Origin of the sequence: Winogradskyella psychrotolerans, assembly GCF_018860545.1 — a bacterium.
GTDB classification, from domain to species: domain Bacteria; phylum Bacteroidota; class Bacteroidia; order Flavobacteriales; family Flavobacteriaceae; genus Winogradskyella; species Winogradskyella psychrotolerans_A.
In genome coordinates, this window is the sequence record NZ_JAHKPN010000011.1 from 57,672 (window position 1) to 288,357 (window position 230,686).

Sequence of the window (230,686 nt, forward strand, 5' to 3'; positions counted from 1 at the left end):
TATAGAACAGCTAAAATCACTTGCTGTAAACCCTGAAGATTATTGGCAAGAACGCAGTCATCTTAGTTGGAATTAACCTCTTATTTTAATTTCTTCTTCAGCATACACAATACACCAATTTCCTCTCTTGAAAGGTTTTCATTCACTTTTAATAGTCGTGCTATTTCCTTTTGAAAATAGTTGATGGTTTTGCCATCAATATATTCATCAATAACACGCGGATCAATATAAGAACTGCGTGCAACCGATGGCGTGTTTCCCAAACGCTCACTTACTTTAATGACCGCTTCACGGATATTTTTATCTAATTCTTTTTGATCTTGTTTTTTAGAGTACCCTATTTCATCTAATGCCATGGCGGCAATTACTGTTCCTGCCCATGTTCTAAAGTCTTTGGCAGAAAATTCTTCACCCATCACCTCCTTAATATAATCATTGAGGTGTTCACTTTTAACATCCTGTTTTTCTCCGGCTTCATCAATAAACTTAAATATTTCATAACCTGGCAAATCGTCTATCTCTTGCACGATTTTCGCTAACTTTCTATCAACAATATGGCGTTCTTGTTCTTTACCTGATTTCCCGATATAATTAAAGATGAGTTCATCATGTTCAATTTGCAAATGCTTACTCCGCATGGTCGTTAAACCATAACTCTCGTTTTCTTTGGCATAATAATCACTTCCTGGTCTAAAATACGCGGCTTCCAGAAGTCTCACCATACATGCCAGCACTTTTTCTTTTACGAGTTTACGTTTACGAAGGTGTTGTCCGGTAACACGACGCATACGTTCTAATTGACCTGCAAACTTAACAATGCGATCGAATTTTTGCTGTTCTTGCTTTTCTCTATATTTTGGATTGTAGATATACTGCTTTCTATTTTTATCGTCTCTACCTGTGGCTAAAATTTTAGCTGATTTGTTGGTAGTAATTTCAACATCGGTCCAAGCTGGTGGAATAACCAAGGCTTTAAACCTATCTTTTAAATCGTTATCCTTTATCGTTTTATCAGCACTATCGACATATCGAAAGCCTCTGCCATGTTTTTTTCTGTAGTACATGATGTTCGTGTGGTTATATAATCTATAAAGTAAATTCTTTAACCCAACATCAATTAACTCAAAAGCCACTAAAAGTATCTCATTACTTTCGTGATTAAAAATCGTAATATCTTCTTTACCCCTTAATACCTCTATAATAATCCAATACTTTTACACGCAGTAAGTAATCGTATTTGGCATTGGCGAGATTGACTTTAGCGCTATCTAAATTATTTTTACTAGTGATATAATTTAAGAAATTAGAGACACCGTTTTTAAATCGGATGTCATTAATACGATACGACTCTTCATAAGCTTCCACTTGTTTTTCTAAACTTTGATGACGTTTATAAGCGGCTTCCATATCAAAATATACCTGAGCAATCGCATTCTTAATGTCAACATGTGTGCGTTCTAACTCAATGATGGATTCTTCAACCTTAATTTTCTCTAAAGCCACATTATTTTTGGCTCTAAACCCATTGAATAATGGCACATTAACCTGAACACCAACAACCGTATTGAGATTATTATCTAATTGGTCGGTATAATCAATACCTTCTGAAGTATAATTGGTCTGTTCTGTAATAATTGGCAAATCTTCAGCATCAACCGTTACAAAATCTCCTGTTTCAACAAAACTTGACCCTGTGGCGGTAAATAATTCCGCTGCACTAGAATAGTTTGTATTTAAACCTCCGAAAAGTGAAATTTCGGGTGTAAACTGAGACTTGGCGACACGCACCCCTTTTTTGGCTGCTTCTATACGTAATTCCTTAGCTTTAAATGTGGCTAGGTTCTGAATAGCGTCTTCAAAAACAGTATTGGCAGAAACTTCATAGTTATTAAAATCTAGAAGTAAGCCATCGGTCGCTAAGTGAATATTTTCTTCTAAATTCATTAATTGTTGTAAACTTAATTTGGCATTATTTAAGCTACTTTCAGCCACTAAGACACTGGTTTCATCGCTTGCCAACTGCCCTAAAATATCAGCGTAATCTGCAGGATTTCCTGTTTCGTCATCGTAAAAATCTTGTTGAATTTTAAGCTGTTGTGTCGTTGTTTCTAATCGGGATTTAGCCAACTCTAAAACATCTTTTGCATTTAAAACTTGAAGATAGGCCAAGGTGACATTCAATATTAAATCTTGTTGCGCTGCTTCAATTTCTAAGTCGGAAGCTTTTTGATTCAATCGGTTTTGTTTGGCCGCATTTAATAATCGAAAACCATTAAAAATGGTCATATCTAAACTCAATCCTAAGTTAGAAAAGGTTAATTCTTGATTGATATAAGCGTTGGTAAATGGGTCGATACTTCTGCCATCATTAACCCCTAAATTAAAACTACCATTAAGACTTGGCAATACATCGGCTTTAGATTGTTGGTAATTTACTTTTGCTGAGTTCGCTAATAAATTGGTCGATTTTAAATCGAGATTATGGTCTATAGCGATAGCAATACAATCGTCTAAAGTATAACTTTTGTTCGTTTTATTTTGAGCAAAACCAGCCCAACTCATCATTACAATGATGATTAATAGTATGAGTTTATGTATCATGATTTGTTACTTTTAATTATTTAGGTATCGAATGATCAATCTTACAGCATCGTCAATTCGAGTGTTTCGAGGGATCGAGAAATGTATCGAGAATCTTATATCTATTTATGACTTCTCGATACAAAATTTTCTGAAAAGCGAAAATTCCACTCGAAGTGACGCAATGTTATTGACATGCTACTTTTATTAATGGTGATTAAACTATTTTTCCATCAAGCAGATTAATAATTCTTGAACCATAAGCAGCATTACTTTCAGAATGTGTGGCTTGTATTATGGTGACGCCTTCTTTATTTAACTGTGCAAAAAGCTCCATGATTTCTCCGCTTTGTTTCGAGTTGAGATTACCAGTTGGTTCGTCTGCTAAAATGAGCTTTGGTTGTCCTATTAAGGCTCTGGCAATCCCAACGAGTTGTTGTTGCCCTCCACTTAATTGTATTGGGAATAAATCTTTCTTTCCTACGATATTAAATCGGTCTAGCATATCAGCAACCATCGCTTTACGTTCTGATGATTTTATGTTTTTATAAAGTAATGGTGTTTCAATATTTTCGTAAACCGTGAGTTCGTCAATCAAATGATACGCCTGAAACACAAAACCGATATATTCTTTGTAGAGTTTAGCACGGTTTTTTTCTTTCATGCTATGCACAGGTTCTCCTAAAAAGGTATAACCTCCATCTGTAAAATGATCTAACATGCCAATACAATTCAACAAGGTAGATTTCCCAGAACCAGAAGGTCCCATAAGTGAGATAAATTCTCCCGCTTCAACATTTAAATTAATAGTATCCAGTAAGGTTACTTTATTGCTTCCTGAATTGACTGTTCTTGTGGCTTCGTTTAAGCTTACTAATATATTTTGCATTTTGATTGATGTGTTTACTTTGGTTTCTTATAAATAGCGTTTTATCTACCCCCCTAATGTCCCCTCAAGGGGACAATCTAACTAAGACTAATTTTAGGAAAATATGATATTGTTTACACTATTTATAACTTAATCTATTCGTCTAATTTCTGAATCTCCAAAACTCAGTCCTTTGTTAACTTCTGCTTCTCCTTTATGGCGTAATGTGGCTTCACCATAAGCTGTAAATTTGATACTTTTTGAAGCTTGAATTTTAAACACCGCTTCTCCATAGGCTTTAAGTTTCGACGATTTATTATCAACGTCTACAAGATTGATAATTCCTGATCCATACGCTGTAATATTCTGCTTAACTGTAGTTCCTTTTTTAATTATCAATTCACTTTCTCCATAAATATCGACATTGAATGTATCAATATTAACATCGTTAAATGTAACTTGAGATTCCCCATAAATGTAAAGTTTGAACTTTTCCGCTTCAATTAAACTCTGACAAAAAGTACGTTGCTCACCTCGTAAAGATAAAGTTTCAATGCTTTTATAGGTTATAAGAATAGTTAACACTTTTCCTTTATATATCGGCATTTTTCGCTCAATGCCATCGATAATAACTTTTTCATGCTTGGTGGTTTCTTTAGCATCATCTAAATACACACGAAGTGTGTTTTTATTCACTTCAATATTTATTTTGTCTTCTGGTTCTGTATTGTCTAATATCGTTACAGATTCTTCGTCTCCTTGAACTAATGTGGTTTCGATATGTGGACTTATGATAACCTTATCAAAAGATTCAACCATTTGTTTTGTTTGTGCTAGCACCATTTGACTTATTAAAATCAAAATTAGTAGTGCTATGTATTTTATAGTTTTCATATTATGCTTTTTTTAATTTTTATTCGGTTTTTAAACTATCCACAGGATTTGCAATTGCCGCTTTAATCGCCTGAAAACTTACCGTCACCATTGCAATTACAATAGCAACTATTCCAGCTATAACAAAAATCCATCCATTGATTTCTATGCGGTAGGCATAATTCCCTATCCAATTATCCATAACATACCAAGCCACAGGAATAGCAATTACAATGGCAAGACCAACGAGTTTTAAAAAGTCTTTAGATAATAATTTGACAATACCAGAAACACTTGCGCCTAAAACTTTACGAACTCCAATTTCTTTGCTGCGCTGTTCTGCAGTGTATGCTGCCAATCCAAAAAGTCCCAAACATGAAATAAGAATGGCCAATAAGGCAAAAAGCTGAGATAGCTTCCCAACGAGTTGTTCACTTTTAAATTTAGCGTTAAACGCATCATCTACAAAACTGTACTCAAAAGGAAATGCTGGATTGTGTTTTTTCATTACTGCTTCAATTTTAGACAACACATCGCTAGTTCCTATTTTAGGATTTGTTTTTAAATACATATAACTCGCTTCACCATGATAGTTAAAAAATAGCACAGGATCACTTTGTCCATACATGTCATCAAAAAGGTAATCTTTTACAACACCAACAACCGTATACACATCTCCTCGATCTATCTTTTTACCAATAGCACTGCCTTCTCCCATTAGTTTTGCAAAGGATTCTGTAATTAAAACACTCGTACTGTCTTTTGCCATGTTTTCATAAAACCCACGACCTTCAACGAGTTCCATTCCTGCAGTTTCCAAGAAATCGGAACTAATATATCTAAAGAAAATTAAGACGTCTTCTGTGTTTGTTCCACCTGTCCACGTTAAGTTAGAACCATTATTACCTCCATTTAAAATCCCTGAATTGTTTAAGCCTACACTTGAAACCGCTCCTGTTTGAATTAAATCTTGTTTAATGACATCAAATTTTTCGATCATGGTTCCATTGACATTCAACGAAATCAATTGGTCTTTATCAAAACCTAAGTCTCTATTTTTTATATGCTGAAGTTGTTGATAGACTAGAATCGTACAAATGATAAAAACGATTGAAATTGTAAACTGGCCAACAACGAGTCCTTTCCGGATATAATTGGCAGAACCTTGAGTAACTTTTAGTCCTTTTAAAACCTCAACAGGCTTAAATGAGGATAGATAAAAAGCCGGATACAGTCCTGCGAAGATGCCGCACACTAGCGTAATGCCTAATAAAAATACAATGTGAAATGGTTGCGACAATCCTAAGACTAAATCTTTCTCTATCAACAAATTGAATTGTGGCAATAAGACAAATAGCAACAAGACACTTACTAAAGTTGCCATAAAAGCAAGAATCAAAGCTTCTGAAATAAATTGAAAAATTAATCGTGTGCGACCAGAACCCATCGCTTTTCTAACACCAACTTCGTTTGCTCGTTTTTCGCTTCGTGCTGTGGATAAATTCATAAAATTAATACACGCAATGAGTAAGATAATTAAAGCAATGATAGTAAATAGTCTCACCGAATCTATGCGTCCACCAACTTGCTTTCCATTTTCAAAATGATCTCTTAAATGCCAATCTTTTATAGAATGTAAAAATGCTTTTGAGTCACTATCTCCTGTTTTCTTCTCTAATAAACTTCTTACTTGAGCATCAACATTATTAAAATCAGCTTCTGGTGATAATTCTACAAAGGTATCGGCGAAAAAACTACCATAACCATTGGTCCACTCTTTGTCTCCACTCCAACGCTCAAATGGCGCAATCCAATTAATAGGAAATGTGACGTTTTTTGGAAGATTTTCAATCACTCCAGAAATTAAATAGTTCTCAGTATTATCTACTTTGAGTACTTTACCAATAGCCTTTGCATTTTTGCCATAAAGCTGTTCTGCCGTTTCTTGCGTAATAACAATGGCTTCAGGATTATTGAAAGCCTCTTTAGCATTACCTTCAACAAATTTTAAGCTAAATATTGTTATAAAATCTTCATCTACAAAACGTCCACCACTATTAATGGCATTATCATTTACAGAAAATAATAAATCTCTATGTTTTGTGCGTGATGCTTTAACAATTCCAGGAATTTCCGTTTTCATAGCTTCCGCAAATGGTCCTGGTGTAGAATTGAACGTTCTCCATTCTCCATCATATTCTTGATGCGTTGGCACATAATACACTTGATCTTGCTTTTCAAATTCTGAATCGAAACTCAACTCATCTTCAACCCATAGAAAGATTAAACTGGCACAGGTAATTCCGATGGCTAATCCGAAAATATTCAGAAAGCTATACCCTTTATTTTTACGTAACGTCCGGAATGCTATTTTTATATAATTTAAAATCATATTCTTTTTTTGACTGAATTAATTATTACTACTTATTATGTAGTGAAGATGATGCCAAAACCACAGAACACTAAAAATCAATTAATTAATTTTTATTTTAAAATCTATAGTGTTCGTTTTTGATACACATCTTGTTCGTAAATGAACAATTTATTCTGAGCGTAAAGAATCCACAGGATTAGCATTTGCCGCCTGAAGCGTTTTCACACTGATAACTAATAAAGCAAAGAAAATCATAGCCAAACCACTCACTAAAAACACCCAAAAACTGATACGCGTTTTGTATGCAAAATCTTGTAACCAATTATTAATGCCGTAATACGCAATTGGTGCCGCAATGATAAAAGCAATCGCTACCAAGGTTAAAAACTCCTTACATAAGAGTGTATTAATCTGTAACAATGACGCTCCCAAAACTTTACGCACTCCTATTTCTTTTACACGACGGTTAGTGGTATAAATCACAAGTCCGAGCAATCCTAAACAGCTAATGAGAATTGATAAGCCTGTTGCCCAATTTAAAAGTTTGGACATCTTTTGCTCCCGATTATAAAACCTCTGGATGGTTTCATCTAAAAACTCTACGCGATAATCGTCTGTTTCTGAATAAACCGATTTATAAGCATTTTCAATTTTTGAAAGTGTTCCTTTAAAATCTGCTGATGATTCATTTTGAAATGCGATATGAACGGCTTGAAACTGACTCCAATCTGGTTGATACCAATCTCCTCTATATGCCATCGGTTTAATATCACTTCGCAAAGAACGTTGGAAAAAATCTGTCATAACTCCGACTATAGGCACACTTTGATCACCTAATAAAACTGTTTTACCAATTGCTTCATCGGGACTTTTGAAACCAAGTCTTTTTCTACACGTCTCATTAATCACCAACTCTTTAACGGTATCATTTCGGATGGTTCGTCCTGCTATAAGATTTAACTCAAATACCTCAACGTAATTGACGTCACCAAAAATAAATTGTAAGTCTAAATTAACCTCATTGTCACCATTATTATAAGTGACTGAAGAACTATTAGTAGAAATAGATGCAGGTGCATTGCCTCCAATACTAATCGATTTAATTTCCGGAATAGCTCTTAATTTTAGGGCATAAAGCTCTTTTTTAGAGATTTCGCGTTCCGCTCTAGGGCTATAAACAGACACAATAGCATCCGTTTTAAAACCCATATCTGTTTCTAAAAGAAAATTAATTTGTTGACCAACCAACAACGTAGCAATTACAAATACTTGAGCAATGGAAAACTGAAAAACCGTTAAGAATTTTCTGAGCTTCACTTTTTTATTTCCGACAGCTAAATGATTTTTTAAAACTGAAACGGTATTGAACTTTGAAAGTACTAATGCTGGATAAAAACCAGATAAAAATGTTACTAATAGTAATAGAATAGCAATACCAAGAATAATTAAAGGTGATTTCATCAGTTCATAACTTAAACCTTCTGGCACAAAATCGGAAAATACATTAATCAACCATCTAGAAAGCAATAGCGATAATACCGCAGACACCAAAACCAATAAAAATGTTTCACCCATAAATTGACCTATGAGTTGTTTTCTAGAGCTTCCTAATGTTTTACGGATTCCTATTTCTTTAGCACGCTGAGAAGCTTGCGCTGTATTTAGATTGATAAAATTAATACAACCTAAAAGCAATAGAAATATCGCCACTAAAGCAAGATTTATAAGTAGCGATTTACTGGCCTGACCTTTAGACCAATCGTAAATACCATACTTTTCGTTGAAGTGAATATCTCCTAATGGTTGTAGTGTAAACTTTTGTTCATCACCATATTTTTTAGATTCCTCATCTTGGTGCTCCTTTGCTAAATCATCCAAACGATTTTGTATGGCTGATAAGTCGGCATTTGAAGTCACCTTTACAAATAGCTGAGACGCATCGTTGGTGTTATTCCAATTTTTATTGAGGAAATCGTCTCGCAATCGAGTTTGTAAAATTGTTGAATGCGAGATAAATTCTTCAAACACAAAATCTGTTCGTTCTTTAAAATTCTCAACAATTCCTGTAACTGTTATATGAAGTGAATCATTGTAAACTAAGGTTTTTCCAATAATATCTGAAGGTTTTGTATTTGGAAAATAATCAGCTGCTCGATTTTCGGTAAGAATAACATTATTTGGACTTGCTAAAATTTCAGATGTATTACCAGCTAAAAATTTATAATCGAAAATCTTAAAATAATTAGCATCTGCAAAAACGACGAAGTTGGGCCATTTAAATTCGGAATTTAATACTCTATTTTCAACTTTTGAAGGCCGTTCAATATAAAACCCACTAACGGTTTCAAAATTTGAATTCTCGGAAATAGCATCCTCCAAAGCTAAAGTGACTCCTGGAATTGAAAAATTAGCTTCAGGACTCGTTAAATCGGTAACTACTCTATAAATACGATCCTTATCTTTATGAAATGTATCAAAGGTAGCATCGTAATAAATCATTAAACCAATCACAAAAGAAGCACTTAAACCAATGGTTAATCCAATAATATTTATTAGAGAAAACACCTTATGCTTCATGAGGTTCCTCCATGCTATTTTGAAATAATTTTTAATCATGATGTGTTGTTTTATAGCAAAATCCACAAGGTTTTAAACACCTTGCAGGTTGATGATGATTATTCCGTTCTTAAAGATTCTACAGGATTAGAGGTTGCCGCTTTTATTGTTTTTACAGCTATGGTTAACATGGCAATCACTACTGCTATGCTACCCGCACCTAAAAACATCCAAATATTAAGTTCTATACGATACGCGTAATTCTGCAGCCATTTACTCATGGCCCACCATGCTATTGGCGACGCGATTAAAAAAGCGATAACGACTAATTTTAAAAAGTCTTTAGTCAGTAATATTGTAATAGCCGAGACACTCGCACCGACTATTTTACGAACTCCAATTTCCTTTTTACGTTGTGCTACAATGAGTAATGACATGGCAAACAAACCGATACAACTTAAGATTATGGCAAGTATTGAACCACTACCAATCATGGTAATCATAGTGCGCTCATGACGTAGGGTTCTATCAATATTTTCATTTAAAAAAGACCCTTGAAATTCGGCATTAGGTTCAATAGCATTCCAAGCTGCTTTTACATCGGTGTAGGCTTGCTCTAAATTTTGTGATGACACCTTAACGTATACGTTGCGTAAATTCCAGTTAGGAAGCGCAAATAAAGTCATTGGTGCAATCGTCTGGTCGAGTTCTTGAAAATTGAAATCTTTAATAACACCTACTACAGAATATACAGCATCATCTAAATCCATCTGTGAGGCTAAAATATCATCTTCATTAAGTTGCTTCGCCATGGCTTCATTGATAATAACCGAAAGACTATCACTCGCTAAGTTTTTTCGAAAAGAACGACCTTCAATAATATTCAAGTCTAAGGTTTCAATATAGTCTGCATCAACCACCACCATGTGTGTTTCTACACCGCGACCATGATGTTCAAAACCCAAGACACTTGTAGAACGCGAGCCATCTTTTCCTAAACCTAAAATGTTATTGGATGCTGTAACACTTACAATATTAGGTTTATCTTGAAGCGTATTTCGAAGTAATTCTATTGCTTGTTGATCATTCAGTTGGCCATTCAGTGGAAAAGCAATCACCTGATCTTTATTGAAACCTAAATCTTTAGTCCTCATAAATTCCACCTGATCCCAAAGTACAAGCGTACCACTAATCAGTAAAATAGCAATACCGAATTGTAAGACCATTAAACTATTTCGTAAATGGTTTTTACCATTGACGTCGAGCTTCCCTTTTAAGCTTTGTAAGGTTCCTAGGCGACTCATTAATAATGCAGGATAACCTCCAGCAATTAATGTAATCAGCAAAACACTTAAAATAAGCACCAACAACAAAGATGGGTTTAGTAAGGTTGCCAATGACGCTTGGGTTTTAAATAAGGTTTGAAAATGAGGTAGTAGAAACACAGCTAATAAAATTCCTAGTCCGATGGAAATTAAAAACACTAAAATGCTTTCACCCCAAAACTGAAAGAATAGCTGTTTTTTGTTTGCTCCAAGCGTTTTTCGCATGCCAATCTCACGCAATCGTTGCGCACTTTTTGCAATACTCATATTGATAAAATTCACACAAGCGATAAACAGAATTAAAATTGAAATCCCCAAAACCAAATAAGGCATAGTACGACTTACAGTTACCTGACCTTGATTAAAATTAGCAAAACGAACATCTGCCAAAGGCAATAGTTTTAGTTGTCTATAAAGTCCTTCAGCATTTGGTTGAAACCCATCACGCTTAGCATTATCAATCTCGTTTTTGTAATGTAATTGCGTAAAATCTGTGGTACTTTTTTCAAATTGCTCAGGTTGTACACTTTCTGCAAGTTGCATATATACTTCATGGTTCTCCATGTCCCAACGACCGATAGTTCTAGCATAGGCATGTTCATTCTGACTTTTAAAATTCAGAACGATATCAAATCCCATAGAACTGGTATTCGGAAAATCTTTTACGATTGCAGTAACCGTAAACGGTACTTGTTGCTCATCCCTTAGAATGCTAACCGTTTGTCCGATGGGCTCTTCATCACCAAATATACGTTTCGCAGCTAGCTCAGTCATTACCACAGAAGACTCTGACGTTATTGGATTTGTCTTATCACCTTTTATAATTGGAAAGCTAAACATGTTAAAAAAATCGGGATCCACATAAGCCGTACTCATACCGAATTGCTTGTCTTCTTGACTTAATAAGACACTAGTACTAACATAGCGCGTAATTTTTTCAACTCCCGCAACCTCTTCTTTTAAAGCGGCAGCAAAAGGTTCGGATTTTGAGGTATTAGCCTCAATACCATTTAACCCACTATCTTCTGTATACACTTGATAGATTTCATCTCCATGCTCATGAAAACGATCAAAAGACAATTGAAAAACGGCATACATCGCCAACAATATGGCCACACCAAATGCTGCCGTAAGTCCAACAACATTAAGCGCTGTAAAAGTTCTATTCTTCCAAAGGTTTCTGAATGCTATTTTTATATAATTTTTAAACATGATTGTTCGTTTTATGATTGATGATTATTCGGTACGCAATGACTTTACCGGATTAGAGGTTGCCGCTTTAATCGCTTGGAAACTTACAGTGATTAGTGTAATGATTAACGCTCCAAAACAAGCAATAGCGAAGACATCCCAACTGACTGTGGTACGATAGCTAAATTTTTGTAACCATTGTCCCATAATATAATAGGCTAACGGAGATGCAATTAATAATGCGATGAATACCAGCGTGATGAAATCTTTTGAAAGCAATAACCATAACTGACTGATGGATGCTCCTAAGACTTTACGAACACCAATTTCTTTTGTACGTTGTTCAGCCACAAAAGATGCTAAACCAAATAAACCTAAACAACTAATAAAAATCGCTAACACTGTAAATACTCTGGCTAAACTGGCAACGCGTTCTTCTGATTCAAACTTTGCACCATATTCTTCATCTACAAACTGATAGTCGAAAGGAGTGTTAGGGAAGTTCTTTTTAAAGACACCTTCAATAAGCGATAAATTTTCACTGGTGCTTTTTTCAGGATTAAGTCTTACATTATAAAACGCCGTATTATCTTCGCTATCAAAAACATACATCGCTTGTTTCACAGGACTGTAAGGCGACTGAATAATCATATCTTCAACAACTCCTACAATTTTTAAAGGAGGACTTGGATCTTCAGTATCAGAATCTCTAATAAATTTACCTATTGGGTCTATAAGTCCCATGTATTTCACAGCTGTTTCATTAAGTAATACAGCATTTGAATCTGAAGCAAATTCCCGAGAAAACCCTCGACCAGCAGTAACTTTTAAGCCTAAAGTTTCCACAAATTCATATGAGACTGATGTATATGCTAAATCTTCCTGGAAATCAGCTGGCTTACCATCCCAAGTATAACCAGATCGGTTAGACCATACATTAGTCATTGGCCCACTTGTACCCGTCATTTCTAAAGCACCCCCAGAGGCTATAAACTGATTCCTCATGATATCTTTTTTCCCGATAAACTCGTTACTCATAACTGGAATTTGAATGAGTCCTTCTTTATCATATCCAACAGGTCGATCTTTAGAAAACTGTATTTGATTCATCACCACCAATGTTCCTATAATTAAGGCTACCGAAACGGTAAACTGTGCGACTACTAAAATTTTTCGAGGTAAGGATGAATAACGACCAGATTTGAAGGTGCCTTTTAATACCGCAACAGGATTAAAAGATGATAAATAAATGGCTGGATAACTGCCAGCTAAAAATGCCGTAATAATTACAAAAGCCAATGAAATTAACCAAAACTGAAGATTTTCCCAAGGAAAAACGATGGCTTTACTAGCCAAATTATTAAATCCGTTTAAGAATAACAACACTAATCCAAGTGCTACAATAAATGAGAGAAAAACTATTAAAAACGATTCACTTAAAAATTGAAAAATAAGCTGACTACGTTGTGAGCCAATCGATTTTCTAATGCCAACTTCTGTCGCTCGTTTTTCGGAACGTGCTGTACTTAAATTCACAAAATTAATACAAGCTAATAACAGAATAAACAAACCAATAACACCAAACAACCAAACGTTTTCGATGCGTCCACCGGATTGGACTCCATTTTCAAAATCACTACGCAAATACCAGTCTTTCATAGGTAATAAAAATAATTGCGGATTGTATTCAGCAGTTTCAGAAGAGCTATTCTTTTTAATATCTATAATTTTAGAGGTCACAACCTCCATAGTCGTACCCTCGTTAATTTGAACAAATAACTGAAATGAATTATTTCCCCAAGCATCTTTAGACAATTCTAACCAAGGTTGCGTTGTTACATAATGTTTCCACGGAATGATGTATTCCATCTCGCTAAACGAGTTATTTGTTGGAATATCCCTATAAACCGAGGTAACAATTAAATCATCTTCATTATTTACTTTTACTATTTTCCCTAAAGCGGTTTCACTTCCAAATAAAGACTTTGCAACAGATTCAGAAAGCATTATCGAATTTTTGTCTTTAAGACCATTCTTTATACCAGAAATAATATCTAAATCTAACATGTCTGGTGCATCTTCTTGCATGGCATTACCAGTTCTGTAAATATTAGTTTCACCAAATTTTAGATATCGTGGTTGCTCCCATGACGCCATAATAATATGTTTAAAATTATCTGCATAATCTTGACGTAACGCAAACTCCAAAGGTCTAGGGATAGCATTCATTGTGCGGATATCTCCATTGTTAGTTTGGTGCTGAAAAACTTGGGCAATAGTTGACTTATTTTTAAAGTGATTATTAAAATTTAATTCATCAGTGACCCATAAACCAATCATAATCGTCGCTGCCATGCCAACAGCTAAACCTGAAATATTGATAAATGAATACACCTTATTTTTAATAAGATTCCGAAACGCTATTTTAAAATAATTTTTGAGCATGGCTTCTATGAATTACTGTTCGTTTTTTAATTGATTTGGCTTCGACACTTCAGTACAGATACTGAACTAAATTCAGCACTCGTTGGTTGTTTTATGATTTACTGAAGTGTTTTCGGCCTGATTGATTGATTGATTGATTGATTGATTGATCATTATATACCTACAAGGGTTTAAAAACCTTGCAGGATAGACTACGCTAATATATTCTCAGTTACTTTTTGTCCGTCTAACATTCTTATAATTCTGTGACTGTATTTTGCATCGTGCTCACTATGTGTTACCATGATGATGGTTGTGCCTGCTTCATTGAGATCTATTAATAAATCCATAACCTCATTACCATTGGTACTATCTAAATTTCCTGTGGGCTCATCGGCAAGAATTAATTTGGGTTTGTTTACAACCGCTCTTGCCACAGCTACACGTTGTTGCTGACCACCAGAAAGTTGTTGAGGAAAGTGATTTCTTCGGTGCATAATTTGCATTTTCTCTAAAACCGCTTCGACTTGCAGTTTACGTTCTGCCGGTTTAACACCTGTGTAGATTAAGGGTAATTCTACGTTTTCAAACACCGTTAGTTCATCAATGAGATTAAAGCTTTGAAAAACAAAACCAATATTGTGTTTGCGTAATTCTGAACGCTTGCGCTCATTATAACCAGCGACTTCCGTGCCGTTAAACATAAAACTACCACCATCAGGATCGTCTAGTAATCCCAAAATATTTAATAGGGTCGATTTCCCACATCCCGAAGGTCCCATGATCGCCACAAACTCACCTTCTTTCACATCAAATGATAATTTGTTTAAGGCTATGGTTTGTACTTCTTCGGTTTTATAGAATTTTTCTAAATCTTTTATTTGTATCATCGTATAAGTTTTTATCTTGTAGCTTTGGCTATTAGCCCTTAGTTATTGGTTGTTAATTTTAGTGTTTTTTCTATTCTCTATTATCTTGAATCTTGGTTCATGTCTCTTGTTTCTATTTCAAAATCAACTCTTCCGTATCTCCAAAAGCATCATAACTCGAGGTGACTACTTTATCTCCAGGATTTAAACCATCAAGCACCTCATAATATTCTGTATTCTGGCTTCCTAATCTTATGTTGACTTTGTACGCTGTGTTTCCATCTTCGCTGACTTTAAACATCCAGTTCCCTCCTGTTTTTTGAAAGAAGCCACCTTTCGCTACTAACAACGCTTCTTTTTCTGCACTTAAGGCCACACGAATTTGCAAATTCTGACCTCTACGAATGCCTTCAGGCACTTCACCTACAAATTTCATATCCACTTGAAAACGACCATTGGTAACTTGTGTAAATACCTTTTTAATTTCTAAAGTGTAGGTTTTATTATTCAACACAAAGGTTCCGGTTTGACCATTATAAATTCTAGAAATATAATGTTCATCAATATCTACTCTTACTTTATAACCAGTGATCACATCGACTTGACCTAACCGTGTGCCTTTATTAATAGACTGCCCGATTTCAGCATCTAGCGACGTTAACTGACCGTCAATTGGTGCTCTCACCACTAAATCGCCTACTTTTTTTCGCATAAGCTCTAATGCACTTTGCGTTCTGGCATATGAGTTTTTCGCTTGACTCACTTCTAATTTAGACGAAATAGTATCTTCAGATAAAACTTGTTTAGCCAGCTTCATCCGTTCTTTTTGGTATTCGTAATTATTCTGAGACGACTCATAATCCATTCTTCCTATCGCACCTTTTTCGTATAACCGTTTGTTTAAATTATAAACACGTTCGGCTTCAATCAGATTATTTTCAACATCTGTAAATTGATTTTGTCTGTTAATAGTATTTTGGCGCGCTGCATTTTGAGAAATCTGCATTTGGGTTAATAAATTATACACCGACGTTTCTTGGTTAATGAGACTCAATTCCAAATCGGTATTTGATAACCTTAGAATTGGCTCTCCTTTTTTCAACATAGCACCATCTTCAACAAACTTCTCTTCTACTCGCCCACCTTCCAAAGCATCTAAATAAATTGTAGTGATTGGAAGCACAATGCCGTTAACCGGAATGTTTTCTTGAAATACATTTTCACTTACTGTACTAATTGAAATACGCTCTTTATCCACATTCAATTTAGAACCACCTGAGGTTTGAAAAATAACATATATGATTAAAGCTATTATTGCAATAATCCCTATAGCTAATCCTATTTTTTGAGTTGAAAATTTCTTCTTTTGAATTGGAACGTCCATTATATATCTATTATTTATACTTTTTATATAGTGAAGATGATGCCAAAAACACAAAATATTGATTTTCAACATATTATTGTTTTTATCAAAACTAAAAGTGTCCGATTTTGATACACTTTATGTTCGAAAATGCACACTTTTAAACACTACTAAAATTTTATTTTTTGAATTTTTATAAGCTGAATTTAATATCGTAATATTGTATGGATGGTATTAAAAAACGCTACAATATTAGTTATAGACGATGATGTTGATGTATTAACAGCATTACGCTTGCTTTTAAAACCACTGGTTAGAGAGGTGGTTACCGAAAAGAATCCGAGTAATATTCTATCTCAAATTGAGAAGACTGCTTACGACATTATTGTTCTAGACATGAATTTTAATGGTTTAGTCAATACAGGTAATGAAGGTATTTTTTGGCTAAATAAAATTCGACAACAAAAACCTGAAACCTCTGTTATTTTGATGACCGCTTATGCCGATATTGATTTAGCCATACGCGGATTAAAAGAAGGAGCTTCTGACTTTTTAATGAAACCTTGGAAAAATGAAAAAATCGTAGAAACCATGACTACGATTCTTGGTCAGAAGACATCTCAAAACAGTACAAAGAACCAACTTCAAAATAATTCTGTTGACATTATTGGTGATAGCGATGTGATGACTGATGTATTTATGAAACTTAAAAAAGTGGCTCCAACAGATGCTAATGTTTTAATCCTTGGTGAAAATGGTACTGGTAAAGATTTAATTGCTCGTGCGCTTCATGATAACTCTAATAGAAGACATCAACCTTTTGTAAAAGTCGATGTTGGTGCCTTAACCGAATCCTTATTTGAAAGTGAATTATTTGGGTATAAAAAAGGAGCTTTCACAGATGCTAGAGAAGATAGAAAAGGTCGATTTGAAGCCGCCCATGGTGGCACACTATTTTTAGATGAAATAGGAAATATTAGTTTGAGTCAGCAAGCCCGATTACTCACCGTCCTACAAAACAGACAAGTGACTCCTTTGGGCTCAAATGAATCTATTTCTATAGATATTCGGTTGATTTGCGCTACTAATATCAATCCTCAAATTTTAGCAGACGAAAAGAAATTTAGAAAAGATTTAATTTACAGAATAAATACCGTTGATATTATTGCTCCACCACTTAGAGATCGTGGTACGGATATTACAGCATTAGCACATCATTTTATAGCTTTATATGCTGAAAAATATAATAAAAGTCCGTTTTCTTTTGATTCCGGATTCATTTCAAAATTAAAAAAGCACGACTTCCCTGGTAATGTAAGAGAACTTCAATATGTTTTAGAACGTGCAATTATTATGACTGACGGCTCGGTTTTAAAACCAGAAGATTTAGTATTTTCATCTATAGAGCGTTCATCGACCTCTACAAATATGAAAACTCAAAGTTTAAACTTAGACGATTTAGAAAAGAACGCCATTTTAAATGTCCTTGAAAAAAATAAAGGTAATGTTTCAAAATCAGCTAAAGAATTAGGTATTACCAGAGCAGCTTTATACAGAAGACTAGAAAAGTATGAACTATAGAAGTTATATTCTTTGGCTCTTTTTTAGAGTGCTTCTTTTAGTAGGTGCCATACTCGCGTTAGTGTATTCTATTTACAAAGATCAATCCGCTTATATTGTTATTATTAGCATCATGCTACTCTATTTATTTATAAACACCTATACCTTTGTAAAACGTCGTTTTGAAGCTATAGATGATTTTTTTGAAGCTGTAAAATATCGTGATTTCTCACGTTGGTTTCCAGAAGACAGAGGTCCTAAAGATATTCGGTTTTTGTACACAGGTTTTAATGAGATTAACAGAACCATTAAAGACATCAATTCACAAAACGAAGCACAATATGTGTATTTACAGAAGATTTTAGAAATGGTAGACATCGGAATTATTGCTTATAATCTCGAAACTGGAGATGTCTTATGGAGTAACGAGCCATTTGGAGACATTTTAGATGTCCCATCTTTTAAAAATATCCGCTTTGTTGAAAACAGAAAACCAGAATTGTATAATACCGTTTTTGAAACGTATCATCGCGAACCGGATTCGATTTCCATTGCACTTCAAAATGAAACTATAAAAATTTTAATTTCCGATACGGTATTTCAAGTAAAAGATGATGCATTTAAATTGATTGTCATTCAAGATATTGATAATACGCTGAATAAAAATGAATCGGAATCTTGGAAGAAGTTATTAAGTGTGATGACCCATGAAATTATGAATTCCATTGCGCCTATTTCATCTTTAGCCGATACGCTTCAACAAAACTTACAACTCGCTATTGAGCATCCGGAAGAAACACGTTTAGAATTAGAAGACTTAAATGCTGGAGTCAAAACCATTAAAAACCGCAGTGAAGGCCTTTTAAAATTTGCGAAAACCTATAGAAGTTTGAGTAAAGTGACACACCTCAACTTACAACGTGTTAAAATTGAAGACTTATTTAGTAATATCCAGCTTTTAATGGAACCATCCATAAAAGCCAAAGCTATTGCCATTACATTCGAGGTTACCTCACCCAAATTAGAATTAGATATTGATGCACATCTTATAGAACAAGTACTTATCAATCTTATTTTAAATGCTGTTGACGCCTGTAAGAGTAAAGACCATTCAGAAATTAAAGTATTAGCATCTCAAAACCCAAATAGAGATATTGTAATTAAAGTTTTAGACAATGGCTCTGGTATCCCAAAAGATATTCTAGAGAACATATTTGTGCCTTTCTTTACTAGTAAAACTACGGGAAGTGGCATAGGATTAAGCCTTTGTAAGCAAATTATGTTGCTTCATAAAGGCAGAATCATTGTTAAAAGTGTAGAGGGAGAAGGTTCTGCATTTAGTTTGATTTTTTAATCTTTAAAATTCCCTATACCTTCTTTTAACCATGCCTCATATTCTTCAATATTTGGAGTGTAAGCAACAGGCTCAATTAGATTTTCTTCATTATGATCCATCAATACATAATATGGCTGTGTATTCGTTTTGTATTTAATGGTTTGCATTTCGCTCCACTTTTGTCCCTTGTTTTTCAATTTTTTACCCGGTCGTAATTTTGAATCTGGCGCTTCACCCTCAGGAAAATCAATTTGTTCATCTACGTACAATGAAATTAAAACAATATCATTTTTAAGTTTTGACAATACTTTTGGATCTACCCAAACATTTTGTTCCATTTTACGGCAATTGACACAAGACCAACCTGTAAAATCTAGCATCACAGGTTTTCCTACTTTTTTGGCATAAGCCAAACCTGTTTCGTAATCGTTGAATGCGATGATATCGTGTGGCGCTAATAAATGTGCGCCTTCGGGAACTTCAACCGTACCACTACCACCTTTAGAATTACCAACACCATATGGAGATTCAGAATAATCCAACGGAGGCGGAAACGCACTTATAATTTTTAAAGGTGCTCCCCAAAGTCCAGGAATCATGTAAATCGTAAACGTCAGCGTTAGTAAGCCAAATAATAATCGTCCTACTGAAATATGCTTTAGTGGAGAATCATGTGGTAATTGTATTTTACCAAAAAGATATAAAGACAATGTCCCGAAAATGGCAATCCATATCGCGATAAATACTTCACGTTCTAAGAAGTGTAATTGTAATACTAAATCGGCTTGTGATAAGAATTTAAACGCTAATGCTAATTCTAAAAATCCTAAAACGACTTTTACTGTATTTAGCCATCCACCAGATTTTGGTAATGAATTTAACCAACCCGGAAATGCTGCAAATAAAGCGAATGGCAAGGCGATTGCAGATGAAAATCCTAACATTCCTATAACTGGAGCGATGCCTCCTTTAGAAGCCGCTTCTACTAAAATTGTTCCCACAATTGGCCCTGTACAAGAAAACGATACAATAGCTAAGGCTAAAGCCATAAAGAAAATACCAACAAGACCACCTCTATCGGCTTGTTTATCTGCTTTGTTTGCCCAAGAATTTGGAAGTACAATTTCAAAAGCTCCCAAGAACGAAATGGCAAAAACCACTAATAATATAAAGAAGATGAGATTAAACCAAACGTTTGTCGCTAAGGCATTCAACGCATCAGCACCGAAAATAGCCGTTATTATGGTTCCTAATAACACATAAATAACGATAATTGATAATCCATAAATGATAGCATTACGGATGCCTTTGGCTTTAGATTGACTTTGTTTGATAAAGAAACTTACCGTCATTGGTATCATTGGAAATACACAAGGAGTTAATAAGGCGACAAATCCTGAAAAGAACGCGATAATAAATATAGACCATAAGCCTTTGCTCGACTCGTCGTCAGTTGACTCAGAATTCTCAGTAACATCGGAAGAAGCCACAATAGTCTTAGTTAAATCATATTCTAAATCGACATAGGTTGGTGCTGTGCATTGTGTATCATCACAAGACATGAAACCAACTTCTGATTCTATTGTAGTAATAGTAGAATCTGTGAGTTTAATTTTTTGTCTAAACTCTGTTTTATTTTTAAAGTATTTAATCTTCATCTCGAAGACCTTATCCATACTTTCTTCTCCGTTTTCTTCATGAGTAGTACCGAGTCGTTCTACACCGTCTTTCAGAGTATAATCGAAACTTGTTGGTATTGGTCCACCGTCTTCAATATGTTGAGCATATAACTTCCAACCCTTATCTATTGTTGCTATTGATACCAGTATGAATTCAGTGTCATTAAGTTTTTCTACAGCAGTACTCCATTTAACAGGTTCGAGGATTTTAGTTGTGGCCCCCATTAAATCTAAAGATGGCAATCCGGCTGAATCTTCTTCAACCGTTTCAGCATCCTTCAAATTAAACTTGAGATCAATATAATTTGGAGGTAGGCATTTTTCGTCATCACAAACCATAAATTCTACTTCTCCTTCTACTAATGACAATTCCTCATTCAGCACTTTAATACGTTGTGTAAACTCGGCTTTGTTTTCAAAAAAGGTAATACGCATTTGAAAAACAGGATCGTCAACCGTATGACCTTCGTCTTCTGAGGTTTCGCCAACTAACTCAAAATTCTCATTTTCTGTAAATGAAAAACCAGTCGGAATGGGTCCATTATCTGGAACATTTTGAGAATATAAATGCCATCCAGAATCAATAGTGGCTATGGAAACAAGGTCGTATTCAGTGTCCGACACTTTTTCAACTTTAGTTTCCCATTTTACGGGGTCAAAAACTTGCGAAAATAAATTGAATGAAAATGAAAAAGCGAAAAGGCTTAGTAGAAGTACTTTTTTAAAATTCATGAACGACATGTTATGTTAATTTGCAAATGTAACAGATGCATTTCTGTTTTACAGTTACAGTCGTCTAATTTATAAAAATCTTAAGAATATTAGATAAGAAATAGCAGTATAAAAAAACCGAACACTAGGTTCGGTTTATTAAGATTATGATTTCACCTTAATGTTAAGTTTATCTGAGTGTTTCCATTTAGAAAGGCCACCCTCCAAATCGTATATCTTTTCAAAGCCGGCTGCTTCAAGTTTCCTAGCACATTTAGCACTACTTCTTCCAGAATTACAATACAGAATAACAGGCTTAGCTTTATCGAGTTTTGAAATATCCTCATCAAAAGTTGGGGATTTAAAGTCAATATTTTGGGAGTTGACAATATGCATATCTTCATGTTCTTCCGGAGTACGGATATCAATTAATTGCACATCTTCTAACTTTAAAATAGACTGCATTTCTGCTGCCGTTACGAGCTGAACTTCAGAATTATTTAGTGTACTATTTAAACAGCTAGTACTTAAACTTGCTATGAACAGCAAACAACATATTGCACCTATTTTTTTCATAATATTTAGTATTGAATTATTCAATATGAGTAACTTCACCTTCCCATTCATTGAATCCACCTACAAGATTGTAAGCATTTTCAATTTCTAATTGATTCATAATAGCACATGCTTGTCCGCTTCTGTTTCCAGACCTACAATACACATAAAAGTTTTTTGATTTATCTAATTCTTCAACCTCATTAATAAACCCTTGACCTTTAAATATGTCTATATGAATTGCATTAGGAATTATTCCTTCATTAACTTCATCTTGTGTTCTAACGTCTAAAACAATAGCATTGGTATCTGCTTCTAATTGTTTTGTCCATTCTTCTTGTGATAAATCAGCCATTTTTCTTGTTCTTTATTTTTAGCAAAATTAACATTTCATTATGATATAGACGTAAAAAAACGGAAAGTGTTACATTTCGAGATCATTTTTTTTAAATACTTCGCTATGCGATTCCATGTATGTATTTAAAAATGCGCTTTAAAAGATCGTATCAACCTAAGTCCACCATATTATAACTTTAACATAATATTAAGGTGATACCTCAATAAAACAAATACATTTGTCTATACAATTGTTGTATATGAAAGAATTGAACGATATCTTAAAAAATAAAGCAGATATGCCCTTATCACGTGCAACGGCTGTAAATATTTATTACACCGCGTCATGGATGAAGGAGGACTTCTTACTTGCATTAAAACCATACGATTTATCTGTAGAACAATTTAATGTTCTTAGAATTCTTAGAGGTCAGCATGGAAACCCAATCAATTTGCAAGACATACAAGAACGTATGATTAGTAAAATGAGCAATACAACACGATTAGTAGATAAATTGATTAAAAAAAACTTTGTACAACGTACGATTTGTAAAAGCAATAGACGAAAAGTTGAAATTTTAATTACGGATCTGGGTTTACAAACATTAGAAACAATGGATCCTATTATTGATGCTACTGAAGAAAATATGACCAAAAATTTAACTCAAGAAGAGTTGATACAATTAAACACCCTTTTAATTAAACTTAAAAACAAATCATTATGAAAAACAAAAATTCGAAAATTGCCATGCTATTAATTTTAGCCTTATCATTTATGTCTTACACGACATTAAAAGATAAAACTGTGAAAGTTGAAGACAGTTCAATAATTTGGAAAGGTTATAAAGTTGGTGGTGAACACACGGGAACTATTAACCTAAAGAGCGGGATGCTATCTTTTGATGGTGCAACCTTAACCGGTGGAACTTTTACTATTGACATGACCTCTATTAACACTACCGATTTACAAGGCGAATACAAAGGGAAATTAGATGGCCATTTAAAATCCGATGATTTCTTTGGAGTAGAAGAATTCCCAACAGCGACCTTAAAAATTACATCAGTTACTGGTAATGATGGAAACTATAATGTCAAAGCTGATATAACAATTAAAGGTAAAACAGAAGCGATTTCTTTTCCTATGATCGTAAAAGGAAATTCAGCAACGGCAAACCTAAAAATTGATAGAACAAAACATAACATCACATATAAGTCGCCGTCATTATTAGAAACTATAAAGGATAAGGCCATTTATGATGACTTTGATTTAAATGTAACGCTTAAGTTTTAGTCCCTAGGTAATACATATAGCATTTAAATTTTGATTCTTGTTTTTATAAAAATTTTTAAAAACAGGAATCTTTTTTATTAAAGTGTTTGAAATCCGAAATTTGATTTCTATCTTTGATGTTCAGATGAAAATAAATACAAATCATACTTGGTGGTGGAATTTCTCAAACTTACGTTCGTGAACTAACCCTTGGTATGTAATACTTATATAAAAAAAGGCTTGTCATTCACGACAAGCCTTTTTTAATTTAACAAAATACTGAAATAAATTCAGCACAAATGAAAACATTTAGTTTAAACACACATTATAAAAAAATACTTGCAGATACTATTACTCCAGTTAGTATATATCTAAAAATAAGAGATAAATTTCCTAACAGTATTCTCCTAGAAAGTAGTGACTACCATGCCAACGACAACAATTTTTCATATATCTGCTGTAATCCAATCGCTTCTATAAAAGTTGAAGGAGATATGATTCATCAAACCTATCCGGATGGAAGTTCTAAAAGTAATTTTATAGAAACCGTTGGTGTAGTTGAAGAAATCCACAAATTCACACAACGTTTTAAAGTAGATTCTAATGACGAATTCAAATTTATAAATAATGGTATTTTTGGATATACCGCTTACGATGCCGTTAAATATTTTGAAGATGTAGAGATTTCAAAAAAAGATAATTCAGTTAATATTCCTGAAATTTACTATGCCGTCTACCAAAATATAATTGCCATCAATCATCAAAAAAGTGAAGCTTATATTTTTGCACATTGTTTCCATAGCGAAAATAACATCGACGACATTCTTCAACTCATTCAAACAAGACAATATGCATCTTACGATTTTAAACCCGAAGGAAATATTGAATCCAATTTAACAGATGATGAATACAAACAACATGTAGAATTGGCTAAACAACATTGTGGCAGAGGTGATGTTTTTCAGTTGGTATTGTCTAAACAATTTTCGCAGCAATTTAGTGGAGATGAATTTAATGTTTACAGAGCCTTAAGAAGTATCAACCCCTCTCCTTACCTCTTCTACTTTGATTATGGGAATTTTAAAATCTTTGGGAGCTCACCAGAAGCGCAATTAGTAGTGAGCGAAGGAAAAGCCGAAATTCACCCAATTGCAGGTACTTTTAAACGAAGCGGTAATGATTTAAAAGACGCGCAACTTGCCGAAGAATTAACAAAAGACGATAAAGAAAATAGCGAGCATGTGATGTTAGTTGACTTAGCACGAAACGACCTCAGTAGAAACGGAAGTAACGTGACTGTTGAAAATTATAGAGAAGTTCAATTCTTTTCGCACGTTATACATTTAGTGAGTAAAGTTACAGGAACAATTCATAAAAACACGGACACCATGCAAGTGGTTGCAGATACATTTCCGGCAGGAACTTTAAGCGGAGCACCAAAACATAAAGCCATGCAATTGATAGAAAAGTATGAAAAAACCAGTAGAGGATATTATGGTGGAGCGATTGGCTTCATGGATTTTAATGGTAATTTTAACCATGCGATTATGATTCGTACGTTTTTAAGTCAGAATCATAAATTATTTTGGCAAGCAGGAGCTGGATTAGTGGCAAAGTCAAATCCAGAAAGTGAGTTACAAGAAGTTTACAATAAATTAGGTGCTTTAACCAAAGCGATAGAACAGGCTGAAAGTATTTAATTAATTTATCATTCCTGCGTAGGCAGGAATCTATTTTAAAGATTGAAGTATAATTAAAAAGATTCCCATTTGCATGGGAACATTAAGATGAAAAAAATATTAGTCATAGATAACTACGATAGTTTCACATACAATCTGGTCCATTATTTAGAAGACTTAGACTGTGAAGTTACCGTAAAACGAAACGATAAATTGACACTAGATGAAGTTGATGCTTTTGACAAGATCGTATTATCGCCTGGTCCTGGAATTCCTGATGAAGCAGGTTTACTAAAAGAAATCATAGCAACCTACGCTCCAACAAAAAGTATTTTGGGTGTATGTCTAGGGCAACAAGCGATTGGTGAGGTCTTTGGAGGTACATTAGAAAACTTAGATAATGTGTATCACGGTGTAGCAACACATGTCACAGTTTCGGTTGATGATGAATCCCTATTTAAAGGTTTAAATAAAACATTTGAAGTGGGTAGATATCACTCTTGGGTTGTCAACGCCAATTTACCAGATAGTTTAGAAGCTACCTCATTTGATGAAAACGGACAAATTATGTCACTAAGACATAAGCTTTATGATGTTAAAGGTGTGCAATACCATCCGGAATCTGTTTTAACTCCTGATGGGAAAAAGATTTTAAAGAATTGGGTGAACAGTAAGAAGTGAGAAAAAATTAAAATATAATTTGGGAAGAAACAAAAATCAGTAAAAATTAATGTCCCAAATTCCGACATCGTCGGAAACATCAAAATTAAGAAATAATGAGCGAAAGAACGAAGATGCGAGGCACAGCCTCAAGCACGAAGTTCTGAAAGTGAATGATACTTTAGCAAATGCATTGCATTCACGAATTCCTTATTAAAAAAATACGAATCAATGAGTAATTGCTTATTTTGATTGTGATTTTTGGTTCGTTTATTCGATGATGTTATTTTATGGAGCTCATGATGTGCTTCGGAATTGCATCAAGGCAAATGAACAAAGAAAAAATATAATTTAGAAGAAAGTAATTAAAACCAGATTCCCACTGTAGTGGCAAGTAAACATGAAACAACTACTAAACAGACTCATTAACCAAGAAAGCATCTCAAGTGAAGAAGCAAAAAACGTCTTGGTTAATATATCCGAAGGACAATACAACCAAAGTCAAATCGCTTCTTTTTTAACGGTTTATATGATGCGCAGTATCACTACTGAGGAACTTAGAGGATTTAGAGATGCCCTTTTAGAATTATGTATTCCAGTAAATTTAGAAGGATACAATACCATCGATTTATGTGGAACCGGAGGTGATGGCAAAGACACTTTTAATATTTCAACATTGTCATCATTTGTTACGGCAGGTGCCGGAGTTCAAGTTACAAAGCACGGGAATTACGGTGTGTCATCGGCTTGTGGTTCGTCTAACGTTATGGAAAGCTTAGGTATAAAGTTTACTAATGACATTGACTTTTTAAAACGAAGTATAGATGAAGCCGGCATTTGCGTTTTACACGCTCCACTATTTCATCCTGCCATGAAAAATGTGGCTCCAATCCGAAAAGCATTGGGGGTAAAAACCTTTTTCAATATGTTAGGGCCTATGGTTAATCCTGCATTTCCTAAAAACCAAATGGTTGGTGTTTTCAATCTTGAATTACTACGTCTCTACAGTTATTTGTATCAAGGCTCTGATAAAAATTATGCCATTGTTCATGCTTTAGATGGCTATGATGAAATTTCATTAACAGGGAAAACTAAGGTGATTTCTAATGCTTCAGAAACCTTATTTGAACCAAACGAATTAGGCGTCAACCAAATTGAACAATCAGAGATTTTTGGTGGAAACACCGTAAAGGAGGCAGCAAAATTATTCATTAAAATTATTGAAGGCAATGGTACTGAAGCTCAGAACAATGTTGTATTTGCAAATGCAGGGTTGGCCATTGCCACAGCACAGCAAATTTCCCACAAAGAAGGATTTGAACTAGCGAAAGAATCCCTTATGAGTGGAAAAGCAAAGCTAACTTTAGATAAGTTGATAGCGTTAAGCAATACATAAATTGGCCGTGTTAAGTATACAGGCTAATTACTGTGAACTAAACACTAAATACCGAACATTGAATACGAAATTATGAACATTTTAGACAAAATAGTAATAGATAAACGCAAGGAAGTTAATCTAAAAAAAGAATTAATTCCAATTCAAGCGTATGAGCAACTGCCTTATTTCGGAAGGAAAACAAACTCATTATCAAAAAAATTAAGAGCAAGTCAGACTGGTATAATTGCAGAATTCAAACGCAAATCTCCATCTAAATCTATTATTAATGATACAGCTTTAGTTGATGATGTCGCTATGGGTTATGAAAGTGCCGGTGTATGTGGCATGTCGATTTTAACTGATGAAATTTATTTTGGCGGTTCTATGGACGATTTAATGACTGCTAGAGAACACTGCGAATTGCCATTACTTAGAAAAGAATTTATTATTGACGAGTATCAAATTATAGAAGCCAAAGCTATTGGAGCAGATGCTATTTTACTCATTGCAGCCATTTTAACAAAAGCCGAAATTAAGCAGTTTTCAGAAGTGGCCAAAAGCCTAAATTTAGATGTATTATTAGAAGTTCATAATGAAGAAGAATTACACAAATCCATCATGCCTTCTTTAGATATGCTAGGTGTAAATAATAGAAATTTGAAAACTTTTGAAGTCAGTTTAGAAATTTCAAAACAACTAAGTGCATTAATTCCTGATGACTTCGTAAAAGTATCGGAAAGCGGTATCAGTTCCGTTGAAGCCATAAAAGAATTACAACCTTATGGATTTAAAGGATTCTTAATTGGAGAGAACTTTATGAAAACGGATCATCCTGGAGCAAGTGCAACTCAATTTATAAAGGACCTAGCAGGTTTATAAAACCTAGCAGGTCTAAAATTAAAAAAAGGAACGAATTAAATTTAACATTACGTCAAGTGATTTTTGACGCATGAAAAAAATTGTATCGAGAAGAAATGAATAGATTCCTGCCTTCGCAGGAATGACAAAAATTAAAAAGCGTGATGAGATTCCCGCTTTCACTGAAATATATGAAACTAAAAATCTGCGGAATGAAATTTAAAGACAATATAGAAGCTGTTGCAAGCCTGCAACCCGACTTTTTAGGCTTTATATTTTACGATAAATCTGCTCGAAATTTTGATTCAATAATTCCAGATATTCCAACATCGATTAAAAAAGTTGGTGTCTTTGTAGATGAAACACTAGAAACTGTAAAAGAGAAAATAGAAAAATATAATTTACAAGCCGTTCAACTTCATGGACAAGAATCTCCTGAGTTTTGTGCAGCTATAGACCATGTTGAAGTCATCAAAGTATTTAGTATTAAAGATGAATTTAATTTTGAGGTGCTTCAACCTTATGAAGCCGTTTGTGACTACTTTTTGTTTGATACTAAAGGAAAACTACCAGGAGGCAATGGTTTCACCTTCAATTGGAATGTTTTAAAAAACTATCCATCAACCAAACCTTATTTTTTAAGTGGAGGCATCGGGTTGTATGAAATTGAAAAAATTAAAGAATTTAAAGAAAGTCCAGCCTCAAACTATTGTTACGCCATTGATGTGAATAGTAAATTTGAAATTGAACCTGGATTGAAGAATATTGAAAAGTTAAAAAAGTTTATAACGCAGCTGTCATTCCGCACGTGATGCGGAATCCACAATAAAAATCAAAAAATAATAGATTCCTACCTTCGCAGGAATGACAAAGGATTATGAAAAACACATACAACATCAACAACAAAGGCTATTACGGAGAATTCGGTGGAGCATATATCCCCGAAATGCTCTATCCAAACGTAGAAGAATTACGCCAAAACTATCTGAAGGTAATGGCAGAACCTTCATTTCAAGACGAGTTCAATCAACTTTTAAAAGATTATGTTGGTCGTCCTTCGCCACTCTATTTTGCCAAACGTCTTTCGGAAAAATATAATACCAAAGTGTATTTAAAACGAGAAGACCTCAACCATACAGGGGCTCACAAAATCAATAATACCATTGGTCAAATTTTAATGGCACAACGTTTGGGTAAAAAACGGATTATTGCGGAAACAGGAGCTGGTCAACATGGTGTCGCAACCGCAACCGTTTGTGCTTTAACAGGTATTGAATGTGTGGTTTACATGGGCGAAATTGATATTGCACGTCAAGCTCCAAATGTCGCCCGAATGAAAATGTTAGGAGCTAAAGTGGTTCCTGCATTATCTGGAAGTCGTACGCTAAAAGACGCCACTAATGAAGCCATTCGCGATTGGATTAATAATCCTGTGGATACGCACTATATTATTGGTTCTGCTATTGGACCACATCCTTATCCGGACATGGTGACCCAATTTCAATCTGTTATTTCCGAAGAAATAAAATGGCAATTACATGAAAAGGAAGGTAGAGAAAACCCAGATTATGTCGTGGCTTGTATTGGTGGCGGTAGTAATGCTGCAGGAACGTATCATCACTTTCTAGATAATGAAGAGGTTGGTATTATCGCTGTAGAAGCAGCTGGAAAAGGCATTCATTCTGGGGAAAGTGCTGCGACCTCTGTATTAGGAAAGGAAGGGATTATTCATGGGTGTAAAACCTTATTGATGCAAACTAATGATGGACAAATCACAGAACCTTATTCTATTTCAGCAGGATTAGATTATCCTGGTGTTGGTCCTCTACATTCACATTTATATAAAACTGGTCGTGGTGAATTTTATTCAGCTACAGACGACGAAGCCATGACTTCTGGTTTGGAATTAACGAAGCTTGAAGGAATTATTCCGGCTATTGAAAGTTCTCATGCTTTGGCCATTTTTAAACATAAAACCTTTAAACCTGAAGATGTGGTAGTGATTAGTTTATCTGGTCGTGGAGACAAGGATTTACAGAATTATATTGATTATTTTAAGTTGTAACTGACTAAAACTTGAAATCGAATTTGAAGCTTCAAAATGAAATATTAACAATCGGAATTTAGGATTTAGTTTTTGGAATTTGGTTTATTAGCAATACATTTACAATTACCAAATTATTTATAACAATAATATGTCTGAAACGGTTTTAGAACTTAGAGATGCTACGATTTACCAAGGTGATAGTATGGTGCTGTCTAAGGTGAATTTTGAAATGAAAAAAGGAGATTTTGTCTATCTTATTGGCAAAACAGGAAGTGGGAAAAGTAGTTTCATGAAAACGCTTTATGGTGATTTACAATTAACCGAAGGCGAAGGTTCTGTTGTTGATTTCAATTTAAAAACCATGAAAGAGAAAGACATTCCATTTTTAAGACGAAAATTGGGTATTGTTTTTCAAGATTTTAAATTATTACCAGACCGTACGATTATCGGAAATTTAGAATTTGTATTAAAAGCGACTGGTTGGAAAGAAAAAGACCGCATTAAAGATCGCATTGATGTTGTTTTAGACAAAGTAGCCATGAAAACCAAAGGCTTTAAATATCCACACGAGTTATCTGGTGGAGAACAACAGCGTATTGCTATAGCACGTGCTTTATTAAATGATCCTGAATTGATTTTAGCAGATGAACCTACCGGAAATTTAGATCCTCAAACCAGTATTGAAGTTATGGAAGTGCTTCAAGACATCAATAAAAACGGAAATACCATTTTAATGGCCACTCATGATTATGCTTTGCTTTTAAAATACCCAAGTAAAACACTGAAGTGCGACGAAAATAAAGTCTTCGAAGTGGTACAGCGTAAGAGCTAAAGCACTCGAATGTAAAGCACCAAATTACATTTAGTAACCCTTGTCAAATCTATGATTTCTGTTTTAATTCCTGTTTATAATTATAATATTTCAGACTTAGTTTCCGAATTACATAAGCAGTTAATAGCATCGGACATTTCATTTGAAATATTGTGTTACGATGACTGCTCTAATAATGTAAAACTGCAGGATGGTAATACAAATATAAATTCACTCTCGCATAGTAAATATGCTATAATGCCAAAGAATGTTGGTCGTAGTTCTATTAGAAATAAGTTGGCCAAAAATGCAAAATACGACTGGTGTTTATTTCTAGATGCAGACGTTATTCCTAAAAATAGCAACTTTATTAGTACGTATATTGATGCCATTACAGAAAAATCTCAGATTATTTATGGTGGCATTTTATACCAAGAAAAACGCGTGGATGATTCGCGAATACTACGATGGATCTATGGCAATAAAAGAGAGGCTTTATCGGCTGAAGAACGAAACAAAAACACGTATTTAAGTTTTTTAACTCTTAATTTCTTAATACATAAAACTATTTTTGACACCGTCCGATTTAATGAAGCCATTCCTAACTTGCGGCATGAAGACACTTTGTTTTCATATGATTTAAAACAAGAGAACATCACAATAGAACATATAGAAAACCCCGTATACCATCTTGGTTTAGATGACAGCGAAACCTTTTTAAAAAAATCTTTAGACTCGGTTGGGGCCATCGACTTATTTATTAAGCAAGATTTATTACCGGCTAATTACACCCGAATCACTAAGTTGTACTCTAAAATTAAAAATAAAAGAATTTCAAAGTTACTCGCTTTTCTGTATCGTAAATTTGAAAATGTTTTTAGGAAGAATTTATTAGGTAAAGCCCCTTCACTTTTTATTTTTGACCTATACAGATTAAGTTATTATTGCGCTTTAAATTCAAAAAAGTAAATGACATTTTTCTCTGTAATCATATCCGTTTATAACAAGGAAAAACATATTCAATCTACAATTGAAAGTGTACTACACCAAACATTCAAAGATTTTGAAATTATAGTGATCAACGATGGTTCTACTGATAATAGCGAAAAAATTATTAACGCTTTCAACGACGAACGCATTACGCTTATCACGACCCCTAATCAAGGAGCTTCGAATGCCCGGAACAGCGGTATAAAAGCAGCAAAATCAGATTATATTGCGCTCTTAGATGGTGATGATACTTGGGATTCATCTTATCTACAGCATATGTATGATGCGATTCAAAAATTTCCAAATTCAAAACTCTTCTCTACTGGGCTTGCTCAAAAATATAAAGACAAGATTACTCCGGTTAATTATAGTTTTATTCAAACTGAAACCCATGGATTACATAATTATTTTGAAGCCAGTAAAAAGTATACCTTAATTACAAGTTCTAGTGTCGTTTTTAACACATCTATCCTAGAAAAAACAGGTGTATTTGACACAGAAATTGCCACAGGAGAAGATACTGATTTGTGGATTAGATTTGGACTTCATTTTAGTGTACTATTTATAAATAAACCTTTGGCTTGTTATAATTATGATGATTATAGCTTATCTAATACAAATTTTGATATGGATAAAAAACCAAAGTTTAACCAGTATATTGAGCAAGAAAAAGACAATTCTGATTTAAAAATATTTTTAGATAGAAATAGGTATTCAATGGCAATACTTAGTATTTTAAAAAATGATAAAAAGCACTACAAATTTTATGTTTCCAATTTAGATGCTACTAACTTAAGTCTAAGACAACGTTTTCTTCTAAAATCACCGAAATGGTTACTTTTATTATTACTTCAATTACAGTCCTTAAGAGGAGAATGGTTAATTTACCCTAAAAGCTGATTACAAAATTTACTATACTCGCGTATATATTCATTTTCATCATAATTTGTAGATGCTAATACCAAGCACACAGCGCCTGAAGAAAAATTTTCAATTTCTCTCCAAATTTGTATAGGTATATACAAGCCTTGATTGGGCTTATTAAGCATTATTCTTTGTTTTCTTTTACCGTCATCAACAATCACCTCAAAACTCCCACTTAAAGCAATAATAATGGATTCCTGATTTTTATGGGCATGTCCGCCTCTAAAACTATCATTTGGCACATCGTATAAATAATATACTCGTTTAATAGGAAATGGAATAGTGTCTTTTTCTATTACCGCTAAATAACCACGCTCATCATGAACTTTAGGGATGTTAATTATTTTTACGCTTTGTATAGTATTCATGTCATTATTTTAATTCAATAATTTTTGCCATTGTTTTACAATATAAGCTTCAGAGAAATGTGCAACGCTTGGTTTTGCACGCTCTTTAATATGTAAATATAAATCTTTATCCTCATACAAAAGGTTCATCGCACTTGCTAAAGCAACAGGTTTATAATTTTCAATTAAAAGACCATTTTGGCGGTGCTGAATAATTTCGTTGGGTCCAGACTTACAATCCACAGAAATCACAGGAGTACCTAACGATAGTGATTCTAAAATAGACCTCGGAAAACCTTCATATCGACTTGTTAACAAAGTAAATAAAGCATGTTTTACTAGTTCTGAAGGGTTAATAATATAAGGTAAGAACTCTACCGTTGAAGATAAGTTTAAATCTTTAGATTTCAGTTTTAATTTTTCCAAATCTTTACCCTCACCTAAGATTTTAAGTTTCACATTATAAGCTGGTAATTTAGATTTAGCATAAGCGTCCAATAACAAGGAAATATTTTTTACGTCATCATCTAAACGACCAAAAAATAGAATATAGTTTTCTTTTTTTTCTGTCATTACCGTGGTATTGTCAACGGATACAGCGTTATAAATTGAGGTTACATTATCAAAATTATAACGTTCAGCTACGCTATTAGCAATGGCCTTAGAAACACCCACTATTTTAAACGCATTACCATAGGTTAATCTGGCCAAAACACGATTAGGATTTATGTACAAATCAATATTATAACTACGAATACAGTAAATTGTATTCTTAGGATTATAAATAAATTGAGATATAATATATTCTTTTATACTACCAATTCTGGTTCGGTTATCTATGATAAAATCAAAATCGTTGACTTTCAAATAAGCTTTTAAAACCTTTAAACGCTGAAGCCTGCCTAGCCTGGTATCATTGTTCTCTTTTAATTCACCAAGATTAAGTAATTTACCTTTATATGGAAACTCTATATCATTGAGCACACTAACGATATGTACGTCATAACCAACGTCAAAAAGCATTTGAGATAATAAGCCAGAAGAGCGTTCGGCGCCACCTTTTCCCAAAGAGGATACAACAATACAGATCTTTTTATTATTAGCTTTTAACATTAACTAGTATCTTTGATACAAATGTAACATCTATATTTCAATGATATTCTCTATTTAGATTATTCTTGAAAATGTTGGATAACTTAGCTCAAAATAATTAGAATTTACGCATGAAAATTTTACTGGTTGGCGAATACAACAGGTCCCATAAGTATTTAAAAGAAGGGTTACAAAACTTAGGACATGAAGCAATGGTTGTTGGTTTGTGCGATGGCTTCAAAAAAGTAAATGTTGATATAGAAATAAATCAAAAATTTAGAATAGGTCCACTTAAAAAGTTGAGATCTTTAATTATGCGTTTTTTCTCAATTGATTTATATTTTATTCACTTAAGAAAACAATTATTAAAGCAAAAATCCGAACTTGAAAACTACGATATTGTTCAATTTATAAACGAGTCAGCGTTTCTCTGCTCAGCTAAAGATGAACAAATTTTATTTGATCTCTTAACTAGCTGGAATAAGAAAGCATACTTATTATCTTGTGGCACAGACTACTCTAGTGTAAAATTCTCACTTGATAAAAAATTTAGATACTCTATACATACTCCATATTTTGAAGGCCGTATAAAGCCAACAGATTTCTCGTTAGGTCTAAAATATGTAACGCCTGAATTTGTAAAATTACACCATCATATTTATAATACAATTGAAGGCGTAATTAGTTCTGACCTCGATTATTACATTCCTTTAGAAAACCATAAAAAACATTTAGGAATGATTCCCCATGTGATAAATGTTGATAGCATCCCTTATCAAGAACCTAATTTAGAGGGAAAACTAACAATTTTTCATGGTATAAATAGAGCTAGCTACTATAAAAAAGGGCATGACATTTTTAATGCCGCATTAGATATAATTGATACAAAATACAAAACAAAAGTCAATATAATTAAAGTTGAAAATTTACCCTACAAAGAATACATCACAGCTTTTGATACTGCTCATATCCTATTGGATCAAATCTACGCCTACGATCAAGGGTACAATGCCTTAGAAGCTATGGCAAAAGGAAAAGTAGTGTTTACAGGTGCTGAAAAGGAATGGGAAGACTATTATAATGTAACACCAAATACAATTGTCATAAATGCGTTACCAGACGCCCAAGCAATTGCCTCAAAACTAGAATGGCTCATTGAAAACCCTGAGAAAATAATTGACATTTCTAAGAATGCACGTCAGTTTGTAAAAAAGTATCATGACCATACCGAAAATGCGAAGTTATTTCTAGAAAAATGGGCTTAATTTTTTTTCGGAAATCGAAGCTCTAAAGACACTCGTGTTATATCTTCATTTTCGTTGACTGCCGCACCATGGATTAAAAATGGAGAAAATAATAACGCCTCACCTTCCTTGGGGTTGGGTCTCGTCATCTTAATCTCACCAGATTTTGTCTCTAAAATACAAGGCACATTATAAATATTACCATTAATTTTTGCACCTCTACTTTCGGTTCTTAAAACCTCATTTTCAGGTATGAGATGACTTTTTGCAACTACTGGCAAAGATGATTTCTTATTACAGCCTGCAATGGGCAACCATACATTAACAATATCCTCCCAATAGCTTAAATATCCGTCTCTGTGTGGTGGATTTATATCCAAAGAGTTTGGCCTGCTTATTCTAATTTGAATATGGGATTTTTTAAGCTCTTCTACATAAGATGTCAGTCCATATCCTAAAATATCTCCAAACCGTTTTGCTAGTGCGTCTATATCGAAATCAAAATCTGAAGTTTCAAGATTACGTGTTATAGCGATCACCTGATTATGAAGTGCGTCAGTAGTTACATAGTTGTGATAATCCTTTATGTCAAACAAGTCATGCTCTACAGCTACATTATGAGTCTTTAAAGCTTCAATTAAAATAGCCTTTACAGATTCTTGAAGCTTTAAAAAATCATGAACTTCAAATGCTTTAACACAACTAAAACCCTCATTTTCCCAAGACATTTTAGACAAAACATTATCGTGTTGCTGATACAGTAATTTAGGTTCTCCCCAAAAGAAATCCCCCTCTACTTTAAATTCAAAAGGTTTATTATCAATAAACAACTTACATGTTTTTTCCATCTGTAGACTTATTTTTTTTGATTACTGAAGTATATTTTTATGACAAAAAAGACCATTATAAAGTAAATAATATATCGCACAAAATGAGCAATTACAATTCCTTCCGTTCCATAATATTGAATAAACACCTTAGACAGTACAAAAAACAATGCTAAGGACGCAATCTCAGTAATCACAAAACTTTTTACCAATCGTTTCGCTAAAAACTGATGTGATAAGACCAAGGCTCCTAATCTCACAAAATCACCTAATAATTGCCATTTAAATAGCGGTTTCATTCCTAAGAAATCTGGATAAATAAGTAGAATAATATAATCTTTAAGAAGATAAACCAAAAGCATACCTAAACCAAAAATAGGCAGAATCGTTTTATAGATATTAAAAACTTCAACCTTAAACTCATTCTTATTATGAATACTCGCAAATTTTGGAAGCACGTATAGTGTAAACAATCCAGTAGCAAATACCATATAATTTTTAGAAATAAATGTTATGGCTGTCCAATACCCAGCTTCGTTAATACTGATTTCATCTGCAACCAAAGTTCTAATATTCAACTCTATATAATTCAATAAAAATGTGGAAATAAATGACATCAATGTAAATGCCAATAATTTGTTTTTATAAATAAGATTAAGACTTAAGGACTTAAATTTTACATAGTTTTTTAAAGTTTTGCCAAACACAAGAGCTAAAACTATCAATTGAAAAACAGGTGCCAATGCGATTGCTATAATTATACCTTTTAATTCGGAAGTATACAATCCTATTACAACTGCTCCTGTTGCTAAAAGGTAGCTAATTAATTCAATTTTAGCGTAGCGTTTATAATCTGACAGCCCGCTAACCACGGCATTCACAACGCGCCCCACAGCAATAAAAGGTACGATAACAGCTAATAGTTGAAAAATATAAATATAATCTTGGGACTGAAAAAGATAATCCGACAGATACGATGATCCAAAGAATAAAACAGCAGCAGAAACAAAAGAACCTATTATAGCGAAAACGGTAACTGTAGAAAATACTTTAGAAAGTTCGGGCTGATTATTTCTAAATTCAGCGACATATTTAACTATTCCATTAAATGTACCTAAGGTCGATGTACTAGTTAGCATGGCTAAAACGTTCCTCACTTGACCTATACTTGCATAGCCAGCTTCACCAACAGTAACAGAAAGTAAGCGTTGAATAAATGCAGAAACAATTAACCGAATCGTAATCACAACAGCATTTAGCGACGTAATCTTAAGCACTGTATTACTACTAATAAATTTTGGAAGCTTCACCTGTTTGTTTTTATTAATCGTCTGTTTTTTCTTGATCTAAAACACCAAACAAAGAACTACTAAAAAGTAATATTATTATACCGAAGTACATAACATAACTTAAACAATACCCCATAACAGCACCCTCTACTCCAAATTCATCGATAAGATAAATACTAGAAATATACATCATCGTAAATAAGAATATTTCTAAAATTAAGAAATGAGCAAACATTTTTTTTGCTAAAAATTGATACACAATTACCATAGAAAGCACACGTGCAATATCTCCTAAAATTTGAAATCCGAATAAATCCTCAACAGGTCTAAAATCTTCTGTAAATAATACATTTATAAGTAATGATCTGCTTAAATAAATAAGAAGAAGTATAATTAAAAAAGGGGGCATAATGGTTTTATAAAAGCCAAATACTTCCTTTCTAAACGCTTTTTTTGAATTTATTTCAGAAAATCGTGGTAAAATATAAAGCGCCATTAACGAATTAAAAAACATTAAATAATAATCTGAGACGCGAGTCATAGCTGTCCAATAACCTGCAGAATTTATTCCTATTTCATCTATAAGGTAATTTCTAATAATAATCATTACCAGAGGCAGTGCAATAGCACTAACCAAAGCCATTACCATGTACGGACTCAATTTCGTTATAATAGAAAAACTAACTTGCGTGATCTTTATAGAGGACATCAAACTGCGTCTAAATGCTATACCAACGATTGTAATTAACAAATTAAGTGCAGGTGTAATCACTATAGCAAGTAATGCTCCGTCTATATTATCTTGATATATTAATAGTAAGGTGACCAATAGCCCTAAAATCTGCCCAAGAATATTAATAATGAGTAAATACTTATGCTTAGAGAACCCATTCATAATGGCAAAAGCAAACATATTTAAGGCATAAAACGGTAAAACAATAGCTAGCGTTTTTATAATATATGTATATCTATAACTTGAAGAAAAAATTAAACTATTTATAAACTCAGCATTATAATAACACAAAAAAGACAAGAGTACTGACGAGAAAAACCCGAAATAAAATACGGTAGATAAGGTCTTAGTAAGCTGAACAATATCCTCTTTAAACTGACTTATCAATCTAACAACACCTTTGTACAGTCCTGAAATAGACAAGGACTGAAGCGCACTCATAAAGTTCCTTAAATTCCCAATAAGCGCCATACCTTGTGGACCAATATAAATGGCAATAAATTTAGAAACCAAAATACCTGCGACAATTCTAAGGCTAAGATTAGCCAAATTTAAATTCACAGCCTTTACCAGCACTTCATTGTTAATATATTGGAAAAATTTCTTCAATTAATAGGTATTTAAAACATCTATAACCGTTTGAATATCTTGTTCTGTCATCACAGGACTCATAGGCAAACTTATAATTCTTTTATGGATCTTTTCTGTTAGCGGCAACTTAATATGAGAAAAATCTTTCAATGCCTCTTGTTGATGCGGAGGAATTGGATAATGGATTAACCATTGGATTTGATGCTTATTTAGGAATTCAATGAAATTTGACCTATCATCAACCTCAATAACAAAAGCATAAAATACATGATTTTTAGTACCATCATAGAATGGCAACTTTAATTTTGAATTTTTTATACCGGTCAAATATGCTTTAGCTATTTTGCGTCGTTGATCATTATCACTATCCAAAGTTTTCAATTTTAAACTTAAAAATGCCGCTTGTAGATCATCTAAACGACTATTAAAACCAATCATTTTATTAGTATACTTTTCTTTGCTGCCATAATTACGTAATAATTTTATGACATCCACTAATTCTGAATCGTTCGTGGTAACTCCTCCTCCATCTCCAAGTGCTCCTAAATTCTTAGTTGGATAAAAACTGAATGCGGCTGCATCAGATAAGTTTCCAGCCTTTCTGTTATTTAAATTTGAAGTTGCGCCATGAGCCTGAGCCGCATCTTCAATTAAAAGCAAATTAAAATCTTGAGCGATTTTATGAAAAACTTCTACATCTGCAAGTTGCCCATATAGATGCACCATAATTATAGCTTTAGCTTCCCGAAATAGTTCTTTATCTGTATCGACAGCAATGTTATAAGTATCTGGATTGGGCTCAACTAAAACAGGAACTAATTCCGCATGTAAAACAGATAAAATCGTAGCGATAAACGTATTTGCAGGAACAATAACCTTATCCCCTTTTTTTAATTTACCGAGTTGTATGTATCCTTTTAAAATTAACATCAACGCATCTAAACCGTTGGCAGTACCAACACAGTATGTCGTGCCGCAATAGTCTGCAAATTCATTTTCGAAAGTGGTAACGTTAGTGCCAAGGATAAAATGAGCATCATCTAAAGATTTACTAAACGCGGCTTGAAAAGCATCGCGAAAACGGTCATTAATTTTATATAAATCTAAAAACTTAATCATCAATTTAAAATTAGAAAACAACTATCTGACTTCACTAATTGCATACTCATCAGATAAACCTGTGAAATATAAAACAACAATTGGTTAAATTAAAACTTTAAGATATTTGATTTCATCACATTTTTAAAAACATTCCTATATTATGTTTCAATTCAATTTTAATAATGTAAACGCTAAGAATTGCATTTTATGTTTTAGAAATTTTCAATCCCTTATGATTGGCAGTATTTACATGATAGGTATTTGCTGTATGACTTCTTGCACCACAGCTTTCCTTCCAAAATATCAACCCTTCATTTATTTTATTTCCGTTGTCTTCACTAGAGATATTGAAATCGAACCACCGTTTATCATCACACATTTTGTTAATGATAAAATCATAAGCGAGATCTAAGCTGCCAAACGTATTTTTATCTGTATTACCCGACACATATTGCGGATGCACCGTAGTTTCCGTCAAAAACACAGTTGTTCCTGCGACAACCTTTCCATCTTTATAAATATTAACTTGTTTAATGTTAGTAGGAAAACGAGCTGCTAATAGTTCTATCTCCTCTAAAGAATGTACGGGTTTAATACCGTGTTTTTTCTTTAGATTAGGAATTAACACCTCTGTCCAAAATCCTTTAAAGTTAGTATCTACTTTTAATTCTAAACCAGAACGTAACGCTTTATTAATCCCTTCTCTTCTATTTTTCTGAAAGCGTAATTTATGTGCATAATCAATAACCATCAACACGTCCTTTTTTACTATCTGCGCATTGGCTTTATACAGAAAATAATCTAATTCGTCTGAAGGCATTTTATTATAAAACGTTGGAATCACCTTTATTTCTAAAGTTTTCAAGCCTTCATTTTCATAATATGATAGCATAGCTTTAAAAGCCTCAAAAGCATAGAAAAACTTGGATTTATCTTGAAGCACAAAACTACCATAAGTCAACCCTTGATGAGATATCACTTGATCACCTACTCGATTTGCAGGAAGCACTGCATACAGCTGATCGTCTTTATATATCATCACTGAAAAGTCTTCAAAACGATCGCTATGGTAGTCCATAAAACCACGTTGAAATAAAAACGTTGCATTTTTTGCAGTTTTCACAAATGCATCCCATTCGGATTGTAAAGCTGGTTGATATTTTTTTACTGAGAAAATAATAGTTACGTATTAGTTCGTGACTAAAGTAAATAAAAAACTATTAGTTCGGTTTATTTGTAAAGGCTTATTACTTAAAATTAAAACAAAAAAAAGAGAAACACTTTTCAGTATTTCTCTTTTCTCAATTTTATAATTAATCTAATAGATTAAAGTTTATTACGTTTACGGTCCACCTCTTTTAAATAGATTTTACGCAATCTTAAAGAATTTGGTGTTACTTCAACATACTCATCTTTCTGAATATATTCTAAAGCTTCTTCTAAAGAAAACTTAATTGCTGGTACAATCTTAGCTTTATCATCTGCTCCAGAACTACGAACGTTACTTTGCTTCTTAGCTTTAGTAATGTTCACAGACATATCATCTTGACGAGAGTTCTCACCAATAACTTGTCCTTCATAAATATTTTCACCAGGCTCAACGAAGAATTTACCTCTATCCTGCAATTTATCAATTGAGTAAGGAATCGCTGTTCCGTTTTCCATAGAAATTAAAGATCCAGAAATACGTCCAGGAATTTCACCTTTAAGAGGTTGGTATTCTTTAAAACGGTGTGCCATAATGGCCTCACCAGCAGTCGCTGTTAGTAATTGATTACGTAAACCAATGATACCACGAGAAGGAATCATAAATTCACATACCATACGCTCACCCTTAGTTACCATACTTAATAACTCTCCTTTACGCTTAGTTACAAACTCTACAGCTCTACCAGAAACAGTTTCTGGAAGGTCAATAGTTAACTCTTCAATTGGCTCACATTTTACACCATCAATTTCTTTGATGATAACTTGTGGTTGTCCAATTTGTAATTCATAACCTTCACGACGCATGGTTTCGATTAATACCGATAAGTGTAAAACTCCACGTCCAAAAACCATAAATTTATCTGCAGTAGCCGTTTCACCTAAACGAAGTGCTAAGTTTTTCTCTAATTCTTTTTCTAAACGATCTTTAATATGACGAGACGTTACAAACTTTCCGTCTTTTCCGAAGAAAGGAGAATCGTTAATGGTAAATAACATACTCATTGTTGGCTCATCGATAGCAATCGATTTTAAACCTTCAGGATTTTCAAAATCAGCAATAGTATCACCAATCTCAAAACCTTCAACACCAACAACTGCACAGATATCACCAGTTTGTACGCTTTCTACCTTTTTACGCCCTAAACCTTCAAAAATAAATACTTCTTTAATTCTGCTCTTTGTAACAGAACCATCTCTTTTTACTAATGAAATTTGCTGACCTTCTGAAATAATTCCTCTTTGCACTCTACCAATCGCAATACGACCAGTAAAATTAGAGAAATCTAAAGAGGTAATTAACATTTGAGTAGATCCTTCTGGAAAAACAGGTTCTGGTACATGCTCGATAACCATATCTAATAATGGCTCAATATTGGTCGTTTCATTTTTCCAATCGTCACTCATCCAGTTGTTTTTCGCTGAACCGTAAACTGTTGGAAAATCTAACTGCCACTCTTCAGCACCAAGTTCAAACATTAAGTCAAAAACCTTTTCATGTACCTCATCAGGAGTACAGTTTTCTTTATCAACTTTATTTACAACAACACAAGGCTTTAAACCTAAGTCAATCGCCTTTTGTAATACAAAACGTGTTTGTGGCATAGGACCTTCAAAGGCATCTACCAATAATACAACACCATCAGCCATATTTAACACACGCTCTACTTCACCTCCGAAATCCGCGTGACCTGGTGTATCAATAATGTTAATCTTAGTATCCTTGTAAATAACAGAAACGTTTTTAGAAGTAATTGTAATACCTCTTTCACGTTCTAGATCATTATTATCTAAAATAAGATCTCCTGTGTTTTCGTTTTCACGAAACAATTGACAGTGATACATAATCTTATCTACCAATGTTGTTTTACCGTGATCGACGTGTGCAATAATTGCAATATTTTTAATCTTAGCCATAACTGATGCTGATTTTTAAGCGTGCAAATGTACGGTTAATTCTTGTTTTTCCGTTAATTATATGTTATAATTTCATAATCAAATAATTTGAAGTCGTATCTTTCGTTATACAATTGATTAACAGCGTAAGATCTATCCTACTAAACCAATCCCTAATTAGGTCATTACCACTGCATTTCGCAGGTAAATCATAACTCTAAAAATAAAACAAATGCACACCCTAAGCAAATACACCAAATTTATACCGTACCTCTATTTTTTATCGGTAATAACGTATTGGTTTACAACTATTAATCAAACCGAAGGCATTTCTGCTTATCCGATATTATTGTTTGGTATCCCATTTTTATGGCAACTCATTAAACCTAATCGAAATTTAAATTTTTCTTTAGGAACTATATTTGTCTGTTTATCGTCATACTTAATTTTAGCCTACGTATTTGATTGGCTAAATATTATTCACTGGACAGAAACATCGAAAAGACTATTATTTTACGGAGGAATTTTAGTTGTTGGTAATTTTATAATGTCGCTTTGGATTGTACGAAATAGTATTAAAAAGGAGTTCTAATTAAAAGCTAAAGACGGTATCGATTTTTTTCTTTAGGAATAATTATCGTGCACATGTCGCAGCTTATTTACATTTAAAATAATTATATTTAGAGCTTAATGTTTTAAACCTGAAGCTTTGGATACTAGTTTTATTCATAATTATAGACAACTGCAAGTAGTTGTGTGTATACTATTACTACCAACATTATTTGCATGCCCTTCAGATAATGATTGCACAAAAACAATCACTATTCCACAAGTTTATTTTGTAGGAAACCAAAGCTACACGCAAGACATCACACAAGAGGTTCCTTGTGATTACCCTGAACCTACAGAACCCGAAATTATTGAAGCGCCTGTTTTAGAAAATTTCACATACGAAATACTGAGTTTTAATTACGAACCATACACCGATACTAACACAACACGTGTTCAATATGAAATTCAGCTGAATAATCATAATAATTACGATGTCATTGGGATACCTATTTTGACTGCCTATGATGGTCATATAGAATTTTCAGGAAACCTTTCCGCAGAAGCAGATGAACCTTGTAATGAAATTTCAGCAAATTCTAGTTGCATTTTATCTTTTAATAAAGAATATCCAGTAGACCCAGCAATTCCTCCATCATCTACTTATCAAATTGTTAATGTTGAATATGTTGTAATCAATTAACATTTTAGTATTTAAAGGTTGTCTCTCTTTGACCTCCTAAAGTTATCGTTATATAGTATATTTGCACACTAAACATACTCATAGATACCGTTATGGATTTGACATATATACCTAAAATAAAACACACTGATTCTAACAACTTCTTTCTCCTTTGTGGTCCTTGCGCTATTGAAGGTGAAGATATGGCATTGCGTATTGCTGAAAACGTTGTAAAAATCACGGATAAACTTGAAATTCCTTACGTCTTTAAAGGTAGTTTTAAAAAAGCCAATCGAAGTAGAATTGACAGTTTTACAGGTATTGGAAATGAAAAGGCCTTAAAAATTCTGAGAAAAGTTTCTGAAACTTTTGATGTGCCTACAGTAACTGATATACATGAAGTATCTGATGCTGCCATGGCTGCAGAATATGTGGATGTTTTACAAATTCCTGCGTTTTTAGTACGACAAACCGATTTGGTAGTTGCTGCTGCCGAAACTGGAAAGGTTGTTAATCTAAAGAAAGGACAATTTATGAGTCCTGAAGCGATGAAACATGCGGTTCAAAAAGTAAAAGATGCTGGTAACGAAAACGCTTGGATTACGGATAGAGGAACTATGTTTGGATACCAAGATATGATTGTCGATTTTAGAGGTATTCCAACCATGCGTCAATATGCACCAACAGTATTAGATGTTACACATTCACTGCAACAACCCAATCAAAGTATTGGTGTTACAGGTGGGCGACCAGATATGATTGAAACTATAGCTAGAGCTGGAGTTGTAAATAACGTCGATGGTTTATTTATAGAAACCCATTTTGATCCTGCTAATGCAAAAAGTGACGGAGCCAATATGTTGCACTTAGATAATCTAGAAAGCTTATTATCTAATTTAGTTGCTATTAGAAAAACCACACATAGTTTATAACATAAGTTTGAACAAATCTATAGAAATACGACAAGCTACTTTAGAAGATATTCCTGAAATCACTTCACTTTTCAGAAATACAATTACGCATATTAATAAGAAGCATTATTCCGAAAATCAGATTATTGCTTGGGCTTCTGGTGCTAATGATACAGAAGAATGGGAAAAGCGCATCATGAAACTTTATTTCATTGTTGCGGAAATCAAAACTAATGTGGTTGGTTTTGCCTACCTAAAAAATGGCAATTATTTAGATGGCCTTTTTGTACATAAAGACTATCAACGTCAAGGTATAGGATCAAAATTATTACGAATTATAGAATCTCAAGTGATGATGAATGATTTTGAGGTCTTAAAATCAGATGTCAGCAAAACAGCTTTACCATTTTTCGATAATAAATATTTTGAAGTATTAAAAAAACAAAAGAAGATTGTAAAAGGTGTTGGCTTCGAAAATTACCTGGTAGAAAAGCAATTCTAATCAAACAAATTCAAAGCTAAAACAGGCTGTAGCTCTAGTGATATTTAAAAGCCTTTACTCCTGCTTCAATTTCTAAATCAAGATAGTTCACGCTTGGCACAATTGGGCATGAATACTTCTCATTATATGCACACATTGGATTGTATGCTGAATTGAAATCTATCTCAATTGTATTACCTTTTGGTATCTGTAAATCAATATAACGCCCTCCTCCATACGTTGACGTGCCATTGGTATGATCTAAAAAAGGTAGAAATAAATAATCTTTATAACCTTCAGTTTCCATTAATTCTTCACCTTGATAAGCATTTAGTTGATACGATTTTCCTTTTAGTTCAAAAGTTAAAACTCCTAAAACCCGCTCTTTTGACAAACGTTCTGTATTGGTTTTCATATGAAACCATTCGCTATTTGGCGTCCGCTTTAAAGTTGCTGTAACAACAAATGTAGAATCATAAGGAAAGAATTCTAAACCTTCAAAGTTTTTTAAATCCTTTGCTTTTAAAGGCGATCTTGAGGCATCCTTAAATTCATCATTCATCTTTCTTTGAAACGGAGTTTCATCACCTATCATCTTTTTTCTTTCGGTACAACCAAAGGAAACTATTACTAATAAAAACAATACCAAATTCTTCATTTCTAATCAATTTAGAATTCAAAAATACAATATCTAGAATTTCATAATAACTAATAAAAGATATTTTATAGCTTACATTTTATAATTATCTGTATTAATTGTAATTTTATATACCTATGAAAGATTTAGATGTATTAATTATCGGAGCAGGCCCAATAGGAATTGCTTGCGCTTTAGAATGTAAAAAACGAGGATGGGAGTATACTATTATTGAAAAAGGAGCTTTGACCAATTCCTTATTCAATTACCCACTAAATATGACTTTTTTTTCAACTTCAGAAAAATTAGAAATTGATGACATTCCTTTCATCAGTAACAACCCTAAACCCACTAGAAATGAAGCTTTAGAATATTACAGACGCGTTTCAACCTCAAATAATCTGAATATTAAGCTTTATGAAAAAGTGATAGACATCAGTAAAACAAAAGCCGGTTTTATAATTGAATCAGATAAAGCCCACTATCAAAGTAAGAAAGTAATTATCGCAACAGGCTTTTATGACATTCCGAATTTACTCAATGTACCTGGTGAGGATTTACCAAAAGTGTTCCATTATTATAAGGAAGCACATCCATTTACGCTTCAGAATATTGCCGTTGTAGGCGCAAGTAATTCGTCAGTGGATGCAGCATTAGAAATTTACAGAAAAGGCGGCAACGTGACCATGATTGTGCGAGGTGATGCTATTGGAGACCGAGTTAAATATTGGGTAAAACCAGATATTTTGAATCGAATTGAAGAAGGAAGCATTAAGGTCTATTTTAATTCAGAAATTAAAAAAATTACACCTTCCGAAGTTATTTTAACCACTCCAAATGGTGAAAAAGCAATCGATAACGATTATGTGATTGCATTGACTGGCTATAAACCAAATTTTAAGTTTTTGGAAAAAGCAGGAATTGAATTCTCAGAGGATGGTAAATCCATTCCTAATTACAATTCAAAAACTATGGAATCTAATATTGAAGGTCTTTATTTAGCAGGAGTCATTTGTGGTGGTAAGGAAACTCATAAATGGTTTATTGAAAACTCTAGAATCCATGCAAAAATGATTGCTGAACATTTAGAACAAAACATGTCAGACGTATAAAAGGTATATCTCAATAAATTGAAACTGGTTCAGCTACAATTATGTTAACGGCTTAACCTCACTATATTTAATAACATGAGACAACACAATCTGTGTTTTGGTTTCACCATAACTAATCAATTGGTCTATGAAAACCTCCAAATGTTTTTGATTTTTCAGCACCACTTCCATGACTATATTTTCGTTGCCTGTAATACGATAACAGTTAACTACCTCATCGTAAGTCTTTACCTTTTCTAAAAACGGTTTGAGCATCCCCATGAATGCCCGAAGCGTAATTAAAGCTTTAAGTTGATAACCAGCTTCAAAGGGTGAAACGAATGTCGTATAACCTTGTATAATTTCGGCATCCTCCATCTTTTTAATACGCTCAGAAACAGCAGGAGACGTGATTCCAACACGTCTACCTATTTCCGCATTTGACATGCGCGCATTCTGCTGTAAGCATTTTAAAATCTTCCAATTTAAATTATCAATACTCATTTAAAGAAATTTAACTAAATAAACACATATTCTAAAGTAAATATACATAATTACTTTAATTATTAAAGTGAACTTTAAATTTTAGTGCTTAATTTCGTATCAATTGCTATTGAAATTATGAGTTACCACCTACCATCTCATTTATCTGATTTGCCTATTTATAAAAAGGCCATGGATATTATTGTGCTTTCCAGAAGTATATCGACTTATCTTAACCAAGATTTGGCGTATCTAAACGCGGATGGCTCTGAGGATCATCATATTTATTTCTCAGGTGATATTGTTCAACAATCTTCAAATCTAGCACCACAAATTATTAACGTAGAACAAGAAAGTTGTTCGGATAAAAAAAGTAAGCACCTAGAAAGTTTAGATTACTTAACCACCCGTTTATACAGCAATTGTAAACGATTAGAAAAATCGAATAGCAATGGTAGAGATTATTTGCCTATTCTACGTGGTGAATTAAAAAAATTCAGAAAATTGCAACGGACTTGGATGTTGACACTTTAAGCTATTATTTCTGCGTAATAACCTGTGCATTACTCATAAAATTATTCTGATAGTTCTTAATTTTAGAATACATCTCATCTGCAATAATTACAAATTGACACTTACTCACACTCTCAGATAATCTTAAAATGAGATTATACGCATTATTTCGACCTAAATAATCAGCATCTTCAATAGCAAATAACTGAACCTCCCCTAAATGAATGCCATTTAAAAAATATAACTTACTTAATCGCGCAGGAGTTGCAATTACGATATCTTGACCGTAATAAACTTCTGTTTTTTGTTTTTCAATATCATATTCATCATAAAGGGCATATACTCTTAAGTCCGTATTTTTAGTAAATCTTTCAAACTCATCTTTTAAAGCTAAGACTTCCGCTTTATCTTTTGCAACGATAATAGCACGCGGAGAATCCTCAAACGCTGCGGCTTTTAATTTGTGAATCGTTGCAATAATGAGTGCCGTGGTTTTTCCCTTTCCTTTTGGGGCTATGACATACGCATCTGAACCACCTTTAATAATAGGTAGTACTTTTTTCTGAAAAGGATTTGAAGTTTCAAAACCTGCGTTTTCTAAAGATGCTTTTAATAAAGGGTGTAGTTTTTTGAAAGACATTGTCGTTATTATAAAAATAAGGCGATTAGTAATTTAACCTTGAAGCCTCAAAGATACTATTAATGACAAACTTTACAGTCTGCTTTGTCTTGTATTTCTCCAACCAAATGACCTTCATCATTCATAACAAAACCACAACAATCCATAAAGCCTTGAGCTATTTGCTGTCTGGCACGTTGAATTTGAGATTTTACGGTTGGCAAGGATAAGTGTAATTGATTAGCCACCTCTTGTTGTTTCAGTCCTTTTATGTCTGACAAAAACAAAGGGTCTCTATATTTTTTAGGTAAGCTTTTTATAATGCCTCTCAAACAATCTTGCTCAGAATGTTCCATTGGTTCTGAATCCGCTTCTAATTCCAATTCCTCAACCGGCAATTCTTTTTTATTTTTTCTGAAATGATCTAAAATCGTATAACGTGCTATAGAGAATAACCACGATTTTAGCTTATGTTCATCTTTTAAAGTATGTAGTTTGGTATGTACCTTAATGAAGGTTTCTTGAAGCAGATCTTCTGTTATCGATGTGTTTTTCACCTTACTTAAAATAAAGTGTTTCACATCGTCCGCATAAATTCCCCAAACTTCTTTTGTAGTCATAATCTAAAGTAATTAAAATTAGTTCGGACACAAAATGTCGTATCCGAACTAACACTAATTTAACAGTTGCAATTGTTGCACGTACAGTTTTCGCAGGTACAGTTGTTACAATTTCCTTTTGAGCAACCATCACAGTTGCAGTTACATTCTATATTTTTCATAATTTCTAATTTTTATGTTCATATAATAGACGAGAAAGGTTGAAAAAAGATGCAAAAAAATGTAACTATTTTTTAAAAATGGAATTATGCCACCACAATAGTGGGTTTATGAGAAATCAGAAAATTGCAAGAGTTCGCTATAAAACAGAGTTCATTCGCTTTCGTGTGAAGACGTAAGGCTAAATCCTTTTGGCTCTCATCTTTTATGGTAACCCTAGGTTGTAATCTTACTGTTGTAAAACTTCCGCTTCCATTTGCTTTGACTTCTAAATCTCCTTCCGATGCATCTGTATAACTCAAAACTTCAATGTGATGCTGCGCACAAACATATAAATAAGACATCATATGACACGAGGTTAAAGCTGACAACAATAGATCTTCAGGATTAAATAATGAATCATCACCTCTAAACGGTTTTGCTGCAGAAACTTGTAAATCGGCAACCTTATTTGCTATTGTTACATTATGATTTCTGCTGAACGTTCTCGGATTAGTAGTGCTTCCTCCTTCGTTAATTGTCCAATTGACTTGGGATTTGAACGTGTGTTTTATAGACATGACTTTTTTTTTGAAAGTAAAAAAAGCGTTTCTAAAAATGAAACGCTTTTTGTTATAATTAATTAAAGATCTTTGACTTGAATCTTTGAGATCCCAAAACAAATTTGGGATAAGCGATTCACGCACATTTAGTGAAAAACAAAATGTGGTTCTCTGCTTACATATTTCGGCGATACTGACCGCCAACCTCAAACAACGCTGAAGTGATTTCACCCAAACTACAGACCTTACAAACCTCCATTAAGGCTTCAAAAATATTCTCATTATTAATGGCTTTATCTTGTAAATCTTTTAGCAATGCTTTAGTGTCATTAGCTTCATGCAGATTTTCCAAAGTTTTAATTTGAAACTGCTTTTCTTCCTCAGTTGCTCTAATCACCTCCGCTGGTTGAACCGTTGGTGAGCCTTTAGAACTTAGGAACGTATTCACACCAATAATAGGAAACTTCCCATTGTGCTTCAACGTTTCATAATATAAACTCTCTTCTTGTATTTTAGAACGTTGATACATCGTTTCCATAGCTCCTAAAACACCACCACGTTCTGTAATGCGATCAAACTCTAACAACACCGCTTCTTCAACCAAATCTGTTAATTCTTCGATAATAAACGCTCCTTGAATTGGATTTTCATTTTTAGCTAATCCTAATTCTTTATTGATAATTAATTGAATCGCCATGGCTCTGCGAACTGACTCTTCCGTTGGTGTCGTTATCGCTTCATCATAAGCATTGGTATGTAATGAATTACAATTATCATAGATAGCATACAGGGCTTGAAGCGACGTACGTATATCATTAAAATCGATTTCCTGAGCATGTAAACTACGTCCAGACGTTTGAATATGATATTTCAACATCTGCGCTCTAGGGTTGGCTCCGTATTTATGCTTCATGGCCTTTGCCCAAATCTTACGAGCCACACGACCAATAACTGCATATTCTGGATCTATACCATTTGAAAAGAAGAAGGATAAGTTGGGCCCGAATTTATTTATATCCATACCACGACTTAAATAATATTCTACATACGTGAAACCATTAGATAAGGTTAGGGCTAATTGCGTAATTGGATTGGCTCCGGCTTCTGCAATATGATATCCAGAAATAGAAACCGAATAGAAATTACGCACATTATTTTCAATAAAATACTCTTGTACATCTCCCATTAAACGCAAAGCAAACTCCGTAGAGAAAATACAAGTATTTTGTGCCTGATCTTCTTTTAAAATATCAGCTTGAACCGTTCCTCTAACTTGCGCAATGGTATTCTTTTTTAGTTCTGCGTAAACATCTGCAGGCAACACTTGATCACCTGTCACACCTAAAAGCATTAAGCCTAAACCGTTATTTCCTTCTGGTAATTCTCCATGATAAGAAGGACGTGTTTTCCCTTTATAAATGTTCGCTATTTTAGCTTCAACCTCCTTTTCAAGTTCATTTTCTTTAATGTACAATTCACATTGTTGGTCTATGGCGGCATTCATAAAAAAGCCTAGTAACATTGGTGCAGGACCATTAATCGTCATACTTACCGAAGTCATAACGTTTGCTAAATCAAAACCAGAATATAATTTCTTAGCATCATCTAAGCAGCAAATAGACACGCCCGCATTTCCGATTTTCCCGTAGATATCTGGACGTAAATCCGGATCATTTCCGTACAAGGTTACACTATCAAAAGCTGTAGATAATCGTTTTGCTGGTAAACCCATACTTACGTAATGAAAACGTTTGTTGGTACGTTCTGGTCCGCCTTCTCCTGCAAACATACGCGCTGGATCTTCACCTGTTCTTTTAAATGGATACAAACCTGCTGTATACGGAAATTCTCCTGGTACATTTTCTTGTAAACACCATCTTAAAACATCGCCCCACGCTTGGTACTTTGGCAACGCTACTTTTGGTATTTGCGTATGCGACAGAGATTCGGTATGTGTTTCTATTTTAATTTCTTTGTCTCTAACTTTAAAAGTATAAATAGGGTCTTTATATGTATTTACTTTTTGATCCCAAGCTGTAATGACTTCCCAATTATAAGGATCTAGGTTTAATTTTACGCGGTCGAATTCAGCAATAAGTAATTTAACTAAATCTGTTTTATCATCCGCAACTTCTTTTAAAATCTCATCTTGATCAAGTCCTTGCTTGCTAATAAAAGACCTTTCGACTGCGCTCGATGTGACATCCATTACCGAACAAATCGTTTTATAAATCCCATAAAGTTTCTGAGCCACTTCAACTTGTTCTTTAGCCGTTTTATCATAAGCTCTATTGCTTTCTGCAATTTCAGATAGATAACGTGTTCTTGAAGGAGGAATAACAAAAATCTTCTCACTCATTTCTTTAGAGATTTCGAAAGTAGATTTTAAATCTGAATCTGCCTTTTCAACCAATTTATCCATAATCGCTTTATAGAGCGTATTCATTCCTGGATCATTGAATTGAGAGGCTATTGTTCCATAAACCGGCAAATCATCTTGATGCACATCCCAAAGATTATTGTTACGCATGTATTGCTTTTTCACATCGCGTAAGGCATCCAATGAACCACGTTTATCAAATTTATTAATGGCTACTAAATCGGCAAAATCGAGCATATCAATTTTTTCTAATTGTGTCGCTGCCCCAAACTCAGGTGTCATTACGTATAAAGACACATCAGAATGTTCAATAATTTCGGTATCGGATTGCCCGATTCCTGAGGTCTCCAAAATAATTAAGTCGTATTCAGCAGCTTTTAAAACCTCAACAGCTTCATTAACATATTTAGATAAGGCTAAGTTAGATTGACGTGTGGCCAAACTTCGCATATAAACTCTTGGCGAGTTAATAGCATTCATACGGATACGATCTCCTAAAAGTGCTCCACCTGTTTTTCGTTTTGATGGATCTACAGACACTAGTCCAACCGTTTTTTCTGGAAAATCGATTAAGAATCGACGTACTAATTCATCGACTAAAGAAGACTTTCCTGCACCACCTGTTCCGGTGATACCGAGTACTGGTGTTTTTGAAGTTGCATTTTTAGCATGAATAGCATCTAAAGTGTCTTTTGCTACTTCTGGAAAGTTTTCCGCAGAAGAAATCACTCGTGCAATAGCTTTTGGATTTTTTTTATGAAGTGTTTTTCCTTCATCACCAAGAACATCTCCAATGGCAAAATCTGATTGCTGTACCAAATCATTAATCATACCTTGCAACCCAAGAGCTCTTCCGTCATCTGGAGAATAGATTCTAGTAATTCCATAATCCATTAATTCTTTGATTTCTTCAGGAAGAATAACTCCACCTCCACCTCCGAAGATTTTAATATGACCTGCTCCTTTTTCGTTGAGCAAATCGTACATATATTTAAAATATTCGTTGTGTCCACCTTGGTAAGACGTTAAGGCTATAGCATTGGCATCTTCCTGAATCGCAGTATTAACGACTTCCTCTACACTTCTATCATGACCTAAATGGATCACTTCCACTCCTGTAGATTGAATGATACGACGCATAATATTGATAGCAGCATCGTGTCCATCAAAGAGTGATGCGGCTGTAACTATACGTACTTTATATGTTGGTTTATAAGGTGTAGCTTGTTCCATTCTTAAAAATCTTACTTATTTAAGCAGCAAATTTAAGGAATATTCAAAAATCTAAAGCAATAATCGATAAATATCTAAAACTTAACGAAAATGATAATAGGTCACAATTTTAATTACTTTTATCTATTCATCTAAGATTAATTTTATGCATAAAATCACCTTACTTATTAATTGCGCAGACCAACCAAATATTATCGCATCAGTGACCAATTTTATGGCTGCAAATGATGGGAATATTGTGTATATCGATCAGCATGTTGACAGAGAACAGAATATCTTTTTTATGCGTTTAGAATGTGAATTTTCTTCGAGTTCATTTTCACTTGGAACATTTAAACAAGTCTTCAATTCTGATTTAGCTGAAAAATTTCAATTAAAATGGAAAATCCATTCCGCAGAGAGAAAACCAAAAATGGCGTTGTTCGTTTCTAAATACGATCATTGTTTATATGATATATTAGGGCGTTATAATTCGGGTGAGTTATTTTTAGAAATCCCATTTATATTAAGCAATCATCTCGATTTAAAACCGATTGCAGACAGTTTCAACATTCCCTTTTATCATGTACCTGTAACCAAAGCAACGAAGCATGATGCGGAACAAGAACAATTAAAATTATTAGAAGAACATAGCATCGATTTTATTGTATTGGCGCGCTATATGCAAATTGTTTCAGAAACATTAATTGATAAATTCCCTAACCGAATCATAAATATTCACCATTCCTTTTTACCAGCGTTTGTTGGGGCAAAGCCTTATCATTCAGCATATAAACGTGGTGTGAAAATCATTGGAGCGACGAGTCATTATATTACTGAAGAATTGGATGCAGGACCAATTATTGAGCAAGATGTGGCTCATGTAACGCATACGTTTTCAATTAAAGACTTAATTGCAAAAGGTCGGGATTTAGAAAAAATTGTATTATCTAATGCTATAAAACTTCATGCGAACAGAAAGGTTATGGTCTATAATAATAAGACTATCATATTCTCTTAATGAAATTGGAATACATCAAAAAATCCGAGTACAAATTGCCATAAATAAAAAGAATAATTAATTTTATTAGTCTTTTTATACTTATCTGACTCTCCTGAATTTAGTAGTTTCACAACATAAATTACAATACTGCCTTGCACTAAAAAACATAAGAACTACAAGTTAATTGTGACTATTAATAAATAATCGCGTCTCATTATATGTAAGAGGTTCATATCCTTTACTATATATACAAAATTATTTTATTAACTATTAACTTATTTTATGAAACTAAAACTATTATTATTCGTAGGCTTTATTGCAGGCATTGGATTTTCTCAGGCGCAAGGCCTTCCAACAAACCCAGAACCTGGAAAATGCTACGTAAAATGTATTACAAAAGATACATTTAAAGAAGTTGAAGAAACGATACAAACGTACCCTGCTTATACAACTTTAAATGTTATACCTGCAACTTACAAAACTGTTGAAGAGAAAGTCTTAGTAAAAGAAGCGACAAAAAAGTTGGTTTATGTGCCTGCGACCTATGAAACTGTAGAAATTCCTTACGTTAAACAGGCTAGTCGTACAGATTTGAAAGTCGTACCTGCAACTTTTGGTAATGATTCTAGAACTTTTGAAGTTTACCCTAAGACTTCTGGATGGGAGTACAAAATTCTCGAGGATTGTCCATCTGTAAACAAAGATGACTGTGTAGCTGCTTGTTTTGTTGAATATCCAGCTCAATCAAAAGATGTTGGTTTTACAACATTATCAGCAGATGCTAGCACTAATTCAATTCCTGTACCCGAGCAATCTACATCTTACAAGAAACGTGTCATTAAGACACCTGCAAGAATGGATGAAATTGAAATACCAGCTGAATATACAACGATTAAGAGAAGAGTCATTGACACACCTGCATCAACGACTACAAATACAATTGCTGCACAGTACCAAACTGTAACTAGAACAATTTTAGATAAAAAAGGTGGCATTACTACATGGGAAGAAGTTGATTGTGAATTATTAGACCCTAATGTTTTACCTGTTTTTTATGAATTAGGTAGTGCAAGATTAACGTCAGCTTCAAAGAAGACTATTGACGATACATTATTACCAATGTTATCAGATTCTAATGTTAGCATAGAAATTATGTCTCATACGGACTCAAGAGGAAATGATGATTTTAACCAATCTTTATCTCAACAAAGAGCTAATTCTGTAGTAAACTACTTGGTATCAAAAGGTATTAATAGAAGTAGATTAACAGCTAGAGGTTTTGGTGAAACTCGTTTAACAAACAGATGTTCTAACGGATCTGATTGTTCGGAAGCTCAACATCAAAAAAATAGACGTACTGAATTCAGAGTTTTAAGCAACTAAGACAAGTGCCCCAATAATTAAAAGCTCCTTTCTAAGGAGCTTTTTTTTGTATATAATATATTGGGTAATCTACAATCTCTTTTTCTGCTCTTATGCCAAAGTTATCTTCTAAATCTGCCTGCATAAGTTGAAAGAACTTGTAATGAAAATCCCAATCATGCAATGTGAGGCTTATTTCATTATCGTTAGGAACTATTATTGGTATATCTAAGACATGAGCCAATTGATACGCCACATCTCTCAATGACACATTATCAGCCTTTATTTGAGCATCACCCACCAAATATTGAGCATTATTTTTTCCCCAATCTATTTGATCTGTATTCCAAAATTTAGGCACTTCAACCACAAAACTAATAGCTTCTCCTTCAATATATTTACGCTCTATTCCTAGCTTCAATTCACTAATAAGTTTAAATGCAAGATTCTCATTGGTATTAAATGGCTTCTTAAAATAAATTTCGTAATTAGTATTTAAGTCTTCTTCCAACACAATCTGCTTCTCATATATTTTGGCCAAATAACTTACAATATGCCTTAACGAACCCGATAGTTTTAAATAATTTTCATTATCTACAACCATAAGCTCACCTGCTTCATCGACCAAAGATTTAATCTCTAACGCATTGGTTGGCAAATATTCAATTTCATTTTTTTCTTCAATTGATTCTATAATAAGGATGGAATTCAATGATGATTTATCTGATTCTCGTCTTAAAAACTTAGAAATCATCTCTTTTTTTAAATCTGGAGCTCCACCTTTCCACAACACTTCTCCTTTAGAATTAAGCAGTACACCATCTGGTATAGCGACAACATTATATGTTTTATGAGTTTCACCTTTATAATCTATAACGACAGCTAAATCTGTCTTTTTATTTTCTAAAAAACGTTCAACTCTCAGTGGATTTTCTTTGGTAAGTGAGAGGATATAAAGATCGTCAGGAAATTGCTTTTGTAAAACACCTAAATGTTCCTTTGCTGTAATACATGGACCACACCAAGTAGCCCAAAAATCAATAAAAAAAAGTTTATTACTTTCTGAAGACGCAATTTTAGATTCTTGTAAAAATTCTGAAACCTTAATTTTGTTTTGAGCCCCTAAACTGCAAATGATAAGGAACAAGAAAACGAATAGGCTGTTTCTCAATAACTTCATATAATATAATATTTTACAATATATAATCAAATATGATGCTAAAGTAAGAATTGAAATACTAAAAACACTTTTAATAACGTTTCTTACAGCAATTAATTGATATAACATTATATCTCGCCACCAAAAGTTTTATTATATATTTACAAAAAATTAAAAAAATGAAAAAAATTATAACTTCAATTTTATGTCTTTCTCTTATGGTTTCTTGTGCTGAATTACAACAAGTTGTTGATTCATTACCACAAGGCACAAGTGATGTTCTTGGTAATGCTGATATTGCAGCAGGATTAAGAGAAGCCTTAGACACAGGTATTGAGAAACAAGTAACTAAATTAACCGCTGAAGATGGTTTCTTTAAAAATGAATTGGTAAAAATTGTTTTACCTGAAGAACTACAAAAAGTAGATAGTGCGCTTCGTAAAATTGGATTAAGCAGTTTAGCCGACGAAGGTTTAAAAGTACTGAACAGAGCTGCCGAAGATGCAGTATCTGAAGCGACACCAATTTTTGTAAATGCCGTCAAAGAGATCACTTTTGATGATGCTAAAAATATTCTTTTAGGAGATGATAATGCTGCAACATCATATTTAACATCTAAAACAGAAACAGAACTTTACAGCAAGTTTAAACCTGTTATTAATAATTCTTTTAGTAAAGTTGGGGCGGATCAAATTTGGTCTAACTTAATTACGAAATACAATAATATTCCTTTAACAAACAACGTTAATCCTGATTTAACGGACTACGTCACTCAAGAAGCATTGAAAGGTGTTTATACTATGATTGCTGTAGAAGAAAAAGAAATTAGAACTAAAGTATCTTCTCGTGGATCAGATTTATTAAAGAAAGTATTTGCTCTACAAGACTAACAAATAGTCATTAATCAATTTTGTTATTTTTTTTGTAAAAAACAATTATTCTAGCTAAATTTTAGTAATTTACTGAGGTATTTATTAAAATTTAGCTGTGAGTAATTCAGATAAAATATTAAAAAAAAAGAACAAGGCTTAAGAAAAAGTATATTCAACTTATTGAAGATGCCTATAATTTAAGACAAACGGATCACGCCTTAAGTGATTTTTCTGAATACCAAGCCACAAAAGTACTTTATAAAATTAATAAATTAGGATTCGTTGTCAATAGCCCTGAAACTCAAATCAACCTGTCTTAATTAATTCATACTTAATTATATCCTAACATTAACATAACCTTCAAAATGTATAAACTTATCATCTTTGCGGTGCAAAAGATTGAGTTAGTAAAATCTTAGAATAGTTAGTTTTGAAGTCGGTATTGTTGTTAGGTATCGACTTTTTTGTGTCTAATTATGAAGCTCTTGAAAATACGAATACGACTGCAACAACCGGCTACCATACCAAGAAAACAGCTCTCCATCTACAATTTTTATTATCTTTTCTGGAAATTTAGCTTGAAATTCTAATACGTGCTCCTCTTTAAAAGGAAATGGTTCACTTGACAGAAATATAAGATCAGCTTCTTTTAATTTTGAGTTATTTAAATCGATTTCTGGATACCGTTTGTCGTCTTCAAAAACATTTACAAAACCAGCTTCTTTAATCATAACATCAATAAAATTATCCGATGCGGCAACCATCCAAGGCTTTTTCCATATAAAGTAAGCAACTTTCAACTTGGCTGTATTTTGAAATTGACGTTGAAATGCGTCGCGTTCTAATTGAATATTGGCTATTAAAGTTGATGTTGTTCTTTTTATGTTGAAGAGTTCTCCATACATAGTAATGAGCTCAAAACAATCGTTGAGATTATAAATATCACTGATATGAATTGGAGCAATGCCTTCTAAACTTTCAATAATATCCTTCGTATTTTCTTCTTTATTGCAAAGAATAATATCTGGACACAGTGCTTTTATTTTTTCAATATGAATTTGCTTTGTACCACCAACAACAGCTTTAGATATCCGCAAGTGTTTTGGATGTACACAAAACTTCGTTACACCAACAATTGAAGATTCTAAACCTAAATCGACTAACAACTCGGTTTGTGATGGCACTAATGAGATGATGCGTTTTGGCGTTTTATTGAGTTGGATGTCTCGTTTAAGTTGGTCTATGTACGTCATACTTCCTTGAAATGACAGTTTATAATTCAGCAGCCATCTGTAACTGTAATTCTTCAGCTTTCTGAGCAGCAGCTTCCGCGAAATTATCATCTTGAGAAGCGTAAATAATACCTCTAGACGAATTAATTAACAAGCCAACAGCGTCATTCATGCCATATTTGCAAACGTCTTGAAGGTTTCCACCTTGGGCTCCAACACCAGGCACTAACAAAAAGCTATCTGGAATAATTTGTCTGATATCGCCTAAAAACTCCGCTTTAGTGGCACCAACCACATACATTAGGTTTTCAGAATTTGTCCAAGACTTAGACGTCTCTAATACCTGTTTGTACAACTCTACTCCATCAACGGTTTTAGTTTGAAAATCAAAAGCGCCTTGGTTAGAAGTTAAAGCTAAAAGAATAGTGTGTTTGTCTTCAAAGGCTAAAAAAGGTTCTACGGAATCTTTTCCCATATATGGTGCAACCGTTACACTATCGAAACCTAAATCTTCAAAAAACGCCTTAGCATACATGGTGCTTGTATTACCGATATCTCCACGTTTGGCGTCGGCAATAGTATAAATTTCAGGATGATTATCGTTGAGATAGTTAATTGTTTTTTCTAAAGCTTGCCAACCTTTTATACCGTAAGCTTCGTAAAATGCTGTATTAGGTTTGTACGCCACACAAAGGTGATGTGTCGCATCTATAATGCCTTTATTAAAAGCGAAGATGGGATCTTCTTCTTTTAATAAATGCTTTGGAATTTTATTTAAATCGACATCCAATCCTATGCAAAGGAAGGATTTCTTTTTATGGATTTGTTGTATGAGTTTGTTCGTTGTCATTTATAAGTAAATAAAACAGTTCCTAAAATTTCATCTTTATCGACAAGACCTCTGTATCTGGAATCAAGTGAATTATCCCTGTTATCACCAGAGAAAAAGTATTTTCCTTTTGGTAATGCTACTGGTCCGAAGTCACTTACCGTCCAATCTTGATGTGCTCCAAAAATTTCTTTTGAAAGATTCGAATTTCCAATATTTGTTATTCTATTCAATTGAACAGGTAATGTTTCAACAAATGAATCATCTAAAAAGGCAGTTATAGAATCCCTAAAGTGATACTTAAAAAAATCTGTATCGTTAATTTGATCTTTAACATAAGTGTCAAATATAAATGGTGAAATTTTATACCCAAACCTTAAGTCAATATTCTCATCTATATTTATATTGTTGACAAAGTAATAACCATTTTTACATTCTAAAGTATCACCAGGTTGCGCTATTAATCGTTTAACTATAGTCCAACCATCTAAACTATCTGAAAATTTGAAATAAGCAAAATCAAGTCGATCAGGTCTTTTTAGACTTGAACCAATTATTCTAGAACCAACAGTTAAAGTCGGTTCATTTGAACTTGAGGGTATTGCATAAACTCTAAATACTCCCGACATTCTAAACAGAACGTATAAAACAACTAAAATTGCTATTGCAAAAAGTACTTTTTTCTTCATAAAAAAAGCCTCAAACGAGGCTCTAATTTAAATCACATCATCATTAGCCTTCAACAATTCTGTGTTTTCAGCTAACATTAATTCGTCTATGATTTTTTGAATATCACCGTTAATAATATTAGATAAATCGTAAAGCGTTAAACCAATTCTATGGTCCGTTACTCGTCCTTGTGGATAGTTGTAGGTCCTAATCTTAGCAGATCTATCACCAGAACTCACCATACTTTTACGCTTTTCAGAATCTGCAGCTTGTTGTTTCGCTAATTCTAAATCGTATAAACGTGAACGTAATACCTTTAAGGCTTTCTCTAAGTTTTTATGTGATGATTTCTGATCCTGACAGCTTACAATCATTCCTGTTGGTTCGTGATGTAACTTAATAGCCGAGTACGTTGTATTTACCGACTGACCTCCAGGTCCGGTTGATGTGGTACGCTCAATACGCACTTCCGTCATGTCTAATTCATAATCAAACTCTTCTGCTTCTGGCAATACCATAACCGTCGCAGCACTGGTGTGCACACGACCTTGAGTTTCTGTTTGAGGTACACGTTGTACACGGTGTACACCAGCTTCAAACTTTAAAGTACCGTAAACATCTTCGCCAGACACTTCAAAAATGATCTCTTTAAAGCCACCTGAAGTACCATCACTCTGACTTACCACGTCTACTTTCCAGCCTTTATCACTGCAATATTTTGAATACATTCGGTATAAATCTCCTGCAAAAATACTCGCTTCGTCTCCACCTGTACCTGCTCTAACCTCAACAACGACATTTTTAGCATCGTCTGGATCCTTAGGAATCAGCATAAAACGAATCTCTTCTTCAAGCTTCTCAATGGTTTCTTGAGCTTCTTCAAGTTGCATTTTGGCCATATCTACCATTTCGGCATCAGAGCCATCGGCAATAATTTCTTCGGCTTCAGCAACATTATCTAAGGCTTCTTTATAAATTTCACCTTTATCTACAATTAACTTAAGGTCTTTGTATTCCTTCATCAGCTTCGTGTAGCGTTGCTGATCTGATATAATATCGGGTTGAATGATAAGGTCGTTCACCTCATCAAAACGTTGTTTTATAATCTGTATTTTCTCTAACATCTATCTTCAAAAATTGAAGTTCAAAAATACAATTTTTTTAAGATATAAGAGAGGTTCCCTTTTAGAATAAAGAACGAAGGCTTGTAAGTTTAAAATGATAGTACTTCGCACTTTTAGTGACTATTATTAAAATCCATAGGCAGGTAAAATAAATTAGGAAAAGTTACAAGTGAAAACATATTTTAAAAATAAAATGCATAAAACGAACGTTACCTATAAAGTATGTATCGATTCCTAGCTATACTTACATTTTACAGACCGTTTGTGGTTTGGTCATTCATTGCAAATGTTATCATCGGATTTTTTAATCCACTTATAGCACCAGCCTTAGTGACTAAATTATTTCTTACGGTTTTTGCATGGTATTATGTCAGTGAAACTAATAACAAACGAAAACTAACTTTTTATAAAAATTTAGGTATTTCTACTTTAAGGCTTTTTTCCGTTATATTTATTTTAGACTGCATTTTAACCATTATTTTTATTACTATACTTAAGGAATTCACTTGATAACTAAATGACATTTGAACTAGACAATGTAGAACTTTACTTTAAGCACAAGCGCATTTTAAACGGTATTTACCTCAAAGCTGAAACCGGAAAAGTAACCGCTATTTTGGGCAGTAATGGCTGCGGAAAAAGTTGTTTACTCAATATCGCTTTTGGAAATCTAAAACCAAAATACAAGCTCCTGAGATTAGATGGCAAACCGCTTTTGAAGCCTTTGTATACCACAGGAATTGCTGTATATCTACCACAATATAATTTTATTCCAGATGAAGTAACGTTGTCTTTTGTTTTTAAGTTATATGCTATTAATTGGAATACTTTTATTGAAAATTTTGAGGCATTTTCAATCTATAAAAACTCTAAGTTCAATGCCTTGTCAGGAGGTGAAAGACGTATTATTGAAACTTATGTTATTCTAAAAACCCAGAGTAAAATCGTATTTTTAGACGAGCCTTTTTCGCATTTATCACCATTACACATCGATACGGTGAAGCAACTTATTGAAGAAGAAAAGAAAGAAAAAGTTATTATTATTTCAGATCATATGTATCAACATATCATTGAAGCTTCGGATACCATTTATCTATTAAGTAGTGGCACAACAAAGAAGGTTAAACAGCTCACTGAACTTGAAGATTACAAATATTTAAGTGAAGGTACTTTATGAAAAGACTTAAGAGGATGAATTCTTTTTTATAATATTATCTAAGTCTACGACAACACCAACACCTAAAATTTGTTTCCATTGCAATTTTGGACCCACAATAACATTTTCTTCATTAGTCACCTCATTTGTTTCTACTTCAACTTTGATATCATCGTCATACCTAAGATGCGACCCTAAGGTTGCTTTGACAAATTTATTAACTTTCATATCTAAGTTAAGCTCCCACTCTAAATCTATATTCCCAAAACTATTAATATAATCGGTATACAAGCGCAGAAGACTGGTGATTTTAATATTCTCAAACACCTCTTCTTCGTACTGATTGGTTAACAAAATCCCCAATTCTTGTCTTACTTTTTTTCCATCTCTAAGAATATTGCCTTCTAAATCATAGATAGCTGGGTCCACTCCAAAAGCTCCTTTATTCGCTAAATCATCATCTAACACAAATGTAGTTTTTAACGTAAATGGAGACGCGTAAAAAGACATACGCTCTATAAATCGTCCATACTCCATTCCTACACCAAAAAACATGTAACCAGGTGCCAAAAATTTTGAAATAGCATCATCTCTATTCGGATAACTATATCCATTAGCTAATTGCGAATTAAAACTAAACTTCGCCGAATAAAACCAATTACTTTTTGGGTCTATCTCTAATCCAACATTAGAAATCACCTCTATAACATCTTCCGTTTTTCTAATATTTAAATCCTCTTGCTTATTTAAACCGTAACGAATATTAAAATTAGAATTCCAATACCATTTTTCTTGTTTGTATTTCGCTTCTGCTATTCCGGTTACAATACCCGAAATTGAATTGGTACCACCAGCATTCCAGTTTGTAAAAGACACCTGATTAAGCGTTAGGCCAACTTCTTTTTTAGTTCTCCAACCTAATTGAATAGGTTCATTTTTTTTCTTTTGAAAGTATAAGGAATCTGGTTGTGCAAAAAGCACACTAGAACATAAGACAAATAAACTAAATATAAACCAAGAATAGTTTTTCATGTTTAAAAAAATTAATATGTAAATGTGCCGTATTCAGTATTAATGGTGAGTTGCTTCTTATCTGAAGCTTCTACGCGACCAATAATTTTAGCATCTACATTAAACGATTTTGAAATCTCAATAATAGAATTTGCCACCTCTGGTTTTACGTATAATTCCATACGATGACCACAGTTAAATACTTGATACATTTCTTTCCAATCCGTTTTAGATTGCTCTTGAATGAGTTTAAATAACGGTGGAACTTGGAACATATTATCTTTTACGATATGAAGTTCATCAATGAAATGAAGGATTTTTGTTTGCGCTCCTCCACTGCAGTGCACCATACCATGTATAGAGTCACTATTGTAATTATTTAGAATTGCTTTAATAATTGGAGCATAAGTTCGTGTTGGTGACAATACTAACTTACCGGCATCTATTGGTGCATCTTCAACAGCATCTGTTAATTTTGTTTGACCTGAATACACTAATTCTTCTGGCACAGCAGCATCAAAACTTTCTGGATATTTTTCGGCTAAATATTTTGAAAACACATCGTGTCTTGCAGACGTTAGGCCATTACTTCCCATTCCACCGTTATAGCTAGTTTCATAAGATGCTTGTCCAAAAGACTCTAGACCTACAATAACATCACCTGCAACAATATTAGCATTATCAATAACGTCAGAGCGCTTCATACGTGCTGTAACTGTAGAATCTACAATTATAGTACGGACTAAATCTCCTACATCTGCAGTTTCACCTCCAGTAGAGTGAATAGTAACTCCAAATGATTTTAAATCCGCTATTAATTCTTCGGTCCCGTTAATAATTGCAGAAATAACTTCTCCTGGAATCAAATTTTTGTTTCTTCCAATAGTAGAAGATAACATTATATTATCCGCAGCGCCTACACATAATAAATCGTCAATATTCATAATTAACGCATCTTGTGCAATACCTTTCCAAACTGAAATATCTCCAGTTTCTTTCCAATACATGTACGCTAATGACGACTTTGTACCGGCTCCATCCGCATGCATTATTAAACAATAATCGTTATCATTGGTTAAATAATCTGGAACGATTTTACAAAACGCTTTAGGAAACAACCCTTTATCTATATTTTTTATAGCGTTATGAACGTCCTCTTTTGAAGCGGAAACTCCTCTTTGCGCATATCTTTTACTCACCGAATTACTCATTGTACAGTTTATTAAGGTTGGTGATGCAAAAATAAGGATTGCGTTTAATTATAAGGAATGATTAGGTTGGAATTAATGACAGTTTTCATTTTTCGTCTCAACGCTTCCTTTTTCTTATTACCTCCGAAGTAAATATTAAGACCTAATCCAGCTCTGATTATGGCATCATCTGTATCTCCTAAAACAAGATTATCTAAGTGATTGTCTGTAAAGAAATAATTGTATTCCCCAAAAATTTTGAGGCCAACACCTTCTATTAATAAAAATTCGAGACCTAAACCTCCTTGTACTTTTGTCTCGGTACTTTCCAAATAATTTGTGGAGTTGTAACCACCTCCGGCATATATTAGTGGTGACACATTTCTAAATGGACTTATGAGATATTCCAAATTTATATCGAAAGACATAAAACCTTCATTAAACACATCTTTTACAGCAACATTGTATTTATTATATGTGATATTGAGATTTAAATGACTTGTAAGATGATGTTTATATCCTGCTCTAAAATAGAGTTCATACTCAGCATCGGAATAATCCACTTCGCTACTTGCAGAACCTGCCGCAAATTCTACAGCGTGAGACCCTCGTTTTTCGAAAAATTTAAACCGTTTGGCAATTGCTTTATCATCTCGATCATTAGTGTCTTGAGCATGTATTGAATTAACACACACTAAAGTCAATAAAACACTCAAAGAAACACAAACCCTAAAAACCATAAGTCACTCATTAGCAATTAGAAAGAGTACAATATAGGAAAATATTTATTTCAGAAAACACTAATTTGAGACAAAAAAAAGATAAAACCGAGTTATCGATTTTATCTTATAGATTTAATAGGTCAAAAGACCCTAACAATTTTGTCTTAATTTTTAAGATCTGTTGGTAGCTTTACTTGGATACTTGCCACATTATCATTGCTGACATTATTCAATTCATCCGAATTGTCTTGAGACAAAATAAGCGTCGCCCCAACAAGAATTGCTACACTAAGTAGTAACTTTTTCATTTTTACAAATATTGATTAATAGCCCTACAAAAATAAGAAATAAACGTATTCTTAAATTGACTATGATCAAATATTTAACATGATTTGAGCACCTTTTCGACAACTCGTTTAATGTCATCGACCAACTACATAAAACCCAAAATTAACGCGTCCCACTGTACGTATATATACGTATTTCATCGAATAAAAATAATGACGAATGCCCACCTAATTGCATCATTTATATCATTTTGTAAACAAAAGCTCTCTATATTTGGTTAATGGCCATAATTCATCATCAATCATTATCTCTAATTTATCACAATGATATCTAATATCTTGAAATAAAGGCTTCACTTTATTGCAATAACCATCTGCTTTCTTCTCTAAATTCGTTTCCTTATTACATACTTTTCGCTCTTCTGTCATCTTTGTTACCGTAGAGTTAATCGTTTCAATATGTTCCGAAATTTCTTCAATAAGAACCAACTGTGCTTTTGCAAAATCTTTAAAGCGATCACCATAAATCGTTTTTAAACCTGTTACATTTTTAATTAAAATATTCTGGTATCTTACTGCTGTTGGTACAACATGATTTCTAGCAATATCTCCAATAACTCTGCTCTCTATTTGAATATGATGGATGTAATCTTCCATTTCAATTTCGTAGCGCGATTCAGATTCTATTTTATTCATGACTCCCAAACTTTGAAAAAGCTCAATGCTCGATTTAGCTTTCTTAATTTGAAGAGCTTCAGGTGTGGTTTTATTATTACTTAACCTTCGTTTTTTCGCTTCCTCTTCCCATGCCTCACTATAACCATTGCCTTCAAAAAGAATAGCCTTCGAGGTTTTAATATACTCTCTTAAAACATTAAATATAGCATCATCCTTTTTCATTGACTTCTTATCGATTAATTCATCGACTTCAATTTTAAAATCTATGAGCTGTTTTGCAACTATGGTACTTAAAACTGTCATTGGATTAGCACAGTTGGCTGTAGACCCCACCGCTCTAAACTCAAATTTATTACCTGTAAAAGCAAATGATGACGTTCTATTCCTATCCGTATTATCTAATATAACTTCAGGTATTTTACCAACGACATTCAGTTTTAGGTCTGTGATTTCCTTAGGAGATAATTTTCCTTTCGGCACCGTTTCTAATTCTGCCAGCACCTTAGTGAGTTGATCTCCAATAAAAATAGAAATAATCGCAGGAGGTGCTTCATTAGCACCTAAACGATGGTCGTTACTTGCTGAAGCAATAGCTGCGCGTAATAATTCTTCATGAGTTTGTACCGCTTTAATTGTATTTATAAAGAAGGTTAAAAATTGAAGATTACTCATTGGAGTTTTTCCTGGCGCCAACAAATTGACTCCTGTATTTGTAGAAAGGCTCCAATTGTTATGTTTACCAGAACCATTTACTCCTGCAAATGGCTTTTCATGCATAAGCACAGTAAAATTATGGCGCTTGGCAATTTTCTGCATAATATCCATTAACAACGAGTTATGGTCTACTGCCAAATTAGCTTCTTCAAAGATAGGAGCTAATTCAAATTGATTTGGTGCCACCTCATTATGTCTTGTTTTTACAGGAATTCCTAGTAGCATACATTGGTGTTCCAAATCGCGCATATAAGCCATCGCTCTTGCTGGAATAGTACCAAAATAATGATCATCTAGTTGTTGTCCCTTAGCAGGTGAATGTCCTAAGACCGTTCTCCCTGTTAGTAAGATATCTGGCCTAGAAGCTGCTAATGCCGTATCTATTAAAAAATACTCCTGCTCCCAACCTAACGAGGTATTGACACGTTTAACGTTTTTATCGAAATATTTACACACTGCAACCGCAGCACTATCTACTACTTGTAAAGCGCGCAACAGAGGAGTTTTAAAATCTAAAGCCTCGCCTGTATAAGACACAAAAACTGTTGGAATGCATAAGGTTTTATCATAAATAAAGGCCGGTGAAGTTGGGTCCCAAGCTGTATAGCCTCTCGCTTCAAATGTATTTCTAATGCCTCCATTCGGAAAACTAGAAGCATCTGGTTCTTGCTGTACTAATTGGTCACCTCCAAATTTCTCAATAGCAAGTCCATCACCAATCGTCTCAAAGAACGCATCATGTTTTTCTGCAGTTGCTCCGGTTAAAGGTTGAAACCAATGTGTATAATGAGTAGCTCCTTTTGAAATAGCCCATTCTTTCATTCCTGTAGAAATATGATCTGCAACAAGACGGTTTATCTTAGTCCCTTTTTCAATAGCTTCCAAAACACTATTCAACGCCGTTTTAGTTAAATACTGGCGCATAGAAACCTCATTGAAAACATTTTCTCCAAAAATTTCCGAACGACGTTTTTGCTCTTTTATTTTTATTGGTTTTCGTTTTAATGATGCCTTTACGGCATGAAATCTAAGTGTTGACATATTGATAATTTTTAAGGTCAAAAATACAAAATATTTAAAAATTAGCTCATTGCCCATCTAAAAATAGGGTATCAATAATAATTAGAAACATTACAACTAAATCACCCCATTTTTTTTGATGGGTAAAAAAAATTAGCAATATTTGTAACATTCATTTAGATAAACAAAACAATCATTATGGCAAAAATTAAATTAGAATACATTTGGTTAGATGGTTACTTCCCAACTCAAAATATGAGAAGTAAAACCAAAGTAGAAGAGCACGAAGACTTTAAAGGAACTATAGAAGAGTTAGGCATGTGGTCTTTTGACGGATCATCTACCAGACAAGCTGAAGGTGGATCTTCTGACTGTTTATTAAAACCTGTCGCTATTTATCCAGATCCCGATAGAATCAATGGATATTTAGTCATGACAGAAGTTTTAAATGCAGATGGAACACCTCACGTTTCTAATGGTAGAGCAACTATTGATGATGATGACAATGATTTCTGGTTTGGTTTTGAGCAAGAGTATTTTATTATGGATACTAAAACTCAATTGCCATTAGGATTCCCTATTGGTGGATATCCTGCACCACAAGGTATGTATTACTGTTCTGTTGGTGGAAAAAACACGCATGGTAGAGGTCTAGTTGAAGAACATGCTGATTTATGTATAGAGGCAGGTTTAAACTTTGAAGGTATTAACCAAGAAGTTGCTTCAGGACAATGGGAATTCCAATTGTTTGCAAAAGGTGCTAAAAAAGCTGGAGATGAAATTTGGATTGCTCGATATTTATTAGATCGTTTAACTGAAAAATATGGTTACTACATTGATTACCATCCAAAACCTTTAGGTAAAGATATGGATTGGAATGGATCAGGTATGCATGCTAATTTCTCTAATGAAATCTTAAGAACATGCGGTGATAAAGAAGTTTACGCAAAAATCTGTGAAGCTTTCCGACCAGTAGTAAAAGAACATATCGCGGTGTATGGTGAATTTAACGATCAACGTTTAACCGGTTTACACGAAACAGCATCGATAGACGACTTCTCTTGGGGAGTTTCAGATAGAGGAGCTTCAATCCGTATTCCAATCATTGCAGTAGAAAAAGGCTGGAAAGGTTGGTTAGAAGATAGAAGACCAGCTTCTAACGGGGATCCATACAAAATTGCAGGTAGAATTATTACAACTGTAAAAAGTGCTGATCTTTCTTAATTAGAAACGAATTAACTTTTAAAGTCGTCTAGAAAATATTGTTTTTTAGACGACTTTTTTACTCCTTAATATATAGCTCAAAAAACAGCTACTTTTAGATAAACATATATTCTTCTTATAAATTATAAATCTAAAAGTATTTCTAAATAATTAAAGCTCAGTAGTGCAACCTCATAACTTCTAACGCTTCTCAACCTCATCTGTTTTAGTAATTTTCTATTATTAACTAGTTCTACAATAGCAGAATAGGCACACCTATTAGGAAGTAATTCCTTACAACGATAAAATCTGCCCTTGGAAGTAAATTCTTTCATTTTACCGACTTTTTATGACAGTCTTCGCCATTTTTAGGCTACGTTGATACACCTTCATAATATTGTAATGTTATTAACCAAATTTATAAATTATGAAAAATTTTACTAAGCACCTACTTCCTATTTTATGTGGAGCTGCGACTTTTATGACAAGTAATATGAATGCATTTCAGGACAATTCACAAGACAGCTGTAATGCTGTAGAAGTGATTGCATCAGTCCAAGGATTGCAATCAAACGGTAATCCGGTTATTGCGAGTCGCTCAGATGTTAATTTAGCATTACACACACCAGACAAGTCAAATTCTCCAACTGGATTTTATTCTTTGGGTATTAAAGGAAGTATTACACTCGCTTTAGGTGGAGCTGTTTATGACCAACCAGGAACAGATATTATGATTTACGAAACTTCATTTTCTGGAGATTCATGTGGTAGAAGTGATGACGAAACTGCATTAATTGAGTTATCTCAAGATGGAGAAACGTGGATATATTACGATAATGTTTGTCGTGACGGATCAATAGACCTAGACGGATTAGGTTTAGATTACGTTACACAAATTAAAATTACAGATTCAACTTATGGCTCTGGTGATGGTTACGATTTAGATGGTGTTGAAGCCGTTAATGGTTGTGAAGATATTCCTACTGACGTTTGTTATGGATCTGGAGCTATAAACTATATCCCTGGATTAGATAGCAATGGAAATGCGTTAACAGTTGCTGAGCGAATGGACACAAACAAAGCTTTAGGTCAACCTGAAATGGATGATTCATTAAACTTTTTATCATTAGGTTATAAAGGAGAAGTTACAATAACATTTGATGGTGTTGTATTTAATAATGAAGGGGCTGACATTAAAGTTGTCGAAACCACATTTGGTTACGATTCCTTTACAAGTTATCCTGAATCGGCTGATGTTTATGTATCGCAAAATGGTATTGATTTTTACCTTATTGGATCAGTGCTTACAGCTGATGCTGGAGATTTAGATATTAGCAATGCACCAATTTTCCTTTCTTATATTACAGAAGTGAAGATTGTAGATACAACACCAGATGATTCTGTTTCTGATGATGGCTTTGATTTAGATGGAGTTATTGCTTTAACAGGATGTAATGAACCAATATTACCTACACCAGCTGGATGTTACGCAGTTGACTATTTTAACTATGTAGAAGGAACTAAAAAGAATGGTGGTGTTATTGATGCTATTAGAACTGAAACTCCAGAAAACACACTTGGTGAACCAGAAGGAACTGATGAGTATGTCTTTACAACTCTTGGTTATGGTGGAGAAATAACTTTGACGTTTGGTGGTGCAGTTTACAACCAAGAAGGTCCAGATTTAGTTGTAGTTGAAACAACTTTCCAAAACACTTGGGGTTGTGACACATATGGTGAATATGCTAATGTATACGTTTCTGCAGATGATATCAATTACCATTTTGCGGGTACAGTGTGTAAATCAGACAATACTGTTGATATTTCTGATGCAGGTAATTTCAACTTCATCTATTACGTAAAAATCGTAAACAACAATGAATTATCTTCAACTGAAGATGCTTACGATCTTGATGGTGTAATTGCTATTGGTACTTGCCAACAGTTTGACTACCAAACTTACGCAGATGAGCAATATAATAGATTAAGTGTTACTACTGTAGATGCAAACGATTTAGAGTTATCAACATACCCTAACCCAACAAGTGGTGTTTCATATATTGAATTTAGCCCACAAACTGCAAGTAAAGTAGTAATAGAGGTATTTGATATTAATGGTCGTAACGTTGGTCAGGTATTCAATAATGACGCGTATCCTGGTCAAGTATACAAAGCAGAGTTTAACACTACAAGTTTAGCAGCTGGTTTATATGTATACCAAATTACAACTGGAAATTCTAGTATTACTAAAAAGTTTATCGTTTCAAAATAAAAACGACGTATAGTCGTACGATTTACTAATAAATAAAAGCCACCTGAAAATGTATTTTCAGGTGGCTTTCTTATGGCATATTGTTATAAACTTTAAGATGGATACGTCATAGGAGTAATTAAAACCCATGCCTTAAGGATGACCTTTACGAAGTAAAATTAAACTATTTTAAGGCTAGATATATAAATAGCATATACGCACCAAACAAAATCATCCCTTTTACTCTTCCTATTTCAAAACGTTTGGGTATGATAATGAATGGAATTAGAATCGCAGAAAATGCTATCATCCACCAGATATTAGTTGAAAGTATTTCTGGTGTATTGACATTCACAACAATTGGCTTTATAATCGCGGTTAAACCTAAAACAGATGCTATATTAAAAATATTAGATCCTATTAGATTTCCTAATGACATCGCTTTTTCCTTTTTTAGGGCAGCAATAACTGATGCAGCTAGCTCTGGCACACTAGTTCCAATTGCTATGACTGTAACCGAAATAGCATAGTCGCTTATGCCTACGGATTCCGCCAATTGTTTAGCCCCTTGAACTAACCACTCAGAACCAAAGTACAATCCACCAGCACCAATAAGTAACCAGGCCACGATTTTAAAATTGGAAACAACTGCTAAAGTATCATCAACATCTTCCATATTCGCTTTAGTAGACTTCCTAGAACTTTTAATTAAAACAAAAAGGAAGACAACTAACGCTATAAACATAATAGCACCTTCTAACGCTGTCAATACATTATCATTCGATAAGAAATAATACAAAGCAAATGAGATTAACATCATCATTGGCCAATTTAACTTGTAAAAATCCTGATCTACTGCTAAAGGAGTAATAATAGCAGTGATGCCCAGAACCAATCCAATATTCGCGATGTTAGAGCCAATAACATTACCTAGTGCAATATCCGAAACTCCATCTAAGGCTGCTTGTAAACTCACTAATAATTCTGGTGCTGAAGTTGCAAAAGACACAACCGTCATCCCAATAACCAATTTCGATAACTTTAATTTAAAAGATAAACCTACCGAAGCTCTAACTAAAAAATCTCCACCAACAACCAACAAGGCCAATCCAGCAATTACCATTAACACGCTCATCCTCTATCTCAATTTTAGACTCCTATTAATACAATAAAAGCGCAAAGATAATATTTCATTTTCACACCTACTACAACTATATTTCACGTTACAAAACTATTATTATAGTTGTATAACTATAAAAATAGTTATATATTTGAATACAACAATAATTATAGTCACAAGATCAATGCAGAAACTCACCAATAAAGAAGAGGAAATAATGCACATCTTATGGAAGCTTAAGAACGCTTTTGTAAAAGATGTGTTGGCAGAAATAAAAGAAGACAAACCACATTACAACACGCTATCTACCATTATAAGAAATTTAGAAGACAAAGGATACGTTAGCTATAATGCCTATGGTAAAACACATCAATACTTTCCTATTGTGACAAAGGAAGACTATAAAACCAAATTTATGAATACGGCTATTGAGAATTACTTCAATAATTCTTATAAAAATGTCGTGTCCTTTTTTGCAAAAGAAGAGAAAATAAGCATTGATGAACTCAAAGAAATTATTTCATTAATAGAAAACAAAAAATAAATATGGAATATCTTTTAAAAGCATCAGCCGTAATTGCCATCATATATTTGTGTTTTTACCTTTTTCTTAAAAAAGAAACTTTTTTTCAACACAACCGTTGGTTTCTCTTAATTGGCTTACTATTAGCACTGGTTTTTCCATTTGTAATAATTCCTATTTATATACCAGTTGACCCCATTACAACTGAAGTAGCTACATTTATAACAGCTACACCTTCAAATTTTGTTGCTACAGTACCAACAGAATCCGCATTTGATTGGTATGAACTTATACCTCTATTATACGGTATAGGCCTATCTGTGTTTTTAGTTCAATTTGTCTTTCAGTTTGGATCGTTAGTTTTACTTCTTCTGAAAAACCAAAAACGTAAAGTACAACGATTCACGTATGTCATTGTAAACAATAAAATTTCTCCATTTTCATTTTTCAAATGGATTGTTTATAACCCTGAATCGTACGAAGAGAAGGAGCTTCAACTTATCTTAACTCATGAGAGAGTCCACGTCAACCAGTTGCACTCTATAGACATTCTACTTACCCAACTCGCCTGTGTAGTCTTTTGGTTTAACCCCTTAATATGGTTATACCGAAAAGAAGTTCGACAAAATTTAGAATACATTGCTGATTTTGAAAGTGAAAACAGTACACAATCAAAAAAGGACTACCAACACTTATTATTAAAAACCAGTATTGCTAATCACGATACTATATTATCAAATAACTTTTATAATTCATCCATCAAAAAACGAATCCTTATGTTAAACAAATCAAGATCAAATAAAAAAAATCAATGGAAATACCTATTGATGCTACCGCTTTTAGCAGGTTTACTACTTAGTATGAATACAGAAACCGTTTATGTTGAAAACGATATAACCCATGAGAATTCAGGAGAAACCGTTCAATTTGTTGTTTCTAAAAACACCTCAGATGCAGAACTATATAACATGACCAAAGCTGTTGAAAACAAAGGAGGAACTTTAGTTTTTAGCCAAATTCAAAGAAATGCTTCAAACGAACTCACCAATATATTTCTAAAATTAAATAATCATAGTTATGGAGGTGGCAATTCTAAATCCCCAATAGAACCGTTTATTATCTATAAAGAATGGTTTGGTGATAAAGGAGGCTATGTTGGTCGAATGGAAGGCGCCACATTGCATTTTGACAATGCGGCATTAATTAAGGATGCAAAAAAAACTAATGCCCTTAAAATTAGAGCACTTAATATCATTTTAAATAAAGGTATTCAGAATGAGGACGACTATAAAAGGTATCAACAGCAACGTTCTAGATATGATCATAAAATAAATGACGAGCAAAAGAAACCTAAGGATTCTGTTATATCAGAAGAAATCAAACTAAGGTTTACAAACCAAATGAACGATAACCGTTTAGAAGAGTTTAAAACACTTTTAAAGTCTAAAGGTGTCCAAATGAAAATTAAACGTTTACATCGTAATCACGAAAATAAAATTAGCGATTTAAATATTGTATTTAAATCTAAAAATAGCACCGCGAATCATAAAGCCAAAAATGCCGATGGTATACGACCTTTCAATTTTAAAATGACTGATAAAGATTTTGGTATACGTAATTTACAAGAAGAGGTACAAATTGAAGAGACCATAATGGTCTACAACCTAAAAGACTCACTATCAGAAGACATCCCAAATGATACATTATACTATAAAATAGTAAAACCTAATACCAATACAAACGATTCTATTTACATTTCAATAGATTCAACCAAAGTTAAAGACCTATCTAAAGTAAAGCCAGACCTCTATTATGAAGGAGGTAAAGCTTTAAAGATTAATAGTGTTAGCGAAGAGATTATTATACATCAACCCCAAAAAGCGTATAAGAATATTACATATCAGTCCAATAAAAACCCAAAACCCTTAATTATTGTTAATGGTAAAGAGGTTAGCTCAGAATCACTTAACACACTAGATCCCGACAAGATTGAAAGTGTCACTGTTTTAAAGGATGAAAAAGCCATAAATAAATATGGCGAAAAAGGAAAAAATGGGGTCATTGAATTAATAACCAAAGAAAGTGTTATCATCACAAAAAAAGACAATATAAGAGAAGTTGAAACAACTGAAATAACCAGTGTTACCTATATTGATGATAAGGATCCTTCAAAAAATGCAACTATCGCTTACATTTCAAAATACTCAACAGATGAAGTACTAGCTAGCCACCAAGTGAATCTCGAAAGACTTGGAATTACCGTTAAATATTCAAAATTAAAACGCAATAAAGCTGGAGAGATTACCAGCATCAAAATTAGTTTAGACGATAAAGGCGGTAGCAAAGCTAGCGCAACTTGGAAAGTTAATGACGGCATTCCAAATATAGAATATGGTAAATCTGAGGGTTCTTTAATAACCCGAACAAAACAGCAGTAATACACCTTTAGAAAGTTAAAAAGCCAAACTAAAATCATTTAGTTTGGCTTTTTTATATATTATTTCTTTTGCTTACTCTACAATAACTTTCTTAATCACAGAACGGTTATCGCTTTCTAATTTTAAAAGATATATTCCTGAAGCGACCTCTAAATCAATATAACTTTCAACAGATTGCATTTGCTTTAGAAGTTTCCCTTCTATGGAATAAACCTCAACATCTGCGACTGTATTTAAACCAGAAATATAAACACGTCCTGTTGTTGGATTAGGATATAACGCGACATTAAGTTCCGTATTATCAGCGACACTTAATACCTGAGTCCAAGTTTCACCAATCATATTTCCCCAAATATATTCTATCATATCTGGCTGATCAATAAACGGGTTTCTATTCTTTTGCCAATTATAAATAACGTTATTTCTATTCATTTCAAAATCATCTGGAGGATCATTTCTGTGCCAGTTCAATAAGGTAGCTAAATCACCAAATTCACCAACGGTCTCTTCCGGAAAACCATTTACAATCTCTAAACCATTGTAACGGACAGCCATATAAAACACACCTCTAGCGACGTCGCCTTTAAACATTCCTGCCGTTCCATCTGGTCCATTATATTCTCCATAAAATTGGTTATTACGGGTACTATTCTCAGGACCATCTACTACTCTTAAAGCGTGCACATCAGAATTTCCGTGACGTAACGAATCTGCTTTTGTAGTCCAGTAAACATCTATTCCATCTGCAATTTCATCTTCTTCTATACTATCAAATCCACCACGAGATCTAGGAAACGTATGTTCTCTATTCCATTTTCCTGTACTTGTAGAACTGGTTTGGACATCTAATTTAGCACGACCTTCTTCTAAATACACCAACCAAACCTCGTTACTATGTTCAGGGTTCTGATCAGCTTCCATTAAAATATCAATAACATCAGCATATGTTTGTGCTCTAACAATACTTGGGTCTGCAACAATATCCTGCAAGGCTTGTCTTAATGCGACATCCTCTAAACCGTCCAAGCTATTATAATAGCCATTAGGCTGCGTACTTTCCACAATACCATAGGTAGGATTTAATGGAGTTCCAAAAGCTGCAACAGTAAAATCATTATCGACAATGCGTATTTCAATAGCACCATTATTAGCGACTATAGGCTCTATCAAATCTAAAAACCTAATTTTTAAAACCTCATCACCTTCATCATCAGCGTCATCGATTAATGTAATTGTTGTGCTCGTTGTACTTTGTCCTGATAAAATAGTCAGATTAGTAGACCCTGTATAGTCAGATGTATTAAACCCTTCATTATCTAAACTTATATTAAAATTTAAATCAGATGTCATGTTTGTATCAGCAGTAAACGTAATATCAAATATAGCACCTTCATCAACCTGGACATCTACAACGGAAATGGTGATAGCATTAATAGCAATCCCAGAACCATCATTCTCGCGTCTTGGAGTTGGTGTAGCCGCAGAAAACGTAACGTTTCCCATATCGTCTACGTAACGTTGAATAGATTTAGGATTTGCATTGGTACCATTATCATTATACTGTGTAGTTTCTCCAAGTTTATCTAATAAGCCAGTAGCATCCGAATCGTTAGTTCCATAAACCATCGCATCTATCAAATTCGTTTGTGTCGCGACAGTCTCTTCTGGAAAATCAAATATTGAAGCTTGATAAATTCCCACAGCATCTGGTCCATTTTGAATAACATTTTCAGCCATTAACGACTGTGGAAACGGGGAAATATTGACACTCCCTACAACTAACAAGCCATTAATATCAGTAGTTAAGCCGTTTAAATCATAAGTAAAGTAACTACGATCTCCTCCACTACTCGATCCATTAAAAAATACCAAAATATAACCATCAGTTGAAAAATTTGGAGTTTCAGATTTTAACTCTATAAATTCGTGCGTATCTATACTCGGAGAATCTGAATCCAATTCGTTAATCACTAAAACTTGAGACCAACCCAACCCTGTAATTAAAAGTAATACTACTATGGTAATGTTCTTTATCATATTATTTTTTTTTGTAAAGATAGTTTTAAATTTAAACACCGTTGTTACGTTATAATTAAATACAAAAATTAGTCTAATTAAAACATGAAATTTATCATAAAACTCCAACTTCAAAAAGATGATAATCACAAAAAATAGGATTTTAAGAACAAAACCGCTCTACGATTTACAAAACAGGTCGTAAAACCCCCTATAAAACTACAAATATGAAATCGAAAATAGCTTTTAACATTACAGATACAAACCAAAATGTAGACACGTCACAAAATAACGAAACACATATTATTATTATAGTTATAAATCAGAATTCAATTTCATCAATTTAGAGTAAAACATTTGGACAGAGATAGGTTTAGGATATATATTGAAAACTCAATCAAACGATTAACATATTTTATTAACCTAAAAACTAGACAACCATGATGACCTTAGCACAATTAATTATTGAACTGATTATAGCAGTAATCTAAAATTACAAACCAACACCAACCAAAAAAATGTAGAACTTAGTTCTAGAATAAGTTTTACTATTTTTGTTAAAGATTTATTATTCAACATAGCATGAAAAACAAAATCTTTAAACTTCTGGCTCAACTCAATAAAGCCATACTCCCATCGTATTCAAAAAAACAGTTAGACCTTAGCAAAGCTTCTAAATTACAGCTTGCTATCATAGGTTGGCGTGTTTATGTAACTAAGAATGCACTTGGATAAACTTTGATTTTTATGTATTACAAACGCTAGAATTAGCTGTAATCCATAAAACCCCTCAAGTTTATGTTCTCCTATTATACCTGCGGAAATTTCTAATGCGCAACTAAACTACAATGTATTTATAATATATCGCGGATCCTATATGACGACGATAGTGGTCATTAAAATTGATAATCGCGTAGAATAACACAACTCAAAACACTTCTTTTGTACTGAGACTGCTAATTATCAAACTGAAATTCGAACTTTATTTCAACGAAAAAGCCCATTTCAGTAAAGAAATGGGCTTTTTGCTCTGTGACCTCGACAGGATTCAAACCTGTAACCTCTTGAGCCGTAATCAAGTGCGCTATTCAGTTGCGCCACGAGGCCGTATTTTTCACTTTATTTAAACCTCATGGTCCGTTTTAAGTGGGTGCAAATATAATACATTTATTAAAATACCACCAAACTATTTATTTCAAATTTTTAAATTAGTATTTTTGAGGTATGATTTCTAAAGAACTCCTTGAACCATTTAATTACTTATTCGATTCCGAAATAATCGATAATATCGCTGATGTTGCGTTCCTCAAAACGTTTCAAAAATCTGATATTATCATTGATATTGGTCAGGATTTAAATTTTATCCCACTTTTAATCAAAGGAAACATCAAAGTGTTAAGAGAAGATGCTCATGGTGATGAACTCTTATTGTACGTTTTAGAATCTGGAGACACTTGTGCCATGTCCTTAACGTGCTGCATGGTAAAATCAGTAAGTAAAATTAGAGCCGTTGCAGATGAGGATACCACGGTGATTATGATTCCAATAGATTATATGAAACTATGGTTTAATTCCAATGAAAGTTGGAGAAATTTCATATTACAAAGTTATCAAATTCGTTTTGACGAAATGCTAGAAACGATTGACACGTTAGCTTTTATGAAAATGGATGAGCGCTTGTTCAAATATCTTACAGATCACGTAAAATTAACAGCGTCTACAAGTTTAGAAATTACACACCAAGAAATAGCAGAAGACTTAAACACATCTCGTGTTGTTATTTCTCGTTTATTAAAACAATTAGAACGTGAAAATAAAATTGAACTTGGCAGGAACAAAATTCTTGTTTTAGATTTTTAAAAACCTTTAACACAGACTTAATTACAGAACTCTATTTTTGCATCAAATAAAAATTATGGACTATATTTTACAACCTTGGCCATGGTACGTCTCCGGACCATGTATTGCTATCGTTATGTTTCTACTACTCTATTTTGGTAGAACATTTGGCATGTCGTCAAATCTTAGAACTATGTGTGCTATAGGCGGAGCTGGTAAACACGTTAAGTTTTTTAACTATGACTGGAAAAGTCATAAATGGAATTTAGTTGTTGTACTTGGTGCTATTGTTGGTGGTTTTATCGCACACTTTTTATTATCGAACCCTATAGATATGGATCTGAGCGAAGCCACTGTAAAAGATTTGTCTGCACTTGGATTTAATAACGTTGGTCAAAGTTTATTACCACTAGAATTATTTAGTTGGGACGCTGTTTTAAGTATTAAAGGATTGTCTATACTCATAGTTGGTGGATTTCTTGTTGGTTTTGGGACGCGTTATGCTGGTGGTTGTACTTCTGGCCATGCGATCACAGGGTTGAGTAGTTTACAATTACCATCATTAATTGCTGTTATCGGTTTCTTTTTAGGAGGCCTCATTATGATTCATCTTATTTTTCCAATACTCTTTTAATTATGGGTAAGTATATAAAGTTTTTTATCGTTGGTATTTTCTTCGGAATTGTTTTAGTTAAATCTGAAGCCGTATCTTGGTATCGTATTTTTGAGATGTTTAAGTTTCAATCCTTTCATATGTATGGTATAATTGGGACTGCGGTTGGTACTGGTATTGTAATACTTTTACTTTCTAAAAAGCAGAAGATTAAAACCACGGAAGGTACCACGTTAATAGTCCCATTAAAAGACCGTGGTTTTACACGTTATATCCTTGGAGGAACTATCTTTGGATTGGGATGGGCATTATCTGGAGCTTGTCCTGGCCCCATGTATATATTAATTGGTACAGGAGCGTTTTCAATTATTATTGTTATTGCCGCAGCTTTATTAGGTACTTATGTTTACGGATTATTAAAAGATAAACTACCACATTAAAATGGAACTCGTAGAAATTATAGGGTATATCGGAGCGCTTATTGTTGGACTTGTTTTAGGTTTAATAGGTGGAGGTGGCTCTATCTTAACGGTGCCTATATTGGTGTATTTTTTAGGCTTTAGTCCAATAGCTGCCACTGGTTATTCCCTGTTTATAGTTGGAAGTACAGCTTTAGTTGGTACGTTTCGTAACATCAAAAAAAATACGATAGATTTTAAAACAGCTATCATATTTGCAATCCCTTCCATCTTTACGGTTTTTATGGTGAGACGCGTAGTCGTACCTAATTTACCAGAGGTATTGTTTTCTATAGGTAATTTTACACTTACCAATTCATTATTTATCATGTTGTTATTTGCCATTATTATGCTTTTAGCGGGTTGGTCTATGATTAAATCTAAAACCATTAATAGTGACAGCACACTAAAAACATTCGATAATACGCACTATTTCGCCATCGGTACACAAGCTATAGGAATCGGTGCTTTAGCAGGCTTAGTTGGAGCTGGTGGAGGATTTCTCATCGTACCGGCTTTGGTTTTATTGGTCAAACTTCCCATAAAAAAAGCCATTAGCACCTCATTATTTATTATAGCAATACAATCACTGATAGGCTTTTTAGGTGATTTAAATAAAACCGTCTCAATAGATTGGCAGTTTCTTATAACGTTCACCGTGATCTCAATTGTCGGTATATTTATAGGATTAGCACTATCTAAAAAAATAAGTGCCAAACGATTAAAAAGAGGATTCGGCTATTTTACCTTAATAATGGCTGTATATATCATTTTCAAAGAGCTCTTTTAACACACTTTGTGATAATTATCACATTTCAAAAAACGAAGTTTCGTAAATTTGCAACTCAAATAAATTAAGAATGAAGATTGAACAATTATATACTGGCTGTTTAGCACAAGGTGCTTATTATATTGAATCTGAAGGTGAAGTTGCCATCATTGATCCGCTAAGAGAAGTTCAGCAATATATTGATAAAGCAAAAGCTAATAACGCCAACATTAAATATATTTTAGAAACACATTTTCATGCTGATTTTGTTTCTGGTCATGTAGATTTGGCGAAAGAAACCGGAGCAACTATCGTATTTGGACCAGGAGCAACTACAGAATATAATATTCATGCTGCTACGGATGGTGAAGAATTAAAATTAGGAAAAGTAACGATTAAAGTATTACATACTCCAGGACATACTTTAGAATCCGCGACGTACTTATTAATAGACGAAAACGGAAAAGATCACGCTATTTTTTCGGGTGACACCTTGTTTTTAGGCGATGTTGGCCGACCAGATTTAGCCATTAAATCTGATTTAACCAAAGAAGATTTAGCTGCTATGTTATATGATTCACTTCGAAATAAAATTATGCCACTAGCAGATGACGTTATTGTTTATCCTGCTCATGGTGCTGGTTCCGCCTGTGGAAAAAACCTAAGCAAAGAAACAGTTGGTGTTTTAGGTGAACAGAAAAAAACAAATTATGCCTTGCGTGCAGATATGACTAAAGCCGAATTTGTAAAAGAAGTTTTAGATGGTATTGCTCCACCACCACAGTATTTTGCGAAAAATGCCATGATGAATAAAATGGGTTACGACACTTTTGAAACCGTTTTAAAAACTGGAGATGTAGCACTAAAGCCTGAAGAATTTGAAGCTTTAGCTAATCATGAATCTGCATTAGTGTTAGATGTTAGAACACAATCTGATTTTATAAAAGGTCATATTCCAAATTCAATATTTATTGGTTTGAATGGCGGTTTTGCTCCTTGGGTTGGTGCTTTAATAAAAGACATCAAACAACCTATTATTTTAGTGGTTCCAGAAGGTAAATCTGCCGAGGCTGTTACGAGATTATCTCGCGTTGGTTATGATAATACCTTAGGTTATCTTGAAGGCGGATTAGAGGCGTGGAAAAACGCAGGAAAAGATGTTGAAACCCTAGACTCCGTTACCGTTGAGGAATTTGCAGAGAGAGCAAAATCGGATACGCTTAATATTTTAGATGTACGTAAAGATGGTGAATATTTGTCGTCTCACATTGTAGATGCACAGCATTTATCGTTAGATTTTATCAATGAAAAGATGAACGAAGTCAGCAAAGATAAAACCTACTACGTGCATTGTGCAGGTGGGTATCGCTCTGTTATTGCGGCATCAATTTTAAAAGCAAGAGGATTCACTAAACTTATAGACGTTGATGGTGGCTTTGCAGCAATTAAAAATACCGATTTAAAGACAACGGATTTTGTTTGTCCTTCAACTTTATAACTAAATTTTTAAACCTTTCAGTTTTTTTTGAGGGCAGAGAGGTTTCTAAAACACATACAAATGAAAAATACAGTAAAAATACAGAACCTGAAATGTGGTGGTTGTGCAAACACTATTGTTACACAATTATCTAAATTAGATGGTATTTCTGAAGTGCAAGTTGATAACGATACCGACGAAGTAAGCTTTACAGCCGCTTCCGAAAATGACACTGAAACGGTAAAAACTAAATTATCACATCTAGGCTATCCTATTGATGGAGACGCGAACTCATTGCCTAAAAAGGCAAAATCTTTTGTGAGTTGTGCTGTAGGAAGAATGACGAAACAGGATTAATAGTATTCTATAGCCCTATTTCTAAATACAAACAAAAAATCCCACTCTAAGTGGGATTTTATTATTTAAACTATTTCAGCGCTAAGGCCTGCTTGTAGCAGCTTGGAACATCGTGGTTCCAAATCTTCATAAGCTCCTGTTTTAACTGTACATTTCCCTTTATAATGCACCAATAAGGCACATTGCTCTGCTTGCTCTGGCATATGATCGCAAGCATAAATAAGCGTATTAATAACATGGTCAAAAGTATTGACTTCATCGTTAAATAATACGATTTCATTTTGTGCCACTTCTTCTTCTTGTAAAAGTAGCTCTTCTGAATATTTTTCTTTAGTCATAGTAGATATCTTTTTAAGCAATTCTTATAAGCTTAGTCTGACAGACTCTATTTTAATTACTACTAATTTATAAATTTTAATGAAACCCACTGCCCTTTTTGGAGAGTTTCCTCCAATTTTAACATCTGTTTGTTACATTCTGCTTCAATTAACGGTATATCTTCTTTGTAGAAACCACTTAAAAATAAGGAGCCATTTTTATTTAAGCATTTGGCATATTCAGATATATCGGCTAACAATATATTTCTATTAATATTCGCAATAATACTATCGTAGATTTTTCCTTCTAACAGTTTTACATCACCTTCGTAAACCGAAATGTTCTTACAATCGTTGCGTTCTACATTTTCAATACTATTTAAGTAGCACCAATTATCAATATCAATAGCATCGAGTTTTGCAGCCCCTACTTTTTCTGCTAATATGGCTAAAACTCCGGTTCCACAACCCATATCTAAAACCGACTTATTCGTAAAATCATTTTTTAGTATATGCTGAATCATCATGTGTGTTGTTTCATGATGCCCTGTACCGAAACTCATTTTGGGTTCAATAATTAAATCGAATTTGGTATCTGGCTTCTCATGAAAAGGTGCACGTACCGAAACGACATCATCAACGACGATAGGATTAAAGTTTTTCTCCCATTCTTCGTTCCAATTGGTTTGCGCGATCTCTTCAAACGTATAAGAAATCTCAAATTCATCTGAACCTAAAATATAAATAGCATCGAGAATGTTTTCATTCCATTCTTCTTTCTGAATATATGCAATTACTCCTTCTTCATTTTCTACAAAACTTTCAAAACCTGCATAACCCAATTCTGCAATTAAAATCTCAACGGCTGGCTGTAATGGACTTACCGTAAACGTATATCCTATATATAATTCCGACATTTATTTTTTTTAGCAAATTTACTAATCATTAATTTAGTTACTATTACTTTTGCACCAAATTAAAATATTATGAATAAATATATTGTTGGCATTCTATTTTTGATTTTATCTCAAATATCAATTGCGCAAGAGAATAATGATATAAAACTGTCCGCATTGCCGTATTATAGCTACGGTAAAGGCTTAGGTATCACTTCACCAGACAGTATTTTTAAATTGAATATTCGTTTTAGAATGCAAAACCGGTTTACCTACTTAAATAATGAAAACGACGAAGATGGATATGAAGCCATGATAAGACGTTTGCGTTTGCGATTTGATGGTTATGTGGGTGATCCCAGTATCATTTATGTGATACAATTATCATTTTCTCCAAACGATGTCGGAGCTATTGAAGATGGAGATAACCTTAACATTATTAGAGATGCCATTGTATTTTATAGACCCGACAAACACTGGAACATTGGTTTTGGACAAACAAAACTCCCTGGAAATAGGCAACGTATTAATTCCTCTGGTGCTTTACAACTTACCGATCGCTCTATTAATAACTCCCGTTTTAATATTGATAGAGATTTTGGGTTACAGGTCTATTATTTAAATGAATTACAAAACAAATTTTCCTATAACGTAAAAACAGCCATCAGTACTGGTGAAGGCAGAAACTGGACGAAAGAACCTGATAACGGATTAGCGTTTACGGGACGTTTAGAACTTTTTCCTTTTGGCGCGTTTAAAAGCAACGGAACACTATTTGAAGGTGACATCAAGCGCGAAGAGACTCCAAAACTAATGCTCTCTGGTGTGTACCATTTTAATAATAATGCTCGAAGAACTCGTGGTACAATCGGTGACGATTTATATGACCAGCGTGATATACAGTCTGTATTAATAGATGCTATTTTCAAGTATAACGGTTGGGCATTTCAAACAGCATACATGCAGCGTACTGCTGACGATCCTGTTACCATAAATCCTGAGGATGCCTTAGAGTCTAGATATGTATTTGCGGGCAGTGGTTTTGATGCCCAATTAAGTTATATTTTCCCAAGTAATTATGAACTTGTAGGTCGTTATTCTTACCAAGAACCACACAAAGATATTGAGGTCCTTACACCACAAACTAATCAATATAGCCTTGGTGTCACTAAATACATTTGGGAACACGCGTTAAAGTTACAAGCTGAAGTTACCAATAGCGAACTGAACTATGTGGATTCTAGTCAGGCGAATGATTGGTATTTACGATTTCAGGTTGAGATTGGGATTTAGACCAGCATAACCTTCAAACGTTTCATTACGATGTGAAACGTAAAAAAGTCCTTCAACAATTGAAAACAACCAATTATTGAAGGACTTTTAATATTAAATGCTAATCGTTCTTAATTAAAACGCATTGACTATAGCATAGAAATCTTCTGCTTTAAGCGCTGCTCCACCAATTAAACCACCATCAACATCTGGCTTTCCAAAAATTTCTTTAGCATTTCCTGGTTTTACACTGCCTCCATAAAGAATAGAAACAGATTCAGCAACTGTGTTACCGTACTTGTCTGCTAAGGTTTTTCTAATGAACGCATGCATATCTTGAGCTTGCTCAGGACTAGCCGTTTCGCCAGTTCCGATAGCCCAAACAGGTTCGTAAGCTAAAACGATATTTTTAAAAGCATCAGCTTCTAAATGAAATAAAGCATTCTTAATCTGACCTTCAACAATCGCTTCATGGTTTCCAGATTTTCTATCTTGTAACTCTTCTCCAAAACAAAAAATTGAACGCATATCATGTGCTAAAGCCGCGTCTACTTTCTTAGCTAACGATTCGTCGGTTTCATTAAAATAAGCACGACGTTCACTATGCCCAAGAATAACAGTATTAATTCCAATACTTTTTAGCATACCTGCACTAATTTCACCTGTATAAGCACCATTTTCTGCAAAGTGCATATTCTGAGCAATAACCTCAATAGACTCTTGTCTTAAAGATTCAAATGCTTGCCATAAATTTGTAAACGTTGGAGCAATCATAACCTCAGCATCTGATGTTTGATTTTGCTTTAATAATTCGGATAATAAAAGTTCCGTCTGAGGTAAATCGTTATTCATTTTCCAGTTTCCGGCTACGATATGTTTTCTCATAATATATGTATATTGAATTTTTAATTTTAGTACACAAAAATAATACAATAAAGATAATGGTTAATTGACAATTATCAGTATTTCATTACGATAACTTCACCCTAGGATCTAACCACGCATAAATGACATCTACAAAAATATTAATCGTAATAAAAATGATAGCGATTACTAAAACAGCCCCCATTATTACTGGCAAATCTAATGTATTAAGCGCATTTACGATTTCTTTACCGAGTCCATTCCAGCCAAAAATATATTCCACAAAAACGGCACCCGCCAACATCGATGCAAACCATCCTGAAATTGCTGTGACTACCGGATTTAATGCATTTTTTACAGCGTGATTTTTAATCACTTGAAATTCGCTCAACCCTTTGGCTCTTGCCGTTCTAATATAATCTTGATTTAAGACTTCTAATAGTGAATTCCGCATTAATTGAATCACTACAGCCAATGGCCTTATACCTAAAACAACGGCTGGTAGGATTAAGTTTTTCCATTGAATGTTCATTTTCTCACCAAAATCATCCAGTTCATACAAACTACCTGTCATTTCTAAATTGGTATACTTATGTAATACAAAGCCAAATAACCAAGCAAACAGAATTGCGCTAAAAAAAGAGGGCACACTCATTCCGAATGTGCTTAATATTTGAATGCTTTTATCTACCCAAGTATCTTTATACAATGCGGAAATAATACCGAAAATAACTCCCAAAATAATGGCGATTACAATAGCTGAAATTGCTAAAACAAACGTATTAGGGATAGTCTCTCCAATAATTTGAGTCACCTTTTTCCCTTGTTTAGCAAACGATTCTCGTAAATAAGGTGCTTTTATAACCGTCGTGGTATTTCCAAAACTGAATAACTCAGTTGCTGTATATTTATTAGGTCCTAAATAGGTGTAATCTTTTGGTGTGTTAGAATGAAATGATATTGGAGATAAATCATTCAAATAATATAAAAACTGCGTGCCAATGGGTTTATCAAATCCGTATTTCTTCTTTACAGCAATAACCTGTTCTTCTGATTGGTTTTGTCCTAGCATCATTTTTGCAGGATCACCAAGTTTATTAAATAAAAAGAAAATGACGGTTATTACACCTAGCAAGGTGATAAAGGCATAGAAGATTTTATTGATTAAATATCTTATCAAAAAAATGGGTTATTATAAAACTCAGTTAAAAACATCGTTTAATTAAAAACTGACACTAAAATATTACGCCATTAATTATAATTCAATGTCTTCAATATCATTCCAATGTGCTTTGTTTACGACAGTTCCTTTGTTTAATATGATAACTCCAGGATTTGCACGCACTATCGTTTTCACGACTTTCTCATCACACAAGTAAATATCGAAATCTAGATTATAATCTGCTTTTACTTGTGCTTTGTCTGCAGGTCCGGAAGACGACAAACCAATTACCGTATAGCCCTTTTTCATGGCGTCATCAGCAAAAGATTTTAACTTTGCCATACCTTCTGCTTCACCTTTGTTGACATTATACATCGTAATCATCACAAGTTTATCTTTCTCTAAGAAAAAACTGGTTAAATCTTCTTCATCCGATTCAATAGAAAAATCTTGAATAGCAGGAATATAACCTTCATCAACCGTTTTAGTTTCTACACCAACATACTCACCATCCACACTTGGATAACTTCCGTTTGTGACAAATTCTTGTTCTTCTCCATTAACGTTAAAGGTCCACGTATATTCTAAAATAGGTTGTTGAGCATCTTCAGGAATGGCCATTTCTTCAGATAAATTATTACCAATGGCATAGGCTCTAAAATCTATAGAAGGTAAATGCATTAACACATGGTATCCAAACCAAAGCGATACAATAAAACTCAATAACGCAATTATGGTTGTTGGTAATTTTGAAAAAATTGGTTTGATATGTTTAACTCCAACAAATAAAATTAAAATTAACACTAGCAACACTACATCTTTTGAGAAGCTTTCCCAAGGTGTCATAGCTAAGGCATCACCAAAGCAACCACAATCTTTCACTTTATCGAAATACGCCGAATAAAACGTTAGGAACGTAAAGAACACAATCATTAACAGCAAGCTCCAAACCGTAAATTTTGGTTTATAGCCTATTAATAAGAAAACCCCTAACACCACTTCAAACACCACAACGAGCACTGAAATGCCGAGTGCATATGGGATTAGAAATTCGATATTTAAAACATCTGAACTAAAATATTCTTCAAGTTTATAAGAAAACCCTAATGGATCATTAAGTTTTATAAATCCTGAGATGATAAATAATATTCCAGTGAAAATTCTACTAAGATGTACGATGTATTTCATAAATTCTTGTAATTCCTGCGAAATCAGGAATCTATTTTAAGTTTGTATTCTTATCTAACTATCACTTCAACCACGCTTCGGTTCCATATTTATGGCAAATCAATCAGCTTCGTTTAAATGAATCATTGCAAATATCGAATAGTTTATCATATCCTGATAATTAGCATCAATGCCTTCACTTACTAGTGTTTTTCCAGCATTATCTTCAATTTGCTTTACACGTAATAATTTTTGTAAGATTAAATCGGTTAACGAACTCACACGCATATCTCTCCATGCTTCACCGTAATCATGATTTTTATCGAGCATTAATTGTTTGGTGAGTGCAATTTTTTCGTCATATAATTCAGTAGCTTCTTCAGTATTTAAATCAGGTTGCTCTACGACTCCCTTATCTAACTGAATCAATGCCATTAAACAATAGTTAATAATCCCAATAAATTCACTGACTTCACCTTCATCTACTTTTCTAACATCATTTTGCTGCAACCCTCTAATGCGTTGTGCTTTTATAAAAATCTGATCGGTTAGTGATGGTAATCTTAAAATGCGCCACGCACTTCCATAATCACTCATTTTATTGACAAAAAGCGCTCTACATTTAGCGACAACAGCATCGTATTGTTTTGAAGTATCTTGCATTTATTATGTTATAATTTCCGTAAATTTCGCATAAATAAATTAGAAGTTCAAAGTTTGACGTTTAAAGTTTTCTTAACGCCTTTTTTAGAGTAAATATGAATATAAATTGCAAAGGACATTTAATCAATTTATCCACACCAAAAGTGATGGGAATACTGAATGTTACACCAGATTCATTTTATGATGGTGGCCAATATAAAAATGCATCTGAGATACTAACAAAAGTTGAAACCATGCTCACCGATGGAGCTACTTTTATTGATATTGGCGGCTATAGTTCTCGACCAAATGCTGAGAATGTTAGTGAAACTGAAGAATTAAACCGTGTTATTCCAATAATTAAATTAATCTTGAAGCATTTTCCACATGCTTTAATCTCTATTGACACCTTCAGAAGTGAAGTTGCAAAGCAAAGTGTTGAAGCAGGAGCTGCATTAGTCAATGATATTTCTGCAGGAAAGCTAGATGAGAACATGCTTTCTACCGTTGGAACATTAGCTGTGCCATACATTATGATGCATATGAAAGGGAATCCGAAAACTATGCAACAGCAAACGCAATATGATGATTTAACTAAAGAGGTGATTGCCTATTTTGCAGAACATATTGCAGCAGCTCACCACGAAAAAATTAATGATATTATTGTCGACCCTGGGTTTGGATTTGCAAAAACCGTTGAACAAAACTTTGAATTATTGAATCAATTAGAATTGCTTCAATTGACCGACAAACCTATTTTAGCCGGAGTTTCAAGGAAATCTATGATTTACAAAACGCTAAATTTAACTTCTGAAGATGCCCTAAACGGAACAACTGCATTACACATGGTGGCTTTACAAAAAGGTGCTAAAATTTTACGGGTTCACGACGTTAAGGAAGCTATAGAATGTGTAACACTTTATAATCAGCTAAAGAGTTCACCTAAGACCTAAGACTTAGCAGGATTCCAAAACCTTGCAGTTCTATACTATAAAATAAAAAACAAAGAATATTAAATTACAACACAGAATGCGCTACATCTATTTACTAATTATTCTATCCCTATTTAGTTGCAACAACGAACGCACTTTACTCCTTCCTGAAATTCAAAATGCAGAAATCACAGAAGTCTTAGACGTATCACCAGCTTATATCTTTTATGATGAGACACAACCCGACTCCACCTTATTAAATCGAAAGAATTTGATCATCACCACCAATTGGTTAGTGAATGTAGATAAACGCTTAACGTTAGAACAGGCGATTCCTCATATTAAATTTCTACAAGACAAAAAGCGAAATGCAGAAATGCATAAAAATGAAGATGCTAAGAATTATTTTACTTGTAATGATACGAGTATTGGTAATTTGGGGTTTTTGGAGTTTACTGAAATCAACTATGCTAAAAAAGATACGAGTAATTATTGGGTAGGAAAAAATAATATTTATAAAAACAACTATCTTGAAATACATTTTACAGATGACAAAAATGCCTTCATTGAAGGTATAGTTAACAATCAAATTCAACCACAGTTGAAATTTACATATCTGTTGAAAACGATTAGTCAAATAGTAAAAGAGGATTCAGTTACGTTAGTTTGTAACTATAATGAAGAATTAAAATTCGAGGATTATATTTCTATAAAATCAAAATTATCAAAAATTAAATCAGATAAAGTCAAAATAGATAATATCGAATTCATTTATTAAATTGGAGACCTGCTAGGTTTTAAAAACCTGCTAGGTCTGAAATTTATGATTATAGCTGTGTATTTTCTTCGCTACTAAACATAAATTCTTAAATTAGCAGAAACACCAACCTTTTGGAAAACTTACAACTTTGGGATTTTAGATTTATAGACTTTGTGGATGTCTTCCTTGTGGCTATCCTACTCTATTATATCTACAAACTTGTAAAAGGTACGGTTGCCATCAATATTTTCATTGGTATTTTAATCATTTATTTTGCTTGGCGATTAACGGACTACCTCAATATGCACATGCTTTACAGCATTTTTGATGGCTTTATGAAAGTTGGAATTATAGCGCTTATTGTTGTCTTCCAACCTGAAATTAGAAAATTTCTTTTAATGGTGGGCTCCACTAATATTGGTGGTAAACGCGATCTTTTTAAAAACTTTAAGTTCCTTAAAAACGACGATCAAACCACAACAGATGTTGATGCAATAATCAATGCTTGTAATAAAATGGGAGCTTCAAACACCGGAGCTTTGATTGTCATGGAGCGTAATAACAACTTAGACTTTCTCACCAATACAGGAGATGAGATGAACATTTTAGTATCTCAGCCTATTATAGAAAGTATCTTTTTCAAAAATAGCCCACTACACGATGGTGCTATTATTATTGACAATAATGTAGTAAAAGCAACACGTGTCATTCTTCCTGTGAATAACGAAAAAAACATTCCAGAGCGTTTTGGCTTACGTCATAGAGCAGCTATTGGAATTACTGAAAAAACAGATGCTTTAGCCCTTTGTGTGAGTGAAGAAACCGGACAGATTTCTTATATCAAAAATGGTGAATTCGAAATGTTTAAAAATACGGACGAGCTTAGAGATAAAATTAAACACGATTTAGGCTAGTGAATTGTAAAAATTGCAATAATACACTTAAAGTAACGCAAAAATTTTGTGATGAGTGTGGCGCGAAAATTATTCAGAATCGACTACAACCAAAAGTACTGGCTCAACAAGTAAATGAACAGTTTATTTCTATTGATAATAAATTTCTTCGCACATTTATTGATCTTTTTAGACAACCTGACACTGTAATTATTGGCTATATCAATGGGACACGAAAAAAGTATATTGACGTCCTGCAGTATTTTGCAATTTCCCTGACTTTAGCTGGTATACAAGTGTTTTTACTTACTACTTTTTTTAAAGAAGCACTAGAGTTTACTCCTGATTTTATTAAAACCATGGAGAACATGCCAGATCAAGACGTTAATCCAATGGCAGGTTATAATCCGGACTTCTTCACAAAATATCAAGGTTTATTATATATATTAGGTGTTCCAGTATCCGCTTTGGCGACTTGGCTTGTGTATTATATTTTTGGAAACAAACGCTTTAATTTCACTGAACACCTGGTCTTAAACCTATATTATTCAGCTCAAATTATCATAATTACAGCTGTATTTAGCATATTGTTCTTAGTCACGGGTATGAATTACCTCATCGTATCCTCGCTTCTTGGATTACCAACATTCATCTATTTGGGGTACGTCTTAAAAAAAATATTTAAAGAAGATTTCCTGAATACATTGGCTAAATTTTTAATTGTAATGTTTTTTTATTTCGTGCTCTACGGCATTATAGTTATGATAATATTTTTAGTGCTTTTTTTAAGTGGTAATTTAAATATTTATAAATGAATTGTAAAAACTGCTATACACCACTCGAAGAATTAGATGATTACTGCAAAAGCTGTGGTGGTAAAGTGATTAGAAATCGGTTGACATTTAGAAATCTTTTTGAACATATCAGTGAAACATTTTTCAATTATGATAATAAGTTATTACAAACTTTTATTCAACTTTTTAAACAACCTGAAGACGTCATCGGTGGTTATATAAATGGTACACGAAAAAAACACGTCAATGTTATCAGCTATTTTGCATTAGCCATAACCATCTCTGGCTTTTACCTTATAATAGTTAAAAAATATTTTCCTGAATCAATGGATTTTTCCCAATTAGCTTACCCTGGCCAAGAAGAATTTCAGAAAAAGAACATGTCATTTATTGAAGAGTATCAATCCATATTAATGATGCTTTATGTGCCTTTATATGCTTTAATGGCTCGAATTACATTTTTCAATATCAAAAAATACAATTATACCGAGTTGCTTGTAGTTTTCATGTATATACAGGCACAACTTTCAATTGCGAGTGCCATAGTGGTAATTTCTTTAGGATTATTGGGCATAAGCTCAAGTATCGTAGGAATTCTAATGATACCTTTAATGATTATCTACTCAGCTTATGTTCTTAAACGTCTATTAGAACTTAGCGTTTCTGATATCCTAATAAGAACATTATTGTTTTTTGTTGTATTAGGAATAACTATGGTTTTTATAACGATAATTATGATAATTACCATGTACTTTTCAGGTGATTTGAAAGACATGTTTGGGCCAGCCTTTGAAGCTGGCAAAAAAATGGGAGAAGAAGCTTCTAAAGCAAGGTCAGCAAACTAAGCCACTTCAACCTTTAAAAACTGAACCTCATAAAGGTTTTTGTAGTAACCACCTTTTTGTTTTAAAAGTGATTGATGCGTGCCAATTTCCACTATTTGACCATTATCCATTACAATAATCTTATCAGCTTGCTGTATCGTTGCTAATCGGTGTGCAATCACAATTGAAGTTCTACCTTCTGTTATTTTATCGGTTGCATCTTGAATAAGCTGTTCAGAATGTGAATCTACAGAAGAGGTCGCTTCATCTAAAATTAAAATACTTGGATTGGTAACGTACGCTCTTAAAAATGAAATTAATTGACGCTGACCAGAAGACAACATCACTCCGCGTTCTTTCACATTATAATGATAACCATTGGGAAGACTAGAAATAAAATCGTGAATTCCGATGGCCTTTGCTGCGTTTACCACATCAGCCTCTGTGATATTTTCATTATTTAACGTAATGTTATTCAATATGGTATCTGCAAATAAAAACACATCTTGAAGTACAACAGCTATCTGACTTCTAAGTGAACTCAAAGTCATATCCTTTATATCTATATTATCAACTGTTATAGTTCCTGAATTGATATCATAAAAACGATTTAATAAATTAATGATGGTAGATTTCCCAGCTCCTGTTGCACCAACAATAGCAACCGTCTCACCTGCTTTTACGTTAAAGGAAATACCTTTTAAAACTTCTTCATCTTTAATATATGAAAACCGTACGTCTTCAAAAGAAATGGCACCCTTAAAATGATTGGCTTCAATAGTACCAGAATCATCAATATTAGAGGTTGTATCTAACACTTTAAAAACCCGATCTGCCGCGACCATTCCCATTTGAAGCGTATTAAATTTGTTCGCAATCTGATTTAAAGGTCTAAACAACATAGGAATAAACATGGTAAAGGCTATTAAGTCACCTAAAGTGGCCGTTTGCCCTATAACGGTATTTAATCCACCATACCAAATCACAGCTCCCATGGTTAATGATGAAATAAAATCTGCTATCGGAAAGAAAATTGAATTGTACCAAACCGTCTTTAACCAACCTCTTTTATGACGCTCGTTAATAGCTTTAAACTTTTTATATTCGGTATCTTCACGGGTAAACAGCTGCAATATTTTCATACCGGTCACACGTTCTTGAACAAATGAATTGAGATTAGACACCTCTGTACGTACATCTTCAAAGGCACGTTTCATATACTTTTGAAAAATATTAGTCGCAAATAAGACAAAAGGCAGGGTGATAATAACGATAAGGCTTAACTTCCAGTTCATGTAAAACATAAATCCTGCCACGACCACCATTTTTAGAACGTCACTAAATATCATAAAAAGACCTTGACCAAATATATCTGCAATTCGCTCCATGTCCGTGACTGCTCTTGTTATTAAGATACCAACCGAAGATTTATCAAAATAGGTCATTTTAAATTTAAGCATATGCTTAAATAGTTTAATCCTAATATCTTTAACCACGGATTGCCCTAACCAACTGGCATAATAAATAAAGAGTAATTGTGAAACGACTTCTAAAATCAATAAGGCTAGCATTATAACCATATAGATTACAAAGCCATTATATTCCTTATTTGCAATTTTAACATCTATAGCCTCTTTTAAAACATAGGGCCTAAAGGCACCAAATAATGCTAGGCCAATAACACACACTAATGAAATTACAAAAACTGCACGATACGGTTTAATGTAATTTAGTAATCGTGAGAATAACGATACATCAAATATTTTTTTTCCTTTTTCTGCCATCTTATGCCGATCTCGTTTCGGTATCTGCTTTCCGCAATAACGAAAATCTCATTAATTAATTTTTATATTTTCAGGATATACTATTTTCACTAAATATAAGCCATGTGCAGGCACTGAAAACCCAGCCTCGCTTCTGTTTTTTGATGCTATAACGGTATGCAATTCTTCAACCTTCATTTTTCCTAAACCAATATTTATCATCGTACCAACAATAGCTCTTACCATATTTCTCAAAAAACGATCTGCTGTAATTGTAAAAACGAGTTGGTCTTTATGTTGTGTCCAAAATGCTTCTTTAATATCACAATTGTACGTCTTTACATCGGTATTCGTTTTAGAAAAGCACTGAAAATCTTTATACTGAAATAATAATTGACAAGCTTCGTTCATTTTTTCTACATCCAATGGCATTTGCATCTGGTATGCAAAATCGTAATCAAATACATTTTTAGACGTCGATACTTTATAATTGTAAGTTCTACTTGTAGCGTAAAATCTAGCATGCATTTCAGGCTTGACTTCAAAAACCGAACTAATAGCGATATCTTTCGGTAAAAAAGAATTCAATTTATAAACAATATCTATAGACTTAAAATCCCCTTCGTAATCAAAATGCGCAAACATTTGTGATGCATGCACACCAGTATCCGTTCTGCCAGCTCCCATTATAGAAATTTCAGTCTTCAAAATGGTAGAAAGCGCATTTTCTAATACTTCTTGTACAGAAATAGCGTTTGGTTGATTTTGCCAACCATGATATGCTTTACCATTATATGATAACTCTAAAAAATATCTCAAAAGATTACATTATTTTTGCTTCAGAAGCTACAAAGATAGCGGTTTTAATTCCTAAAAAAATCCTAAAATATAAAGTTATAGTTTTCTTGTTTCTCAGAAAGAAATATTGAAACTAGTTCAGCATAAAATGAAAAAAATACTCCTTTTATCAGACACTCATAGTTACATCGATGATGCCATTCTCAAACACGTAAAGCAAGCTGATGAAGTTTGGCATGCAGGCGACATTGGTGATTTGGAAGTCACTGACCAAATTAAAAAACTAAAACCATTACGCGCTGTACACGGAAATATTGATGATGCTAAAGCACGTACCGAGTTCCCATTGCACAACCGGTTTATGTGTGAAAATGTAGATGTATGGATCACTCATATTGGTGGTTATCCGCCAAAATACAACAGTAATGTTCGTGAAGCATTAGTTGCTAATCCTCCAAAATTATTTATCACAGGACATTCACACATTCTAAAAGTAATGCCAGATAAAAAATTAAATCTATTGCATATGAATCCCGGGGCAGCAGGCAAACATGGGTTTCATAACGTGCGAACAATGTTAAGGTTTAAAATTGATGGAGCTAATATTACAGATTTAGAGGTTATTGAATTTGAAAAACGATAAACAAAAAAAAACCCAAACGGCAGCGTTTGGGTTTTTCACACTAATACTACTAAGATTTTAGGTCTATCGTAATCGATCTACAGATTTTACGAGATCTTCATCCTTTTTTATAGCCTTGTTAGCCAAGACTAAACACACAATAGAAAAAATAGGAAGAAAAATCCCAATACCTTTCTCAGAAACGTTAATTTCTCCAGATAAGTTTAGCGACTGATATACAAAGATTCCTAGTAAAATAAAGTTTAATACTATATTGAGTCGTCCCAAAACAAATTGAGACTTCCTGTCTTTAAATCTAAATATTGATGCCAAAGATAATAAAGCTGAGCCTAAAAACATACCTAAATACAAATAATCATTTAAGGCATATATCTTAACTCCGTTATTGTCTGTCCACAAATGAAACACAAATATTAAACCCGCTGAAATTACAGCAGCTAAAAATAAATATAAGGTTTGAATGCGTTGAATCATATCTTTTACTCTAAAAGGAATGCAAAATTAGGAGTTTATTTTTTAAAAAGATAGAAATTATTTTAAAATAAAATTGTATTATTGCAATAGAAAGAAGTAACACACTGAATTGCATCCTTCTAATCTTCCAAATTAATCTCACTTTTTTTCTTTTTATTTCATTTAGAAAATATTGAATTAATAATATCAAAATTATAATACATATACAACATACGAATGTTTGAAATTTCTCAGTTAAAAGCTAAAAAACTCCCTGAACTTCAGGAAATAGCGAAACAACTAAACGTACCTAAATACCGTACACAAAAAAAACTAGACTTGGTTTATCAAATTTTAGATTACCAAGCCGCAAACCCTAGTGCTGTTAAAGACAATGTTGCAACAGAATCACCTTCAGCACCAAAGAAGCAGGACAGCAAACCTCAACAAAAACGTGCAAGGATCTCTAAAAAACCGAAAGAAAATATAGAGCAAAAATCTTTAGAGCTTACAGACAAACCTGAAGACGTTAAAGCAAAACCTCAAGCCCAGAAGAAACCTAGTCCTCGAAAAACTACAGAGCGCAAGCCGCAAGAAACTAAAGCCAAAGAGGATAAAACCAATACAGACAAGTCTAACAATAAACCTCAAGAACAAAAGAAACCTAATCCTCGTAAAGACGACAAAAGACGTCCACAAAACAACGATAATAGGCAGTCGCGTTCTAAAGATGGTAACTCTCACAATAATAATTCAAAAAATAACGGAAATAGAGATAGCAGAAATCGCTACCGTGAGCCCGATTTTGAATTTGATGCCATTATTGAAAGTGAAGGTGTTTTAGACATTATGCAAGATGGTTATGGATTTTTAAGGTCATCGGATTACAATTACCTATCCTCTCCTGATGATATTTATGTATCACAATCTCAAATTAGATTATTCGGATTAAAAGTTGGTGATACTGTTTTAGGAAATGTACGTCCACCAAAAGAAGGTGAAAAATATTTCCCATTAATTAAGGTTAGTAAAATTAATGGCCAATTACCTAATGTGGTAAGAGATCGCGTTGCTTTTGAGCATTTAACTCCTTTATTCCCACAAGAGAAATTTAATATTGCCGAAAAGCAAGCTACAATTTCGACGCGAATTATGGATTTGTTTGCACCAATTGGTAAAGGACAACGTGGTATGATTGTATCACAACCAAAAACAGGTAAAACCATGTTACTTAAGGATGTTGCCAATGCCATTGCTGCGAATCATCCTGAGGTATATCAAATGATTTTACTTATTGATGAACGTCCTGAAGAAGTTACAGACATGCAACGTAATGTGCGTGGTGAAGTTATTGCTTCTACGTTCGATAAAGAAGCACATGAGCATGTGAAAATTGCCAATATTGTATTAGAAAAAGCAAAACGTTTGGTCGAATGTGGCCATGATGTAGTGATTCTTTTAGATTCAATTACGCGTTTAGCAAGAGCATATAACTCGGTACAGCCAGCATCTGGAAAGATTCTTTCTGGTGGTGTTGATGCCAATGCTTTACATAAACCAAAACGTTTCTTTGGTGCAGCTCGTAACATTGAAAATGGTGGATCGCTTACTATTATTGCGACAGCATTAACAGAAACGGGTTCTAAAATGGACGAAGTTATCTTTGAAGAATTTAAAGGAACTGGTAACATGGAATTACAATTAGATCGTAAGATTTCTAACCGTCGTATTTTCCCAGCTATCGATTTAACATCATCTAGCACAAGGCGTGATGATATTTTATTAGATGCGACTACAATACAAAGAATGTGGGTAATGCGTAAATATCTAGCAGATATGAATCCAGTGGAAGCAATGGAATTCATTAACGACCGTTTTAAACAAACGCGTAACAACGAAGAATTTTTGATTTCTATGAATGGTTAAACCATTTTAAAATGTATTATAATAAAAAAGACCTTGAATTATTATCAAGGTCTTTTTTTTTATGTCTGATTTCTAATAGAACTATATTCTTGGTTTAGCAATACCGCGATCGTACATTACAATGCTACCTGCTACAGAAACATTCAAACTTAATTGTGATTTAAACTTTATTAAAAAATGGCTTTTTTCAATAGCTTGTTTAGACAAACCATGGTCCTCTGCTCCTAATAAATAGACACAACGTCTCGGATGGTTAAACGTTTCTAAAGGAACAGCATCTTCGGCTAATTCCACTCCTACAAGCCGCGCTCCTTTTGGTATATTATTAAAGAAGTCCTCAAATGTGTCATAGTGAAAATAAGGCATGGATTTCACCGCGTTATGTGTATCACAAGCCTGTTTAGCATACCGATTACCAATAGTAAAAATAAAACTCGCTCCAAGATTTTGAGCTGATCTCCAAAGCACACCTAGATTTTCTGGTGTTTTTCCATTCTGAATTCCAATACCGAAAAATTCATTTGTAAAATTATCATTCATAAGTCAAAAATATAAATTTCATCTTTATCTTTTTCATCAATTACTAATGATAAAAAAAAGAGGTTGTTAGAATATTACTTACAATATTCTAACAACCTCTGCCTGGTATTCAAAATGTATATTATGCTGTTGCAGCTAACTTAATGTTTTGTTTGTACTCAATTGGTGAGCATTTGTATTGTTCTTTAAAAATTTTAGAAAAGTAACTTCTACTTGAAAATCCAAGAGAGTAAACAATTTCTGAAATATTTAAATCTGTGTTTTTAATAAGCTCCTCTGATTTTTGAACCCTTACAAATCTAATGTAGTTGTTTAAAGTTTTTCCATGCATCAACTTAAAGCCTTCTTGTACTTTAGCAGGACTAATTGAAATTTTAGCTGCTAATTCGATAACACTTAAGTTCGTTTCAGGAAAATTATTGATATAGTCTGATAGTTCCTTTACTTGTTTTAATTCAAATCCAGTGAGTGATCCTGTTGGGTTTTGAGCACTCTTAATATCTAATGAATGTTGCTCTATTTCCATAGCTAAGATAAAATTCACCAAGCCTTGAATTAGTAATACTCTTACAACACCATTTTGCTTAATGGCTTTTAATTGCTTAATATTTTCTGCAATTTTTAAATTATAAGAACCAACGTAACTATAATCTGAAGTTTTACTATTAATAAAAAGTTCCGAAACCATATGATTTATATGATGTTTAGCCGAGCTTTTCTCTGAAGTGTTCACAGACACTATCGTAGAATTTACATAAACGTCTTTATAAAAACTTATATGGTTTTCTGAGGTTTCAATATTTGCAGAAATACCTGTTTTAAATGTCTCAACTATATTTGATGTTCCTTTGCTGTCAAAAGCATGTTTCAGCTTACCTTCTGAACAATAGAGGAAGTTAACTACTGATTTCTTAGGACTTTTAACGATGAACTTAATGTCTTCCTTAAATTTTACATCAAACTCTATAAATACTGTATTTCTTTCTAATTCTATGCCTCTAATTAAGCCAACTCCCAATTCATTATTTATTATCAACTCTACTTCTCTGTGGCTTGTTGTGAAAGTTCCACCAACTTCATTTTTTAAAGCGTGAAACATTAATTCTAAATTATTTGCTTTAATTTCTATAGTTTTCATAATGTGTTTGTTTTTGGTTAGACAGTAATTTGTTAATTCTAATTAGCTTTACTAATTAAGACAGTAAATTGTGTAAGCTTAAATTGCTTCTTTAGTATTCTGTATAGAGTTTAGTTTGGAATACCCTATTTCTGAATAAGCCACTTCTAATTTGCGTTTTGGAAAAATTCTTCCCACTCTTGCGAATTGCTTTTGTAGTTGTTTAGATGATATTTTCATGGTGTAATTGATTAGGTTGTTTTTGTTATGACAAAGTAACGAACACTTATAGCTTACTCTGTTATACAATTCCCTAGTTTTGTTACATCATTACAAAAAAGTGTTAAACAAAAGCCAAAATAAGCATTGCATGAGGTATCACATTTGAAAACTGCACAAAGTCATCTCCTTCATGATGAAGACATTAAACGTTATACAATGAATATGCTAGTCGGTGAATAAAAGTTAGCTAGTGAATGGAAGGAAATATAAAACTTGAAGTATATGATCGTGTCAGATCCAAGATCAGTTATACACCTAATATTACTTTTTATTAATAACTATAAGTAAAATTAATGCCACAATTAGTAATGAGTGTATTATGGCAGATAAGGCATACACAAAAAAACCAATGGCCCATAGGATAACTAAGAGTACTAAAAAAACATAAAGAAAGGTTTTCATTGTAAAATGACGATTTTATTAAGGGCTTTAACTTGTTTTAGAAACTTGTTATAAACCATTATATATCGCTCAAGTAACTATAAACATGCGGAGTTAAATTCATAACAAATATGCACAATCTCGAATTGAGCATGTTATACAATTTCAGAAAATGTTTATACTATTTTAAGAACTTCGTCCAGGTCTGCTATTTTAGAAACGGTAGATAAATAGTAAATGTGGCTCCAATATTAGGCTCTCCTTTGGCTATAATAATACCTTTGTGATTTTCTACTATCTTTTTACAAATAGCTAAACCGATGCCTGTGCCTGAGTATTCAGACTTACCATGTAACCTATTAAAGAGTAAAAATATTTTATCTGCGTAAACTTGGTCAAAACCAATACCATTATCCTTAAACGTAATTTTATGATGATATTTATACAAAGAATTCTTAATTTGATTGACCTCTCTTGAAAGCACTTCTTGGTGTGTTATTTCAATAATTGGAGGTACTCCTTCTCTACTATACTTTAATGAATTACTTATTAGGTTAATGAACAACTGTTGTATTTGAAAAGAAACAACGTCCATTGTTGGCAATTCATCACAAATAATTTTAGCTTGTTTTTCTTCAATACTATCAAAGAGTTCTGCTTGAGCATCTTCTAATAGCATGTTCATATTCGTCTTAATATATTCTTTTTCTGACGTGTTGGTACGAGAATATTGTAATAAATCTTCAATAAGCATACGCATCCTAGCAGAGGCAGACTTCATTCTCTGAATATAATCCTTTCCACTCTCAGAAATACGATCCTTTTCTTTACTTTCTAATCTTGAAAGGAAGGTCTGTATTTTGCGCAATGGTTCTTGTAAATCATGACTTGCAACATAGTTAAACGCAGACAATTCTTTATTTGTGCGTTCTAATTCTTGGTTACGCTGCTCAATAATTCTGTAATTTTCTACTTCATTTGTAGCATCAACAGTAACTCCCAACATTGTTTTAACACCTTGAGCATCATCCATAAGCTTAGAAAACGCTTTTAGATGCCTAATAGTCCCATCTTTATGCACAACACGAAAATTGGTGAAGGGAAGTTCTTCTTCTCTCATCATTGTATTTACTTGCTGGCCTAAATTATCTAGATCCTCTTCATGTACATATTTATAGAAGTTTTCTAAGGTTGGCTCAAAGCTTTGAGGCTCTTCTCCTACTAAGCGGTACAAATTATCTGAAAATTCAAACTCATTTTCCTCAATATACCAAACCCAAGTACTACTATCACTTACAATTTCAGATTGCTTAGTCAGTTTTTCAAAAACATCTAATTCTGTATTACTCTCTTTTAAAGCTCTTAAATCTGATGTCATTTTTAAATAAGCCAATAGAAGAATAACCAGAGTAACAATCAATAAACCATAAAAAAACAAAGGTGTTAGTCCTATTTTCTTTTCATTAATCTTTTGATGTTCGGTCAACAAACTTTGTTCTAATCTCAACATTTCAATGATATCCTCACGGATTCTATCCATCCTAATTTCACCTTCATGCAATGAGAATAAAAGTTCTTGTGTTAATATAGTGTTATCTTCATTAGTGAGGGTAAAAGACTTATCAAAGTTTTCGAATCGCTTCGCTATATCAACCTTTAACACCTTGAGCTTTTCAACTTGCCCACCTTTAGGAATAATAAGCGTATCTAATGCTGTAAGGTTGTTTTGTATTTTATTAAGACTCTCTTGGTAAGGGTTAAGAAACAAAGAATCGCTGGTTAATAGATAACCTCTTTGGCCTATTTCAGCATCTTTAAGATTAGAAATTAATAGTTCTAACTCACTTCTTAGCTCATAATTATCTTCTACCTCTTGTGAAGTCTGAGACAGTTCGCTAATATGTTTATACATAAAACCACCTATACACAAAATAACAAAAAGCCCAACTAAAAAAGCGGTTCTCAGGTATCTACTTGACGGTGTTGGCATATATTATAATCTTAATAAAAAGTTGTCTTTATTTAATCCGCTAGTATGATATTGCCAATTTGTAGTCACCACTTCTGAAAGCACTTTTTTCAGCTTTTCAAAATCATTAGGTTTCTTTATATATACATTGGCACCTTTAACAAAGGTATTTTCAATATCTTCTTCAGACGCTGATGTGGAGTAAATAGCAATCGCCATATCACGCAATTGTTTGGTGTCTTTAATTTCTTTCAAACATTCAAGTCCAGATTTCTTCGGCATATTTAAATCTAGAAATAACAAGTTTGGAAGTGTACGGTCTGCTCCATTCAAATACTCCATCAATTCTACACCATCCTTAAAAAGTAAAACTTTACTTTTAATTTTCAACTCTTCAAAGGCTTCTGTAAAAAACAATCTATCATCCTCATCATCATCAGCCAAAGCTATATTAATATAATCGCTATTCATATGTACAACCGTTAAAGGTTAATTTATTTGTTTTCTTTTCGCAATAATACGCTGAAAAGCTGAAGGCGTAATGCCTGTTGTATTTTTAAATTGCTTACTCAAATGTGCTACACTAGAATAGTTGAGTTTAAATGCTATTTCGGTTAGTGAAAGTTCTTCACTTGTTAATAATATCTTTGTATATTCTATTTTCTGTAATATAATAAAATTTTCAATGGAAGTATAAGTCACTTCCGAAAATAAGTTGGACAAATAATTATAATTCTCGTCTAATTGTTCAGACAAATAAACAGAGGTCTTTACGTTGATATCCTTCTCATTAAATACCATATCTACTATGACATCTTTAATTTTTTGGATTATAATTTTCTTTGGGTCTTCAACAACCTCAATCCCAAAACTATTAATATCATTATGAAATGCATCTAGCTGCTCTTTTGATACCTTATCCTTCAATTCTATCTCCCCAAAAGCAACTTGTTGATAATTGAATTGATGCGCCTTCAACTTCTGTTCTAGAACAGTATTACAAACTTTAGTAAAGTCGAATTTTAACAATAATTTCATTATAAAACGTATCGTATTAGATTATTATTTACTCTATTTTGATTTTAATCAAATTTAATACTAAAAAACGCATTTATCACCATGTTATTTTGAAGAATTATCAAAACTGATTAGAACACCTATTCTAGTTCAGATCATATGAAAGAGGAACAACAATTTCGCACAACTACAAGTCAATATCATACTGAATGTTATCCATTTACAGAAACGGGCTAATTATTGAGCATAAAAAAAGCCGATCATTATGATCGGCTCTAACTTTTAATTTCAAGATGGACTTAAAATTCTGAGAATTTAAATTTTTGACCACCAACGGATACATCTGCCATAGCTCCCGCTTTAGATTTTGCAAATGTCACAACACCATCATTATAATTGGCATTTTTACTAGCTCCTTTATCTACTATTACAGCCTTAGCTTCCGCAGAAAACTCAAAATTCCCTTGCTTAAACTCGTTTAAAGCCGCTTCAGTTTCAAAGAAAACGACTTGCATGTACGCTTCTCCACCAGCTTGTAAACCAACATCTAACTTTTTCATACCGGCCATTCCAATTGGCATTCCATCCTTATAAACGACTCCATTACCTGAAGCTGCACCTACGATTAATGCTCCTTCTCCTACATTAGGAAAAACAACATAACCAGAGGAATTACTAAAAAATTTCTCCAATCCTTTATCTAAACTTTTCAGCTTAGAGATTGCTTTTTCGGCATCCATCATAACGCGCTTATCATCTTTATTTTGTGCAAATGCAAATACGGTTACAAACATTAATGCCATTGTTACTATAAAATTTCTAATTTTCATAATTTTAAATTTATTGATTAAACATTTATTTTAAAGAAAGTGTTCAAACCAAGTGTCTCAAACTTTCTTATCGTAAAATTATGAGTATTACCTAACTCTAATTGATGCTATTCAATTAATTCTTGATGTTATTGATGATAATAGAAAAGACATAAAAAAAACCCATCAACTATTTCTAGTGATGGGTCTTGCTTAGTAGCGGGAACTGGACTCGAACCAGTGACCTTCGGGTTATGAGCCCGACGAGCTACCTACTGCTCTATCCCGCGATGTGTATTCAAAAAACGATTTTCTTAGCTTTTAACTCTCGGTTCATAATGCCGACATATCGTTTTGGGACTGCAAAGATAATACTTTTTTTGAAATAACAAAATCTAAATAAAAAAATAACGCTCAAAAATAAAATTGAACGTTATCACTTATATTAAATTATGGCTAGAAATTTAATTATCATCCTCTTCGTCAGTATCTAATGTTGCTAATGCTCCTTTTCTATTAACTTCATCAAGGTCAAAATCAACAATATTTGGAAGTTTATCTTTTAATGCTGCAAAATTACCTTTGAATTGATTGTCTCCTAACAGTAGTGTTTTTAAGTTGGTTAACTGTGCCAACTCATTTGGAAGTTCACCGTAAAATGCATTATTAGACAATACTAATTCTTCTAACTCTGCAAGTCCTCCTATAGATGAAGGAATCTTACCTAATAATTGATTATCAAATACGCTTAATACTTTTAACGATTTTAAACTCGATAAACTTGAAGGTAGTGTGCCCTTTAATTGATTGCTACTTAATATTAAATTTTCCAAATGTGTTAAGCTTCCAATAGATGAAGGAATCTCTCCAGAAAAATCATTATTAAATAACTCTAATGATTTTAAATTTGATAATTTTCCAATATCTGAAGGAATACTTCCACTAAAAATATTTGAGAATAATTTTAACTCTTCTAAGTTAATCATGCGTACCAAAGAACTTGGCAATTCACCACTAAGTTTATTGAATGATAAGTTAAGAACCTTTAAATGTTTTAATTTTGAAATTGACTCAGGGAGCGTACCTTCTAAACCATTAAAACTTAAGTTGATTCCAACAACATTTTCATCTTCTATGGTTAAACCATGCCATGTTGAAACGGGCTTCTTTAAATTCCATGATTGACTCCAGGAATCACCGTTAGTTGCATTGTATAAATCTACAAGTGCTGTCTTTTGATCTTGAGAAACTTCTGCAAAAGAGAATAATGAAATTAAGCAGAATACTAATGTTATACTAAGTGTCTTCATAATTGTAGGATTTTGTGGAGGGACACAATAACAATGCGAATTTACCTGTTTTATCAATAAACGGCAAATTTTTTCGACGAACTGCACACTTAAAAACGCAAATACCTATTATTCAGCATTTTACAAATATACCTAAGACATACTTTTAGCAACAAAACTAAGAATATTCTGTTGCTCAATGGCTACCGTTATTTGTATAGGATTACAACAAATTTCACAATCCTCTATATAATTTTGATTACTTTGAGACAAATCAACTAACATTGAAATTTGTTGCCAACAGTATGGACATTGAAAGAAATACTCATCCATAATAGTTACAATTTAAAATTGAACATTCAGTAATTCTCCACTAATTTGCAGGACTTCTAACTCCGATAGTTTTGCAGCAAACTTAGCTTGATTCCGACTTAATTCTGCATTTAATAAATTAACTTGAGCTTGTCTAAACTCGATAGAATTAACTTGTCCTATTTTGAATTTCTCTTGTGTACGATCAAAATTATTTTGAGCCGTTACAATATTCTTTTCTTGAATATTATAAATTTCAAGCTTATTCTCGTAATTATCCCAAGCGTTATTAAAGTCACGCTCTATATTCAGTAAAATATTTTCTTTTTGAAGCTCTTGAGTCTCTAAATTAATCTTAGCATTTCTTATGGTGGTAATTGTTGTTCCTCCATCAAATAAGTCCCAACTTAGACTTAAACCACCAGATAAACCTGTGTTAGTTGATACAGCCAAAAATGAAGCAGCATTGTTGTTATTTTTATTCCAGCCATAAGACCCCGTAAGTCCTACCGTTGGTAAATATGCTGATTTACCAGAATTAATATCTAGTTTACTTATTTCAATATTTTTTTCGGTTTGAAGCAATGCTACATTTCTAGATTTTGCTTTTTCAAATAAGCTATCTTTTTGGAACTGTAGCATAAACTCAACGTCTGTTTCAACTTTAAAGTCAGTAGTAAATGATTCTCCTAATACCAATTTTAAATCACGCTTGGCCGTTTTTAAATCTTGCTTCGTATTAATAATATTGATACTATCGGTATTAATATCAACTTCTGCGTTTAAAACTTCAAGCTTCGTATTTTGACCATATTCAAACTGATATTCAGCGCGTATTAATCGATCTTTAGTATTGTTTAACGTTTCTTCTAAAGCATTTAAATTATCCGAAAGTTGAGCCACGTTATAATACACAGAAAACAACTGAAGTATCGTTGTTTCTATAGTTTCTCTAGCCTGTAGTTCAGATAAGTCATATTGTTCCTTTAATCGCTTATAATTATAGCGTCTGCCCAAACCATCAAAAATGGTATAACTCACCTCTATGCTTGCATTATAATTAGAACTTTCTGCAGCATTTAATTTCGTGATTGAACCATCTGAAAATTCTGCTTCTGTATCATCTAAATTATAAGTGGCCCCTGCACTGCCAGTTACTGTTGGTAAAAACTCTGTATTAAAGATACTGGTATTATTCTCCGCTATAGCTACTGCATTATTGGCAATTTTAACCCCATAATTATTTTCTAAAGCGAGCGAAACTGCTTTTTCTTTTGATAATATATCTTGTGCTTGCAAACCAACCCAGCATGCAAAAAACACAAATGTAAGTTGGCTTTTAGTGATCATTTGCTTCATTTTGTTCTTTTATAGCACGTTCTACTTCTTCTCTCGTTACCTTATTACCAGTAGTCAACCACTTACTACCTTGTTTAAAACTATTACTAAAAGATAAAAATAAAGGTAGTACGAGTAACGTTAAAACTGTTGCGTAAGCAATACCGAATGAAATGGAAATTGCCATAGGTTTTAAAAATTGTGCTTGTCTACTTTTTTCTAATAATAAAGGTGCTAAACCAGCAATAGTGGTTAATGAGGTTAAGAAAATAGCTCTAAATCGCGATTTTCCTGCTTCAGATAATGCCAAATCGAAAGACATCCCCTCTTTTAAATTACCATTAAATTTTCCTATTAAAACTAAACCATCATTCACCATAATCCCTATTAAGGCAATAATCCCAAGCAGCGATAAAATATTAATTTGAAAATTAAATAGCCAATGTCCCCAAGCTACAGCTGTGATACTCAAAGGAATTAATAATATAAGTAAAAGTGGTTGTGAATAGCTTCTAAATGTAAATGCAATTGTAATATAAATTAATAATAGGATAATTGGCCCCGCTATTCCTAATGAACTCGTTAGTTTATCTTTTTCTCTATTCTGTCCTTCAAAAGACGCATTTATAGTTGGATATTTGGATTGCAATTGCGGGATAAACACCGTTTTTATATCATCCAAAATATCTGTATTACTTGTACTAGGATCTTTTAAATCAGCATACACTTGAATTTCTCGTTTTCCTTCTAAGTGATTAATAGCGACATCTCCTCTTACAATACTATATTCTGCTATATCTTTTAAAGTCACGCGCTCACCTGTTGGTGTCACAATCCGCATCGCATCTAAATCGTTGATAGAGCTCCTATTCTCTTTATCGTATCGCACCCAAACCTTAATTTCATCTTGACCACGTTGAAAACGCTGCGCTTGTGAACCAAAAAATCCAGAACGTACCTGTGCCATCACCGTTCTTAAATCAAGACCTAATAAATACGCACTTTCTTTTAACTCTAGTCGAATTTCTTTAATTCCAGCAGGATCATTATCTCCAATATCTTTAAGTAATGTATTGGATTCTAAATACTTTTTAAGTTCTAATTTAGAAGCCTTAAGTTCTTCAATATTGTTACTTAATAACGATACAGACACCGGACTTCCACCAAAATTTCCGCCAGAACCATAGATAAGACGCTCATTTCCAATGACAGGACCGACTAATTCCTCTAATCGATTTGTAACAAGATCAGCCTTAATGGCATCCGGTCTTTCTTCTCCTGGTAATAGATTTATTCGTAGTCTTGCGCTAGAGCTACTGCTAATATTAACAATCGTATTTTCAAATAATTGCTTCCCTGTACCTTTTAAATATTTTTCTGTGAGTTCTTGATTAACAATGAATGATTTTTCTTCAATCATAGAAATAATAGAATCCGTAATTTTTACGTTTGTTCCTGCAGGCATTACCAATTCTATATTTGCAGCATCACTCGCTATTCTTGGAAATATAGTTTGCCCTATAATACCTCCACGGATCGATCCAATCGTTAAGACTAATAACGCAACAAAAATTCCTAGCGATAAGATTTTAAATTCTAACACAAAATTTAAAGTAGGAGTGTAAAGCTTATCTCTTAGATAAGACATAAATTGATCCCCTCCTTTATTTATAAATCTCATAACCGAGAAAAACTGCTTGATCTTAGAAGGGTTTTCATCTACTTTCTTAGCTCTTAATGCCTTTGAATGCGCCAAATGCGCGGGTAATATAATAAGAGCTTCTATTAGAGAGACTACTAGCGTCAAAATTACAATTACAGCCACCTCACTAAAAAACTCACCAATTCTACTATCTAAAAAGAAGAAGAGTGAAAATGCTAAAAGTGTTGTTATAATTGCTGACACTACAGGTGGAATAACTTCTAAAGTTCCATCTATTGCCGCTCTAATTGGTGATTTACCTTTTTCGTAATGTTGATAGATATTTTCAGCAATAACAATACCATCATCTACCAAAATACCAATTACGATAATCATCCCAAAAAGTGATAATACATTTATCGTTACATCAAATTGCGAGGCAAAAATGAACATCCCTAAAAACGAAATTGGAAGTCCGAAAGCCACCCATAACGCTAATCTTGTATTTAGAAAAATAGACAAGAATAACAAGACTAAAAACATACCTGCAATGGCATTTTCAGTTAACAGTTGGGTTCTTTGTTTTAAAGTAATTGAACGGTCATTAACAACTTGGATAGATACATTGTTATGTTTTTGATTATACTCCTCAATATAGGCATTTACTTTATCTGCAGAGGAAATTAAATCTTCATTGTTTGTACTTGTAATGGCTATATTTACAGCTAAATTCTGATTAAAGTAAGTAGCATTTGGAGTCTCAGAAAACCGATCGCGTACAATAGCAACATCCTTTAAACGTATTACCTTGCCATCAGAAGAGGCTCTAACTATAATATTTAAAAGCTCTTTACCATAATATTCTCTATTATTGGCTCTAATTAAATATTCTTCAGCAACGGTTTTTACATTTCCACCTGTCACTAAAATATTCGCACTACTCACAGCAGAGGCCACTTCATCGAAAGTGAGATTATAGGCTAATAAATCAATTTCATTAACCGCTATTTCTATTTCTTCCTCTGGAAAACCAGATAATTCAATTTGAGAAATACCATCTATACCTCTTAAATCAGTTTCGACTTGACGGGCTAATTGTTTCAAAGTCACCAAAGGAATATCAGCTCCACTTATTGCAAAGGAAATGGTTTCTCGTACAATTTCTTGCTTAGAAACCACTAAAGGTTCCATGCCCGTTGGAAAAGTAGGCACTCTATCTACGGCATTTTTAACTTCGAGAAGCATAAAGTCGATATTCTCTCCTTTCTCAATCTCTACAGTTATAGATCCACTATTTTCTAATGAGGTAGACGTTACACGATCCACACCTTTTAATCCTTTTAAATTGTCTTCAATTTGAAGCACTATACCCTCTTCTATTTCTTGTGGAGACGCTCCAGGGTACGTAATACTTACCGTAATAATTTTGGTTTCAGTAAGCGGAAAGAAGGACGACTTTAACGAAAAAGCTCCAATGACACCAAAAATCACAAATGCAAGAATTAATACATTTACAGCAACATGATACCTAATAAAATATTCAATTATTTTTCTCATTACTGAATAGAATCTAAGGATTTAGTTGTGTTCTTTATTGCTGTCACATGCATACCTGCATAAGCACCAGGAACGGGCTTTCTAAGAATTATGGTACCGTTAGGTACACCTTTTAAAACCACACTTGTATTAGAATAATGGGCAGGCTCCACCGCTATAACATCAAGCAAACTATCTTTAACCACATAAATCTCTTGGCTATCTAGTAATAAGTTTCTATCAATCTCAATTGCATCTTCAACCTTTTCGGCATTTAGATTAGCTTCAAGATACATACCTTCTTTAAGGTCGTTATGTTTTACTTCAATATATGCTGTTATCGTTTGTGTTGTGGCATCAATACTACCATTAACTCGAGACACCTTACCATCATAGGTTTTAGTACCATCTAGATTTGTAAGTGTAACGTATTCTCCTACTTTTAAAATATCTGCAAACGATTTACTGATAGCGACTTCCATTTCATAAATAGAAGGATTAATAAATTCACCTAATTTCTGACCACTTCGTACAAATGTACCTTCGGTAATTAAGGCTTCTGTTAATATCCCTGTAAAAGGCGCTGATATTCTGTATTTTGTTAAACGCTGCTCTAAATTCTTAACATTGTAATACGCACTCACTATACCACGACCCGTAATAAAGTAATTTTCTTTCTCACCCGATATTTCTGGAAGTGTTGGTGTCGCTTTACTTAAATCGAAACCATTTAAATACGTTTGCCATTTTTGAAAAATATCTGGAAAGTCTAACCGTAAATCAGGCATAATAGCCGCGATACTATTATACAATTCGCTTTTAGCAGATTGCACACTCGCATAATATTCAGAAGCATCTAAACGAATTAATGTTTCTCCTTTTGAGAATTTCTGACCAGGTTTAAAGAGTTTTGTACCGGTCTTAAAAACACCCTGAACTTCAGAATATAATTCCACGCGCTGCATAGCGCTAAGATTACCATTTGCAGAGATTACCACAGGAACTGTTGTGTTTTTCACTGTATCAACAAGAACTGTTTTAACAACCTTGGGCACAACAGGTTTGGGTTTGTGTTTATTATCAATAAGATAATTAGCAAATATGAATGCACCAATTATTAATGCAACTCCTATAACGGATAAAATAATTTTTCTTAACATAGTGGTCTTGGTCGTCTATAATCTACAAAGCTAACTTTATAGCTAAGACAAGTCGTTAAAAAAATCTTAATTATGACTAAGAAACCCCCTCTAACTCAAGCTGAACTGCCTCCCAGTCTTCCATTAATTTACCTAAATCCTTTTTCTTAGCTTGATAAGCATCAAAAAACTTGGGGTCAGATGCTGTATTATCGTAGTCTGTAGCAAGCTTTACATCATCCGCTTTAATAGCTTTTTCTAACTGATTAATTTTAGATTCAATATTGCTGAGTTTATTATTTAAAGACTTTAATTTCTTCTGATTTTCATAACTCTCCTTGTTGCTTTCCTTTGGTTTATCAGCAATTACAGTACGTTTTTCAGCTTCTCTTAAATTTTCGAGATTACGTTGTTCTAAATAAAAATCTATATCACCTAAATACTCTTTAATATTTTGATCTTTAAATTCGTAAACCGTATCCGTTAAACCTTGTAGAAAATCCCTATCGTGAGACACGAGAATTAACGTGCCTTCAAATTTTGTTAATGCCTCTTTTAAGACATTTTTAGATTTAATATCTAAGTGGTTGGTAGGCTCATCCATAATTAGGACATTCAGTGGTTGTAATAATAATTTAGCCAAGGCCAAACGATTACGTTCACCACCAGAAAGCACTCTTACGTACTTTTCTGCTTCCTCCCCTCTAAATAAAAAAGATCCTAATATATCTCGAACTTTACTTCTATTCGTTTCATTAGCCGCATCAATCATAGTATCTAGAACAGTTTTATTTCCGTCTAAATATTCAGCTTGATTTTGAGCAAAATAACCAATCTGTACATTATGCCCTAAATTTAGCTTGCCTTCGTGTTTAATTTCACCCACTATAATCTTTGCTAATGTTGATTTTCCTTGACCATTCTGACCAACAAAAGCCGTTTTAATATCTCGAGGCACTGCTAAATTCACATTATGCAAAACTTGCAAATCACCATAGCTTTTAGAAACATTCTCAATTTCAACTACGACTTTTCCAGGCGTAATAGACACAGGGAAATTTAGAGACATCACACTATTATCATCCTCATCAACCTCAATACGATCAATCTTATCTAATTTTTTAATGAGCGATTGTGCCATGGTCGCTTTAGATGCTTTGGCTCTAAACTTTTCAATGAGTTTTTCAGTTTGTTCTATCTTCTTCTCTTGATTTTTTTGAGCTGCCAATTGCTGCACCTTCATTTCCTTACGAAGCTCTAAAAACTGAGTGTAAGGTTTATTGTAATCGTAAATTCGTCCTAACGAAATTTCAATTGTACGATTGGTAACATTATCTAAAAACATTTTATCGTGTGAAACAATAACGACGGCTCCACTATAACCCTTTAAGAAATTCTCTAACCAAATAATAGACTCGATATCTAAGTGGTTGGTTGGCTCATCTAAAAGTAACAGATCATTATTTTGAAGTAGTAGTTTTGCTAATTCAATTCGCATTCTCCAACCACCAGAAAAAGTGTCGGTTAGTTTATCAAAATCTTCACGTTTAAATCCTAAACCTTGTAAAATTTTCTCAGTTTCACCTTGGTAGTTGTACCCTCCTAAAATTTCGTATTGGTGTTGAACATCATTCAAATCTACCATGAGTTGATGATAGGTATCACTTTCGTAATCGGTACGTTCTGCTAATTGGGTATTGATGTCTTCTAGTTGAGCTTCACATTTTTTTATCTCTTTAAAGGCTTGATAAGATTCCTCTAAAACTGTTCTTCCTAAATCGAAATCAATATCTTGTTTTAAGAATCCGATTTTCATATCCTTATCTGCCGCCATCTGGCCTGAATCCGCCTCTTGTTCTTTTGATAAAATACGAAGCATAGTAGATTTACCAGCACCATTTTTACCAATTAAACCAATACGGTCTCCTAGTCCGAGTTTAAATGTAATTTCTTCAAAAAGATATTCTCCTTGAAATGAGATAGAAAGATTATGGATGTTTAACATAAGTTTTTTTGAATATGACAACTGCGTTTTACGTTACAATTGTTACAATGCTTCAGTTATATTATTTTATCTTAGCAGTGTCTTAGAAAAACGCAAAAGTAAAGGTTTTAGTTATGATTAGAAAAGGAATGAAACTTTATAGTATTCTTTTTGGTGTATGTCCAAAATGTCACCAAGAATCCATGTACCAAAATAAGAATCCTTATGTACTTTCTGATGTGATTAAAATGAATGAAACGTGCTCCCATTGTAAAACGAAATACGAAATTGAACCTTCATTTTTCTATGGCTCCATGTATGTAAGTTATGCTGTGGGCATTGCTTTTGCTGTGGCTGCTTTTATTATTAGTTACAATATACTAGAATCCTCTTTAACCATCGCTTTCGTTGCTATTATTGCTACATTAATCGGTTTTTTCCCAATAATAATGCGTCTATCTCGAAATATTTGGATTAATATTTTTATGAGTTATGATAAAGAATTGGCTAAAACTTCTTCTACAAAAAAATAAAGTTAATAGCTATTTAAAACGATTGACATCTATTTCATCATCCAAGCGTTCTCCATTTTCAATATACCTAAAGAGTTTATTTGCAACATAAGGAGCAATCATAACTCCTCGTGTTCCTAACCCATTTAGGACATAAAGATTAGACTGTTCTGGGTGTCTACCCACTAAAGGCCGCCTATCTTTTACTGTTGGTCTTACACCTGCGATATGGCCTACAACTTCGAAAGGACATGTAATAAAGGTCTTTAATTTTGAAATCAATTCTTCTTTCGCAGCTCCTGTTGGTGTATTAGATTTATCTTCATTATTATAGGTTGCCCCAACATTATATAAATCATTGCCTAACGGAATAACGAACACAGATGACTTAACGGCATAATCAATTTTTAAATCTGGTGCTTTGATGGTTAATATTTCACCCTTAGAACCTGTTAAAGGAATGCTATTAAAATATGGATTATGTTTAACCCCAAAACCTTCTGCAAAAACAATTTGTTTTGCTTGTACGTTTTCATAATGAATAGCATCGCCTTCAAATTGAATTTTAGTATGGGTAAAAGATTGCTTTTTTAAACTGTCAGTCGCTGTTAGAAATTTTTTATAATTTGTAATAAGGTTTTCAGTATCTATACGTCCTGCGTGTAATACTTCACCAAATCCAAAAGGAGCATCGATTTCTGGATTGTTATTTTTTACCAATTGAAGTGAAAGAAAGGATTCTAATGATGGTTTGTCTGATGCGGTAAACCATTTATTTTGCTCTTGAACAGATGTGAAACGCCTTAAGAGCCGTAGTTTATAATCTATTGTTATATTGAGTTCCTTTTCAATTTTAGAATACACTGGTAGAGCTGACTTTAATTGCTCCTTCGCTTTCCACACTTCTGAAAAACGTTTAAGTATTACAGGATTATACAATCCAGCAGCCACTATAGACGACTTTTGCGAGTCATCATTATAAACAATAAATGATTTACCATGGCTTCTTAATACCTCGCAAAATGCGATACTGGCTAAGCCACAACCTACAATGATATAATCTACTTCTTTCATTACAGCAAAAGTAAATAAATGTTTGCCATTCCTGCGAAGGCAGGAATCTAATTTTAATCTTTATTAATAGATTCCTGCCTTCGCAGGAATGACAGTAAAAAAAAAAAAAACGCCCACTTAAAAAGTGAGCGTTTATATTGTTATATGTTGAGCTAACTAGTAACTCCACATATCTTGTTCAAAGTTTCTAATCTTATCTTTGATACGTTCAGATTCTAAAAGCTGCATTAATGCATTTTCAGCAACATACTCTTTGACTTCTCTATCACCATAAACATTTTCTTCTTTGTAGATAACTCCACTAAAGCGTCTGCTGTTTAATAAATGATCAAAAGACAAAGGCACTGCGCTATTCTTATTATTGAAAGCTTTAGCTTCATGAAGAATATCTCTTATTTCTGGAAAAAATACCCAAAATAAACCGATTGGCTCTTTATTAGTTTCATCATCTGAGTCAATAAAATTCACATCTGGTGCTGCTGGTGCAATACCTAAAATACGATATTTTAATTCCCCTTGACGCTTATCAAAATACCAAAGCCCTTTTACTAAATAAGAATTAATATCTGCTGGTCCAATTTCTCTACGAATCTTGTATTCTTCTGGAACAAGGGCAGTATCAGTAACTCCTTCAGCATTCATCCAATCAATTCCTATATCTGTAATTCGTTCCATCACTAAGGCAGGCGCTAGATCTTCCATGGTACGTTCTTCCGTAAAATATGCATCTGCATATACTTTTGGAATAGTTCCATCATTAATATTTTGCATTAACACCATATACAATGATTTTCTATCATCACCTAGGTTGTCTTCAATTGGAAAATATAATGGAAAATTTGCACGCTCATCTAAAACAATCTTTTCCCAAGTCATTTTAGAGAACAAGATATCTCTATCACCAACATAGCCATATTCTAAAGGCTTGTCGTTATCTAGAAGTAACTGTGCTTCAGTTTTCATACCAATTTCTTCTGGTATTTTTGCATTTAGGATATTAGCCTGAGCAAACATTGTATTTGCAGCTAAAACACCTATTCCTATACATAAAAAGCTTTTTAAATTCATCTTGTCGTTTATTATAATTTGGGATTTTTTTAATAGATCTTAGTTAGATACTTCAACCGTTACCGGAGATACACCTTTCAAATTATATGAAGAATTACCTGTAATCTTCGCTTTAATATTAAATATTGTAACTACATCTCCAGCTCGTGCTCTACTAATTGCTGATTTCGCTTGAGAATTCATCTTAGTACCTGCTACATTTACAGTAGGTTGACCAGGAACCTTAATTTGGAATGATGTTACACTGATTGGTAAATCAAATACAAAATCATCTAACTTAGCACCTACAGTACCAATTTCTAAATTACGTTTTGGTAATCTTATCATACCATCTTGTCCAGAGATTGTACCTGTTGGCTTTGGTATATCTTTAATTCTAAATGTCTTTTGATCACTTGCAGGAGAACCATCATCTAAAGTAGCAGTAACATTAATTGTTACTTCCCTACCTGTACCTGGGTTCATAACATATTTTCCACCACCTCCTGCTGGAGATAACCCAGCACCAGAAGCTCTTACTTTATTATCTGGTACACCGGCAAAAGAAATAGTCATTGGGTTAGCAACACCACGATAAACAACGTTCATCTTATCTGCAGATATCGTTGCAGAGTTTGGTCTTGGTACTACTACGTACTGACCTTTAAAAGGAATTGGTAAATCTTGACCTTTTTCAGAAAACGTAAATTGACCTTCAATCTCATGCTCACCAACATTACCTACTTTAAATTCAATACGAGCTGCCCCTGATGAATCAATAGCATTTTCTCTATTTAAATCTAATTCATTATCTCCAACTTTTAAATTCGTTGGGATAACATTGGCATACTTACCAAGAACAACTTTACCTGTAAATGTTTCACCAGCGAAAAACGCATTTTTATCTGGAATTACAATAGCGGTGTAGTTCTTTAAAGAAGTTACCTCATCTACTGTATTACCTAAAAATACATTGTATAAGTTAGCCTCTGTAGCTTTAATATCATTTTGCATAGCTGTAAGCTTCGTATATGATGCTACCGCTGGAAAACTTTTAAAGTTATACTCTAACCAACTTTGGCTTTTACCTTCACTGTTTTCCATTTCAGCAGTTGTAAAACGAGTTTCTAAAGTTTCTTTAGCCGGGTTAAAAGCAACATCTTCACCTAAAACATCTCTAATATCTGATTTATACTTTTCTATCCTAGCAACAAACGCTTCACCATTTTTTGTTAAACGGTCTCCTGTAAACCATGCTTCATCTAATACAGTACCTTTATCCATCTTTTCAGCTGGTAATAGGCCTAATTCTTTATATTCTTCTGCATACCCACCTTTATCAAGAATCATTTTCTTTTGAGTCTCTAAAAATGTGTAAAATTCATCAGATAAAGAACTGATTTTTTTAGCATTATTATACGTTACACCAAATTCATTTGGTTTTTCTTCAGCTTGTTTTTCTAACCCCTTTAATAAGGTTGTATTAGAATTTACAGCTAATTCATTTGCGTTTTCAAATTTTTTGTCAAATAGACTAAATGCTGATAATATCTCCTTACTTGCAGTCATTGCGATCATCGCAATAAATACTAAATACATAAGGTTAATCATTTTTTGTCTTGCGGACTGTTTTCCTCCTGCCATTTTCTAATTAGTTTTTAATTATTAATTTCGATTATAAAAACGAATTAGTTTTTGTTCATTGCAGATAACATACCACCATAAACACCATTTAAAGATGATAAGTTAGATGCTAATGACTGCATTTGCTCTTTTAATTTAGTTGCGTTTTCTACAGCTTCTTCATTGATAGCTGCCTGACGATTTGCGCTATCCATTTGTACCTTATAAAGACTATTTAAAGATTCCATTTGCGCTGCTGCTAATGACATTTCTTCGCTATATTTCTTTTGAGCTGCCATAGAGTCAACTGTAGGAGAAATTCCTTTTGCTGCTCCTTCAAAGTTTTTAATGCTATCTCCTAAGCTTGCCATAAGTGCTCCATCAATTTTTGCATCTTTTAATAAGTTATCTAATTTTTTTGATAACATACCTTCAGCATCCTTAGGCGCTTCTACAGCTTTCTTTTTAGCTCCTAAAGTCTGACCTCCTGCCAATTCAGGATATACTAATGACCAATCTAAGTCATCTCCTTGCTTCTCAAATGCTGATATTGTAAATACTAATGCTTCAACAATCATACCTATCGTTAGAATAGCTGATCCATACGGCCAGTGTTGAATTTTGAATAATGCTCCAACAATTACAATTGCAGCTCCAAGTCCGTAGACCATATTCATTGTTGATAATTTCTTTTGTGCCATGATTTTAAGTTTTTGTTTTCAAATGAGCTTGGTTAATTAATACTCATTTAGGATTAATATTAGGTTTAAGTTAAGTTTAATTTGTCGCTGCGTTTTTAGTGACCTCAGTTCCCATGTAATCTTGAACTGTTCTAAATCCGATATAGCTTCTTGCTGAATCTGCATATTCATAATCTCTAGAACTTACTTGCAAGAAATAAGCAACATCTTTCCAAGATCCACCTCTAACAACTTTACGAGCATTGTCAGGATCGTTCACATTAGGATTAATTGATGATGCATATTCGTATGATGCAGGATCATATGAACCGTTTACCCATTCTGATACATTACCAGCCATGTTGTATAAGTTGAAATCATTAGGATCATAAGCATCTGCTTCTACAGTATATAAAGCTTGATCAGCAGCATAATCACCACGTAATGGTTTAAAGTTTGCCATAAAACAACCTCTATCATTTTTGGTGTAAGGTCCACCCCAAGGGTATGATGCACCTTGTAAACCACCTCTTGCAGCATATTCCCACTCTGCCTCAGATGGTAATCTGTAAGAGTTTACTGGTTGTCTCCCTCTTTTCTTTCTATCTGCATTGTGATATAAAGTTCTCCACTGACAAAAAGCTTGCGCTTGCTTCCAAGACACACCAACAACTGGGTAATCTCCATAAGCATCATGCCAGAAATAATCGTTATGCATTGGCTCATTATAAGAGTATGCGAAATCTCTAATCCAAGCAGTTGTATCTGGATATACTTCAACTTCTTGCTGAACTACAACCTCAGAACGTTTTAAACCTCTATTTTTAGCAGCTTTCTGAATATCCATATACGTATATTGAAACTTAAATTGCTTCACATCCCAAGTACGTTGACCATTATATGATTCTTCTAGTGGTAAATACATACCATCCATCACTTCAGCATATAATTCATCTGGATAATCATCCGTATTGAAATACAATTCTGCATCACGATTAATCTTTCTTTGCTCGTTTCCGTAGGTATTCACCATATAGCTTTCGTAAGCGTTAAGATCTTCTGGGTTTGCATCTTGATATGCAAACTCACCTATGTCTCCACTACCTGGTGTCTTTCCTTCTAAGTCAGCCATCTCAGCTAATTTTAATCGTAGAGTAGAATCTCTTACCCACTCAACAAATTGGCGATACTCGCTATTTGTGATTTCGGTTTCATCCATATAGAATGCACGAACTGTTGCCGTTCTTGTAGGTGCGTCTTGTACTCCAGCTAAATCATCATCTGATTTACCCATAATAAAAGCTCCTCCTGGCACCAACGTCATTCCATAGGGCTTTTCTGGATGCCATTTCTTACCTTGTACACCAACCAATTGTCCACGATCACCAGAATTACAACTGGCTACCATAACTAGTACTGTGGTTAGTAAAATAAACTTCTTAATATTCATAGTAACTCTAGGTTAAATTAGTCCTTATTATTTTTGAGGTCGTAAACATATTTATATATTTCCGAATAAACAACTTTTTTTCTCTTTTTTTTGCACTTCACCCTTAAAATAAGCATTTCATCGATTAAAAATATGTTAAAGTTCGATGAAATACAGTTTTTAAAAGCTATTCTTCCTGTAAGCTTTATACCAACGCTCTGGTATTTCGCCTTGAGTAGCACGCACATAATCGGAATGCATGCAAGGTAATAACGTATGCTTTTTTAATTTATTATTAACATTTGGTAAAAACGGAATTTCAATCCACCAACGACCTGTTTTTAAACTCTTGTAAAAAATTAATTCATCATCCTCCACCAGCACATTGTACTTTTGATAGTGATTCTCATTATTAAAATCATCATCTTTTACTCTACAATTTACTCCCTCTATAAAATACCATATCATTTGAGCAACTAACATTGAAGACGCACTATCATTTTTAGAACCATGATATTCATAAATTCCAAATGACGATACTTTGTTACTTATACCAGCATATCTACTAATAGCACAAATCTCTTTACCAGAAAAACCATTTGGAGAATACTTCTGATTATCACTCACCTCGGAAGCTCTAACCGATTTTAAATCTACAGATACAATATGTGCATCTCGCATTAAAGGTTCTACTTTACTAATATCTCCTGAGATCTCACCTAAACGATAGGCCTCAAAGTACAATTTTTCTATAAGATCTATTTCCTCTTGGGAGTTAAAATATGTTTGATAGCCAATAGTTGTATAATTAAACAGGTTATAAGGCTCTTCTACAATGACTTTACCTACATAACTATTATTCTTTATAGGGAGATTAGCATCACCTAAATCAAAATTAGTATCCACACTAACAACATTTACCATAGGTAAAAGTGAATCGTAAGCACGGTAATTAGCGTATGTTAAATCTTGACTTCCCCCTAATACTATAGGAATAACATTTTTTTCCACTAAAACAGAAATGGCTGTTCGGATTGCGAAATACGTATCCTCAACGGTTTCTCCCGGCTCAATATCCCCAAGATCTGCTAGCGTCGTATACCAGTTTCCCGGAAATAACGTATAAAGTGTTTTACGAATGGAGTCAAAATTTACATGAGCCCCCATATAGTTAACATCATTTCTATTTTCTTGTACTCCTATAATGGCCATTTGTACGTTTTCCAAATCTGGAATACCGTTCTGGCGTGAATGGACCTTAATTTTTTTTCCTAGCGCTTGCTGCGCTGTTAGTTCGATATGAGCTAAAACCGCATCTGATACAGGCGTAAGGAAATTGAAATTCATACTCAATTATTTCTTTTTAGTAGTGGCTTTCTTCTTTGTTGCTGTTTTCTTCGTAGTCGTTTTTTTAGTAGCTCTCTTCTTTGGAGCTTTCTTTTTAGGTGCGTTTTTTTCAAGAATGTCTTGTGCCTTTTCCAAGGTCATTTTACTAACATCTACGGTTTTAGGCAACTCAACTTTTTGCTTGCCCTTAATGATGTTATGCCTTCCCCATCTTGCTTTCTCTACTCTTACACCTTCATCTTCCCAGTTGTGGATCACCTTGTCGATTTCCTTCTGAATCTTTTCTTCGACCAAAGTAACGATATCTTCTTCAGATAAATTATCCCAGTCGTATTTTTTATTAACATTGATAAACATGCCGTTCCATTTAATAAATGGTCCAAAACGTCCTTTACCTTTTGTAACTTCTAAATCTTTATACATATATATAGGAGCATCTGCTAATTCTTTCTCCTTTATATATACTAACGCTTCATCCATATCAACACTTAAAGGATCAACTCCCTTCGGCAATGACACAAACTTTTTCCCAAATCGTACATAAGGCCCAAATCGACCATTATTAACTTCAACTTCTTCTTCTTTATAATGTCCCAACGCTTTTGGAAGCTTGAATAAATCCATCGCTTCATCGTAGGTTATGGAATTTAATTGTTGATCCGGAGATAAACTAGCAAACTTTGGCTTCTCTTCATCTTCCATAACACCTAGTTGCACCATTGGTCCAAATTTACCTAAACGCACACTGACTTGGCGCCCCGTTTTTGGGTCAGTTCCTAAAATACGTTCACCAGATTCACGTTCTGCGTTTTCTTGAACATCTTCAACTTGTGGATGAAAGCCTTTATAAAAGTCCTTCATCATTTCTCTCCAGTTCTCTTTTCCTTCGGCTATATCATCAAAACGATCTTCTACCTTGGCTGTAAAGTTATAATCTAGAATGCTTTCAAAATGATTTACCAAGAAATCAGTAACAATCATTCCTATATCAGTGGGCACTAATTTACCTTTATTAGATCCTGTTTGTTCAGAAAGTGTATTGTCTTTTATTTTTTGATTTTCAAAAACAAGCTGCTTGTATTTTCTCTCATCTCCTTCATGCGTCCCTTTTTCAACATAATTTCTATTTTGAATCGTAGAAATTGTTGGAGCATATGTAGACGGACGACCAATTCCTAATTCTTCTAATTGCTTTACCAAAGATGCTTCAGTAAATCTAGCCGGTGGTCTTGTAAAACGCTCTGTAGCCGTGATGTATTTATTTTGAAGCACTTCACCAACTTTTAAATCTGGTAAAATACCTTCTTGTTCTGCATCTTCATCATCGGTACCTTCTAAATAAACTTTAAGAAACCCTTCAAACGTAATGATTTCTCCATTCGCTGTAAATTGCTCTTTAATCTTATTAGTAGAATTAATCTGAATTTTAAGATTGGTACGTTCTAATCTTGCATCACTCATTTGAGAGGCAATCGCACGTTTCCAGATTAGATCGTATAGTCTTGCTTGATCACGTTCTGCATTAACAGTATGATTTGAAAAATCGGTTGGTCTAATAGCTTCGTGAGCTTCTTGTGCTCCTTTAGACTTTCCTTTATAATTTTTCGGATTACTAAATTCTGAGCCGTAAGCTGAAATAATTTCATTCTCTGCTCCTTTTTTAGCTTCGTCAGATAAGTTAACACTATCTGTTCTCATATAAGTAATCAAACCGGCTTCATACAAACGTTGTGCATTCTGCATTGTTCTACTTACTGAAAACCCTAATTTACGTGACGCTTCCTGTTGAAGGGTTGATGTTGTAAATGGCGCTGCTGGTGATTTTTTAGCTGGTTTCTTTAGCAAATCAGAAACCTCATAAGTCGCTCCTAAATTAGCGTTTAAAAATTTTAAGGCTTCTTTTTCTGAACCAAAATTCTTAGGCAATTTTGCTTTAAATGAATTTCCATTTTCATTGGTAAATTCTGCATCTATTCTATATGACGCAGTAGCTTCAAATGCCTGCACATCGCGTTCACGTTCAACAATTAATCGTACAGATACGGATTGCACACGACCTGCTGATAATCCACCTTTCACTTTTCTCCATAATACAGGAGATAATTCGTAACCTACAATACGATCTAATACACGTCTTGCTTGTTGCGCATCTACCAAATTATAATCGATACTTCTTGGATTTTCAATTGCCTTTTGTATCGCCGTTTTTGTTATCTCATGAAAAACGATACGTTTCGTCTTTTTATCATCTAATTTTAAGGTCTCAGCTAAATGCCAAGCAATCGCCTCTCCCTCGCGATCCTCATCACTCGCTAACCAAACAATATCTGCTTTCTTTGCTAAATCTTTCAGTTTTTTAACGACATCCTTCTTATCTTTTGAAACTTGATACTTAGGCATAAAGTCCCCTTCAACATCTACTCCTAATTCTTTAGAAGGTAGATCTGCAATGTGCCCAAAACTGGACTCTACCTTATAATCTTTTCCTAAAAATTTTTCAATAGTTTTTGCCTTTGCAGGTGACTCAACAATAACGAGATTCTTTGACATTCTTTAAATTTTGCGTTTACAAATGTATATGAAAATTAAGATACAATCCTAATTTGGTCGTAAATACCGCACATTTTATCGTGATAAAAATGCTTTACAACACAGAAAAAGCCCTACGAATTGTAAGGCTTCTACGATTTACAAAAAGTTTTAAATCTTAATTAATAACCTCATCAAACGATACAGTAGTAATTCTTCACTATTTAACTAAATCTCACTAACACCTTTTATGCGATCACTTATAAACCATACACCACAAAGCCAAATTACGGTATTATCACCCTTATCATCTTCACATTATAACTTCAGCTACAACATCACTAAAAACATAAGCGTCACACCCTTTCTAAATTTTGAAACACTGCTTATGCACCAACCTAGGACACTGTGAAAAATTGTATTAAAAGGTAGATAACTGCTCAATTCTCTTCATTTGATCACTTTCATTATCAAAACCAATAACGTCCTTATATATAAAGTAAGATGGTAACTGTATAAATGAAGTCGTTACATAGACACCAAAACCACACATTAAAAACCCAATGATCATTGCTAAAAACCCTGAAATAAACATAAGGCCAAATGCAATAAACCATTTTTTATTACCGAGATCAAAACCTAACTTGATAATTTCTGAAATAGACAAATCGGGATTAAAAGCATAAACAATTACAATAAAAGACAATGGTACAACCACATATATCACAGGAAGAAAACAAAGCATAGTTGCCAAAAATGCTATACCCGAATAAGCAACTCCTAATTTAATAGTTTTAGATAAATACGGCTTCTTGAAGAAATAAAAATAATCCTCTTTACCTAGTTGTTCTGAGTCTTTAAGTTTACATATGCGGTAAAATGCCGCTTTTAAGCCTAATCCAATGGCGCTCATAGCCACAATCATAAAAGCATAAGCGAGCACAACTACAATTACCATAATAATAGTCATTCCTGTGTGACCATATGAATCATAATTATTTTCAAACGTAAAAGCACTAATAAAACCAAAGAACAACATCGGAATATAAACAATCAATATTACAGGAATAGCCAACACTATATTTAGAAGTACAACAACCAACCCTTGTACCCAAACTTTTTTGAATAACTCTATGGATTGATTAAATATCGTTCCAAAGTCTAAAGCATTCGCATTGTCAATCCGACTTTTAATTTCTGTACTGTTCATTTATAATTATTTGGTTAGTTCTCCAAAAGAAATCTATTTTCTTTAGATATTCAAGAAAACCTTATCTTAACATCGTTTAAAGTTTAATGAAACATTATAACTGCCACTTTGTCATAATCTATAAAATAATATTATCTTTGCATGCTTATTGAGATTTGAAGTATTCACTACAACTGATGGAAAAAATTATAGACGAAAATAAACAAGGAGAAACCTTAATCATAGACAAGATAGAGGGTAATCAACGAAAACTATTTATTGAAAGTTATGGCTGTGCTATGAATTTTAGTGATAGCGAAATTGTAGCTTCAATTCTTTCTGAACAAGGATTCAACACGACTCAAACTCTTGAGGAAGCTGACCTTGTGCTTGTTAACACCTGCTCAATTAGAGATAAAGCAGAACAAACGGTTAGAAAACGTTTGCAAGAATACAATGCGGTAAAACGCATCAACCCAAAAATGAAAGTTGGAGTTTTAGGCTGCATGGCAGAACGTTTAAAAACTAAATTTTTAGAAGAAGAAAAAATAGTTGACCTCGTTGTAGGGCCTGATGCTTATAAGGATTTACCAAACCTTCTTGCAGAAGTAGACGAAGGAAGAGATGCTATTAATGTTATACTTTCTAAGGAAGAAACATACGGAGATATCTCACCTGTGAGATTAAATAGTAATGGTATTACTGCATTCGTATCTATTACACGCGGTTGTGATAATATGTGTACATTCTGCGTTGTCCCATTTACACGAGGACGAGAACGCAGTAGAGACCCCCAAAGTATAATTGAAGAAGTGAACGAGTTATGGTCTAAAGGCTATAGAGAAATTACGCTGTTAGGGCAAAACGTAGATAGCTATTTGTGGTATGGAGGTGGCTTAAAAAAAGATTTCAATAACGCATCTGAGCTTCAGAAAGCAACTGCTGTAAACTTTGCAAATCTTTTAGAACTGTGTGCTAAAGCACAGCCAAAGATGCGTATTCGATTCTCGACATCTAATCCTCAAGATTTTACATTGGATGTAATTGAAACCATGGCGAAATATGATAATATCTGTAAGCATATTCACTTACCTGTACAAAGTGGAAGTGATCGTATTTTAAAAGAAATGAATCGTTTGCATACACGCGAGGAATATTTTGAACTAGTAGATAATATTAAACGTATCATTCCTGAATGTTCTATAAGTGTCGATTTAATTGCAGGTTTCCCAACGGAAACAGAAGAAGATCACCAAGACACCTTATCTTTAATGGAATATGTAAAATATAATTTTGGTTATATGTTTACCTATTCGGAACGTCCTGGAACTTTAGCTGGACGTAAAATGGAAGATGATGTACCAGAACCTATTAAGAAACGTCGTCTAAAGGAAATTATCCAATTAGAACGAAAGTATAGTGAAATGAATACACGAGCACACCTTAACAAGACTGTTGAGGTTTTAATTGAGAAAGCTTCTAAAAAATCGGATTTACAATGGTCGGGAAGAACTTCTGATAATACGGTTGCCGTTTTCCCAAAAGAACATTATAAAGTAGGAGATTTAGTTGATGTACTTATAACAGATTGCACAAGCGCAACACTTATTGGAAAAGCTATTGACTATTCTAAAAATAATTAAAAAAAATAAAAACATGAAAAAATTAATATTATTAGTATTCACTTTAGCACTTGTAACCTCTTGTGACAATGAACCTATAGATTCTGCTTATACTCAAGGAGGAGGAAGCACCGGAGGAAGTAATGGCAGCGAAAGTGCTGACTTAACATTGTCTGTCTATGAATTAGATTCGCAGATTAATGTGGTCTTTTTTGGTCTTCCGATAGAAAGTATTACCAATTCATCATTTAATATTGCTAACGATAAAATTATATCTGGAACTAATGCGTTATCTGCTAACGGAAGTCCATTTGAAAGCGAAAACCTATCGATTACGCGTAACACCTCTGGGCAAATTACAAGTAACATCTCAGTAAACACAGCAGGTATTACTACCAATGAAACCATAATAAATTACACGAATGGAGTCATCTCAAATATTACTTATGATTATTATGACGATGACGATGATGATTATAACTATAATTTCACATACGACGGCAATACTATAACTCGAACCGAAGAAGGATCTACAATTTCTACCGTTTTTACAGTAGATGGATCTGATCGTATAATTAAAAAAGAATCTTTTGAAGGGGGATCTTCAATTCAAACAGAAACTGTAGCTTACAATGCCGCTGGCAATATTACGTCTAGCACAATAACTGGAGAAATACAAAGAAATATAGCTTTTCAATTTGATAATAATATTAACCCTATAAAAGTAATTTTTGAAGACAACTACCTATTAACCTTTTTAGAGGATGACTATTCTGATGAAATCGGAGGACAAATAGCACAATTCTTCTCTACAAACAATTGGAATGCGGCTACTTATGATGGAGTTGCGTACAACTTTGATTTAACATATAATTCAGCTGGAAGAATAGAAACAAGAGATATAGCTTATAATTTTGGACCTGAATTATCTTTTATATTCAACGAAAGATTTTCATACGTAAATTAATTATGGAATCAATTCAAGCCATAAAACAACGCTTCGGCATTATAGGAAATGATCCTAAACTTAATCGCTCCATAGAAAAAGCGATTCAAGTGTCGCCTACTGATATTTCAGTATTAGTCACTGGTGAGAGTGGTGTTGGTAAGGAAAGTATCCCAAAAATCATACACCAGTTATCACACAGAAAACACGGTAAGTATATCGCAGTAAATTGTGGAGCTATTCCAGAAGGTACTATCGATAGCGAATTATTTGGACATGAGAAAGGCGCTTTTACCGGTGCCACATCAACACGCTCTGGATATTTTGAAGTTGCGGATGGAGGTACTATTTTTTTAGATGAAGTTGGAGAATTACCGCTAACAACTCAAGTCCGTTTACTACGTGTGTTAGAAAATGGTGAATTTATAAAAGTAGGTTCTAGTAAAGTTCAAAAAACAGATGTTAGAATTGTGGCGGCTACAAACGTCAATATGTTTGAAGCTATAAAAAAAGAAAAATTTAGAGAGGATTTATATTACAGACTGAGTACGGTTGAAATCAACTTACCTCCACTACGTGAGCGCAAAGATGATATTCACTTATTATTCAGAAAATTTGCTAGTGATTTTGCTTTAAAGTATAAAATGCCTACAGTTAAACTATCGGATGATGCAATTAATTTACTCGTAAAATACCGTTGGAATGGAAACATTAGACAATTGCGTAATGTAGCCGAACAAGTTTCTGTTTTGGAGCAAAACCGTACTATAAATGGTGCTACAATTCAGAACTACTTGCCTACCACTGGTAGTAATTTACCTGCCGTCGTTAATAACTCTAAATCTGAAAGTGATTTTAGCAGTGAACGTGAGATTCTTTATAAAGTTTTATTTGACATGAAGAGTGATCTCAACGATCTTAAAAAACTTACCATGGAACTCATGAAAAAAGGCAGTGATGCCGATGTTCAAAAAGATAACGAGCATTTAATTCAGAAAATATATGGTGATGATAAGGACGAAGAATTTGAAGCTGCTGTAGAAGATTTAGAAGTTTTATCGCTTGCAGAACATACTGATATTGACGAAAATGCTATTTCAGAAACAGAAGATAAATACCACTTTGCAGAAGAAATAGAAGAAGAGGAAACTTTATCTTTACATGATAAAGAATTAGAACTCATCAAAAAATCTTTAGAACGACATAGCGGAAAGCGTAAATTGGCTGCTGCAGAGCTAGGGATTAGTGAACGAACGCTTTACAGAAAAATTAAACAATTCGATCTTTAAGATAAGTTTATGAACGCAACTATAAGATAACAATCATTTTTAAGTTTTCAATTAAGTTGGTTTCATTAAACAGTAAAACAAATAGAAATAAGCGAATGAATTCATTCAAATATATTTTCATAGTAGCAATTTGCCTCGTATGTTATGGCTGTAAAGTCAATTATTCATTTACAGGTATTACAGAAACTCCAGAAACGTTTCAAGTCAATTTCTTCCAAAATAATGCGGATTTGGTAGAACCAGGTTTAGACTTATTATTTACAAACGCTCTTCAAGATCTTATTGTCAACCAAACAAGTGCACAATTGGTAACATCGGGAGGCGAAGTGATTTACGAAGGTGAAATTGTAGAATATCGTATAGCACCGATGACAGCAACCGCAGAAAACACTGCCGCTCAAAACAGATTAACGATTGGAGTGCGCGTACGTTATATCAACACAAAGGATGAAGAAAAGGATTTTGACCGCAATTTTTCATTCTATTATGATTATGGGGCAAGCGAACAACTTTCAGGCAGTATCAAAGATGCCGCTTTCGACGAAATTTTAGAACGATTAACACAAGACATTCTTAATGCTTCTTTAGCAGATTGGTAACCACGATGCAGCTTCAAGACCTTACATATTTATTACAACACCCAGAAGCCATTACAGTTGCTCAAACTGAAGCACTTTCTTCGGCAATTAAAGAGTTTCCTTATTTTCAATCCTTAAGGGCCTTATATCTTAAAGGGTTAAAGCAAAAAGAGAGTTACAAATATAATAATGCTTTAAAAATAACAGCAGCACACACCACAGATCGCAGTGTACTATTTGATTATATCACCTCAGATGTTTTCAATCAGAATGAAATATCTCAACAGATTAAGCAAAACACAGAGCATATAAAATCCATTGAAGTTAATGAAGTAGATGATATTTCTGTTGACAAGAGCGTTACAATAGACGATGCTTTAAAAGAACACATTAAAGCAACAGAAGGAGTTTTAGATCCAGGGTTATTTGAGATAAAACCTATGCCTAAACCAAGATTAGAATCAAAAGCGCCAACAATTGAAGATTCTATCATTGCTGTTGATGTAAAAAATATTGCACCAGAAAAAGAATTAAAAATAGGAGAACCCTTAGAATTTGATAAAACTGAAAATCATTCATTTACAGAATGGCTAAAAATCACGAGTTTTAAACCTATAAATCGAGATAAAGTTGACGTTGAAATTGAATCTAAAAGCGAAAACGAATCAGAGCATGAAATTTCAAAGGCAGAAACGACATCTCCACTTGATAATAAATTAGCCATAATAGATAAATTCATAAGTGAAAATCCAAAGATCAAACCGGTCTCTAACACTGCACCAAAGCCGAAGTTAGTTAATAATGACAACCCTATTTCAGATAGTTTAATGACTGAAACGTTAGCGCGAATTTATTTGGAACAAAAAAAATATGATAAAGCAATTCAATCTTACAAAATTTTAAGTTTGAAATATCCAGAAAAAAGTAGTTTCTTTGCACACCAAATAAAATTGGTAACAGAATTAAAAGATAATAATACAATATAAAATGAGTGCATTTTCAATTTTTTTAGTACTAATCGTAATCGTTGCCTTCTTACTCGTTGTAGTAGTTATGGTACAAAATCCTAAAGGTGGAGGATTATCTTCTTCTTTTGGCGGTGGTGGAACCCAGCAAATGGGTGGTGTAAAGAAAACAGGTGATTTCTTAGACAAGAGTACATGGTTTTTAGCTGCAGCATTAATCGTATTAATTTTAGCATCTAATGTTACTATCAATTCTGGTGGAAACATTGAATCTAAAGCTTTAGATACTAATGACTCTACAGAGATGCCAATTGCACCTGCACCAACAACAGATAATACAACAACTGATAGTACAGCTGAATAATTTCAAGTACTTAAATTCCATAAAAGCATTAAGCCAACTTTTTTAAGTTGGCTTTTTTTATACCCACATATTCGGCAGATAGGTCTGAAACTTTGTCAGATATTCTCTATTGGCATAATTTTAGAAATACGCTAAAGCGTAATTAAATAAATAATTAAAAAAACATATAACAAAATGAGTTTAAACATTAAACCTTTAGCAGACCGTGTTCTTGTAGAACCAAAGGAAGCTGAAACGAAAACAGCTTCAGGTATTATTATTCCAGATAATGCAAAAGAAAAACCTCAAAAAGGAACTGTTGTTGCCATTGGTAATGGTACAAAAGACGAACCATTAACGGTTAAAGTTGGTGACACTGTCTTATACGGAAAATATGGTGGAACTGAACTTAAACTAGAAGGTAAAGATTACTTAATGATGCGTGAGAGTGACATCTTAGCAATAATATAATCATTCAAACTATTAACTCTGTCATTCCGCACTTAATGCGGAATCCATTATAAACTTAAATAAATAAGATTCCTGCCTTCGCAGGAATGACAAAAACTAAAAAAAATGGCAAAAGATATAAAATTTGATATTGAAGCACGCGACGGCTTAAAGCGTGGTGTTGATGCTTTAGCAAATGCAGTAAAAGTAACTTTAGGACCAAAAGGTCGTAACGTAATTATAGGAAAATCATTTGGTGCACCGCAAGTGACCAAAGATGGTGTTTCTGTAGCAAAAGAAATTGAACTAGACAATGAGCTTGAAAACATGGGAGCTCAGATGGTAAAAGAAGTTGCTTCTAAAACTAACGATTTGGCTGGTGACGGTACTACAACTGCAACTGTCCTAGCACAGGCTATCGTAAAAGAAGGTCTTAAAAATGTTGCTGCAGGTGCAAATCCAATGGATTTAAAACGTGGTATTGACAAAGCTGTTGAAGCTATTGTAAAAGATTTAGATAAGCAATCTCAAAAAGTAGGTAGCGATTCTGACAAGATTAAACAAGTTGCAGCAATTTCTGCTAATAATGATGATACTATTGGTGATTTAATCGCAAAAGCTTTCGGAAAAGTTGGTAAAGAAGGTGTTATCACTGTTGAAGAAGCTAAAGGGATGGAAACTTACGTGGACGTTGTTGAAGGTATGCAGTTTGACAGAGGCTATTTATCTCCTTACTTCGTAACCGATGCTGATAAAATGATTGCTGATTTAGAAAATCCGTACATCTTATTATTCGATAAGAAAATTTCTAACTTACAAGAAATTCTTCCAATATTAGAGCCAGTTGCACAATCTGGTCGTCCGTTATTAATTATCGCAGAAGATGTTGATGGACAAGCCTTAGCAACTTTAGTCGTTAATAAATTACGTGGTGGACTTAAAATCGCTGCTGTAAAAGCACCTGGTTTTGGTGACAGACGTAAAGCAATGTTAGAAGATATCGCTATCCTTACAGGAGGTGTTGTCATTTCTGAAGAAAGAGGATTCTCTTTAGAAAATGCTGATTTAACTATGTTAGGTACTGCTGAAACAGTAACGATTGACAAAGATAATACGACTATCGTAAATGGTGAAGGTAAAGCGGCTGATATTAAAGCTAGAGTTAACCAAATAAAAGCTCAGATTGAAACAACTACTTCTGACTATGACAAAGAAAAACTTCAAGAACGTTTAGCGAAATTAGCTGGTGGAGTTGCTGTTCTTTATGTTGGAGCGGCTTCTGAAGTTGAAATGAAAGAAAAGAAAGATCGCGTTGATGATGCTTTACATGCAACACGTGCTGCGGTTGAAGAAGGTATTGTTGCTGGTGGTGGAGTTGCTTTAGTGAGAGCTAAAAAGACTTTAGAAAAAATCATAACTGACAATTTAGACGAAACTACTGGTGTACAAATAGTAAACAAAGCTATTGAAGCACCTTTACGTACTATTGTAGAAAATGCAGGCGGAGAAGGTTCTGTGGTTATCAACAAAGTTTTAGAAGGTAAAAAAGACTTTGGTTACGATGCTAAAACTGAAACTTACGTAGACATGCTTAAAGCAGGTATTATTGATCCTAAGAAAGTAACACGTATTGCGTTAGAAAATGCAGCTTCTGTAGCTGGTATGATCTTAACAACGGAGTGTGCTTTGGTAGACATTAAAGAAGACGCACCTGCAATGCCACCAATGGGTGGAGGCGGAATGCCAGGCATGATGTAAATTGAAATTACCTCTAAACAACATAGCAAATCAATATTGATACGTTATGAACTTAGAGTGTTATAAATTAAAGCCTCTGATGAAAATCAGAGGCTTTGTTATTATTATACATAGACAACTAAAGCAAGCATATACTTTCAATAAATAAAACCTGGACAATAGTGTGCTATTTATAACCTAAGACAAAAAATCATCTCAATTCATAATATAAATTAATGCGAAAATTGAGATAAAAATCCACAATGAAGTTGCTAAAATAATCGGTTGAACACCTGAAGATTTTAAGTCTTTAATTGAAATGGTTGAACCTACCAGAAACAATGTCGCAATTAGTAAACGCTTAGACAAGATCACAATAAAACTCGTAGTTGTCTCAGGTAAAATATGGTAGCTATTAATTATAATCGCTCCTATAAATAAAATAATAAAATAAGGGATTTTAATTTTTTCCCCCTTAGTCTTAAAGAGAAACATTGAAAAAATTGACAACGGAATAATCCATAAGGTTCTCGATAACTTTACCGTTGTTGCTATTCTTAAAGCCTCATCTCCATATCCTATTGCAGCTCCAACCACAGAACTGGTATCATGTATAGCCACAGCGCACCATAATCCAAATTGCTCTTGTGTTAAGTTTAGGAAATGCCCTACTACAGGAAATACAAATAAAGCAATGGAGTTTAGTAGAAATACAATGCCTAACGCTATACTTATCGTTTTACTTTTCGCCTTTATCACTGGTGAGATTGCTGCTATTGCGCTACCGCCACAAATAGCAGTTCCTGAAGTAATGAGGTGACCTAATTTTAAATCTACTTGTAGTGCTCTTGTTAATAAAAATCCTACCCCAACTGTTAATAGAATTGAAAATGCTGTTAAACCCAAACCTTCCTTACTTGTTTCTAAGGTTTCATTAATTAACATTCCAAAACCTAAACCGATAACAGACAGTTTCAATAGGTAATTTATAGCTTTATGACTGAACGATTGAAATGGATTTTTAAAAACAAAGGTAAACGCAAATCCTAAGATCAATGCTGTAGGACTATTCAACCACCCTAAAAGCGCCAATAGAATTAAGAAAACGTAAATTATTTTTGAAAAACAAACTTTCATACCCGTTAGTATTTGATACAAAAGTAACCTTAAGAAATAACTATTTAGGAAATTAAAGTGTTATCAACTATAACTAAAAGTTATAATTGTTTCTAATAAAGTTTTCGAAAAACACCATATTACTAGATTGGTAGCCAGTCCGCTTCACAAAGTAAAACCATCGCTCTATATTTAAATCTTTGATGTCAATTATTTTCAATTTATTTTGAATTAAATCGGCATTCACAGCACTTATTGACAGTAATGCAAAATGATCTGAATGGTATAAGTAATTTTTTATAGCCTCCGTACTACTCAAAGATACAACAGCATTCAATGCTTTAATCTCATTTTCCTTCAAGAACTCATCGATTACAGCTTTAGTTCCGGATCCTTTTTCGCGTTCAATTATTGGAATGGATTGTAACGTTTCTACATCGATTACACCCTTTTTAAATGCACTATTATTAGCGTTAGTCACTAAAACAATTTCATCTTTTATAAATTTTTCAAAGTGTAATTTAGAATTATTCGTTCGGCCTTCCGTGATACCAAAATCAATATCTTCATTCAAAATCAAATTCTCTATACTAGATGAGTTATCACTTATAATTTCAAATTTTGTTTGTGGAAATTGAATCCGAAATTTAGCAATTACTCGTGGTATAATATAGTTTGAGAGCGTTGTACTCACTCCGAAACTCACATTATCAGGAAAAATTTCTTTCTTATGAAGGAACTGTTCATCCATCTCATCATAAATCGCTAATATCTTATTCACATACAAAAGAAATGCTTTTCCTTCCTCGGTAAGGACTATTGAATTACGTTTTCTAACAAAAAATGTGGTTTTGTACGCTTCTTCTAAATTCTTTATAGACTTTGAAATGGCAGGTTGAGAAATAAACAATTGCTCAGCGGCACGCGTAAAACTAAGATGCTTCGCAACGATTTTAAATATATGTAATTTAGTTTTCATGAGCTATATTCCTTTAAAAAAATAAGACTACCAAAGATATGTTTTACTATTTAAAGCAAAATAAAAGCTAACACCTTATTATTACCATAAATTTCATAGCTTTAAACATCTAATAAACTTAAAATACTAATGGCTAAAACGACTTGGAAATATACGTTAAGAGAAATTATCATTGTTATAATAGGTATTTCTATTGCCTTTAGCATGAACAAATGCGCTGAAAACGCAAAAGATAACAAGCTTAAAACGCAATATCTTACCAACCTTAAAAGTGATATAGAAGCAGATAAGGCTCACCTTCAAAAAAATATTGAAGCCATCAACAACAAACTAGAATTGTGTTCAAAGATTATTCCTGTGTTGAACTCTGGTACAGATCAAGATATGCAATTGTTGTATAATATTTTTGAAATTGTGAAATACGAGAATTTCAGTCCAAAAAGTACTACTTATAAAACTTTAATTCATTCTGGAGATTTAAAATTGATCGAAGATTTTAAGTTAAAAACGACTATACAACAACATTACTCTAATTATGACGAACTGGCTGATGTTTATGTGAGACACACAAGCTTAATAAAAGATTATCTAGGTAACTATTTAGTGAACCACTCCGATTATGACCAAATCCAAAAGGGTAATTCGCCATTTTTGGATGAAATTAAATTAAAGAATATCGTTAGAGCTTTACTAACAACATTTAATGATAAAAAAGAAGCGACAAAATTGGGACTAGACAGTTGTGATCATCTTATTGCTGAAATTGATACAGCATTAGAGTGAAACTTGCTATAACTAATTAAAGAGGCTTCATGGCGTTCCGAAGACACCAATACAAAAAAAAGCCTGAATCAACATTCAGGCTTTTTTTTATTTTATTTTCCGTCTTTCTTTTCAGCTTTATGATCGTCTTGTACAGCTTCATCTCTATATCTACAACATGGATGTACTGAATTGTACTGCTCCTCTGTAGCTTTAATTTCTTTGGTATCATGACCAACGGCAGCTACATTTTTAGAAATTGTGTTCACATCAGTTTTACGTTCATCAAAAATGAGTTTTAACTCATGCGTATCTACATTCCAAACGGCAGATTTTACACCTTTAGTTCTAATGGCTGCTTTCTCTATACGCTCCTTACACATTCCACAAACTCCATCAACTTCGAGGTTAGCTTTTTTATTTTTGTCTTGTGCAAATGTGATTGTTGTTAGTAACAACGTAAACATTAAAATTACTTTTTTCATCTTGCTTTGTTTTATTAATTCTAAACTTATTTCAGAATCGGTTAGTTTCTATTCTATGTATGACGTCAATCGAAGACTTTTTGTAAGTCATATCTATGACGGTTTTATTTGTTACTTCATTCTAAATCGTAAACCTCCGTAATACATACTACCATAAATTGGACCATATACAAAATTACTATCAAAATTTGAACCAAATGGATTGTCTGCACTTAAAACAGGATTATCTTGACGCACATTAGTCACATTTTCTCCTCCTAAATATACTTCAAATTTTGGAGAAAACACCTTAGTGACTTGCAGGTTTAACGTTGCTACGGTTGGAGTTTCATCTGGCAATTGATATGCTACAGCACTTAAATCCGTACTTGGAAAGCGTTGCGCACTCAACCAATTGTAAGTTGCATCAAATTTCCACTGGCTATTATTTTTAACTTCAGTTTCATAAGACGCATTTGCAAATAAACGATGCTTAGGTACTAATGGTTTTTCTAATTTACCTGAGTCTTTATAATCGGTTTGAATATCGTAATACTTATAAGCCATTCGTAAATCAAAATGCTCAAAAGCGTTATAATTAAATTCAAACTGAAAACTATTAGCATAGCTATCTCCTTCCAAATTATAAAAATTAACTTCATAAGGATTCTCCCAATCGACCACCACTTGATTTTGAAAGTCCGTTCTATAAAAGTCAAACGTTACATCCGCTTTTCTATCAAACAGATTAAACCCTTGCAAATAACTAACTCCGTAATTCCATGCAATTTCTGGATCTAACCCATAGATTTCACCACCAGAATTGGCAATATTTATCTGTCTAGAACTCGCAAACATATTCTGATTTTCCGCGAAAATATTAGCACTACGCTTTCCCCTTCCAACTGAAAATCTTAATGCTGATTTTTCCCACGGTGTATAACGCAAATGAAAACGAGGTGTCACAAAAAAGCCCAATTTATTATGCTGATCTACACGCACACCTGCCGTCATCGTTAACTTATCTAAGTTATCATAAGCGTATTCAAAAAAGCCCCCAACCGCGTTTTCTGTGCGCTCGTACGTATCTGTATTAACTAATTCATCGTAATGATCGTAAGTAAAGCTTAACCCTGTTTTTACCTTATGACGAGAATCTGAAATTATGGTATTATAAACCAAATTGGAATAAAAACTATTGTGCTGAATATCATACACATTTAACCCAAAATAAGAATCTTGTTCATGATGACTAAAAGCTGTTTGAAAGCCCAAACTTTGATATGGAATCTCTGGGTTCACATACCCTAGTTTAGTGGTGACTTCAAACCGTTCTGTATTCATCTCACTGCCCCAAAAACTTGTAGTACCTTTATCTGTATCAGGATCAAAATCGACTTGACCTGCTTGTTTTTCATCATTTAAGTATCGTAAATTAATAAAACTTACAACTCCTTTTTCTGGATTGGTGTATTGCCAACGGTTCATCACATTAATTTGTTGGTACAACGGCATATCCAAAAAACCATCATCGTTAACATCATGTTTTTCTTGATGTGAATTACCATGCAAGTATAAACCTGTACTCCACTTATCAGAAACTTTGGTATTAAAATGCGTATTCAATTCTAAACGTTCACTTGAAGCTCCATAAAGATTCACAAACAATTTATCATCAGTTGTAGGCTTTACCAATTCTGTATTGATTTGTCCCGCAATACTTTCAAAACCATTAACCACACTACCTGTTCCTTTTGTAATTTGAATACTTTCTACCCATGTACCTGGAATAAAACTAAGACCAAAGGCTTGAGATGCTCCACGAATAGCAGGAATATTCTCCGTCGCAATTAAAATATAAGGGGTCGTTAAACCCAACATTTTAATTTGTCGTGTTCCAGAGACGGCATCCGCAAAATTGACATCTATGGATGGATTGGTTTCAAAGCTCTCAGCTAAATTACAACAGGCTGCTTTTAGAAGTTCATCGCTAGTCACGGTAAATGTATTTGAAGCTTGCAAATACGATTTTCGTGTGGCCTGTTTACGAGAAGTAATTTCTACAGCATCTAACTCATCACTAGCTTGGAGCACATGTTTAATATATTTGTTTTCGTTTACTCTAATTGTATCGGTTTTAAAACCTACATAACTTATTACTAATGCGTTATACGAGAACTTATACGGCAGTGTAAACGTTCCATCATCTGCAGTAATTGCTCCTACAGATGAACCTAACCAATAGACATTTGCGCCAAATAACGGCATTTCTTTTCCGCTGCTTGTTTCCAAAACAACGCCTTTTAATTGATCTTGTGCAGATAATATCAACGACAAGAACATAAAATTTATAACTAAATATTTTTTCATTTATTTGATTTTCAGATATAACTAACTGCACATAAAAATGTGCATCCTTTTTACTCTAAGGGCTATAACTGAATCAAATAAGGTAAACTTCATCCAGAAGATGGATGTCCTTTACTACTGCAGGAGGTACGTAATCTTTATGAGGAATAACCAAGTTTGGCAGACCTTCAAATAGATTGATATATGAATAACTATACGCTATTAATACGTGTTGGTGAATAACATCTAAATCTTCAAATGAATTGAGAGTCGTTTCAGACAAACCTTCAATAACATCAATCTCATCTTTACAACAGCTCATTTTTCTGATACTTGCTTCCTCAACTTGGGCAAGATCATCTGAGCACTTTTCAGTTTCAGTAAAAATAGCAACATCAATTAAAGTATCTCCACAAAAGTGCTTCTCTATCGTTAATGATAGTGTAGAAAACAATATCAAGAATGATAAGGTAACAGAAAAAACTTTATGTGTGTATGAAAATTTCACGATGCAAAGCTACAAAATTATTGAATTGAGAACATAGAATTATTAAACTATTAACGATTCAGCTTATAATAATAGAAGGCTGGCAAAAGAAGAATTAAGCCAATAGGCTGAATTAAAAACCTCCTAATATTGAAAAACAAATAGTAATCTTCTTGCTTAGGATTTATAACGAAATATAGAAAAGGAATTAGCAATAAAACATAAGCCACTGAAAAAACTAATACAGAAAACTTGATTATACTCTTATCCTTAAAAATGAGATATAAAATACCTAAAGATATAGCTGTATTTAAAACAAATCGTATGGTCGTAAACAAAACAAGCTTAGCAATTTCACGTCTTGGACTATCCAAGTATAAGTAGTCATTTTCAAAAAATGTTAGATACGGATCGTAAAACAGCACATTTTCATACGCTCTAATGAGAACTAAAAGCACAATTAAAAGTGCAACTAATATGTATGTGATTACTTTATTCATTCGACTTTAAATTTTTAGAAAATCGATTGACCCAAACCATCCAAAGCAGAAAAACAGTACCATAAATTAACATAGGAAAAATTACGGTATGCAAAATTTCCCGTCTCCATGGGTAATGATAAAGTCCCACTGCTAAAATCACAATCCGAATTAAATTGAACGCATAAATAATAATACTACCAGCTAAACCATATAATAATGTGGTTTTAAACTTGCCTGCAAATGCGACTAAAAATGATAAAAACAATATAATTACACTTGCAGCATTACACCCCTCAATAACCCGTGCTACATACTTTCCGTTGATAATAATCTTCATCGAAGGTTCATTAGGATGCGGAGCAATGCTCGCATCATACCCCAAACCATTTATTATAGCCTCTGTTTGTATGGAGACTAAATTGGTTAAATAATCCGGATAAAACTTAGAACCATCAGATACATTTAAATAGAGATTATAACCAATAGTTAAAATACCATATACAGCCAAAAAAGTGACTATAAAACGAATAACAGATTTATATTTTACTAAAAGCGTCTTCAAAAATCCTTAATGTTAGTTTGATGTTAAATTTATAAAATCCGCATTTTAAAACAGTGTATTTTAGATACTTTTGCAAAAAGTTTTTTACATCTATGAATTTACACGACTTAAAACCTGAAATAAAATCTATTGTTACACAAGACAACCTTAGTGTTGACGATCGCTTATTAAAGATTTGCGAAACTCTCGAAGCAAATATAAGTTATTATAATTGGGTTGGTTTTTACTTTAAAAACGGAGATAAAGACGAATTAAAATTAGGGCCTTATATTGGCGAGCCAACCGATCACACTATAATTCCATTTGGAAAAGGTATTTGTGGCCAAGTGGCTATAAGCAACCAGAATTTTGTAGTTGCGGATGTGGCTGCTCAAGATAATTATATTGCATGTAGTATTACAGTTAAGGCAGAAATTGTGATTCCTATCTTTTTAAACAATGAAAACATAGGTCAAATAGATATTGATTCTAATACTCCAGATCCTTTTACTGAAGAAGACGAACGATTTTTAGAGTTTGTTTGTAAAGAGGTGGCATCAATTCTTTCTTAAATTTCAAAAATTTAAACCTAATTTCTAAAAAAAGGTCGATCGGAATTATTTGTATAACTATTTACTTAGTAGACAAAAAGTCAATTTGTTTTAAATTGTAACTTTTCATTGAGACTTGAGATTTTTTTTAATTTGAAATTGAGTCCTGATTTTTGGGCAGAGATTTTACATTCCAGTCCTAATCGCTTCCACAGGATCTAATCGTGACGCTGATAATGCAGGAATCAGTCCTGAAATTAAGCCTATGATTGAAGATATAAAAAAGCCAAGAAGCATATTTTGAATTGATAGCACAAACTCAAAATCTTCAGTAAAGCTACTCCCTATTAAAGTTCCTATCCACACTAAAAATAGACCAACTAAACCTCCCACAACAGCGAGAATTACGGCTTCAAACAAAAATTGAAATAAAATAAATTTATTTTTAGCGCCAAGTGATTTCTGAATTCCAATAAGATTCGTTCGTTCTTTAACGCTTACAAACATAATATTGGCAATTCCAAAACCACCAACTAAAAGCGAAAACCCACTGATAACCCACCCAATGACATTTAAGGTTCCAATAATTGCATCAACCAAATCTTGTAGCCCAGACATTACCCGAATGAAAAATGTATTTATTTCATCTGGTTTCAATCCTCTTTTATTACGGATTATCTGAGTAATCTCAGCCTCCAAACCTTCTATATCTGCGTCTGGTTTTGGTTTCACTATAACAACATATTTAATATATGGATTATTATCACCGTACCGGTTTCTCACATAATTAGCTGGAATAAATATTGAAATATCATTACTATCTCCAAACAAGCCTGAACCTTCTTTTTTAACCACTCCTATAACCGTAAACTTCTGACCGTATAATCGTACTTTTTTACCAATAGGTTCTAATTCACCAAATAGGGATTTTGCTATTTCTGAACCAATGACTATAACAGGTCGACCAGAATTAGATTCAGATTCGTTATAAAAACGGCCTTTTTCAAATTGCATAACTTGTATATCAATAAAATCATGAGACACAACAACCGTATTTACACTACTGACTAATTCTGATTCGTATCTTATATTTTCGCGCTTAACAAATAACTGTAACGCTACATGTTCAGCGTCTTTTGCCGAAGCCTGAATACTTTTAAATTCATTAAAGGAGACCTCATCAAATGTTTCTCTCTGCCAACGAGGCACATCTGTTGGCCCAAATGGCATACTTGAGATATACATGGTATTACTATCTAAAGAACTTAATTGCCCTTGAATAGTTCTGTCTAGCGAATCGACTGCTGCTAGCACTGCGATGATTGAAAATATCCCAACTGTTACACCTAAAAGCGACAAGAATGTCCTGAGTTTGTTAGTCCGAAGCGCATTTACAGCAAATGAAAAACTCTCTTTAAGTAAACGTAAATAGACCAGCATGCATGGATTGTTTTATAACATTTTAAAGATATGACGTTTTCAACAATATATTGTTACAAAAAACTTAAAGAAACCAGTTTTTCCATCAAGATTTTCTTTTTGAATATGCGTATTTTTGCACCATCTAAAACACAACACAACATTATGAGCAACAAAACCATTTCATCGGCACTAATTTCGGTATTTAGTAAGGATGGATTAGCACCAATTGTAAAAAAACTAAACGACCTCAACGTTACGATTTATTCCACAGGAGGTACAGAAAAATTTATTAAAGATTTGGGTATCGACGTGGTACCTGTAGAAGATGTAACCTCTTACCCATCAATTCTTGGCGGACGTGTAAAGACCTTACACCCTAAAGTTTTTGGTGGCATTTTAAATCGTCAGAACCACGAAGGTGATGTTGCTGAATTAAAAGAATTTGAAATTCCACAAATTGATGTTGTCATTGTCGATTTATATCCTTTCGAAAAAACTGTGGCTTCAGGTGCAAGTAACCAAGATATTATTGAAAAAATTGATATCGGAGGCATTTCTTTAATTAGAGCTGCGGCCAAAAACTATGCAGATGTCACTTGCGTGTCTTCAGTTGATGATTATGCTGAATTTTTAGACTTATTAGAAACTAAAAACGGAAAGACCTCTGAGGAGGATAGAAAACAATTTGCTGCAAAAGCATTTAATGTATCATCACATTATGATTCTGCTATTTTTAATTACTTCAACAAAAATCAAGAGATACCATCTCTAAAAATTTCGGAAAATAACGGTAAAATTTTAAGATATGGGGAAAACCCACATCAAAAAGGATTTTTCTTCGGTGATTTTGATGAAATTTTTACAAAACTACACGGTAAAGAATTAAGCTATAATAACCTTTTAGATGTTGATGCTGCCGTTAACTTAATGTTAGAATTTAAAAACGATGCACCAACCTTTGCCGTTTTAAAACATAACAATGCTTGTGGATTAGCACAACGCGACACATTACATCAAGCATATGTAGACGCCTTAGCCGGAGACCCGGTTTCTGCTTTCGGTGGAGTTCTAATTAGTAATTCTGAAATTGATGTCGCTACTGCGGAGGAAATTCACAAATTATTTTGTGAAGTGGTGATTGCACCTTCTTTTTCACCTGAAGCTTTAGAAATCTTAAAAGGAAAGAAAAACAGAATTCTTTTAATTTTAAAAGATATTGAAATGCCGCAAACCAACGTTAGAAGTTGTTTGAATGGTGTGTTAGTTCAAGACAGAAATAACATTACAGATACACTTGAAGGTTTAAAACCTGTAACAACTAAAACAGCGACAACTGAAGAGCTAGACGATTTAATATTTGCTTCAAAAATTTGCAAACACACAAAATCTAATACCATAGTACTTGTTAAGGGCAAACAATTGTGTGCCAGTGGTACCGGACAAACAAGTCGTGTTGATGCCTTAAATCAAGCCATTCACAAAGCCCAATCATTTAATTTCGATTTAAAAGGTTCGGTTATGGCTAGTGATGCCTTTTTTCCGTTTCCAGATTGCGTAGAAATTGCTGATAATGCTGGAATTACAGCTGTAATTCAACCAGGAGGCTCTATAAAAGATCAACTCAGTATTGATTATTGCAATGAAAATAATATAGCTATGGTAATGACAGGTACGCGTCATTTTAAACATTAAAAATTAAATTTCTAAACCCAAAATACGGATGCTAATCATCTTTATTTTGGGTTCTTTTTTTTTACCAAAGTTCTTATCTACTTTATTTTAATCGCGAAGCCAAAGAAAAAAGAAAAAAAGTTTAGCAATAAACATCTTTAAACATATTAATAACGTATATTTTACTACTTTTACAGATAGTCTTAAAAATAAGACACGAACAACCCAATAATTAAGAATAGCACATGGGATTTTTTGATTTCTTAACGGAAGAAATAGCCATAGATTTAGGAACCGCAAATACACTGATAATACATAACGACAAAGTTGTTGTTGACAATCCATCGATAGTAGCAAGAGACCGCATAAGCGGAAAAATCATAGCCGTTGGTAAAGAAGCCAACATGATGCAAGGAAAAACACACGAAAACATTAAAACGATTCGCCCATTAAAAGATGGTGTAATTGCAGATTTTGATGCTTCCGAGCAGATGATTAGTATGTTTATTAAAAACATTCCTGCATTGAAAAAGAAGTTTTTCAATCCAGCATTACGAATGGTTGTTTGTATTCCTTCTGGAATTACCGAAGTAGAAATGCGAGCGGTAAAAGAATCTTGTGAGCGTGTTAATGGTAAAGAGGTGTATTTAATACATGAACCAATGGCCGCAGCAATTGGTATTGGTGTAGATATTATGCAGCCCAAAGGTAATATGATTGTTGATATTGGAGGAGGTACCACTGAAATTGCTGTCATTGCACTTGGAGGTATTGTTTGTGATAAATCGGTAAAAGTTGCTGGTGATGTATTTACTAACGACATTATCTATTACATGAGAACGCAGCATAACTTATATGTTGGAGATCGAACGGCTGAAAAAATAAAAATTCAAATTGGTGCAGCTACTGAAGACTTAGAATTACCTCCAGAAGACATGAGTGTTCAAGGTCGTGATTTGTTAACCGGAAAACCAAAACAAGTTCAGATTTCATTCCGTGAAATTGCAAAAGCTTTAGATAAATCTATTTTACGTATTGAAGATTCTGTAATGGAAACGTTATCTCAAACTCCGCCAGAATTAGCTGCAGATATATATAATACCGGAATCTATTTAGCCGGTGGAGGTTCAATGTTAAGAGGTCTTGATAAAAGATTATCTCAAAAAACTGATTTACCAGTATATATTGCGGAAGATCCATTAAGAGCTGTAGTAAGAGGAACAGGTATTGTACTTAAAAACTTACCTAAATACAAAAGCGTATTGATTAAATAAGCCATAAATAATGCAACAAATTTTAAATTTTGTTATACGAAACAAAACATTTCTGTTGTTTTTATTGCTTTTTAGTATTGCCTTAGCTTTAACAATTCAATCGCATTCTTATCACAGGAGTAAATTCATAAATTCAGCCAATTTTCTAACTGGAGGTGTTTATGGTACTATGAATTCTGTAGACCAATATTTTGATTTAAAGACTAAAAACAATATTCTCTCTCAAGAAAACCAACGTTTAAGAGAGCAATTACTTAATAGTCACGCTACAGCAGATTCGTCATATATAGATAGTACATTTTCACAAGAAAGCTATAGAGTAACTGTTGCAGATGTTTATAAAAACAGTTATTCTTCAACTAATAATTATTTGACTTTAAACAAAGGTAAAAACGATAGTATAAAACGAGATTTTGGAGTTATTACCTCAAATGGAATCATTGGTATAATCGACAATACTTCTAATAAATATGCTACCGCATTATCTATCTTGAATGTAAAAAGTAAAATTAATGCTAAAATTAAGTCCACAAATCATATTGGGTCTCTTACATGGGATGGCAAATCCCCTGCGTTTGTTCAATTAGATGATGTATCGCAATTTGCACCAGTAAAAGTTGGAGATACCATTGAAACAGGTGGTGAATCATCAATTTTCCCAAAAGGAATTGGTATTGGCACCATTATTAGTTTTGAAAGTGATATAAGTGGAGATACATATACCATTCAAGTAAAATTGTTTAATGATATGACCAATGTAGGAACTGTTTATATCATAGAAAATTTAGATCGCACTGAAATTAGTCTCTTAGAACAAAGAAATAATGAATAGTGTAGCAGGTATAAATAGCGTTCGGTTTATTTTACTATTACTACTACAAGTGGTAATATGTAATCATATTGATTTTTTAGGTTATATCAATCCTTATATCTATATCATTTTTATTTTCTTATTTCCTATTCGCGAAGAGCGATTAGTATTGTTACTCATCAGCTTCCTATTAGGTATGCTAGTAGATATGTTCTCAGATTCTGGTGGAGTGCACGCTGCCGCAGCCGTTAGCTTGGCTTACGCTAGACCTGTATTGCTAAAAAGCTCATTCGGTATGTTATACGAACATCAAAGTATAAAGTTTAGCACTACTGATATTGGCAGTTTAATCGCTTATATTTCTTTAGGGACCGTAATTCATCATTTTATACTGTTCTCATTAGAAATTTTTAACATTTCCAACATACTTTTAGTATTAAAAAAGACGTTATTTTCTAGTATCTTCACAACACTACTTAGTGTATTGATTATAATTCTTTTTAGCCGAAACCGAAAATGAGAAAACTACTACTTTTAACAACCGTGATACTTGTTGGTCTCGTTTTTATTGCGCGTTTATTTTATCTTCAAGTTTATGACAATACGGTCTATAATATTTTTGAAGACAACGCTATACGAAAAGAGTACAATTACCCTAAGCGTGGCTATGTATATGACCGAAACGGAAAATTATTAGTTGCCAACCAACCCTCTTACGATGTTATGGTTATTCCGAGAGAGGTTACACCATTAGATTCGCTAGAGATTGAAGAATTCTGTAGTCTCTTAAAAATCACAAGAGAAGATTACGATAAAAAGCTAGAAAGAGCAACCCATTATTCTCCAAGATTACCTTCACCATTTGTGCCTCAACTTTCGAAAAAAGATTATGCAGTACTTCAAGAAAAAATGAGAAAATATGAAGGCTTTTATATTCAAAAACGATCGCTTAGATCGTATCAAACAACTATTGGAGCCAATGTTTTAGGAGATATTAGCGAAGTTAATCGGTCCATAATTTCCAAGCATCCTTATTATAAACTTGGTGACCTTATAGGTAATCAAGGAATTGAAAAAACTTACGAAAACATTCTTAGAGGTGTAAAAGGTATAAAATTCATTCAAAAAGATCGGTTCAATAAAAATATTGGCCCTTTTAAAGGTGGAGTTTTAGACACCTTACCACAGCCAGGAAAAGATATAACGATAACTATAGATTCTAATCTTCAGGCCTATGGAGAATTATTAATGCAGCATAAACGCGGAGGAATTATTGCAATAGAACCAGGCACGGGTGAAATATTAGCAATGATTTCTGCTCCTTCTTATAATCCTAACCTACTTGTAGGGAGAGATCGTTCTAAAAACTTCTCTCAATTATATAGAGATAGCATCGCTAAACCTCTTTTTGACAGAGGATTGCAAGCTATGTACCCACCGGGTTCTCCTTTTAAAACACTCAATGCGCTTGTCGCTTTACAAGAGGGAGTTGTAACTCCAGAAGAGCGTTTTAGTTGCGCAATGGGTTACAGATATGGCAATCGTAAAATGGCTTGCCACGCACATAGAAGTCCCGTAAACCTCAATGCTGGTGTTGCACAATCTTGTAATGCCTATTTTGCAAATGTTTATAGAAGAGTAATCGATAAATATGATACTCCTGCAGAAGGTATGGATGTATGGAGCAATCATATTAAAAGTTTCGGATTGGGTGATTATTTAAACAACGATTTATCTGTTGGACAACCAGGTAAAATTCCAAGTGCACAAACTTACGATAGAGGCTATGGTAAAAACAGATGGGGAACAACCTACACTATTTCTAATTCCATTGGTCAGGGAGAAGTACTCGCAACACCAATTCAACTTGCGAATATGGCTGCAGCTATTGGTAATCGTGGCTATTATTACACTCCGCATATTGTAAAAAATATCGAAGGCGATACGATTCCTGAAAAATATACTACGCCGAAATATACCACTATAGACAAACGTCATTTTGAACCTGTTGTACAAGGTATGTTTGACGTTTATAACGAAGGCACTGCTTCCATGTTAAGAGTTCCGGGAATAGATATCTGCGGAAAAACAGGGACTGCAGAAAATTTCACCATTATTGACAGTGTTAAGACACAACTCACCGATCATTCAATTTTTGTGGCTTTTGCACCAAAAGACAATCCTAAAATAGCTATGGCAGTTTTTGTTGAAAATGGATATTTCGGAAGTCGATTTGCAGGTAGAATAGCAAGTTTAATGATTGAACAATATCTAAAAGGAGAAACAACCCGAAAAGATATGGAAAATTTTGTTTTGAAATATTCTCTTGAACATGAATATGAAAAACCGTATTCAGGCGAACCTTTTGGTATTAATAGACAATCTACACTCGATCCCGTTAGCGAAGAAGAATACCAAAATCTATTGAAACTTAGAGCTAAAATACCAAAGTCTTAAAGCATGTTAAGAGAAAACCAAAGACATTTTAAGTTTGATTGGATTACTATCATTCTATTTTTATTATTACTTGCTTTTGGGTATTTGAATATCATGTCAGCTTCGCATGTTGGTGAAATAACCAGTTATTTTGACACAGATCAACTTTACGGCAAGCACCTTATATTTATAGGACTAACCTTTTTTCTCATCATAATAATACTATCATTTGAAGCCAAGTTCTACGAACAGTTTGCGAGTATTATTTATTTGGTTGCTATGCTGGCATTGATAGGCTTATTTATCTTTGGAAAGGATGTTAATGGTGCACGTTCGTGGTACGGTGTTGGTAGTATGACTATTCAACCTAGTGAATTTGCTAAATTCGCTACTGCATTGGCCGTTGCTAAGTATATTAGCGACCTTCAAACAAATATGACTACCATAAAAGATCAGTTAAGAGTTGCTGCTATTATTTTCGTTCCTGCCTTACTTATTTTACTTCAAAATGATGCCGGAAGTACCATTGTTTATTTAGCTTTTTTCTTTGTTTTTTATCGTGAAGGCTTACAACAAATATACTTAGTAATCGCTCTATCTTTAATCATCCTCGCCGTTTTAGGACTTAAATTTGGTGTTATTATTACAGCAATTGTGGTGACTACAATCCTTACCGTAGTCTATTTTATCAGAAAGAAAAAGAGAGGTTCTCTTTTACAATACTTGATAGTACTTTTAGTTTCTGTTGCTTTCTCTTATGGTGTCAAACTATTTTATGAACACGGCTTAAAAGCACATCAGCAAAATAGAATCAGCTTGTGGTTGCGATTAGAAAAAGATCCAGCCAAACTAGAACGTATGAAGAAAGCGGAAGCTTACAACCTTATTCAATCAGAGCAAGCCATAAGTTCTGGTGGTGTTTCTGGAAAAGGGTTTATGCAAGGCACAAGAACCACAGGGAAATTTGTTCCAGAACAGCATACCGATTATATTTTTAGCACCGTAGGAGAAGAATGGGGATTTTTAGGCACAAGTGCCGTCGTCTTATTATTTGTATTGCTTATTGTTAGAGTTTTGTACTTGGCTGAAGGGCAAAAATCGCAATTCAGTCGGGTCTATGGTTATAGTGTAGCCTCTATTCTATTTATTCATTTTACCATAAATATTGGTATGGTAATGGGCTTAATTCCAACAGTTGGTATTCCTCTACCCTTTTTTAGTTATGGTGGCTCTGGACTATGGGGTTTTACTATTTTGTTATTTATTTTCGTGAAGTTGGATAGCAATAAGATTAATGAGTGGTAAATAAAAAAGACCACTTTTTACAGTAGTCTTTTTTTTAATAATCTTAAAAACAAAAACCTACAAGGTTTTAAAAACCTTGCAGGTTTAACATATCTATTTCAAACTAGCCAAACTAGCGTTTATAGTTTCAATCTTTGCCAAAGCATCAGCTTCCTTCTTCTTCTCCGAAGCTACAACTTGCTCAGGTGCTCCTGCAACAAAGCGTTCATTAGATAGTTTCTTCTGAACGGATTTTAAAAAGCCTTCGGTATAATTTAACTCATCCGTTAACTTTTTAATTTCAGCCTCAATATCTATACTACCTTCCATAGGAATAAAGTATTCATTCGATTTTACTCTGTATGTCAACGCCCCTTCAACAGCTTCTGTTACATAGTCAAAGCTTTCAAGGTTTCCAAGTTTAGAAATCACCTCATCAAACGTAGGATTTACATTTTCGTTATTTACGACAGAAAAACTTATCGCATCTTTAAAGGCAATATTCTTTTGCTTTCTTATATTTCTTAATCCTGAAATTACTTCAGATGCAAATTCAAACTCAGAAATCAAAGTATGATTAATTGATTTTGATTCTGGCCACTTAGCAACGATTAAGGCTTCTTCCGGAGAACGCTCCTTAATATATTGCCATATATCCTCAGTTAAAAATGGCATAAAGGGGTGTACTATTTTTAAATTATCTTCAAAAATTGACATCACTTTTTCATAAGTCGTTTTATCAATGGGTTGCTGATAAGCTGGTTTTACCATCTCTAACATCCAACCACAAAAATCATCATAAATCAACTTATAAATTGCCATTAAAGCATCACTTAATCTGTATTTACTAAAATGGTCTTCGATTTCTACTAGTACAGACTGAAACTTAGCCTCATACCATTCTAAAGCAATTTTACTAGAGTTTGGTTGTGGAATATCTGCAACATCCCATAGATTAGTTAATTGAAAGGCATTCCATATTTTATTTCCAAAACCTTTTCCTTGCTGACATAAGGCTTCATCAAACATTAAATCATTTCCTGCAGCTGAACTTAGCAGTAAACCTACTCTAACTCCATCCGCAGTATATTCTTCAATAAGTTTTAAGGCATCTGGTGAATTACCTAAAGACTTAGACATCTTTCGTCGTTGCTTATCTCTAACTAATCCTGTTAGGTATACATTTTCAAAAGGCTTTTCATCTTTATACTTGTAACCCGCAATAATCATACGCGCTACCCAAAAAAATAAAATATCTGGTCCAGTTACTAAATCGTTGGTTGGATAATAATATTTTATTTCTTCATTTTCAGGATTCCGAATACCGTCAAATACGCTAATTGGCCACAGCCAAGATGAAAACCAAGTATCTAAAGCATCCGTGTCTTGAGTTAAGTCATTAGTGGTTAGCTCTTCCTTACCCGTTTTCTCTTTTGCTAATTTTAATGCCTCCTCTGTACTTTCAGCAACTACAAAATCTTCTTTTCCATCTCCATAGAAATACGCAGGAATTTGTTGTCCCCAAAGTAATTGACGTGAGATATTCCAATCGCGAATGTTCTCCATCCAATGGCGATAGGTGTTTTCAAACTTCTTTGGAAATAATTTTACATCACCAGTTTTTAAAACCGCATCAATAGCAGGTTGTGCTAAATCTTCCATCTTTAAAAACCATTGGTCACTTAATCTTGGTTCGATGACCGCTTTGGTACGTTCTGAAGTCCCTACTTTATTAATATGATTTTCAGTCTTCACTAAAATACCAGCCTCTTCTAATTCTGTAGTAATGGCTTTTCTAACCACAAAACGATCTTGACCTTCATAATGCATTCCGAAGCTATTTAAACTCGCATCAGCATTAAAAATATCAACCACTTCTAAATTATGTCTGTCACCTAAAACTTTATCGTTTTCATCGTGAGCAGGTGTTACTTTTAAGCAACCTGTACCGAACTCAACATCAACATAGTCGTCTTCGATAATTGGAATGACGCGTCCGCAAATAGGCACAATCGCTTTCTTCCCTTTTAAATGTGTAAAACGTTCATCATTTGGATTAATACAGATCGCCGTATCTCCAAAAATGGTTTCGGGTCTTGTAGTAGCAATGGTTAATTTTTCATCACTACCTTCAACCTTATATTCTAAATAATAAAGCAAGCCTTGTTTTTCAACATGAATAACTTCCTCATCAGACAACGTTGTTTTTGCTTCCGGATCCCAGTTTACCATTCGGTAACCTCTATAAATAAGACCTTTGTTGTATAAATCTACAAACACTTTAATTACAGCTTCAGACATATCGTCATCCATTGTGAATTTTGTACGGTCCCAATCACAAGAACACCCTAACTTTTTGAGTTGTTCTAAAATGACTCCACCGTATTCTTCTGTCCATTCCCAAGCGTGCTCAAGGAATTCTTCACGTGATAAATCATTTTTATCAATGCCTTGTTCCTTAAGTTTAGCTACAACTTTAGCTTCTGTAGCAATTGAAGCATGATCAGTTCCAGGAACCCAACATGCATTTTTGCCTAATAAACGTGCACGACGAATTAATACATCTTGAATCGTATTGTTCAACATATGTCCCATATGCAATATTCCTGTCACGTTTGGTGGAGGAATTACGATGGTATAAGGTTCTCTTTCGTCTGGTTTAGAATGAAAGTATTTGTGCTCCATCCAGTAGTCGTACCACTTGTTTTCTACTGAAGACGCATTATATTTAGATGGAATTTCCATGTTTTGGTATTGTTTTTGTAATAGAACTGTCAAAAGTACTTATAATTCCTTTTTTGAAAAATTATTAACGTAACAATATGGGTTTAATAGCCAAAATTTCTGTTAAATGGAGTGTATTACGTCTAATAAATTTTGTTAGGAATGAAAAAGTAACTAAGTTTGACTAATCAAAATCAAAATGATGAAAAATTTAATAACAGTATTATTTGTAGGATTAATGAGTCTTGGTTCATTTGCTCAAGAAAAAGTAGCAAAAATTGAATTTAAGACCGATGTGATAGATTACGGTACCATTGAAAAAGGTGCTGATGGAGTTAGAGTTTTTGAATTTACCAATACAGGAGATGCGCCATTGGTGATTTCTAATGTAAAATCAACGTGCGGTTGTACAGTACCTAAAAAACCCGAAGGCCCAATTATGCCAGGTGAAACAGGTAAAATAGAAGTAAAATACGACACTAAGAGAGTTAACCCAATTAGAAAAACAATCACTGTTTTTTCTAATGCAGAAACTCCAACAGTAGCGTTAAAAATAAAAGGATTGGTTGTAGATTCTAACAAGACTAGTGTTTTAGAAAAGAAAAGTAAAAGTATGCTTGAGCAATAATCAAGACTACATATTAATAACTTAAAAATGAGCTCTCAAATTGAGAGCTCATTTTTTTATGTATTTTTCCAATATACTATAAGATTTTTCAGAACTTAGCATTTTAAAATCTATACCAAATGCCATCAATATCAAATAAGGGCATCCAGATGCCAGAATCACCAATTAGAAAATTGGTTCCTTATGCTGAAGAAGCTCAAAAAAAAGGAAAAAACATATACTACCTTAATATAGGTCAGCCAGATATAAAAACTCCACAAGTCGCACTAGATGCTATAAAAAACACAACCATTGAGACGCTAGCATATAGCAGATCTGAAGGTGCTGAGAGCTACAGAATAAAGATTTCGGATTATTATAAGCGCAATTCTATAGTGGTTTCTCATAATGATATCATTGTAACTACCGGAGGTAGTGAAGCGTTATTATTTGCTTTTGGCAGCATTATGGACGAAGGTGATGAAATCATCATTCCAGAGCCATTTTACGCTAATTACAATGGCTTCTCAACAGCTTCTGGCGTGAAAGTTGTACCAGTAATTTCTAAAATTGAAGATAATTTTGCTTTACCTCCAATAGAAGAATTCGAGAAATTAATCACAGCAAAGACCAAAGCTATTTTAATTTGTAACCCAGGGAATCCTACAGGTTATTTATATTCAAAAGAAGAGATAAAGCAATTAGCAGACATTGTAAAGAAGCACGATTTATTTTTAATCGCTGACGAAGTTTACAGAGAATTTGTTTATGATGGTGTTGATCATTATTCCATTTTACAGGAACCAGGTTTAGAAGAGCATGCTATTATAATTGATTCGGTTTCTAAACGTTACAGTATGTGTGGTGCACGTATCGGTTATTTAGTGTCAAAGAATACGGAGTTTATAAAAACAGCTTTAAAATTTGCTCAAGCTAGATTGAGTCCACCGACTTTAGCACAAATTGCAAGTGAAGCCGCATTAGATACACCTCAAAGTTATTTTGATGACGTAAAAGAGGAATACGTAAAACGCCGAAATACCCTAATTGAAGGATTAGAGAAAATTGAAGGCGTTAAGGTTGCAAAACCAAATGGAGCATTTTATTGTATCGCCGAGTTACCCGTAAAAAATTCAGATCATTTTGCGAAATGGTTACTGGAATCTTTTGATTACAATAACGATACTGTGATGGTAGCACCAGCTGCGGGTTTCTATTCTACACCTGGAGTTGGCTTAAACCAAATCCGTATCGCATACGTCTTAAATAATGAAAGTTTAAAAACTGCTGTTAAAATCTTAGAAGAAGCATTAAAAGTATACAAAGACTAATGACCATTATTAACAATGCTTCGTTAAAACCGTTTAATACCTTTGGTATAGATGCTAAGGCACAATCCTATTGTGATATTAGCACTATCGAAAATCTTATTTCTGTTTTAAAAGACTATCACGCATCTCCTTTATTTATTTTAGGAGGAGGAAGCAACATGTTGTTAACTAAAGATATTGAAGCCTTAGTACTTCATATTAATTTAAAAGGCATTGAAGTTATCAGCGAAACTGACCATTCTGTTATTGTTAAAGCAATGGCTGGTGAAAACTGGCACAACTTTGTAGTTTGGTGTTTAGAACACAACTATGGAGGTATTGAAAATTTATCATTAATACCAGGGAATATTGGTACCGCTCCAATCCAAAATATCGGAGCTTATGGAGTTGAGCTTAAAGATGTATTCGTAAGTTGTGAGGCGATAAAAATAGACGATCAATCTGTAAAAACTTTTTCAAAAGAAGACGCTAACTTTGGCTATAGAGAATCTATTTTTAAACAAGATTTAAAAGACCAATACATCATTACAAGTGTTAACCTTGAACTCTCTAAGACCAAGCATCAATTATATACGGATTACGGAGTAATTAGAAATGAACTAGACGCCAACGGCATAACAGCACCAACGATCCAAGATATCTCTAAAGCTGTAATTACAATAAGACAAACTAAATTACCAGATCCAAAGGAGATTGGTAATAGTGGTAGTTTCTTTAAGAATCCAATAATTTCGGCTAAAGAATTCAGTGAGTTAGAATGTAACTTTCCAGATGTACCGTCTTATAAAATATCTGATGATGCTATAAAAGTACCTGCTGGATGGCTTATTGAAAAAGCAGGATTTAAAGGTAAGCGTTTTAATGATTATGGTGTTCACAAGAAACAAGCCTTAGTTTTGGTTAATTATGGCAATGCAAGTGGGAAAGAGATTTTTGAATTGGCGCAATTGATACAAAAAACAGTAAAACGATTGTTTAATATTAGTATAGAAACTGAAGTGAATATAATATAAAGCAAAAGTCACAGTTTAAATTGTGACTTTTGAATTTAGAATAATTTCTATTTGAAAATGCTATTAATCAACCTCTTATGAAGATAAAATCATTCTAAGACTTTATATTAAGCACCTTTAAGGTGTATTTAATTATATTTACGTTCAGAAATACAATTTAGACGTTTTAACTATCTATAAAATAAGATTTTAACACTTTGAGTATAACACCTACAGAACAAAAGATTATCGATTACCTTCAACAAGGAGATAAACGTGCTTTAGATTTGCTTTACGACAACTATTCTAATAGTCTTTATGGTGTTATTTTAAAAATAACAGTAAATGAAGAAGTGGCGCAAGATGCTTTACAAGAAACCTTTGTTAAAGTTTGGAAAAACGCTTCAAAGTACGACGCTTCTAAAGCAAAACTCTTTACTTGGTTGTTTCGTATTGCACGAAATACAGCCATAGACAAACTGCGTAGTTTTAATAATCGGTACCATAAAGAAGTCCAAATTGAAACATCTAACGTATATATCTTACCAACAACAAATTTTAACGAAGATGTCATGGACATTAAAAAGCATGTTGGAGGACTAGAAGAAAAATATCAAATTGTGTTGGATGCCTTATTTTTTCAAGGAATGACACAACAAGAAGCCAGTGATGAATTAGACATTCCGCTTGGCACAATTAAATCTAGATTAAAAATAGGATTGAGAGAACTGAAAAAGGTTTACAATCCATAAATTATTTGATCATGGAAAAAAAACTACAAATTTTTTTAAAATCAGACCTACTTAACAAGTACTTGGTCGGAGACATTTCTTTGGATGAATCCAAAGAAGTTGAACACTTTATTTCTACGTATCCAGAAGTTGCTCAAGCTTATGAAAAACTTCAAGATAATTTAGAAATTGTCGCAAAAGCAGGTGCTGTTGAAGCTCCTACTTATATTTTAGGAGATATTTTAGAATCTTTAAAAACTACTGAAGATACAAAAGTCATTCAGTTAGCACCTCAAAGAAAAACACCTTGGTATAGTATTGCAGCGAGTGCAGCAGCTATATTATTTGCAGCAACGTCATTTATGCTCTATCAACAAAATATTGAATTGAACAGCGAAAACAATGTTGTTGTTGATGAGATTTTTGATTTAAGAAGCGATATTGAAAGTAACAATTCTAAATTAGACGAGTTATCTAAAGAATTGATGAAGCTGAACAATCCAGATTCTAAAAAGTATGTTATTAATGGTAATGAACGTGCTAAAAACTTAAAAACCGTAGCCTACATTAATCCTATTGAGAAAACGTCTATGATAGATGTTATTACGTTACCTCAATTACCAAAAGAGCAACAATACCAAATTTGGGCCGAGTTGCAAGACAGAATGGTTAATTTAGGAATCTTAGATGAATCGGACCGCAAGTTGAAACAAATTCCATATATGGAAGATGCCTTAGCTCTTAGTATTAAAATAGGTACTAAAGGAGATAACGCAAATGAAAATGATACTGAAGTTGCAGAAATATCGTTAAAAGAAGAATAACACCTTTAATATTTTAAGCATTAAACACAGTATTTAAATACTCTAAAAAGAGGCGAAATAATTATTATTTCGCCTCTTTTATAATACTAATTTTTCAGCTTTTAATCCTTAGAAAATAAGGTTTTATGAATAATACCTCCAGCTATAGCTCCGGCAATTGGAGCTACCCAAAACAACCAAACTTGAGACAAATAAGCACCTTCAGCAAATAATGCCTGACTTAAAGAACGTGCAGGATTCACAGATGTGTTTGTAATAGGAATACTGATTAAGTGAATAAGTACCAAAGCCAAACCAATCGCAATGCCTGCAAATCCTTTTGGTGCTTTTGGATAGGTACTACCTAAAATAACCAATAGAAAAAAAGCGGTTAATACAAACTCTGCAATCAAAGCCGAAACCATACTATAACCGTCTGGCGATAACTCACCATAACCGTTTGCTGCAAAACCACCTACTCCATCAAATCCTGATTTACCAGAAACAATAAGGTATAAAACCCCAGCTGCTGCAATACCTCCAATAACTTGAGCAATAATATAACCCAACAAATCTTTAGCTTCAAACTTTCCACCAGCCCAAAGACCAATAGACACAGCAGGATTAAAATGTGCTCCTGACACATGCCCAACGGCATAAGCCATAGTTAATACGGTAAGACCAAATGCGAGTGCGACTCCGACAAATCCAATGCCTAAATCCGGAATTCCAGCAGCAAAAATTGCACTACCACAACCACCAAAAACAAGCCAAAACGTTCCGAAGAACTCTGCGAATAATTTTTTCATAATTCTGTAATTAATTGATTAGTAAAAATGTTTATTTAGTAATTAGGACACAGCTTCAACATTTTAAGTCACATCAAAATGAGCGAGGAAATAAATGTAAAAGCCTTATCTTTGCATTAAAATTAAACATTTAAATGAAACACCCTGACTTTCAAGGCTTAAAACAAAAGCTTATTTAAGGATGTTCCGTCTGGAAATTAAAATACAATAGATATAAACAGATGAAATTACTATTACTTACATTAGGATTATTAGCGATTGCTGTAGCAGGAATAGCTATAAAAATATGGGCAAAAAAAGATGGTAAATTTGCAGGTACTTGCGCAAGTCAAAACCCTATGCTTAATAAAGAAGGAGAGGCTTGTGGATTTTGCGGTAAATTACCTGACGAATATAAAGACTGTAGCGAACCACAACATTCTTAAGCATTAATGGTAATTCCCTCAGTACTATTTTATGCATTTATTGCAGTTGTTAGTATTCAAATCATATATTATTTAAGTTTTCTTTTCTCTTTTAGTATCAAACGTGCCGAAACACGACTAAAAAAGCAGATACCTATATCTGTTATTATCTGTGCAAAAAATGAAGCAGAAAATCTAAAGAAAAACATTCCTCTAATTTTAAGTCAAAATTATTCGAGTTTTGAAATTGTTTTAGTCAACGATAGTTCCTATGATGATACATTAGAAATTATGAAAGCTTATGAAGCTGAAAACAATGCTATTAAACTTGTTGATGTAAAAACAAATGAAGCTTTTTGGGGAAATAAAAAATATGCACTCACCTTAGGCATCAAGGCTTCAAAACATGATTTTCTAGTATTTACGGATGCCGATTGCACACCAAATTCTGATCGGTGGCTGACAGAAATAAGTAGTCATTTTTCAAACGAAAAATCTATTGTATTAGGTTACGGAGCTTATGTAAAAAAGAAGTTTTCGATCTTAAACAAACTCATTCGATTTGAAACTGTGATGACAGCTTTACAATATTTTTCTTATGCCAAAATGGGAACACCATACATGGGGGTCGGTCGCAACATGGCCTACAGAAAAGAGTTGTTTTTCAATAATTGTGGATTCAATAATCATATGTCTATTAAATCTGGTGATGACGATTTATTTATTAATGAAGTCGCTAATGCCTCTAACACAGCACTAAGCTATACAAAAGAGAGTTTTACAATTTCAGAACCAAAAACAAGCTTTAAAACTTGGATACTTCAAAAAAGAAGACATATAAGTACGGCTAAATTCTACAAAAAGAAGCATCAGTTTTTATTAGGTCTATTTTACATTTCGAATTTATTATTTTGGATTTTAGGACTAACACTTCTGTTAGTAGGATTTTCATGGCCTTGGATTGTATTTTTATTAAGTATACGCTTTGCGGTTCAATGGTTGTGTTTTGGTTTTACAGCGAAAAAATTTGAAGAAACCGACCTCATTATCCTTATGCCAATTTTAGAATTATTTCTCATTACCACACAATTAAGTATCTTTATAGCTAATCTGATATCGAAGCCAAAGCATTGGAAATAAAAGAAGCCATAAACAAGGCAAAACATAATAATCAAATTGCATTCAAATTTCTCCTTGATACCTTTTGGAATGATGTCTATGCATTTCAACTAAAACGCACCTTAAATGAAAATGATGCTGAAGACATAACCATTCAGACATTTTCTAAAGCTTTCGATAAGATTAACACCTATAATGAAGATTATAAATTTAAAACGTGGCTGATTACTATTTCAAAAAATATTCATATTGATTTAGTCCGAAAACAGAAAAAAACTATCAACAACACGTCTAAAGATAACGAAGACAACTATTTTGATATTGTTGATAATTCACCAACACCTGAAGATAAGATCATAACAGAGCAAAATCTTGCCAATCTTTTGCGCGATATTAAAAAACTAAAACCGCATTATCAAGAGGTAATCAACTTACGGTATTTTCGAGAATTGAGTTACAAAGAAATTTCAGATGAACTCAAAGAACCTATTAATAACGTAAAAGTTAAACTTCTAAGAGCCAAAAAATTATTAGCCGAAATAATTATTAAACGTTAATACGCCTACTTTTTCAGATCGAAAATTAATAATTATCATAACTCCAAATGGTATGAACTAATTATAAACGTTCACTATTTGAGAGCACCCGCTTTATAATTTACTTTGTATCTTTGCTTGCAGAAATTGATAATTGCATGGATACAAACGTTGCTTCAAATATTTTACCAGAACGCAAACCAAAATGGTTGAGAGTAAAATTACCTACAGGTAAAAAATATACAGAACTTAGAACATTAGTTGACAAGTATAAACTAAACACCATTTGCACGTCTGGAAGTTGCCCAAACATGGGCGAATGTTGGGGAGAAGGAACAGCGACGTTTATGATTTTAGGAAACGTATGCACACGTTCTTGTGGATTTTGTGGTGTAAAAACTGGACGGCCAGAAACAGTAGATTGGGATGAGCCAGAAAAAGTAGCACGCTCCATTAAATTAATGCAAATTAAACATGCTGTCTTAACAAGTGTTGACCGTGATGACCTCAAAGACATGGGAAGTATTATGTGGGCTGAAACTGTAAAAGCAGTGAGACGTATGAACCCTGAAACAACTCTTGAAACCCTAATACCAGATTTTCAGGGTATTGAAAAACACATCGATCGTATTATTGATGTAGCACCAGAAGTGGTCTCTCATAATATTGAGACCGTAAGACGTTTAACACGAGATGTTAGAATCCAAGCGCAGTATGATCGCAGTATGGGAGTTTTAAAATACTTAAAATCTCAAGGACAGCGCAGAACCAAATCTGGTATTATGTTAGGTTTAGGAGAAGAACGTGAAGAAGTTATACAAACACTCCACGATTTAAGAGCGCAGGATGTAGATGTGGTCACCATAGGGCAGTATTTACAACCGAGTAAAAAGCACCTACCAGTAAAGCAGTTTATAAATCCAGATCAGTTTGATGAATACAAAGCGATTGGTTTAGATTTAGGATTTAGACATGTAGAGAGTAGTGCTTTGGTGAGATCATCGTACAAGGCACAAAAACATATTAATTAATGATTTCGATAGCCATTAATGGTTTCGGTCGAATTGGCCGTCGTGTATTTAGATTAGCATTAGAACATCCACAAATTCGTGTCGTAGGTATAAATGATTTGGCTGACACTAGAACTTTAAGTCATTTATTAAAATACGATAGTATACATGGAGTTTTAAAAGACGTTATTTCTTACGATGAAGATCATATAATTGTGAATGAGGTGTCAATTCCATTATATAGAGAATCTCATCCAAGAAACATTAATTGGTCTAAAGTTCAGCCGAGTTTTGTTATTGAATCTACGGGTAAATTCAAAACAAAGGAAGACCTTCAATATCATATTAAGAATGGAGCCGAGCGTGTTATTTTATCTGTTCCAGCCTTAGAGGATGATATCAAAACTATTGTATTAGGTGTAAACGACAACAGTATTGACGGTACAGAAACGATTCTTTCAAACGCCTCTTGCACCACTAATAATGCTGCACCCATGATTGCTTTAATAAAAGCGCATTTGGGCATAAAACAAGCTTACATCACCACTATACATTCATATACAACCGACCAAAGTCTACACGATCAGCCTCATAAAGATTTAAGACGTGCAAGAGCCGCTGGACAATCTATTGTGCCAACTACAACAGGAGCCGCTAAAGCCCTGACAAAAATTTTTCCCGATTTATCTGATGTTATAGGAGGATGTGGTATTAGAGTGCCTGTTGCCAACGGTTCTTTAACCGATATTACTATAAATGTAGAGCAACCTACAACCATTGAAGCCGTAAATGATATATTTAAAAATGCAGCTAATAATGAACTCATAGGTATTTTAGAATACACGGAAGACCCTATTGTATCAATAGATATTGTAGGTAATCCACATTCATGTATCTTCGATTCACAGATGACTTCCGTTATAGGAAACATGGTAAAAATAGTGGGCTGGTACGATAATGAAACAGGCTATAGTTCAAGAATTTTGGATTTAATTTACAATTTATCGGACAAATAAACACTTTTATCGAATAAATAATTATATTTGTTTAAATTAAAGTGAGCTGAATGTCCCAGATCAAATATTACATATTTGTTTTTTTAGCATGTTTTTGTAGTCTTATTTTCGCGCAACAAGATGAAGCTGAGGATAAAGACATGCTCTCTTTGAGATTAAAAGAACATCTAAACCAAGCCAAATTAGACAATGAACGTGGCAATTATTATAATGCCAAGGACAACTTGGATAAGGCATTAGATATCGCAGAAAAAATAGACGATAAAACTAGTCAAGGCACCATTCACACCAAAATTGCCAAAGTTCAGTTTTTCGTTGGAGAAGAGGATCAAGCTACGGTTTCACTTAGTAAAGCCATTCAACTACAACGTGATAATAGTGATTATAGCAACCTTGCTATTACCTATAATATTAAAGGTGTCATTTTTAGTACCCAACAAGAATACGACAAAGCACTAACCTATTACACTTCCGCTAAAAACCTATTTGAGCAAGTAGATAGAGAAGAGTACATCTCAGAAGTTACACTAAATGAAGCTAAAGCATATATTGCCCAAGAGCAATATGAAGAGGCTAAAACCATGCTAGAACAAACCATAATTTTAGCTAAAAAATACGATCAGAAACATCTTCTAAGCAGTGCTTTAATTCAAAGCGGAAAAGTATATAGTGCGCTTAAGTATCCAGAAATGGCTTTATCACAAACCGAAGAAGGTTTAGTCATAGCCCAATCACAAAATATTATTGAAAATATAAATGAAGCTTTTGTTACTCTAAGTGAGATTCATGAACAAAATGGCAACTATAAACGTGCTCACGAGTACATTAAAAAACATATCCATTTATCTGACTCCATTTTAAATGTAAAGCGAGAAAACATCGTATCTGGTATTTCAGGGCAATCTATTAACAATTATAAGGATGCTGAAAATGCGCAATTAAAAGCACAAATTACAGAAGTAAGTGCAGAAAGCGCGTTTACAAGGATAACAACAATCCTAAGTATCGCTTTAATTACAATTTTATCGCTTTTAACTTTATCGTTATATAAAAATAACAATATAAGACTGAATACCAACACTATGCTTCACAAAAAGAATGATGAACTTATTGTTGCAAAAGAAAAAGCAGAATTAGCCTCTAAAACAAAAGCTAACTTCTTATCTACAGTCACTCATGAGTTACGTACACCATTGTATGCTGTAACCGGACTTACGAATATGTTATTAGATGAAGATCCTAAAGAACATCAAGTTCCACATTTAAAATCCTTAAAATTCTCTGGAGATTACCTATTAACCTTCATCAACGACATTCTTCAAATTAATAAAATTGAAGCCAATAAAGTTGAAATAGATCCAGAACATTTTAACCTTAAAAACAAATTAGAAAATGTAATCTCAGCCCTTAGCAATTCAGCTAAAGACCAAGATACTAAAATTCATTTTGAATATGAAAAAGGGTTACCGGAGACATTTCTTGGTGACCAATTAAAAATTTCCCAAATCTTAATTAACCTGCTTGGAAATGCTATTAAATTTACAAAAGATGGAGACATCTGGGTGAGAACGTACAAAGTCGATCTAAAAGACAATACGTACAAACTTCGCTTCGAAATTGAAGATAATGGCATTGGTATTACAAAAGAAAAACAAGAACACATGTTTGAGAGCTTCTCTCAAGGCTCCGTGCAAATCAACAGAAAGTATGGAGGTACTGGTTTAGGTTTATCTATTGTAAAAGGACTAATTCAAATTCTCAAAGGAAAAATAGATTTAAAGAGTGAGCTTGGTAAAGGCACAACATTCTTTTTTGAAATCCCTTTAGAATATGATGAAGTTATAGACAAAACCGAAGTAGTAGAAGTTAAAAAAGAAAATAAAATGAAGGGATTAGATCTAAGCAACGTTAAGATTCTTATTGTAGAAGATAATAAAATCAATCAAATGATTACCAAAAAGATTCTTAATAAAATGGATCTCTACTGTGATGTGGTTGATAATGGTGAAGCTGCAGTAGAACAGGTAAAAGAAGTGGCTTACGATGTCGTGTTAATGGACATCCATATGCCAGGTATTAGCGGACTAGAAGCCACAAAAATCATTAGAACATTTGATAAAGAACTTACCATTTTTGCTCTAACAGCAGTAACATTAGAAGACAAAATGCACGAGTTTGGAGAGGCTGGTTTTGATGATATTATTTCCAAACCATTTAAACAAGATGATTTTGAAGATAAATTACACGCAGCGTTATCTGGAGAAAAAATAGTGTCGAGTTTCTTTAGTTAACAAAGCTTTTTACCGCTGCATTAAATTGTGCTGACTTGTCTATCTGTATTTCAATAGGCAAATAATACAATGCATCTTTTAAACTTCCATGACTGCTTAACCTAACATAATCCTTTTCTGTAGTAATTATTAATGATTTTGAAGCCAAATTTTCAATATCAGAAGTCCTAAAATTATAATGATCACTAAATTCTAGATGATCGAATTTCAATCCCTTTTCAACTAAAAAATCAACCAATGGTTTTGCATTGGCTATTCCCGTAACTAAAGTAAATTCAGGTAACGCTTTTAATTCTAACGTGTTGGAAGCTGAAATTACGCGTAAAGCATAGTCCACATAACTAAAATACACCTCTTGATGCTTATTGGCTTTTAGACACTTTATGACAGCTATTTTCTCTTTATCTAAAAGGTTGTTAGGACATTTAGTAACTACAATCACATCGGCTCGTCCTGCGCCAGCACGAGGCTCCCGTAAATTTCCTGTAGGAAGAACGATATCTTTATAATAGAGATTATTGTAAGCGGTTAAAAGAATATTAAATCCCGCTTTTACTTTTCTATGTTGAAAAGCATCATCTAATAAAACTACTTCAGGTTGAGGTTTCATGGCTCTAAGCGCTTCAATACCATTTTGCCTATCGGCATCAACAGCAACGGCAACCGCTTTGAATTTTCTATAAAACTGAAAAGGTTCATCACCAATACTATCTGCAGTTGCGTTTTCATCCGCTAAAACAAAACCTTCTGTTTTTCGTTTATAACCTCTACTTAGTGTGGCAAGTGACTTTTCATCTTTTAAAAGTCGAATTAAATATTCTATCATAGGTGTTTTTCCTGTTCCACCTGTACTCAGGTTTCCAACACAAATCACAGGAAAATCGTAAGACTTGGACGATTTTATTCCCATATCAAATAGCAAATTACGCAACCAAGTAATTACGAAATAAATGGGTACAATAGGAAACAATATGATGCGGATCAACTTCACAGCAGCTAAATTATATTATTTTTGAAACAAATATACACTTATGATTATACAAGACGTCATTAATCACTTACACAACTTAGCTCCTTTGGCCTATGCTGAAGATTTTGACAACGTAGGACTTCTCGTTGGCGATAAAAACGCAAACGTCTCTGGTATTCTGGTCACATTAGATACACTTGAAGCCGTTGTGGATGAAGCCATTGAAAACAACTGCAATCTTATTGTAAGCTTCCACCCTATTATATTTTCAGGTTTAAAAAAAATAACCGGAAAAACGTATGTAGAACGCGTAGTCATAAAAGCAATTCAACATAATATCGCTATATTTTCTATTCATACTGCTTTAGATAATGCACATCAAGGTGTTAATTCAATTATATGTGATCAATTAGGATTGACAAATAAGAAAATATTAATTCCAAAATCGGGTACAATTAAAAAATTACAAACCTACGTTCCAAAAGCAAATGCAGAGGAGCTAAGAACTGCACTGTTTAATGCTGGAGCAGGAAATATAGGCAATTACGAATCGTGTAGTTTTAATGTTGAAGGCCAAGGTACATACTTAGGAAATGAAAATTCTAATCCTGTCATTGGCAAAAAAGGTGTGTTACACACCGAAAAGGAAGTCGCCATTTCTGTAACATTCAAAAAACATTTAGAATCTAAAGTATTAAAAACACTTTTTGAAGCACATCCTTATGAAGAAGTTGCTTATGAAATCTCAACCTTAGAAAACACCAATCAACATATTGGAATAGGCATGATTGGTGAGCTAGAAAATGCCCTAGAAACCGAAGATTGCCTTAAATTTATTAAAAATAAAATGAATACCGAATGTATTAGACATTCAAAACCCTTAAATAAATCGATTAAACGCATTGCCGTTTTAGGTGGTTCTGGAAGTTTTGCAATTTCGGCCGCAAAAGCTGCTAATGCTGATATTTTGGTGACTGCTGACTTAAAATATCACGATTTTTTTAGTGCCGAAAATGATATCGTATTAGCTGATATTGGACATTATGAAAGCGAACAGTTCACAAAATCGTTTTTAGTAGACTATCTCTCGAAAAAAATCACTAATTTTGCAATCATTTTATCAAAGACAAATACAAATCCGATAAAGTATTTATAATTATGGCAAAAAAAGCTGAAGTTTCTGTTGAAGAGCGATTAAGAGCACTATATGATTTACAATTAATTGACTCTAGAGTTGATGAAATAAGAAATGTCAGAGGAGAACTTCCTTTAGAAGTTAGAGATTTAGAAGACGAAGTTGAAGGGCTTAACTTAAGAATGGAAAAGCTAAACGACAGCCTAACTATTATTGATGACGAGATTAAAGGTAAGAAAAACCTAATCGAAGAAGCTAAAACTTTGATCAAAAAATATAGTGAGCAACAAAAAAATGTTAGAAATAACAGAGAATACAACTCATTGACTAAAGAAATTGAATTTCAGGAATTAGAGATTCAATTAGCTGAAAAGCACATAAAAGAATTTAAAGTTCAGATAGAGCAGAAAAAAGAAGTTATTTCTGAAACTAAAGAGCGTTTAAAAGATCGTACTGCACATTTAAAGCACAAAAAAGGGGAGCTTAACGAAATTTTGAAGGAAACTGAAAAAGAAGAAGAAGCACTTAACGATAAGTCTTTAGATTTTCAAAAGAAGATTGATGAGCGTTTAGTTAAAGCGTACCTCAGAATTAGAAACAACGTTAAAAACGGTTTAGCTGTTGTTGCTATTGAGCGTGGTGCTTCAGGTGGTTCTTTCTTTACAATTCCTCCACAAATACAAGTTGAAATTGCTTCTCGTAAGAAAGTAATTACTGATGAACATAGTGGTCGAATCCTTGTAGATGCTGATTTAGCTGAAGAAGAAAAAGTAAAAATGAATAAATTATTTGCTAAACTTAGTAAATAAACATTTCACACATATTATATCTAAGCCTTTGCATTTGCAAGGGCTTTTTTTATTTAAGATAATTTTAGAATAATTAGACTTAAGGAATCGTAACTTTTAACGACTTTAAAAAAAAGAAAAATTGAAACATGAAAAAGTTACTAAGCATTTTAACGATCACCTTATTATTTAGCTGCCACAATCAGGCACAGACGAACCCAAAACAACACGCTGTTATAGATGCAAAACCTATTGTTGTACCCTTAAAAGATGGTAAAGCAAGAGCGTATTTTGCTAGTGGTTGCTTTTGGTGTGTTGAAGCTGTTTATGAAAGTGTAAAAGGTGTTGAGGAATCTATTTCAGGCTATGCTGGTGGATTTACAGACAATCCAACCTATGAAGCGAGCAACACTGGTAAAACTGGCCATGCGGAAACTGTAGAAATAATTTATGACCCTGAAGTTATTAGCTTCTCAGAACTAGTTGATGTGTATTTTGGTTCTCAGAACCCCACACAAGTTAACGGTCAAGGTCCTGATCATGGCTCACAGTATCGTTCTATAATTTTTTATCAAAACGACGAGCAAAAGAAAATCATTGAAGATAAAAAAGCGGCTTTGGCTAAGGAATTAGATGCCACTATTGCTGCTGAAGTATACCCATTTCAAAAGTTTTGGGTTGGAGAAGATTATCATCAAAATTATGAACGTCTTCACCCAAATCAAGGTTATATTAGAAATGTATCAGTGCCTAGATTAAATAAATTTAAAGCTAAGTTTCCTGAATTGTTAAAGGAAACAGCAAAACATTAAGAGATGCTTACACACATTAAAAAAGTATTGTTAGTGCTTCTAATTGTTTTCGTGAACACGAGTTTCGCGCAAAAAACAATTACTAACAAAACTGAAATGTGTGAAACCATCACAGACATGATACAAAAGGACCGTGACATTCGACTTAAAATTCCTGATAGTTTTAAAAAAGATGATGGTACTTACTCTAAAAAAGAAATAGACTCTCTAATTCAAAAACGGAATACCATTGATAAGCATAATACGGAACAACTTATTGAGTTAACAAAAGAATATGGCTGGATTAGCGGCGAACGTATTGATTGTCCAAACCTAGAAACTTGGCTAATTTTCAGACATGCGGATCCAAAATATTTTAACGAAATATCAGCTCTGATAGAGCAAGAACATAATGCAAAACGCCTAAGCAGTTGGCATTATAAACTCATAAAAAACCATATAAATGGGCGACCTCATTAATTAAACAAGCCTGAAATCTATTTTTAATGTATAAGACCTTTAAGGTTTTGAAAACCTTAAAGGTCTTAAAATATCTACTCAAAAACATATTCAACCTCAACACCTATCATAGGATTTAAAACCCCAACTTTAGTGCGTTTGGGGTTTTTATATTCTATATATCCATCTCTCCATCCTGTATTATGATAATTAGACCACGTTTGTAGATCTTTCTCTTCGGTAAATGTATATCTATATCTAGGACCAAAATAAGCGTACTTTTTCACTTTTCCTGATGTATTTACCATTTCAACACCAACACAAATTCCTGCTTTAGGGAATCTAATTCCTAAATCTTTTACATCAACCCAAAGTTTATATTTTTTATTTTTAGGTTTCACATATAAATTTTCATGGTATAACAACTTACCAGGTGAATTAGTTATAGAATCAAATTCATAAAACTTAAGATTAAAGGTTGCTATATATTCAGCATCTTTTCGTTTTTTAAGATTTATATAAACTCCATTTACTTTGCCTGTTTTGGATTTAGGATTCTCTATTAACACTGTGGTTTCATAACCAATTAAGGACGTCACACCAATATTCCCATCTCTTTTTTCACCTAGAATCTCTTTCTCACCATATTTTATTTTTTTACTAGAAATGACAACTTCATCCAAATTCTCAATATCAGGCTCTAATAAAATTTCAAGTATCCCATCAGTTTTAAAACGAGTCGCAGGCAATAGCCTAGATTTATAACCTATAGTTGAAATCTTTAAAGTATCACTATTTATGTTTTCAATTTTCAATTCAAAACCCCCAAATTCATTAGCATAGGTGCCTTTACCATTTTTTAAAACAACATTCGCATAAGCGATAGATTCCCCTGTTAATTTATCTTTTACAATACCTTTAATCGCTTGAGCGGAACAAAGGTTAATTGTTAAGAAAAGGATTAATAAATTAATTATTTTCATGTTTGAAACTATTTTTTTTGATAGAATGTTAGATTTTACAGTTTTCCCATTTAAGAATTAGAGAACCTTTTTTTCGTAGCCTTCAACTCAAAAATCATAGGAAACAATTGGTTTTCCATTTTATACATTCCTGATTCTGTCTTTATCAAATCCGGAAAAACATCATACGGGCTTTCATTGTATTCATTGAGGTACTCAATTTGTAATCCCGCTTCAATAAGTGAATTAACCACCTCACTTAAACCATGATTCCAACCATACTCTTTACTTACAATTTTTGAATCTTGATTAGCATAAGTGCCTTCATACTCATCATAAATCACATCATCCTGACTGTAATGATATTTCATTTTGGGTTGTCCATCTACATAATCAAACATCCAAACAATTGGGTGAAATTCTACAATGTAAAATGTTCCACCTACGTTAAGTCGTTCCGCAATCATTTTAGCCCAAGGTTTCAAGTCTGGCAACCAACCAATAGTTCCGTAGCTTGTAAAAACAATATCAAAAGTCTCTGAAATATGTTTAGACGTATCCAAAACATTACAGCAAACAAACCTAGCATCAAGTTTTAATTCTTCATTTAATTGCTTTGCTAATTTTATACCTTCATCACTCAAATCGACACCAACACACTTGGCTCCCATTCGACTCCAACTCAGCGTATCTTGACCAAAATGGCATTGCAAATGCAACAATGATTTACCCTTAACATCTCCCAAAGCCTTTAGTTCATAAGGCATTAAAGATGTTTTTCCATTTTTGAAAGCATTGATATTATACATCTCACTTTGCGCATGTATGGCTACTTTTTTGTTCCAAGTCGCTTTATTAACTTCAAAATAATTAGCGTCGTCATTCATGGTTGATTAATTTAGCCTGTAATTTACCATATCTTTTTTAATATGAAATCATTATATCTTGGTCTTATCTGTTTACTACTTTTTTCAAGTTGCAAATCTGACAAGTCCGAATCACGTTTAAAAGAAATCCATAAAGAACCAACTATAGCTCGAAAAATTGCTAACTCACATGGTTTTGAAAATTGGAAGAATGTATCTGAAGTAAAATTTACTTTTCAAGTCGATAGAGATACTATACAAGGAAAAGGCAGAACTTGGACTTGGAATCCAAAAACTAAAATTGTTAATATGGAGACTGACACGGAAACAGTAAGTTATATTCAAAATCCTCAGGATAGTATGAGTATGGCTGCCGATAGAGCTTTCATTAACGATAAATTTTGGTTGTTAGTACCATTTCAATTGGTTTGGGATTCTACTGCTACGGTTTCTGAACCAAAAAAAGCAATAGCTCCAATTAGTAAAAACCAATTAAATCTTATCACCCTAACCTATCCAAATGAAGGCGGTTATACTCCTGGCGATGCTTATGACATTTTTTATGGCGATGACTTTATGATTAAAGAATGGATCTTTAGAAAAGGAAATTCTCAAGAGCCAACCCTAGCAACAACTTTTGAAAATTATAAAGATTATAACGGCATTAAAATTGCCACAGATCACAAAATGGAAGGTGGCCATTGGAATCTAAACTTCACGGATGTCAGTATAACTTTGGATGCCACAAAATAAGACTGTATTTTTGCTCTCTATAATGTAAGATTCGTGTTTTAAGTTTCGATTTAACAACGCATAGCTTACATTTTCCGCCTTTTGGCGCCTATATATATTAAAGCACTTTTACGATTTTGTAAAGGTGCTTTGTTTTTTTTATTGACCACTATCGAACAACGAATAAGTTTCGATTTTTTTTCATATCGGTAACTATGGTAAATTTCACAGACGTCCCGACTCCTTTTGCACTTTCCAACACCATATCTCCACCCAACATCTCTACATAAGCTTTTGAGATAGACAAACCAATCCCAGATCCATGAAGTCCGTTTTTGTTATTAACATCTACTTGATAAAAAGGATTAAAAATAGTCTCTTTCTTATCTTCGGGAATTCCAACACCAGTATCTTTAATAACAAATTCATAATGAGAAACATCACTATCTACACTACAGCTTAATGTAATTTGATCTCCATTTGAAGTATACTTTACAGCATTTTCTATAAGATGCCTTAATATTGCAGTAAGCTTTTCTTTATCAGAATTTATTTGACGATCTCCTTTACTGATAAAATTGTTTAAAGTAAAACCAACATGTTTGGATTTAACTTCAGGCAAAAACGAATCAAAAACACCTTGAATACAATCATCAACATTAAACAACGATGGTTTAACCCTCATTTGACCTGTTTCAATTTTAGATATATTCAAAATATCTGTAATTACGTCGAGGAGTTCATTACCATTATGATCAATGACCTCAACAAACTCCTGATATTCCTCATCATCAATATGGTATGATTTTAATAGCTCTGCACTACCTAAAATACCATACATCGGTGTTCTAATTTCATGACTCATATTAGTCATAAAGGCCGATTTTAATTGGTCTGATTCTTCGGCACGCTCCTTCGCTATAATTACATTTTTATGTTTTTCAATAAGTTCCTCTTGGAGTTGATTTTCTTTTAATAAAGCAGCGTGTAAATGATCCACCAAAAATGACACAGATAAAACGGTCAACAAACCAAAGAGTATATTGTTTGTAAAAACAACAAATAAAATCTCATTTGGAGACTGTGAAAAAAACTCAAAGTCTATACCCTCATAATAATTTACTAATAGTACAATTACATAAAACAACGCAGATACTATAACAGAAATAACACCAGCTTTCTTACCACTATAAAGTGTAATTAAAACACTAAGCATAAAGAGCAAAATAGTACCACTACCTTGGAGTCCAAGATCAATAATTAAGGCAAAAGACAGTAAAAACAAATTAATAGAAAATATAGTTTTCTTTACTGAGAGACGCATTTGCCTATTAAAAACTAAAAATGCCATTACCGATACAGCTATAGTATCTATTACAAAAACGAACCATTTATCCAAGGCAATCGCCATTCCTCCACTAGGAATATAAGATATTGAACTTAATGCAAGCGTTAATATTAAAATAGAGACAAATAGTTTATCTCTAAAATAAGTTAAATCGTCTTTCTCGTTTTTATTAGAAAAGCCACTATATCTAATATACCATTGGTGGTAGGGTAACCAAAGTTTATTTAGCATATACAATTAATTATCGACTAAGTAATTAGCCAGAAAAATAGACGCAAAACTATTTCAATTCTTTTTAATTACATCATACTTTCTGAATTAATCGATTAAAGGAAAATTAATAGAATTATGCTATTTTTGTAGGAAACCGAAAATCCTTTCAAATTGTCCAACCACAAACATGGTCTTGATTATGCTAAGCAACAAGACGAATTAGACGAATTATCTAACTACAGAGCACAGTTTCATATTCCAAAAGATAAAAACGGAAAAGACCTCATTTACCTCTGTGGCAATTCACTTGGCTTGCAACCAAAATCAACTAAAGCTTATATCAATCAAGAGTTAGAAGATTGGGCAAATCTCGGTGTTGAAGGGCATACAGATGCTAAAAATCCTTGGTTACCCTATCACGAATTTTTAACAGAAGCTACAGCCAAACTCGTTGGTGCAAAACCCATTGAAGTGGTTACTATGAATTCTTTAACGGCAAACCTCCATTTTATGATGGCGTCGTTTTATCAACCCACCAAGGAGCGTTATAAAATTCTTATAGAAAGTGATGCGTTTCCTTCAGATAAATATGCTGTAGAATCTCAATTACGTCATCATGGTTATGATGATAAAGAAGGTTTAATTTTATGGACACCACGAAAAGGCGAAGAATTACTGAATTATGAAGATTTAGAAAAAATTCTTGAAACACAAGGCAACGAGATAGCGTTAATCATGATTGGTGGAGTCAATTACTACACAGGTCAGTTTTTCGATTTTAAACGCATTACAGACCTTGGTCACAGTTACGGCTGTAAAGTTGGATTTGACTGTGCACATGGCGCAGGAAACGTTGACTTAGACTTACATAATTCAGGAGCCGATTTTGCCATTTGGTGTACCTATAAATACTTAAATTCTGGACCAGGAAGTTTATCGGGTTGTTTTGTGCATGAAAGACATGCGTATGATAAAGACCTCAACCGATTTACAGGTTGGTGGAGCCACAATAAGGACACACGCTTTAATATGCGACATGAGTTTGATGTCTTACCAGGAGCTGAAGGTTGGCAACTCAGTAATCCACCAATATTATCCATGGCAGCTATAAAAGCCTCATTGGATATGTTTCATGAAGTCGGATTTGATAAAATCCTTAAAAAATCGAAAAAGTTAACCGGTTATTTTGAGTTTTTATTGAAAGACTTAGGCGAAGACACCATCAGAATTATCACACCAGAAAACCCTGATGAACGTGGTTGTCAATTATCAATTCAGGTTTTAAATGCTGACAAATCTTTACACGATAAATTAACGGAAGCTGGCGTTATTAGCGATTGGCGAGAACCTGATGTGATTAGATGTGCACCTGTACCCTTATATAATTCTTTTGAAGATGTTTATCTAATGGTTGAGAAAATAAAAAAAAGCCTTCCCTAACCCTTCCAAAGGAAGGGAACTGAGAACTACTTTAACCTATAAGGTTTTAAAAACCTTATAGGTTTATAAAAACAAAATGAATTTTGGGTTAAAAACGATATAAACGAAAAACCTGAAATTCTCAGGATTACCTGCTTAAATTTAAAGAACAATATGGATAACGATAAAAGCAACAGTGAAAAAGTCTTCCCTTTTGGGGAAGATTTAGAAGGGGCTGCCCAAAACATACTTATCATTGGCGCAGGACTCTGCGGAAGTCTACTAGCTCTAAGACTAGGGCAAAGAGGCTACAACGTAACCGTTTACGAAATGCGTCCAGACTTAAGAACTACAGATATTTCCGCTGGTCGTTCCATTAATTTAGCATTTTCCAACAGAGGAAATAAAGCTATGAAGCTCGTTGGCCTAGAAGACAAAGTCAAAGAACTTTGCATACCAATGAATGGTAGAATGATTCACGATAAAGAAGGCAATACGTTTTTATCTAATTACAGCGGAAGAGATTACGAATACATCAATTCCATTTCTAGAGGCGATTTAAACGCATTACTTCTCAATGAAGCCGAAAAACATGATAACGTCACCATTCATTTCAACAAAAAATGCAAATCGGTTGACTTTGAAAAAACCACAGCATTATTTCAAGATTATAACTTTAAAGATGAATTTGTAGAAGATGCCGATTGTATCATTGCCACAGATGGCGCAGGTTCGGCCTTGAGAAAAAGTTATTATTTAGGTAAGAAATTCTTATTCAGTTTCTCGCAAGACTATTTAAGTCATGGTTATAAAGAATTAACCTTTTTACCAACGTATAACGGAGATTATAAAACCTATAAAAACGCCTTACATATTTGGCCAAGAAGTAGTTTTATGCTTATTGCGCTGCCCAACTTAGATGGTAGCTTTACAGTGACTTTATTTTTAAGTTTTGATGAAGGCCAATACAATTTCAATAATTTAACAACACCTGAAGCCGTAACGGAATTCTTCAAAAAAGAATTTCCAGATGCATTGGCTATTATGCCCAATTTAGTGGATGATTTTTTTGAAAACCCAACAGCCTCATTAGGAACCGTAAAATGTTCGCCTTGGCATTATAAAGGCAACACCCTATTGATGGGAGATTCCGCACATGCCATTGTACCATTTTACGGACAAGGTATGAATGCCTCTTTTGAAGATGTGGTTGAATTCGATAAAGTATTAGACCAAAATTTAGACAATTGGGAAGCTACTTTTACAACTTACGAGAAAAACAGAAAGAAAGATACAGATGCCATTGCCGATTTAGCTATTGACAATTTCCATGAAATGAAAGGTCATGTGGCAAATCCTATATTTCAAGAAAAACGAAAAATTGAAATGGCTCTAGAAAAAGAATTTCAAAATGCGTATTCGTCAAAATATAGTTTAGTTACCTTTAATGAAAACATAGGTTATAGACAGGCCATGTTAAAAGGAAGAGCACAAGACAAAGCGATTTTAAATCTGTTAACGGATAAGATTATTTCGTCAGAAGATGATTTAAAAACTATTTTAGACAAAGTAAACGCTGAAACTGAAGCTATTTTAGAAGATGATAGGATTGCTGGGTTGTAAAAAAAAGCCCATCCTAACCTTCCCAAAGGGAAGGAACTAGTGACGCATAAAAAATATTAATTATAAATATTAACTCAATTTCCCGCTCTAATTTTTCCCCTATGGGGAAATTAAAAGGGGCTTTTTAGACTATGGAAGTAACACCAAGAGGAGCATATCCACACGTTAAACAAGTAGGCGATTTCATTTTCGTTTCAGGTACAAGTTCGCGTCGACCAGACAACACTATTGCAGGTGTAGATGTCATTGACGAGATGGGAACCAAACGTTTAAACGCCTATACCCAAACCCAAGAAGTACTTAAAAACATAGAAAAGAACTTAGCAAAAGTTGGAGCAAGCCTTAAAGATGTGGTTGATGTGACCTCATTTTTAGTGAACATGAATGACTTTGCCGACTACAACAAAGCCTACGGAGAATTCTTTGAAAAAGAAACAGGACCAACCAGAACAACCGTTGCAGTGCATCAGTTACCACATCCAGATTTGGTGGTGGAGATAAAGGTTATGGCTTACAAGAAATCTTAAAATGAAGAAAATAGTTTTAATCTTATTTCTATTTATCAGCTGCTATTCATTTGCCGATGCAGGCTACGCCTATCGTTTTCATTTAAATCTTATATCTAAAAAAGGTGATACACTAAACGGATACTATTATCTATACACTGAAAATGAATTTAGAAGAAATAACGATTTTAAAGATTTTTTAGGTAAAGATATTATTACTTTATATTCTTCAATTTCAACTATATCCATAGGAAGCCTAGCTTTAGATTTTACAAAAACTGATTTTAAAAAAACAATAAATCTTTCCGACTATTGGAAAGTAAGTATAATCGATTATTTAGATTTTGGAGTGACAGACAGAATCTTTGAATTAACTGATGCGGAATATGATCTAATTAAAATCAATCAACCTAATTTTGTAGGAATCTACAACGAAAAATATACTGAAAATTGTAGTACAATACTAATGACTTGGAATAATGATACTGAATTATTAAACCATAGAAATGACATTTCAGAAAAGTTAAAGTCCTTTGAAGACAATTTCACTAAACATAATGAAGAACTAATTAATTATTTTAAAGAAAAAAAAGAATCTCTACTCAATAAAGGCATATTATTAATATTTCATTGTGATGCATTATAAATGAACATTCAAAACTACATAAAAGGAAAATTCCAAAACCCAATTCAAGGCAACTGGTTAGACAACTACAATCCATCTGATGGAGAAATCTACGGACAAATTCCAAACTCATCAAAAGAAGATATAGAAAGCGCATACAAAAGTGCAAAATCAGCATTCTCTAGTTGGAGTCAAACCACATTAGAAGAACGTAGCAGAATTTTAATAAAAATTTCAGAATTACTAGAAGCTAACTTAGAGCGTTTTGCAGAAGCCGAAAGTAAAGATAACGGCAAACCTGTAAGTTTAGCAAAAGCCGTTGATATTCCTAGAGCAGCGAGTAATTTTCGATTCTTTGGGAATGCGATAACGCAATTCGCGAGTGAAAGTCATGAATCTGTAGGTCAAAATGCCTTTAATTATACCTTACGTCAACCCATTGGAGTTGTAGGTTGTATTTCGCCTTGGAACCTTCCACTCTATCTCTTTACATGGAAAATCGCACCAGCATTAGCCGCAGGAAATTGCGTCGTTGCCAAACCAAGTGAAGTCACGCCAATGACAGCTTATTTACTTGGTGAAATTTGTAACGAAGCAGGTTTGCCAGAAGGTGTTTTAAACATTGTTCATGGACTAGGAACAACCACAGGACAAGCCATTATTGAGCATCCAAATATTAAAGCTATTTCTTTTACAGGAGGTACTGCCACAGGAGCGCACATTGCAAAAGTCGCTGCGCCACTATTTAAAAAACTATCTTTAGAATTAGGCGGAAAAAATCCAAATATCATTTTTGCCGATTGTGATTATGAGGACATGTTGAATACCACAGTACGTTCCTCTTTTGCTAATCAAGGGCAAATTTGCTTGTGTGGCAGTCGCATTTTTGTAGAAGCGTCTATCTATGATAAATTCAAAAAAGACTTTGTTGAAAAAGTAAAAGCTTTAAAAGTTGGACATCCATCTGAAGCCGACACCAATATTGGAGCTTTAGTCTCTAAATCGCATTTGGAGAAAGTAAAAGCATACATCAACATTGCGAAAGAAGAACATGGAACTGTTCTTTGTGGTGGAAATGAAATAACAATTAAAGGTTTTGAAAACGGTTATTATTTAGAACCAACCGTTATTGAAGTGCCAAATGACGACTGCAGAGTAAACCAAGAAGAAATATTTGGACCTGTCGTAACTATAATGCCATTCAATTCAGAAGATGAGGTTTTAGAAATGGCAAACAAAGTAAAATATGGTTTATCCGCAACATTATGGACCAACAATTTAAAACGTACCATGCGAATGAGTAACGAACTACAAGCCGGTATTGTTTGGGTAAACACTTGGATGATGCGCGATTTAAGAACCCCTTTTGGAGGCGTAAAAGCATCTGGAGTTGGACGTGAAGGTGGTTTTGAAGCTTTGCGTTTTTTTACGGAAGCTAAGAATGTTTGTATAAAATACTAGAAGCCCATCTTCCGTCTTCCCGTAAGGGAAGAAACTAGATTGGAACTCTAAATATAAATTGAATAAAATTTTAAAATAATAACTCTTAACAAAACTCCTTCCCTTTGGGAAGGTTGGGATGGGCTTATGAATTTACAACTAAACAACAAATACGCACTTGTCTGCGGCAGTACAGCAGGAATAGGAAAAGCAACAGCACAAGCTTTAGCAGCAGAAGGTGTTCAAATTACATTAGTAGCGAGAAATGAAGACAAACTAAAAACAGTACTTTCGGAATTACCGCAACAAAGAGCACACGATTATATTGTGGCTGATTTTTCAAATCCTGATGATTTAAAAGCAAAGGTTTCAGATTATATTTCAAACCAACATGGTTTTCATATTTTGGTAAATAATACAGGAGGCCCAAAAGGAGGCCCTATTTTTTCTGCCGAAGTTGATGAATTTGAATCGGCATTTACCCAACATTTAAAATGTAATCATGTGTTAGTTCAAACTACCGTTCCTTTTATGAAAGAGGAAGGTTTTGGTCGCGTCATTAATGTGATTTCAACATCTGTAAAACAACCTTTAGATGGTCTTGGAGTTAGTAATACCATAAGAGGAGCGGTTGCCAATTGGAGTAAAACGTTGGCTAATGAACTTGGACAGTTTGGTATTACCGTAAACAATGTTTTACCTGGAGCCACTGGTACAGAACGTTTAACTCAAATTATAAAAAACAAATCGGTAAAATCTGGGAATACTGAAGAAGAAGCTGCCAATGCCATGAAAAATGCAGTACCAGCAAAACGCTTTGCGCAACCAGAAGAACTTGCCGATGCTATCACCTTTTTAGCAAGTGAACGTGCTGCTTATATTAACGGAATTAACCTTCCTGTTGATGGCGGACGAACAAAATCTTTGTAAAGAGCCCTTCCCTAACCCTTCCCATAAGGGAAGGAGAAACTGTTGCGGTAATTCTTAACTTAAAAATAGGCTTTAAAGGTTTTAAAAACCTATACGGTCTTTGTATATTAGTGAAATTATTTTTTAGCTATTACGATTTAAATATTATTGTTTAATAACTACTCTTATTCGCCCAAGTAAGAGTTCCTTCCCAATGGGAAGGCTAGGATGGGCTTCTTCTTATCATGAGCAAATTATTTCCCCCCATAAATTTTAAAGAATGGATTGAAGAAAATCGTCATTTACTTAAACCACCTGTTGGTAACAAAGTGGTTTGGAAAGATGGCGACTTTATTGTCATGGTTGTTGGTGGTCCTAACGACCGTACAGATTATCATTATAATGAAACACCAGAATTTTTCTATCAAGTAGAAGGAGATATTGTTTTAAAAGTCATTGATGATGGCGTACCTAAAGACATTCATATTAAAGAAGGTGATATCTTTTTATTACCGCCAAAAGTGCCGCATTCGCCACAACGTGGACCAAATACTGTTGGTTTAGTTATAGAATACCCAAGAGATGAAGGCGTAAAAGATAAGTTACAATGGTATTCTGAGAAAGATGCTAATCTGCTATACGAAGAGGAATTTACTTTGGATAATATAGAAACCGATATGCCTGCCATTTTTGATAGATATAACAAGACTATTAAAAAGGACTAAATTAGAAATTAAATAGATTTCATAACTAACCATCTCATAATTCAACCCTAATATGAGCAAACGCAAACTAAGAATAAACGGCCACTCTCACCTTCTACCTTATCCTGAGGAAATACCTCAGTTTATGAAGGATAAAGAAATCTTTTGGGTGGATAAAGACCGAAAATTTATGCTTCAAAAGGACTGGAATCGTCCGATCACTGATTCTAGTTTTTTCTTAGATGAAAAGTTGGAATGGATGGAACGCAATAAGCTAGACCATGCTGTAGTTTTAAATTTATCTCAACTTTACGGCAACGGTTTAAGGGTTGAAGAAATGAAGCAGGCTTTACGCTTTCAGAATGATTTTAATGCTAAAATTCAACATAATCATCCTAGCAAATTTACCTGTGGTTTCGTGGTTCATCCGGGTTTTGTAAGAAGTGCTTGTTGGGAAATTGAGCGTTGCGTTGAAGTTTTGGGTATGCAATTATTGTGTTTACCAACCCACTATATGGACTCTATTGGCACTTGGCGTTGTATTTTTGATGAAGAAAATGAGCCCATTTTTGAAATGGCCAACAAATATAATTTGGCTGTTGAAATTCATCCTTACGATGGGGAAAAATTTATAAAATTAGAAAACACATCATGGCGTTTTCATTTAATTTGGATGTTAGCACAATGTGGTGATGCATATCACTTCTTAACTTTAAATGGTTACCAAGATAAATATCCTAATATGCGTACTTGTTTTGCGCATGGCGGACAATTGGCACAAATTAATTTAGGACGACGGATTCAAGGATTTGATGGGCGACCAGATTTATTTGAAGGTAAGAGTCATCCAAGAAAAGCCGTAGGGCATAAAAATATATTCTTTGACACTTTAGTACATGATACTGGTGGTTTAGAATTATTGATTAGAAATCAAGGTTCTAAACAAGTGATAATGGGACTTGATGACCCTTATCCGTTAGGCGAAATGGAAAGCGAAAAACAATCTTCTTATCCTGGAAAAATAATTGATTTAGCTATTGATAGAGAAATTATTACCAAAACTGAAAGCGATGCTATTTGGGAAGATAATGTGATACAATGGCTTTGTGGCGATGATGAAGACGCAAAAAAGAAATTAGTAAATAGGATATTATCCTAATAATTTCCCATGTGTTATTCTTATAATTAAAATTATCATTTATGTATTTCCTGCCCGAAAATTTAGATAAATATGTAGTTGACCATTCTGAACAAGAACCCAAACTACTGCAAAAACTTACTAGAGAAACCTATCAAAAAGTATTACAACCTATAATGCTTAGCGGACCATATCAAGGTCGTGTATTGAGTATGATATCTAAATTAATTAGACCTAAATCTATTTTAGAATTAGGGACATTTACAGGCTATGCAACTTTATGTTTGGCAGAAGGGCTTCAAAAACATGGAACACTTCACACTATAGATATAAATGAAGAATTGGTTGATTTCCAGCGAACATATTTTGATAAATCTGACTATGGAAAACAGATTATTCAGCATACAGGAAGTGCCTTAGATATTATTCCTGAATTAGAAGATACATTTGATTTAATCTTCATTGATGCTGATAAACCGAACTATTCTAATTATTTTAATTTAATAATTGACAAGTTGAATCCTGGCGGTGTCATCCTTTCTGATAATGTGTTATGGCATGGAAAAGTTGTAGAACCTTTAGATGAAAAAGATAAATCCACCAAAGCCGTTTTAGAATACAACACGCTTCTTAAAAATGACGAACGCATTGAAACTGTTCTTCTACCAATAAGAGACGGATTAACTATTAGTAGAAAAAAATAATCGCGCAGCTATGAGTGACATTGACATTAGAACCGCAGATGTTATTAAATACATTACGCCTTTGAGAGAAGGAGGTTCTCTACCTGCTATAATTGAAGCTAGTGATGATTTTCTATATGTTTTAAAGTTTCGAGGTGCTGGCCAAGGAACCAAAGCTCTCATTGCAGAATTTATTGGAGGTGAATTAGCCAGAGCTATTGGTTTAAAAGTTCCTGAATTAGTTTTTTTAAATTTAGACGATTCCTTTAGCAAAACTGAACCCGATGAAGAAATACAAGATTTATTGAAATTTAGTGTAGGTCTAAATCTCGGGTTGCATTACCTAAGTAGCTCTATTACCTTTGATCCTTTAGTGTCTGTTGCTGATGCAATGACATCATCCAAAATTGTACTACTGGATAGTATAATTAGCAATATAGACCGAACTGTAAAAAACACCAATTTATTAAATTGGAATAACGAATTATGGGTTATAGATAATGGTGCCAGTTTCTATTTTCATCATAATTGGAGTACCTGGAAAAATCATCTAACCAGAACCTTTCCCTTGATTAAAGATCACGTCCTTTTGGAGCGTGCCTCGCAATTAAATGAAGCCTCTCAACAGATTATCGCAACATTAGACCAAAATACCATTGAAGATATTATTTACAAAATACCTGAAGATTGGCTAATCAATGAGTCTGATTCATTTACACCAGACCAAATGAGAAAAGCTTATATTGAATACTTAAATTCGAGACTCTCAAAAATTGACACCTTAGTAAAAGAAGCTGAAGATGCAAGATAAAGTTACTTTTGAATATGCGATTATTAGATTGGTCCCTAAAGTAGAACGTGAAGAGTTTTTTAACGTCGGTGTGATTTTGTTTTCAAAACGAAAAAAATTTTTAGGCGTTAAATATAATGTTGATCCACAAAAACTGAATGCATTTTCATGTGAATTAGAATTAGACACAATTAACAACTATTTAAAATCTTGGGAGTTAATTTCTAAAGGGGATACTTCTGCTGGGAAAATTGGTCAATTTGAAATCTCAGACCGCTTTAGATGGTTAGCAGCGTCTCGCAGTACAATCATTCAAAGTTCTAAAACGCATTGTGGAATCACTGATAATCCAGAACACGAATTACAAGCGATATTTAAGAAGCATGTATTAGATTAAATTATTTCAATCGCTTCAAAAGAAAAGCCTCGCAACATTTAGCGAGGCTTCCTTTTTATAAGATGTGTTTAACCTATTGTACAGCTTCTAACGCATCTATATTTCCATAACCAAAACTACTATTTTTATTAGGGTAAAATTCAGAAGACTGCTTTAACCTATTAAGCACTTGTGTCCTGCTCCAACTTGGATATTTAGACCATATTAAGGCTGCTATACCAGCCGTAGTTGCTGTTGCTACGGAAGATCCGCCTGTGTAACGACGTTGCCCATCATTAAAGCCTAATACAGGAGGAGCTTTACTTGTATTGTTATCTCCTTCCATGATAATCGTAAAATCTATTTTACTACCACTATGACATGTATCGCAACGTTCATAACTACTTCCATCATTAACACCAGTAACGGCCACAGTTTCACTCATTGTCGCTGGAAAAATAACACCAAAGCCATTTGTGAAGCTCGTAGACGTGCCACCTGCAGCAAAAATTAGTTTTCCTTTGCTATACGCATAGCGTACTGCATCTTTTATATTACCAATAGACCAAACATAACCTATAGACATTGATATTATTTTCACATCACTCCGATCTCCTAAATCTTTTAATGCTTGAGAAACACCTTTACGCTCATGATAGTCATTTAAAAGCACATCTTCCGTAGCTCTGTAAGCCACCAAATTAGAATTATAGGCGACACCAACAGGCATTCCGTTGTCATTTCGTGGTGCAGCCATCGTAGATCCCATTGCTGTTCCATGTCCACATTTATCATGAGGGCCATCATAATTACTAGACCACCACCAATTAGAATCTATAAAAGTGCCATATTTTTGAACAAATCGGCCTGATGAATAGCCGTCATTAATTCCCACTGAATTTAATAGAGATTGCGTTTTTGAAACCCCTGTATCAATCAATCCGATGGTAACACCTGAACCTGTTGATATATTCCATGCATCACGAATGTTATGCGCATCAAAATGCCAAGACACTTGTGCATTATTTGGAGCTATAGTAGAATAGTGTGCCGAGTTAATTGAATCTGCACTTGTATCACATCCTGAACTTGATTTCTGCTGAATCGCAGTATATTGGTTATAGCCATTTGGTTCTAAATACCTCACATATTCACTTTCTCTTAAAGCTATAATAGTTTCGAGTTTTGTTACTTCTGCATCAAAAACCGTTAGAATATCATCTTCCTTCAGTTTAAAATCTTCTTTAGTAACGTGTTCTTCGTTAAGAATTGTAGCGAGCAAACTATTTTTTTTATTTTCAAGGTCAGTATCTCCTTCTTCACCAAAACTCTGACCTTCATTTCCGTAACCAACAGTCAGTACATGTTGTCCGTGCGTTAAGGCGCTCCATAAAAAGTGTGCATCTTCATTACTCCAGTAAAAATCACCAGTAGTCCTGATACTTTCGCTAATACGTTCATTAATTTGGGTTATGGTTAAAGGCTCTTCTGGAAACTGAACAGCTTCCGATTCTGAATCAGTTATAGCATCTTTAGAACAAGATACTATGATAATGGCTATGACAAGCATTATCAAAGTGTACATTTTTTTCATATAATATAATTTAGATGATTAATTCTCTAAATATATTAAATAAAACACAGAAATTAGTATGTAATTTTACGACTATGACAAATAAAGAAGTGTGTAATTAAATAATCTGTAATTATTTATTACGCTTTAATGACCCTGTGAAGTCTTCAAGATCATCTTTAATTTTGTTAATCTCTTCCTGTACATCTTTCGTAACATCTTTATCTAAAATGTTATTCTCCTTTGCACTTTTGGTAACTTCTTGCTTAATATCATTGCTTGCGTCTCTTAGTTGACGCATACCTTTACCTAAACCTTGGGCAATTTCAGGTATTTTATCAGCGCCAAAAACTAATACTACAATTAGTAGTATTACCATTATTTCCGCACCTCCAATAAATAATAATGTTAGTTGATGTATCACACTGCAAATATAAAGTGAGTTTGTGGATTATACCACTTCAAATTAAAAATAAAAAAAGCCAACTAAAAAATAGTTGGCTTAAATTTATAATTTAAATTGTGTATTAATCTCTTACTTTACTTTTAAACGTATCGAAATCGCTTTCTTTAACTTCTTTAGGCCAAGAATTATTGGTAGTATCTACATCTGCTGTTTCTAAGTCTGGATCTACTTGTACCGATACAATTTCTTTATCACTTGCAATAGCCTTACTGACTTCCTTATCATTAAGCCTCCATACTTGGGCAGGATATGTTTCTCTTGACGTAGTGCCATCAGCATAAGTATACTCAACGATTAACGGCATCACTAATCCACCTGGTTTATCAAACGTTATTTGATAGAAATATTTAGGTGCTTTTTTCATCGCCTTCTGCTCTTCTGGTGTAAAATTATCCATGATATATTCTTTCACAGTAGGCAACTCATCAATAGATGTATTAGCTTTCATAGCGTCATCATAACCTTCTGCACCTTCTTCAATAAAATACACTAAACTTTCAGGATCTCTATTGTAGCGCTCAGCCAATCGCTTTCCGTTATCATTTGGCGTTGTCGTTACCGCAAATTTCTTAACCTCTTTTATAGCAATATCTGTATAATCTGTAGTGTAAAACCAACCTCTCCAAAACCAATCTAAATCTACTGCTGAGGCATCTTCCATTGTACGGAAAAAATCTTCTGGAGTTGGGTGTTTAAACTTCCAACGATTTGCGTATTCTTTAAATGAATAATCAAATAGATCGCGACCCATTACAGTTTCTCTTAAAATATTTAAAGCGGTTGCAGGCTTACTATAAGCATTACTTCCAAATTGATAAGTATTTAAACCTTTGGTCATAATTGGTGCAATAAAGTTTTGATCACCTCCCATATACCTTACAATATTTTTAGCTGGTCCTCTTCGAGACGGAAATGCTTTATGTTGCGGAGATAAAGCATCAGGATACCACTCACCAAAATCTTGCTCTGCAACATATTGTGTAAACGTATTTAAACCTTCGTCCATCCATGTCCATTGACGCTCATCACTATTTATAATCATAGGGAACCAATTGTGCCCAACTTCATGAATAATAACTCCAATCATCCCATATTTTGTTCTATCAGAAAAATTCCCTTCTTTATCCGGACGACCAAAATTAAAACAGATCATTGGATACTCCATTCCCATAGGTGTATTTACAGAAATTGCCTTGTGATAAGGGTAATCAAAGGTCATACGCGAATAGGTTTTTAAGGTACTCGCAACGGCTTTAGTAGACCATTGTTCCCATAATGGGTTTCCTTCTTTTGGATATAAAGACACAGCCATAACATCTTTCTCTCCAAGCTTTACAGCCATCATATCCCAAAGGAACTTACGAGAGGTTGCAAAACCGAAATCACGAACCATTTTTGCCGACAATTTCCAAGTCTTCTTATCTTTACTTTTAGATTTTTCAGCATTTCTAGCGTCTTCGTCGGTTACAATCATTACAGGCTCATCATAAGATTTTTGCGCTTTCTTGTAACGTTTCATCATCTCTTTTGTAAAGACTTCTTCACGATTTGTCAAAACTCCTGTACCATCTAGGATATGATCTGCAGGTACAGTAATATTCACATCAAAATTTCCAAATGGTAACGCAAATTCATCACGTCCCCAAAATTGAGAATTTTGCCATCCTTCTACATCATTATACACAGCCATTCGTGGGTAAAACTGAGCTATGGTATATAAATTATTATCATCTTCTTCAAAATATTCATAACCAGAACGACCTCCGTCTTTTACATGGTTATTAATATTGTACCACCATTTTATTTGGAATGAAAATTTACCTCCTGTATTTATCGCTCGTGGCAATTCTACACGCATCATTGTACGGTTTATGGTATATGGTAAATCATTTCCATTCACATCCTTCACATGGACGATGTTAAAACCTCCATCAAAAGATTCTTTTAGATAAGACTTTACAACTCTAGATGATAAATTAGCAGGAGCAATTCCAGAACTACCAATAAGTGGTGTTTTTGAATCTCTTGCACGCATGTTTTGATCTAATTGCACCCAAAGATACTTTAACTCATCTGGCGAGTTATTGGTATATGTAATCGTTTCATCACCATACAATTTTGCTTTGTCGTCATCGATTTCAATATCCATTTTATAATCTGCCTGCTGCTGATAATACCCAGGACCAGGTGCTCCAGAACCCGTTCTAAACACATTGGGTGTAGAAAACTCATCATAAAGCTGTTTAAATTTGTTTTGATTAGTATGACCTTGCTGGCGTTCGGCCTTTACGTCATCTTGTGCGAATATGCTAAAGGACGTAAAAAGCATAGCACAAACGAAGTATTTTAAAATTTTCATAAAAATATTTTGGGATTAAAATGAGGCCTAAAATAGGACTTTAAGATGGCTTTAACAGTCTTTTAATTAAATTTTAACACGCAACTATCATTACCTGGAACTAATAAAAAGCTCTTATTTTTGCCTTGAAGTTTTAACCGAACGATGTTTTGTTGGTCTGAAAACGCATCGAATAAAATTTGATTGGTAACCTCTATGTACTTAATATTTGAAACGTTTTCTATTTCTAAATAGCAATAGGCAATATCATCTCTATATTCCTTTCCTATAAATTTAAAATTGACGTCTTCCCCATTTATGACGATTTTCAATTTATCAGACACATACCGACTCATGTACGTATCAACCATTTCCAACTCATCTTCAGTAGCGAGTGTAATAGATTCATCGTAACGCTTACGAAGTAGGGTTTCAAAATCATCAATAAAAATCTGACTTATGATTTGAAGGGCTTGTTGCTCTTCAGCATATTCTACTTCTGTTACACTGACATAATATTCGTGCGAAATAGAATTGGAAATTAAAAATGGAAGTGTAAACGTAAGAATTAATAAATATTGAGGCTTCATATATTGTTCTGGATTGTAATATGCATTTACAAAACGCATTCCAAAGTTAGTCTTTAGTTACTGATTTTCTATTTTCTTGATAAACTTTTAGTTTTTCTTTTAGATATTCTAGGAGTGCCAAATCATTATTTTGATGACACAGATTCAGAAATTCATCGTCTTCTTGACAAAATAAAAAATACTCAGTTCGCAAATTTTCTGCTAAAGAATCGTTTTCAAAAATATAGTTTTCGTAATTGTATTTAATGCGTTCTATACATGCACTACGATCATCTAGTTCTACAATTGCTTTTAGTTTCTTTGTTCGTCCACTGATGGTATTTAGCACCTTATAGAAGTTAACACTAAACCCCAAACCTATGCTGCCCCATGAACCACCATCGGCGTCGTATAATTTTCTTTCATTTTGGGTTAGTGGTTTTCCTGTATATCCTGGTATACCTAAATCATAAAAATTTATCTCTGGTTTAGCTTCTGAATTTTGAAGATCGGATTCTAAGCTTCCTGTTAAAATTTTACCAACAACAACTTCGTTCAATTCGCTAACATTCTCCACCATCTGAACATATAATTCACCTAAATCCATTACTGTTTCAGAAATGACTATCTCTTGTGTTTGATATTTTACTCCCGAAATAACTAAAGTATCTTGAACTTTAGCCGGAATAATAAAACTTCCATCGCCTTCTGAAATCGTATATTTCGCCCCTGTTTTGTTTTGTATGTGAAGTCCTTCAACCTCATCGTTTGCAATTAACTTACCCTTTAAATCGGTGCGTTGAGCATTCCCCATAAGCACGGTTAAAAGGAAAATAATGCTATAAAGTATTTTACTCCTTTTCACTATTGTCTTTTAAAAACGCTTTACTTAACTGTGAAATACGTTCTAAAAGTTGCATTTCTTTATTCTCTTCAAACAGGCTATCTGCTATCCCTTCCTTCTCAACATAATCAATAAATGCTGGAACTTGATCTAAAGGAATGTCAAAATTATTGTGAATATAATTAACGCTATAGGTATCTAATGCTTTCTTAAACGGGGTTTTCTCTAATTCTACAGCTCTCTTACTTTTAGGTTTCTTGTCCTCAACATTAACGACTTGCTTAATTAAAAATCCTGCCACATTTACCAAATCGAGCATATTACCTACGTAAGGATTGTATTCATTAAAAGCTAAATTATCAGCTTTAGTTTTATAATCCGCAGAAAACTCAAAATCTTCAATATTATCTAATCCAAAGTAAACATCGTCCAAACTAACGTTGTAAGTTCTAACATTTTCTAGGTCTGCTCCCAAGTTTCCGGTTAAATCAAATGGCAATAAGACAACCTCATCTAATTTATTCACTTCCTCCACAAGTATCACTGTTAGCCGTTTTGACAACAGCACTTTATCAGTAATCGTAACTGTAAAATCTTCAAATTGAAGCGCTCCAAACTCTACCACATCATTAAGCGCTACATCAAGTTCAAAATTCCCATCTGCGTCGGTGTAGGTGCCTTTATTAGAAGACGAGTTAAAAACCGCGACACCTTCTTTATCATCAGTGGACACGACGATTCTACCATTGACGGTAATTCTTTCAATATCTTGTCCAAAAGTAGCTAGCGTAGTAAATAAGAGTAATAAGAGTAGTGTTTTTTTCATGTGTTAATTTTATTTATATGGTATTACTACATGCTGTTCACTATATAATTACCCTCTTAACGGAAAATAATTTAACATGCTCGTTTTTTTATTTCAATTACTGAACTAAATTTCGGTTATATTCTGCAATTCTCATAAGATTATGCTCGTAAATATTTGTTAAATGATAAAATCGTCCTTTTAAAAAAGATTGACTTTCTTTGTAAAACCGTACATCTAAAACCTTAAATTTTGAAATCAATTATAATTGCAAGTACATCCACTATTCATGGCAGCGGCTATTTAGAGTATTTATTAAACGATTTAGAAACGCATTTTAAATCTGCAAATGAAATTTTATTCATTCCATATGCTCGACCTGGAGGTATTTCGCATGATGATTATACCAAAATAGCATCAAATGCTTTTGCCAAGATTGGTAAAACAGTAAAAGGTATTCATCAATTTGATACACCTAAAGAAGCTATACAGAATGCACAAGGTATTTTTGTTGGTGGTGGAAACACCTTTGTTTTAGTATCGCAATTATACAAGAACAACGTGTTACTACCTATAAAAGAAGCCATTAATAATGGCACCCCGTATTTAGGGACTAGCGCAGGAAGTAACATCTGCGGGTTAACTATGAATACCACCAACGATATGCCTATAGTGTATCCTCCAAGTTTTAAAACCTTAGGATTGGTGCCGTTTAATATTAATCCGCATTACTTAGACCCTATTGAAGGCAGTACACATATGGGTGAAACTAGAGAAACACGTATAAAAGAATTTCACGTGTATAACAATCAACCTGTCATTGGGCTACGAGAAGGCAGTTGGATTACAGTTACTGGAAACAAACGTATTTTAAAAGGCACTTTGCAAGCTCGAATTTTTGAATACAATAAAGCTCCTTATGAAATTGAAACGAATTCTGATTTAGAGTTTTTAAAATAACTATAGCTGTTTCAGAAAGTGATAGCCTAAAATTTTAAAGCCTTCATTAAAATAAAATTTGTGAGACGGGTGATTTTGAACATAGATATTTAATTCTACTGAATTACATCCATGCTCTTCAGCATAATTGTATATCCATGCCATAAACTGTTTTCCTATACCGTTCCCTCTGTGTTCTGGGGAAATATATACGTGATCTAACTCTATTGATTTCCAAATATAGTGACGTGTAGAAAACCATAATCCCGAAATACCAACCAGTTTATTAGCTTTAAATACACCTGCACATTTAATAATTTTGCTGCTTTATATCGTCAAATCGCGACTTTAGCAATTCTTCATCTACTTTCCCTTCGTTAAGTTCATAAACTAAAGGGATGATTTGATCTAAGCTATCGTTTGAGATTATTTTAAACTGGTAGTCCATATTAAAAAATTAAAAGCTTAAAAGTAGTCCGTTTGTTAACAACAAAAAAGCGCCCTAAAGGCGCTTTTTAAAACTAACTAACTCAAATAACTGTCTACTCCTAGACATTTTTGTTTTTAAAACGCTTTAAAAATAATTCAGCGTCAGTGGCTTTAGAATTTTGTGCATGACCTAAAGCAGTATAACCTAAATCACAAGGTTTGTGAATTTCAGACCCTGCAGTAATTAAAGCTTTAATAATTTCTACACGATTGTACTTTGCGGCATAGTGGATTGGCATCATACCATTAGACTTTGCATTGACATCTGCACCGGCTTTTATAAGCTTATTAACTTCTTCTAAGTTACCAGTTGCAACAGCCTTGCACAAAGGACTTACTTTAATTGGGTTTTCAATGACGTTATTTAATTCTGAAATTAAAAGGTCATTAGATGCATTTACATTTGACATTGAGAAGCCTAATGCTAAGGCTAATACGATTACTGTTTTTTTCATGATGAAAGATTTTAAATTTAATTGATTGTTTTTTGATTATACTAAATAGACGACATATCCCTTAAAGTGTTACACTAAAAAAAATATTATAACATTTTTTTAACGATTTGAAAACAAATATGTTAACACTATCACAAATCATAAACCAAACATTAGCAACCTACTAGCAAAACTTAATTTAGAGATAATATTTAAAATTTTTTCGTCCTACAGATTTGTTGTAGCGTTGTATAGTATTATCTTTGATACTCAAAACAATTAGACATGAATAAGAAGGTTATTTTAATGATTTTAGACGGTTGGGGAAAATCACCTGACCCTAAAGTTTCGGCTATAGACAATGCACAAACTCCATTTATAGATTCTCTATACACTAAATATCCTAATGCCAGTCTAAGGACAGACGGACTCCATGTTGGCCTACCCGAAGGTCAAATGGGAAATAGCGAAGTAGGACACATGAATTTGGGTGCTGGCCGTATTGTATATCAAGATTTAGTGAAGATTAACCTTGCTGTAGAAAATAATACACTTCGTGAAGAACCCGTTTTAAAAACAGCTTTTGAATATGCTAAAGCCAATAATAAAAATGTACATTTATTAGGTTTAGTTAGTGATGGTGGAGTTCATTCTCATATAAATCATCTTTATGGTTTATTGAATGCCACTAACGATTACGGATTAGAAAACGTCTTTGTACATGCCTTTACAGATGGTAGAGATGTAGACCCAAAATCGGGAGCTGGTTTTATTTCAGATTTAGAAAAGCACCTTGATAAAACTTCTGGAAAACTAGCATCAGTAACGGGGCGTTATTATGCCATGGATAGAGATAAACGTTGGGAACGTGTAAAAATAGTTTATGATGCGTTAGTCAATGGAGAAGGTGAAAAAACTCAGAATGCAGTACAATCTATCCAAGATAATTATGACAAGGATGTTACAGACGAATTCATCAAACCTTTAATTGTTACAGATAATGATAATCAACCTGTAACCACTATTAAAGACGATGATGTTGTTATCTTTTTCAATTTTAGAACAGATAGAGGAAGACAATTGACGGAAGCATTAACTCAAACTGATTTTCATGAGTTTAATATGCATAAACTGAATCTATACTATGTAACCATCACTAATTACGACAATACGTTTAAAGGCATTAACGTCGTTTTCAATAAAGACAACCTCACTGAAACACTAGGTGAAGTCTTAGAGAAACATCATAAAAAGCAAATTCGTATTGCTGAAACAGAGAAATATCCTCATGTTACTTTTTTCTTTTCAGGCGGACAAGAAAAACCATTTGAAGGTGAAACTCGTATTTTAAGAAACTCACCAAAAGTAGCGACTTATGATTTAAAACCAGAAATGAGTGTTTATGAATTAACAGATGCTCTAGTTCCTGAACTTAAAAAAGGAGACGTTGATTTTGTGTGTCTCAATTTTGCAAATGGAGATATGGTTGGCCATACAGGTGTTATGCAAGCAGCGATAGAAGCTTGTGAACATGTGGATAAATGCGTTAAAGAAGTTGTGACTACAGCCTTAGAAAATGATTATACCACTATATTAATTGCGGATCATGGAAACTGTGAAACCATGATAAACCCGGATGGCACACCGAACACGGCACATACCACTAATCCTGTTCCTGTGATTTTAATAGACAATGAATTAAAAACCATTAAAGATGGTATTTTAGGAGATATTGCACCAACCATTTTAAAGTTGATAGGCGTACCGCAACCAAAAGCAATGACAAGAGAAAGCCTTGTGTAATTTTCTTATTGTTGTAACTTTGCTCTAGACCCAGATACTTTGAATACCATGAATTTTCAAAACAGATTAATAATAGCCGTAGATTTTGATGGCACCATAGTGGATGATGCTTATCCGAAGATTGGAAAAACTCGAATCTTTGCTTTTGAAACCTTAAAGCGGCTTCAAGAAGATGGTCATCGTCTCATTTTATGGACGTATCGCTGTGGTGCTAAGCTAGATGAAGCTGTGCAATTTTGCAAAGACAATGGCATTGAGTTTTACGCTGTAAATGCTAGTTTTCCTGAAGAAAAATATGACTATAGTAGAAGTAGAAAAATTCATGCAGACCTCTTTATAGATGATAGAAACATAGGCGGTATTCTAGGTTGGGGAGAAGTATACCAAATCATCACCAATGAAGAACCAAATATTCCGCCAGCACCTAAAAAGTGGTGGAAGTTTTAAATCTTATCATTTATTTTATCATCTCAAAATACGCTTTATCGATAGATTCTCTATGATCTGGATGCGCAATATCCACTAAAGCTTTTACTCTATTCTTAATCGTTTGACCGTATAGATTGGCAATACCATATTCTGTAACGACATATTGTACATGTGCTCTTGTGGTTACGACACCAGCACCAGGTTTTAATATTGGCACAATTCTACTAATTCCATTTTTGGTCACTGATGGCAGTGCTATAATCGCTTTACCTCCTTGGCTTAAGGATGCTCCCCGAATAAAGTCCATTTGCCCACCAACTCCTGAATACATATCAGAACCTATTGAATCTGCGCAAACTTGACCAGTAACATCAACTTCAATAGCAGAATTGATAGCCACCATCTTTGGATTTTGTTTGATATATGCAGGATTATTAGTATAATTTGAAGCACGCATTTCTACAAATGGATTATCGTCAACATAGTCATATAAACGTTTAGACCCCATCAAAAATGTTGAAAGTGCTCGTCCACGATTAATCTTTTTATAATTACCATTAATCACATTATTCATTATCAAATCTATAACTCCATCAGAAAACATCTCTGTGTGCAACCCTAAATCCTTATGATTAGTTAAGCGTGTTAAAACGGCGTTAGGAATAGAACCAATTCCCATCTGTAATGTACTTCTGTCTTCTATTAATCCAGCAACAAAATCTCCAATTTTACTTTCAATAGCATTCGGTTCAGCCATGATATACGTCGGAATTTCTTCATCTACTTCTACAAAATAATCAATTTCAGATATATGTATAATTCCTGCTCCGTGAGTTCTTGGCATTTGTGGATTCACCTGAGCAATAACAGTCTTCGCATTATCGATAGCTGCTAAAATCGCTTCAACAGATACACCTAATGAACAATAGCCATGACGATCTGGTACAGACACATGAATTAATACCACATCCAGTTCTAAAGCACGTTGTTGAAAAAGTCGAGGTAATTCACTTAAAAAAACTGGAGTGTATGATCCGTTTCCAGCTTTTATAGTATGTCTTACATTTTTCCCCAAGAAAAAGGAATTAATATGGAAGCTATCTTTTAATTCTGGATTTGCATAAGGTGCAACACCTTCGGTATGTAACTGACAAACCTCAATATTACGAAGTTCTTCATGTCTTGCTGACAGTGCTTTTACAAGCGCTTGAGGTGCAGCAGCAGCAGCTTGAATATATACACGATCATTAGATTTTACAACCTTTAAAGCCTCCTCTGCGGTAACAATTTTATACATAGACAATCTGTTTTATATTGCAAACTTACAGTAAACATATTACTTAAAAACTGTTATATATCATATTTAGAGCCTTCGAAATTCACCAAAATAAGCTTGCGAGTTCAACTAAGAGAGAGCTTAATTGTATCACGATTTAATAGTCTAGATTAAGTAAAGTAAATAATCTTCATTTTCTTCGGTAGTAATTTTAATCAAGAAATGCTATTACCTATCTTTGCCGCTCAATATTTTGAATCATGATTATAGTAAAAACAGCAGAAGAGATTGAATTAATGCGTCAAAGTGCGCTCATCGTATCTAAAACTTTAGGTATGTTGGCTAAAGAAACAAAGGAAGGTGTAACAACCAATCATTTGGATGCCATCGCAGAAGAGTTTATTAGAGACCATGGTGCTTTACCTGGCTTTAAAGGCCTTTACGATTGTCCTTCAACCTTACTTTGTAGTGTTAATGAAGCTGTCGTTCATGGTTTACCAACAGATATTCCATTAAAAGATGGTGATATTGTGTCTATAGATTGTGGTTCATTTATGAATGGCTTTTATGGTGATCACGCGTATACGTTTGAAATTGGAAATGTTGCTGAAGAAACTAAGAAACTCATTCAGATTACCAAAGAATCACTTTACAAAGGTATTGAGCAATTAAAAATTGGCAATCGTGTTGGTGATGTCGGTTATGCTATTCAGAAATATACCGAAGACCAAGGGTACGGTGTTGTTAGAGAATTAGTCGGACATGGTCTAGGAAGAAAAATGCACGAAGATCCTGAAATGCCTAATTACGGAAAACGTGGTCGTGGTAAGAAATTTATTGAAGGTATGGTCGTTGCCATTGAGCCTATGATTAATTTAGGAACTCATAAAGTCAAACAATTGAGTGATGGTTGGACGATTGTTACACAAGACGGAAAACCAAGTGTACACTTTGAACACGATGTTGCTATTGTAGATGGGAAGCCAGAAATACTTTCTACGTTTGCTTATGTGCATGAGGCTTTGGGTATTACTTCAGATGAAGAAGATGCTTTTAGACAAAACGCATTAGTGCTTTAAGATATTAGTTATGACCATAGCACACTTAGAGAATGAACTAACCGCTTTAAGAGCAGAACTCAACGCTCATAAATTATATAGTGCTTTATCATCTATTGATGATATACAAACCTTTATGGAGCAACATGTGTTTGCTGTATGGGATTTTATGTCATTATTAAAAGCACTTCAAATTCAATTAACAAATACAAAAGTGCCTTGGACACCTGTTCAAAATCCATCGACAGCTCGTTTTATAAACGAAATTGTCCTAGGTGAAGAAAGCGATGTTAATGAGTTAGGTGAGCCTAAAAGTCATTATGAAATGTACTTAGATGCGATGCACCAAATTGGAGCTAGCACTTCGCAAATTGAAAGTTTTGTTAATCATATTCAAAATAATAATTCTGTATCTCATGCTGCAGAAAAAGTAACTTTGAATGCTGAAACCTTAAAATTTATAGATTTCACATTTAAGGTAATTGCAACAAATGAATCGCACAAAATTGCCTCAGCATTTACTTTTGGTCGTGAAGATGTGATACCTGATATGTTTTTTCAAATTATCAATCAGTCTAAAACCAGCAACAATACCTATAGTAAGCTAACCTATTATTTAAAGCGTCATATTGAATTAGATGGCGATGAGCATGGCCCACTTTCATTAAAAATGATAGAGGAATTATGTGGTGAGAATGAGCAAAAATGGCAGGAAACTTTAAATATTGCTAAAGATGCATTAATGCATAGAATTGCGCTTTGGGATAGCATTTATAATTTAATTACAAGTGAAGTAAATGTTTAATCGTTATTTTAATCCATGTAATAGCGATGTTTATTTATTATGATTAGATAATTGTTTCGCAGAGTTACACAGAGTTTCCACAGAGATTCGCGGAGGAATTTAGGTTTTAATAAAATATATGGTTTACGATAAAATCACAGAGAATATTATTGGAGCAGCTATTGAGGTGCACAAAACACTTGGTCCTGGATTATTAGAATCCGCGTATCAAGAATGCTTATTTTATGAATTAAAAGCCTTAGGATATTCTGTTCAAAAAGAAGTTTCAAGACCTATCATTTATAAAGATATCATTTTAGACCACGGTTACAGAATTGATATATTAGTAGAAAACAAAATAGTTATTGAACTCAAAACTGTTGAGAAATTTACAGATGTTCATACTGCTCAAATATTGACTTACATGAAATTAGGAGATTATCCTATTGGACTATTATTCAATTTCAATACTAAACTTTTAAAAAACGGTATAAAACGATTTATAAACACATCTGAGTAAGCACTCCGTGAACCTCTGTGTCTCTCCATGAATCTCTGCGTAACAATGAAAAAACTCTTCAAACTTATATTAAACACCATACCAAGACCTTTGCTCATAAGATTGAGTTACGTGGCACGGCCTGTTTTAGCCTTCTTTTTAAAAGGACATACGTTTACAGACCCAATTGATGGTAAAAGTTTCAAAACCTTTTTACCTTATGGCTACGGAAACCAACGCAACAATGTACTTTCGCCTTCAACTTTAAGCTTAGAACGTCACCGTTTGTTGTGGTTATACCTTAATGATAAAACAGATTTTTTTACTGCGGAAAAAAAAGTGTTGCATTTTGCACCAGAACAATGTTTTTTAAAACGTTTTAGAAGCCTTAAAAACTTAACATATACAACGACCGATTTATTATCACCTATTGCGGATGTGAAAGCCGATATTTGTGATTTGCCTTTTGAAGATAATAGTTATGATGTTATTCTATGTAATCATGTATTAGAACACATCCCTGATGACACTAAAGCAATGCAAGAATTATACAGAGTAATGAAGCCTGGTGGTTATGGTATTTTTCAGATTCCACAAGATTTAAATCGTGAGGTGACTTTTGAAGATGACTCGATTACAGATAAAGATGAACGTGCCAAGATTTTTGGCCAATATGATCATGTTCGTGTGTATGGTAGAGATTATTTCGATAAGCTTCGTTCTATAGGTTTTAAAGTTGAAGAAGTGGATTATACGGCTTCTCTTTCTAACGAAGACATTAAAAAATATTGCCTAGCGAAAGGTGAAATTATTCCTGTAGTTTATAAATAAAACAACGTATTAAAATGACGCAACACATTATAATTGCAACAGGTGCTATATTTGGAATGCTCGCCGTAATCTTTGGAGCTTTCGGTGCTCATGCGTTGAAGAAAATTCTAACTACAGATCAATTACATAGCTTTGAAGTTGGAGTAAAATATCAGATGTATCATGCTATCGTATTGTTAGCGCTGGGACTAAGTGCAACTAACGTAACCTCAGCAACATATTGGTGTTTTACAATTGGTATTATATTATTCTCCTTTAGTATTTACGGATTGGTTTTATCTGATGCTAAAGGGAAAAAGCTACGCGCTTTAGGTCCAGTTACTCCGATTGGAGGCTTACTCTTAGTATTGGGTTGGTTGTTGGTGTTGATTCATACTTTTTAAGCTTTATACAAGTACATATAATAATGGCTTTTATTTTTTAATAAATAAAGCTGAGTCCTATAAAGACTCAGCCTTAACTAGATGCTAAATACTAAAAAAACACATGGTTACTATCAGCTCTAGTTTTATTATCAATATCTCGTTGTAACTTTAGGATAATAAATTAACAACGAGCTCTTGCTCTGTTACTCCACCCAAACCGTCTGATGCAATCACTAAAATTATATTTTCACCAGATACGAACAAGCTATATTCTATAACGTAGGTTAAAGCGTTTAAATCTTCAATTAATAAATTGTTATTTAAGTAAATGGCATAAACAACCTCGTCATCGTCTGGATCTATAGACGCGGTCCAATTAAAAGGTATGCCTATGTTTGTTGCTGCTCCTTCTGTTAATGTAAAAGCACTCGGATTATTATTTACTTGTGCTTGATCGTCGTCTGCATTACAATTAAAAAGTAACAGTGTTAAGCCAATTAAAAGTAAAAATTTAAAAATTTTCATAGTTTTTGATGTTATTTGAATGTTTAAATTTGTTTGTATTGTTTAATGATAAGAACTATCACAAGATTCTGCTGTTTTAAGACAACTCGCTTTGTGCTGGTCTCTTAATTTCCAAACTCTGAGTGTTTTTTGACCTTCTGGACTTTGCCAATAGGCATCGTTTTTATCTTTAATATATTTACTGTAAGCGTCTGCCTCTTTTTGCATAGTAGCCAAATCTGCTTCATCTTTAGACGTTAGCGTATAGGCGATTTGTTTTTCGCGCATAGCGGTTAAATAATCAGATATCATTTTACGCACATTCTCTTGAGCCAAGGCCTTATATTCTGGTGCTTTTCTAGGGTCCGGTCCTGCACTATTATTTAGAGCAATATTTTTTGCTTTATTTAAAAATTTACCGAAACCTTTTTTCTTTTTTTTAGTCTTTGAAGTTGCCTCACCATCAGGTGTTGTACCCTTTAGCACATAAACTCTTCTTATATCACCAAATTCTGTACGGCTGTTAAAATGATCTATAAAAAAAATATAATTGCCAATAGCTACATAACCTTCGTTAAACACTTTTTCATAAACGATATATGTGTTTGGAAATCCAGTAAAAGTTTGTCTGTTTTTTGTAAAATCTGCAATATATTGGCTTCCTTTTTCGTCATTATCATTTTTGTCTATAATAGCTATTCCAGAGTCTATACCTTCATAATTTAATAATTTTACGATAACTTCTTGCGGCTCGTTATATTGACCAACTCTTTCTTGACTAAGATTTATTGACTGTTTTCCTTCGTTATCAATGCCAACACCTGGATACTCAATGTAAACTGGGTTTTCGCCTTTTGCTTTAATATTTTCAAAAAATGTTTGCTGTGCAAATGTACTTGTGGTTACTAATGCAATAAAAAATAAAATAATGTACTTCATAATAAATTTGGTTTTATAATTATGTATCAAAAATAATAAGATCTAGGAAAAGGAATTTTAACTTTTTAGTGAATGGTAAGATTTTGTAAATGAATAGTAATAAAAAAAGGAAAGCCTTGATGACTTTCCTTTTTTAGTATAAATAGAACTTTGGTTTATTCCTTTATAAATCGTTTTACATGTTGATTTCCATATAAATCTATAATCTTTATAAGATAAACACCCTCTGAAAGACTAGAAACATCTACGGTTTTAGAGTTTGTTTTAATAACTTGTTTACCTAATAATGAATAGACAGATATATTAGCAATAGCTGTTGCTGTTGCTGTTTTTATATTTAAGGTAGATTTTGTTGGGTTTGGGTAAATTGATATTTTTTCCTTTTCAAAATCAATACTACTTAAGGCTGCACAATTTGTACTAAAACTTGCTGAAGTATCTATATTTGTCCAATTTGTAGTACTATAAGAAGCATCATCTACTTGTATACAAGTTAAACTTGGATTGTTTGTTACAGAGAAAGAATTGATATTATTATTATTACCATTTGCTGCATTTAAACTTGTTAATTGATTATCAGAACAAAATAACTCAACTATTGCTGTATTTGAAGATATGTCTATACTTGTTAATTGGTTATTAAAACAGTATAAGGAAATTAAAGCAGTATTTGAAGATACATCTAAACTCGTTAATTGGTTAACCTCACAGTATAAGGAAATTAAAGCCGTATTTGAAGATACATCTAAACTCGTTAATTGATTACTATCACACCTTAAAGTCGTTAAAGCCGTATTAACGGAAACATCTAAACTCATTAATAGGTTATTCCTACAGTTTAAATTAATTAAAGCCGTAGTTCCGGAAACATCTAAACTTGTTAGTTGATTATTAGCACATAGTAATACCTCTAAAGTGGTATTATTAGAAACGTCTAAACTCGTTAATTGATTATCATAACAATATAAAGTAGTTAAAGCCGTATTTGAAGACACATTTAAATTCGTTAATTGATTATTAAGACAATATAAAGTCGTTAAAACCGTATTTGAAGATACATCTAAATTTGTTAATTGGTTATTATCACAGAAAAACTCCTCTAAAGCTGTATTAGCGGAAACATCTATACTCGTTAATTGATTATTACCACAGCGTAACTGCTCTAAAGCTGTATTAGCAGACACGTCTAAATTCGTTAATTGATTACCATAACTATTTAAATTTGTTAAAGCTGTATTAGCGGAAACATTTAAGCTGCTTAACGAATTGCTTCCGCACCATAATTCTGTAATATTCGTAAAAGCTTCTATGCCTGTTAAATCTGAGATAGATAGGTTTGGAACATATATAGATCCTGTATAAGCTGATGCTTCTGCACAAGAAATTTCGCTATCACCATTCGTGTTTATATATGAAAATCCAAGTAAGGCTGCTTTAAAATTAGCATCAGGAATATTTACATAGCAAATACAATTTGTATTAAAACTTGCTGTAGCATCTATATTTGTCCAATTTGTGGTACTCCAAGCTACATCATCTACTTGTATACAAGTTAAACTTGGGTTGTTTGTTGCAGAGAAAAAAATTAAATTATTATTATTACCATTTGCTGCATTTAAACTTGTTAATTGATTATCGTCGCAATATAACTCATCTATAACTGTATTTAAAGATATATCTAAACTTGTTAATTGATTATCATAACAGTATAAGGAATTTAAAGCCGTAGCTCCAGAAACATCTAAACTTGTTAATTGATTACTATAGCAAGATAAGTTTGTTAAAACTGTATTAGCAGAAACATCTAAACTCATTAATTGGTTATCCTGACAGTATAAATAAGTTAAAGCTGTAGCTCCAGAAACATCTAAACTCGTTAATTGGTTATACTGACAGTTTAAATTAGTTAAAGCTGTATTAGAGGAAACATCTAAACTCGTTAATTGGTTATCCTGACAGTTTAAATTAGTTAAAGCTGTATTAAAGGAAACATCTAAACTCGTTAATAGATTACTATGACAATATAAAGTAGTTAAAGCCGTATTTGAAGACACATCTAAATTTGTTAATTGATTATCTTCACATTGTAACCACCTTAAAGCTGTAGTTCCGTTAACATCTAAGCTTGTTAGTTGATTATTGCCACATTGTAACACTTCTAAAGTGGTATTATTAGAAACATCTAAACTCGTTAATTGATTACTATAACAATATAAGTAAATTAAAGCGGTATTATTAGAAATATCTAAACTAGCAATACTATTATTATCAATACTTAATCTTTCTAAAGCGGTATTATTAGAAACGTCTAAACTGGTTATTTGATTAAGCCTACATTCTAAATTTGTTAAAGCTATATTAGCAGATACATTTAAACTAGTTAACGAATTGCTTTTGCAATATAATTCTGTAATATTCGTAAAGGCTTCTATACCTGTTAAATCTGAGATAGATAGGTTTTGAACATTTATAGTGCCTGTATAAGCTGATGCTTCTGTACAAGAAATTTCGCTATCACCATTGGTGTTTATATATGAAAATCCAAGTAAGGCTGCTTTAAAATTAGCATCGGGAATATTTACGTTGCAAGCTGTTGTTGCAATAGTGTATTTTTTTAATGAAACTTTATCATTATCTTGGTATAATACATATAAATTTCCATCAGCTTCACTTATTGCCATTTTTATAAAAAAATTGGAACTATTATAATTTAAACCTACACTTGGTAAAGTTGTCCATGTATTTAAACTAGTATCGTAATTTTCAAAAACTATATCTTCTGTATTATTAGCATACATTAAATACAGTTTATCATCGTTTGAGCTTTTTCTTAACTCTACAATATCATTAGTTGCAGTTACTGACTTAATAAAAGAGCTTCCATTGTAAACTCTAATATCGTTATTTGCTGCACCTTGTGGAATTATATCATTATAAAAAGCATGATAATTAGAATCATAAATTCCTGATATATTTTTTGTAGTGGTACCATTTAAGAAGTTAGTAAAATCAAAATTATTGTTTGCTGATCCTACATTTTTACGTCCTGTAACTGATCCGTTGTAATTATTTTCTTGCGAGACAAAATATTCGTCGTAAGCCGTAAAATCATATCTATGATCTCCATTATATTGATTGTTTGGATTTAATAGAACTTCTACATGGTTTGGTCCTGTACCAGAAGTATCACGTTCTGCAATAAATAACTTTTGAGTCCATTCTCTACCTGCTACTCTAATAGTACCTGCCGCATTAAATTGAATTTGTAAACGATGATCAGACAAGGCTGAACTTCCAACATTTGTAAAAACAGATGACCAAGCAGTTCCATTATATTTATAAGCGGTCATATTATTAGTAACATTTCTGTAGGCAACAACAATTTCATTATTAAAAGGGTTGATTTTTATAGCAATATTATCTGCAGCGTCATTGGAAACTAGTCCAATAGACATCCAGTTTGTACCATCAAACTTAGACACATAAGCCTTATTGCCATCTGCTACATTGCTATAAGCCACATAAATGTCGCCGTTTGCAGCATCAAAAGTCATAGCAGCGTCTGATGAAAGGTTTGTAAATTGAGCAGATCCTACTTGCGACCAATTTTGCGCAAAAGCATAACTACTAACTAAAAACAATACATAAAGTAATTTTATTCTCATAATAAATTTGGTTTTATAATTATGAAACAAAAATGACAAGCTTTGCTAAAAGGATTTTGAACTTTTTAGTGAATGGTAAGATTAAAGCAATGAATGGTACTTAAATTTAAAATACACGGTTGATAAGATCCATAAATTCATCTTTACGATCGCGCGCAATAGGAATACTCTTATTATTACTCATAATAACTTGAAGACCGTCTTTTTTAGTGACCTCATTCATGTATTTTAAATTGATTAGAAATGAACGATGTGGTTTGTAAAACAGTGGTTTATTACTGAGTTGTTCTGTGAAGTGTTTTAAGGTTTTACAGATTAATTCTGTTTTACCATTCTGCAAATAGACTTTAGTATACACACCATCTGCCTCAAAAAATAAGATATCTTCATGCGATACAAAACGAATACCTTTTGGGACTTCTAAAGCTATTTTATTTAAAGCTAATTGCTGAAAATTTCGTTCAAGATTCTGTAGTTTTTCTTTTATGGAATTTTCTTCTAAATAGGTTGATGCTTTAGCAATAGCAACTTTCATTTCGACAACATCTATAGGTTTTAAAAGATAATCTACAGCTGATAATTTAAAGGCCTCTATGGCGTAATGGCCATAAGCGGTTGTGAAAATAATTTGAAAATTAATAGCCTCAGTTTTAAAAAACTCTAAAATCTGAAGTCCTGAATGATTAGGCATTTCAATATCTAGAAATACAATATCTGGCTGTTCCTTTTTAATAATGGTTACACCATCTAATAAATTTTCAGCCTCAAAAATCGTTTCTATTTCAGAACATTCTTCTACAATTAAGGTATGCAAAATACGTCTTGCACGTTTTTCATCGTCTATAATTATTGCTGTCATGTCTATATTTTATTTGTTTATATGAGGCACATGCTGTTCACTATAAATCATTTCTCTTAATATTAAAATGTTTCATATGCTCGCTTCATAAGATAGCTTCTCAATGTGTTAATTCTATTGTAATCGTTACTTTTGTTCCTGAGACGACTTGGTGTATGTTGTATACATCTTCGACCTCTAATTTTACTTTTTTATCCTGACTGCGATTTAATAAATCGATTCGTTTTTGATTAGCTGATGTCGCAAAGGATTTGTGATTTCCTGCACGTTGATTTTTGATTTTTGCTGATGCTTCACGACCAATACCATTGTCTATAATCTCACAAATTAAAAGGTTGAAGACGCTGTCTTTTACAAAATTTAAAATCAGTTTTTTATTATCTTTTTTATGAAGTAAGCCGTGTTTTAAAGCATTTTCAACATAAGGCTGAATAAATAATGAAGGCACAAATGTGTTTTCTAATTTGAGGTTTTCATCAACGTGAATTTCAAATTTAAAATCGTCATCAAAACGGTCTTTCTCAAGTTCTAAATAGAGTTTTAGTGTTTTAATTTCTTCATTTAAAGAAATTTCATTGGTTTGGCTATGCTCTAAATAGGTTCGTATTAATCTAGAAAATTTCACTAAATACTGACGCGCCAACTTCTTTTCATTCAAAATAATATAATCTTGAATAGAGTTTAAGGCATTGAATATAAAATGAGGATTCATCTGCGATCTCAGATTTTCTAATTGAGAAAACACCAATTGCTGATTAATCTTTGCTTTTTCTAATGCTTGTTGCTGAGAAACATTTAAACGAGCTGTTTTCCGAGAAAAGTACCACCACACTATAGTTATTGAAATTAATAAAATTGAGCTATAAAACCACCATGTTTTATAAAATGGCAACCTTACGTTTAAACTGACACAAATAGGTTCTGTATATGTTTTTTGAAATGTATTTTTTGCTCTTAAATGAAAGGTGAACTTCCCGGCAGGTAACGTATTAAATTTCACAAAATCTAAACCTTTTTCTACTGCTATCCAATTATCACTGTAACCTTCTAATTGGTATTCATAATTCACAAACTCGTTAGATTGAAATCCGTTAACATTAAAACCAAATCTAATTTCACTATCTGTTTGGTCTAATTCATAATTGGATTGAACAATAGTGTCTTTTTCTAAAATCGCTACAGAGGTAAAATACGGCTGAAGCGTTTGTCTTGTTTTAATAATAGTATTAGCATCAAATTGATATAGTCCCATATTAGAACCAAAGAAAACATCATCATCCTGAACAACAATAGAATTAATGTTGTAAGAGTCCATACCATCTTCCTTATTTACGGTTATGACCTTTTGGGTGTCATAATTATAATTTTGTAACCCTCTATCTGTGGCAATCCATAAGGATTTTTCATCTGGTGTAATCACATTGATAACATTAGAAGCTAAGCCATTTTTCATATTCAATTTATACTGTAAACTATCATTTACAAAACCATACAATCCCTTATTATAAGTGGCAACCCAAACAACATCATCTGCTGTTATTGCAATTTTAGAACCATAAATAGGGGTATTATTATAGGTAATTTGTTTATAGGCTTTTGTCTTTAAATCGACCACACCAAAACCATCAATAAAATTAGAATAAGCTTTAGTTTTATTCTTGTTTAAGACGGAACCATAACTTCTCACCAAACGCAATAAAGACAGGGAATCTCCTTTTTTACTATATATAGATAAGGCATGCGGAAGGCTCACTAAATATTGGTCTTCATCGTAAACAGAGATAGATTTTGTTACAATCAACTTACTTTTCTTATTCAATTCTTCTTTTGAGTTATGAAAAACGGACTCAGTTGTCGCTACCATTAAAAGATCTTTAGATAGTGCGTTGTAACAAATGCCGTAAATATTGTTCCTAAACGAAACATCAAGTTGTTTTATACCATTATCTGTTTTAGAATAGTTAAAAATATTAAAGTCCGAAGTCGCCAAATACAAGTTTTCTTTGTCGGTTTTTTCAATAGCAGTAACCCCTACATTATTTGGTAAAGCTATTTTTTTTAAGGCAAGATTGGGCATTACAAAAACACCGTTTTTTAGCGTTGTCACCCAAAAATTAGTATTAGAATCTATGATAAGATCTGTAGTGTAGCTATTCTTAAAATAGCGTTCACTAATCCTTAGTTTATTATTCTTAATTTCAGTAATAAAAATACCTCTATTCGTTAACACCCATAATTCATCTTTTACTTGGTAGGCATTCACTACAATTAAAGAAGCCAGTTTTTTAGGCAATTTCACCTCTTTTAAGTCCTTATCATTAGAAATATAGAACAAGACATTTCTTTTAGAAGACATTAATTCATTGAAAAAAAACACACGATTATCATATTTAAAAAACTTTTTTGCCCCACTTAGTTGAGCGGTTTCAAATGGGTTTTTATGAATTGATTGAGCGTTTTTTAATGCCGGATCTTCTGTAAAATATATGCGGTTGTTTTTATTAAAATATAAACCCTCTTTAAGGCTGTTTAACTGATTAAAGTGATCTCCATAGATTCCAGAAACAGAATTGACAACGGCTTTAGTATCTAAGTTAACACTAATTAAATTTTTATTTACAGAAATTACAAGATGATTATTATAAACCGTGAAATCAACTAAAGTTTTAATCTCTTCAAAATCTTTAAAGAGCTTTAGTTCATTATTGTCAACATAAAAAAATTGTCCGGAAAGATTATTACACCAAAGACGCCCTTTAGCATCTAAAGTAAGGCCAAACAGAGAACGACCACGTTTTAGAGGATTGGTAAAAAATGTGTAATGCTTTCCATCATAACGATACAAACCTTTATCTGCTGCTAACCAAATAAAACCTTCTTGATCTTCAATGATATCATAAAACTCAATATCTGGTAAGCCATCTTTTTCGGTGAGGTGAATAGACACAGGTTGTTGAGCTGACAGAATCCAGGTTGTAAGTAAAACAAATAAATATTGAAAAGGCCGCAGTTTCAACTTGTAGATTTAGGGCTGAATTTACAAATTAATCTATTGGACTTTATTTTTATTTAGTAAAAAGCACTTTTTGACTAATGAATGGTAAGTAAATCTTAAATAAACGACCTTCTCAGATTTAACCTAACACAACATCAATTCAGCTTTAATCTAAAAAAAAAGTTGAACTAAAATTAATTAGTCCAACTTTCTTCAATTGACTAATAGCACCTTTATTTCTTCACAAAGCGTTTAGTTGAAACGTTTCCGTTTTCATCTTCAATTTTAATTAAGAATATTCCGTTTGATAATCCTGAAACATCAATAGTTTTATTTTGAGTTCTTAAAACTTCAGCTCCTAAAACAGAATAAACTGATACTTGTTTTAAGTTTTGAGTCATTTCAATATTTAAAATTGAAGTGGTTGGATTAGGATATAATTTGATGTCATTTTCATGTAACACCACATCATTAATTCCTAAAGACGGATCGTATTCATAAGCACCACGATCTACTGTTGTATTAAAAATACGATTGTTAAATAATAAATCTGTAGTAATATCTGCTGGAATTAAACTATTATCACCACTATCAATGGATGAAGAACCAGCCGTTAATTTAAAATCTACATCTAAATTAGGGTCTGTAGAACTTGTTGCTGTAGTCCCTGTTATTAACGATAGTCCATCTTCATCCGTGTTATTCTTTACAATTCTACTAGCATTTGTATTGCCAAATCTCGTAGAATTTGTAGCTGTTCTACCAATAGCTTTTGCTAGTGTAGCGGTGTTATCTGTGTTAGCCCAAAATATATTATTAGCAACGGTAATAGTTCCCCACTCTCCATTATTTCTTGATATTTCTACTACAGGATAATCTCCACCACCACTACCGGCACTAATATTATTAACAAATGTATTATTTACTACATCTGCATTAAGCGTAACGCTAGTAAAATAAGCCCTCAAACGCAAGGCAGCTGCACCAACACCATTTCTGTTTTTTACGGCATCATTATCTGTGATATTAGATCTAAACAAAGTATTTGTTACCGTAATATTCATTGTTCCTACAGAACCAGAACGATGATAGTCGATACCTGAAGCTGCATTAGCTAAATTATTTTCTATAACACAAGCATCTACAATCATATTAGACTCTGAGGTTGTCGTTGTTAGCGCTAAACCAGCTCCTGTAAATGCTACATTATTTTTAATGACACTATTTTTTATCGTAAAATTAGCAACAGCAACTGCTTTAAAAAGTCCACCACCAAAACGGTCGTCACCAGATGTCGCATCTGCATTACCATCTTTAATGGTGACACCATCTACCGTTAAATTATTTGTCGTAATTTCTACAACGTGTGTACTATTATCATCTCTTGTAGAATCATTAAAATCTACTGCTGCACTATCATCTCCCAACAAGTCTCCGCTTAATATTGTTTCATTTGTAGTATGGATTAAACTCATATCTCTTTCAGATAAAGTAGCTTCAGTACCAGCAAAACCACCGTAAAGATTGGTATTTACTACAAAGCTTTCATTTCTATCAGAAGCGTGTGGCTTATAAGTTCCTTTAGCTACCCAAACTTGGTCATTTAAATCTGTAATCGCTAAAGCACTATGTAAATCTGTAAAAGCATCTGCCCAAGAAGTACCATCATTAGAACCTGTTGCACTTGCATCTACATAAAATATATCCGCTTCAGGTATATGTGCATAAATATCTTGAACCTCTGTAGCCGTTAATGTTCTATTAAAGATTTCTATATCATCAATGTTTCCATAATAATCATTTGATGAAACTCTAAATGTGGCATTATTATTTAAAAAAGGCTGATTAATACTTGAATCTATCCCATTAGAAAGTGTTGTATGCAAAGTCCCATCAATATAAATACTATTATCAAAAGCTATACCTGTAGCATCTCGTTTTGTGGTAAAAACGATATGATGCCATCCACCATTAAAAACAGATGAAAAGTTGGATTGAGAAGACTGATGCGATGTGTTTCCGTTTATAAAGTTTGCTACTAGTGTATTACTTGTTGTCGTTGTCATAGAAATTCCATCTCCTGAGCCGTTTGATTCGCGAATATCAAAAATTTCTTGAGCCGTTCCTGTAGGTGCAGAACCTGCAATCCAAAAACTAATACTAATTTCATCATTATAACCTGTAAGCGTATACCCATTTCTAGTAACTGCATTTGCTCTAATAGCATTATCTGCTCCACCAAAGCGATCTGGTCTTAGTGTCGGTGCTGTTCCAGATAAATCGCCATTTCCAGGATCTGCTACATTAATTAAACTTCCACCATTAAACGTATATTTTGCTACTGCGTCTGTTGGTACTTGTGCAATGGATAAACTACTTATAAAAAGTAGCATAAAAAGTAATCTTGTTGTCATAATAAATTTGGTTTTAATTGTTGTTAATGAACCAAATATCTATTATGATGCTTTAAAAAAAAGCAGTTAATTTCTGAAATGTACGTTTCAACTTCTAAAAAACGCTAACCTATATTCTGCACAATGGTTAAAAACTCATCTTTCTTATCTTTTGATATAGAGACGCTTTCATTATTGTCCATAATAATATAACCACCATCTTTTTTGCAGTATTCTTGAATGTACTTTAGATTAATGAGGTAAGAACGGTGTGGTCTATAGAACGTAGGAATGGACTCTAGTAAGGTTTCAAAATGTTTAAGCGGTTTGCTTATTAATAATTCGGAAGCATTATGAACACTTACTTTAGTGTACATGCCATCGGCTTTTAAAAGAATAATATCTTCAAAATTGATAAACTTTATACCATCTGCAACAGGAAGCCCTATTTTTTTGAAATTAGAAGATTTTAGACTTTTCTGAAGTTCTTCTAATTTTAAATTAATATGAGATTTCCCAATATTAGCTATCGCTTTTTCAATAGCGTCAACTAATTTATCTGCTCGCAATGGTTTTAATAAATAATCTACAGCTGAAAGTTCAAAGGCTTTAATGGCATATTCGCTATAAGCGGTTGTGAATATGATTTCAAAATTTGAAGTTGCACTATCAATAAAATCAAATATTTCTAAACCCGAATGCTCTGGCATTTCAATATCTAAAAACACAATTTTTGGTTGCTCTTTTTTAATAATGTCTACACCACTTATTAAATCTTCAGCCGTAAAAATAGATGTAATTTTAGAGCAGTTTTCTCTTATTAAAATTTCTAGTAATTTTCTAGCCTTTGGCTCATCATCTATAATTACTACGTTCATAATTCTAGGTTTAGGTTGTAAAAGGAATATTAATTTCTACTTGTGTTCCGGATGGTTGGTTATCTTCAAACAAATCTATTATAGTGACTCCGACTTGCTTTTGTTTACCATAATTTAATAATGCCAATCGGTCTTGAGTGGCTTTTGTTGCAAAGGATTTATGCTTTTTGTTTTTTCGTGCTTTAAACACTTCTGCCTTACCTCTACCAACACCATTATCTACAATGAGGCATTTCACTGTTTTTGTATTGTCATTAATAAAAAAATCTATCTTTAAAATACGGTCTGTTTTACGATGTAACAAACCATGCTTTAGTGCATTTTCTACGTAAGGCTGAATGAGCATTGTTGGAATATAAACTTCTCCTGTAGTTAAACTCCCAGAACTATTAATAGTATACTCTAGCTTATCTTCAAAACGTAATTTTTCTAACTCTAAATACATGTCAAGACAATCAATTTCTTCTTGAAGCGTAATACGTCCTTTGGTGCTATGGTTTAGGTATGTTCTGATTAAATCTGCAAATTTACCCAAGTATATACTTGCTAATATTTTTTGATTCAACACAATATATTCCTGAATGGAATTAAGCGCATTAAATATGAAATGCGGATTCATTTGAGACCGTAAATTTTCTAATTTCAAATTAATCAACTCATTGTCTAAGGACAGTTGCTTTATTTCTAATTGCCGTTGTTGCTCCTTTTGTTTTATTTTTCTTCGGAAGTATAAAACCGTCGATCCTAGTACTAAAAATGATAAGCCTGAAATAAACCACCATGTTTTCCAAAATGGTCTTTCAATAGAAAATTTAAGTTCTTTTATTGTGGCATCACTACTTTCAAAGTCAAGTATAGGTTTTACTTGAAAGGTGTAGCTTCCGGCAGGCAAGCTATTGTATTTAACGGAATTTATTCCTGTTTCTGTTGATACCCAATCGGTATTTAATCCTAATAAGCGATAGGTATATGTTCCCTTCTGATTAAATTGGAACCCATTAACATTAAATTCAATGTTAATTGTATTTTGATCGTAATCAAGGTCATAATTAGGTCTTACTTGTGTGGCTTCTTCATTAATTTCTATTTGACTAAAATAAACGTTATGCTGTATTGGTGTTTTAAATACTTTCTCTTTGTCAATTCTAAACAACCCTAAATTAGAAGAAAAAACAACCGTATTATCTAAAATTTCTATACCAGAAATATCATACGACACGATACCATCTCTTTTCGTTAAGGTTTTTATTTTTTTGGTTTCTGTTTCTAATAATTGTATGCCATTATCTGTGGCTATCCATAGCTTATTGCCATCTGCTTTAATGTTTTCAATACGGTTAGACACTAAACCATTTTCGGTTGTAAAATGAGACACCACTTTATCATGCGCTATACCATAAATCCCATCTTTAAATGTGGCGACCCAAACCATTCCATTTTTAGTTTTGGTAAGTGAAATTGCAAAAATAGATTGGTCATTATTCCTGATATGTTTAGGCTTCCAATCACAATCGTAAATTACTAAATCGTCTATAAAACCAATATAAGTGCTTTTGTATTCTGAATCATAAAATGAGGTAAATGTCCTTTTATTTGAAGAAATATCCTGACCTTTTTTATTGAAATTATTACTATCTAATAAGCGCACATCGGCATAGTTTGCAAATAATAGGTTTTCATTATTTATAATAGACAAACTCTTTGCTGCATGAAAATTATTAAAAGCAGTAACTTGTTTTGTTTTATTATCTAATAAAAAGCCATCATCATCTTTACTTATAAAAGTTAACTGTTCTTTTGCATGGTGTTTTATGGCTGAAACTCGCGCTGTTGATGGCAAATCTATAATATCTTCTGTATGATTTATGACATCATAAAAACCAACATCTCCTCTATTAGTTCCAAAAAACAAGGTGTTATCATCTATCTTTTCTAGACTACTTATATTACTATTTTCTTCCGAAATGTTTAAACGTTCTATATGAATATTAGGAATAACAAACACACCATTGTTCAGCGTCGTAAACCAGAAGTTATCATCTTTATCTTTTATAATTTTGGTAACATGATACCGTTGTAAAAACTGCTTTTCTAATTTAAATTTATCATTGTTATACGAGTACACTAAAACACCAGTATTCGTAGCGACCCATAACTGTCCATTATTTTCAAAATACGAGAGATATCGCTGATAGGAAAGCTCCTCGAAATCATGGATTTCAGTATATTGATTCTTATTTAAATCGAGCTTAAAAAAACGATTTTTTTCGCCATGTTCCCTTATAAAGAATAACATAGATCCTAACTTAAAGAGCTTTGATTTTTGATTAACATTGTATTTGCCATTCTTTTTAGGTTTTGGTAATTCGAACTTAAAAAGGTTTTCTTTTTTATAACCTTTGCTTAGTTTACATAAGTTATCGAACGACCCAAAAAAAATGTCATTATTATACTCAAAAGGTTCCCCAAAAGCAAGGGTAGTCTCATACGATGTGGTGACTTTCTTACTTAATAAATCGACATAATAAATCCTATATTTGGTAAAAACAATTAGAGTTTCTGGGGTCACTACAAAATTTGAAAGCTCCCCTTTAAGTTCCTTTCCAAGATCTATAAACGTCATAAGCTGATCATCCTCTACATAGAAGAATTGTCCGGAAATATTATTACACCAAATACGTCCCAAATGATCTTCTTTAGGTTCAAAAACAGATAAGCCTCTTTTTTCTTGGTTGCTGTAGTTTTTAAAGACTTTTCCATCATATCTAAAAAGCCCTTTATCTGCAGCTAACCAAATAAACCCTTTTCTGTCTTCTATAATATTATAGAATTCTTTGTCTGGCAAGCCATCTTTTTCTGTAAGGTGTACAGATACGGGCTCTTGTGCTTGCGTATAACCTAAGCACAATTGAAATAATATAAAAAAGAGAATTTTCTTCAGCATCATAATATTGTAGCTAAAACTACAACAAATTACAAACTGAAAGCCTATTAGCTTTTAAAAGTGGGTTTTTAACTGCTGAATGTCGTTTTTTCTAGTCAGGAAAGTTATTTAACGACACCGTTTCAAACTCGTTGTCATCATTCTCAAAAATAATAAACGCTTTTAATTCTGAATGTCTGTATAAAAATTCAGTTACCTTTTCAATGCCCATAGCTTGAAACGCTGTAGCATATGCATCTGCCGTCATACAATCTTCTGCCAATACAGAGACACTAAGAATATTTGTTTTTGAAGGATAGCCTGTTTTGGTATCAATAATGTGTGCATAGCGATTTCCGTTTTCATCGACTTTAAATTTGCGGTATGTTCCAGAAGTAGCCATCGCTTCATCTTGTAAAGGAATGACTTTAGAGTAGGATTGTTCACCTTCAAAATTAGGATCATCAATACCCACTTTCCAAGTTGATTGTTTTTCAAGATTAATGCCTCTTGCTCTTATTTCACCTCCTATTTCAACTAAATAATCAGTAACATTTTTACGTTCTAAAAATTCACCAATTACATCCACTCCGTAACCTTTGGCAATGGCATTGAAATCTAGATACGATGCTCCCGATTTTATAATTTTATTATCCCTTAAACCCATTCTATTAAAGCCAACTGCTTTCATTAAACCATCAATTGCCGTACTATCTATGTTTGTTATTTTTCCTTCTGGCCCAAAATCCCAAGCATTTACAACAGCTCCGATTGTTGGATCAAAAGCACCTTCCGTTGCTCTATAAATTTGTCTTGCATTATTAAAAACGCGTGTAAAATGTGCATCTACTTCAATAGCTTCCCCTTTATTTATTCTTGAAATTTTAGAATCAGGAATATAGGTTGACATGGATTGATTCACCACGTTAAAAAGGCTATCGAACTGTTTTTGGTAGTTCACATCATGTTCCGAATGGTATTGAACACTATACGACGTTCCAAAAACCGGACCTGATAATTTGATGTTTTTGGGTTCTTGTTGACAAGAAAAAAACAGTAATACAAGGCTAATTGAAAGTAAAATTTTATTCATATTAAAAACTAAAATCTTGGTGTTTTATTAATGAGATTCCTGCTTTCGCAGGAATTGGTCAATTTAAATTCATTTCTATAACTTGAATCCCATTATATTCAATGAGGTATTCTTCGTTTAAATAAAGCGGTAAATCTTCACCATCAGGATTTCCTAACCCTACGCCTGCATATAACACTTTAGCATCCTTTTCAAAAGCATGTTTCTTAAAGGTTTCCATCCAAACCACATCATAATTATTAGGGTTATCTGGTAAAATCACGGCACGGACTACCACAAAATAATATTGACTATTCTTATCGATACAAACAAATTGTGGATGGCGTTTTAACTTAGAATTAATAGCTACAAACTCGAAACCACGCGCCTCCAGGTCTTTACCAACATGGTTCATGGCGAGATTATGTATTTCTTGTGGTGTTAGTGGTTTACTCATATAGCAAAAATACAAACTTGCTATTTAAAACGCACAAATTTCGAACTACTAAACCTATAATTTGAAACAGAAATCGCCGTATCATCTTCGAGTTGATACCATGGTGAAATCGCTGCGTCTTCAAGATTCTTTACTAAATGTACACTTTGGGCTGGTGTATTGCCTTGACATAATAAATACAATTTTTCTCCTTGCGCGTTCACAACCTCATCTGCAACCATAACTATATGTCCTGGTGAACCTCCTTTGATGAGCATATCACCAATTTTTAAATTTTTCACTTTAACGGCTTCTAACTCATTGTACAACGATAACGTCCCAGAATACATATATATTAAATTCAGATATTTATAGAAGTTGCCTTTTGAAGTATTGGCACTTGCCGTTTTATGAAACGTGACTTTATTACCGTTAATTTTAGGTCTATACCCTTCAGCATATTTGGTCCAAGAACAATAATGCCCAGATGTAAAGTTAAAACCTATTTCGTTTTTTCTATTGTTATCCCACAGGTACTCGCTTCGTATTCTAATAAGTGCATCTGCACATTGTTGTAGACCATTTTTAGGAACCGGAATCTCTAAAATACCAATATGACCTCCTTGCCAGAAATAGTTGGTGTCATCGTAATTAATGATTTTACTTCCAAAAGCTTTTAATCTATAACGTCTAAGATAATCTTGAAAACTTCCTTTGGCATAATTGACACGTTTATAACCGTCAGGCATATTAACTCTAGACGCGATTGTTAGACTATCTTTATTAATAAGACTTGGTGTTTCAATACTTGATTTAACGATACTTACCACTTTTTTTACTGGTCTAAATTGAAACGCTAAAACAGCAAGTGATGTTAAGATCAAAATGGCGAGTAGAACTTTTTTCATACTTTTAATAACGACAAAAAAATCTGTTTTCGTATGGTAGAGTTTGAATTATAGTTCGTTATCGTAAGATTTCCGAATCAATTCGGCTTTACTATTAATTTCTAACGTTTTATAGATGTTCTTAATGTGTGTACGAACCGTATCGATGGAAACAAACAAATCATTGGCAATCATTTTGTAGCTTTTACCATCTACTATACCAGCTACAATGTCTTTTTGTCTTGGCGTTAGCAAATTGCTTTTATGCTGTTTTGGTGCAAAGGTATTCACTATTTTTCTCGCAATAGAAGGAGACATGTAAGAACCACCTTTGCTCACTACTTCTATAGCTTCCTTAATTTTTTTAAGTGGTGTTTTTTTCGATAAATACGAACAAGCTCCGGCACACAAGGCTTTATAAATACTATCATTATCTTCAAAAGTCGTCAGCATAATAATATCAACTTTTGGAAGTTCGTTTAAGAGTAATGGAATCCCATCAATACCTGACATACCTAATAGGTTAATATCAAGAAGAATTATCTTTGGTAAAGTTTCAAGTGATTTAATTGACGTTAAAAAATCTTCAACCGAAGACGATATCTGCACACAATCAATCTCAGATTGGGCATCAAAAAAGTCGTTCAGGCTTTCCTGAATTAACGTATCATCTTCTACAATCCCTAGATTAATTTTACTCATTTTTTATTGGCGAAAGGCTTATATGTTATCACTATTTTAAAAGCTATACATGTGATAATTCTTCATTAGTAAAGTTATGGTTTTAGAAATTCTCTACAATCACATTATGATGTGATTTTACTTTTACAGATTATTAGATATTCTATATAGTTTCCCTTTTGATATATTTTAAAAAACACCCCTAAAGTCCCCTCAAGGGGACAATCTACTTAAATAAAAATTATACTATGATTTCAATTCTGCAGTTATAATAATGTAAAAAAATCACATATTAAAAGGTAAATGTAATTCAACGCAAAATCCATTTTCTCTTTTAAATACTATATCTCCTTTTAACTTTTCTGCTCGCATTACCATATTAGATAAGCCTAAACCGGTTGACTTATAACTCTCCTTTTTACTGCCGTTGTCTTTAATGGTAAACTCACACCCCTTGAACGTATTAGTTAAAGCTATTTTTACATGTGTAGCATCAGAATGTCTTAAAATATTAGTGATGGCTTCTTTATATATTAAAAATAAAGCCTGCTTAGTCTGTGCTATTAAACGTCTATTAGGATTTCTAATACTTGAGCTAACAATTTGAAACGTGATGTCTTTTGGCAACAATAATTCTTCCGCCAACTCATGCATACGTTCAATTAAATCGTTAACCGTTTCACGCCTACTATCAATACTCCATACCAGATCTCGCATCTGTGAAATCGCATTTCTGCTAATTCCTGCAATCTTTTGAAGTTTCAATTTATCGGCTTCACTGGCATTAATTTCCATAAGTTCGGTTTGCATGGCTAAACCAGACAACAGTGACCCAACATCGTCGTGTAAATCACTAGATATTTTAGTCCGAAGGCGTTCCATGGCCATAGCCTGTTTAAATCGATACCTAAAAATGGAAGACATGATAGCTATAACTGCTAATATCGCCAATGCTATAAACCACCATTTTTTATAAAATATTTGTTTAACTGTAATCGGTATGGACAAAATTGAAGGACTTTCATTTCCTCTTGAATCTTTACCTTTTACGTTTAATACGTAATCTCCTGCCGGCAATTTGTTATATCGGATTGAAGAACTATTTCCATGATAAAACCAACGATTTTCAAAACCTTCTAATTTTGTACTATATGTATTTTTATTATTTTGAAAATAGCTTGGCATTGTCCAGTTGACCTCAAAATATTGATCGTAAGGTGAAATTTCTAAAGTTGATAATTTAGTTTGATTAAAATCAGTTTTAAAATCAGTTTTAGTTTTGCTATTGTAACCTGAAAACTCTGTAAATCGCATATTTGGTGTCTCAGATTGCTTTAGAACTTCGTTTGGTTTAAACTTATTCAATCCGTTCATGCCGCCAAAGTAAAAATTCCCATTACTATCTTTATAGAACGACGAATAGTTAAATTCAAAATGTGTGAGTCCATCTTCAGCATAAAAATTCTGAAACACTTCTGTGGTTGGGTTAAAATAGCATAAACCATTGTAAGTACTAATCCACATATTTTGATTATCGTCAAATAAAAAACCAACAACATTATTATCTGGCAAACCATTATTTTTAGTAAAAGTTTTTATCGTTTTTCCATCTGCTGATAAGTAATTTAGACCACCACCATAGGTGCCAATCCATATATTCCCTTCTAAATCTTCATCAACAGCCAGAATATAATTTCGTGAAATTCTCGGATTAGTGTCTTTAGAAAACTGGGTTTCAACACCTCCATTCATATTAACTTTTAGCAAGCCATCACTGCGTGTACCAATCCATATAACATCATCTGTTTTACTTTCTTTAAAGAATCTAAAATCAGCAAAATCATTTTCTATATTCTTATTTTCAAATGGCATACTATACGCTTCAGTTTCAGGATCAAATAATATAAGTTGCGACAAACTCTGTCCAAATAATAATTTTCCATTTCTGAGTTTTATTATTGGATTTTGACTCCTTAAGTCTATGCTAGATTTAAACTCATCATAAATCTTAGTTGCTCCAGTTTCTAGATTAATTTTCATTAAGCCCAGACCTAAAGTGAATGCATTTTTTTTATTTTCATCCAGCGCATAAAAAATGGACACATATTGCGAAATCTCTAATGCGTTTTTTTCAAGATTTAGATGTAGTGTGTCAATTTTACCCGCAATAGTTTTGAATAGAATTTTGTTTTGACTTTCAGATTTAACATAGATAGTTCCATTGGCATCTTCAAAAATACCACGCATTGTATTTCCCCATCCCTGGTTCTTAGATGCGAATACGCTTGTAAACAGCCCATCTTCTATACGTATTTTAAATAAACCATTGTCTGTTGCGACCCAAAGTAGTTTGTTAGCATCAATAAAAAGCATATTGATTTTTGAATATTCTAATGTAGACCTCAACTGTTGTGTATAATCCTTAAAAACCCCATTTGTGTCCATGCGAAATAGATCCGTATCACCAGAAAACCAAATCTGATCTTCATCGTCTTGTATGCCTTGGTAAAATAGTACACCGTTATTAAGTATGTGTTTTGAACTTAAACCATCCTCACTTAAAGTAAAAATCCCAAATTCTTTTTGAGAAAAAAAGTACTGTTTATTATTTTTATCAAAATATGAAAGCGTAAAATTAGAGATATTCCCTTGCCAATTAAAAGTCGATAATTTATAGGTGTCTAACAGTTCACCATTGGCATTAAACTTAAAAGAACCTTGATCTAAATTTAGTATAATGTGTCCTTTTCTGTCTTTAGTTAACGTACTGTTACCACTTTGAATTCTTGATACTGTGGCCTTAACTTCAAATTTGTCGTTAATCAATTTTTGAAGATAATGTTTGGCTTCATCTTTGTTTGCTGTGAGATAGTCTTCTGTCTTTATCCAAATACTACCATCTTCAGTTCTAAGTAAATTTACAACGTCTCCTTTGATACCGTGAGAACCATTAAATGCAGTAACTTTATTTGTGGTTAAATCTAAATTATACAATTTTAAATTCGCAAAAAACCATAATATATTAGCTGTGTCATCAATTTCTATATTATCTCCAATTTGCTCATTTTCAATATAAAAAGGATTAGTTCTATCAGAATTATAGACCTTAAAATTATTACCATCATATCGTATTAAGCCGACTTCCGTACCAAACCACATCATTTGATTTTTATCCTGAGCCATACAAGTAATGGATCTAAAGGGCAAGCCATCATCTGTAGTAAGCACATCAATTTGCGAAGGATTTTGAGCATACACACTATAGCATACAAAGAGTAAGCTCATTTGCAGAACAAAAGTGCTCAGTGTTTTAAAGGAATTCAAAATAATGGTTTAATTAATAGCTAAGTCTCAAATATACAAAATGTTAGCACTAAATTTCACATTAAGATGTGATTGATAACCTTGGTTTAACCTTATATCTTGCCAATAGCTATTAATTACTGATTCTAATAAATAATGGATTCATCTAACAATAAAAATGCATTACATAGATATACATTAAAAGTTCTGGCAATACTAACAGGAATAATAACGATTTACTACGTAATTACTACAGCATTCCCCATGCTAATCCCAACTGAAGTAGTTTACGGCTCGTATTACTTCTCGAGAGTGTATTGGGTATTTCCACATATTGTTTTGGGGATAATCGCAACTATAATTGGGCCTTTTCAATTTATGCCAAAAATTCGAAATAAATATCTCAAAATCCATAGGCAATTAGGCCGTGTTTATATGATGTCTACTGTTTTATCAGGAATATCTGGTATGTATATGGTGGTTACTTCTGATGTTAATTTACCATATGCCGTTGGCTGGTTTATGCTTGGCGTTGCGTGGTCAACGTCTTCCATAATGGCATTTATTTCTATAAAGAACCGAAAAATAGACCTACATAAAGAGTGGATGATTAGAAGTTACGTCATTACGCTAGCTTTCGTCACATTCAGATTTGTATACGATATTATAAGGTCATTTGATATTGGAACATGGGAAGAAGTTCAAGTTTTAATGAGTTGGGCCTGTTGGGCGATACCCTTATTTATTGCCGAAGTTTTTATACAAGGAAGAAAGATAAAAAGAAATAACCAATAAACACTAATCAAAATGAACACATCAAAATTATTTACAAGTCTACTATTATTTTTTATTTCAGCATCATTTTTTAATTGTGAAGAAAAAGTCACTACAGAAATCACAAAAGAAAAAACGGAAACCATTGCACACAATCAAGTAAACGAAACACCAGAATACTTCCTGCTAAGACCCGAAGTTGAAAAAGCCTATGGCTATTCGCATGCTGTAAAAATCGGCAATTCTATTAAAATTTCTGGAGCTGTAAGTATGGATGATGAAGGGAACCCAACAGCGGTTGGCGATTTGGCACAACAAATGAAAAATTGCTATGCTGATTTAGAAAAAATCTTAAAACATTATGGATGCACATTTGATGATGTAGTGAAAGAAGATGTCTTTACAACGGATATGCCAAAATTTTTAGAAGCCGCAGCCTACAGAACTGAAATTTATAAAACCCAATTCCCTACTGGTTCTTGGCTTGGTGTAACAGAACTAGCAGTACCAGAATTTATGATAGAGATTGAATTGGAAGTGCATAAATCAATATATTAATTAATAAACCATTACACATGAAAACTATGAAACGAATATTAGCCACAATGTTCCTTATTGCCATTAATTTAAATGGATTTGCACAAGACACAAAAACCGATACCATTAATTTAATAGTAATCGATAGTCTTTACCAAGCGTTTGCAAAAGGAGACATTCCAACCGTACTTGGTTTAATAGATGAAAAAATTGTATGGAACGAAGCTGAAGGAAATTCCTTGGCTGATGGTAATCCATACATTGGTCCAGAAGCTGTCTTAAATGGTGTATTTGCACGAATTGGCCCTTTGTATAAATCATTCGCAGTAAAAGATGTAAATCTACATGAGATGAGTAATAATCAAGTATTGGCAACTTTGCGCTACGAAATTGTCTCTAAAAATGATGAAAGTTATTCTGTACAAGTAGCGCATCATTACACACTTAAAGACGGAAAAATAATTCAGTTTCAGCAATATGCAGATACTAAGAAGTTGGCAGATGCTGAGAAAATTTAATTCAAATAATTTTAAATCAATTACAAAATGAAAAAATCATGAAGAACATCTTATTAATTCTAAGCTTAGCTTTATGTCTTATAACTGTTAAGCAAGGACACGCCCAAAACACAAAATTACCTAATGGTAATATTACTGAAAAACTAAGCTACATTAAGGATAGTAAAAATTTTAGTAGCGAAAGTAAACGTTTAAAGCTGCTATTCGAAGTCTATACCGAAAGTCAATTAGAAGCATCTCCTGTAACGGCTACATTTTTTGGAAAACCGGGATACAACCATTTATGGGATGATGTTTCACCTGAAGGCACAAAAAAAGACTTAGCGGTATTAAAGATTTTTAACGACTCTAAAGACTGGTTTAATCTTGAAAATTTAACGGAAGAAGATAAAGTCAACTTCAGCATCTTTAATCGCTCTGTTGGCGACCAATATGCTTTAAATAGCCAGTTTCCAGAACAATATTTAATAATAGACCAAATTCAGGGCATTCATTCGTACATACCTGCAATTATTCAAATGATGCCAACGAATTCGCCAAAGGCATTGGAAGATATTATAGCAAGACTTGAGGGTATTTCAGAACTTTTAAAAAACGTTGAAATAACCTTGTCAGAAGGCATAGAAAAAGGAATTGTGATGCCACGAACTACAGTTGTTCAAGTTCCCGAACAATTAAAAAGCATGATAGCTGAAACTCCTGAAGAAAGCATTTTTTACACACCATTTATCAACTTAGAAGGACATGATGCCTTCAAAGAGAAGGCTAAAACTATCATTACCAAAAGTGTTAACCCAGCTTTTGATAAGTTCAAAGTTTTCATGACCGACACCTATTTACCAAACACTAGAGAAAGCTATGGCCTAGGTGAATTACCCAATGGAACGGCATGGTACAATGCGCAAATAAAGTTTCATACCACCACAAATAAGACCGCTCAGGAAATCCACGATATCGGCCTATCAGAAGTAGCAAGAATATTGGTTGAGATGGAAAAGGTGAAATCAGACACAGGCTTCAAAGGAGACTTAAATGCATTTAATACTTTTCTAAAAGAAGACCCTCAGTTTTATTTTGACACGCCTGAGGAATTGCTTTCGGCTTATCGTGATATTTGCAAAAAAATAGATCCTGTCTTGCCCCAACTTTTTGGGAAACTACCAAGACTTCCGTATGGTGTAAAAAAAGTGCCAGCTTATTCAGAGCAAGCGACTACAACGGCGTATTATAATCCAGGTTCTCTGCAATCTGGTGTAGCAGGCTATTTCTATGCGAATACTTATAAACTAGAATCGAGACCTAAATGGGAAATGGAAGCCTTAACTATTCATGAAGCGGTTCCTGGTCATCACTTACAGATTTCACTTGCTCAAGAACTAGAAAATGTTCCAGAGTTTAGAACCATGCTTGGGTTTACGGCATTTATTGAAGGTTGGGGACTGTATTCTGAAAGTCTGGGTCCAGAACTCGGCATGTATCAAGATCTGTATTCTAAATACGGGCAATTGACTTATGAAATGTGGCGTGCCATGAGATTGGTAGTTGATACCGGCATCCATGCCTTTGGGTGGATAAGACAAGAAGCTATCGACTATTTTAAAGAGAATTCTGGTAAAAACGAAAACGACATTTCGGTTGAAGTTGATAGGTATATTGCTTGGCCTGGACAAGCTCTAGCTTACAAAATTGGCGAACTAAAAATAAAAGAACTTAGAAAAAAGTCGGAAGACATCCTAAAAGATCAGTTTGATATCAGGGCATTTCATGATGTTGTTTTGGGTAGTGGAACGATTCCTTTAAACGTGCTAGAAGACAATATAAATCAATGGATAAATAATCAGAAAAACAACTGAGAACAAATAATTGAAAAAAGATAAACTATGATAGAAACTACCAACCAAAACCATACTATTCCTATACAACAAAACCAGCGCATTCATTTTTTAGATGTCCTTCGCGGCATTGCCATACAGTGCATTTTTATGGCTAACATCGTTTATTTTTCAGGACTTTTCTTTTTCTCAGAAAGTTATAGGGATCCGGCTTTTGTATGTCCTTCTGATGGGGTTTTGGGATTTATCTCCTTTTTGTTAATTGATGGTAAATTCTATTCTATTTTTTCCCTACTCTTCGGTATTGGCTGCTTTGTACAATACTATAAACTAAGTAGTCAAAACAAGCCTTTTGCTCCATTTTTTGCTAAACGTATGTTCTGGCTAATGGTTTTTGGTTTAATTCATTTAATAGGATTTTGGCTCGGTGATATCTTAACACTCTATGCGCTTTTAGGCTTTGCTATAATTCCATTCATCAACGTTTCAGATAAGAAATTATTGATGTTTGCCACCATTCTCATCCTTCTACCTATTTTAAATTGGTTCATTATTTCGTACTTCGGCATAAATTATCCTGATGTTTTTCATCAAAAAAGCATAGATTCATGGCAAAACTACGGCTTCCCTCAAGTAGAGTGGGATGGTAAACTTTGGAATGATGTGGAATTTGAATTAACCAATAAAGACTGGTCTGCTTTTTTTAAAATGAACCTTGGTAATTCATGGATACGCTTGTCAATGATTCTCGAAGAAGGTCGTATTTTTAAAGTTTTTGGAATTTTTCTTATCGGTCTTTGGGCTGGACGTAAAATACTGAATGAAAATCTTTTACAAAATGTAAATCTTCTAAAAAAAATAGCGCTTTACGGTTTACTTCTAGGTTTACCTATGAGCGGCTGGAGAGCCTACCTTCTATTTTTAGGGGAACAAAATCAAATCAACAGCTTTCTTAACACGCTAAGCTATGCTTTGGGCACTGTACCAACCGCATTAGGTTATGCGGCATTAATTGCATTACTTTTTAGAAAAAAACCCAAGCTATTGATGTGGCTTGCTCCCGCTGGAAAAATGGCTTTCACTAATTATATCTTACACACTATTTTTGGCATCACCTTTTTTTATGGTATTGGTTTCGGATGGGCTGGTAAAATGGGATTTACCATGATAACACTTATTGCCATCGCCTATTTTCTGCTTCAGGTTGTATTTAGCACCTTATATCTCAATTATTTTAAATATGGTCCATTAGAATGGCTTTGGAGGCAATTAACTTACGGTAAGTTTTTAAAGATTAGAAAATCATAACTAATTAAATTATGATAAAATTCTTCAGACATATTCGTCAAAACATGATTAAAGAAAACAGAACTTCAAAATATCTGCTTTACGCCATTGGTGAAATCATCCTCGTGGTTATTGGGATTCTCATTGCGCTTCAAATTAACAATTGGAACCAAGACTTAGCCAACAAAAAAGAGGAGCAAACAATCATAAAAAACCTAAACTTAGAATTTAAAAAAAACATAATAAGTGTTCAGGAGTATATTAAACACCACAAAACCATTTTATCTGATACAAGAGTCCTTATGGATTTAGTAGGAGAGCCCGAAGAGGTCCTAAACAAATTCAATCTCGATAGTCTCTTAGCACAATCCATCAATTATTGGAGTTATAAGCCAAGTCAATCGGTAGTTTTAGATGTCATTTCTTCTGGTAAGCTTAACTTAATTTCTTCAGATTCATTGCGACTGCAATTTTTTGAATGGTCTAGTAATTTAGAAAAAAACGAAGAAAATTATAACACATTGGATGAAATTAATCAATCCATTGTGTTAACATATCTCACAAAGCATGCCTCGTTAAAAAACATAGATAACTATGGGATTTTGGAGTGGAATAAAAAATCAAAACTCAAACAATCCAATTACAAAATGTTCCAAGATATTGAATTTGAAAATGTGATGGATAATCAAGCTTGGGATATAAAAAATTATATACTGTCACTTGAAAATCTTGAACATACCATGGCTAGAATCATTGCCGAAACTAATAGTGAATTATAATTTCATATGATAAAATTTTTTACAATCTGATTATGGTATTGAAAATAACAATAGTTTTAGATGTCTTGAAATCACATTAAAAAAGCATACTATTATAATACTATGCTATTTCTAAATCTAAACAAAGCGATAGCTAATCCTATTGAAATTCTTATCTTGCTTTCAAATAAAATGAATGAAAAACAAAACTTGTTTTAAACTTGTTTTCCTTATCGCCATAGGTCTTTCGAGCTGTAAAAACAAACATCCATTACCAGACCCCTTAGAAGCAGGTTGGAGAGGCCATGCAGTTTGCGAGGTTTTAGAAGATAATAAAGAACTAAGAGTGCTTAAATGCACTTTTGAACCTGGCGTTGGGCACGAGAAACACTACCACAATCCACATGTTGGTTATACTTTAGTTGGAGGAAGATTCAGAATAACAGACGATACAGGAACTCGCGAAGTAGATGTGCCGACTGGTTATATGTTTAGTAAAGATTCGATTACGTCTCACGAGGTTCTAAATATTGGAGAAACCACCTCAGTTTATTTGATTATGGAATACAAATAACGTATTAATTTTCTTACTTAAAACATTTGCTCAACGTCAAAAACCACAGCTAAATCTCTAAGAGTCAAATTTAAAAGTTACATTTGCACTACTTGAATCCCATTTACCCTACATATTTTGTACACTCCTGAAGAAAACACGCCTCAAAACAACAAGGTGTCATTGCTAAATTTTATTGAAAAACATGCTGCTATTGGCACATGGGAATTTAACACCAAACTTGAAAAAATTACATGGAGTTCTCAGACAAAAAAAATCCATGAAGTTCCTTTAGACTATGAACCTAATATTGAACTTGCGCTTTCATTTTACAAAAACGGTGATAACTTAAATAAAATCACTAAAGTATTTACCGATTGTATTGAAAAGCATGAAGACTATGATATCGAAGTGCAAATAGTTACTGCAACAGGAAAAGATAAATGGGTAAGAGCCATTGGCACAGCAATAATTGAAAATAATGAATGTATAAAGGTTCAAGGCTTATTTCAAGATATTGATAAAAAAACAAAAGATGCTTATGCACTAGCATTTAAAGAACAGCAACTGAGAAAAACATTTGAAACCGCTTTAATTGGCATGGCTATTCTAGATTTAGAAGGCAACTGGATTGATGTGAATAAAAGCTTGTGTCAAACCTTTGGTTACACTAAAGATGAATTTAGATCGCACTCGTTTAAAGATATCACACATCCTGAAGATTTTCGTAAAGGACAACGAGCTATGATAGACATGCTTAATGGCAAACTCGACCATCATGAAACTGAAAAACGCTATATAAATAAAAAAGGTGAAATCATTTGGACACAATTATTCACGTCAATTGTGCGAGATAGTAATAATCAACCACAGCATTTCGTAGCTCAAATCAATGACCTCACTGAAATAAAGAAAAGCACTGAAAAAGTTTCACAATTATTAGTGACTACTGAAGACCAAAATAAACGATTATTGAATTTTGCACATATTGTTTCTCATAATTTAAGATCGCATTACGGTAATTTAGATATGCTGCTCGATATTGTAAAAATGGATTTACCGGAAACCACGGAGAACGAATTATTTCCATTAATAGAGCAGGCTGTTAGTAACCTAGGAGATACTGTAGTTCACTTAAACGAGGTTGCTGCTATCAATATTCAAAAAGATTTAAAAACCGAACCATTAAATTTATTAGATAGTTTTAATAAAGCAATGTCAAGTATTTCCGCACTTATTTTAGATTCTAAAACCTCGGTTTCCATCGCTATCGAACCAGATATCCATGTTAAAGGTGTTCCAGCCTATTTAGATAGCGTATTATTGAATTTTTTAACGAATGCTATAAAATATAAAAAGCCAAATGAACCCGCTAAAATTGAAATAAAAACTAGCGCTAACACTGATTTTATAATCTTAGAAATTACAGATCATGGTCAAGGTATTGATTTAAAAAAATATGGTGATAAATTATTTGGTATGTATAAAACATTCCATCAACATGAAGATTCTACAGGTATAGGACTATTTATAACAAAAAATCAAGTGGAAGCCATTGGAGGAAAAATTGAAGTTAAAAGTAAAGTTAATGAAGGTACAACCTTCTATATCCATTTAAAAAAACATGACTAAAATAGACGTAGCTTGTATTATTGATGATGACCCCATTTTTATTTTTGGAGCCAAACGAATGATGGAACTCTCAGAATTCTGCAATTCATTTATGGTTTTTAAGAATGGACAAGAGGCTTTAAATAATTTAAAACCGATAATGAACACAGAAGAAGTACTTCCTGATGTGATATTATTAGATATTAACATGCCCATTATGGATGGTTGGGAATTCCTAGATGAATTTATCAAGATTAAAAGCCATAAAATGGTTACGATTTATATTGTAAGTTCATCTATTAATCCAATAGACTTAAATCGTGCCAAACGCTATGAAAATGTATCTAATTACATTCTAAAACCTATATCTCTTAATAGCCTAAAAGGAATTCTAGCAGAAGTCACTGACGCATAAGCACAGTAAAAGCAAGGACGTGACGTGAAGCATTACATGTACAATAATACTTTACTAACCATTAGGTCTAGCAGGTATTTAAACTAGAAACCAAATAACCTCAATTAAAAAGCCAATACTTTAATAAAGTATTGGCTTTTTCTATATGTAATGATTGTTAACTAAGGGTATATTAACCTCCAAAGTCATCAAATCTAATATGCTCATCAGGGATTCCGAAATCCTCACCCATTTTCTGAACGGCTTGGTTCATTAACGGTGGTCCACAGAAGTATAATTCAATGTCTTCTGGTGCTTCATGATGATTTAAATAGTTTTCAATAACACAGTTGTGAATGAATCCTACAAACCCATCTCCTTCTTCATCGTGAATATCTTTTTTCACTTTCCAATTGTCACTTTCCAATGGTTCAGATAATGCCAAATAGAATTTAAAGTTCGGGAAATCTTTTTCTAAAGCTCTAAAGTAATGGATGTAAAACAATTCCGCTTTAGAACGTCCACCGTACCAATATGTTACTTTACGACCTGTTTTAATAGTTCTAAACAA

General features: G+C 33.4%; 213 protein-coding genes, 2 tRNA genes and 1 pseudogene (2 of these 216 only partly in view). 106 read left to right on the forward strand and 110 right to left on the reverse strand.

Annotated elements, in window-relative coordinates; translation table 11 throughout:
• Positions 1–76: the final stretch of an aldo/keto reductase gene (locus tag KO515_RS03685; protein ID WP_215935032.1), read on the forward strand. The gene continues 1,391 nt to the left of window position 1, outside the view; 76 of the gene's 1,467 nt are visible here — the last part of the coding sequence; the start codon falls outside the window, past its left edge; the stop codon is at positions 74–76.
• A gap of 4 nt (positions 77–80) precedes the next feature.
• On the opposite strand, the gene KO515_RS03690 is transcribed toward KO515_RS03685, so the two are convergent.
• From KO515_RS03690 to KO515_RS03735, 10 genes are all read right to left on the reverse strand, one after another.
• Positions 81–1,064, reverse strand: coding sequence for a DNA topoisomerase IB (locus tag KO515_RS03690; protein WP_215935033.1), 984 nt, complete (start codon positions 1,062–1,064; stop codon positions 81–83).
• 115 nt (positions 1,065–1,179) lie between these two features.
• Positions 1,180–2,601, reverse strand: coding sequence for a TolC family protein (locus KO515_RS03695; protein WP_215935034.1), 1,422 nt, complete (start codon positions 2,599–2,601; stop codon positions 1,180–1,182).
• A 196-nt stretch (positions 2,602–2,797) separates the two neighbouring features.
• Positions 2,798–3,469 carry an ABC transporter ATP-binding protein gene (locus KO515_RS03700; protein WP_215935035.1) on the reverse strand — a complete coding sequence of 224 codons (672 nt, stop codon included), beginning with the start codon at positions 3,467–3,469 and terminating at the stop codon, positions 2,798–2,800.
• A gap of 129 nt (positions 3,470–3,598) precedes the next feature.
• Positions 3,599–4,342: a GIN domain-containing protein gene (locus KO515_RS03705; RefSeq protein WP_215935036.1), complete on the reverse strand. Its 744-nt coding sequence runs from the start codon at positions 4,340–4,342 to the stop codon at positions 3,599–3,601.
• Positions 4,343–4,361: 19 nt separating this feature from the next.
• A complete protein-coding gene (locus KO515_RS03710) occupies positions 4,362–6,713 on the reverse strand; it encodes an ABC transporter permease (protein ID WP_215935037.1) in 2,352 nt (783 codons plus the stop codon).
• A 150-nt stretch (positions 6,714–6,863) separates the two neighbouring features.
• A complete protein-coding gene (locus KO515_RS03715) occupies positions 6,864–9,311 on the reverse strand; it encodes an ABC transporter permease (protein ID WP_215935038.1) in 2,448 nt (815 codons plus the stop codon).
• 59 nt (positions 9,312–9,370) lie between these two features.
• Positions 9,371–11,788, reverse strand: a complete 2,418-nt coding sequence (locus tag KO515_RS03720; RefSeq protein WP_215935039.1) for an ABC transporter permease — start codon at positions 11,786–11,788, stop codon at positions 9,371–9,373.
• A gap of 24 nt (positions 11,789–11,812) precedes the next feature.
• Positions 11,813–14,212 carry an ABC transporter permease gene (locus tag KO515_RS03725; RefSeq protein ID WP_215935040.1) on the reverse strand — a complete coding sequence of 800 codons (2,400 nt, stop codon included), beginning with the start codon at positions 14,210–14,212 and terminating at the stop codon, positions 11,813–11,815.
• Between the two features lie 191 nt (positions 14,213–14,403).
• Positions 14,404–15,081 carry an ABC transporter ATP-binding protein gene (locus tag KO515_RS03730; RefSeq protein ID WP_215935041.1) on the reverse strand — a complete coding sequence of 226 codons (678 nt, stop codon included), beginning with the start codon at positions 15,079–15,081 and terminating at the stop codon, positions 14,404–14,406.
• Between the two features lie 112 nt (positions 15,082–15,193).
• On the reverse strand, positions 15,194–16,444 hold the full coding sequence (locus KO515_RS03735) for an efflux RND transporter periplasmic adaptor subunit (protein WP_215935042.1): 1,251 nt from the start codon (positions 16,442–16,444) through the stop codon (positions 15,194–15,196).
• Positions 16,445–16,651: 207 nt separating this feature from the next.
• Between KO515_RS03735 and KO515_RS03740 the strand changes: the two genes are divergently transcribed.
• Both KO515_RS03740 and KO515_RS03745 read left to right on the forward strand, forming a co-directional pair.
• On the forward strand, positions 16,652–18,004 hold the full coding sequence (locus tag KO515_RS03740; protein ID WP_215935043.1) for a sigma-54-dependent transcriptional regulator: 1,353 nt from the start codon (positions 16,652–16,654) through the stop codon (positions 18,002–18,004).
• On the forward strand, positions 17,994–19,337 hold the full coding sequence (locus KO515_RS03745) for a sensor histidine kinase (RefSeq protein ID WP_215935044.1): 1,344 nt from the start codon (positions 17,994–17,996) through the stop codon (positions 19,335–19,337). The genes KO515_RS03740 and KO515_RS03745 overlap by 11 nt, the downstream gene beginning before the upstream one ends.
• On the opposite strand, the gene KO515_RS03750 is transcribed toward KO515_RS03745, so the two are convergent.
• From KO515_RS03750 to KO515_RS03760, 3 genes are all read right to left on the reverse strand, one after another.
• Positions 19,334–21,730 (reverse strand): protein-disulfide reductase DsbD family protein, encoded by a 2,397-nt coding sequence (locus tag KO515_RS03750; RefSeq protein ID WP_215935045.1) that lies wholly within the window; start codon positions 21,728–21,730, stop codon positions 19,334–19,336. The genes KO515_RS03745 and KO515_RS03750 overlap by 4 nt on opposite strands.
• Before the next feature lie 144 nt (positions 21,731–21,874).
• Positions 21,875–22,285: a rhodanese-like domain-containing protein gene (locus tag KO515_RS03755; RefSeq protein ID WP_215935046.1), complete on the reverse strand. Its 411-nt coding sequence runs from the start codon at positions 22,283–22,285 to the stop codon at positions 21,875–21,877.
• A gap of 16 nt (positions 22,286–22,301) precedes the next feature.
• The gene (locus KO515_RS03760) at positions 22,302–22,619 is read right to left on the reverse strand and encodes a rhodanese-like domain-containing protein (protein WP_215935047.1); all 318 of its coding nucleotides are present in this window, start codon (positions 22,617–22,619) and stop codon (positions 22,302–22,304) included.
• 241 nt (positions 22,620–22,860) lie between these two features.
• Between KO515_RS03760 and KO515_RS03765 the strand changes: the two genes are divergently transcribed.
• The 11 genes from KO515_RS03765 to KO515_RS03815 all read left to right on the forward strand — a co-directional run bounded on the left by KO515_RS03765 (position 22,861) and on the right by KO515_RS03815 (position 33,193).
• Positions 22,861–23,325: a MarR family winged helix-turn-helix transcriptional regulator gene (locus tag KO515_RS03765; protein ID WP_215935048.1), complete on the forward strand. Its 465-nt coding sequence runs from the start codon at positions 22,861–22,863 to the stop codon at positions 23,323–23,325.
• The gene (locus KO515_RS03770; protein ID WP_215935049.1) at positions 23,322–23,891 is read left to right on the forward strand and encodes a YceI family protein; all 570 of its coding nucleotides are present in this window, start codon (positions 23,322–23,324) and stop codon (positions 23,889–23,891) included. The genes KO515_RS03765 and KO515_RS03770 overlap by 4 nt, the downstream gene beginning before the upstream one ends.
• 278 nt (positions 23,892–24,169) lie before the next feature.
• Positions 24,170–25,570 carry an anthranilate synthase component I family protein gene (locus tag KO515_RS03775; protein ID WP_215935050.1) on the forward strand — a complete coding sequence of 467 codons (1,401 nt, stop codon included), beginning with the start codon at positions 24,170–24,172 and terminating at the stop codon, positions 25,568–25,570.
• A gap of 87 nt (positions 25,571–25,657) precedes the next feature.
• Complete coding sequence (locus KO515_RS03780; protein WP_215935051.1) at positions 25,658–26,230, forward strand: anthranilate synthase component II; 573 nt, start codon at positions 25,658–25,660, stop codon at positions 26,228–26,230.
• A 379-nt stretch (positions 26,231–26,609) separates the two neighbouring features.
• Positions 26,610–27,605: an anthranilate phosphoribosyltransferase gene (trpD, locus tag KO515_RS03785; RefSeq protein WP_215935052.1), complete on the forward strand. Its 996-nt coding sequence runs from the start codon at positions 26,610–26,612 to the stop codon at positions 27,603–27,605.
• A gap of 72 nt (positions 27,606–27,677) precedes the next feature.
• Complete coding sequence (gene trpC, locus KO515_RS03790) at positions 27,678–28,466, forward strand: indole-3-glycerol phosphate synthase TrpC (RefSeq protein WP_215935053.1); 789 nt, start codon at positions 27,678–27,680, stop codon at positions 28,464–28,466.
• A 170-nt stretch (positions 28,467–28,636) separates the two neighbouring features.
• Positions 28,637–29,257 (forward strand): phosphoribosylanthranilate isomerase, encoded by a 621-nt coding sequence (locus KO515_RS03795; protein WP_215935054.1) that lies wholly within the window; start codon positions 28,637–28,639, stop codon positions 29,255–29,257.
• 65 nt (positions 29,258–29,322) lie between these two features.
• Positions 29,323–30,510: a tryptophan synthase subunit beta gene (trpB, locus tag KO515_RS03800; protein ID WP_215935055.1), complete on the forward strand. Its 1,188-nt coding sequence runs from the start codon at positions 29,323–29,325 to the stop codon at positions 30,508–30,510.
• A 130-nt stretch (positions 30,511–30,640) separates the two neighbouring features.
• Positions 30,641–31,324, forward strand: a complete 684-nt coding sequence (locus KO515_RS03805) for a cell division ATP-binding protein FtsE (protein WP_215935056.1) — start codon at positions 30,641–30,643, stop codon at positions 31,322–31,324.
• A gap of 51 nt (positions 31,325–31,375) precedes the next feature.
• Positions 31,376–32,272 (forward strand): glycosyltransferase family 2 protein, encoded by an 897-nt coding sequence (locus KO515_RS03810; protein WP_215935057.1) that lies wholly within the window; start codon positions 31,376–31,378, stop codon positions 32,270–32,272.
• Positions 32,273–33,193, forward strand: a complete 921-nt coding sequence (locus KO515_RS03815) for a glycosyltransferase family 2 protein (RefSeq protein WP_215935058.1) — start codon at positions 32,273–32,275, stop codon at positions 33,191–33,193. It abuts the gene before it with no gap.
• Here KO515_RS03815 and KO515_RS03820 read toward each other — a convergent pair.
• Complete coding sequence (locus KO515_RS03820) at positions 33,178–33,585, reverse strand: sugar 3,4-ketoisomerase (protein WP_215935059.1); 408 nt, start codon at positions 33,583–33,585, stop codon at positions 33,178–33,180. The genes KO515_RS03815 and KO515_RS03820 overlap by 16 nt on opposite strands.
• A gap of 9 nt (positions 33,586–33,594) precedes the next feature.
• Positions 33,595–34,677, reverse strand: coding sequence for a glycosyltransferase (locus KO515_RS03825; protein ID WP_215935060.1), 1,083 nt, complete (start codon positions 34,675–34,677; stop codon positions 33,595–33,597).
• 110 nt (positions 34,678–34,787) lie between these two features.
• Here KO515_RS03825 and KO515_RS03830 point away from each other — a divergent pair, with 110 nt between their 5' ends.
• Positions 34,788–35,921, forward strand: coding sequence for a glycosyltransferase (locus tag KO515_RS03830; RefSeq protein ID WP_215935061.1), 1,134 nt, complete (start codon positions 34,788–34,790; stop codon positions 35,919–35,921).
• Here the strand turns inward: KO515_RS03830 and KO515_RS03835 are convergent.
• The 6 genes from KO515_RS03835 to typA all read right to left on the reverse strand — a co-directional run bounded on the left by KO515_RS03835 (position 35,918) and on the right by typA (position 43,564).
• The gene (locus KO515_RS03835) at positions 35,918–36,748 is read right to left on the reverse strand and encodes a phytanoyl-CoA dioxygenase family protein (RefSeq protein ID WP_215935062.1); all 831 of its coding nucleotides are present in this window, start codon (positions 36,746–36,748) and stop codon (positions 35,918–35,920) included. The two genes, KO515_RS03830 and KO515_RS03835, sit on opposite strands and share 4 nt — an antisense overlap.
• Positions 36,749–36,756: 8 nt before the next feature.
• A complete protein-coding gene (locus tag KO515_RS03840) occupies positions 36,757–38,037 on the reverse strand; it encodes an O-antigen translocase (RefSeq protein WP_215935063.1) in 1,281 nt (426 codons plus the stop codon).
• A gap of 13 nt (positions 38,038–38,050) precedes the next feature.
• The gene (locus KO515_RS03845) at positions 38,051–39,358 is read right to left on the reverse strand and encodes an O-antigen translocase (protein WP_215935064.1); all 1,308 of its coding nucleotides are present in this window, start codon (positions 39,356–39,358) and stop codon (positions 38,051–38,053) included.
• Positions 39,359–40,459 carry a DegT/DnrJ/EryC1/StrS family aminotransferase gene (locus tag KO515_RS03850; protein ID WP_215935065.1) on the reverse strand — a complete coding sequence of 367 codons (1,101 nt, stop codon included), beginning with the start codon at positions 40,457–40,459 and terminating at the stop codon, positions 39,359–39,361.
• Between the two features lie 187 nt (positions 40,460–40,646).
• Positions 40,647–41,564, reverse strand: coding sequence for a GNAT family N-acetyltransferase (locus KO515_RS03855; protein ID WP_215935066.1), 918 nt, complete (start codon positions 41,562–41,564; stop codon positions 40,647–40,649).
• Positions 41,565–41,767: 203 nt separating this feature from the next.
• Positions 41,768–43,564, reverse strand: a complete 1,797-nt coding sequence (typA, locus tag KO515_RS03860; RefSeq protein WP_215935067.1) for a translational GTPase TypA — start codon at positions 43,562–43,564, stop codon at positions 41,768–41,770.
• Between the two features lie 211 nt (positions 43,565–43,775).
• On the opposite strand from typA, the gene KO515_RS03865 reads away from it, so the two are divergent.
• From KO515_RS03865 to KO515_RS03880, 4 genes are all read left to right on the forward strand, one after another.
• Positions 43,776–44,135 (forward strand): hypothetical protein, encoded by a 360-nt coding sequence (locus tag KO515_RS03865; protein WP_215935068.1) that lies wholly within the window; start codon positions 43,776–43,778, stop codon positions 44,133–44,135.
• A gap of 117 nt (positions 44,136–44,252) precedes the next feature.
• A complete protein-coding gene (locus KO515_RS03870) occupies positions 44,253–44,795 on the forward strand; it encodes a hypothetical protein (protein WP_215935069.1) in 543 nt (180 codons plus the stop codon).
• A gap of 92 nt (positions 44,796–44,887) precedes the next feature.
• Entirely contained in the window at positions 44,888–45,706 is an 819-nt protein-coding gene (kdsA, locus tag KO515_RS03875) for a 3-deoxy-8-phosphooctulonate synthase (protein ID WP_215935070.1), read from the forward strand.
• A 7-nt stretch (positions 45,707–45,713) separates the two neighbouring features.
• Positions 45,714–46,187 carry a GNAT family N-acetyltransferase gene (locus KO515_RS03880; RefSeq protein ID WP_215935071.1) on the forward strand — a complete coding sequence of 158 codons (474 nt, stop codon included), beginning with the start codon at positions 45,714–45,716 and terminating at the stop codon, positions 46,185–46,187.
• A gap of 34 nt (positions 46,188–46,221) precedes the next feature.
• Here KO515_RS03880 and KO515_RS03885 read toward each other — a convergent pair whose 3' ends face one another.
• Positions 46,222–46,824, reverse strand: coding sequence for a DUF1684 domain-containing protein (locus KO515_RS03885; protein WP_215935072.1), 603 nt, complete (start codon positions 46,822–46,824; stop codon positions 46,222–46,224).
• A 116-nt stretch (positions 46,825–46,940) separates the two neighbouring features.
• On the opposite strand from KO515_RS03885, the gene KO515_RS03890 reads away from it, so the two are divergent.
• Positions 46,941–47,915, forward strand: coding sequence for a YpdA family putative bacillithiol disulfide reductase (locus KO515_RS03890; protein WP_215935073.1), 975 nt, complete (start codon positions 46,941–46,943; stop codon positions 47,913–47,915).
• Positions 47,916–47,954: 39 nt separating this feature from the next.
• Here KO515_RS03890 and KO515_RS03895 read toward each other — a convergent pair whose 3' ends face one another.
• Entirely contained in the window at positions 47,955–48,398 is a 444-nt protein-coding gene (locus tag KO515_RS03895) for an Lrp/AsnC family transcriptional regulator (RefSeq protein WP_215935074.1), read from the reverse strand.
• Positions 48,399–48,515: 117 nt separating this feature from the next.
• Between KO515_RS03895 and KO515_RS03900 the strand changes: the two genes are divergently transcribed.
• Positions 48,516–48,911, forward strand: coding sequence for a hypothetical protein (locus tag KO515_RS03900; protein WP_215935075.1), 396 nt, complete (start codon positions 48,516–48,518; stop codon positions 48,909–48,911).
• Positions 48,912–48,915: 4 nt separating this feature from the next.
• Here KO515_RS03900 and KO515_RS03905 read toward each other — a convergent pair whose 3' ends face one another.
• The 4 genes from KO515_RS03905 to KO515_RS03920 all read right to left on the reverse strand — a co-directional run bounded on the left by KO515_RS03905 (position 48,916) and on the right by KO515_RS03920 (position 54,443).
• Positions 48,916–49,530, reverse strand: a complete 615-nt coding sequence (locus tag KO515_RS03905; RefSeq protein WP_215935076.1) for a DEAD/DEAH box helicase — start codon at positions 49,528–49,530, stop codon at positions 48,916–48,918.
• A gap of 59 nt (positions 49,531–49,589) precedes the next feature.
• Positions 49,590–50,129: a sigma-70 family RNA polymerase sigma factor gene (locus KO515_RS03910; protein ID WP_215935077.1), complete on the reverse strand. Its 540-nt coding sequence runs from the start codon at positions 50,127–50,129 to the stop codon at positions 49,590–49,592.
• A 245-nt stretch (positions 50,130–50,374) separates the two neighbouring features.
• Positions 50,375–50,848, reverse strand: a complete 474-nt coding sequence (locus KO515_RS03915) for an OsmC family protein (protein WP_215935078.1) — start codon at positions 50,846–50,848, stop codon at positions 50,375–50,377.
• 157 nt (positions 50,849–51,005) lie between these two features.
• Entirely contained in the window at positions 51,006–54,443 is a 3,438-nt protein-coding gene (locus KO515_RS03920; RefSeq protein ID WP_215935079.1) for a methylmalonyl-CoA mutase family protein, read from the reverse strand.
• A gap of 145 nt (positions 54,444–54,588) precedes the next feature.
• Here KO515_RS03920 and purU point away from each other — a divergent pair, with 145 nt between their 5' ends.
• Together purU and KO515_RS03930 are read left to right on the forward strand one after the other, a co-directional pair.
• The gene (gene purU / locus KO515_RS03925; RefSeq protein WP_215935080.1) at positions 54,589–55,443 is read left to right on the forward strand and encodes a formyltetrahydrofolate deformylase; all 855 of its coding nucleotides are present in this window, start codon (positions 54,589–54,591) and stop codon (positions 55,441–55,443) included.
• Positions 55,444–55,707: 264 nt separating this feature from the next.
• Positions 55,708–56,808 (forward strand): OmpA family protein, encoded by a 1,101-nt coding sequence (locus KO515_RS03930; protein ID WP_215935081.1) that lies wholly within the window; start codon positions 55,708–55,710, stop codon positions 56,806–56,808.
• Positions 56,809–56,839: 31 nt separating this feature from the next.
• Here the strand turns inward: KO515_RS03930 and KO515_RS03935 are convergent, their stop codons facing one another.
• Positions 56,840–57,967, reverse strand: a complete 1,128-nt coding sequence (locus KO515_RS03935) for a TlpA family protein disulfide reductase (protein ID WP_215935082.1) — start codon at positions 57,965–57,967, stop codon at positions 56,840–56,842.
• Between the two features lie 158 nt (positions 57,968–58,125).
• On the opposite strand from KO515_RS03935, the gene KO515_RS03940 reads away from it, so the two are divergent.
• Positions 58,126–58,836 (forward strand): DUF4197 domain-containing protein, encoded by a 711-nt coding sequence (locus KO515_RS03940; protein ID WP_215935083.1) that lies wholly within the window; start codon positions 58,126–58,128, stop codon positions 58,834–58,836.
• A gap of 137 nt (positions 58,837–58,973) precedes the next feature.
• A pseudogene (locus KO515_RS03945) lies at positions 58,974–59,138 on the forward strand (Lacal_2735 family protein); the annotation flags it as partial.
• 150 nt (positions 59,139–59,288) lie between these two features.
• Here the strand turns inward: KO515_RS03945 and KO515_RS03950 are convergent.
• From KO515_RS03950 to prfA, 4 genes are read right to left on the reverse strand one after another with little or no spacing between them, the layout of a single operon-like run.
• On the reverse strand, positions 59,289–60,071 hold the full coding sequence (locus KO515_RS03950; protein WP_215935084.1) for an ABC transporter substrate-binding protein: 783 nt from the start codon (positions 60,069–60,071) through the stop codon (positions 59,289–59,291).
• A 19-nt stretch (positions 60,072–60,090) separates the two neighbouring features.
• Positions 60,091–60,900: an orotidine-5'-phosphate decarboxylase gene (pyrF, locus tag KO515_RS03955; RefSeq protein WP_215935085.1), complete on the reverse strand. Its 810-nt coding sequence runs from the start codon at positions 60,898–60,900 to the stop codon at positions 60,091–60,093.
• Positions 60,897–61,568 (reverse strand): signal peptidase I, encoded by a 672-nt coding sequence (lepB, locus tag KO515_RS03960; protein ID WP_215935086.1) that lies wholly within the window; start codon positions 61,566–61,568, stop codon positions 60,897–60,899. The genes pyrF and lepB overlap by 4 nt, the downstream gene beginning before the upstream one ends.
• Positions 61,569–61,595: 27 nt before the next feature.
• Positions 61,596–62,672, reverse strand: a complete 1,077-nt coding sequence (gene prfA / locus KO515_RS03965) for a peptide chain release factor 1 (protein ID WP_215935087.1) — start codon at positions 62,670–62,672, stop codon at positions 61,596–61,598.
• A 517-nt stretch (positions 62,673–63,189) separates the two neighbouring features.
• On the opposite strand from prfA, the gene KO515_RS03970 reads away from it, so the two are divergent.
• Positions 63,190–63,849: an ATP-binding cassette domain-containing protein gene (locus KO515_RS03970; protein ID WP_215935088.1), complete on the forward strand. Its 660-nt coding sequence runs from the start codon at positions 63,190–63,192 to the stop codon at positions 63,847–63,849.
• A 6-nt stretch (positions 63,850–63,855) separates the two neighbouring features.
• On the opposite strand, the gene KO515_RS03975 is transcribed toward KO515_RS03970, so the two are convergent.
• The 5 genes from KO515_RS03975 to KO515_RS03995 form a co-directional block, all read right to left on the reverse strand.
• Positions 63,856–64,860: a DUF3078 domain-containing protein gene (locus KO515_RS03975; RefSeq protein ID WP_215935089.1), complete on the reverse strand. Its 1,005-nt coding sequence runs from the start codon at positions 64,858–64,860 to the stop codon at positions 63,856–63,858.
• 11 nt (positions 64,861–64,871) lie between these two features.
• A complete protein-coding gene (locus KO515_RS03980; RefSeq protein WP_215935090.1) occupies positions 64,872–66,050 on the reverse strand; it encodes an AIR synthase related protein in 1,179 nt (392 codons plus the stop codon).
• Between the two features lie 44 nt (positions 66,051–66,094).
• Positions 66,095–66,745, reverse strand: coding sequence for a Curli production assembly/transport component CsgG (locus KO515_RS03985; protein ID WP_252723774.1), 651 nt, complete (start codon positions 66,743–66,745; stop codon positions 66,095–66,097).
• 170 nt (positions 66,746–66,915) lie between these two features.
• On the reverse strand, positions 66,916–67,059 hold the full coding sequence (locus KO515_RS03990; protein WP_157723991.1) for a hypothetical protein: 144 nt from the start codon (positions 67,057–67,059) through the stop codon (positions 66,916–66,918).
• Between the two features lie 225 nt (positions 67,060–67,284).
• Entirely contained in the window at positions 67,285–69,471 is a 2,187-nt protein-coding gene (locus KO515_RS03995; RefSeq protein WP_215935091.1) for a glutamine synthetase III family protein, read from the reverse strand.
• A 177-nt stretch (positions 69,472–69,648) separates the two neighbouring features.
• On the opposite strand from KO515_RS03995, the gene KO515_RS04000 reads away from it, so the two are divergent.
• Together KO515_RS04000 and KO515_RS04005 are read left to right on the forward strand one after the other, a co-directional pair.
• A complete protein-coding gene (locus KO515_RS04000) occupies positions 69,649–70,674 on the forward strand; it encodes a glutamine synthetase beta-grasp domain-containing protein (protein WP_215935092.1) in 1,026 nt (341 codons plus the stop codon).
• A gap of 406 nt (positions 70,675–71,080) precedes the next feature.
• Positions 71,081–72,925: a T9SS type A sorting domain-containing protein gene (locus KO515_RS04005; RefSeq protein ID WP_215935093.1), complete on the forward strand. Its 1,845-nt coding sequence runs from the start codon at positions 71,081–71,083 to the stop codon at positions 72,923–72,925.
• Positions 72,926–73,088: 163 nt separating this feature from the next.
• Here KO515_RS04005 and KO515_RS04010 read toward each other — a convergent pair whose 3' ends face one another.
• On the reverse strand, positions 73,089–74,039 hold the full coding sequence (locus KO515_RS04010) for a calcium/sodium antiporter (RefSeq protein WP_215935094.1): 951 nt from the start codon (positions 74,037–74,039) through the stop codon (positions 73,089–73,091).
• A gap of 169 nt (positions 74,040–74,208) precedes the next feature.
• Here KO515_RS04010 and KO515_RS04015 point away from each other — a divergent pair, with 169 nt between their 5' ends.
• The gene (locus KO515_RS04015; protein ID WP_215935095.1) at positions 74,209–74,568 is read left to right on the forward strand and encodes a BlaI/MecI/CopY family transcriptional regulator; all 360 of its coding nucleotides are present in this window, start codon (positions 74,209–74,211) and stop codon (positions 74,566–74,568) included.
• Between the two features lie 2 nt (positions 74,569–74,570).
• A complete protein-coding gene (locus tag KO515_RS04020; protein WP_215935096.1) occupies positions 74,571–76,985 on the forward strand; it encodes a M56 family metallopeptidase in 2,415 nt (804 codons plus the stop codon).
• 72 nt (positions 76,986–77,057) lie between these two features.
• Here KO515_RS04020 and KO515_RS04025 read toward each other — a convergent pair whose 3' ends face one another.
• A complete protein-coding gene (locus KO515_RS04025; protein ID WP_215935097.1) occupies positions 77,058–79,022 on the reverse strand; it encodes an endonuclease in 1,965 nt (654 codons plus the stop codon).
• 561 nt (positions 79,023–79,583) lie between these two features.
• Between KO515_RS04025 and KO515_RS04030 the strand changes: the two genes are divergently transcribed.
• A complete protein-coding gene (locus KO515_RS04030) occupies positions 79,584–79,736 on the forward strand; it encodes an SsrA-binding protein (RefSeq protein ID WP_215935098.1) in 153 nt (50 codons plus the stop codon).
• 298 nt (positions 79,737–80,034) lie between these two features.
• Here KO515_RS04030 and KO515_RS04035 read toward each other — a convergent pair.
• A tRNA-Arg gene (locus KO515_RS04035) sits at positions 80,035–80,108 on the reverse strand.
• 117 nt (positions 80,109–80,225) lie between these two features.
• Here KO515_RS04035 and KO515_RS04040 point away from each other — a divergent pair.
• The 6 genes from KO515_RS04040 (at position 80,226) to KO515_RS04065 (ending at position 84,514) form a co-directional block, all read left to right on the forward strand.
• Positions 80,226–80,861: a Crp/Fnr family transcriptional regulator gene (locus KO515_RS04040; protein WP_215935099.1), complete on the forward strand. Its 636-nt coding sequence runs from the start codon at positions 80,226–80,228 to the stop codon at positions 80,859–80,861.
• Between the two features lie 55 nt (positions 80,862–80,916).
• Positions 80,917–81,474: a YeeE/YedE family protein gene (locus KO515_RS04045; protein WP_215935100.1), complete on the forward strand. Its 558-nt coding sequence runs from the start codon at positions 80,917–80,919 to the stop codon at positions 81,472–81,474.
• 2 nt (positions 81,475–81,476) lie between these two features.
• On the forward strand, positions 81,477–81,893 hold the full coding sequence (locus KO515_RS04050) for a DUF6691 family protein (protein WP_215935101.1): 417 nt from the start codon (positions 81,477–81,479) through the stop codon (positions 81,891–81,893).
• A gap of 1 nt (position 81,894) precedes the next feature.
• Complete coding sequence (locus KO515_RS04055; RefSeq protein WP_215935102.1) at positions 81,895–82,701, forward strand: sulfite exporter TauE/SafE family protein; 807 nt, start codon at positions 81,895–81,897, stop codon at positions 82,699–82,701.
• A 70-nt stretch (positions 82,702–82,771) separates the two neighbouring features.
• On the forward strand, positions 82,772–84,178 hold the full coding sequence (locus KO515_RS04060) for an MBL fold metallo-hydrolase (RefSeq protein WP_215935103.1): 1,407 nt from the start codon (positions 82,772–82,774) through the stop codon (positions 84,176–84,178).
• A 60-nt stretch (positions 84,179–84,238) separates the two neighbouring features.
• Positions 84,239–84,514, forward strand: a complete 276-nt coding sequence (locus KO515_RS04065) for a heavy-metal-associated domain-containing protein (protein ID WP_215935104.1) — start codon at positions 84,239–84,241, stop codon at positions 84,512–84,514.
• A 65-nt stretch (positions 84,515–84,579) separates the two neighbouring features.
• Here KO515_RS04065 and KO515_RS04070 read toward each other — a convergent pair whose 3' ends face one another.
• Both KO515_RS04070 and prmA read right to left on the reverse strand, forming a co-directional pair.
• Entirely contained in the window at positions 84,580–84,852 is a 273-nt protein-coding gene (locus KO515_RS04070) for an ATP-dependent Clp protease adaptor ClpS (RefSeq protein ID WP_215935105.1), read from the reverse strand.
• Positions 84,853–84,914: 62 nt separating this feature from the next.
• Positions 84,915–85,748, reverse strand: a complete 834-nt coding sequence (gene prmA, locus KO515_RS04075; RefSeq protein WP_215935106.1) for a 50S ribosomal protein L11 methyltransferase — start codon at positions 85,746–85,748, stop codon at positions 84,915–84,917.
• A 69-nt stretch (positions 85,749–85,817) separates the two neighbouring features.
• Here prmA and KO515_RS04080 point away from each other — a divergent pair, with 69 nt between their 5' ends.
• Complete coding sequence (locus tag KO515_RS04080) at positions 85,818–87,020, forward strand: porin (protein WP_215935107.1); 1,203 nt, start codon at positions 85,818–85,820, stop codon at positions 87,018–87,020.
• Positions 87,021–87,134: 114 nt separating this feature from the next.
• Here the strand turns inward: KO515_RS04080 and tpiA are convergent, their stop codons facing one another.
• The 4 genes from tpiA to KO515_RS04100 form a co-directional block, all read right to left on the reverse strand.
• Positions 87,135–87,884 (reverse strand): triose-phosphate isomerase, encoded by a 750-nt coding sequence (gene tpiA / locus KO515_RS04085; protein WP_215935108.1) that lies wholly within the window; start codon positions 87,882–87,884, stop codon positions 87,135–87,137.
• A gap of 85 nt (positions 87,885–87,969) precedes the next feature.
• On the reverse strand, positions 87,970–89,043 hold the full coding sequence (locus tag KO515_RS04090) for an ABC transporter permease (RefSeq protein WP_215935109.1): 1,074 nt from the start codon (positions 89,041–89,043) through the stop codon (positions 87,970–87,972).
• 75 nt (positions 89,044–89,118) lie between these two features.
• Positions 89,119–90,213: a BT_3928 family protein gene (locus tag KO515_RS04095; RefSeq protein WP_215935110.1), complete on the reverse strand. Its 1,095-nt coding sequence runs from the start codon at positions 90,211–90,213 to the stop codon at positions 89,119–89,121.
• A gap of 99 nt (positions 90,214–90,312) precedes the next feature.
• Positions 90,313–90,855: a DUF1599 domain-containing protein gene (locus tag KO515_RS04100; RefSeq protein ID WP_215935111.1), complete on the reverse strand. Its 543-nt coding sequence runs from the start codon at positions 90,853–90,855 to the stop codon at positions 90,313–90,315.
• 95 nt (positions 90,856–90,950) lie between these two features.
• On the opposite strand from KO515_RS04100, the gene folP reads away from it, so the two are divergent.
• The 5 genes from folP to KO515_RS04125 all read left to right on the forward strand — a co-directional run bounded on the left by folP (position 90,951) and on the right by KO515_RS04125 (position 95,058).
• Positions 90,951–91,787, forward strand: a complete 837-nt coding sequence (folP, locus tag KO515_RS04105; RefSeq protein WP_215935112.1) for a dihydropteroate synthase — start codon at positions 90,951–90,953, stop codon at positions 91,785–91,787.
• Positions 91,788–91,863: 76 nt separating this feature from the next.
• Positions 91,864–92,544 (forward strand): hypothetical protein, encoded by a 681-nt coding sequence (locus KO515_RS04110; protein ID WP_215935113.1) that lies wholly within the window; start codon positions 91,864–91,866, stop codon positions 92,542–92,544.
• 113 nt (positions 92,545–92,657) lie between these two features.
• On the forward strand, positions 92,658–93,440 hold the full coding sequence (gene cdaA / locus KO515_RS04115) for a diadenylate cyclase CdaA (protein ID WP_215935114.1): 783 nt from the start codon (positions 92,658–92,660) through the stop codon (positions 93,438–93,440).
• The gene (locus KO515_RS04120) at positions 93,440–94,234 is read left to right on the forward strand and encodes a DUF3667 domain-containing protein (RefSeq protein ID WP_215935115.1); all 795 of its coding nucleotides are present in this window, start codon (positions 93,440–93,442) and stop codon (positions 94,232–94,234) included. Before cdaA ends, KO515_RS04120 begins: the two co-directional genes overlap by 1 nt.
• On the forward strand, positions 94,231–95,058 hold the full coding sequence (locus tag KO515_RS04125; RefSeq protein WP_215935116.1) for a DUF3667 domain-containing protein: 828 nt from the start codon (positions 94,231–94,233) through the stop codon (positions 95,056–95,058). The genes KO515_RS04120 and KO515_RS04125 overlap by 4 nt, the downstream gene beginning before the upstream one ends.
• Here KO515_RS04125 and KO515_RS04130 read toward each other — a convergent pair.
• Entirely contained in the window at positions 95,055–96,821 is a 1,767-nt protein-coding gene (locus KO515_RS04130; protein ID WP_215935117.1) for an ABC transporter ATP-binding protein, read from the reverse strand. The two genes, KO515_RS04125 and KO515_RS04130, sit on opposite strands and share 4 nt — an antisense overlap.
• A gap of 51 nt (positions 96,822–96,872) precedes the next feature.
• Positions 96,873–97,619: a tRNA pseudouridine(38-40) synthase TruA gene (truA, locus tag KO515_RS04135; protein WP_215935118.1), complete on the reverse strand. Its 747-nt coding sequence runs from the start codon at positions 97,617–97,619 to the stop codon at positions 96,873–96,875.
• Positions 97,620–97,746: 127 nt separating this feature from the next.
• On the opposite strand from truA, the gene KO515_RS04140 reads away from it, so the two are divergent.
• On the forward strand, positions 97,747–98,241 hold the full coding sequence (locus KO515_RS04140; RefSeq protein WP_215935119.1) for a metallophosphoesterase family protein: 495 nt from the start codon (positions 97,747–97,749) through the stop codon (positions 98,239–98,241).
• Between the two features lie 63 nt (positions 98,242–98,304).
• On the opposite strand, the gene KO515_RS04145 is transcribed toward KO515_RS04140, so the two are convergent.
• The gene (locus KO515_RS04145) at positions 98,305–98,715 is read right to left on the reverse strand and encodes a DUF4293 domain-containing protein (protein ID WP_215935120.1); all 411 of its coding nucleotides are present in this window, start codon (positions 98,713–98,715) and stop codon (positions 98,305–98,307) included.
• Positions 98,716–98,931: 216 nt separating this feature from the next.
• On the opposite strand from KO515_RS04145, the gene rho reads away from it, so the two are divergent.
• Positions 98,932–100,620: a transcription termination factor Rho gene (gene rho, locus KO515_RS04150; RefSeq protein WP_215935121.1), complete on the forward strand. Its 1,689-nt coding sequence runs from the start codon at positions 98,932–98,934 to the stop codon at positions 100,618–100,620.
• Between the two features lie 81 nt (positions 100,621–100,701).
• Here rho and KO515_RS04155 read toward each other — a convergent pair whose 3' ends face one another.
• From KO515_RS04155 to KO515_RS04220, 15 genes are all read right to left on the reverse strand, one after another.
• Positions 100,702–101,160 carry an RNA methyltransferase gene (locus KO515_RS04155; RefSeq protein ID WP_215935122.1) on the reverse strand — a complete coding sequence of 153 codons (459 nt, stop codon included), beginning with the start codon at positions 101,158–101,160 and terminating at the stop codon, positions 100,702–100,704.
• A gap of 121 nt (positions 101,161–101,281) precedes the next feature.
• Positions 101,282–102,298, reverse strand: a complete 1,017-nt coding sequence (locus KO515_RS04160; protein ID WP_215935123.1) for a helix-turn-helix domain-containing protein — start codon at positions 102,296–102,298, stop codon at positions 101,282–101,284.
• A 78-nt stretch (positions 102,299–102,376) separates the two neighbouring features.
• Positions 102,377–102,517 (reverse strand): hypothetical protein, encoded by a 141-nt coding sequence (locus KO515_RS04165; RefSeq protein ID WP_215935124.1) that lies wholly within the window; start codon positions 102,515–102,517, stop codon positions 102,377–102,379.
• A gap of 303 nt (positions 102,518–102,820) precedes the next feature.
• Positions 102,821–102,961, reverse strand: a complete 141-nt coding sequence (locus KO515_RS18795; protein ID WP_252723775.1) for a DUF5670 family protein — start codon at positions 102,959–102,961, stop codon at positions 102,821–102,823.
• A 187-nt stretch (positions 102,962–103,148) separates the two neighbouring features.
• The gene (locus KO515_RS04170; RefSeq protein WP_215935125.1) at positions 103,149–104,930 is read right to left on the reverse strand and encodes a CHASE3 domain-containing protein; all 1,782 of its coding nucleotides are present in this window, start codon (positions 104,928–104,930) and stop codon (positions 103,149–103,151) included.
• Between the two features lie 3 nt (positions 104,931–104,933).
• Positions 104,934–105,380, reverse strand: a complete 447-nt coding sequence (locus KO515_RS04175) for a response regulator (protein WP_215935126.1) — start codon at positions 105,378–105,380, stop codon at positions 104,934–104,936.
• An 18-nt stretch (positions 105,381–105,398) separates the two neighbouring features.
• Complete coding sequence (locus tag KO515_RS04180; RefSeq protein WP_215935127.1) at positions 105,399–105,947, reverse strand: helix-turn-helix domain-containing protein; 549 nt, start codon at positions 105,945–105,947, stop codon at positions 105,399–105,401.
• 278 nt (positions 105,948–106,225) lie between these two features.
• Positions 106,226–106,756 carry a YSC84-related protein gene (locus KO515_RS04185; protein ID WP_215935128.1) on the reverse strand — a complete coding sequence of 177 codons (531 nt, stop codon included), beginning with the start codon at positions 106,754–106,756 and terminating at the stop codon, positions 106,226–106,228.
• Positions 106,757–106,952: 196 nt separating this feature from the next.
• Positions 106,953–107,025, reverse strand: a tRNA-Met gene (locus tag KO515_RS04190).
• Positions 107,026–107,199: 174 nt separating this feature from the next.
• Entirely contained in the window at positions 107,200–108,045 is an 846-nt protein-coding gene (locus tag KO515_RS04195; RefSeq protein ID WP_215935129.1) for a leucine-rich repeat domain-containing protein, read from the reverse strand.
• Between the two features lie 132 nt (positions 108,046–108,177).
• Positions 108,178–108,357, reverse strand: coding sequence for a CPXCG motif-containing cysteine-rich protein (locus tag KO515_RS04200; RefSeq protein WP_215935130.1), 180 nt, complete (start codon positions 108,355–108,357; stop codon positions 108,178–108,180).
• A gap of 12 nt (positions 108,358–108,369) precedes the next feature.
• A complete protein-coding gene (locus KO515_RS04205; RefSeq protein ID WP_215935131.1) occupies positions 108,370–109,695 on the reverse strand; it encodes a TolC family protein in 1,326 nt (441 codons plus the stop codon).
• Positions 109,676–112,873, reverse strand: coding sequence for an efflux RND transporter permease subunit (locus KO515_RS04210; protein ID WP_215935132.1), 3,198 nt, complete (start codon positions 112,871–112,873; stop codon positions 109,676–109,678). The genes KO515_RS04205 and KO515_RS04210 overlap by 20 nt, the downstream gene beginning before the upstream one ends.
• Positions 112,873–114,012 (reverse strand): efflux RND transporter periplasmic adaptor subunit, encoded by a 1,140-nt coding sequence (locus KO515_RS04215; protein ID WP_215935133.1) that lies wholly within the window; start codon positions 114,010–114,012, stop codon positions 112,873–112,875. The genes KO515_RS04210 and KO515_RS04215 overlap by 1 nt, the downstream gene beginning before the upstream one ends.
• Positions 114,013–114,088: 76 nt before the next feature.
• Complete coding sequence (locus KO515_RS04220; RefSeq protein WP_215935134.1) at positions 114,089–115,996, reverse strand: ABC-F family ATP-binding cassette domain-containing protein; 1,908 nt, start codon at positions 115,994–115,996, stop codon at positions 114,089–114,091.
• A gap of 113 nt (positions 115,997–116,109) precedes the next feature.
• On the opposite strand from KO515_RS04220, the gene KO515_RS04225 reads away from it, so the two are divergent.
• Positions 116,110–116,508, forward strand: coding sequence for a DUF983 domain-containing protein (locus KO515_RS04225; RefSeq protein ID WP_215935135.1), 399 nt, complete (start codon positions 116,110–116,112; stop codon positions 116,506–116,508).
• Between the two features lie 9 nt (positions 116,509–116,517).
• Here the strand turns inward: KO515_RS04225 and KO515_RS04230 are convergent, their stop codons facing one another.
• From KO515_RS04230 to KO515_RS04265, 8 genes are all read right to left on the reverse strand, one after another.
• Complete coding sequence (locus tag KO515_RS04230; protein WP_215935136.1) at positions 116,518–117,561, reverse strand: NAD(P)/FAD-dependent oxidoreductase; 1,044 nt, start codon at positions 117,559–117,561, stop codon at positions 116,518–116,520.
• 156 nt (positions 117,562–117,717) lie between these two features.
• Positions 117,718–118,629 carry a gliding motility protein GldN gene (gene gldN, locus KO515_RS04235; RefSeq protein ID WP_215935137.1) on the reverse strand — a complete coding sequence of 304 codons (912 nt, stop codon included), beginning with the start codon at positions 118,627–118,629 and terminating at the stop codon, positions 117,718–117,720.
• 39 nt (positions 118,630–118,668) lie between these two features.
• Entirely contained in the window at positions 118,669–120,252 is a 1,584-nt protein-coding gene (gene gldM / locus KO515_RS04240) for a gliding motility protein GldM (protein WP_215935138.1), read from the reverse strand.
• 44 nt (positions 120,253–120,296) lie between these two features.
• The gene (gene gldL / locus KO515_RS04245) at positions 120,297–120,932 is read right to left on the reverse strand and encodes a gliding motility protein GldL (RefSeq protein WP_215935139.1); all 636 of its coding nucleotides are present in this window, start codon (positions 120,930–120,932) and stop codon (positions 120,297–120,299) included.
• A 76-nt stretch (positions 120,933–121,008) separates the two neighbouring features.
• Positions 121,009–122,361 (reverse strand): gliding motility lipoprotein GldK, encoded by a 1,353-nt coding sequence (gene gldK / locus KO515_RS04250; protein WP_215935140.1) that lies wholly within the window; start codon positions 122,359–122,361, stop codon positions 121,009–121,011.
• A 159-nt stretch (positions 122,362–122,520) separates the two neighbouring features.
• On the reverse strand, positions 122,521–123,687 hold the full coding sequence (locus KO515_RS04255; RefSeq protein ID WP_215935141.1) for a formimidoylglutamase: 1,167 nt from the start codon (positions 123,685–123,687) through the stop codon (positions 122,521–122,523).
• Positions 123,688–123,693: 6 nt separating this feature from the next.
• Positions 123,694–126,237 carry a type I DNA topoisomerase gene (gene topA / locus KO515_RS04260; RefSeq protein WP_215935142.1) on the reverse strand — a complete coding sequence of 848 codons (2,544 nt, stop codon included), beginning with the start codon at positions 126,235–126,237 and terminating at the stop codon, positions 123,694–123,696.
• 400 nt (positions 126,238–126,637) lie between these two features.
• Positions 126,638–127,426 carry a hypothetical protein gene (locus KO515_RS04265; protein ID WP_215935143.1) on the reverse strand — a complete coding sequence of 263 codons (789 nt, stop codon included), beginning with the start codon at positions 127,424–127,426 and terminating at the stop codon, positions 126,638–126,640.
• Between the two features lie 176 nt (positions 127,427–127,602).
• Here KO515_RS04265 and miaB point away from each other — a divergent pair, with 176 nt between their 5' ends.
• From miaB to groL, 8 genes are all read left to right on the forward strand, one after another.
• Positions 127,603–129,048 carry a tRNA (N6-isopentenyl adenosine(37)-C2)-methylthiotransferase MiaB gene (gene miaB / locus KO515_RS04270; RefSeq protein WP_215935144.1) on the forward strand — a complete coding sequence of 482 codons (1,446 nt, stop codon included), beginning with the start codon at positions 127,603–127,605 and terminating at the stop codon, positions 129,046–129,048.
• A gap of 13 nt (positions 129,049–129,061) precedes the next feature.
• Positions 129,062–129,994, forward strand: coding sequence for a hypothetical protein (locus KO515_RS04275; protein ID WP_215935145.1), 933 nt, complete (start codon positions 129,062–129,064; stop codon positions 129,992–129,994).
• Between the two features lie 2 nt (positions 129,995–129,996).
• Complete coding sequence (locus tag KO515_RS04280; RefSeq protein ID WP_215935146.1) at positions 129,997–131,262, forward strand: sigma-54 interaction domain-containing protein; 1,266 nt, start codon at positions 129,997–129,999, stop codon at positions 131,260–131,262.
• Between the two features lie 95 nt (positions 131,263–131,357).
• Positions 131,358–131,861, forward strand: a complete 504-nt coding sequence (locus tag KO515_RS04285) for an LptE family protein (protein WP_215935147.1) — start codon at positions 131,358–131,360, stop codon at positions 131,859–131,861.
• Between the two features lie 5 nt (positions 131,862–131,866).
• A complete protein-coding gene (locus KO515_RS04290) occupies positions 131,867–132,826 on the forward strand; it encodes a hypothetical protein (protein ID WP_215935148.1) in 960 nt (319 codons plus the stop codon).
• Between the two features lies 1 nt (position 132,827).
• Positions 132,828–133,169 (forward strand): preprotein translocase subunit SecG, encoded by a 342-nt coding sequence (gene secG, locus KO515_RS04295; RefSeq protein WP_215935149.1) that lies wholly within the window; start codon positions 132,828–132,830, stop codon positions 133,167–133,169.
• A 174-nt stretch (positions 133,170–133,343) separates the two neighbouring features.
• The gene (locus KO515_RS04300; protein ID WP_020896485.1) at positions 133,344–133,619 is read left to right on the forward strand and encodes a co-chaperone GroES; all 276 of its coding nucleotides are present in this window, start codon (positions 133,344–133,346) and stop codon (positions 133,617–133,619) included.
• Positions 133,620–133,724: 105 nt separating this feature from the next.
• The gene (groL, locus tag KO515_RS04305; protein ID WP_215935150.1) at positions 133,725–135,356 is read left to right on the forward strand and encodes a chaperonin GroEL; all 1,632 of its coding nucleotides are present in this window, start codon (positions 133,725–133,727) and stop codon (positions 135,354–135,356) included.
• 195 nt (positions 135,357–135,551) lie between these two features.
• On the opposite strand, the gene KO515_RS04310 is transcribed toward groL, so the two are convergent.
• Positions 135,552–136,472, reverse strand: coding sequence for a YeiH family protein (locus tag KO515_RS04310; RefSeq protein ID WP_215935151.1), 921 nt, complete (start codon positions 136,470–136,472; stop codon positions 135,552–135,554).
• A gap of 73 nt (positions 136,473–136,545) precedes the next feature.
• Entirely contained in the window at positions 136,546–137,430 is an 885-nt protein-coding gene (locus KO515_RS04315) for a LysR family transcriptional regulator (RefSeq protein WP_215935152.1), read from the reverse strand.
• A gap of 129 nt (positions 137,431–137,559) precedes the next feature.
• On the opposite strand from KO515_RS04315, the gene KO515_RS04320 reads away from it, so the two are divergent.
• Positions 137,560–138,213: a DUF6090 family protein gene (locus tag KO515_RS04320; RefSeq protein WP_215935153.1), complete on the forward strand. Its 654-nt coding sequence runs from the start codon at positions 137,560–137,562 to the stop codon at positions 138,211–138,213.
• 92 nt (positions 138,214–138,305) lie between these two features.
• Here the strand turns inward: KO515_RS04320 and KO515_RS04325 are convergent, their stop codons facing one another.
• The 5 genes from KO515_RS04325 to xrtF all read right to left on the reverse strand — a co-directional run bounded on the left by KO515_RS04325 (position 138,306) and on the right by xrtF (position 142,536).
• On the reverse strand, positions 138,306–138,677 hold the full coding sequence (locus KO515_RS04325) for a heavy-metal-associated domain-containing protein (protein ID WP_215935154.1): 372 nt from the start codon (positions 138,675–138,677) through the stop codon (positions 138,306–138,308).
• Between the two features lie 111 nt (positions 138,678–138,788).
• A complete protein-coding gene (locus KO515_RS04330; RefSeq protein ID WP_215935155.1) occupies positions 138,789–141,026 on the reverse strand; it encodes a TonB-dependent receptor in 2,238 nt (745 codons plus the stop codon).
• A 73-nt stretch (positions 141,027–141,099) separates the two neighbouring features.
• A complete protein-coding gene (locus tag KO515_RS04335; RefSeq protein ID WP_215935156.1) occupies positions 141,100–141,513 on the reverse strand; it encodes an HYC_CC_PP family protein in 414 nt (137 codons plus the stop codon).
• 50 nt (positions 141,514–141,563) lie between these two features.
• On the reverse strand, positions 141,564–141,992 hold the full coding sequence (locus KO515_RS04340) for an exosortase F system-associated membrane protein (protein WP_215935157.1): 429 nt from the start codon (positions 141,990–141,992) through the stop codon (positions 141,564–141,566).
• Positions 141,985–142,536 carry an exosortase family protein XrtF gene (xrtF, locus tag KO515_RS04345; RefSeq protein WP_215935158.1) on the reverse strand — a complete coding sequence of 184 codons (552 nt, stop codon included), beginning with the start codon at positions 142,534–142,536 and terminating at the stop codon, positions 141,985–141,987. The genes KO515_RS04340 and xrtF overlap by 8 nt, the downstream gene beginning before the upstream one ends.
• A 92-nt stretch (positions 142,537–142,628) precedes the next feature.
• On the opposite strand from xrtF, the gene KO515_RS04350 reads away from it, so the two are divergent.
• Positions 142,629–143,087 (forward strand): GAF domain-containing protein, encoded by a 459-nt coding sequence (locus tag KO515_RS04350; protein ID WP_215935159.1) that lies wholly within the window; start codon positions 142,629–142,631, stop codon positions 143,085–143,087.
• 165 nt (positions 143,088–143,252) lie between these two features.
• Here the strand turns inward: KO515_RS04350 and KO515_RS04355 are convergent, their stop codons facing one another.
• Entirely contained in the window at positions 143,253–144,506 is a 1,254-nt protein-coding gene (locus KO515_RS04355; protein ID WP_215935160.1) for an ABC transporter permease, read from the reverse strand.
• Between the two features lie 144 nt (positions 144,507–144,650).
• On the opposite strand from KO515_RS04355, the gene purH reads away from it, so the two are divergent.
• The 6 genes from purH (at position 144,651) to rodA (ending at position 151,985) form a co-directional block, all read left to right on the forward strand.
• Complete coding sequence (purH, locus tag KO515_RS04360; RefSeq protein WP_215935161.1) at positions 144,651–146,180, forward strand: bifunctional phosphoribosylaminoimidazolecarboxamide formyltransferase/IMP cyclohydrolase; 1,530 nt, start codon at positions 144,651–144,653, stop codon at positions 146,178–146,180.
• Positions 146,181–146,404: 224 nt separating this feature from the next.
• Positions 146,405–147,433, forward strand: coding sequence for a rod shape-determining protein (locus KO515_RS04365; RefSeq protein WP_092444594.1), 1,029 nt, complete (start codon positions 146,405–146,407; stop codon positions 147,431–147,433).
• A gap of 10 nt (positions 147,434–147,443) precedes the next feature.
• Positions 147,444–148,265 carry a rod shape-determining protein MreC gene (gene mreC, locus KO515_RS04370; protein ID WP_215935162.1) on the forward strand — a complete coding sequence of 274 codons (822 nt, stop codon included), beginning with the start codon at positions 147,444–147,446 and terminating at the stop codon, positions 148,263–148,265.
• Positions 148,258–148,764 carry a rod shape-determining protein MreD gene (gene mreD / locus KO515_RS04375; protein WP_215935163.1) on the forward strand — a complete coding sequence of 169 codons (507 nt, stop codon included), beginning with the start codon at positions 148,258–148,260 and terminating at the stop codon, positions 148,762–148,764. The genes mreC and mreD overlap by 8 nt, the downstream gene beginning before the upstream one ends.
• The gene (gene mrdA, locus KO515_RS04380; RefSeq protein WP_215935164.1) at positions 148,761–150,701 is read left to right on the forward strand and encodes a penicillin-binding protein 2; all 1,941 of its coding nucleotides are present in this window, start codon (positions 148,761–148,763) and stop codon (positions 150,699–150,701) included. Before mreD ends, mrdA begins: the two co-directional genes overlap by 4 nt.
• A 3-nt stretch (positions 150,702–150,704) precedes the next feature.
• Positions 150,705–151,985, forward strand: a complete 1,281-nt coding sequence (gene rodA, locus KO515_RS04385; protein ID WP_215935165.1) for a rod shape-determining protein RodA — start codon at positions 150,705–150,707, stop codon at positions 151,983–151,985.
• A 93-nt stretch (positions 151,986–152,078) separates the two neighbouring features.
• Here rodA and KO515_RS04390 read toward each other — a convergent pair whose 3' ends face one another.
• On the reverse strand, positions 152,079–154,709 hold the full coding sequence (locus KO515_RS04390) for a valine--tRNA ligase (RefSeq protein ID WP_215935166.1): 2,631 nt from the start codon (positions 154,707–154,709) through the stop codon (positions 152,079–152,081).
• Positions 154,710–154,890: 181 nt separating this feature from the next.
• Between KO515_RS04390 and KO515_RS04395 the strand changes: the two genes are divergently transcribed.
• The 5 genes from KO515_RS04395 to KO515_RS04415 all read left to right on the forward strand — a co-directional run bounded on the left by KO515_RS04395 (position 154,891) and on the right by KO515_RS04415 (position 159,173).
• Positions 154,891–155,316, forward strand: a complete 426-nt coding sequence (locus tag KO515_RS04395; RefSeq protein ID WP_215935547.1) for a DUF1573 domain-containing protein — start codon at positions 154,891–154,893, stop codon at positions 155,314–155,316.
• Positions 155,317–155,435: 119 nt separating this feature from the next.
• Positions 155,436–156,626 (forward strand): pyridoxal phosphate-dependent aminotransferase, encoded by a 1,191-nt coding sequence (locus KO515_RS04400; protein ID WP_215935167.1) that lies wholly within the window; start codon positions 155,436–155,438, stop codon positions 156,624–156,626.
• Complete coding sequence (gene murB / locus KO515_RS04405) at positions 156,626–157,639, forward strand: UDP-N-acetylmuramate dehydrogenase (protein WP_215935168.1); 1,014 nt, start codon at positions 156,626–156,628, stop codon at positions 157,637–157,639. Before KO515_RS04400 ends, murB begins: the two co-directional genes overlap by 1 nt.
• Positions 157,640–157,836: 197 nt before the next feature.
• Positions 157,837–158,370, forward strand: coding sequence for an RNA polymerase sigma factor (locus KO515_RS04410; protein ID WP_215935169.1), 534 nt, complete (start codon positions 157,837–157,839; stop codon positions 158,368–158,370).
• An 11-nt stretch (positions 158,371–158,381) separates the two neighbouring features.
• A complete protein-coding gene (locus KO515_RS04415; RefSeq protein WP_215935170.1) occupies positions 158,382–159,173 on the forward strand; it encodes an anti-sigma factor in 792 nt (263 codons plus the stop codon).
• A 101-nt stretch (positions 159,174–159,274) separates the two neighbouring features.
• Here KO515_RS04415 and aqpZ read toward each other — a convergent pair whose 3' ends face one another.
• A complete protein-coding gene (aqpZ, locus tag KO515_RS04420) occupies positions 159,275–159,961 on the reverse strand; it encodes an aquaporin Z (protein WP_215935171.1) in 687 nt (228 codons plus the stop codon).
• Positions 159,962–160,182: 221 nt separating this feature from the next.
• Here aqpZ and KO515_RS04425 point away from each other — a divergent pair, with 221 nt between their 5' ends.
• The 6 genes from KO515_RS04425 (at position 160,183) to KO515_RS04450 (ending at position 166,337) form a co-directional block, all read left to right on the forward strand.
• Complete coding sequence (locus KO515_RS04425) at positions 160,183–160,386, forward strand: membrane or secreted protein (protein ID WP_215935172.1); 204 nt, start codon at positions 160,183–160,185, stop codon at positions 160,384–160,386.
• Between the two features lie 6 nt (positions 160,387–160,392).
• Positions 160,393–161,505, forward strand: coding sequence for a glycosyltransferase (locus KO515_RS04430; RefSeq protein ID WP_215935173.1), 1,113 nt, complete (start codon positions 160,393–160,395; stop codon positions 161,503–161,505).
• Positions 161,496–162,041, forward strand: coding sequence for an RNA polymerase sigma factor (locus KO515_RS04435; protein ID WP_215935174.1), 546 nt, complete (start codon positions 161,496–161,498; stop codon positions 162,039–162,041). The genes KO515_RS04430 and KO515_RS04435 overlap by 10 nt, the downstream gene beginning before the upstream one ends.
• Positions 162,042–162,178: 137 nt before the next feature.
• Positions 162,179–163,051 carry a lipoyl synthase gene (gene lipA, locus KO515_RS04440; RefSeq protein WP_215935175.1) on the forward strand — a complete coding sequence of 291 codons (873 nt, stop codon included), beginning with the start codon at positions 162,179–162,181 and terminating at the stop codon, positions 163,049–163,051.
• Positions 163,051–164,046 carry a type I glyceraldehyde-3-phosphate dehydrogenase gene (gap, locus tag KO515_RS04445; protein WP_215935176.1) on the forward strand — a complete coding sequence of 332 codons (996 nt, stop codon included), beginning with the start codon at positions 163,051–163,053 and terminating at the stop codon, positions 164,044–164,046. The genes lipA and gap overlap by 1 nt, the downstream gene beginning before the upstream one ends.
• Before the next feature lie 50 nt (positions 164,047–164,096).
• Positions 164,097–166,337 carry an ATP-binding protein gene (locus KO515_RS04450; protein ID WP_215935177.1) on the forward strand — a complete coding sequence of 747 codons (2,241 nt, stop codon included), beginning with the start codon at positions 164,097–164,099 and terminating at the stop codon, positions 166,335–166,337.
• Here the strand turns inward: KO515_RS04450 and lpxK are convergent.
• Complete coding sequence (lpxK, locus tag KO515_RS04455; RefSeq protein WP_215935178.1) at positions 166,330–167,328, reverse strand: tetraacyldisaccharide 4'-kinase; 999 nt, start codon at positions 167,326–167,328, stop codon at positions 166,330–166,332. The genes KO515_RS04450 and lpxK overlap by 8 nt on opposite strands.
• 40 nt (positions 167,329–167,368) lie before the next feature.
• Between lpxK and KO515_RS04460 the strand changes: the two genes are divergently transcribed.
• The 4 genes from KO515_RS04460 (at position 167,369) to KO515_RS04475 (ending at position 170,501) form a co-directional block, all read left to right on the forward strand.
• Positions 167,369–168,463 carry a Nif3-like dinuclear metal center hexameric protein gene (locus tag KO515_RS04460; RefSeq protein ID WP_215935179.1) on the forward strand — a complete coding sequence of 365 codons (1,095 nt, stop codon included), beginning with the start codon at positions 167,369–167,371 and terminating at the stop codon, positions 168,461–168,463.
• 2 nt (positions 168,464–168,465) lie between these two features.
• Positions 168,466–169,251 (forward strand): zinc ribbon domain-containing protein, encoded by a 786-nt coding sequence (locus KO515_RS04465; protein ID WP_215935180.1) that lies wholly within the window; start codon positions 168,466–168,468, stop codon positions 169,249–169,251.
• Between the two features lie 128 nt (positions 169,252–169,379).
• The gene (gene msrA / locus KO515_RS04470; protein ID WP_215935181.1) at positions 169,380–170,042 is read left to right on the forward strand and encodes a peptide-methionine (S)-S-oxide reductase MsrA; all 663 of its coding nucleotides are present in this window, start codon (positions 169,380–169,382) and stop codon (positions 170,040–170,042) included.
• Between the two features lie 117 nt (positions 170,043–170,159).
• A complete protein-coding gene (locus tag KO515_RS04475; RefSeq protein WP_215935182.1) occupies positions 170,160–170,501 on the forward strand; it encodes a hypothetical protein in 342 nt (113 codons plus the stop codon).
• Positions 170,502–170,575: 74 nt separating this feature from the next.
• Here the strand turns inward: KO515_RS04475 and KO515_RS04480 are convergent, their stop codons facing one another.
• Together KO515_RS04480 and KO515_RS04485 are read right to left on the reverse strand one after the other, a co-directional pair.
• Entirely contained in the window at positions 170,576–171,463 is an 888-nt protein-coding gene (locus KO515_RS04480) for a carboxypeptidase-like regulatory domain-containing protein (protein WP_215935183.1), read from the reverse strand.
• Between the two features lie 50 nt (positions 171,464–171,513).
• On the reverse strand, positions 171,514–172,329 hold the full coding sequence (locus KO515_RS04485; protein ID WP_215935184.1) for a class I SAM-dependent methyltransferase: 816 nt from the start codon (positions 172,327–172,329) through the stop codon (positions 171,514–171,516).
• A gap of 42 nt (positions 172,330–172,371) precedes the next feature.
• On the opposite strand from KO515_RS04485, the gene KO515_RS04490 reads away from it, so the two are divergent.
• On the forward strand, positions 172,372–173,061 hold the full coding sequence (locus KO515_RS04490; protein WP_215935185.1) for a hypothetical protein: 690 nt from the start codon (positions 172,372–172,374) through the stop codon (positions 173,059–173,061).
• Between the two features lie 148 nt (positions 173,062–173,209).
• On the opposite strand, the gene KO515_RS04495 is transcribed toward KO515_RS04490, so the two are convergent.
• Positions 173,210–174,619: a sensor histidine kinase gene (locus tag KO515_RS04495; RefSeq protein ID WP_215935186.1), complete on the reverse strand. Its 1,410-nt coding sequence runs from the start codon at positions 174,617–174,619 to the stop codon at positions 173,210–173,212.
• A gap of 153 nt (positions 174,620–174,772) precedes the next feature.
• Between KO515_RS04495 and kynU the strand changes: the two genes are divergently transcribed.
• From kynU to KO515_RS04550, 11 genes are all read left to right on the forward strand, one after another.
• Positions 174,773–176,041, forward strand: a complete 1,269-nt coding sequence (kynU, locus tag KO515_RS04500; protein ID WP_215935187.1) for a kynureninase — start codon at positions 174,773–174,775, stop codon at positions 176,039–176,041.
• A 153-nt stretch (positions 176,042–176,194) separates the two neighbouring features.
• Complete coding sequence (locus KO515_RS04505; protein WP_215935188.1) at positions 176,195–177,643, forward strand: FAD-dependent oxidoreductase; 1,449 nt, start codon at positions 176,195–176,197, stop codon at positions 177,641–177,643.
• A gap of 131 nt (positions 177,644–177,774) precedes the next feature.
• On the forward strand, positions 177,775–178,170 hold the full coding sequence (locus KO515_RS04510) for a RidA family protein (RefSeq protein ID WP_215935189.1): 396 nt from the start codon (positions 177,775–177,777) through the stop codon (positions 178,168–178,170).
• A 1-nt stretch (position 178,171) separates the two neighbouring features.
• Positions 178,172–178,795, forward strand: coding sequence for a hypothetical protein (locus KO515_RS04515; protein WP_215935190.1), 624 nt, complete (start codon positions 178,172–178,174; stop codon positions 178,793–178,795).
• Positions 178,796–180,235, forward strand: a complete 1,440-nt coding sequence (locus KO515_RS04520; protein WP_215935191.1) for an aldehyde dehydrogenase — start codon at positions 178,796–178,798, stop codon at positions 180,233–180,235.
• 126 nt (positions 180,236–180,361) lie between these two features.
• Positions 180,362–181,144 carry an SDR family oxidoreductase gene (locus KO515_RS04525; RefSeq protein ID WP_215935192.1) on the forward strand — a complete coding sequence of 261 codons (783 nt, stop codon included), beginning with the start codon at positions 180,362–180,364 and terminating at the stop codon, positions 181,142–181,144.
• Between the two features lie 224 nt (positions 181,145–181,368).
• Positions 181,369–181,848, forward strand: coding sequence for a 3-hydroxyanthranilate 3,4-dioxygenase (locus tag KO515_RS04530; protein WP_215935193.1), 480 nt, complete (start codon positions 181,369–181,371; stop codon positions 181,846–181,848).
• A gap of 52 nt (positions 181,849–181,900) precedes the next feature.
• Positions 181,901–182,986: an amidohydrolase family protein gene (locus tag KO515_RS04535; protein WP_215935194.1), complete on the forward strand. Its 1,086-nt coding sequence runs from the start codon at positions 181,901–181,903 to the stop codon at positions 182,984–182,986.
• 41 nt (positions 182,987–183,027) lie between these two features.
• Positions 183,028–183,669, forward strand: coding sequence for an O-methyltransferase (locus KO515_RS04540; protein ID WP_215935195.1), 642 nt, complete (start codon positions 183,028–183,030; stop codon positions 183,667–183,669).
• 10 nt (positions 183,670–183,679) lie between these two features.
• A complete protein-coding gene (locus tag KO515_RS04545; protein WP_215935196.1) occupies positions 183,680–184,459 on the forward strand; it encodes a HipA family kinase in 780 nt (259 codons plus the stop codon).
• Positions 184,449–184,835: a DUF3037 domain-containing protein gene (locus KO515_RS04550; protein ID WP_215935197.1), complete on the forward strand. Its 387-nt coding sequence runs from the start codon at positions 184,449–184,451 to the stop codon at positions 184,833–184,835. The genes KO515_RS04545 and KO515_RS04550 overlap by 11 nt, the downstream gene beginning before the upstream one ends.
• A gap of 73 nt (positions 184,836–184,908) precedes the next feature.
• On the opposite strand, the gene KO515_RS04555 is transcribed toward KO515_RS04550, so the two are convergent.
• The 6 genes from KO515_RS04555 to KO515_RS04580 all read right to left on the reverse strand — a co-directional run bounded on the left by KO515_RS04555 (position 184,909) and on the right by KO515_RS04580 (position 191,430).
• A complete protein-coding gene (locus KO515_RS04555; RefSeq protein ID WP_215935198.1) occupies positions 184,909–186,408 on the reverse strand; it encodes a S8 family peptidase in 1,500 nt (499 codons plus the stop codon).
• 112 nt (positions 186,409–186,520) lie between these two features.
• A complete protein-coding gene (gene tatA, locus KO515_RS04560; RefSeq protein WP_215935199.1) occupies positions 186,521–186,811 on the reverse strand; it encodes a twin-arginine translocase TatA/TatE family subunit in 291 nt (96 codons plus the stop codon).
• Between the two features lie 103 nt (positions 186,812–186,914).
• A complete protein-coding gene (locus KO515_RS04565) occupies positions 186,915–189,212 on the reverse strand; it encodes a M1 family metallopeptidase (RefSeq protein ID WP_215935200.1) in 2,298 nt (765 codons plus the stop codon).
• A 62-nt stretch (positions 189,213–189,274) separates the two neighbouring features.
• Positions 189,275–189,820: a DUF6702 family protein gene (locus tag KO515_RS04570; RefSeq protein WP_252723776.1), complete on the reverse strand. Its 546-nt coding sequence runs from the start codon at positions 189,818–189,820 to the stop codon at positions 189,275–189,277.
• Positions 189,821–189,827: 7 nt separating this feature from the next.
• The gene (locus tag KO515_RS04575) at positions 189,828–190,574 is read right to left on the reverse strand and encodes a carboxypeptidase-like regulatory domain-containing protein (RefSeq protein ID WP_215935201.1); all 747 of its coding nucleotides are present in this window, start codon (positions 190,572–190,574) and stop codon (positions 189,828–189,830) included.
• A gap of 37 nt (positions 190,575–190,611) precedes the next feature.
• A complete protein-coding gene (locus tag KO515_RS04580; protein ID WP_215935202.1) occupies positions 190,612–191,430 on the reverse strand; it encodes a carboxypeptidase-like regulatory domain-containing protein in 819 nt (272 codons plus the stop codon).
• A 231-nt stretch (positions 191,431–191,661) separates the two neighbouring features.
• On the opposite strand from KO515_RS04580, the gene pepE reads away from it, so the two are divergent.
• Positions 191,662–192,369 carry a dipeptidase PepE gene (gene pepE, locus KO515_RS04585; RefSeq protein WP_215935203.1) on the forward strand — a complete coding sequence of 236 codons (708 nt, stop codon included), beginning with the start codon at positions 191,662–191,664 and terminating at the stop codon, positions 192,367–192,369.
• Here pepE and KO515_RS04590 read toward each other — a convergent pair whose 3' ends face one another.
• The 3 genes from KO515_RS04590 to KO515_RS04595 all read right to left on the reverse strand — a co-directional run bounded on the left by KO515_RS04590 (position 192,370) and on the right by KO515_RS04595 (position 193,292).
• Positions 192,370–192,666 (reverse strand): GNAT family N-acetyltransferase, encoded by a 297-nt coding sequence (locus tag KO515_RS04590; protein ID WP_354668271.1) that lies wholly within the window; start codon positions 192,664–192,666, stop codon positions 192,370–192,372.
• The gene (locus tag KO515_RS18915) at positions 192,659–192,796 is read right to left on the reverse strand and encodes a hypothetical protein (protein ID WP_354668264.1); all 138 of its coding nucleotides are present in this window, start codon (positions 192,794–192,796) and stop codon (positions 192,659–192,661) included. Before KO515_RS18915 ends, KO515_RS04590 begins: the two co-directional genes overlap by 8 nt.
• A 100-nt stretch (positions 192,797–192,896) precedes the next feature.
• Positions 192,897–193,292 (reverse strand): ankyrin repeat domain-containing protein, encoded by a 396-nt coding sequence (locus KO515_RS04595; protein WP_215935204.1) that lies wholly within the window; start codon positions 193,290–193,292, stop codon positions 192,897–192,899.
• A 264-nt stretch (positions 193,293–193,556) separates the two neighbouring features.
• Here KO515_RS04595 and gpmI point away from each other — a divergent pair, with 264 nt between their 5' ends.
• Together gpmI and KO515_RS04605 are read left to right on the forward strand one after the other, a co-directional pair.
• Positions 193,557–195,074 (forward strand): 2,3-bisphosphoglycerate-independent phosphoglycerate mutase, encoded by a 1,518-nt coding sequence (gpmI, locus tag KO515_RS04600; RefSeq protein WP_215935205.1) that lies wholly within the window; start codon positions 193,557–193,559, stop codon positions 195,072–195,074.
• Between the two features lie 48 nt (positions 195,075–195,122).
• Positions 195,123–195,521 carry a BT0820 family HAD-type phosphatase gene (locus KO515_RS04605; RefSeq protein WP_179321242.1) on the forward strand — a complete coding sequence of 133 codons (399 nt, stop codon included), beginning with the start codon at positions 195,123–195,125 and terminating at the stop codon, positions 195,519–195,521.
• Positions 195,522–195,531: 10 nt separating this feature from the next.
• On the opposite strand, the gene KO515_RS04610 is transcribed toward KO515_RS04605, so the two are convergent.
• The gene (locus KO515_RS04610; protein ID WP_215935206.1) at positions 195,532–196,800 is read right to left on the reverse strand and encodes an acetyl-CoA hydrolase/transferase family protein; all 1,269 of its coding nucleotides are present in this window, start codon (positions 196,798–196,800) and stop codon (positions 195,532–195,534) included.
• Positions 196,801–197,039: 239 nt separating this feature from the next.
• Here KO515_RS04610 and map point away from each other — a divergent pair, with 239 nt between their 5' ends.
• The 5 genes from map (at position 197,040) to KO515_RS04635 (ending at position 200,334) form a co-directional block, all read left to right on the forward strand.
• Positions 197,040–197,858 carry a type I methionyl aminopeptidase gene (gene map / locus KO515_RS04615; RefSeq protein WP_178983559.1) on the forward strand — a complete coding sequence of 273 codons (819 nt, stop codon included), beginning with the start codon at positions 197,040–197,042 and terminating at the stop codon, positions 197,856–197,858.
• Positions 197,859–197,868: 10 nt separating this feature from the next.
• A complete protein-coding gene (locus tag KO515_RS04620; RefSeq protein ID WP_215935207.1) occupies positions 197,869–198,642 on the forward strand; it encodes a DUF3050 domain-containing protein in 774 nt (257 codons plus the stop codon).
• Positions 198,643–198,760: 118 nt separating this feature from the next.
• Positions 198,761–199,141 carry a GxxExxY protein gene (locus tag KO515_RS04625; RefSeq protein ID WP_178983557.1) on the forward strand — a complete coding sequence of 127 codons (381 nt, stop codon included), beginning with the start codon at positions 198,761–198,763 and terminating at the stop codon, positions 199,139–199,141.
• A 45-nt stretch (positions 199,142–199,186) separates the two neighbouring features.
• Positions 199,187–199,951 (forward strand): class I SAM-dependent methyltransferase, encoded by a 765-nt coding sequence (locus KO515_RS04630; protein ID WP_215935208.1) that lies wholly within the window; start codon positions 199,187–199,189, stop codon positions 199,949–199,951.
• Positions 199,952–199,965: 14 nt separating this feature from the next.
• The gene (locus KO515_RS04635) at positions 199,966–200,334 is read left to right on the forward strand and encodes a DUF423 domain-containing protein (protein ID WP_215935209.1); all 369 of its coding nucleotides are present in this window, start codon (positions 199,966–199,968) and stop codon (positions 200,332–200,334) included.
• A 150-nt stretch (positions 200,335–200,484) separates the two neighbouring features.
• Here KO515_RS04635 and KO515_RS04640 read toward each other — a convergent pair whose 3' ends face one another.
• From KO515_RS04640 to KO515_RS04700, 13 genes are all read right to left on the reverse strand, one after another.
• The gene (locus KO515_RS04640) at positions 200,485–200,841 is read right to left on the reverse strand and encodes a hypothetical protein (protein WP_215935210.1); all 357 of its coding nucleotides are present in this window, start codon (positions 200,839–200,841) and stop codon (positions 200,485–200,487) included.
• A 42-nt stretch (positions 200,842–200,883) separates the two neighbouring features.
• Positions 200,884–201,759, reverse strand: coding sequence for a hypothetical protein (locus KO515_RS04645; RefSeq protein ID WP_215935211.1), 876 nt, complete (start codon positions 201,757–201,759; stop codon positions 200,884–200,886).
• Between the two features lie 155 nt (positions 201,760–201,914).
• Positions 201,915–205,424 carry a T9SS type A sorting domain-containing protein gene (locus tag KO515_RS04650; RefSeq protein WP_215935212.1) on the reverse strand — a complete coding sequence of 1,170 codons (3,510 nt, stop codon included), beginning with the start codon at positions 205,422–205,424 and terminating at the stop codon, positions 201,915–201,917.
• A 106-nt stretch (positions 205,425–205,530) separates the two neighbouring features.
• The gene (locus tag KO515_RS04655) at positions 205,531–206,283 is read right to left on the reverse strand and encodes a LytR/AlgR family response regulator transcription factor (protein WP_215935213.1); all 753 of its coding nucleotides are present in this window, start codon (positions 206,281–206,283) and stop codon (positions 205,531–205,533) included.
• 100 nt (positions 206,284–206,383) lie between these two features.
• Positions 206,384–209,230 (reverse strand): sensor histidine kinase, encoded by a 2,847-nt coding sequence (locus KO515_RS18920; protein ID WP_215935214.1) that lies wholly within the window; start codon positions 209,228–209,230, stop codon positions 206,384–206,386.
• 281 nt (positions 209,231–209,511) lie between these two features.
• Positions 209,512–211,692 carry a LamG-like jellyroll fold domain-containing protein gene (locus KO515_RS04665; RefSeq protein WP_215935215.1) on the reverse strand — a complete coding sequence of 727 codons (2,181 nt, stop codon included), beginning with the start codon at positions 211,690–211,692 and terminating at the stop codon, positions 209,512–209,514.
• A 104-nt stretch (positions 211,693–211,796) separates the two neighbouring features.
• Positions 211,797–212,549, reverse strand: coding sequence for a LytR/AlgR family response regulator transcription factor (locus tag KO515_RS04670; protein WP_215935216.1), 753 nt, complete (start codon positions 212,547–212,549; stop codon positions 211,797–211,799).
• Positions 212,550–212,559: 10 nt separating this feature from the next.
• Positions 212,560–215,496: a sensor histidine kinase gene (locus KO515_RS04675; RefSeq protein ID WP_215935217.1), complete on the reverse strand. Its 2,937-nt coding sequence runs from the start codon at positions 215,494–215,496 to the stop codon at positions 212,560–212,562.
• A gap of 88 nt (positions 215,497–215,584) precedes the next feature.
• Complete coding sequence (locus KO515_RS04680) at positions 215,585–216,565, reverse strand: FAD:protein FMN transferase (RefSeq protein ID WP_215935218.1); 981 nt, start codon at positions 216,563–216,565, stop codon at positions 215,585–215,587.
• Between the two features lie 58 nt (positions 216,566–216,623).
• A complete protein-coding gene (locus KO515_RS04685) occupies positions 216,624–217,001 on the reverse strand; it encodes a Na(+)-translocating NADH-quinone reductase subunit F (RefSeq protein ID WP_215935219.1) in 378 nt (125 codons plus the stop codon).
• 20 nt (positions 217,002–217,021) lie between these two features.
• Positions 217,022–217,888 (reverse strand): DUF4846 domain-containing protein, encoded by an 867-nt coding sequence (locus KO515_RS04690; protein ID WP_215935220.1) that lies wholly within the window; start codon positions 217,886–217,888, stop codon positions 217,022–217,024.
• A gap of 48 nt (positions 217,889–217,936) precedes the next feature.
• Entirely contained in the window at positions 217,937–218,569 is a 633-nt protein-coding gene (locus KO515_RS04695; RefSeq protein ID WP_215935221.1) for a response regulator, read from the reverse strand.
• A 264-nt stretch (positions 218,570–218,833) separates the two neighbouring features.
• A complete protein-coding gene (locus KO515_RS04700; protein ID WP_252723777.1) occupies positions 218,834–221,872 on the reverse strand; it encodes a sensor histidine kinase in 3,039 nt (1,012 codons plus the stop codon).
• 135 nt (positions 221,873–222,007) lie between these two features.
• Here KO515_RS04700 and KO515_RS04705 point away from each other — a divergent pair, with 135 nt between their 5' ends.
• From KO515_RS04705 to KO515_RS04745, 9 genes are all read left to right on the forward strand, one after another.
• A complete protein-coding gene (locus KO515_RS04705; RefSeq protein ID WP_215935222.1) occupies positions 222,008–222,646 on the forward strand; it encodes a DUF2306 domain-containing protein in 639 nt (212 codons plus the stop codon).
• Between the two features lie 12 nt (positions 222,647–222,658).
• Complete coding sequence (locus KO515_RS04710) at positions 222,659–223,183, forward strand: RidA family protein (RefSeq protein ID WP_252723778.1); 525 nt, start codon at positions 222,659–222,661, stop codon at positions 223,181–223,183.
• A gap of 26 nt (positions 223,184–223,209) precedes the next feature.
• Positions 223,210–223,680 carry a nuclear transport factor 2 family protein gene (locus KO515_RS04715; RefSeq protein ID WP_252723779.1) on the forward strand — a complete coding sequence of 157 codons (471 nt, stop codon included), beginning with the start codon at positions 223,210–223,212 and terminating at the stop codon, positions 223,678–223,680.
• Between the two features lie 38 nt (positions 223,681–223,718).
• On the forward strand, positions 223,719–225,533 hold the full coding sequence (locus KO515_RS04720; protein WP_215935224.1) for a DUF885 domain-containing protein: 1,815 nt from the start codon (positions 223,719–223,721) through the stop codon (positions 225,531–225,533).
• A gap of 27 nt (positions 225,534–225,560) precedes the next feature.
• Entirely contained in the window at positions 225,561–226,820 is a 1,260-nt protein-coding gene (locus KO515_RS04725) for a DUF418 domain-containing protein (protein WP_215935225.1), read from the forward strand.
• A gap of 11 nt (positions 226,821–226,831) precedes the next feature.
• Positions 226,832–227,578 (forward strand): DUF6090 family protein, encoded by a 747-nt coding sequence (locus KO515_RS04730; RefSeq protein WP_215935226.1) that lies wholly within the window; start codon positions 226,832–226,834, stop codon positions 227,576–227,578.
• A 175-nt stretch (positions 227,579–227,753) separates the two neighbouring features.
• The gene (locus KO515_RS04735) at positions 227,754–228,131 is read left to right on the forward strand and encodes a cupin domain-containing protein (RefSeq protein ID WP_215935227.1); all 378 of its coding nucleotides are present in this window, start codon (positions 227,754–227,756) and stop codon (positions 228,129–228,131) included.
• A gap of 117 nt (positions 228,132–228,248) precedes the next feature.
• Entirely contained in the window at positions 228,249–229,742 is a 1,494-nt protein-coding gene (locus tag KO515_RS04740) for a sensor histidine kinase (protein WP_215935228.1), read from the forward strand.
• Positions 229,735–230,136, forward strand: a complete 402-nt coding sequence (locus KO515_RS04745; RefSeq protein ID WP_215935229.1) for a response regulator — start codon at positions 229,735–229,737, stop codon at positions 230,134–230,136. The genes KO515_RS04740 and KO515_RS04745 overlap by 8 nt, the downstream gene beginning before the upstream one ends.
• Positions 230,137–230,308: 172 nt before the next feature.
• Here KO515_RS04745 and nqrF read toward each other — a convergent pair whose 3' ends face one another.
• On the reverse strand, positions 230,309–230,686 hold the 3' end of the coding sequence (gene nqrF, locus KO515_RS04750; RefSeq protein ID WP_215935230.1) for an NADH:ubiquinone reductase (Na(+)-transporting) subunit F. It continues 936 nt past the right edge of the window; 378 of the gene's 1,314 nt are visible here — the last part of the coding sequence; its start codon lies beyond the right edge, outside the window — the gene reads right to left on this strand; its stop codon occupies positions 230,309–230,311.

Excerpts from the sequence above, each read along its gene's own strand:
- KO515_RS04475 (WP_215935182.1), top strand. The coding sequence starts at position 170,160 with ATGATACAAAAGGACCGTGACATTCGACTTAAAATTCCTGATAGTTTT.
- KO515_RS18915 (WP_354668264.1), bottom strand. The coding sequence starts at position 192,796 with ATGGACTACCAGTTTAAAATAATCTCAAACGATAGCTTAGATCAAATC.
- groL (WP_215935150.1), top strand. The coding sequence starts at position 133,725 with ATGGCAAAAGATATAAAATTTGATATTGAAGCACGCGACGGCTTAAAG.
- KO515_RS04550 (WP_215935197.1), top strand. The coding sequence starts at position 184,449 with ATGCAAGATAAAGTTACTTTTGAATATGCGATTATTAGATTGGTCCCT.
- KO515_RS04655 (WP_215935213.1), bottom strand. The coding sequence starts at position 206,283 with ATGACAGCAATAATTATAGACGATGAAAAACGTGCAAGACGTATTTTG.
- KO515_RS03830 (WP_215935061.1), top strand. The coding sequence starts at position 34,788 with ATGAAAATTTTACTGGTTGGCGAATACAACAGGTCCCATAAGTATTTA.
- KO515_RS04125 (WP_215935116.1), top strand. The coding sequence starts at position 94,231 with ATGAATTGTAAAAACTGCTATACACCACTCGAAGAATTAGATGATTAC.
- KO515_RS04395 (WP_215935547.1), top strand. The coding sequence starts at position 154,891 with ATGAAAAATTTAATAACAGTATTATTTGTAGGATTAATGAGTCTTGGT.
- KO515_RS04355 (WP_215935160.1), bottom strand. The coding sequence starts at position 144,506 with ATGCTGGTCTATTTACGTTTACTTAAAGAGAGTTTTTCATTTGCTGTA.
- KO515_RS03865 (WP_215935068.1), top strand. The coding sequence starts at position 43,776 with ATGCACACCCTAAGCAAATACACCAAATTTATACCGTACCTCTATTTT.
- KO515_RS04015 (WP_215935095.1), top strand. The coding sequence starts at position 74,209 with ATGCAGAAACTCACCAATAAAGAAGAGGAAATAATGCACATCTTATGG.
- KO515_RS04110 (WP_215935113.1), top strand. The coding sequence starts at position 91,864 with ATGCGCTACATCTATTTACTAATTATTCTATCCCTATTTAGTTGCAAC.
- KO515_RS04280 (WP_215935146.1), top strand. The coding sequence starts at position 129,997 with ATGGAATCAATTCAAGCCATAAAACAACGCTTCGGCATTATAGGAAAT.
- KO515_RS03780 (WP_215935051.1), top strand. The coding sequence starts at position 25,658 with ATGAAAAAAATATTAGTCATAGATAACTACGATAGTTTCACATACAAT.
- KO515_RS03710 (WP_215935037.1), bottom strand. The coding sequence starts at position 6,713 with ATGATTTTAAATTATATAAAAATAGCATTCCGGACGTTACGTAAAAAT.
- KO515_RS04510 (WP_215935189.1), top strand. The coding sequence starts at position 177,775 with ATGGAAGTAACACCAAGAGGAGCATATCCACACGTTAAACAAGTAGGC.
- KO515_RS03930 (WP_215935081.1), top strand. The coding sequence starts at position 55,708 with ATGAAACTAAAACTATTATTATTCGTAGGCTTTATTGCAGGCATTGGA.
- KO515_RS04325 (WP_215935154.1), bottom strand. The coding sequence starts at position 138,677 with ATGAAAAAAGTAATTTTAATGTTTACGTTGTTACTAACAACAATCACA.
- mreD (WP_215935163.1), top strand. The coding sequence starts at position 148,258 with ATGAATAGTGTAGCAGGTATAAATAGCGTTCGGTTTATTTTACTATTA.
- folP (WP_215935112.1), top strand. The coding sequence starts at position 90,951 with ATGAATATAAATTGCAAAGGACATTTAATCAATTTATCCACACCAAAA.
- KO515_RS03885 (WP_215935072.1), bottom strand. The coding sequence starts at position 46,824 with ATGAAGAATTTGGTATTGTTTTTATTAGTAATAGTTTCCTTTGGTTGT.
- KO515_RS04495 (WP_215935186.1), bottom strand. The coding sequence starts at position 174,619 with ATGCTAAATAAACTTTGGTTACCCTACCACCAATGGTATATTAGATAT.
- KO515_RS04390 (WP_215935166.1), bottom strand. The coding sequence starts at position 154,709 with ATGGAAATTCCATCTAAATATAATGCGTCTTCAGTAGAAAACAAGTGG.
- KO515_RS03895 (WP_215935074.1), bottom strand. The coding sequence starts at position 48,398 with ATGAGTATTGATAATTTAAATTGGAAGATTTTAAAATGCTTACAGCAG.
- KO515_RS04530 (WP_215935193.1), top strand. The coding sequence starts at position 181,369 with ATGAGCAAATTATTTCCCCCCATAAATTTTAAAGAATGGATTGAAGAA.
- KO515_RS03805 (WP_215935056.1), top strand. The coding sequence starts at position 30,641 with ATGTCTGAAACGGTTTTAGAACTTAGAGATGCTACGATTTACCAAGGT.
- KO515_RS03920 (WP_215935079.1), bottom strand. The coding sequence starts at position 54,443 with ATGGAACAAGCTACACCTTATAAACCAACATATAAAGTACGTATAGTT.
- KO515_RS04525 (WP_215935192.1), top strand. The coding sequence starts at position 180,362 with ATGAATTTACAACTAAACAACAAATACGCACTTGTCTGCGGCAGTACA.
- KO515_RS04025 (WP_215935097.1), bottom strand. The coding sequence starts at position 79,022 with ATGATAAAGAACATTACCATAGTAGTATTACTTTTAATTACAGGGTTG.
- KO515_RS04595 (WP_215935204.1), bottom strand. The coding sequence starts at position 193,292 with ATGAAAAAAACAGTAATCGTATTAGCCTTAGCATTAGGCTTCTCAATG.
- KO515_RS04705 (WP_215935222.1), top strand. The coding sequence starts at position 222,008 with ATGGATTCATCTAACAATAAAAATGCATTACATAGATATACATTAAAA.
- KO515_RS03990 (WP_157723991.1), bottom strand. The coding sequence starts at position 67,059 with ATGAAAAAGTTACTACTTAGTGTAGCAATTCTTGTTGGGGCGACGCTT.
- KO515_RS04580 (WP_215935202.1), bottom strand. The coding sequence starts at position 191,430 with ATGAAAAAAACACTACTCTTATTACTCTTATTTACTACGCTAGCTACT.
- KO515_RS04465 (WP_215935180.1), top strand. The coding sequence starts at position 168,466 with ATGGCAAAAAAAGCTGAAGTTTCTGTTGAAGAGCGATTAAGAGCACTA.
- KO515_RS04275 (WP_215935145.1), top strand. The coding sequence starts at position 129,062 with ATGAAAAAATTAATATTATTAGTATTCACTTTAGCACTTGTAACCTCT.
- KO515_RS03735 (WP_215935042.1), bottom strand. The coding sequence starts at position 16,444 with ATGGACGTTCCAATTCAAAAGAAGAAATTTTCAACTCAAAAAATAGGA.
- gldK (WP_215935140.1), bottom strand. The coding sequence starts at position 122,361 with ATGAATATTAAGAAGTTTATTTTACTAACCACAGTACTAGTTATGGTA.
- KO515_RS03890 (WP_215935073.1), top strand. The coding sequence starts at position 46,941 with ATGAAAGATTTAGATGTATTAATTATCGGAGCAGGCCCAATAGGAATT.
- KO515_RS04330 (WP_215935155.1), bottom strand. The coding sequence starts at position 141,026 with ATGAAAAAATATTTAGTTATAAATTTTATGTTCTTGTCGTTGATATTA.
- KO515_RS04630 (WP_215935208.1), top strand. The coding sequence starts at position 199,187 with ATGAAAAAACTCTTCAAACTTATATTAAACACCATACCAAGACCTTTG.
- KO515_RS04645 (WP_215935211.1), bottom strand. The coding sequence starts at position 201,759 with ATGAAGTACATTATTTTATTTTTTATTGCATTAGTAACCACAAGTACA.
- KO515_RS04265 (WP_215935143.1), bottom strand. The coding sequence starts at position 127,426 with ATGAACAGTACAGAAATTAAAAGTCGGATTGACAATGCGAATGCTTTA.
- trpB (WP_215935055.1), top strand. The coding sequence starts at position 29,323 with ATGAAAAACACATACAACATCAACAACAAAGGCTATTACGGAGAATTC.
- KO515_RS03720 (WP_215935039.1), bottom strand. The coding sequence starts at position 11,788 with ATGTTTAAAAATTATATAAAAATAGCATTCAGAAACCTTTGGAAGAAT.
- KO515_RS04310 (WP_215935151.1), bottom strand. The coding sequence starts at position 136,472 with ATGAAAGTTTGTTTTTCAAAAATAATTTACGTTTTCTTAATTCTATTG.
- KO515_RS04045 (WP_215935100.1), top strand. The coding sequence starts at position 80,917 with ATGGACTATATTTTACAACCTTGGCCATGGTACGTCTCCGGACCATGT.
- KO515_RS04545 (WP_215935196.1), top strand. The coding sequence starts at position 183,680 with ATGAGTGACATTGACATTAGAACCGCAGATGTTATTAAATACATTACG.
- KO515_RS04220 (WP_215935134.1), bottom strand. The coding sequence starts at position 115,996 with ATGTTAAACATCCATAATCTTTCTATCTCATTTCAAGGAGAATATCTT.
- miaB (WP_215935144.1), top strand. The coding sequence starts at position 127,603 with ATGGAAAAAATTATAGACGAAAATAAACAAGGAGAAACCTTAATCATA.
- KO515_RS03810 (WP_215935057.1), top strand. The coding sequence starts at position 31,376 with ATGATTTCTGTTTTAATTCCTGTTTATAATTATAATATTTCAGACTTA.
- KO515_RS04060 (WP_215935103.1), top strand. The coding sequence starts at position 82,772 with ATGAAGATTGAACAATTATATACTGGCTGTTTAGCACAAGGTGCTTAT.
- KO515_RS03695 (WP_215935034.1), bottom strand. The coding sequence starts at position 2,601 with ATGATACATAAACTCATACTATTAATCATCATTGTAATGATGAGTTGG.
- KO515_RS04140 (WP_215935119.1), top strand. The coding sequence starts at position 97,747 with ATGAAAAAAATACTCCTTTTATCAGACACTCATAGTTACATCGATGAT.
- KO515_RS04255 (WP_215935141.1), bottom strand. The coding sequence starts at position 123,687 with ATGAATTTCAATTTCCTTACGCCTGTATCAGATGCGGTTTTAGCTCAT.
- KO515_RS03815 (WP_215935058.1), top strand. The coding sequence starts at position 32,273 with ATGACATTTTTCTCTGTAATCATATCCGTTTATAACAAGGAAAAACAT.
- KO515_RS04155 (WP_215935122.1), bottom strand. The coding sequence starts at position 101,160 with ATGAATGATAATTTTACAAATGAATTTTTCGGTATTGGAATTCAGAAT.
- gldM (WP_215935138.1), bottom strand. The coding sequence starts at position 120,252 with ATGGCAGGAGGAAAACAGTCCGCAAGACAAAAAATGATTAACCTTATG.
- KO515_RS04575 (WP_215935201.1), bottom strand. The coding sequence starts at position 190,574 with ATGGGGAATGCTCAACGCACCGATTTAAAGGGTAAGTTAATTGCAAAC.
- KO515_RS04055 (WP_215935102.1), top strand. The coding sequence starts at position 81,895 with ATGGAACTCGTAGAAATTATAGGGTATATCGGAGCGCTTATTGTTGGA.
- KO515_RS03725 (WP_215935040.1), bottom strand. The coding sequence starts at position 14,212 with ATGCTCAAAAATTATTTTAAAATAGCGTTTCGGAATCTTATTAAAAAT.
- KO515_RS04490 (WP_215935185.1), top strand. The coding sequence starts at position 172,372 with ATGAAATCATTATATCTTGGTCTTATCTGTTTACTACTTTTTTCAAGT.
- KO515_RS04735 (WP_215935227.1), top strand. The coding sequence starts at position 227,754 with ATGAAAAACAAAACTTGTTTTAAACTTGTTTTCCTTATCGCCATAGGT.
- KO515_RS04095 (WP_215935110.1), bottom strand. The coding sequence starts at position 90,213 with ATGAAATACATCGTACATCTTAGTAGAATTTTCACTGGAATATTATTT.
- KO515_RS04640 (WP_215935210.1), bottom strand. The coding sequence starts at position 200,841 with ATGAAAATTTTTAAATTTTTACTTTTAATTGGCTTAACACTGTTACTT.
- KO515_RS03740 (WP_215935043.1), top strand. The coding sequence starts at position 16,652 with ATGGTATTAAAAAACGCTACAATATTAGTTATAGACGATGATGTTGAT.
- KO515_RS04730 (WP_215935226.1), top strand. The coding sequence starts at position 226,832 with ATGATAAAATTCTTCAGACATATTCGTCAAAACATGATTAAAGAAAAC.
- prmA (WP_215935106.1), bottom strand. The coding sequence starts at position 85,748 with ATGTCGGAATTATATATAGGATATACGTTTACGGTAAGTCCATTACAG.
- KO515_RS03700 (WP_215935035.1), bottom strand. The coding sequence starts at position 3,469 with ATGCAAAATATATTAGTAAGCTTAAACGAAGCCACAAGAACAGTCAAT.
- gldN (WP_215935137.1), bottom strand. The coding sequence starts at position 118,629 with ATGAATTTAAAAAGCTTTTTATGTATAGGAATAGGTGTTTTAGCTGCA.
- prfA (WP_215935087.1), bottom strand. The coding sequence starts at position 62,672 with ATGTTAGAGAAAATACAGATTATAAAACAACGTTTTGATGAGGTGAAC.
- KO515_RS04290 (WP_215935148.1), top strand. The coding sequence starts at position 131,867 with ATGCAGCTTCAAGACCTTACATATTTATTACAACACCCAGAAGCCATT.
- KO515_RS04100 (WP_215935111.1), bottom strand. The coding sequence starts at position 90,855 with ATGCAAGATACTTCAAAACAATACGATGCTGTTGTCGCTAAATGTAGA.
- mreC (WP_215935162.1), top strand. The coding sequence starts at position 147,444 with ATGCAACAAATTTTAAATTTTGTTATACGAAACAAAACATTTCTGTTG.
- gap (WP_215935176.1), top strand. The coding sequence starts at position 163,051 with ATGATTTCGATAGCCATTAATGGTTTCGGTCGAATTGGCCGTCGTGTA.
- rho (WP_215935121.1), top strand. The coding sequence starts at position 98,932 with ATGTTTGAAATTTCTCAGTTAAAAGCTAAAAAACTCCCTGAACTTCAG.
- KO515_RS03730 (WP_215935041.1), bottom strand. The coding sequence starts at position 15,081 with ATGATACAAATAAAAGATTTAGAAAAATTCTATAAAACCGAAGAAGTA.
- KO515_RS04430 (WP_215935173.1), top strand. The coding sequence starts at position 160,393 with ATGGTAATTCCCTCAGTACTATTTTATGCATTTATTGCAGTTGTTAGT.
- typA (WP_215935067.1), bottom strand. The coding sequence starts at position 43,564 with ATGGCTAAGATTAAAAATATTGCAATTATTGCACACGTCGATCACGGT.
- KO515_RS04565 (WP_215935200.1), bottom strand. The coding sequence starts at position 189,212 with ATGAAAATTTTAAAATACTTCGTTTGTGCTATGCTTTTTACGTCCTTT.
- murB (WP_215935168.1), top strand. The coding sequence starts at position 156,626 with ATGACCATTATTAACAATGCTTCGTTAAAACCGTTTAATACCTTTGGT.
- KO515_RS03915 (WP_215935078.1), bottom strand. The coding sequence starts at position 50,848 with ATGTCTATAAAACACACGTTCAAATCCCAAGTCAATTGGACAATTAAC.
- KO515_RS04690 (WP_215935220.1), bottom strand. The coding sequence starts at position 217,888 with ATGAAAAAAGTTCTACTCGCCATTTTGATCTTAACATCACTTGCTGTT.
- KO515_RS03750 (WP_215935045.1), bottom strand. The coding sequence starts at position 21,730 with ATGAATTTTAAAAAAGTACTTCTACTAAGCCTTTTCGCTTTTTCATTT.
- KO515_RS04710 (WP_252723778.1), top strand. The coding sequence starts at position 222,659 with ATGAACACATCAAAATTATTTACAAGTCTACTATTATTTTTTATTTCA.
- KO515_RS04170 (WP_215935125.1), bottom strand. The coding sequence starts at position 104,930 with ATGCCAACACCGTCAAGTAGATACCTGAGAACCGCTTTTTTAGTTGGG.
- gpmI (WP_215935205.1), top strand. The coding sequence starts at position 193,557 with ATGAATAAGAAGGTTATTTTAATGATTTTAGACGGTTGGGGAAAATCA.
- KO515_RS04555 (WP_215935198.1), bottom strand. The coding sequence starts at position 186,408 with ATGAAAAAAATGTACACTTTGATAATGCTTGTCATAGCCATTATCATA.
- pyrF (WP_215935085.1), bottom strand. The coding sequence starts at position 60,900 with ATGACAACGAACAAACTCATACAACAAATCCATAAAAAGAAATCCTTC.
- KO515_RS03850 (WP_215935065.1), bottom strand. The coding sequence starts at position 40,459 with ATGATTAAGTTTTTAGATTTATATAAAATTAATGACCGTTTTCGCGAT.
- purU (WP_215935080.1), top strand. The coding sequence starts at position 54,589 with ATGCATAAAATCACCTTACTTATTAATTGCGCAGACCAACCAAATATT.
- msrA (WP_215935181.1), top strand. The coding sequence starts at position 169,380 with ATGAAAAAGTTACTAAGCATTTTAACGATCACCTTATTATTTAGCTGC.
- KO515_RS04505 (WP_215935188.1), top strand. The coding sequence starts at position 176,195 with ATGGATAACGATAAAAGCAACAGTGAAAAAGTCTTCCCTTTTGGGGAA.
- KO515_RS03760 (WP_215935047.1), bottom strand. The coding sequence starts at position 22,619 with ATGGCTGATTTATCACAAGAAGAATGGACAAAACAATTAGAAGCAGAT.
- KO515_RS03905 (WP_215935076.1), bottom strand. The coding sequence starts at position 49,530 with ATGTCTTTCAAAAAACTACACCCTTTATTAAAAGCATCTTTAGAAAAC.
- KO515_RS03795 (WP_215935054.1), top strand. The coding sequence starts at position 28,637 with ATGAAACTAAAAATCTGCGGAATGAAATTTAAAGACAATATAGAAGCT.
- KO515_RS04160 (WP_215935123.1), bottom strand. The coding sequence starts at position 102,298 with ATGAAAACTATAGAAATTAAAGCAAATAATTTAGAATTAATGTTTCAC.
- KO515_RS04350 (WP_215935159.1), top strand. The coding sequence starts at position 142,629 with ATGAATTTACACGACTTAAAACCTGAAATAAAATCTATTGTTACACAA.
- KO515_RS04605 (WP_179321242.1), top strand. The coding sequence starts at position 195,123 with ATGAATTTTCAAAACAGATTAATAATAGCCGTAGATTTTGATGGCACC.
- KO515_RS04745 (WP_215935229.1), top strand. The coding sequence starts at position 229,735 with ATGACTAAAATAGACGTAGCTTGTATTATTGATGATGACCCCATTTTT.
- KO515_RS03980 (WP_215935090.1), bottom strand. The coding sequence starts at position 66,050 with ATGAGTAATTCGGTGAGTAAAAGATATGCGCAAAGAGGAGTTTCCGCT.
- KO515_RS03770 (WP_215935049.1), top strand. The coding sequence starts at position 23,322 with ATGAAAAACAAAAATTCGAAAATTGCCATGCTATTAATTTTAGCCTTA.
- KO515_RS04460 (WP_215935179.1), top strand. The coding sequence starts at position 167,369 with ATGATTATACAAGACGTCATTAATCACTTACACAACTTAGCTCCTTTG.
- KO515_RS04020 (WP_215935096.1), top strand. The coding sequence starts at position 74,571 with ATGGAATATCTTTTAAAAGCATCAGCCGTAATTGCCATCATATATTTG.
- tpiA (WP_215935108.1), bottom strand. The coding sequence starts at position 87,884 with ATGAGAAAACATATCGTAGCCGGAAACTGGAAAATGAATAACGATTTA.
- KO515_RS04450 (WP_215935177.1), top strand. The coding sequence starts at position 164,097 with ATGTCCCAGATCAAATATTACATATTTGTTTTTTTAGCATGTTTTTGT.
- KO515_RS04685 (WP_215935219.1), bottom strand. The coding sequence starts at position 217,001 with ATGAGTAAACCACTAACACCACAAGAAATACATAATCTCGCCATGAAC.
- KO515_RS03775 (WP_215935050.1), top strand. The coding sequence starts at position 24,170 with ATGAAAACATTTAGTTTAAACACACATTATAAAAAAATACTTGCAGAT.
- KO515_RS04425 (WP_215935172.1), top strand. The coding sequence starts at position 160,183 with ATGAAATTACTATTACTTACATTAGGATTATTAGCGATTGCTGTAGCA.
- KO515_RS04340 (WP_215935157.1), bottom strand. The coding sequence starts at position 141,992 with ATGAATAAAGTAATCACATACATATTAGTTGCACTTTTAATTGTGCTT.
- KO515_RS04285 (WP_215935147.1), top strand. The coding sequence starts at position 131,358 with ATGAATTCATTCAAATATATTTTCATAGTAGCAATTTGCCTCGTATGT.
- lipA (WP_215935175.1), top strand. The coding sequence starts at position 162,179 with ATGGATACAAACGTTGCTTCAAATATTTTACCAGAACGCAAACCAAAA.
- KO515_RS04315 (WP_215935152.1), bottom strand. The coding sequence starts at position 137,430 with ATGAAAACTAAATTACATATATTTAAAATCGTTGCGAAGCATCTTAGT.
- KO515_RS03715 (WP_215935038.1), bottom strand. The coding sequence starts at position 9,311 with ATGATTAAAAATTATTTCAAAATAGCATGGAGGAACCTCATGAAGCAT.
- KO515_RS04005 (WP_215935093.1), top strand. The coding sequence starts at position 71,081 with ATGAAAAATTTTACTAAGCACCTACTTCCTATTTTATGTGGAGCTGCG.
- KO515_RS04610 (WP_215935206.1), bottom strand. The coding sequence starts at position 196,800 with ATGTATAAAATTGTTACCGCAGAGGAGGCTTTAAAGGTTGTAAAATCT.
- KO515_RS03940 (WP_215935083.1), top strand. The coding sequence starts at position 58,126 with ATGAAAAAAATTATAACTTCAATTTTATGTCTTTCTCTTATGGTTTCT.
- KO515_RS18795 (WP_252723775.1), bottom strand. The coding sequence starts at position 102,961 with ATGAAAACCTTTCTTTATGTTTTTTTAGTACTCTTAGTTATCCTATGG.
- KO515_RS04320 (WP_215935153.1), top strand. The coding sequence starts at position 137,560 with ATGGCTAAAACGACTTGGAAATATACGTTAAGAGAAATTATCATTGTT.
- aqpZ (WP_215935171.1), bottom strand. The coding sequence starts at position 159,961 with ATGAAAAAATTATTCGCAGAGTTCTTCGGAACGTTTTGGCTTGTTTTT.
- KO515_RS04050 (WP_215935101.1), top strand. The coding sequence starts at position 81,477 with ATGGGTAAGTATATAAAGTTTTTTATCGTTGGTATTTTCTTCGGAATT.
- KO515_RS04570 (WP_252723776.1), bottom strand. The coding sequence starts at position 189,820 with ATGCGTTTTGTAAATGCATATTACAATCCAGAACAATATATGAAGCCT.
- KO515_RS04415 (WP_215935170.1), top strand. The coding sequence starts at position 158,382 with ATGGAAAAAAAACTACAAATTTTTTTAAAATCAGACCTACTTAACAAG.
- secG (WP_215935149.1), top strand. The coding sequence starts at position 132,828 with ATGAGTGCATTTTCAATTTTTTTAGTACTAATCGTAATCGTTGCCTTC.
- KO515_RS04680 (WP_215935218.1), bottom strand. The coding sequence starts at position 216,565 with ATGAATAAAATTTTACTTTCAATTAGCCTTGTATTACTGTTTTTTTCT.
- KO515_RS04030 (WP_215935098.1), top strand. The coding sequence starts at position 79,584 with ATGAAAAACAAAATCTTTAAACTTCTGGCTCAACTCAATAAAGCCATA.
- KO515_RS04650 (WP_215935212.1), bottom strand. The coding sequence starts at position 205,424 with ATGAGAATAAAATTACTTTATGTATTGTTTTTAGTTAGTAGTTATGCT.
- KO515_RS04715 (WP_252723779.1), top strand. The coding sequence starts at position 223,210 with ATGAAACGAATATTAGCCACAATGTTCCTTATTGCCATTAATTTAAAT.
- KO515_RS03935 (WP_215935082.1), bottom strand. The coding sequence starts at position 57,967 with ATGAAGTTATTGAGAAACAGCCTATTCGTTTTCTTGTTCCTTATCATT.
- KO515_RS04225 (WP_215935135.1), top strand. The coding sequence starts at position 116,110 with ATGATTAGAAAAGGAATGAAACTTTATAGTATTCTTTTTGGTGTATGT.
- KO515_RS03995 (WP_215935091.1), bottom strand. The coding sequence starts at position 69,471 with ATGTCAACACTTAGATTTCATGCCGTAAAGGCATCATTAAAACGAAAA.
- KO515_RS04520 (WP_215935191.1), top strand. The coding sequence starts at position 178,796 with ATGAACATTCAAAACTACATAAAAGGAAAATTCCAAAACCCAATTCAA.
- KO515_RS04145 (WP_215935120.1), bottom strand. The coding sequence starts at position 98,715 with ATGATTCAACGCATTCAAACCTTATATTTATTTTTAGCTGCTGTAATT.
- KO515_RS04635 (WP_215935209.1), top strand. The coding sequence starts at position 199,966 with ATGACGCAACACATTATAATTGCAACAGGTGCTATATTTGGAATGCTC.
- KO515_RS04070 (WP_215935105.1), bottom strand. The coding sequence starts at position 84,852 with ATGACTAAAGAAAAATATTCAGAAGAGCTACTTTTACAAGAAGAAGAA.
- topA (WP_215935142.1), bottom strand. The coding sequence starts at position 126,237 with ATGTCAAAGAATCTCGTTATTGTTGAGTCACCTGCAAAGGCAAAAACT.
- KO515_RS04230 (WP_215935136.1), bottom strand. The coding sequence starts at position 117,561 with ATGAAAGAAGTAGATTATATCATTGTAGGTTGTGGCTTAGCCAGTATC.
- KO515_RS04215 (WP_215935133.1), bottom strand. The coding sequence starts at position 114,012 with ATGTTAAGAAAAATTATTTTATCCGTTATAGGAGTTGCATTAATAATT.
- gldL (WP_215935139.1), bottom strand. The coding sequence starts at position 120,932 with ATGGCACAAAAGAAATTATCAACAATGAATATGGTCTACGGACTTGGA.
- KO515_RS04720 (WP_215935224.1), top strand. The coding sequence starts at position 223,719 with ATGAAGAACATCTTATTAATTCTAAGCTTAGCTTTATGTCTTATAACT.
- purH (WP_215935161.1), top strand. The coding sequence starts at position 144,651 with ATGAGCAACAAAACCATTTCATCGGCACTAATTTCGGTATTTAGTAAG.
- KO515_RS04175 (WP_215935126.1), bottom strand. The coding sequence starts at position 105,380 with ATGAATAGCGATTATATTAATATAGCTTTGGCTGATGATGATGAGGAT.
- KO515_RS04665 (WP_215935215.1), bottom strand. The coding sequence starts at position 211,692 with ATGACAACAAGATTACTTTTTATGCTACTTTTTATAAGTAGTTTATCC.
- KO515_RS03950 (WP_215935084.1), bottom strand. The coding sequence starts at position 60,071 with ATGACGTACATAGACCAACTTAAACGAGACATCCAACTCAATAAAACG.
- kdsA (WP_215935070.1), top strand. The coding sequence starts at position 44,888 with ATGGATTTGACATATATACCTAAAATAAAACACACTGATTCTAACAAC.
- KO515_RS04195 (WP_215935129.1), bottom strand. The coding sequence starts at position 108,045 with ATGAAGACACTTAGTATAACATTAGTATTCTGCTTAATTTCATTATTC.
- KO515_RS04185 (WP_215935128.1), bottom strand. The coding sequence starts at position 106,756 with ATGAAAATTAGAAATTTTATAGTAACAATGGCATTAATGTTTGTAACC.
- KO515_RS04365 (WP_092444594.1), top strand. The coding sequence starts at position 146,405 with ATGGGATTTTTTGATTTCTTAACGGAAGAAATAGCCATAGATTTAGGA.
- KO515_RS04725 (WP_215935225.1), top strand. The coding sequence starts at position 225,561 with ATGATAGAAACTACCAACCAAAACCATACTATTCCTATACAACAAAAC.
- KO515_RS04695 (WP_215935221.1), bottom strand. The coding sequence starts at position 218,569 with ATGAGTAAAATTAATCTAGGGATTGTAGAAGATGATACGTTAATTCAG.
- KO515_RS04040 (WP_215935099.1), top strand. The coding sequence starts at position 80,226 with ATGATTTCTAAAGAACTCCTTGAACCATTTAATTACTTATTCGATTCC.
- KO515_RS04670 (WP_215935216.1), bottom strand. The coding sequence starts at position 212,549 with ATGAACGTAGTAATTATAGATGATGAGCCAAAGGCTAGAAAATTACTA.
- KO515_RS04540 (WP_215935195.1), top strand. The coding sequence starts at position 183,028 with ATGTATTTCCTGCCCGAAAATTTAGATAAATATGTAGTTGACCATTCT.
- KO515_RS04205 (WP_215935131.1), bottom strand. The coding sequence starts at position 109,695 with ATGAAGCAAATGATCACTAAAAGCCAACTTACATTTGTGTTTTTTGCA.
- KO515_RS03835 (WP_215935062.1), bottom strand. The coding sequence starts at position 36,748 with ATGGAAAAAACATGTAAGTTGTTTATTGATAATAAACCTTTTGAATTT.
- KO515_RS04210 (WP_215935132.1), bottom strand. The coding sequence starts at position 112,873 with ATGAGAAAAATAATTGAATATTTTATTAGGTATCATGTTGCTGTAAAT.
- KO515_RS03705 (WP_215935036.1), bottom strand. The coding sequence starts at position 4,342 with ATGAAAACTATAAAATACATAGCACTACTAATTTTGATTTTAATAAGT.
- KO515_RS03900 (WP_215935075.1), top strand. The coding sequence starts at position 48,516 with ATGAGTTACCACCTACCATCTCATTTATCTGATTTGCCTATTTATAAA.
- KO515_RS04200 (WP_215935130.1), bottom strand. The coding sequence starts at position 108,357 with ATGGATGAGTATTTCTTTCAATGTCCATACTGTTGGCAACAAATTTCA.
- KO515_RS04620 (WP_215935207.1), top strand. The coding sequence starts at position 197,869 with ATGACCATAGCACACTTAGAGAATGAACTAACCGCTTTAAGAGCAGAA.
- map (WP_178983559.1), top strand. The coding sequence starts at position 197,040 with ATGATTATAGTAAAAACAGCAGAAGAGATTGAATTAATGCGTCAAAGT.
- KO515_RS03820 (WP_215935059.1), bottom strand. The coding sequence starts at position 33,585 with ATGAATACTATACAAAGCGTAAAAATAATTAACATCCCTAAAGTTCAT.
- KO515_RS03975 (WP_215935089.1), bottom strand. The coding sequence starts at position 64,860 with ATGAAAAACTATTCTTGGTTTATATTTAGTTTATTTGTCTTATGTTCT.
- KO515_RS04675 (WP_215935217.1), bottom strand. The coding sequence starts at position 215,496 with ATGATGCTGAAGAAAATTCTCTTTTTTATATTATTTCAATTGTGCTTA.
- mrdA (WP_215935164.1), top strand. The coding sequence starts at position 148,761 with ATGAGAAAACTACTACTTTTAACAACCGTGATACTTGTTGGTCTCGTT.
- KO515_RS04010 (WP_215935094.1), bottom strand. The coding sequence starts at position 74,039 with ATGAGCGTGTTAATGGTAATTGCTGGATTGGCCTTGTTGGTTGTTGGT.
- KO515_RS03970 (WP_215935088.1), top strand. The coding sequence starts at position 63,190 with ATGACATTTGAACTAGACAATGTAGAACTTTACTTTAAGCACAAGCGC.
- KO515_RS04485 (WP_215935184.1), bottom strand. The coding sequence starts at position 172,329 with ATGAATGACGACGCTAATTATTTTGAAGTTAATAAAGCGACTTGGAAC.
- KO515_RS04180 (WP_215935127.1), bottom strand. The coding sequence starts at position 105,947 with ATGAAATTATTGTTAAAATTCGACTTTACTAAAGTTTGTAATACTGTT.
- KO515_RS03765 (WP_215935048.1), top strand. The coding sequence starts at position 22,861 with ATGAAAGAATTGAACGATATCTTAAAAAATAAAGCAGATATGCCCTTA.
- KO515_RS04300 (WP_020896485.1), top strand. The coding sequence starts at position 133,344 with ATGAGTTTAAACATTAAACCTTTAGCAGACCGTGTTCTTGTAGAACCA.
- rodA (WP_215935165.1), top strand. The coding sequence starts at position 150,705 with ATGTTAAGAGAAAACCAAAGACATTTTAAGTTTGATTGGATTACTATC.
- KO515_RS03690 (WP_215935033.1), bottom strand. The coding sequence starts at position 1,064 with ATGTACTACAGAAAAAAACATGGCAGAGGCTTTCGATATGTCGATAGT.
- KO515_RS04535 (WP_215935194.1), top strand. The coding sequence starts at position 181,901 with ATGAGCAAACGCAAACTAAGAATAAACGGCCACTCTCACCTTCTACCT.
- KO515_RS03910 (WP_215935077.1), bottom strand. The coding sequence starts at position 50,129 with ATGACTACAAAAGAAGTTTGGGGAATTTATGCGGACGATGTGAAACAC.
- KO515_RS04400 (WP_215935167.1), top strand. The coding sequence starts at position 155,436 with ATGCCATCAATATCAAATAAGGGCATCCAGATGCCAGAATCACCAATT.
- KO515_RS04080 (WP_215935107.1), top strand. The coding sequence starts at position 85,818 with ATGAATAAATATATTGTTGGCATTCTATTTTTGATTTTATCTCAAATA.
- KO515_RS03755 (WP_215935046.1), bottom strand. The coding sequence starts at position 22,285 with ATGAAAAAAATAGGTGCAATATGTTGTTTGCTGTTCATAGCAAGTTTA.
- KO515_RS04000 (WP_215935092.1), top strand. The coding sequence starts at position 69,649 with ATGGCAAAAATTAAATTAGAATACATTTGGTTAGATGGTTACTTCCCA.
- KO515_RS03825 (WP_215935060.1), bottom strand. The coding sequence starts at position 34,677 with ATGTTAAAAGCTAATAATAAAAAGATCTGTATTGTTGTATCCTCTTTG.
- trpC (WP_215935053.1), top strand. The coding sequence starts at position 27,678 with ATGAACATTTTAGACAAAATAGTAATAGATAAACGCAAGGAAGTTAAT.
- KO515_RS04065 (WP_215935104.1), top strand. The coding sequence starts at position 84,239 with ATGAAAAATACAGTAAAAATACAGAACCTGAAATGTGGTGGTTGTGCA.
- lepB (WP_215935086.1), bottom strand. The coding sequence starts at position 61,568 with ATGAAGAAAAAAGTACTTTTTGCAATAGCAATTTTAGTTGTTTTATAC.
- KO515_RS04480 (WP_215935183.1), bottom strand. The coding sequence starts at position 171,463 with ATGAAAATAATTAATTTATTAATCCTTTTCTTAACAATTAACCTTTGT.
- trpD (WP_215935052.1), top strand. The coding sequence starts at position 26,610 with ATGAAACAACTACTAAACAGACTCATTAACCAAGAAAGCATCTCAAGT.
- KO515_RS04165 (WP_215935124.1), bottom strand. The coding sequence starts at position 102,517 with ATGAAAATATCATCTAAACAACTACAAAAGCAATTCGCAAGAGTGGGA.
- KO515_RS04625 (WP_178983557.1), top strand. The coding sequence starts at position 198,761 with ATGGTTTACGATAAAATCACAGAGAATATTATTGGAGCAGCTATTGAG.
- KO515_RS04515 (WP_215935190.1), top strand. The coding sequence starts at position 178,172 with ATGAAGAAAATAGTTTTAATCTTATTTCTATTTATCAGCTGCTATTCA.
- KO515_RS03745 (WP_215935044.1), top strand. The coding sequence starts at position 17,994 with ATGAACTATAGAAGTTATATTCTTTGGCTCTTTTTTAGAGTGCTTCTT.
- KO515_RS04130 (WP_215935117.1), bottom strand. The coding sequence starts at position 96,821 with ATGGCAGAAAAAGGAAAAAAAATATTTGATGTATCGTTATTCTCACGA.